Genomic DNA, 224379 nt, shown 5'->3' with positions numbered 1-224379 from the left:
CCGTCGACGCACCGCTCCCGACCTTCACGTCTCCGGACCTGCCGAAGTTGCGCTACTGGTGGGCGTGCCCGTCGTATTGCGGCCCAGAGGACATTCGAGTGCTGATCTTGGAGGTCGTGCGTCTGCGGCGCCTGGTCGGCAAATGACGTGCGCCGCGCGGCGCGGCCGCTACTTGCTGCTCGGTTTCCAGCCGCAGTTCTTCGCGCCGGCCATGTTGTGCGCGAGGATCTGGCGCGCGGTGTCGTCGTTCAGCACGTCCGTCTTGCTGACGTAGATCGGCCGCGTCCAGTCGCACGCCGTGTCGACGATCCGCGTCTTCGTGACGATCTGCGGCTCGCACGGCGCCGCAGGCGGCTTAGTCGCGGGACCATCCGTCGCGCAGCTGCTGCTCAGCACCGCCAGCAGGCAGAGCGCCAACGTTCGTTTCTGCATCGCTTCTCTCCTTTGCGGCGGCCGCGCCGGCCTGCGCCGCGTCGGCATTCGCCTGGGCTTCCGCGTTTGCGGACTGTGCGACCTGTTCGCGCGCCTGCGCGGCGGTTGCCTGAGCTTCGGCATCCTTCTGGCCGGCCTGCGCGGTCGCCGTGCGGGCTTGCTGATGCCTGAACATGCCGAACAGCACGCCGGCCGCCGCGAGCAGCCACGGGCCGAATTTCAGCAGGATGGGGATGATCGTCATGACGCGCTCCAGTGTCCGGTGAGAAAGAGATCGCGCTCGGCCGCGCGGCGCCGCACGAGGCCCGGCAGCACCACGCCGCCGCCGCGATTCCACGACAGGAACTGGTCGGCCGCGCCGGCGTAGTCGCCGACGTTCAGGTGCCGCAGCAGCGTCGATGGCTGGCCGCTGGCGAGCACGATGATGCCGTCGCGCCCGGGATCGCCCGCGCGGCGCGCGCGGCCCGGCCCGACGTTGTTCACGATGCTCACGAGCGAGGCCTTCTGCTGCGCCGACAGCGGCACGCGCGCGGCCTGGTCGATGAGCGCAGCCGCGGCGCGCAGGTTCACGTCGTGGCGCGCGTCAGCAGTTGCCTGCGTCCAGACGGTGCCCTCGCGGACGTCCGAGCCCGTCGAGCCCCATCCGCACGTCCACGGCGCGCCGCTCAGCGCGCGCAGCGCGGGATCGTTCGGGATCGGCGCGCCGCCGAGCACCTTGTACCAGAGGCCGCGCGCCTGCAGCGCCTTGCCGAGCGGCGAGGCCGGATCCGGATACGCGGTGAGATAGCAGCTCTCAAAGTGCTGCGACAGCGGGCGGCAGAGCGTGAGCCATGCGTCGTCGTCCGTATCAGCTGCAACGTTTCGCGGTACAGCCGGCGCACTTTCCGCACCACCAGCCGCGAAACCCGTGTCAGGAGCGGCCGAAAGTGGTGCAGCGGTCGAAAGCGTCGGCACGTCGACGACCGGCGCCGGATTCAGGCCGAACAGCCGCGCGAGCGCGCCGAACAGGTCACTGAACGCCATCGCCGCTCTCCTGCCCGGCTGCCGGCGGCGGCACGCGGCGCACCGCGGTGTAGCGCACGACCAGGATCAGCGCGAACGCGACGAGCGCCGCGTAACGCTGCACGCCCTGTGGCAGGAGCTCTTTCAGGTCGGCGGGCATCGAGTTCCACGCCTCGACGATCGCCGGGCCGGCGGCCGTGAGGAGCGCAAGCGCGCCGCTCACGATGACGGTGCCGCGCTTATGCAAGTTCTGCCAGCCGTCGGCCAGCGTGATTCGCCATTTCATCATTTCACCCATCGTCGAGTCTCAGGCCGGTTCCCCGCAGCGCCCAATACGAGCTGAGAAACCATTTGCTTGATGTCTTTCAAATCGTCACGCATCGCCTGATTACTCTGTTCAAGCACCGTAACGCGATTAGAAAGACCAGAATAAAGGCCAATACACCATGCCGAAGCCCCTACCAGTGCGGCCAAGATGGAAACAAGGCCGGCGACCGTGCTAATCACGGTTTTTGCACTTACAAGCCAAGAACCGGGGTTATTTTGCTGGTTATTTTGACCATTCATTTACCAGAGTCCGTTAATTGAAAATCGGATGCGCTGATTATCGGCCAAAGATTTATTCGGAAATTCAGGGAAATTGCGCGAAGTGACACGGCGACGAGCGGGACGCGATGCCGCCGCAACGATTGGACTTGACACATAGGCGGAATCCGCCTAACTTGGAGGCATAGGAAGCGCACATCGCGCGGCCGCCATCCGAAAGGAACTCATCATGAAACGCTGCTTTCGCGCGCCTGCGCGTATTGGATCAACTCAACATGCTCTTTCGCTCGCCCACCGTGGCTCAGATGAAGCAATGGAAGGAGGAGCTCGGCTACTCCGGCACGCAGATGGCGCGGATTCTCGGGCTGAAGAGTGCTCGGCGATGGAGGGATTACGCGGACGAGAACAAGCCGCAAGGAATCCCGCCGGCCAACCTGTTCATGGCGGCCGCACTCGTCACACTCCCGAAACGAGAAATCGAGCGCGTGCTGGCGACGATGCGCGAGGTCGGCGCGGCGATCGATCTGGACGCACCAGCCGACTCCCCGGCGCCCGATGGAGAGTCGCAGCCGTAGCGATGGCGATCGGTTGCGCTGCAGCCGCGCTATCGGGTTGCGGAGGCGGAGGTGATGGCACTCAATCGGCACCGCCGGCCACGTCCGCCCCGGCTCCCGCGTCTGCTCCGAATCCGTCCCTCACGATCACAGCGATCGAACCGAACCCGGTACTGCAGCGCGGAGATGCACAGTCATGGGAATCGAGCGACGTGCTCAATCCTTCTGTCATCCAGTTCAACGGCTCGCTGAGCAACTACTACTCAGGATTCGATGGAAAGGTTTGGCGCTCGGGCCTCGCCACCTCAGGCGATGGCGGAATGACCTGGCAGAAATCCGGGGCACCAGTACTCGACCTTGGCGGATGGTCGACGCAATACATCGCCGCTAACGGCTCGGCCATCAATTTCAATGGCAAGGTGTACTACTACTATCACGGCGCCGATAGCAACGGCGCGATGAAGATCGGCCTCGCGACTTCGAACGACGGCACGCACTTCACCGCGCTGCCTAGCCCCGTGCTCGATGTAGGTACGCCGGGATCGTGGGATGACGCTGCGGTCGCCGATCCGTACGTCGTTCAGTTCGGCAATACGCTCTATCTCTACTTCCTCGGCGAGAACAAGGCCGGCCAGCAGCTCATGGGCGTTGCGACTTCCATCGACGGCATCGCATGGACGAAGTCCGACGCGCCGCTTCTGCCGTCCGGCGGCCCGAGCGACTTTGACGCCCACGGCCAAGGCGAACCAGCCGTTGTCTACGCCGCGCCCTACTACTACATGCTCTACACGGGCCGCGCCAGCTCCGAATTTCGCGATCTCGGATGGGCCGTATCAACCGACGCTGTTCACTGGACGAAGATGTCGCAGGGGCTTATTCCGCCGAGCATGCGGCAGGCGTGGGATTCGCAAGTGATCTGCGATCCGACGATCCTGCCGACCGGCAAAGACGACGGCACCTATTACGTCTGGTTCGGTGGCGGGAACAAGGCAGAGCCGGCGCAAGGGCTCGACGGTCAGATTGGCCGCATGACCATCAAGATTCCGACGTCCTGACCGATTTAATCGGCAAGGGAGCCTTCCAGGTGGTGATGCGGTTGATGGTAAAGTGCCGGTCGATCAGAGCTGACCGGCACCATCGCACCGCCACATGAAACCGCCGAAGATTTACCGACTATCAGAGTACCTTCAGCCGGGCCGAAATAATTTCGACCTGCTGCGCCTTTGCGCGGCCCTTCTCGTGATGTTCGGGCATTCCTTCTGGCTTCAGCCGGCGGCCGGAAGAACCGAGCCGATTCTTAAGTTCACTGGGCTGGAGTACACGGGAAGCCTCTCCGTCTATTCATTCTTCCTTCTTAGCGGCATCATGGTCACGTCGAGCTTCGATCGTCAGAGGTCGATCGTTCGTTTCGTGGCGCTGCGCCTAGCGCGGATATATCCCGGGCTGATTGCCTGTGTTTTCCTGACCGCCTATCTACTGTACCCCTCACTTTCGACGATGGGATTCGCTGAGACAGTCAGGGGGCACGACGCGGCGCACTATTTCTCAGCCAACGTCAAACTATTTTCAGGAATACAGGCGACGCTTCCGGGAATATTCGAAACCGCGCCTCTGAGGTACATCGTCAACGGATCACTTTGGACGCTCCCAATCGAACTGAAGTGCTACATGATCGTCTTCTGCGCGGGCATATTGGGCTGCTTCCGCGCAAAGTGGCGATCCATAGCTTTCACCGCTGCCGCCTCTATTGGATTCGCCTACCTTGTCTCACACGGGACCAGCATCGAATTTCTGCGCGACCTAGCGGGGAAGCCTACGGGCTATTCGTTTTACGCGCCGCCGTTCTTCCTGCTTGGGATGTTGCTGTATACGTACAAGGACCGAGTGGTCCTGAATTGGACAGTCGCGGCATTGCTTGGCGCCGCATACCTGGTCTTTCGCGCGTCGCCCATCGCGCCACTGCTGTTCTACTCGGCCTTCGTCTACGGCATGCTGACGCTTGGCGTGACAACTGCATTGCGCCGCTTCGCGCCGCGCAACGATTACTCGTACGGAATATATCTTTGGGCCTTTCCAATACAGCAAATCGTCGCTTCACGTTATCCGCAATTGGACAATCTCATCAGCCTGACTATCACGATGCCAGCAACGATCGCGATCGCGGCGGCGTCGTGGCATCTGATCGAAAAGCCATGCGTTTCCTTGTTGCGCTCAGGACGATTTAGCCCGGTGCAGGAAGTGACTGCTGCGCCCATTCCGGGAGCGCCGCAAAGTAGCTCGCATACCTCGCATCGCTAATGGTCACCTCCCCTTGATTCGGGAAAGTTTCCGGATCTTGGGGGCAACCGAACACGGAAATGATGGTGGTCTCTTTCGAGTCCGAGAATTGAACAAACATTTCCACTCCCTTCAGAATTTGTATCCAGATACGGACACGTTGAACGTCGGCGTGCCCGCATTTACCTGAATTGAGTAATAGATCGTCTGCGCTGTAACAATGAGCAGATCATTGAACGATGAGTTAAAGCCGTTCGATCCAGATGCCTGATACCCCTGCGACTGATGCGTTACCGAAGAAGACCACGGGGAAAGATTCAACGCCAGTTGGGCCGCCGTCGTCGACGCATAACCGATATTCCCGTTGATGCTTTTCGCGTTTTTCGGGACTGCGCTCGACACCGAAAGAGAGGTGAGGCTCGTCGGGCCGCTATTCGCGCTCAGAACCGTCACCGGGTCGAAAACGATCTGCCGGTCGGCCTGCTGGCCGTGCACAAACTGTCCGCTGCCGTTCGTAGGCCACACGGAAACGAGCGCCGACGCGGTGTAGCCGCTCGGCATGTTCGCGCCGCCGTACACGGTCGGTTGCGCGGCCGCCGTCGCATTCGTCGCCAGCAGCGCGCTCACACCCGTCGTCGGGTTGTAGATCGCGTACAGCGCAACGTAGCCGCTTGTCGGGGCGCTGCCCGTGTCCATGCCGCCGGCGCCGGTCGTGGCGAGGTTGATCGTCTTGCTGAACGCGCCGAGCACGTATTTCTGGCCGCCCAGCGCGGTACCGACGACGATCTCGTCAGCCGTCAGCGTCGCCGTCGCGCTTGCCGAGGTCACACTCATCACGAGGTTGCGCGTCTGGCCTACCGTGCCGCTCATGAGCGCGGCGACCCATCCTGCGCCGCCGGTATCCGGATTGGCCGTGTTGTTGTCGGACTGGTTGAGCCACAGGCCGCTTTGGTCCGCGCGCAGCAACAGCGCACCACGCGGATATCCGCCGACGTTCGTATCATTCGCGAAGGTCGAGTTGTAGCCAAACTGGCCGCCCGCGTGCTTCCACCGGATCGTCTGCGAGAGCAGATTCAGAATGCCGTTGAAGTCGCCGCCTGCGGGCGGCACGCCGCCAGCTGCAACTGGCGTGAACGTGAGCGGCGGGAATCCGTCGTTGAGCGATGCCGCGCCGGGCGTGATACCGATCTGCGACGCTTCCGGGATCGTGTTCTTCGTGCCGTTCGCTGCGAATGCGAGCGGGACAAGAGTGGGTGTTTGGCTAGACTGCATTGACGACTCCATTGAAGAAAGTGCCCTGACCGAACGGCGCAACGCTTTGCGTGCCCGCCTCGCTGAAACCGAACACGTTGGGGACTGGGATTTGCGCGATGGATGCGAGCACGCCGGTCGGCCGCGGCATCGCTCCGGACTGCTGCATGATGGCCATCTCGAACGGCTGTAGGTAAAACTCGAACGTGTAGCGCATCTGCATGTTGCCGAGGTCGTTCACGTAGCACCGGCCTCGGCCCTTGAAGAGGTTCTGCAGCAGCTGGTTGTAGCTCGGGATCGACCCGTCCGAGATGTTCGCCATCGCCTTCACGAGGATCAGCGTGCGGAACGCATCGTCCGCCAGGTAGTAATTCTCGGTGACAGTACTGCCCGAATAGAAGACCCCCGAGCCGAAAGGCGTCGCGCTCGCGTTGCCCGCCTCTTTGAATCCGAGATTGATCTCGGCGCTCGGGATCTTGAGCAGACGCCCGTGCTCGAGGCCGACAATCTTTCCCCAGATGTCGAGCCCGCGACCGACCGCAGTATCGACGTTCCACACCATGTCGTAGAACGCATCGATATCCGCGCTCGGATCGATGTACTGGTCGAAATTCTCGATCAGCTGCAACAGCGTCGGGCTGTTCGCATACTGCGCGATAACGGTGCGCATCACGTTTTTCATACGAGGCTCACCGAGATGTTGGCCGCCGTCAGCGTCGGCGTCTTGTCGATCCCCATCACGACGCTGTTCTGGTTCGCCGTGGTCGTGCCGAGCTGGATCGACAGCAGCTCAACCGACGGATCGATCGCGATCACGCCCGGGTAGTAACGGCCCGCGAAGATGGTCGAGTTGCTGCGCGCACGCGAGCCGCCGTCGGCACCCGTGAACGCCTCGATGATCGCGTTCTGCACGAGCTGCACGACGTTTGCCGGCAGATTCGGATTGTTCACGAGCTGCACGGAGAACAGGATCGGCACGGCCGTCAGCACCTGAAACTTCACGGTGTAGCTCGGATACGGCTGCGAGCCGACGCTCGTGTCCTGCACCGTGACTGTCGTGTTCCCGTTGTAATTGCAGCCCGGCGACTTCTTCGTCCAGATGGCGTTGCCGATGTCCTGCGCCGCGCCGCCGTACACCCCGACGTACAGCGAGTTGGGTGCGAGCGTGTAGGTGCCGTTCACGACCGACGTGCCGAGCGGATTGTCGAGCACGCACGCGTCTAGCACGCCCGCGACGTTCAGCACCTTCGCGCGCACGGCTGGCACCGAGCCCGCGGCGTTCAGCGCGACCGACTGCCGGCGCCGGTATTCGAAGTCCGCGCGCGACTCGACGTCGCTGCCGACCACGCCGGATACGACGCTGACGGTGTCCCATCCGGGGATCGCCTGATAGATGGACACCTGCCCTGCTGCCGGGACCGGCGTGGGCCCGGTCACCTTGCAGGCAAACCCGAGCGTGATCGTGCCGCTCGCCGGGATCGTGCCGGCCTGCGTGCAGAGGTAGACGTTGTTGCTCGAATCCTTGATCAACGCGCCAAGCGGGATCACTGTGCTCGCGGCACCGACGCATGCGACCTGCAGCGCTGTCGGCTCGGCCGGGTTGCGCTCGATGAAGTAGATGCGCCCGATCGCGTCCTGCCAGCGGCCGTCGGCCAGATCGGGGTCGACGCCGTTCGACACCTCGAGCATGTCGTCGTTCTTCGCGCCGATGATCGCCGTGAGGCTCGATGCGAGCTGCCCCTGCGGCGTTGTCACGTTCGGCGTGCCGTCTTCGTTCGTGATGTTCAGGTTGCCGCCGAACGCCGCGTTCGTGTCGGCGAGCACACCGGTCAGGATGGCGGATTCCGCCGGCACGACGGGCCCGGTCGGCGCCCAGTTGATAGGCGGTACGCTGGAGGTGGGAGGTGTCGACATGCGGAGCCTCAGAAATTGACGGGGAGCACGCCGTCGGCCGTGGCGACCTGCACTTGGCCGGTGACGACGCGATCTTTCATAGACGTGATGAAGCACTGCGCGGATTGCACGCCGAACACGCGGCGCGCCTCCGTCACGATGTCCTTCTTGATGAGCGGCAGCGGCGGTCGCTTGCCGAGGATGTCTTGCCAGTACGGGACGCCGACGGACGTGTCGTACCACGCCTCGCCGCGGAATGTCCGCACGGCGCTCGCGACGTCCTGCGCGATCGCATACGGCTCGGCCGCGACAGCGATGTTTCCGTACGCGTCGGCGCAGAGATCCCAGGTCGTTTGATCGAGGAGGAGGGTCGAAGGCATCAGATCGGTACTCCAGTGTTGCCGCTGCCGGTCTGCACGCCGCCGTGCTTGTGCGTGTGCACGCTCGTGCCCTGCGCGGTGATGTCGTTGACGACGGTAAGCGGGCCCTGCATCGCCGCGTTGCCGCCGAGCGGACCTTCGCCCTGCGTCATCTGGCCGTCGATCTCGACCGCCGGCGCGGAGTTCGTGATCTGGCTGCCGGCCGTCAGGCCGATGGTGTTGTCGGCCTGCAGCACGATCGTGGGCGCGGCCATGCGGATCTGCGTCGGCGACACGATTTCGATACCGGACGCCGAGAAGCGGACGTACTGGCTCGGCGCGCCGTTCAGGAACCCGCCGAGATACAGGCCGTCGGCCATGTCGAAAATGCGCTTCGAGCCGGGGTTCGCGGGGCCGCGGTTCACCTTCACCGAGGAGATGTCGCGGTCCTCGACGATCGCCACGCCGATGTCGCCGACCTGCGGGTCGATGATCACCGCGTTGGAGCCGCCCTGCAGGCGGAAGTACGGCAAGTTGTGGATCACGCCGTGCGGCATCGCGTTGTCGGAGCCGTCGAGCTGGTTCACGAGCGGCAGCACGTCGACGAAGCCGACCGGCGAGACGCTGCCCGCGTTCGTGACGGCCTTCACCTCCACCAGGCGCGCGCCGGAGATCGTGCGCAGGATCTGCCAGATGAGGAAGGACTGCTCGTTGAACGGCGACGTGCCAGAGGTCGGCCGCTGGCTGCCGCGGTAGCCGAATGCGTTATCCACCATTTTGCGGGTATGCCGAGAGTTGAGTGAACCACGCGCCGTCCGGCACTTCGCTTTCCAGCGCGTGCGAGAGGTCGAACACGTTCCAGATGCCGCAGGCGACCGGCAGTGAGCTTTGCACCTTCACCTGGCCGCCGTTCTTGATGTTCGGGTTGAACTCCGTCGAGATGCCGAGACCATTGCTCGAGAACGTCGGGTAGCCGCGCAATCCCGTCTCAGGCGAGATCAGCGGAAGGTCGCCCGTTGTCGCGCGAGCGCCGGCGCGCGGCCAGATCGCGAGCGTGTCGCGGTCGATCAGGTAGTTGATGTCCGCGGCGCGCGCGCACGCGCGTACCTGCGCAAGTGCGGTACCCGGAAAGTACGGGTTCGAGAGCTGCACCTGCACGCCGTTGTTCTCGAACGTCAGGCCCATCGTGTTCGCGAGTTCCTGCATGATCGTCGCGACGTCGACGGTACCCACGTAGCTGAGCGCGCCGACCGGCTTCACGGCCTGAATCAGGCCGGCATAGCCGATGATGTTCAGCGGCACGTCGGGCGTGCCCTGAAAATCGCCCCACGCCTCGCCGATCGTGCCCGAGTAGACGACGTGCATGCCGTTCTCGTCATCTCCTGCGGCGACCTGAACCGAGTTTTGCGCGCGGATCGCGGTGTTGATCGGGCCGACGGTCGTCAGCTGGTTGATCATCGACAGCGGGATGCCGTACGCGCGGATCTGCGCGGCCGCCATCGCGTCGCCGCCGGGCACCGTGATGAGTGACTGCACGCGCAGGCCCGTCAGCGTCACGGTGTTCGAGCCGTCCTCACCGAACTCTCCATCGCCGAGCGTGATCGTCAGGTCGATGCGTTTGCGGGTGAAGCTCATGCGAGGTCTCCCGCTTCGAGATAGACGAGCTGCCAGCGCGCGCCGAGGCCCGCGTATTCCGGATCGTCGACGCCCTGCGTGTCGAAGAACGTCAGGTCACCGACGAAGCCGAGGTACGCGTGACGGATCAGCAGCACGCGGTCGCGGCACGCGATCCCGCTCTTGATCGCCGCGTTGTTGACGGACAGGTCGAGGTACATGCCGGTCGTCTTCTGGTAGACCGAGATCTGGCAGTTCTGTCCGGCGAGCAGCACGCTGAAGTTCTGCGCGGGTTTCGCGACAACGGGAAGGATCAGCATCACTGCACCCCGCCGACGCCAGTCGTCACCGATACCGGGCCGAACAGACCAGACTGCGCAGCAGTCGGAACCTGCCCCTGCACCTGGCCGAGGCTGGCCGAATCCTGCGACGCGGAATTCTGGGTGTTCGCGAACTGCGCGACGACGGTCTGCCGTACCTCCTCGAGGTACAGCTCCGCGACGATCATCGTCACGCCGCTCTTCGACGTGCGGCGAAGGTCGTACGAGACGACGTTCGCGTTCTCGTACGTCGCGTCCGGCGCGATCACCGTGAACAGCATGGTCGACTGCTTCGCCGCCTCGATCGCCGACAGGAAGGCCGCGCGCTTCGCATCGCTGCCGCCGCACGCCAACTGCACGCGGGCGTTGTACGGCATCTGCACCTTGTTGTAGTCGGCAAAGCCGCCCTCTTCCTGCGGGTATTTCGCGATGCGCGAGTCGCCGCGGTATTCGAGGCTCAGCGCGGTGTCGGCGATCGTCAGAGGCGCGCCGAACTCGTCGAAGATGCCCCACACGGGCGCGAGCAGCCCTTCCAGCAGCCCGATCGCGTCCGTCGTGATCAGCGAGATCGCGAACGAGCCGAGCGATTCGCCCGGCGCGCGGATGAGCGGCGGCACGCCAGGCAGGTTCGGCACGTTCGGGAAGGCGGGGACGGAAAGGTTCGGCAGCGGCATGTCAGCTCAATCCGGTGTTGGCCTGCGGCACGACGAAGCTGTAGCGGCGCAGCGCGCCGCCCAGATCCCGCGCGACGCCGGCGGCGTCCGTCGCCTGCGTGTGCACGGTGATCGGGCCGTTGATGTTCGTCTCGTTCGTCGACGTGCTCGTCGTGGTCGTGTTGCCGCCTGCCGGCGCGGCCGCCGCGGCGGTCTGCTGCGCGATCTGCGCGGCGTTTGCCTGACCGAGTCCTGCGAACACCTCGCGCGCGTACTTTTGGCGCCGTGCAATGTTCGCCTCGGCCGCGCCCGGCCGCTCGTATTCGCGCGAGTGCACCTCGGCGGCGAACTCGGGCGTCTTCGCCATCCGGAGGCGCTGGTCGGCCTGCTTCTCGGTGTTCTTCAGCTCCCAAAGCATGAAGTCGACCTGCTCACCGAAGGTCGACTGCGCGAGCGAGTGCCCGAACTGCTTCTCGAACTGGCGCGCGCGCGGCCCGAGCCACTGCGCGATGCCGGCGGCGCCGGACGTCTTGTTCACTGCCGTCGGATCGAGCTGGCTCTCCTGCTGAAGGCTGCCTGCGATGCCGGCTGCCTGCGCGTCGGTATAGCCGGCTTCCTTCAGCCTGCCGACCAGGTAGCGCCGCCGGTCCGCGAGCGAGCCACTGTTCGCAGCCGCGCGCGCCTTGCCGACCGGGTCGCCATCCCACGTGTCGCCCGGCTGCGTGAGGCGGGTCTGTTCCTCGCCTTCGTTCAGCCCCTGGCTGTACAACGCGAGGCCAGCGATGCCGAGCAGGCGGCCGAGAATCGGCAGCGCGCTCGCGCCGGCCATGCTGACGCCGCCGAGCGCGCCACCGAGCTTGAACAGCGCGCCGGCCAGCGACAGCACGCCGGACGCCATCGAAAGCAGCTTCAGGCCCGCGAAGGCGATCAGGACGTTCTTCCAGCCGCCGACCGCCGTCGCGGCCTTGTCCGCCCACTCGACGAACTGCTGCACGGCCGTCACGGCGCGGTCGACCCACGAGCTGATGTCCGCCTTGTGGTCCGCGACCCAATCGGCCATGTTCTGCAGCTTGCCGAGCAGCTTCTCGAAGACCGGCATCAGCTCGAGTAGGACGGTCGTGCCGACATACTGCAGCCGGTCGCGCACGTCGAGCCACGCGTTGCGCAGCTTCAGCGCCTGCTCGGACTGCTTCTCCGTCACGGCCGAGTTCTTCTTCTGCGCGTCGACGAGCGCGAGCACCGCGGCCTCGCCCTGCTTCAGGAAGTTGAACTCGCCGTCGCCGATACCCATCTGCTGTGCGATGAAGCGCGCGCGGCCCGGGTCGGCCTTGAACATGTTCGAGATGATCCGCGAACGCGCGAGCAAATAGCTGTTGCCGTCCTTCAGATCCTTGACGGAGCCGCCCATGCGCAGGAACCACTGCACGCCCTCTGTGACCTGGCCGAACTTCAGCTTCGAGACGTCGTTCTGGGAGGACTGGAGCGCGGCCGTGATGCCTTCGGCCGAGCCGCCCGCGCGCTCGGCTGCGCGCTGCCACGCAGCGAGGTCGCGCGTGCTCATCTGGAGGTTCTGGGCCATGTAGCCCAGGTTCACCGCCGAGTTGATCGTGCTCTCGGTGAACTGCTTGATGCCGACGCCGGCAGTGAAGATCGCGATGAGCGCGAGCACCTCATTTCGGATGCTGCGGAACGACTCGGCCGCCTTCTTGTTGCGCTGCTCGATCTCCTTGGCGGCGGCCAGTTCTTCGGCGCTGAGCTTCTTCGTGACTGCGCCGGCCTCGGCCTTGCCGCGCTTGAACGCGGCCAGATCGAAGCCGAGGGTCACTACCAGCGCGTCTACGATAGTCGCCACGGTCAGTTTCTCCTTTCCTCCGTCGCGACGCGTTCGTTATGACTGTCGACGACGATTATTTCGAGCAGGTCATGCAGGTCATCCTGTCCGTACACCGTCTGCAGTTCGTGCAGCGTGGCGAGCCGTCGGGAAACGACCGCGCCGATCGAGCGCGGCACGTTGGGATACGCGATCAGGCGTTTGCCGCTTCCGCCGCCCCAGAAGCCTGCTTCGATGGGGCGGCGCCGAGAAAACCCTCGAGGTGCAGGTCGAGCACCGCCTTCCGGAGCTTCAGCCGCGTCGCGACTTCCTCGATGTCCGTCTCGATCAGCGCGCGCGCGCCGCCGGGACGGCCGGGCTCGAACTCGTACTGCACGCAGCCCATCATCTCGTCGAACAGCGGCTTCAGCATGTCGAAGGGCACCCGGCCAAGCGACTTCAGACCAATCGCGGCGATGCCGGCGAGGCCAGCGCCGAGAATTTCGTCCGGGATCTCGACGCCACAGCTCATCGCAGCGAACAGCGCGCGCGCCGCCCACTCCTCCGACTGCGACGCCGGCATTTCGGTGATCAGGAATCGCTTCCCGTCGTCGCGACCGTCCGTCGCGGTGAAGTTGGTCGTTTTCCGTGGCATGTCACATCGGTGCCGGCAGCACCGACTCCCAGGTGATTTCGAAGGTCTGCGGCTGCAGGACTTTTTTCGCATCCGGGATGGGCTTGCCGCGCGTCAGCACGCCGTTCGTCATCGTGAACTTCTTGCCGATGCTCTTAAGCGCGACGGTGCCGTCCCATCGGAATTTGTCCATCATCACGCGCTCCGCCACAATCACCGAGTCGAACATCAAGATCGAGTCGGAATTCGCCATCAGCGTGAGACGCCACTTCACGTTAAACGGAATCCAACCATACGACTGTTTCTTGTCGAGGCCCATTTGAACCTCGGCCATTTCGACGTCGTCGGTGTCGAAGATGTCCTCGGCGGCATAGCCCTGAATCTGTTGCGCGACCGGGAAAATGGTGCCCGCCGAGAGCATGATCACGCTGTTGGCGCTGGTAATCGTTCCTGACATGGTTGCTCCCTTACTGGACCATCACCGAGGCGAGGTTGAGTTGTTGGACGCTGCCGCCGTCCATGTACCAGAACTTGCACGGCGGCGATTGGCGAGCGGCGCGCGTCTGCGCGGTTGCCTGCGATGCGAGTGCTTGCAGGTACCAGCCGCGCGACGACAGCACGCTGTCGATCTTCAGGCCGGCGGCCGTGTTCACCTCCTGCACTTGCGCGCTGCCGAGCTGGACGCCCTCGCGAATCGCGCCGAAGTTCACACCCTGGTTGATGTCGTCCATCAGCCAGGACTCGATCGTCGCGTCGCCGACCGCGTTGTACGGGACCGACTTCGCCTGCGTCAGCCCTTCCATGATCGACAGCTGGAACTGGTTGGTCAGCCAGATCTGGTTGATGTACGAGTCGATCCAGTCGTACTGACCGCCGATCGTGCCGTCCGCGAAGAACGTGAACTGGTCATTTGCCGTCGCGAATGCTCCGTAGCAGTTGTAGCCGTTTGCCACGAGGTTCTTGTAGACCGTGCCATCGGTGACGGTCGCGGCAAGGCCCGACTGCGAGCGGAACTTCATCGTCGCGCGGCCTTCGGTCGCCGTGAAGTCGATCGACGCGATCGCGCCCATCAGGAACGCTGCCTGTTTCACGTCCTGGTAGATCGGCGCGACGCCGCTCATGTTGCCTTGCTGGACGAGGTAACCGAGCGACGACGTTGCCGGAACGGTCGTCGTCGGGCTCTGGTCCGTGTCCCACGCCGCATACAGGTAGCGGTTGTTCTGCTGCGACGTCCACGTCGCGAACGCCATCTTCTGCGTGTTGCCGACGCCGTTGTCCGGGTCGAACGTCGTCATGAACGACACCCAGTTCTGCGTGACCTTCGTGATCGCGTCCATCGCGGCGCCCGGCGTCGCAGCGGCTGCACCCTGCGACAGCACTGCGCCAGTTGCCTGCGTCAGGTCGATGCCAGCTGCGAGCGTGCCCGTCGCGTATGCGACCGTCGACGGCACGCCGGTGATGCCCGACGTGATGACGAACGCGCTCGACGTGCTGTCGAAAGTCACGGCGACAGCTGCGGCCGCTGCGGTGATCGACGTGCTCGCGACGGTCTGCGATTGGTCGACCGTATAGGTTCCCGTGCCGCCCGAGCCGGTCAAGAAGCCCGTGATCTTCGTGCCGGCGGTCACGCCCGTGCCGCTCAGCACCTGGCCGATCGCTAGCGTGCCGGACGTGACAGCGGATACCGTCAGCGTGGTACCCGCGATGCTGCCCGTGACGACGGCCGGCGTCGGCGGCGTCGCGTTCAGCGCGGTCTGGATCGCTGCGGCGGCCGCCGAGAAGCTGGAGGCGCTCGACAGGTTGATCGACGCCGCGGTGCGCGTGAAGCCGTCGACCACCACCGTGAGCGAACCCGAAAGCGCCTGCAGCTGCGCAAGCGTCATTGCGGCGAGCGATCCACCGCGTAAATATGCGCTGACTGCCGCCGTCGGATATTGCGAGAATCGGAGTGCACCCGGCTTCACGTCCGAATTATCGAATCCGCCGAAATAAACGGCAGCCAATTGGTATTCAAGCGATGTCGCGCCGAAATAAGCGGACACCGCGTCTTTCGTCGGGAAAGATGGAACCGTGCCGATCGGCACTCGGGTATTCGTCGTCAGCATAACGCCGATCAGATCGAGGGCGGACCCGCCCGCGCTGATGACGCTCGGCGTTACGGATGCGATCAGGGATGCCGGGATCGACATGGTTTAAGCTCCGGGAGGATATGCCGCATCCACGCTGACGATTTCGGGAATAACTTCGTCTGCAAAATCCTGCGGCGTTTGCGTGATTGGATTGTATTCGATAGCAAGTTCAATTATCCAACGCTGCTCACAGTTATTCTGAGCGTTAATAAACGGCATTTGTCGTGGAATTTCGCAATATAACGGCTGAATATCCGGATTAACGGTCGCGAATTGAATGCACGCATATTCGTCGCGAAACAGCGTCGAAATGATCGCGGCGTTGTCGCCAGAGTTCGGGCCGTGCACGTCAAGCTGTAGGCGCGCCTCGATCGCTTGCATCGAGTTGCGCGTGCCTGGGTTCGTTCCGGTGTCGGTGTAGCTGTCGACGTTCGTCGCGAGGCGCGGCGACGCGATCGAGTTCACGACCACGAAATCCGGGCCTACGGGCTCGCCCACGCCGTTGTCCTGCGCCTTCACGACCTCGACGCCCGCCGGCAGGATGCCGAGCAGAAACGTGCGCAGCGCGGTGAAAACCTGCGATTCGGTGATGGAGATGGTCACGGGCATGGCGGCCTCACTGCAGTTGGATCGCGAGCGCGCACCAGTCCGGCCACGTCTCGAACACCTGCACGACCTTCCACGTGGTGCCCTGCAGCGACGCCGGCACGCCGGCCACCGCGGCGAACTGCATGAGGTCGCCGCCCTGGTTCGTCGCGCGATACACGCCGCGCCAGTCGCCGTTCAGGTATGCCTTGCGCAGCACGCCCTGAATGTTCAGGCCGTCGAGGTGCTGGATCTCGGACGCGCTGAGCGCCTGAACCTGCACGGACTGCGGTGATGCGCTGTACGTGGGAGTGCGGCCGCCATCGGCCGCCGTGGTGTAGCCGGTACTCTGCTGCAGCGTCACCGGCACGAAGGGGTTCACGGTGCCGATCACGCCGGACACGATGCCGTGCAAGTTCATTCTGTGGGTGCTCCGTCGACGATGTCGTATGCGACGGCGTGCTGCATCGGCGCGGCGGCCGAGCCGCGCAGCGGGCCGTCGAATCCCTTCTTCGCGATCGTGGATGGCGCGTTCGGCGGATCCGTCCACGCGCCGATCGTCGCCTGAATGTCGACGACGGCCGCCTCGCCGGCGAGCCGAAGCGCGGCGTCGAAGTCGCCGCCGTTGCGCTGGAGCGTCACGCCGACGATCTTCGCCCAGCGCGATGCCTGCGCGATCGCAGTCGTGCGAAATGCAGGGCGCGGCGGAATATCTTCGGTGCCGTACTCGTTCCAGAAGCCGACGAGCGCCATAGGCGTGCCGTCCGGCTCGGTTGCCCCCTCAAGGAGGCCCGCGCGCATGGTCAGCGTCGCGTTGTCGAGGTAGCGCGCCAGCGCGGCATCGAGCTTGGCGCCGCCGGTGACCTTAACGGCGCACACAGCAAGGCGCAGGGAAGTAGTGGAAGGTGCGGAACGGCAGCACCATCTGCCAGAAGATGAGGCCGTACTCGCTCTGCGCCCAGAACTCGGCGTTCTTCGATTGCACCTGCGCGAATGATGCGTTCACGGTGCCCTCGCCGGCCGAAACCATCTGGCCGACGACGGCCGCGCTCGAGCCGTCACCCGAGCTCGCGCGGTCGAGCAGGAAAGCGAGGTGCGCGGTGATGAAGTTGAGCAGCTGCGCTCGGACGGTCAGATCCTGCACGACCGACGCAGGCGAGTTGTTCAGGAAGATGCAGGCCATCGCGAAATAGCCGTTGAGGAGGCCGTCGCTCACGCCCGCAAAAGCGGGAAAAGCCGCCTTGAAGGCGGCCGGGTCGAAAGCGACGACTCCCGTCGGCGTGCTCATTGCTTCTCGGGCGCGCCGGTCTTGGTCCCGTCGACGGTCTTGTCTTCGGGATTCGCGTTCGGGTTGTACGGCTCGAAGCCCGTCAGCGCCTTCTCCTGCTCGCGCGCCTGCGCTTCGCCGGACTTGTCGTCCTTCGCGGCGAACACGAAGCCGTTCTTGTGCGCCGCCGACTTGCCGTGGTCCTTGACGATCTGATCCCAGTCATCAGCGTCGACCAGCGTCACGCCATGACCGGCAACGCTATCGCGGCCCGGCATGCCCGCGACCTGCAAGTCAGAGCGCTCGTCGCCATACATGCCGACCAGGCGGACAGCGCGATCGCCCGGCAGGTTGTAGACGATCCCGTGCGGGAGCTTGCAGTACACCTTGACCGGCTTGGCCGTCTTCGTTTCTTGGACTTCCGGCATGTCAGACCCCCAGCATTTGTTGGATGAAGTTCGGGTAGTACAGCACCGCGCCGAACGCGTGCCCGGACTTCTTTTCCGAGTACGACGAATCGCGACGGACGACGCCGTGCGCGCGCATGCGCTCGGCATACGCGAGTTCGCCGGTCGGCTGGCCTTCGACGTCCTGCGCGATCATCTGCACGAGGTTGCCGCTCGCCGTCGCGAACTCGGGGATCGTCTCGATCTCCATGTTCGGGTAGGCGAGCTTCAGCCGGTCGCGCAACACCTGGCCGTACGAGTTCTGTTTCGTCAGGTTCTGCTCGGACACGTTCGGGATGCCGACTTTCACGCGCGATTTCGTGTTGATCAGACCATTGCCGGCCGCGATCAGGTTCTTCCAGAGCAGCACGAAGTCGGCATAGATCTCGTCCGACGTCTTCACGTCCCACGTGGTGCCGCCGGCGCCCGTGGTCGGCGCGACAGGTGCGCTGAGCGCCGGGTCGTTCGTCAGGCCGTAGTTCTGCAGGCCGGCGACGCCGAACAGGAAGATCGCGTTTTCCTTCTTGCGCAGGATCAGCGCCGATGCGAGCTGCTGGCGCGCAGCATAGTCGACGCGCGCCTTCGCCGCGACGGCCATCTGCTTGTCGCCCCACTGCGTGTTCGTCTGGAAGCCGTAGTTCTGGCGAGCGGGGAAGTTCACGTTGTGGCTCGACATGCCGTTGCCGCTGTAGTCGCCGTACGTCGCGGTTTCACCGGTCGATTCGACGGTCATGAACGTCGCCGTCGTCGTCGTCCAGTCGCCCTTTTGCACGGGCGGATAAAGCAGCTCGGCATTCATCGGCGCGACGAGCACCTCGATCACGCGCGGATCGAAGTAGTTCGTCAGCATCTGCGGGATGCCGTTGTTCGGCTGCGTGACCAGCGGGCCGGCCGCGTCCATTGCGGCGACGAGCTTCGCTTTCGAGGCATCGTTCAGCAGCTCGGCACCGGGCGCGAGGTGGATGCCGTATGCGGAAAGTTGGTTCAGCTTCATGCGAGTTGGCTCCACGTCGAGATCTTGATCACCGCGTTCGCCGCGCCGCCGCGCGTCACGACGTACTGCGTTTCGATGGCGCCCGTGACGGTCGCGCCGGCCGCGCCGAACTGAAGCGTGCCGTCGGCGAGCGTCGCGAACACCTTCTGGCCGAGCGTCGCCGCGTTCGCCGAGCTCGCGAACCATTCACCCTGTTCGGCGACTTCCACGGCCATGCCGGCCGGAACCGACATGCTGTATTCCTGCAGGTAGTTCGGGATCACGCCGACCTGGTCGGTGATCGCGAGGCCCAGCGGCTTGCCGGTGCCGGTGTTCTGCACCTGGTTGTCGGTGTCCGTGCCCGGCCACACGAAGCGGCCGACGGTGACGGCCGTCTGCGCGACGCGCGATACTACCGAGATCGGGTTCATCGAGGCGCGCGTGCCGGGCACGCCGACCTCGGGCTGAAGACGTACTGCGTTCGGGAAGCCCATGTTCGTCCGTCCTTACGCGTGGTTGATTTTGGCGAGCGCCGGGAACTGCTTGAGCAGCTCGGCATCGCCGGCGGCGTCCTGTGCGACATGCACCGGCGCCTTCGAGCGCGCATCGATCAGCACGTCGACGATGCCAGCGTAGGCGACCTGCTCGTGCTTCGTCGGGTCCATGCCGCCGACCGTCAGCGCATGCGCGTAGATCGCTTCGGCCGAGTCGAACGCCATCGCGTCGATGCGGCCGGTGATCGGCTCGACCTTCTGCGCGGCACGGAAGCGACCCTCGATCGACTGGCGCGCGCCGTCGGCGGCGGCCTTGATCTTGGCGTCCATGGCCGAGGCGTTCTTCGCCTGCTCGGCCTTCTTCGCTTCCTCCGCGCGCGCGGCCTCGTCGGCCGCCGCCTTCTTCGCCTCGTCGTCCTCGTCGGCCGCGCCAGCCGGCTTGCCTTCGAACTTCGCGAGCAGCTGCTTCAAGAGGTCCGCGATCTCGGCGTTGCCGTCGTCGACCGCCGCCGCCGGCTCGCCGAGAGCCTGCACTTCCTCAAGGGCCTCTTCGAGCGCTTCCTCGACGCCTGCGGTGTCGAGGCCCTCGTCCATTGCGACTTTCAGCTTCGGGAGCCGCGCCTTCCACGCCGCCTTCTGCTTCGGATTCAGTTTCACGGTTCGTACCTTTTCAGGAGGTTGAATTTGGGAATCCGCCACCGTCACTTCGGGACCGGCGCGCCCCTCGACGACCAGTGCGACGTGATTACCCATAATCTCCGTCATCACGATGTCGTATTGCGCGCCATTATAGGTTCCACTTTTAATGACGGGCTTATACCGATAGGAACTCGACAATTCGCGCTGCTCGTCGCTTTCGATTTTCTCGATATACTCGCCGTCCCAAAAAGCGAGCCCGTTATCGAGAAATTCACCCTCAAAAATCGCATTTGAACCGGTCGAACCGATAATTAACTCGTTTTTTGGGTCTTCTGCGGTGACGTGCTTGTGGACGAGCAGGATCGGCAGCATGTTGAACGTCGGCGCAGCCTTCTCCAGCTCCTCCGGCGGGCGAAAGACGTTGTACACGCGGTCCGGATCAAGGCCGAGTTCTTCCCATCCGGGAATCTCTCGACCCCAGTATGGATTCACGCCCGCCTTCGAGATATGCGATCGCTCGATGAAGAGACGACCGTCCTTGTCATAATTCCGCACCGTTGCCTTGTCAAAAGCAACGATAATCTCGCCTTTATTCGGCTTCATCGTCCACACCCGGAATTAACGGCGCGCCCACACAACCGCAATTGGGCAATTCGCCGGGAAAAATGTATTCACCGTCGATTTTAAGACCCTTCGACAAATCGAAAACCTTTCCATTCGCTTCGACGTGCGAGTGGCGCGGATTCTTGCCGCCGCCGACATGCAGCCAGCGCGCCTTCGTCACGCCCATGGAGAGCTGCCGCGCGCGGGCCATCTGCGCGGTCGCCTTGTTGTTCTGGTCGGTAGCGATGAACGTCGCGCGCCGCCGCGTGACGCCGTAGCGCTCCTGCAACTGGTCGGTCAGGTATTTCAGGTCGCGGCCGGCCGTTACGCTGCGCATCACGATGCCTTCGACCTCGGTCGCGTACTCGGACTGGATCGACTTGATGAGGGAGACGTTCTGCTGGATCGACGCCTGCATGACGGTGTTCGACACGAGCGTGTCCTTCACCGAGACCGACATGCCGGTCAGCGCGACGGCGGCCTGCTTCGTGGCGTTCGTCGCGTGCCGGTCGACCTGCGCGATGAACCAGCGCGAGAGATCCGGCGCGCGGGCCGCGAACATCTTGCGCCACTGCGCGGCGCGGCGCGCGAGCTGCGCGGCGAGATCGGCGGCCGGCGATGCGTCCGCCGCGATCTCCGACTCGCGGCCGCGGTACGTGGCCCGCAGCCAGTACAGCGTCGAGCGGTGCATCTCGTCGACCAGGCGCTCGAGCGCGCGCTGGTATTGGATGCGCACGGCAGCGCTCGGCCGCGTCGCGCGCATCTCGCCCTTCACCTTCGGCGCACGCGCGGGCATCAGGCCACCACGCCGGCGCTATCGGTATCGCGCTCCTCTTCGTCGTCCATGCCTTCGCCAAGGTCCGGTGCCTCCGGCATCTTGTTGACGTCGATCGAGTCGTAGCCGCTGTCGGGATCGGCCGCGAGCCGGATGCGCTCCTCCTCGTTTCCGATGACGCCGCGGTCGAAGTAGATCGCGAACGTGTCGGCGTTCTGCTTGCGGTTCGCGGCCTTCTCGGCCTCAGACTGCTCATGCAGCGGCACGAACTTGTGCGTGAGGTCTTCGTCGATCTGGCCGAACTCGGAAAGCTGGATGATCTTGATCGCGCGGTCGAGGTTGTCGGCAAACATGATCGACTGCTGGCTGGCGACATGGTCGTACCAGTTCGCCTCGTCGTACTCGCCCGTCGAGTTGAATCCCTTCGGCGCGATGCCGAGCAGCTTCACGGCGGGCGTGCGGCTTATCGCCGCGAGCAGCTCGAGCTGCTGCGACACGATGTCGGAGAGGCCCGTCAGCGGCGTGTTGACCTGGACGAAGTCCTCCATCTCCTTGTCGAGCGCCAGCAGTCCTTGGTTGTCGCCGAACAGCTGCCAGAGCAGCGCGCGCGACTTCAGGCTCGCCGCGTCATCGTAGCCGCCGCCGTTCAGGACCTGGCTCATGTCCGTCTTCAGGATCGACGTGCTGAACCGCTTCACGAGCTTTGCGACGGCGATGCGCACGGTGTCGAACCGGTCGACGTAGTCGAGCGCCATCTGCGCGAGCGGGATGCCGAAGAAGTTGTAGGCCGGCTTGAGGAGCACCGGCGGCTCGTTCTGCGAAAAGTGCAGCAGGCGCGACGCGTGCACCTTGCGCCCCTGCACGAGCCATGCGTTGGGCTGGTAGTAGTCGGCCGCGAGCGGGTTGTCCGCGTTGTAGGGCGCCGGGTAGGCGTTGATCGGCTCGATCAGGCGGAAACCCTTGAACGAGCCCTTCGTGATTTTGGCGCGGTCGAGCGTAAGCTCGGTCTGGATCTCACGCAGCCCTGCATTGGACCGCGTGTCGTCGCCCATGTCGACGTACAGCATGCACCCGCCGAAGTACCCGGTCTTCTTCGCCGAGCGGTTGAATGCCTTCTTCAGGTGGAACTTCTCGGTCGCGGCCTGCAGTGCCTGCACGCGCTTCGTGTCCGATTCCTCGCTGCCCTGGCCGCCGAACTCGATCCACTTCCGCGTCATCTCGTCGGCGAGCGTCTCGACCATCGCGCGAATCAGCGGGTGCTGCGACAGCAGCGACAGCGCGGCGTAGCCGATGAAGTCGACGCCGCTGAGCTGGTTGAACCCGCCGCATGCGCCGAGCGTCGCGGCGAGGTTGTCGCACACCGAGTCCATCGCGACTTCCGGCGCGCCGCCGCCTTCCCTCGGCACCGTGCCGGGCGCGACGACCGGCGGCTTGAACTTCGCCGCCCAGTCGACGTCGCCGCCGCGCGCCGCGTCCTGCGCCGCGAGCTGCTCGAGCAGCGCCGGATTGATGCGCATGCCGCGGCGCGGGCCTTCGACGACGGGCCAGTGCGGCTCGGCGCGCGAGTCGAACGCAGCCGCCGGGCGCGCGGCCGCCGGAGCGGTCGGCGCCAGCAGCGCGCGCGGGATGAGGGATTGCAGTTTCTCGAGCATGCGCGCCGCCGTGTCGGTTACGAGAGGTCCGACGAGCTGTAGTCGCCCGTCGAGTCGGCCTTGCCAGAAGCGACCGAATGCAGGTGCAGCAGCGTGCCGATTGCGCGCAACTCGGCGCGCATGTATTCGGCTGCCTCGTGCTCGAGGCCGTGCAGCTTGGCCAGCAGCCCGGCGAAGCGCTCGCGCGCCTCGGCGTGATCCTCGACGTCGATCGAGACGGCCGGCGTCTGGTCGGCGCTTACGTTGACCGCTGGCGCTTCGAGAGTCACCGCGCCCGACGAGACAATCGTGACGTCACCTTGCGGCCCGGCCGTGGCTTCGGTGCCGCTGGAGAGCGATGCAGGCGCAGCAGACGAGGAGGTGTCGCTTTCGCGGGCGCCGGCCGCAACAGGCGCACCGTCGTTCGACTCCCCCGCGTCACTCGCGGGAGCGGCCGCCGCGTCGGTTGCTGCCGTGGCGAGAGCCTGGTCGATCGCCGGTTCCGACGGATCGATCGCGAACATCGGCTGGGCGAAGCCGAGCAGGGCCGCGATAATGGTGCGAGTGCGCATTATTGAAAATCTCCGAGAAAATAGCCGTTTTAGGCCGGGAAAATCGAATTAAGCGGCTGAAAGTGCAGCGAGCGCTTCATGGCTGATATTCAGACCATTACCGCGACCACGGATATAGCCGTCCATCGAATACCGAATACCGTCGATGTGGTGATTCCACTTGTCGACGATTATAGGCAACACGTCCCCCGTGGTTTTGTCCACCTTGTACGAATAGTTGCCGAATTCCTCGATCGTCTTTACGCACCGTGAATGAATAATAATTCGGTCAAAACCACGTAAAAACGCTATTCCATCCTCTACTGATCCACCCCATTTTTTCGCGGCGTCGATATTGAAACCTTGCTTCGCGACGTGCGAAATGGTTTCAGGCCGCGCGCAATCGGCTTTGATTTTCCATTTCCGTGCGCCCGGGATTCCGGGGTATTTCTTCTCGTCGCCTAGCATCCACTGCTTCATCTGCTCGGGCCGCATGCCCTCCTTGCCGGCGAACAGCTTCCAGATCTCGTCGAGGTCGGTCTGCTTGCCGTGCGCCTCGTAGTCGATCATCAGGTCGTTGCCGCGTACCCAGCAGCGGTTGAGCGTCGTCGGGTCTTGCGCGAAGCCCCAGTCGGCGCCGAAGAAGAAGCGCGCGTTCGCTGGCGTCTCGAAATCCTCGACGCGCCACTTCCCGGCGAAGATCAGCTCGTCGGACCGGCGGTTGAACTTGCCTTCCCAGATCCAGTTGTAGCGGTCGAGATCGGTGCGCAGCATCTTCTGCCGCTCGAGCTCCAGTTCCTCCGGGAACCACGGGTTGTCCGACCAGTTGCAGCGGATGATGATCCGCTCGTCGTCCTCGTAGTAGCCGTCGACCATCTGATCGACGTACGGCGCGACTTCGTCGGCCCACACCGGGTCCGTCTCGCGGTTCGGGTTGAAGGTGATCCAGATCTCGGAGCCGGCCGCGCGGATGGTCGGGAACAGGATGTCGAGCGATTCGCGCGACACGTTCTCACCCTCATCTATCCAGGCAACGGTCACGCCGGTGAAGCCCTTCAGCGCTCGCTGGTTGCGAAACAGGCCGCGGAACGAGAACCGGCTGCCGTTCGCCGGCACGCTGATCGATTTCTTGAGCCGGCGGAACGAATCGCCCAGATCGCGCCGGTCGATCTCCTCGGCGATTTCCTGATAGCTCGACTCCTCGATCGAGTTCTGGATCTCGCGCAGGCAGAGGTTATGCTCGCGGCGGGCCTGCGCTCGGGCCGCGAGGATCGACACGACGGTTCGCGTCTTCATCGACCCACGACCGCCGATCACGATCTTGCGCCGCTTCTTCTTCAGCAGCGGCGCAAGCTTCTCCGCGATCAGCACGGTCGGCTCGGCGTCCGTCTCCTCGCCGTCGACCGTCAGGCGCTTGATGACGTTCCGGTCCATGTCGACGATGCCGAACACGGCCGGCCGCTCCTCGGTGGCGACGCCGGAGAAGTAGGACTCGACGCGGGTGATCGCGGCGTGGGAGATGCGGCGGCGGCTCATGCCGCCCCCATCGTCACATCGTGATACGCGCCCAGGCCAGCACTGCGGTCATCGGGATGGCTTCCGTGTCCGTTTCCACGTAGTCGCCGATCCGCTCCCCGATCACGACATCGTATGGAAAGCGAAACGGCGTTTCGCCGGGCGGCGTCGCGACGCGAAAGAGAAGCCGCTCCATTGCCGGAACGGCATGTGAGGTAGGATCGAGCCAGTTCATCGGCGTGCCCCTGTGAGAGAAAGCTCAATGCTACCTCCCTCACTTCCCCTGCGCCGCGAGCGCCTTCTCGACCTGCGCGAGGCGGTCAGCCAGCTCGCTGATCTCGAGCACGTCGAGCTTCGCGCGGATCATGTTCACGAGCTGCTGAGCGACGTCGGGCGAGACCTTGCCGGAGGCGACGGCGCGCAGCACCGCGTCGACCTGCTGCACGGGCGTGCCGTCCTCGGGGAATTCGAACTGCACGGCGGGCGCGACGGGCTTCGCGGCCGGCGCGACGCGCGTCAGCAGCTCCTTCATCATCAGCGTGTCGCCGTCCGTGAGGGCCTTCTTCGCGACCGCCTTGTAGAAGCCCTTCTCGTTCATCTTCGTCTCTTCCTTGATCGCCTCAAGGATCTTCGTGCGCATCTCCTTGCCGCGCGGCTTGCGAGTGCGGGGTTGGCGCTCGGCCGAAAACTGGGTGGCTTCTCTGCTCATGTCCGTCATTCCTTCCGTTTTTTTCGGTGGTGGGTGCCCGGGTTTCGGCGCCCGGGCCGCGCCGTCTCGATGAGGTGTTCCGATCGGCGTTACATACGAGCCTCCACCGGTGCGCGACGGGGACGTTCGGCGGGCCCCGATTCGCCCTCGAATTGCGCCTCCTCTTTCCATGCGAGGAACGGGCGCCGCAAAAAATGGTTGAAGCGATCGGCCGCATGCGTGTTCGTCGCGAGCTCGCGCCTCGACTCGACCTTGCAAACGGCGCGGATGAACTGCGCCGCCTCGTCGACCGAGACTGGATCGCCGTTGACGAATCCGCCTACCCACGTACGGAACTGAGCGTCGCGCGGTAGCATGCCGGCGAGTTGGACGAGGTTCATGCGTCGCGCCTCCCCGTGATTCGAGCGAGTCGGCAGCGGTATGCGACGCCGAGCGCGCTGTCGAGCGTCGCACCGACGAAGCCGGCCGACAGCCCTGGGAACGTAACGCGCCATGCCGGTTTGCCGAACGTGTTGACGATCCGTGCGCGGGGTTTCGTGGTCTGGAGATTCATCGCGCTTCCTCGATCTTGGCTCGAACTGCGCAACGCGCAACACGCTCGATGTGCGCGTCGCTCGGCAGCCGGCGCGCGACGATGACCCACACCTTCAGCAGCGCGATGTACGGCCGCAGCCACCAAGCGATCGAGCAGCGGACGGTGATGGTGCATTGGCGTGCCACGTCACACCTCCTCGGCGCGAATGGCGAACTTGAGCTGCAGCCAATCGCAATACGCATCGAGTGGCGTGTCGCCTTTGCCGTAGGGGAAGACCGCCCAGCCATCCGAGAGAGACGCGCAGGTCCAGCGCCCATGAATCAGGTAGATGTGCGGGCGTAGGATCAAGGGTACGCAGATGATCGGTCGCATGTCACACCTCCAGCGGATCGGCGACCGGCAGGTCGAGCGCGAGGCCGGTCTGCGGTTGCGCGACGACGATCGGTGTGATCGTCACGATGACGCGCGCCTCGCCATCCGGCTCGCGGCGCGTGGCACTGTCCGACCAGATGCGGCCGTCGTCCTCGAACGCGACGCCGTTCAGCGCGTCGTAGACCACCTTCCGCGCGTTGTCGACGTCGAGGCAGCGCACGGTGTCATCCCACGCGGCGCCGTGCTGGCGCATGCGCTTCTGCCAGTCCTGCGGCCGCGCCGGATACAGGTCGATGTGAACATGCACGCGGCCGGTGATAGGCTTCATGCCGGCCGAGCGGCAGAGCAGCGCGACCTCGGCCTTGTACGCCTTCGCCTCTTTCGTCGGCACGATTGTGATGCGCGGGCCGATGCGCACGGGATGCCAGTAGCGGTTCGCACTGATCGGGTACGGGAGCTTGACGGTCAGCATGTCACGCCCTCCGCGCGCCGCGCTTCCTGAACGCGCCGCATGCGTTCCGCGATGCCGCGTAGCACCTCGCACTCGGCGTCGGTCAGCGCGAGGCCGGCCGCGTTGAGTTGGATCTCGCCGGCGCGGATCGTGACCGCCGGGCGGGCGAGCGAACCCTCGGCGACCATCATCATCGCGTCGACGATGGCGCTCTGCAGGATCGCGACGAACTGCGTCGTGAGGCCCGGCAGCTTCGAGCGGTCAAGCGATGCGATACCGCGCGCGACCTCGAGAGCGTGCCGGTCCCATTCGGCGGGAGGGGTGCGCGGGCTCATTGCCACAACTCCTGCGGCGGGCGCTCAGCGAGCCGATGCAATGTCGCGATGAACGCGGGCTCGGCCTGCACGCCGGACATTTCGATGGCGAGCAGCAGCTCGAGCGCACCGATGCGAATCGCGCGCACCTGGTCGGGCGACGGCATGACGGTAGCGCGCGGAGGCGGCGGCGGCGGCAGCGGTTTGTGTGGATCGGGTCTCATGCATCGGTCTCCGAGAAGTGGGGTTCAGCGTGCGTCGGGCCGGTCACGCCGCCCGCCGGGATGTCGTACTGCCGGCCGATCTCGCGCGTCAGCTCGATCAGCTGGTTCTCCGCAGCGAGAATCGCCGCGTATCCCGCGCCTTCGCGGCGCAGGAGCTTCACGCGATCGACGATCGCGATGTGCTGGTTCAGCACCGACGTGATGGCGTCATTGCTCGCAGCCGAGCCGCGGAAGTGGCAGCAGCAGAACCACTTACCCGACACGCCAAACGAGCCGAGCATCGGGCAGCCGTAGGCCGCGCAGGTCTCGCCCATCACGCCGTCGGTGGTCATTGCATGGCCTCGACGATGCGGGCGTCGATCGCGCGGCGAAGCGCGCCGTCGTGGTGGTCGTACGCGGCGAAGCAGAGATCGGCGATTTGCCCGACGTTCAACGATTCGAGGAAGTCCATGCGGACGACGTCGTCGATCATCTCGGCAATGGGTGCGTCGCCGTGGCCGAAGGTGAAGGGCGCGCTCATGCCCGCACCTCGCCACGGTTGGCGCTGGCGCGAAGCGGCGCACGCGGTGCCGGCCGGTGGTCGTCGCAGAAGTCCGCGCCATTGATCGAGCACGTCGCCTGCTCGCGGAAGCCCTGCTTCTCGCACATGCAGCAGAAGCGCCACTGCGCGAGCGACGCGCCGCCAGCATGCGCATCCGCGCCGAGCAGCGGCGCAACGCGATCGACCGCGGCACGCTTCGCCTCGGCCAGGTCGGCCGCCGCCTCACGTGCGCGAGCGGATTTCTCGGCAGAGGCGCGGGCTTGCGCGCTCCCCACCCCCGAAACGATCGCCTTCAACCGGGCGAGGTTCGCCTCGACATCGACGCCCGGGGCCGGATTGCTTTCGCTCGTCAGCAAAGGCACGACGGCCTGCGCATGGGCCAGCTGAAGACGTCCAGCGCGCACCGCATGCTCGACGACCTCGATGCGTCGCTGCGCGTCGAAGCCCTGCGAGACGACCCACTGAGGCGCCAGATTCGCACCGCGATTTCGGTCGACAATCCGCGCATACGCGGCCTTGAACGCCATCCGCGCACCGATCTCGTCACCGTCGAACACGGGCGAAGCGATGGCCCAGGCTTCCGCGATCTCCTGCGTCCAGACGACGGTTTCGCGCTCGTCGGCCGAGCGGATCGCGATCGCCCATGCCTCGTCGGCTTCGGGCCGGCCGTCGCTCATCTTCGGCAGGTGCTTCAGGATCGAGGCCGGCGTCGGTGCGAACTCGCTCGTCGCGACGTGGCGCGACAGTGCGCGCAGCACCGCGTCGAGCGGATACGTGAACAACTGCGCCCAGAAGACGTCCATCACGTCGGGCTCAGGCAGCGGCTGACGCGCGGTCTTGTGCGCGAGCTTCAGCGCGTCGATGAAGGGGCGTTTCTCGTTCGGGGTCATGGCTCAGGACTCCATGTCGATGACGGTCGGGTCGGATGCGGCGTGGCCGTTCAGCCATGCCTCGGCGTTTGCGTCGCTGATCGCGTTGCGCTGCTCGGCAGCAGACAAGCGCGGATTGCGAGATGGCGCGCGGCCGGCGGTGGGCGGCTTCGCGGCGTCAGCTGTCCAGCGCGTGGCGATCGACAGCACGTAGGCGGGCGGAATGCGCTCGTTCGGCTTCGCGCTCTTTGCCTCCACGCACGCGGCCTCGATCGTCTCGACCGTAACGCCCGCATCGGCTGCGGCGATCACTCGCGGGTCTCCGGGCTGCGCCTCGATGCTGTGGCGCCGCATGGCAGCCGACAATTCGCCGGGTTTCGCACGCTCGCTCGCGAGGGTGTCGGTACTACGCGTGCTAGAACCACTGGGGTTAACTTCTCCCTGTCCCTTCCCTTCCTTTCCTTTAAGAGCGTTTTCCGCAGGAATTCCATCGACGCTCCGGTGGAAGTCTTGCCTCGTTCCGCCGGAAGATTTCTTGTTTCCGCCGGAAGGAGTGCTAAATTCCTCCGGAAACAAAACCTTTTCCAGCGGACGGCCAAGGTCTATCCAGTGCTCGAGTTCGGGGACTTCCAGCGGAACGAGCCCGGAATCTGCGCGGGATTTGTTGCGCTTCCGCACGCGCTCGCAGAGCTTGTCGTGCGCCTGGCGGTGCTTCGCGAACCAGCCTTCATTCGCCTTCTCGGCCACAACCGGGTGATAGAGTCGGCCGTCGCTGCACTTGATCCAGCCGCGCAGCGCGCCTTCGCGGATTGCCTGCCACGCGGCGGGCGCGCGCTGGTATCCCGTGAACTTTGCGAGGACGCGATCGTCGTCTGGCAGCGATGCTGCTGGGACCTGGTGCCATGACTTGCTCCAGAGCAGCAGCGCAGCCCAGCACGCCTCCGGCGACTCGAGCGCGGCCAGATCGCTGTCGCACAGCCGCTGCACGTCGAGCGGCATGAACGGGAAATCTCGCAGGTCGCAGTCCGCAGGGGTGAGGGGATTCGGGAGGTCGCTCATTGCTCGCACCCCCTCCCGATTTCGCCGGAATTGTCCGCGGAGGTGAACTCTTTCCACGGCACCCATCCCCGCTGCGGGCAATGAAAACCCCACTCGCGGTAACGCGGACCGGTGACGAAAAGCGTCCAGCAAGGACCATCGATAAGCTCAAGGCGATGCGCTGCAGCGCCAGACATCCGTAGCTTCCAAGCCGGCGCGGCGCGTTCGGTGCGCACGTTGATGCCACCGGCTGAGATCGTGTGCTCGACATAGCGGCCGCGCAGCAGAATCGAGCAATTCGCCCACGGATGATCATGCAATGCACGGTCGTCATCGCTGCGAAGGAAGCAGTGCAGGTAGACGTTGAAGAAGCGGTTGCGAGGCAGTACCCACCAGCGCAGCAAATACGGCGCCGCCGGCTTGCCGATAACGAAATCAGGTGCGCGGCGCGTAATGCGCGCGATCACGCGCTCGGCGATGCTCATACCCACCTCCACGCGCCGCCGAAGGCGAACCAGATGACGGACGCCATCCAGGCGTCGATCCAGAGTTCGATCACGGTCACTCCCCCTGCTCTGTCCCTGACTGTCCCAACTTGGGCCGCTTCTCGAATGCGATCACCGCGGGGTGCATCACGCCGTAGGCGCTGCGCAGCACGTGATAGCCGAGGTAATCGGGTGTTGAGACGCCTTGCGCTGCCGCGCGCATCGCGAGATCGGCCGCTTCGATGACAGGCAGCGCGACCGGTTGCTCCACAAGAGCGCCGCTCATGCGCGCACCTTCGGGCCGATGTGTCCCACGTCGGCACTGACGCCGACGAGCTGCGGGGGCAAAGTTCCGACAGCGCCGAACAACATCAACTCGGTCAGGCGCGCGAGTGCCGCGGAATCACTGTCGATGCCGTGCAGAGCCTTCCAGGTCTGCAGCGCTTCGTACGCGGAGTCGCGCAAGCGTGTCTTGACCTCGTTGCGGTACTCGGCGCGTGTGGGTTTGGTGGGTTTCATGCGGCCTCCTGGTCGATCGAGCCGCCAGTCGGCGGTTGTGCGTCGTCGCGGGAGCTTTCGCTCACCGGTTCCGCGGGGGCTTGACCTGGCTCCGACTGCTCGTCGGACGCCTTCGTAGCGAAGTGATGTGCGTGGTACGCGTTGATCCGATTCCAGTTCGACGCCTTGGTATCGGCGATCTTGCCGGTCTGAATCCGGCTGATCGTCGCCTGCGGGATGTTTGTGCCGGCGCCGATTTCGCTCTGACTGACGCCGTCGGCAGTGAGCTCGTCGATGAGCTCTTTTGCGGTCTTCATAGGGACGCTCCAGTGGCCTTTAGAGCGTATTTTATACGTTTTCGTATTGTTGTAAATCTCTTTCGTATAAATGCTTGCCGACACCTATACAAATCCGTATGTTCTGCGCATGTCGAACAGCACCAATTTCCTTGCGCGGAACCTCCAGTGGCTGCTGGAGCGTCACGGTCTCAATCCGAACTCGCTCTCGGAGCGTCTTGGCAACAAGCCGCCGCAAGCGACCATCTTCCGTATCCTGAACGGTGAGAGCCTCACGCCGAGGGATTCGACGGTGCAGCCGCTCGCCGAGCATTTCGGCGTGCCGGTCCATGAACTGCGTTACGTCGACCTGCAGGCCGCGCACGAGAATCGCGGAAGCTCGCGCTCAGGCGACAGTGACCTCCCGAATCCGACGGAGGATGAGTTCTCGATGGTTCCCCAGTTGGACATCGCCGCGGCCTGCGGTGATGGGAAGTACGTCGACCACGTCGTCGTGAAAGGCGGCTTGGCATTCAAGCGCTCGAGCCTGCGCGACTTCGGAGTGCCCGAGAACGCCGCGCGGATCATCTACGCATCCGGCGGCAGCATGTCGCCTACCATTCAGGACGGATGCGTCGTGCTGCTGAACACGGCCGACCAGACGCCGAAGGAAGGCAAGATCTTTGCGATCTGCACGCCCGACGGCGGCCTGGTGCTGAAGCGCTTGATCTGGGACTACCACCCGTCGATGGGCGCGCAGACGTGGATCATGCGTAGCGACAATCCGGACAAGAACGTGCACCCGGACAAGGTGCTTCCGCCCGACGATCGAACGATGATCATCGGCCGGGCCGTCTGGAACGACAACCGTCTGTAACGCTCCCACGGAGGTCCGCGATGAGAACGCCCTACCTCGCTCTGGCAATCCTCGTATGCATGCCGGCCGCCGCGCTCGCGCAGTCGCAGACGTGGGGCATCAAGAGCAATCAGCAGCTCGGCGGGATCAACTTCTCGCAACCGGGCAACGACACGCCTGGAAAGCCGGCGACCGAATGCCAGATGAAATCGGCCTACGCGGAGTTCGTCGTATCGAACCGGCAGCGCGGCCTGCCCGAGTCGGCCATTCCCGACCTGTACGGCAACAAGCTCGACGCCGCCTGGAAGCGGCGCGTGCGCGCGCAGATCTACCGTGACGCCAATCTGGCAATGAGGGACCCGATGCGCGTCGGCGAGCAGGTCTATCGCGAGTGCCAGGCCACTCACTAGAAGCTCGCACCTCCTTTCCGACTTCCTCCTAAGCCCCGCCCCGCGCGGGGCTTTTTCATTTCCGGCGCCGGCCGCCGAAACGAACCGTCCGACCTCGCGAAAATTTATACACTTTCGTATTGACGTTCTTTATACGGTTTCGTATGATTCCGTTCAAGGCAATACGAAACCGCGAGGCACCAGATGCTCCCGACTCCCACCACCACCGAGCGCGCCGCCGAATTCTGGTCGGACCGCCAGCATCAGCAGTTCAACGACGCAGCCGACTCCGAGGCTGGCCGCGCCGAGCTCGTCGCCGCGATCGCGAAGGAACGCCTGAAGGCGAAGCTGCTCGCGCTGTCGGACGACGACCTGATCGGCGGCATGCACAGCGTGACGCAGGAGAAGCACGGCCGCGCACTGCGCGCTGCGTGGCGCGAGTCGCCGGAGGCGCTAGGCGATCTCGTTATGTCGATCATCGTGCACGCGATGAGCGAGGACGCCGAGCTCGAGGCCGAGCGCTCGCTCGACAGCGACCGCCCGCGCTTCGCCAACGTCCTGTGCTCGTCGTGCGGCCAGAAGTTCGGCCCGGGCGCTGCCGGTTTCTCAAGCTGCGCCGACCACATCGGCCGCCGCGTCCGTCTCTTCGACGAGGTCTGACATGCACAGCATCCAGTTCTTCGTCGTCGGCACCCTCGGGGTGCTCGTGCTGACGCTCGTGATTCTCGCCGTCGAGGCGATCAAGCGCCGCGGGCGCGACACGCACTGATCAACGCAACACGAAGGGGAGCGACGATGAACGCGCGCAAGAGCTACACGGACAAGGAAATCGCCGATCGCGAACAGGTGATGAATGTGCTCGCCGAGAACGCCGAGGATTTCCAGACGCTCATGAAGCTCCGCGGCATGACCGAGGATCAGCCGGGCTATCACAACTTCGTCGCGCAGTTCGTGCGCAACAAGCTCCGAGACGAAGCGCTCCGGAATGAATTCGTCGCGAAGCTCGGCGCCGCCTAACAACCGCTCCCGCTACAGGAGAAAGACGATGCTGACCATCCCGAAAACGAAGAAGGCGCTGACGCACGCGGTGATGAGCCGCACCGGCGCACGGATGGGCGCACACCCGTCCGAGGCGCTGGCGCTCGAACAGGCGGCAAAGCTGAACGAAAGCCGCAAGTTCATCGACCGCCTCAACGGCCCGTATCGCGTCGCGCCGTATCGAGCCTGACCAACCGCGCCCGCTACGGCGGGCAATCACACCACACCGAGAGACCACATGGACACCAACTTCACGCCGCTCAGGGCCGAAAGCTCGTTTGTGCGGACTCAAAACGGCAGGCTCATTGCCACCGTATGGGTTGACTACCCCGAGAACGACGTATCGGAAGAAGCTCGCCATCTGGCGGTAGTCACCGCTTATTCGCGGGCAAAGGAATTCGCGGCTGCATCGGACATGCTTATGGTCCTCGAAATGCTGGCCTCCGACGCAGACGCCGGCAAGGTCATGATCCCGTCCGGCCTGCGTCTTTCCATCGACGCCGCGCTGATCAAGGCCGGCCGCAAGCCTGCGCCGACGCCGGTGCGGCACATCACGATGGCCGGAGGTGCGCGATGAGAACGCTCGCGCAATTCACCAGTCGGCGCGAGAAGTTTGAGGCGTTTCTCATCGAACGTGGTGCGCAAATCCTGCAACCGACGAATGAATGGGAAGTTCTTCGTTTCAAGACTTCGCATGGAACGTCAGTTGTGTACTGCAATTCGCGCGGTGGCATCACGCCTACCGGCGAGTCGCTGAAAGCGTGGGATGCGTTCGAGAAATGCAAGCCATGGCGCGCGTCGCCGGCTCCAAAGAAGCGCGTCAAGAGCCGCGATCGCACGCTGTCGATGTTTAACGCATTGCTGCGCCGTGATGGGAACGCGTGCTTCTACTGCGGTGAGCCGACAGGCGAGGATGATCGTTCGCTCGAGCATCTTGTGGCCCGCGCGCATGGCGGACCGGACCATCTGAGCAATCTGGTTCTCGCGCATCGCCGTTGCAATGCAGTGGCCGGCCATCTGAGCGCGATGGAAAAAATTCGCATCCGCGAACAGCGCCGGGAGGACTGACATGCGCACCCCTCTCAACAGCCTATCGCCTGTATTGCGCGATTACAGCCGATCGGTTGTATCACGCCCGGCGGGCGACAACGACCTGCTCGCGTCGTGCGGCCGCGTGCACGGCGCCGTGATCCGCGTGGCCGCGTTCATCACGTTCGCCCTGATCGGTGCCGGATGGTACGTGCTCGTCGCATTGCGTTCGGGGGGTGCGGCGTGATCCTGATCAACACCCTCTGCGCGGCGCTCGATCGCCTGTACGAACGCCATCCCGTGCGCGCCATTGCGCTGATGATCGTCATCGCCTTCGCCTGCATGGTCGCGATCGCGGCGCTCAACCAAGACGGCACGTCCGTTATTCCCATCCCTGTGAGGACCGCATGAGCCAGAAGCAAACCACCGAACTGACCGTCGTCGAGCGCGCCGCTGTCGCGCTGGCGTCGACCGAGCGCGAGACGTCGCTGCGCGATCTCGTCGCGAAATCAACCGACCTCGTCGAGGTCAAGAACGCTGCCGCGCGCGACCAGGTGCACGCCGCAGCAATGGTGCTGCGCACGGCGCGGACCGACATTCAGAAGGCCGCGAAGGCTGCACGCGACGACGCGAACGCGTTCTCGAAGGCGGTCATCGCCGAAGAGAAGCGCCTCGTCGCGATCACCGAGCCGGAAGAGAACCGCCTGATCAGCATGCGCGACGAATGGGACGAGGCACGCGAAGCCGAGAAGCGCGAGAAGCTCGAAGCCGAGCAGCGGCGCGTCGCCGCGATCCGAGAGCACATCGACGACATCCGCGCGATCGCCGTGCGCATGGTCAGCTGCGCCTCGTACGTCATCGCGGTGGAGATCGAGGATCTGGAAGCACTCGGCATCACGACGGATCGCTTCGCCGAGCTGACCGGTGAAGCCGAAATGGTGCGCGGCACGACGCTCGACAAGTTGCGCGAGCTGCACGCGGCAGCCATCGCGCACGAAGCCGAACAGGAGCGGATCGCCGCCGAGCGCGAGGCACTGGAACGCGAACGCGCCGCACTGGCCGAGCAGCAGCGGCAGGAAGCCGAAGCGCGGGCCGCGCGCGAGCGCGAGGAAGCTGTAGCGCGCGCTGAACAGGAGCGCATCGACCGCGAGCGCCGCGAGGCCGAAGAAGCCGCCCGCCGGGCGCAGCAGGAGCGCGAGGACGCCGAGCGCCGTGCGGCGATCGAGGCTGAAGAACAGCGTCTGGCAGCCGAGCGCGCCGAAATGGCGCGCCGTCAGGCCGAACTCGACCGCGCCGAGCGTGAGCAGCGGGAACGCGAGGAAGCGGCCGCACGTGCCGCAGCCGCTGAAGAGGAACGCCGCGCACGCGAAGCGCGCGAGCAAGCTGAAGCAGATGCTCGCGAACGCGAGCGCCGCGAGCGCGAGGACTTCCTCGTTCAAGGCCCCGGGCTTGATGCGCTCGTTGATGTGATCGCCACGCACTACGACGTCGAACAGTCGACGGTCCTCTACTGGATGTACCTCTACGACGTCCAGCCTCCCGCCACAACCGCACCGCAAGCAGCCTGACCCACCCACCACGTGCGGCCGAGTCTCGCACACATGGAGAAAACGCAATGTCCGACGTCATCACCACCAACCAAGACACCGCGCCCGGCGCGTTCGATCTGTCGCCGCGCTCGCTCGAGCAGGCGATGCAGCTGGCGAACATCCTCGCCGATTCGAGCATCGTGCCGAAGGACTTCATCGGCAAGCCCGGGAACGTGCTCGTCGCGATCCAGTGGGGCATGGAGTTGGGCCTGAAGCCGATGCAGGCGATGCAGAACATCGCCGTGATCAACGGCCGGCCGTCGCTCTGGGGCGATGCCCTGCTCGCGCTCGTGCTCGCCTCGCCCGTCTGCGAATACGTGCAGGAGTGGGAGGAAAACGGCACGGCCTTCATCAAGGTCAAGCGCCGCGGCAAGCCCGAGGACATCCAGAGCTTCAGCGACGACGATGCGAAGAAGGCCGGCCTGATCGGGAAACAAGGCCCGTGGGCGCAGTACCCGCAGCGCATGAAGAAGATGCGCGCCCGCGCGTTCGCGCTGCGCGACAACTTCGCCGACGTGCTGAAGGGTATCGCGGTCGCCGAGGAAGTGATGGACATCGAGCCGGTCGAGCGCGACATCACGCCGCGCGCGACGCCGGCGCAGATCGCGCACAACGCGGCCGACAGCGCGCGGCCCGCGCGCACCGAGCGTCACGAGGAAATCGTGAAGAATCTCGAAGGCGTCGCGCGCAATCTCGGTTTCGAGCCGTTCAAGGAAGAGTGGACGAAGCTCTCGAAGGAGGACAGGTCGGCAATCGGTCTGCGCGAGCGCGACCGCATTGCAGCGATCGCCGGCGCGCCGACCGCGCAGCAGCAAGACGACGGCGCGCCGCAGGACGACGGCGCCGGCCAGCGCGAGCCGGGTGGCGACGATGAATAACGCGATCGACCAGCGCACCGACGCCTGGTACGCAGCGCGCGCGGGCCGGATCACGGCCAGCCGCTTCGCGGACGCGATCGCGTTCACGGGCGGCGAGCCCGGCGACGTGTACAAGTCCGGCCCGAAGAAGGGCCAGCCGAAGCCGCGCCAGTCCACCGGCGCGCGCGACAAGTACATGCGCGAGATCGTGTTCGAGCGGCTCGCCGCGACGTCGACGCACCAGGTCGGCGGCCGCGCGACGAAATGGGGTGAGGAAATCGAGCCGTTCGGCCGCGAACAGGCCGAGCTCGCGACCGGCCACATCATCGAGCCCGGCGGCTTCTTCACGCACCCGCGCTACGCGTTCCTCGGCGCGTCGCCCGACGGCCTGATCGGCGACGACGGCGGCTACGAATCGAAGTGCCCGATGGACGAGGCCGTGCATATCAACACGCTGCTGAACGGCATGCCGGACGACCACGTGCCGCAGGTGCAGGGCGGCATGCTCGTCACCGGCCGTCGCTGGTGGCTGTTCGCTTCGTACGACCCGCGCGTGCCCGAGCCGTACAGCCTCTACACGCAGATCGTGCCGCGCGACGACGCGTACATCGACGGCGTGCTGCTGCCCGGCCTGCTGCAGTTCGAGGCCGAGGTCAACGCGATGATCAAGCGGCTGCAGCAGCGCGCCGCGTAACTGCCCTTTCCTTTCTCTGGAGCCAGCATGTTCAACCTCGACAACACCCTCGCGAAGATCGTCTCGTGCACGAACGTCAGCGAGAAACACGGCACCGAGCGCGTCGCCGCAATCTCGATCGGCCTGTACGTCGTCCAAGGCGGCGAAGTGCTCGAAATGTTCGACGCGAACCTTCGCAACGCGCTGTACCGCAAGCCGCAGCCCAAGCCCGGCGAACTGCCGATGGAACACGACGGCCTCACCGAGCTGCGCTACCCGTACATGCGCAACCTAGCGTGGGACCGGAAGTACGAGGGCTATATCCTGCGCTTCCACATCGGTGCGACGGGTGCCGAGGACGTGCTGCTCGCCGAGTGCGGGCTGAAGGACATCCGTTTCACCACGCAGGAAGGCGGATCCGTCGGCGTGCACTTCAAGATCACCGCGCATCCAAAGGACGAGGTCGACCACGGGAAGATCGCGACGCGCCTGCAGCAAGAGATCGGCATCACGTTGACGCCGCCGGACGACTACGTCGAGCCGGGGCTGTTCGGTAATGCGCAGGACGGCGATGAGGATGACGACCCCGATCCGTTCGCCGGATCCGACCTCGAGCGCGACGCGCAGACGCACTGACCCACCAGCCGCGCGGCATCCGTCGCGCGGCAACCACCGGCTTCAACGGTGGGTGCTCGGAGTGACGGGTGGGCGCCGTCACAACGCCAACAGATCTGCAGCGCGGCGCTTTCATGCTAACCAGCTGCCACATGCTAGCCGAGCACCCGCCATTGAGGCTGTACTACTGATTGAGGATGACGAGTGAATGAGCTGGAACTTTTCGCGGGCGTTGGAGGCGGAATTCTCGCCGGAAGGCTTCTCGGACACCGAACGGTGTGCGCGGTCGAAAGCAATCCCTATCGCATCCGACGACTCATGCAGCGACAAAATGAAGGGCATCTTCCACCGTTCCCCATTTGGAACGATGTTCGTACCTTCGACGGACGCCCATGGCGAGGCGTTGTTGACTGCGTTTCTGGCGGGTTTCCGTGTCAAGCCTATTCCAGCGCGGCTCGAGGAAGGAACGTTGCGGATGATCTCTGGCCGGAAATGCTCAGGGTGGTGGCAGATGTCGCTCCCGGGATCGTACGCGCCGAGAACACCCAGAGACGCGCGATCGATCGAGCGGCCGACGACCTTGAATCGATGGGTTACTCGGTTAGGTGCATGGCGCTTTCCGCGGGAGACGTGGGTGCTGACCACATTCGGAAGCGGTATTGGCTATTTGCACACGCCTACGACGACAGCGAATTACGCATGCGCGTCGATGCAGAAATGGCCCAACTGTCGCGAGTACGTCCGCGTGTTTGGGATGCCTACCCCGACGAATCACGAATGGCTGATGGGCTTCCCCATCGGATGGACAGACTCGAAGCCACTGGAGACGCACAAGTTCCTATTGTGGCTGCAACAGCATTCACCCTTCTCTCACGATAAAACGGAGACACAAGATGACCACCACCGACAATAGCCGCGCTGATGCGCTGACGGACGAGCAGCGCGAGGCGATCAAGAAAAGCGCCTTCCTTCTGGAGATATTCGCCGGTCACGACAGCGGCGCGAATCTTCGCCACCACTTCGGCGCGGACTGGCACAAGCATGCGAAGGCGCATGCGGCGATGCTGCGCGCCATTCTCACCGCATCCCCTATCGAGCATCACGAAGCAGCGCCGGCTGGCCTGAATTTCGAGCCCGACGCGCAGCATAGCATCGCCGATATGGCGAACATCGGCTACGCGCTGATGCAGCGTATCGCGCAGATGGCCCCCGGCTATAGCTGGTGCGAGTGCCCGACCGAGATCGTCAGCGATCTGATCAACGAGCGCGACGAAGCTCTCGCCGCTGCGAAGCCCGCACCATCCGCCCCGCTCGAAGGCACGGGCAATGGGGCGGATGAGCGGGCGGCGTTCGAAAAAGAGATCGGGCAATTGATCGATGAGCGCGATTGTTTCGAGCACATGGGAACTGTTCTCGCGGGAAAAGTCAGCGAACTGTTCGTAATCGATGTTGGCGAATGGTCGAGCGCAAACAATCCGATCTTCCGCGCAATCCATATCGTAGAAGACCAGATCGCCCGCGCCCCTCGCACTGAGGTGGCGGGAGCGGTGGCATGCGAGACATGCAACGGTCGCGGTGAGGTCGGAGGATTTCAGGTTACCGGTTTCGGTGAGGGCGGCTACGACTCTCAGCCTTGTCCCGACTGCTCCGCAGATGCAGCGGCAGCGGGGCAAAAGGCGGTGGCGATCGTCACTGAAACCCACGAGGCGCGCGAAAAGCCGGATCTGTACACCATCAAGGCGAAAGCCCGTCTGAACATTGGCGACAGGCTCTACACCGCCCCGCCCGCGCAGGTCGCCACTCGGGAGGGGTTGACGGATCGACTCATTGCCGAATTTGGACACGAGCTTGCCAAACTGCTCGCAATCGACAGTTTCGATATTGCTGATCGTGACGCTCAGATCCGCGCCCTTCTCGAAGGAGCCAAGCATGAATAAGACTCTGAAAAACGAGCGCATCGAGGAACTCGCATTGCTCAATCTCGGATATGACCGACAGGTGCGTCTACGGGACTTTGCCCGAGCCATCGAGCGAGAAGTCCTCGCCACCCAGCGGCCGGAGCCGCGTGACGCCATCGCACGCTCGAAGCGAATCCTCGGTCTGGTCGATTCATATCACGAGAACCCCACGCAGCACACGCGCACCGCACTTCGGGCCGCGCTGATGGATGAGTTCCAGCCGGAGCCGCGCGCCGAGGTGACGGATACCGAGCGCCTCGACTGGCTGATCGAACAGCAGGCGTGGATTCAATGGACCGTACGTGACGGCTCGATTCGTCAGTGCCAAGTCTTCGACCAGGACGAGGACGAGAACTATCACATCCTGTCCGGCGAGGATCGGTACTTCAACACACCGCGCGAAGCTATCGACGCCGCCCGCGCAGGAGAAGCATCGTGAAGGCCCTCTCCGTTCGCCAGCCGTGGGCGTGGCTGCTCGTCAACGGCCATAAGCACATCGAGAACCGCACGTGGAGCACGTCATATCGCGGGCCGCTCCTGATCCACGCCAGCAAGGGCATGACAATCGCCGAGTACGTCGACGTGCGCCGCTTCCTGCGCCTGATCGGTCGCGACGACATCGACCTGCCGCACCCGAAGGAGCTGGAGCGCGGCGGCCTCATCGGCATGGCTGACCTGATGGCCGTCGTCCCACCAGCGGGCCGCACGTCGCCGTGGCACATGGAAGGCTGCTACGGACTCCACCTGCACAACGCGCGCCCGCTGCCGTTCGTCCCCTACACGGGCCGGCTCGGCATCTTCGACGTGCCTGACGACGTGATCCGGGCGGCTGCATGATTGGCCGCCCCTACCCCGCCACCCTGACGCCAGCCCTCGGCCGCGTGCTCGGCATGATGGTCTGGGAAACCGGACCGATCGCGCACGCGCTGCGCGCCGCCGGGCACGACGTCGAGCACACGCCCGAGGCAGAACAGGCCGCGGTGCTCCACTGGCTCACCGGCTTCGCGCTCGAGCACGGCGCGGACTGGGAACGGCATGCGGCCGCCGCGCTGCTCGTGCTCACCGAGTCGCGAGGAGACTGAGCATGGGGCGCACCTGTCTGCACAAGGAGCTGTCGGTCGAGAACGTATTCGCGCGCATGACGCCGGGCAGAACGTATCCGGCCTACGTGATCGCGGCGAAGTTCAAGGTGCCGACGAAGGCGGTCCGACCGTTTCTCGACGAGCTGATCCGTACCGGCGCGATCGAGCACAGCCATGCGCTCGCGAAGACGCTCGGGTTCCGCAAACCAGGGGCGCCGCCGTCAGCACCCGCGCCGGCGCGAACCCCGTTTGAGACGTCTGTCGCCGCGCCGGCGACGCCGCCTAACCTGAATTCAACCCTGACCGGCTACGAACGTGAGATTCGTGGCTGGGTCGAACTCTGCTTGATGACGAGGACACGATGATGGAAACGAACGAAGTGATCAGCCTCGCCCGCCGCGCGGTGCAGCTCTACGCGGAGACGCATCCGCGCCCCACACACGTCACGCAGATGCAGGCGGCCGAGATGCTCGGGATCAGCCGATGGACCGTGAGCAAGATGGTGAAGGCCGGCGACCTGAAGTTGAACCGGTGCGGCCTGATCCCGATCGAGGAGATCGACAAGGCGCGCGAGGCGCACGCTTAAAGCCGCGCGGCGATCTGCTCGGACGTCTCGCGATAGTAGTGCTCCTGCAACAGCTTCAGATCCTTGATCCCGCTGATGCGCGACAGCGTCAGCACATCGACTTTGCGAGCCAGGCGCGTAAGCGCCTCGCCTCGCGAGTCGTGAAACGTCATCCCCGTGATCAACAACGCCATCCGTGCCTTTCGGAACAGCGTGCTCAACGAATCGGCGTCGACCGTGAAGCACTGCTCTCGGTGTGCGACCGCCTTCAGCAGCCGAAGCGCGGGCCGCGGTAGCGGGATCTCGCGCGGCTTCCCCGTCAGGTACTGCATTTTATGCTTGAGCCGCGCGACGCCCGTCTTCATGTTCAGCGTCCCCTTCCCGAGCCCGCGCAGCTCCTTCGCGCGCATGCCGCTGCGCAGCGCGACGAGCCACGCAAGCGCGACCTCCTGATTGATGGTCGTCGGCTCCTTTCCGGTCCGATACCCGAGCCAGCGCACGATCGGCCGCACCTCTTTCCACGGATCGACACGCCTAGTGCGCGCTGCGTTATCGGGCGGGATGCCGAGATCGGTGAACGGGTTCGCGTCGATCCACTTCCATTCCTTTCGCGCGATCGTATAGACGTTCCGGTAGAGGTTGATCTCGCGGAGCACGGAGCCGTTCGTGATGCCGCGCACCTTCGCGCCATCAGGCGCAACGTAGCCCGCCAGTCGCCGGTCGCGCCACTCAGCCCACATCGGTGTATCGGCCTGCGAAAGCCGCCGCTCGGCGTACTCGGGGAACTGTCGGATGAACGACTCGATGCGATTCTGTTCCCACTTCGTGCCGCCCTTTTTCGTCGACACGCGGTTCGAGTATTCGGTCAGCGCCTCGCCCAACGTGTGACGGTCGCCGACCGGCATATCGCGCAGACGTCGCAGCTCGGCCTCGCGCGCCGCGCCCCAGGCGTTTGCTTCGCGCCGCGTGCGTAGCACCTTCGAATCGCGGACGCCGCCGACATAGACCTGCACGCGGAAGCCGTCTTTGTGTGGGGTGATCGATGCCATCGTGGGGAGAGTTGTGCGTAGCGGATGGGGAATCCATTCTACAACCCTCCCCACAATGCGGGGAAAATAACCTGTACGAATCAACAGTATCGACCGGCTAACCCGTTGTTTCTACAGGATTCAACCTGTCGATACTGTTCGTGTTGAAATGTTGTGGTGCCGGGGACCGGACTCGAACCGGCAAGCCAGTTAAGGCGGCGGATTTTCGTCACACTGCTTCTTTCAAAGCCGGCGTCGCGTGCGCGGACCGTTCGTGCGCTGGACTATGCCTTCACCGTCGCGCGCGGGCGGGATTGCCGCCCATGCGCCTTAGGTGCCCCCCGTCTAGTCTCTACACCTTCCTCGCTTGAGCTGTACCGCGAGGCTTGGCTCGGCGTTGCCTCGACGCGCGCACGCATCAGGGGTTTCGCCGAATTTGAAGGGTTCTGCACCGGCCGTTTCCGGCCGGGCACTCAATCGTTTAAGTCCGCTATGTTTACCAATTTCATCACCCCGGCAAAAGGGCGGACGCGATTCTACCATTGCTTGCACATGCGTTAGCTGATTCGCGCGCGGAGTAGCGCGATGCAGCGCGTTCGTCCGCCCCATCGGCGCCCGAATCGATGGCCCGCCGCCGACATCGATACGACACCTCCAGCGATTTCTCCCCGCGCCGCAACAACGGCCGATACAATCGCATCCGCCGCGCTCACCGGCCATCAAACGTCTGATGTTTGTATCGTAATTTTTGCGAAACAGACCTCCCGCGCGTCATCGCGAAGTCACAAACGTTTTCGATAATTTCCCCGTCGAAAACGTTTACATCGCGTCACGCCATGCCGCCCACCATCAAGGATGTCGCCGCCCTCGCGGGCTTCTCGATCGCCACCGTCTCGCGTGCGATCAACGCGCCGCATACCGTCAGCCCCGCAACGCTCGCGACGATCCGCTCCGCGATCGACACGATGCAGTTTCGCCCGAGCCCGCTCGGCCGGCAACTGCGCGGCGAGCGCACGCGACTGGTCGGCGTCGTGCTGCCGACGCTCTCGAACCCCGTGTTCGCCGACTGCCTGCACGGCCTCGACGAACTCGCGACTGCCGCCGGCTTCAAGCTGATCCTGATGACGACGGAATACGATGCCGCGCGCGAGCGCCACGCGATCGAGACGCTGCGCGAGCAGCGCGTCGAAGGGCTGATCCTGACCGTGGCCGACGCGGACACGCATCCGCTGCTCGACATGCTCGATCGCGACGGCCCGCACTACGTGCTGATGCACAACGACACGCACCGCCGCCCGTCGGTGTCGGTCGACAACCGGCGCGCCGCGTACGACGGCGTGCAGCTGCTGACCGCGCGCGGCCATCGCCGCGTGCTGATGCTCGCCGGCTCGCTCGCCGCTTCCGATCGCGCCCGCCAGCGTCATCTCGGCTATGCGCAAGCGCTCGAGGAAGCCGGCGTCGCGCCGCTGCCGCCGGTCGAAGTCGACTTCAACGCCGCGGAGCTGCCTGACGCGGTGCTCGCGCACCTCACCGCGCAAGCCACGCGCCCGACGGCCCTTTTCTGCAGCAACGACCTGCTCGCGATGGTCGTGATGCGCGGCCTGCGCCGTGCGGGCTTCTCGATTCCCGACGACCTGTCGGTGCTCGGCTTCGACGGAATCGCGATCGGCGAGTTGCTCGCGCCGCCGCTCGCAAGCGTCGCGACGCCGAACCACGACATCGGCCGCCACGCCTGGCAGCGTCTCGTCGAATGCATCGGCGGCGCGACGATCGAGCGCACGTCGCTGATCCTGCGGCACACGGTGCGCGACGGTGCGACGATCGCGCCGCCGGCCGCCAATCTGCAGTTTCGTCACGCGTGAACGCGCGCGCCGCGCCATCGCGCGCGGCGTCGCGCAATGCGCGGCGAGATACCCCACGTATGCCCCCACTACCCGCCCGGAGACCCACCGTGTCCCTTCGCCTCACCTCGCTGCTGCGCATGCTCGCAGCACCCGTTGCCTGCGCCGCCCTCGTCGCGTTCGCACCCGCGGCCCATGCCGACGACACCGCGATCTGCTACAACTGCCCGCCGGAATGGGCAGACTGGGCCGCGCAAATCGCGGCGATCAAGCAGAAGACGGGCATCCGCGTGCCGTTCGACAACAAGAACTCGGGCCAGGCGATCGCGCAGCTGATCGCCGAGCAGAAGAGCCCGGTGGCCGACGTCGTCTACCTCGGCGTGTCGTCGGCGTTCCAGGCGAAGGACAAGGGCGTGATCGCGCCGTACAAGCCCGCGCACTGGAACGACATTCCCGCGAACCTGAAGGATCCGCAAGGCTACTGGTTCGCGATCCACTCGGGCACGCTCGGCTTCTTCGTGAACAAGGACGCACTCGACGGCAAGCCGGTGCCGCGCTCGTGGGCCGATTTGCTGAAGCCGGAATACAAGGGGATGGTCGGCTACCTCGATCCGTCGAGTGCGTTCGTCGGCTATGCGGGCGCGGTCGCCGTCAACCAGGCGCTCGGCGGCAGCCTCGACAACTTCAAGCCGGGCCTCGACTGGTTCCGCAAGCTGAAGGCGAACGCGCCGATCGTGCCGAAGCAGACCGCGTATGCACGCGTGCTGTCCGGCGAGATTCCGATCCTGCTCGACTACGACTTCGACGCGTATCGCGCGAAGTACAAGGATCATGCGAACGTGGAGTTCGTCATTCCCGCGGAGGGCACGATCGCGGTGCCGTACGTGATGAGCCTCGTGAAGGGCGCCCCGCACGACGCGAACGGCAGGAAGGTGCTCGACTTCGTGCTGTCCGACGAAGGCCAGAAGCTGTGGGCGAACGCGTACCTGCGTCCGGTGCGCGCGCAGACGCTCGGCGCCGACGTCGCAGCCAAGTTCCTGCCGGCGAGCGAATACGCGCGTGCCAAGCCGGTCGACTTCGGCAAGATGGCGGCCGGCCAGCAGACGTTCGGCCAGCAGTATCTGCAGGTGATGCAGTAAGCAGCCGGACGACGTCATGCTCGACCTGACTTTCCCGTTGCGCTGGCGCGTCGTGCTCGTCGCGCCAGCCCTGGCGGTGTTCGCCGCGTTCTGGCTGCTGCCGATGGTGTCGCTCGTGCGGGTGTCCGCCGACGGCGCATTCTTCACGCAGTACGCGGCGCTGCTCGGCAACGCGCGCTACATGAAAAGCCTCGGCGAAACGGTCGCGCTGTCGGCCGGCGTCACGCTCGCGACGCTCGCGCTGTCGACGATCTCCGGGCTGCTGCTCGCGCGCCGCGAATTCGCCGGCAAACGCGTGCTGCTCGCGCTGCTCACCTTCCCGCTCGCGTTCCCCGGCGTCGTGGTCGGCTTCATGGTGATCATGCTCGCCGGCCGGCAGGGGCTGATCGGGATGCTGTCCGCGAAGCTGACCGGCGACAAATGGGTGTTCGCGTATTCGGTGGCGGGGCTGTTCGTCGGCTACCTGTACTTCTCGATTCCACGCGTGATCGTCACCGTGATCGCGGCCGCGTCGAAGCTCGACGCGTCGCTCGAGGAAGCCGCGCGCTCGCTCGGCGCGTCGCCGTGGCGCATCTTCGTCGACATCGTGCTGCCGGCGCTCGCGCCTGGCCTGATCGCGGCCGGCGCGATCTGCTTCGCAACCGCGATGGGCGCGTTCGGCACCGCGTTTACGCTCGCTACCGACCTGAACGTTCTGCCGATGACGATCTATACCGAGTTCACGCTGAACGCGAACATCGCGACGGCGGCCGGACTGTCGATCGTGCTCGGCATCGTGACGTGGGCCGTGCTCGCGCTCGCACGCCGCTTCACCGGACACACCGCCGCTGCCGCGGCCTGAGGAATCCTTCATGCAATCGCTTTCCGGTTCGTCCTCGCCGTCGCCGGCGCCAGCGTCGTCGCATGCGAGCAGCGTCGCACGGCGTGCGCCGCGCGTGTCCGGCGCGCGCGCGATCGCCGCGCTGCAATGGAGCATCACGCTGCTGTTGTGCGCATTCCTGATCGTGCCCGTCGTGATGTCGGTGCTCGCGGGCCTCACCGTCAACTATTTCCGCGGACTGTCTAGCGGCCTGACGCTGCGCTGGCTCGAACAGGTGTGGCAGCAATACCAGGGTTCGGTCGCGCTGTCGCTCGGCGTCGCGTTCGCGACGCTCGCGATCGTGCTCGCGATCGGCGTGCCGGCCGGCTATGCGCTCGCGCGCAGCAAGAGTCGCGCGGCCCGCGCGATCGAGGAGGCGCTCGTGCTGCCCGTCGCGCTGCCCGGACTCGCGTCGGCGCTCGCGCTGCTGGTCGTCTACGGCGGCTTCACCGCGTTCCGGATGAGCCTGTGGTTCATCGTCGTCGGCCACGTCGTGTTCACGCTGCCGTTCATGGTGCGCGCAGTCGCAGCGGTCGCGGCCGGCGCCGACCTGCGCACGCTCGAGGAAGGCGCGGCGAGCCTCGGCGCGTCGTTCGTCACGCGCTTCATCACGATCGTGCTGCCGAACCTGCGCCCCGGGATCGTCGCGGGCGCGCTCGCGGTGCTCACGCTGTCGATCGGCGAATTCAACCTGACGTGGATGCTGCATACGCCCGACACCAAAACGCTGCCCGTCGGGCTCGCCGATACATATGCGTCGCTGCGTCTCGAAGTCGGCAGCGCTTACACGATCGTGTTCCTGCTGATGACGCTGCCGCTGCTCGTCGCGATGCAGTGGCTCGGCGTCGATCCGTCCGGCACGCGCGCGGTGAAGCGCCGCCCGCGCTGAACCCGTGCAGAACTTCTCGCTCCCATGAAACTCGATTCCACTCCGATCACCCTGACCCGCTGCGCGAAAACGTTCCGCGGCACGCGCGTGCTCGAACCGCTCGACCTGTCGATCGGCGCGGGCGAAACGCTCGTGCTGCTCGGCCCGTCGGGCTGCGGCAAGACGACGACGCTGCGCCTGATCGCGGGCCTCGACACGCCGGACGCCGGCGGCACGATCGCGTTCGGCAACGACGACGTCACCGCGCTGCCGATCGAACGCCGCCAGGTTGGCATGGTGTTCCAGAACTACGCGCTGTTTCCGAACCTGACGGTGCGCGGCAACGTGGGCTACGGACTCAAGATCCGCAAGACCGATCCGCGCGCGCTGCGCGAGCGCGTCGACGAACTGCTCGCGATGATGCGGCTCGACGCGCATGCGGATAAACCGGTCGATCAACTGTCCGGCGGCCAGCGCCAGCGGGTCGCGCTGGCGCGCGCGCTCGCGGTGCGCCCGCGCGTGCTGCTGCTCGACGAGCCGCTGACCGCGCTCGACGCGAAGCTGCGCGACGTGCTGCGCCGCGACATGAATGCGCTGCTGCGCGAGCTGGGCGTGACGACCGTCTACGTGACGCATGACCAGGCCGAGGCGATGGAGCTCGGCGACCGGATCGTCGTGATGGGCGCAGGCCGTATCGAGCAGATCGGTACGCCGCGCGACATCTACTATCGGCCGGCGAACCGCACGGTCGCGCAGTTCATCGGCACGCTGAACCGGCTTGCGGGACAATGGCGCGACGGCGCACTCGTGACGACGGGCGGTTCGATCGCGACGCCGTACGCCGCCGACGAGTGGTTCTTCCGGCCGGAAGACGCGCAGCTCGCCGATCCCGCGCATGCGCCGCTGCGCGGCGCAATCGGTGCGTGCGCGTTCCTGGGCGAGCGCACGCGACTCACGATCGAGCACGCGGCGCCCGACGCGCTCGTAGTCGACGTGCCGGGCCGCATCGAGCTTGCGCGCGGCACGGCGGTCGGGGTCGCAATCGCGGCGGAAGGGCTGATCGCGCTTGCCGCGTAGTACTGCCCCCACGATAACCAGACATTCCGAGGAACGACGATGCTGCTTGCTCAAATCAGCGATCTTCATATCAAGCGTCCGGGCCAGCTCGCGTACCGGCGCGTCGACACGGCCGCCGCGCTCGCGCGCTGCATCTCGAAGCTGAACGCGCTGGTGCCGCGGCCCGACGCGGTGCTCATCACGGGCGACTTGACCGATTTCGGTCACGACGACGAATACCGCCATCTGCGCGAGCTGCTCGCGCCGCTCGAAATTCCGTATTACCTGATGGTCGGCAACCACGACGATCGTGCGGGACTGCGCCGCGCGTTCGCCGATCGTCCCGAACTGCACGGCGGCAAGTTCGTGCAGTACGCGCTCGACGTGGGCGACGTGCGTGTGCTCGCGCTCGATTCGCAGGTGCCCGGCACGAGCCACGGCGACCTGTGCGACGCACGGCTTGCGTGGCTCGCCGCGCAGCTGGACGCAGCGCGCGACCGGGCGGTGATCGTCGCGCTGCATCACCCGCCGTTCGTATCGGGAATCGGCCATATGGACGCACTGCGTCTCGCACCCGCCGCTGCCGCGAAACTCGATGCGCTGCTACGCGGCTACCCGAACGTCGAACGGGTGCTGTGCGGGCACGTGCATCGGACGATGTTCACGCGCTTCGGCGGCACGCTCGCGTCGGCCGTGCCGGCGCCCGCGCATCAGGTCGCCTTCGACGTGCGCGCGGATGCGCCATCCGCGTTCCGGCTCGAACCGCCGGCGTTCGCGGTGCACCTCCATACGCCGGACGCGGGAATGACGTCCCATCATGTGTATGTGGACGAAGGCGACGGACCGTATCCGTTCTATGAACCGAATGGGGAACTGGTCGACTGACCGTGCATCGCTCCCGCGTGACGGCGGGTGATGTCCGTCGCGATGCGTTGCGGCGGATTGCGACTGCGGACGATTGTGGGCGCTCACGCACGCCGTCGAGCCGCCAGCGCGCCGGGCGGGCAGTCGGCTTTCTGTCCGCCTTCCGCCTTCCGCCTTCCGCCTTCCGGCCACCGACGTCCGCCTTCAGGCGGTCCAACCGCCCGGCTCCGCATCCGCCCGGCAACGCAGAATTTCCGCTGCTCCGGTATGATCGGCAGCCTCGATCGGCACTACGGCCGCCCGCGCAACCGCAGTCGGGCCGCACGCCCGCGCGCCGCCCCACTCCGTTCCGTCGCAGCCATGTCCTCCGCCTCCACCGACCGTCCGACCGACGCCGTCTCGCCCCATTACTCGCGCAGCCTGCTGTTGCTGCTCGCGACGATCGCCGGTGTGTCGGTCGCGAACATCTACTACAACCAGCCGCTGCTCGACAGCTTCCGCTCGGCCTTTCCCGATCGCGCGTCGTGGATCGGCGCGGTGCCGACCGCGACACAGCTCGGCTACGCGGCCGGGATGTTCCTGCTCGCGCCGCTCGGGGACCGCTTCGACCGCCGCGGGCTGATCCTGCTGCAGATCGCGGGCCTGTCGATCGCGCTGATCGCCGCCGCGAGCGCCCCTTCGCTCGCGGTGCTTGCGGTCGCGAGCCTCGCGATCGGCGTGCTCGCGACGATCGCGCAGCAAGCCGTGCCGTTCGCGGCCGAGATCGCGCCGCCGGCCGAACGCGGACAGGCAGTCGGGACCGTGATGAGCGGCCTGCTGCTCGGGATTCTGCTGGCCCGCACCGCAGCCGGCTTCATCGCCGAATATTTCGGCTGGCGGGCCGTGTTCGGCGCATCCGTTGCGGCGCTCGTCGCGCTGGCCGCGGTGATCGTGCTGCGGCTGCCGCGCAGCACGCCGACGTCGACGCTGTCGTACGGCAAGTTGCTCGGCTCGATGTGGCATCTGGCGATCGAACTCCGCGGGCTGCGCGAGGCGTCGCTGACGGGCGCCGCGCTGTTCGCCGCATTCAGCGCCTTCTGGCCGGTGCTCACGCTGCTGCTGGCCGGCGCGCCGTTCCATCTCGGCCCGCAGGCCGCCGGACTGTTCGGCATCGTCGGCGCGGCCGGTGCGCTAGCCGCGCCTTACGCGGGCCGTTTCGCCGACAAGCGCGGCCCGCGCGCGATCATCTCGCTCGCGATCGCGCTGCTCGCGGCATCGTTCGTGATTTTTGCGCTGTCGGGGACGAGCCTCATCGGGCTCGTGATCGGCGTGATCGTGCTGGACGTCGGCGTGCAGGCCGCGCAGATCTCGAACCAGTCGCGCATCTACGCGCTGAAGCCCGAAGCGCGCAGCCGCGTGAACACCGTGTACATGGTGTGCTACTTCATCGGCGGCGCGCTCGGCTCGTCGGCCGGCGTCGCCGCGTGGCATGCATTCGGCTGGATCGGCATGTGCACGGCCGGCCTGCTCTTCACCGCGCTCGCGGGCTGGTGTCATTCCCGGGGCGCACGGCGCGGCTGAACCTCGCCGGACGCGCCGGCGTCACGCGTCGGCGCGCGACGCGGCCGGTTCGCCGTCCGGCGGCGGCGTGAATGCCGGCGCGGGATCCATGACGGCGGCCGGGTCGACGACGGAGCCGGGCGCCGGCACGGCGAGCGGTACCGCCGAAGGCGCGAGGATCGGCGCCGGATCGGACATTGCGGGCTGATCCGGGGCAGCTGCCGGCACCGCTGCCGACTCGGCGGCGGCGGCGCCCGCGCCCGACGAAACGTCGGCCGATGCGTGCGCCGCAGGCCGGCGCGCGGGATCGAACACGAACGACAACCCGACGCTGCCCAGAATCGCGACGGTCGCGACCACCGTCGCCGTCGTCACCGGCTCGCCGAGCATCAGCGCGCCCAGCGCGACCGCGACGATCGGGTTCACGTACATGCAACTGCTCGCGATGATCGGGCTCGTATGGCGGATCAGGTAGCCATACGCGACATACGCGGCCATCGTGCAGAACACCATCAGGTAAAGGAACGCGAACACCGGCGCCGCCGCGACCTGCTCGATGCGCTCGCCCATCAGCCATGCGGCGAGCGTGGACATCAGGCCGCCAAGCCCGATCTGCAGCGACGTCGACAGGAACAGGTCCGACGGCAGCTTGAGCCGCGTCGCAAGATGCGCGCCGCCCGCCCAGAACAATGCGCCGGCCAGCACGCAAATCGTGCCGAGCGCCGAGTTCGCGGCCGCCGCGCCGCCCGAGTTCAGCACGACGATGCCGACCATCCCGAGCGCGACGGCCGCCCACTCGCCCTTCGTCACCGGCCGCCCGGCGACCGCCGCGATCACGGTCGCGAACAGCGGCACCGTCGCGACCATCACCGCGGCCGAGCCGCTGCTGACGGTGCGCATCCCGAGCGCGATCGTGCCCGACGACAGCGCGACCAGCATCGTGCCGACGATCGCGGAGTTGCGGATTTCCAGCAGCGTCGGCCATTCGGGCTTGCGCCGCAGCGCGAAGATGAACAGGCCGATGCCGCCGAGCAGGTTGCGCAACCCCGACAGCAGCAGCGGCGGGAACGACTGCAGCGCGAAATGCAGCCCGCTGTACGTCGAGCCCCAGACGAAATAGATGAACACGAGGGCCAGCGCGACGCGGCCGCCGCGGCTTTGCGGCAGACGGATCCGGATCGGCAGGCGGGCGAGGAAATCGAGCAGGCGGTCGAGCGGAGTCATCGTTCAGCCCGCCCGCACGATGAGTCGCGTGCTCCGCTGGGTGGCGTCGGCGAGGCCGGCAAGCGGCCCCGACGGGACCAGGAAGGCGGAAGCGAACGTGCGGAACGACATGGCAGTGCGAACGGCGACGAATGAAAACCGGCGAGCGGCGGCAGAGGATCGAGAAAACGTGCGTGAACCGCTTCGGTTGCACACGCTCGGCATTATGGCATCAAGGATTCGAAAGCACCGTCCGACCTGTCTGAAAGGATATCGACTGATGTTTCGGCGCGACATTCGCGGCCACCGCGCGCGCTGAAGCCGCGGCCGAACACGCGTCGCGCAGGCAGCCCCGCGCTCGTCCACGCATCGCGATCGACACCTCGGGCCGACGGCCGGTCATGCGGTTCACGGGCCGCATTGCGTTTATGGCGTGACCGTTGTGACGCGCGGCATGCCCTTTCGGCGGCCGGCGTCCTGCCGATTCCACCGACACTACGCATACAAAATTTTGTATGCTGCCGCCCTCCTTCCGCCGAAACCGGTCGTTTTCTTGGGCAGCGGGCTGGACGCGCTTCGCGGCTTTCCGTTGCCGGCACGCGATGAAGCCGGTCACCAGTTCGACCCGGTGCAGCCCGGGATGACACCCGCCGACTGGAAGCCGATGCGCAACGTCGGGCCTGGCGTACGAGAAATCCGCCTGGGGGATGCAAGCGGCGCATTCCGGATCATCCACGTCGCGACGTTCGCCGACGCGATCTACGTGCTGCACCGCTCTCGCACGCAGTCGGCGCGCACCTGTCAGGCCGATATCGCGCCGGCCGCCCGGCGCTACCGGGCACTGACGTTGGAAACGAAACGATGAGCAACGAACGGCATGCGAGCGTGTGGCACGCAATCGAAAGCCGGCCGGCCGACGCCCGCAACATGAAGCTGCGCTCCGAACTGATGATCGCGCTCAAGCAGCGCATCGCGCCGCTCGAGCTCAGCCCGGCTCAGGCCGCGAAGCCGCTCGGCGTCACGCAGCCGCGCGTGTCCGATCTGCTGCGCGGCAAGATCAACCTGTTCGGGCTCGACGCGCTCGTGAACATGGCCGCGGCGGTCGGCCTGCGCGTCGAGCTGAAGGTGCGCGAATCCGCGTAACGCACGCGTCACGGCGCGTGCGCCGCTCACGATCCGCCGAACCAGTTGTAGCCCTGGTCGACCCAGTAGCCGCCCGGATAGGTGTCGGTCACGAAGATTTCCATGATGTGCTTCGGATTTTTGTAGCCGAGCTTCGTCGGCATTCGCAGCTTCATCGGAAAACCGAACTCCGGCGGCAAGCGACGGCCGTCGTATTCGAACGCGAGCAGCGTTTGCGGATGCAGCGCGGTTGGCATGTCGATGCTTTCGTAGTAATCGTCCGCGCATTTGAAGCCGACGTATTTCGCGTGCGTATCGGCGCCGGCGCGTGCGAGAAACGCACCGAACGGCGTGCCGCCCCAGCGGCCGATCGCACTCCATCCTTCGACGCAGATATGCCGCGTGATCTGCTCCGCGTGCGGCAGCGCGTACAGTTCGTCGAGCGTCCACACGCGCTTGCCGGTCACGCGGCCCGACAGCACGAGCCGGTACGTCGACGCGTCGACATGCGGCACGTCGTCGATGCCGTAGTACGCGTTGAACGGGAACGGCCGCGTGATGTCGGCTTCGGTGTAAGTCGGCGCGAGCCGCTCGCCGCTGAAGAGCCATGCCTGCACGCGATCGTTCAGCCGCGATACGCGCTCCAGAAACGTGTTGACCGATGCATCGTCATGCAGCGTGCAGCCGGTCAGCATCGTCAGGCCGCCGAGCGTCAGGATGCGCCGGTTGAACAGCCGCCGCGACGGCATTTCCAGCTCGCGGCGCACGTCGAGCGCGAGCGAGTGGCGGTCGAGCGCCCAGCGCGAATCGTCGCGCTTGATTTCGGATTCCGACATGATGATTTCCTTCGTCCGGGATTCGACGGATCAGCGGCCGCGCAGCATCGCCAGCAGCGAGCGCGGCACGAGCAGCGCCATCGCGACGTGCACGACGAAGAACGCAACCAGCAGCGACATCGCCCAGAAATGCACGACGCGTGCGTTGTCGTAGCCGCCGAACAGTTCGCGCAGAAGCGGGAACTGCACCGACTTCCAGATCGTCAGCCCCGACAGCACCAGTACGATCAGATCGACGATCGCGATCAGGTACGCGGCACGCTGCACGGCGTTGTAGACGCTCAAATCGTCGTGCGCGAGGCGCCCGCGCAACGCGGCGCGCACGTCTCGCCACACCGACGCCGGCGTGACGGGCAGCATCTTGCGCGCGAGGCGTCCGGTCGCGATTGCCATCGTCAGATAGAACAGCCCGTTGCCGACGAGCAGCCACATCGCCGCGAAATGCCATTGCAGCGCGCCGCCGAGCCAGCCGCCGAGCGTGATGCCGTGGGCAAACGTGAATGACGGATAGATCGGCGATGCGTCGTAGATTCGCCAGCCCGACAGCGCCATCAGGATCGCCGCGAGCGCGTTGAGCCAGTGGCTCACGCGCACCCATAGCGGATGAATCGGGCGCGCGGGCGGCGCGGCGGCCGCGCGGTTCGTGGCGGGGACGGTTTGCATGATGAACACTCCCGAAACGGGTCGAACAAACGCAACGAGACAAGACGCGGCGCGCGCGGCCGGCGATCGTCGAGCACGCGCCGGCCGCCCGCGCCGGCGGCGTCAGTTGGACGGCGCCATCTTGTCGCCCGACGACTTGCCCATCGCGTCGTGCGACATCGCGTCCTTCTTCATCGCATGCTTCTTCATGGCGCCCTTCTTCATCGCGCCATCCTTCGCCATCGCGTCGTGGCCCATCGCATCCTTCGACATCGACGAACCGTTTTGCGACATCGCGTCGTTCTGCGCATACGCGCCCGTTGCAAGGGTGGCGAAAGCGGCGACGCAGGCGGCGACCAGTACGTTTTTCATGACATTTCTCCGAAACATGGGTTTGAGGAGCCCAATAGACGGACGACGTCGCAGGAAATGACAGCCGGTCCGAAAATATTTTTCGACCGGCCGGACGCCATCGCGATGCTGCACTGCTACGCCACTGCCGGCCGCATGGCCGGCGCGGGCAACGGCTATCGATGATGCAGCGCACCGTCGGCACGCGACGCCAGCATGCGCGGACCGGTGCCCGCGCATGCTGGCGTCGCCGGTTGAAACCGCCGCCAAGCCGGTGTATCGTGTGCCCTTGCTAACGCGGGGGTCCTGCAATGCGTTCGGTCAAACAACCGGCATTGCGGGTGAGAAATACCCTTTGAACCTGATCTGGATAATGCCAGCGCAGGGAAGCGTACGGATTCCGCCGCCACTCTTCTGACGAATCCGCCGCCTCACCAAGCCTCGTCTCCAGCTTAGCTCGAGCCCCCCAATTCGTCAAGGGCTCCGGGCAAGCGCCGCCGCGCGTGTCCGGCGCCCGCACAGGAGATTGCATGAACGCCAATCCGAAGTTTCTGTCTGCCGACGCTCACGTCGACGCCGCTGCCGTCGCCCCGCTGCCCAATTCGCGAAAGGTTTATGTAACCGGCTCGCAGCCCGACATCCGCGTGCCGATGCGCGAGATCACGCAGGCCGACACCCCGACCGGCTTCGGCGGCGAAAAGAATCCGCCGATCTACGTATACGACACGTCGGGCCCGTACACCGATCCGGACGCGAAGATCGACATTCGCGCGGGCTTGCCCGCGCTGCGCCAGCGCTGGATCGAAGCGCGCGGTGACACCGAGGTGCTCGACGGCCTGTCGAGCCGGTACGGCCGCGAGCGCGCTGCCGACCCGGCCACCGCCGACCTGCGTTTCCCGGGCCTGCACCGCAACCCGCGCCGCGCGCAGGCCGGCAAGAACGTCACGCAGATGCACTACGCGCGTCAGGGCATCATCACGCCGGAAATGGAATACATCGCGATCCGCGAGAACCAGCGCCGCGCCGAATACATCGAGAGCCTGAAGTCGAGCGGCCCGAACGGCGCGAAGCTCGCCGCGATGATGGGCCGTCAGCACCCGGGCCAGGCGTTCGGCGCCGCGGCCTTCGGCGCGAACGCACTGACCGAGATCACGCCCGAGTTCGTGCGCGACGAAGTCGCGCGCGGCCGCGCAATCATCCCCGCGAACATCAATCACCCGGAATCGGAGCCGATGATCATCGGCCGCAACTTCCTCGTAAAGATCAACGCGAACATCGGCAATTCGGCCGTCACGTCGTCGATCGGCGAGGAAGTCGACAAGATGACGTGGGCGATCCGCTGGGGCGGCGACACGGTGATGGACCTGTCGACCGGCAAGCACATCCATGAAACGCGCGAGTGGATCATCCGCAACAGCCCGGTGCCGATCGGCACGGTGCCGATCTATCAGGCGCTCGAAAAGGTCAACGGCAAGGCCGAGGACCTCACGTGGGAAATCTTCCGCGACACGCTGATCGAGCAAGCCGAACAAGGCGTCGACTACTTCACGATCCATGCCGGCGTGCGCCTGCAGTACGTGCCGCTCACCGCGAACCGGATGACGGGCATCGTGTCGCGCGGCGGCTCGATCATGGCGAAGTGGTGTCTCGCGCATCACAAGGAAAGCTTCCTGTACGAACACTTCGAAGAGATCTGCGAGATCATGAAGGCGTACGACGTGAGCTTCTCGCTCGGCGACGGCCTGCGGCCCGGCTCGATCTACGATGCGAACGACGAAGCACAGCTCGGCGAGCTGAAGACGCTCGGCGAGCTCACGCAGATTGCGTGGAAGCACGACGTGCAGGTGATGATCGAAGGCCCCGGCCACGTGCCGATGCAGCTGATCAAGGAGAACATGGATCTCCAGCTCGACTGGTGCAAGGAAGCGCCGTTCTACACGCTCGGGCCGCTGACCACCGACATCGCGCCGGGCTACGACCACATCACGTCGGGCATCGGCGCCGCGATGATCGGCTGGTTCGGCACCGCGATGCTGTGCTACGTGACGCCGAAGGAACACCTCGGGCTGCCGAACAAGGACGACGTGAAGGAAGGGATCATCACGTACAAGCTCGCCGCGCATGCGGCCGACCTCGCCAAGGGCCATCCCGGTGCGCAGGTGCGCGACAACGCCCTGTCGAAGGCGCGCTTCGAGTTCCGTTGGGAAGACCAGTTCAACCTCGGCCTCGATCCGGACAAGGCGCGCGAATTCCACGACGAAACCTTGCCGAAGGATTCGGCGAAGGTCGCGCATTTCTGCTCGATGTGCGGCCCGCACTTCTGCTCGATGAAGATCACGCAGGACGTGCGCGAGTTCGCGGCGCAGCAAGGGGTGTCCGAAAGCGAGGCGCTGCAGAAGGGGATGGAGGTCAAGGCCGTCGAATTCGTGAAGACCGGCGCCGAGATCTACCACCGCCAGTAATCCGGCGAGCGAGCGATGCGGTCCATGCGGGCCGCGTCTTCGCGCACTGAACGAAGCCCGCTTCCGAGCGGGCTTTTTTGCGGGCGCGCCCGCATCGGGCGTGCCTGTGACGGCCCGCGAAACAATTGATTACGAAACCGCAAGCGCCTTAACAAGTCCTTACAGCAGCCGCAGGAGGCGGCGCGTAGATTGGGTTCATGCGCGGCCGCGAGCCGGTCGCGCGACCTCCCATTCACTACCACAAGGACAACGATCATGAGCTATTCGATTCGGCGTTTTGGGGTATGCGCGCTGCTCGTTGCGACGGTAGCCAGCCTGTCGGCCTGCGATTCGATGTCGCGGCGCCAGCGCGATACGGCAATCGGTGCCGGGGTCGGCGGTGTAGCGGGCGCGGCGATCGGTGGCAATGCGCTGTCGACGCTCGGCGGCGCGGCCGCAGGCGGCCTCATCGGCAACCAGATCGGCAAGTAAGCCGGGCCGCGCCCGCGGCTCCGGGCGCGAGGCGGTTCCATCGGACGGCGTTTCCGCGATGCGGAAGCGCCGTTTTTGCATCGCGCGGCGCGCCGGGGGCGGCGAGGCGCGCGATCCTGTGCGGAAATGATCCGTTACCGTTTTGCGCCCCCTGTCATCGTTCGACGGCCTAAGCTTAAGCATCTGCCGATTGCCGGCCGCGCCGGAGAGACATCATGAACAGGACCCTCGTCGCCGCGGCGGTCGCGTGCGCGACACTCGCGGGCTGCTATTACCCTTACGGCTACTATCCGTCCGGCTATTACACGGCCGCGCCGGTCCAGCCCGCGCCCGTGTACGTCGACCCCGGCCCTGCGTACTACTATCCGGCGCCCGTCTATGCGCCGGCATGGGGCGGTTACTGGGGCCCGGCGCTGTCGCTGAACTTCGGCTTCGGCGGACGCGGGGGCTGGCGCCATCATTGAGCGAACGAGCCGGCCCGCGCTCGGCTGCCGGGCGGGTTCGCGCCGGCGGCACGTGAACGACGTGGATCGTCCGTTTCTTGTCGTTTCATCCGATCGTGAAACGACGCCTCGGTAACGCGGTGTAAGATTCATCGCATCCCGTCCCTGCCCGCCCCGCCGATGTCGCCCAAGAACGCATTTCTGCTGACCGTCCTCGCCGCCCTGTGGGGCGCGTCGTTCCTGTTCATCCGGGTGGGCGTCGCCGAACTCGGCGTCGCGCCGTTGATGGCGCTGCGGGTGGGTATCGGCGCGCTGTTCCTCACCGGCCTCGCGCTGACGCGCTTCAAACCCGCGGAGCTCGGTGCGCGGCTGCGCCGGCACGCGTGGCCATTGTTCGTCGTCGGCGTGCTGAACTCGGGCGCGCCGTTCTGCCTGTTCGCCTATGCCGAACTGACGCTGTCGGCCGGCGTGACGTCGGTGATCAACGCGACGACGCCGCTGTGGGGCGCGCTCGTCGCGTATCTGTGGCTCAAGGACAAGCTGTCGCTCCCGCGTGCGCTCGGCCTCGTGATCGGTTTTGCCGGCGTGCTCACGCTCGTATGGGATCAGATCGCGAACGCGCATGGCAGCGCCGGTGCGAGCGCAACCGCGCTGGCAGCCGCCGCCGCGCTCGGCGCGACGCTGCTGTACGGCATCGCGGCCAACTACACGAAGCGCAAGCTTAGCGGCGTCGATCCGCTCGTCAACGCGACCGGCAGCATGATCGGCTCCACCGTGCTGTTGCTCCCGTTCGCGATTGCGACCTGGCCGGCGACCGCGGTCGGCGCACATGCGTGGGGCGCCGTGCTCGCGCTGGGCGTCGCGTGTACGGGCATCGCTTACTTCATCTTCTTTTATCTGATTGCTCATGTCGGCCCCGCCCGCGCGATCACCGTAACGTTCGTGATCCCGGTGTTCGGCCTGCTGTGGGGTGCGCTGTTTCTCGGCGAACACGTTTCGGTCGTCATGATCGAAGGCTGCGCGATCGTGCTGGTCGGCACCGCGCTCGCGACTGGCGTGATCAAGCGGATTCCCGGGTTCGGTTCGCGCGGCGGCGAAGCGGCCTGAGCGGTACGGCGGCCTTTCCGTCCCGCATTCCGGCGCCGGCCGCGTGGCGCGAACGCCGGTGTAGCGTTTGCGTCTGGAGTTACCCTGATACGCGCGCCGCGCCATTCCCGTTACACTCGAGACACTCATCCGCAGAAGGCGGTCACGATGCACCACGTTTTTTCGCGTCCACCTGCGCGTGCGACGGCTTTTGCGTGGCGGCACGACATCCCCCTTCGTTCGCCGCCGGGCGCCCGTTGACATGAAGCCCTCCCGCGACCTCTCGCTCGATTCCCTGCTCGAACGCCTCACGCCGACACCCAGCGGCTGGATCGCCACGTACCGCGACACGACGCTGCGCAGCGTGTTTCAACCCGTGCTGTCGATCACGCACAAGCGCGTAGTCGGGTACGAAGCATTGCTGCGCGTCGTCGATCCGAACGGCACGCTGGTGTCGCCCGTCGCGCTGTTCGACAAGACGCGCGCCGCCGCGGATGCGCTGCTGCTCGACCGGCTCGCCCGCTGTCTGCACACGGCCAACTTCGTCGCGCAAGGAATCGGCGACGGCTGGCTGTTCCTGAACGTGACGCCGCGCGTACTCGATTCGGGCCTCGTGCAGCGGGAATTCGTCGAGGCGCTGTGCCGGCATTTCGCGCTGCCGCCGAACCGGATCGTGCTTGAAGTCGTCGAGCAGCCGTCGCGCGACGAAGCCGCGCTCGCGCGCACGATCGACATGATCCAGCATCGCGACTTCCTGATCGCGATCGACGATTTCGGCACCGGCTTCTCGAATTTCGATCGCGTGTGGCGCGCAAGGCCCGATATCGTCAAGCTCGACCGCTCGCTCGTCGAGCGGGCGAACGCGTCGGCCGACGATCGCCGGATCATGCATCACCTCGTATCGATGCTGCATCAGGCCGGCGCGATGGTGCTTGCCGAGGGTGTCGAAAGCGACGACGCGCTGCAGACGCTCATGGAGGCCGACATCGATTTCGTGCAGGGCTTCCAGTTCGGCCAGCCCGACGCATCGATCGCGCACGCGAGCGCCGCGGCACCGGCGATGCTCGACGCCGCATGGCAACGCTTCATCGCGCGGCGGCATACGCCCGCGATCGCCGAGCAGCCCGGCTTCGATGCGATCGAGCGACTCGTGCTCGCCGGCGCGACCGCATTTTCCGCAAGCGGCAACCTGCAGGACGCCGCGCGACGCGTATTCGCGGTACCGGCTGCGCGACGCGTGTTCGTTACCGACGAGATCGGCGAACAGTTCCTGCCGTCGATCAGCGCACATCCGGAAGACAGCCTTGCAGGCGGCACGCGACTCGCACCGCTGTTTCCCGAAACGCACAGCAACTGGTCGCGACGCCCATATTTCCAGCGTGCGATCGCGGCGCCGGGGCGCGTCGCATTGATGGGCCCGCACTTCTCGCTGACCGAAGGCCGCGACTGCTACACCGCCGCGGTCGCGATCCGTGCGCAGGGGCGTCTCGTCGTGTTCTGCGTCGACTTCGTACTCGACAGCGCGGGAACCGTGATGCGATAGCGCTTGGCGACGGACATTCGCGCACTGCGCTCGCCGAGCCCGCATTGCGTCAGTCGATCACCCTTCCCCTTCCCGACTTCACCATGCTGCGGCGCGACTTGTGCTCGAGTCGCCGCTCCTTCGATGCGCGCGTCGGCCGCGTCGCGACCCGCGCTCGCGGCGTGAACGCAACGCTGCCGATCAGCGCATCGAGCCGCGCGAGCGCGGCCTCGCGGTTTTTCTCCTGCGTGCGGTATTCCTGCGACTTGATTACGACGACCCCGTCGCGCGTGATGCGCTGGTCGGACAGCGCGAGAAGCCGCTCCTTGATGACAGGCGGCAGCGACGACGCGCGGATGTCGAAGCGCAGATGAATCGCGCTCGACACCTTGTTGACGTTCTGGCCGCCGGCGCCCTGCGCGCGCACGGCGGTCCACTCGACTTCGGCCGGATCGAGCCTATAGCGGATCATCATCGCGACGTCTCCCTGCGGCGCCGCGCGAGCGCCTCGTCCACACGGGCGGCGAGGCCCGAATCGCGTTGTGTGCGCGTCGCGACCGCCTGTGCGAGCACGCGTCGCGGGCCGATCACCTGCACGCGCGTACGAGCGCGCGTGACGGCCGTATAGACGAGCTCGCGCGTGAGCACGCGGCCGAACGATGCCGGCAGCACGAGCGCAGCCTCGTCGAATTCGGAGCCCTGCGATTTATGGACCGTCAGCGCGAATGCGGTTTCGTGCGGCGGCAGCGCGGCGGGCGAAACCGCCCGCGCGGTGCCGTCGGCACGCCGGAACCACACGCGCAGCACGCCGTGCGCGTCCGGCAACGCAATGCCGATGTCGCCGTTGAACAGGCCGAGTGCGTAGTCGTTGCGCGTGACCATGACAGGCCGCCCGGCGAACCAGTGTGCGCCGACCGCGAGCGGCACGCGTGCGACATGCCGCACGTGCGTCGCCACCAGCGTATTGACGTGCTCGGCGCCTCGCGCACCCGCGCGCGTCGCGCACAGGATCCGGAAGCGGTTGAGCGCATCGAACAACGGCAACGGATCGGGCACCGGCTCGGACAACGCAGTACGCAATGCATCGAGATATGCGCCGAACCGGCGCGCCAGCCGCTCGACCGTCGACGCCGACAGCGTATCGCCCGCGTCGTCGTGGAACGACGCGGCCGCGGTATCGTCGGCAGGCAGTGCATCGAGCGCGGCCTGCACGTCGCCGCGACGGATCGCGAGCGACAGGCGGCCGATCGGCGAGTCGAGCCCGAAGCGGTAGTTGCGTTCGAGCCATACGACGCAGTCCGCGAGCGGTGCGGGTGCGGGCGACGCTGCGGCGATGTCGTCGGCTCGCGGTGCGGCAGCCGGGGCGAGCGCAGGATCGAACGGCGCAAGCTCGACCGCATCGAGCCATGCAAGTTCGTCGGCCTCGATCCATGCGGGATCGGACGCTGCAACTCCGTTCCCGGCGTCGGTGTCGGCCGGCGTCGGCTGCGCGAGTGGCGGTGAAGCCGCGGGCGGCGCGATGTCGGCACGACCCGGCGGTTCGTCCGACGGCTCGTCGTCAAACAGCGACGCCTGGCGCGCATCCACATGCCGCCGTGCTGCCGGCTTGCGTGCGGCCGTCGCGGGCAACGATGCGGTGGGTGGATTTGAAGCCGAAGCCGAAGCCGAAGCCGGGGCGGAGGCCGAAGCCGGCATTCGGGCGTCAACCTCGCCTGCCGTGTCGCCGTCAGGCACTGGCAACGCGGCAACGAATGCCGCCTCGTCGATCCCGAGCGCCTCCGCGATCCGGGCACGCGCCGCGGGCGTGAACGTCGGCCGCGCACTGAGTTCCGCGAACACCGCGCCGGCCTCGACCGCGGCGAGCTGATCCTTGTCGCCGAGCAGCACGAGCCGCGCGCCCGGCGCGAGCGCGTCGAGGAGATGCGCGGCGAGCGCGACGTCGATCATCGACGCCTCGTCAACGACGATCAAGTCGTACGGCAGCGGATTGTCGCGATGATGACGGAAGCCCGCCGCCCCGCCGCCGCCGAGCAGGCGATGGAGTGTGTACGACGTGTCGGGCAGCCGCGCGGCCAGTTCCGGCGGCAGGTCGCCCGCACGCGCATGCAGCGCTTCCTGCATTCGCTGCGCAGCTTTGCCGGTCGGCGCCGCCAGCGCGATGCGCAGGCCCGGATGCGCGTCCAGCAGACATGCGAGCACGCCGACGACGGTAGTCGTCTTGCCGGTGCCGGGGCCGCCGCTGACGATGGTCACACGCCCCGTCAGCGCAACGATCGCCGCGACGCGTTGCCAGTCCACGTCGCCCGTCGCCGGCCCGAAATAACGCTCGAGGCTGTCGCGCAGCCGTTCGGGCGCCAGCGCATCGGCCGGCGCGGCGACGCCGGCCTGCGCGACCAGCGCATCGGCGAGCCGCCGCTCGTAGTCGAAATAGCGCGACAGGTATAGATGATCGTGCCGGTCGACGATCAGCGGCCGCTCGTCGCCGCGCGCGAGCGCGCCGAACGCCACCAGCCCGCTCGCCGCAAGCGCCGCGCGCACGTTGTCGACCGATTCGTCGTAGCGTTGCGCAAGTGCGGCAAGCGATACGCACACATGGCCAGCCGCGGTCGCGCGGCTCGCCGCGAACGCGGCACGCGCCGCCCAACGCGCGGCGGCGGCTGGCGCCCCCGCGCGGCGCGACAGTTCACCGATACGGCGTGCAAATCCTTCCGCGAGCGCAATGCCGAAATCCGCGGGCTCGGGCAGACGCGCGACGAGGCCGCCGGCGAATTCGAGCGTATCGTCGGGCGCGTTCATGCGCGGCCCCCTTCCATCATCCTGTCGAGCGCGTCGACGAGTTCGCGCGCGGGCCGCCGCGCGTGCACGCCGGCCGGCTCGCCGCCGCTGCGCCAGTCGGGCCGCACACCGCGAACGAACAGATACAGGTAGCCCGCGATGTGCGCGTCGTAGTCGTAGTCGGGCAATCGCCCGCGCAGATAGCGATGCAGCGCGACCGTATAAAGCAGTGCCTGCAAGTGATACGCATGATCGGCCATCGCGACGTCGAGCGCGCGCGGGCCGTACGCATCGGGCGTATTGCCGAGGTGGTTCGACTTCCAGTCGACGATCCAGAACCGGCCGTCATGTTCGACGATCATGTCGATGAAACCCTTGATGAAACCGGCCAGCATGCCCGCGTCCAGCGCAACGTCCGGATAGCCGTACGCGACCAGCAGCCGGCGCAGCGCGCCCAGATCCAGCGACGGCGCCGGAAACAGGAACCCCATTTCGTCGAGACGCTTCGCGGGATCGAGATCCGCAAGCCGCATGCCCGGCACGAGTTCCGTTTGCACGACGTCGCCGACGAGCCGCGCCATCATCGCGGGCAGCCGCGCGGCGAGTTCGGGCTCGGCCTCGACCGGCCGGTCATGCAGTGCACCGAGCGCGGCCTGATGCCAGGAATCGGGCTCCGCAAACCGGCTGAGCTCGAACAGGCGGTGCAGGCACTCGCCTGCCGCCGCGCCGCGCGGGAACACGAGGATGTCGTCGTCGGGCGGCTCGGTCGCAACCGCATCTTCCAGCGCGAACGCACCGTCGGGCGTCACCGCCGCGAGCGCATCGTGATCGGGACGCAATTCGTCGTCCGGCACGACCGCGACGCCCGCCTCCTCGCGCGCCATCGACGCGGTCAGCGAACTGAAGCTCGCCATCCGCCACGCATCGCGCAGCACGCGTGTCGCATGGCGCGCCGCGAGCGTCTGCGACGCATCGTGGCCGGCCGCAAGCCGTTCGCGGCGCACCGGCACCGGCAACGGCGCGACGCTCACCGGCCCGCCGGCCAGCGCTTGCCACGCCGCGTCCAGCACCGCTTCGTCGGGCGGCTCGTCGAGCCACGCGTCGAACGTCTGGCCGGCGCCGGCCACGAGCCAGTTCAGCACGCTGCGCCGCGCCTCGCGGGTCGAGCGCGACGACAGATACGGCCCGGCGACGAGATAGCACCGATAGACCGCACGCGTGAGCGCCACGTAGACGAGCCGCGCGCGCTCCGCCGCCTGCTCCCGCAATGCCTGACGCGCTGCATGCTCGGCGGCTGCGTCGTCGCAGCCGTAATGCAGGACCGCATCGCCCGCATCGTCGTGATATTCGCGCGCGTCGGGCAACCCCGACGCGGGCGGCTCGCGCAACGCGCCATCGTTCAGGAACGGACAGAAGACGACCGCGTATTCGAGGCCCTTCGACTTGTGCACGGTCACGATCTGCACGAGGTTGCGATCGGATTCGAGACGCAGCTGGGCTTCCTCGCCGCCGCCGTCGAGCCGTTGCGCGGCAAGCCAGCGCAGCGTCGGCGCGATGCCCGGCTGCGCGGACGCGCGTGCCTGCGTCAGTTCGGCCAGATGGTTGATGTCGGTCACGCGACGCTCGCCGTCCGCACCGGCCATCAGACGTTCGGCGATCCGCAGCTCTCGCGTGAACGTGCGCCACATCACCGCAAAACCCCGTTCGCGCCACAGCAGTCGATAGCGCGAGAAGCGCTCGACCCAGCTCATCGCATCCGCACTGTCTGCCGCTTCGCGCGACGCGTCGCCGTCGCCCTGCTCCATGCGCCACAGCGCGCCAGCGTCCAGGCCGAACCAGTCGGCCGCGAGTGCTGCGCGCAGCCGCCGCAGATCGCCCGGCGCGTCGATCGCCGCCAGCACGCGCTCGAGCTGCTCCGCGTCGCCGGTCGAAAACACCGATGCCTGCGCGAGTTCGACGCTGCCGATTCCCCACGTGGCGAGCACACGCTTCACGAGGCTGCCCTGCCGGTGCGTCTGCACCAGCACCGCGATATCGCCCGGCGACAACGGCGTGTCGCCGAGCCGCGCATGCCCTTCGCGTGCGCCGCGCATCAGGCGCGCGATCTCGGCAGCACATGCCTGCGCGGCCTGCGCCTGCGCGTCGCGCTTGAGCAGCGTGCCGTCGCCGCCCGGCAGCGACCAGATCCGGAAATCGCCGCCCGGCCCGGAATCGGTCTCGTCGACAAACGGCGGACGCACGCGCGTGCCCGCCCGAACCGCGTAGTAGTCGAGCCCGTCGAGCACGAACGCGCGCGGGTTCGACATGAAGAAGCGGTTGCACGCATCGACGATCGCAGGCGTCGAGCGCTGGTTGACGGCGAGCGTGTAGCACGCGCTCGCGCTTGCGCGCGCAGCGAGATAGGTGTGCAGATCCGCTGCACGGAAACTGTAGATCGCCTGCTTCGGATCGCCGACGAGAAAGAGCGGGCCGCCCGGCGCGAAGATCCGGTCGAAGATCGCGAACTGCAGCGGGTCGGTATCCTGAAATTCGTCGATCAGTGCGGCAGGATAGCGTGCGCGCAGCGTGTCCGCGAGCCACGGATGCGCATGCAGTGCGTGGTACAGATTCGCGAGCAGGTCGTCGAACGACACGATTCGACGCGTGCGCTTGCGCTCGGCCAGCTCGGCCGGTGCCGTGTCGAGCCACTCGGCGATCAGTGCGAGCCAGCGCCCGCGCTGCGCGGCCTCGGCCGCGGCCACTGCCGCTTCGAGCGCATCGGCCACGTCGAAGAACGCGTGTTCGGGCGTTGCGCCGCCTTTCTTCGTCGCTTTCACGAGCGCGGTGCGCGTCAGCTTGAGCGCGGCTTTCGGAAGCGCGGCCTGCGCATTGCCCCGTGCGAAATGCGCGGACCACGCAGCGAGTGCGTCCGCGACTGCATCCGGCTTGTGCGAGCGCTGGTTCAGCGCGGGCTGCGCGGTGCGCAGCAACGCGTCGATCGCGTCGCGCTCGTCGGCCCACATCCGCGCGGCCTCGGCAAAACATTCGTCGGCAGCGGCCTCCGCCGATTCGTCCGGCTCGACGACGCCGTCCCAACGCAGCGCAGCGAGCGGCTTCTTCAGCCGCCGTGCGAGTTGCGCATCCAGCGCGGCCGGCCCCGCCCCCGAATCGACGAGCCAGGTCGCGAAGCCCGGCCAGCGGCCGGCCATCGGTTCGACGCGCGTGCGCCAGAAGTCCGCCGCGAGTTCGAAGCGCAGCGCCGCATCGTCCGCCTGCATGTCGAACGCGAACGGCATGGCAGCCGCGAACGGCGCTTCCTGCAACGCACGCTGACAGAACGCGTGGATCGTGTGGATCGCCGCCTGGTCGAATGCACGCAGCGCTCGGCGGATCCGCTTCGCCGCCGTCTCCGGATCGAGCGCGCCCGCCTCTCCGAGCGTCGTCTCGACCAGCCGCGCGACGAATGGATCGCCGCCGTCGTCGCCGGTATCGAGCGCATGTGCGAGCTGCGCGAGCCGCCCGCGGATCCGTTCATGCAATTCCGCCGTTGCCGCCTTGGTAAACGTGACGACGAGGATTTCGTCCGCACCGAGATCCTTTTCGAGCAGCAGGCGCACGTAGAGCGCGCAGATGTTCCACGTCTTGCCGGTACCGGCGGACGCCTCGATCTGGTTGACGCCATCGAGCGGGCACGCGAACACGTCGAGTTCGAGCGCCGCCTGTGGCCGGGTTGCGGCGCTCATGCGTCCTCCTTCAGATGTTCCCGCATCGGCTCGAACACGAGCCGCGCGAGCGTGCTGAACGGCTCGTCGAGCGACGGACGGGCGCCCCGCCATGCGATCGCGATGGCCGGATCGTCGGCTTCGCTCGCCACGCGTTCGTTGATCCACACCGTCGCGGCCTTGGCCTCGCCGTCGAACACGCGCGCCCACGCACTGCGCGGAAAGAATCGCAGCGGCATGCGCCGGCCCGCGCGGAACAGTGCGGCCAACGGCCCGAGGTGTTCGAGCGGCGCCGCGACGGGCGTGAGTTCGAACGCGCCGCCGCTGCCGAACCACAGCGTGCGGCGCGGGCCGCCGGGCTCCACCGCGCAGTAGACGAGGTGCGCGAGCCACGCGGACAGGTAGTCGCGCGCGCTCGGCCGTGCGTAGCGATAAATGATCTGGCCGGCCGGCGTCACCCTGTTCAGCGTGCCGTGCAGTTCGAGCGGCGCGCTCACCGCATCTTCGGACAGCATCGCTTCATCGGCGCCGAACAGCGCGTGGCCGGTGTCGGGCCATGCAGGTGCGATCTCGAGCGTGAACGGCCGCCGCTCCGCTCCGTCGGCCAGTGCGCGGCGCACGCTCGACGCCAGTTGCATCATCGAGTCGAGCGCCTGGTCGCGCCAGACTGCGCCCGTCGCGCCGCCCGGCAGTTCCGGGCTGGCATCCGCGATGCGCAGCGCGTGGTCGTGTGCGCCGCCTTCCTCCGTTTCAATCAAAAGCGGCAACACGCGCTCGGCAAGCGCATCGCTGCCCGCGAAGTCCAGCGCGAACGGCTCGGTGTCGAGCAGTTCGGACTGCGCGTCGGACAGCACGATGCCGAGCCGCGCGCGCAGCAGCGCGCGGGCGGGATGCCGCCAGAAACGCTCGAATTCGCTGAACGCGACGGGTTCGACCGGCTCCGCCGGCAGCGGCTGCGCGAAGAACGGCTGCTCCCGCGCCGTTTCGGCCGCCAGCAGCGACGCGAGCGCCGCACGCTCGGCGTCGTACGACACCAGTTCGCTCCCCGGCCGGAAATACTCGGCCGCGAACGGCTGCAGCGGATGCTCGACGATGAACGCGCGGCGCGCGGCATCGACCTCGTCCGGCGCGGCATCCGCGCCCGCTGTGACGATTGCGAGGTGATCGAGCAGTTCGTCGACGAGCGCCGCGGGCGGCAGTGGCGCGTTGTCGCGAATGCTGCGGCCGGTGTACGCGATCAGCAGCCGGTCGCGCGCGGCGAGCAGCAGGTCGAGGAACAGGTTGCGCTCGTCGTCGCGACGCTGCCGGTCGCCAAGCTTCGGCAGTACGGCCATCAGGTCGAATTCGTCGGCGCGCGCCAGACTCGGCAGCACGCCGTCGTCCATCCCGAGCAGGCACACCACACGGTACGGCAGCCCGCGCAGGCTTGTCAGCGACGAGAACGTGACGCCGCCCCACGGCACGCCGCCGCGCGCCGGATCGTCGAGCGCGGCCGCCAGCCCCGCGCGCACGACGGCCGCGGGCAATGCTTCGTCGGGCGCGCCTTCCGTCATCGCGGCAAGCATCGCGTCGAGCGCGTCGCGCACACCCGCGAGCGCATCCGCATAAGCGGCGCCGGAGTCGAAAAATCGCGCCAGCGTGTCGGCGAACAGCTCGCTCCACGCGCGCGGCGTGTGCGCGTCGGCAAGCCGCCGCGCGAAACCGTCGAGATCGTCGGTGAAACGGGCGAGCCGGCCGAGCAGTTCTGCCTCGCTGCCGGTGGCCGCCTCGATCGGCAGCCACGCGCCGACAGGCGCCGCGCCTTCGGGCATCGCATAGCCGAGGAACAGTCGCGCGAGCGCATCGGAGAACGTATGGCGCGGCGCCGGCACAGCCGCATCGTCGCTCGCCGCCGGCGAGAGCCCGCGGCGTGCGCCGGCGGCGGCGAGCCACGTTTGCACCGTTTCCAGCGCGGCCGCGTCGATCCCGTAGCGCGCGGCCACTGCGTCGACGCGCAGCCACTCGACCAGTTCCGGCGCGCCGACCTGCCGCTCCGGCAATGCGAGCCATTCGAGCAGCACGCGCGCGATCGGGTTCGCCTGCGACGGCGGCAGCCCGGTGATCCGGTAAGGCACACGCGCGCCGCCGCTACCCGCCGTGCCGAATACCGCGTCGATCAGCGGGCCCGCCGCCGCGAGATCAGCGACCGCCACGAGCACGTCGGACGGCTGCAGCGTCGAGTCGGCATCGAACCACGCGAGCAGGCGGTCGTGCAGCACCTCGAGCTGACGTGCGAGGCTGTGACACACGTGCACCTCGATCCCGCGCTCGGCCGGCGCGTCGCCGAGCTCGGCTTCCGGCTGCAGCTCGAGAATCGCGTTCTGCACGCGCGCAAGCCAGGTCGGCGCCGGATTCGCAACGTACCGCGACGCATCGCCTGACGCAGCGCTTTCAGTCAGCTCATGCAGCATGTGCAACTGCGCCTGCGTCTGCCGGCCCCACTCCGCAAGCAGCGGATGGCCGACTTCCTGATAGTCGAGCCGGCCGGCTGCATCGAGCGCCTCGGCATGCGCGGCCGTGACGATATCGAACCAGAATTCGCGGCACGGGTTCAGCGCATAGACGCGCACGTCGATCCACCGCGACAGCTCGCGCAGCAGCGCAACGTGCAGCGGCGGCATCGTCGGCAGCGCGAACACGCTGACCGATTCCGGCCACGCCGCGCGCGCGACGGTTTCGGCATCGAGGTGGCGCGCTTCGACGAGAAAGCGATGTGCGGGCGGCGTGCCGCTGTCGCTCAGTTCAGCGAGCAGCGCACGCCACAGCGCGGCCTGCCACTGCTCGTCGTCACGTGCGGCGTCGCTGATCCCGCGCGGTGCGGCGTCGCCCGCCAGCACCGATTCGCCGGCCTGCCATGCGGCCAGCCATTCGGGCCGGTAGGTCAGGTAATGATCGAGCACCGCGGCAACGCGCTGCGCCAGCTCGTAGCGCATCGCGTCGTCGGACGCGGACAGATACGCGGCGAGCCGCCGCGACGCGAGCCACGGCGCGCCGCCCGCGGCCTGCGCGAACAGCCGGTAGCACCGCCACACGAGGCGGTCGGGCGCGAACGGCGAGCGCGCAGGCACCGTCAGCACCCGACCGATCTGCGCCCACAGCCATTGCGCGAGGTACGTAAACTCGACGTTCGCGCACACGCCGTGGCGCACGGCGATGTCGAGCTCGAGCCGGCGGCGCAGCGCCGCGCTCGGGACGATCACCTGTTGCGGGGCCCACGGGCTGCGGGCCGGAAACGCGGCCAGGTCGTCGAGCAGCGCGTCGGCCAGCGTTTCGTGACGGTTCGAATAGAAGAGATGGAGCATGAAGCGGGTGTCTGGGCGTCGCGCGGCCGGGCCGCACGAACGGGAGCACCAAGGATAGCAAAAGGACCGCCGCGGCGAACCTCGTCCGAAAGGCCAGGTTTTGCGGACCGCGAAATACGATAGACTCGTCGCCAGTCAATACGCCGCTCCGGGCGTCTTCGTCTGTCATTCAGCCCATCGATGCGCTATTCGGTCGAAATCAGAAAGTTTCTTTACAGCCAGTACTTTTTCGGCGGCCTGCGGATCGCGGTCGGCGTGTCGTTGCCGGCCGTGCTGTGTCTGATCGTATTCAACAACCGGGAGCTCGGCTTCACGATCTCGACCGGCGCGCTCGGCGCCTGCGTGGTCGACATGCCGGGCCCGCTGAAGTACAAGCACAACGAAATGCTCGCGTGCAGCGTGATCGGCTTCCTGGCCGCGCTCGCGACCGGCCTCGCGACGCCGAACATCTTCGCGCTGTGGCTGACGATCGTGCCGCTCACGTTCGTGCTGTCGCTGATCGTCGTCTACGGCAACCGCTGGCCGCAGATCAGCTTCGCGACGCTGTTCATGATGGTGATGACGCTCGAGGAAAAATTCACGCCGCTGCAAGCGTTCGTCAACGCCGGATGGATTCTCGCCGGTGGCCTCTGGTACACGTACTGGGCGACCGTGGTGTCGCAATGGCAGGCGCGCAGGATCGAGCAGCAGGCGCTCGCCGAGAGTCTGTTCGCGTGCGCGGACTACCTGCTCGCGCGCGCGCAGTTCTACGATCTCGACGCCGATCTCGACGAGTGCTATCGCAATCTGGTTGCCAAGCAGATTACCGCGGTCGAAACGCAGGAAACCGCACGCGACATCGTGCTGCGCAACCTGCCGAAGCTGCGCCGCGGCAAGCTCGATCCCGGCCGCACGACGATGTACAACCTGTTCATCAACAGCGTCGACCTGCACGAGCTGTTTGTCGGCGCGCATACCGACTACCCGCTCGTGCGCAATACGTTCGGCGGCTCGGACCTGATCATTTTCTATCGCGATCTGATCCGCAAGGCGGCCGCCGATCTCGAAGAGATCGGTCTCGCGGTGCTCGAGAACCGCGCGCCGCATTCGCGCATCAGCGTGAAAGCCGAACTGCGCGCGATCGAGTACGAGATCGAGCTGATGCGCAAGAAGAACTTCCCGGCGAGCAATGCGGAAGCGTACGCGGCGGTGCTCGCGACGTTCCGGCGCATCTGGAGCGCGACGCGGCTGATCGACCGGATGCGCCGCAATCTGTCGGGCCATGCCGACCCGCAGCAAACGGAACTGAAGATCGACAAGGCGCTCACGCGCTTCCTGCAGCGGCGCCGGATGTCGCCGCTGCTGATCTTCTCGAACCTGAACATGCGCTCGCCAAGCTTCCGCCACGCGCTGCGCGTGACGATCGCGGTGGCGGTCGGCTTCTGGCTCGGCCGGCTGCTGCCGCTGACGAACGCGTACTGGATCGTGATGACGACGATCATCATCCTGAAGCCCGGCTATTCGCTCACCAAGCAGCGCAATGCGCAGCGGATCGTCGGTACGCTGATCGGCTGCGCGGCGAGCATCGCGCTGATCTACACGGTGAAGGAGCCGCACCTGCTGATCGCGATCATGTTCGGGTCGATGGTGATGAGCTACAGCCTGCTGTTGTTCAACTACGCGGCGAGCGTCGTGTTCACGTCGTCATACGTGCTGCTGATGTTCCATCTGCTCGCGCCGGGCAGCATGCGCATCATCGGCGAGCGCGCGATCGACACGGTCGTGGGCTGCATGATCGCGATCGCGGCGAGCCGGCTGTTCCCGTACTGGGAATACCGGCTGATGGGCAAGCTTGTCACCGACATGCTTACGTCGACGCGCAAGTATTTCGAGGCGGTGTGGCGCGCCGGGCGCGGTGCGTCGCCGCCGCCGGTCCCGGCCGGCGACGGCGCGGCCGTCGTGGGGGTCGTCGCCGCGGCAATCGAAACGCCGGCCGGCACGCTCGACGACGATTATCGCTACCGTCTCGCGCGCAAGGACGTGCACATCGCGTTCGCAAACCTCGGCCAGGCGTTCCAGCGGATGATGATCGAGCCGAAGGCGCACCAGCGCTTCGTGCCGGAGCTGAACGATCTGCTCGTGCAGACGCACGTGCTCGGCGCGCAGATCACCGCAGCCGCGCCGTTGATCCGCAGCGCGTGCGCGGCCGACGAGCATCTCGCGCACGACGACGCATTGCACCGCGCACTGTCCGCGGTGCTCGAGAACCTCGAGAAGGCGGAGGCCGGCGAGCCGCCGCCGGCCGACCGGATCGAAGCGACGAAACAACTCACGCGCGACCTCGACGCAATGGTCGTGTCGGCGGAAAAATCCGAAGCGGTCGGTGCGGACCTCACGCACGACCTGAAGGTGCTCGCGCACCAGTGCAAGCAGATGCTCGCGTCGTCGCTGCTGATCCGCAAGGACGCAAGCGTGATCCGGCTGCCCGCATGAACGTGTGACATTGCGCTGCTGTCGCCGGCCGGCCCGCACACGCACGCGGGTCGGCCGGCGGTGCTTGCGCCGTTCGCGCCCCACCGTACCTGAAGCATGGCCAACCACCGGACGGGCGACGCCCCGCACCGTTCCCGGCGTTTCCGCCGTTCCTGCAACGTTCTCCGCGAAGCATGATCCACCCGCCCCACGCGGCCGGCTCGCACATATCGCTGCGGCCGCACGCCCGATTCCTCCGCTCGCGCCAGTCAGGGAATACCCGATTCCGCTCGCGTAGCCCCGCTTGTTATCATTCGTTCACGTTCAAGTTGTATATACAACTTAAGCCAACAGGACCGGCCGCGCTGGCCCGGTCCGCCGCATAACGATATCGGAGACTCGATGAAAAACTTGCAGCGCCATCTGGGCGCGCGGCACATCCGCTTTCTCGCGCTGGGCTCGGCAATCGGCACCGGCCTGTTCTACGGCTCCGCGTCGGCGATCCAGCTCGCGGGCCCGGCGGTGATCCTGGCCTACATCGTCGGCGGCGCGGCCGTCTACATGGTGATGCGCGCACTCGGCGAAATGGCGGTGCGCGAACCGGTAGCAGGCTCCTTCGGCCACTACGCGAGCGAGAACCTCGGCCCGTTCGCGGGTTTCGTCACCGGCTGGACGTACACGCTGGAAATGGTCATCGTCGCGATTGCCGACATCACCGCGTTCGGCATCTACATGGGCTTCTGGTTTCCGGACGTGCCGCAGTGGATCTGGGTGCTCGGCGTCGTCGCCGTGATTTGCGGGCTGAACCTGTGCCACGTGAAGGTGTTCGGCGAGCTCGAGTTCTGGCTGTCGATCATCAAGGTCGGCGCGATCGTCGCGATGATTGGCGGCGGCGTCGCGATCCTGCTGACCGGTATGCATTTCGGCCATTCGGCCGACGTGCCGACGATCGCGAACCTGTGGAACCATGGCGGCTTCTTCCCGAACGGAATCGGCGGGCTGATCGCGTCGCTGTCGGTCGTGATCTTCGCGTACGGCGGCATCGAGGTGATCGGGATGAGCGCCGGCGAGGCGAAGGATCCCGAGCGCGTGATTCCGCGCGCGATCAACGCGGTGCCCGCGCGGATCCTGCTGTTCTACGTGCTGACGATGGTCGTGCTGATGTCGATCAGCCCGTGGACCGGCGTAGGCGGCGACGGCAGCCCGTTCGTGCAGATCTTCTCCGCACTCGGTGTGAAGTCGGCCGCGACGATCCTGAACCTCGTCGTGATCAGCGCGGCGATTTCGGCGATCAACAGCGACATCTTCGGTGCGGGCCGGATGATGTTCGGGATGGCACGGCAAGGCCAGGCGCCGCGCGTGCTGATGTCGACGTCGCGGCACGGCGTGCCGTGGGTCACGGTGCTCGTGATGGCCGGCGCGCTGCTCGTCGGCGTGCTGCTCAACTACCTGATGCCGAAGGATGTGTTCCTGGTCGTGGCCGCGATCGCGACGTTCGCGACCGTCTGGGTGTGGCTGATGATCCTGCTGTCGCAGGTCGCGATGCGCCGGCGCCTGTCGCACGCGGAAGTCGCGGCGCTGAAGTTCAAGGTGCCGCTGTGGCCCGTGGCGCCCGCGCTGACGATCGCGTTCATGGGATTCGTGATCGTGATGCTGGGCTGGTTCGACGACACGCGCGTCGCGCTCTACGTCGGCGCGGCATGGCTCGCCCTGCTCGCGGCGGTGTTCTACATCCGGATCCGCCCGAAGTTCGCGGCTGCGTCACGGTGACGCACGAGTAACTTTCCACGCGGTGCGCCGGCTTCGGCGCCCGCGTTTTCCGAGTCAATTGCGGCGTGATGTGACGCATCACCCGCCACAGCTCCCGCCCTTTCCTTGCTGCGCATCGCCGCCAGACCGAAGGCCCAAGCAGCAATCACGCAGCGGGTCACACAACGTCAGTGCGACGCGGCGCTCGCACTCGCGGCCTCTGCCGGATGAGCCTCGTCGTACGCGCGCTTTTGCGAGATCGCGTTGTACAGGATCGTCCCGATCACGAGCAGCACCGCCACGACGATCAGGATGCTCACGTTGCGGACAGGGTTCTTCTTGCGCTGATCGTTCATGGTCGGTGCGGCTCCGTCGGATTCGTTGAAGCGGGCATTCTACGCGCTTGTACCCGTGCCGCGCCCAGCCGTTGCGTTAACCGACCTTCACCTTCCCGCCGCCTTTCGCACGCTTTCATTTGATAATCATTCCCATTTCGATTTAGAATCGCAAATCTTTCGTTTTGTAATGTTTCGGGCCGCTCGGGCGGCAGGCACGTCCCGAAACGCTTCCTCCTCCGCCTGCCTCACCGGAGTCACCATGTCGAATCCGCGCACCCGCCTGCTGCCGCTCGCCGGCGCCCTCGCCGTTGCCGCCGCCGCGTTCGCGCCGCTTGCCCAGGCCGTCGAGGAAGTGAGCCTGTACACGACCCGCGAGCCGAAGCTGATCCAGCCGCTGATCGACGCGTTCACGAAGCAGAGCGGCGTCAAGGTCAACACGGTATTCGTGAAGGACGGCCTGCTCGAACGCGTGAAGGCCGAAGGCGCACAATCGCCGGCCGACGTGCTGATGACGGTCGACATCGGCAACCTGCTCGACCTGGTCGACGGCGGGCTCGCGCAGCCGGTGCGCTCGAAGGTGCTCGACGACGCGATTCCCGCGAATCTGCGCGGCGCGCAAGGCGACTGGTATGCGCTGTCGCTGCGCGATCGCGTGTTGTACGTCGAGAAGGACCTGAAGGTCGACGCATTCCGCTACGAAGATCTCGCCGATCCGAAATGGAAGGGCAAGGTCTGCATCCGCTCCGGCCAGCATCCGTACAACACGGCGCTCGTCGCCGCGATGATCGCGCACGACGGCGAGGCTGCGACTGAAAAGTGGCTGCGCGGCGTGAAAGCGAACCTCGCACGCAAGGCGACCGGCGGCGACCGCGACGTCGCGCGCGATATTCTCGGCGGCATCTGCGACGTCGGTCTCGCGAACGCGTACTACGTCGGTCACATGAAGAACGCGGAAGCCGGCACCGATGCGCGCAAGTGGGGCGATGCGATCAAGGTCGTGCGTCCGACCTTCGCGAACGCGAAGAGCGGCGGCACGCACGTGAACATCAGCGGCGCGACGGTCGCGAAGCATGCACCGCACAAGGCCAACGCGGTGAAGCTGCTCGAGTACCTGGTATCGCCGGAAGCGCAGGCGCTGTATGCGCAGGCGAACTACGAATATCCGGTGCGCGCGAACGTGAAGCTCGACCCGGTGATCGCGAGCTTCGGCCCGTTGAAGATCGACCCGCTGCCGCTCGCCGACATCGCGAAGCATCGCAAGGCGGCCAGCCAGCTCGTCGACAAGGTCGGCTTTGACAACTAACGCACCTTTCGTCCGCGCGCGTCGCCAGCCGTTCCGGTTGCGCGCGGGCGGCGCCTGGCTGGCTGCGGCCGTCGCGATCGCCGCGGCGGTCGCGGCGCCGCTCGCGGTGCTGGTCGCCGCCGCGTTCGGCGCCGATCTCGCTCACTGGGCGCATCTTGCCGAATTCGTACTGCCGCAGGCGCTCGTCAATACGCTGATGCTGCTCGCGGGCGTCGGCGCGATCGTCACGGTGATCGGCACGGGCTGCGCGTGGCTCGTCACCGCGTACGACTTTCCCGGCCGCCGCGTGCTGACCTGGGCGCTGCTGCTGCCGCTCGCGGTGCCCACCTATATCGTCGCGTTCGCGTATCTCGACCTGCTGCACCCGATCGGCCCCGTGCAGGGCACGATTCGCTGGCTGCTCGGCTTCGACAGCCCGCGCCAGTTCCGCCTGCCCGATCTGCGCTCGCTTCCGGGCGCAATCTTCGTGCTCGGCTTCGTGCTGTATCCGTACGTGTACCTGAGCACGCGAGCGATGTTCGTCACGCAGTCCGCAAGCCTGCTCGAAGCCGCGCGCACGCTCGGTGCCGGGCGCATCGTCACGTTCTGGCGCGTCGTCGTGCCGCTGGCTCGGCCCGCGATCGCGGTTGGCGTGAGCCTCGCACTGCTCGAAACGCTAAACGACATCGGCGCGTCCGAATTCCTCGGCGTACAAACGCTGACGGTGTCGGTCTACACGACGTGGGTCACCCGCTCCGATCTCGCCGGTGCCGCGCAGATCGCGCTCGCGATGCTCGCGATCGTCGTCGGCATGATCGCGCTCGAACGCTACGGGCGCCGCCGCCAGCGCTACGCGCACGGGCGGCGCATGCGGCCGATCGCGCCGCGCACGCTGACCGGCGCAACCGCCTGGTGCGCGGCCGCGTTCGGCTGGCTGCCGGTTCTGCTCGGCTTCGGCGCGCCGGCCGCGTATCTCGCGGTCGAAACCGGCAAGCGGGTGCACCTGGTCGGCGGCGTATCGGCGCAGTTGCTGACCGGGCTCGCGAACACGTTGTCGATCGCCGCCGCCGCGACTGCGGCCACGCTCGCGTGCGGGCTCGTCGTCGCGTGGGCGGCGCGCGCGCAGCGCGACAGCGCACGTGCGGGCCCGGCCCGCGCATGCGCGCGGATCGCGAGCCTCGGCTATGCGGTACCGGGTACCGTGCTCGCGATCGGGCTGCTGATTCCGTTCGCAGCGGCCGACCGGCTGCTCGGCGCCGCACTCGGCCGGGACGGGCTGCTGCTGATGGGGTCTGCGGCCGCACTCGTGATCGCGTACACCGTGCGCTTTCTCGCGATCTCGGCCGGCAGCATCGAAGCCGGACTCGCGCGCATTCCGCCGTCGCTCGAACATGCCGCGCGCTCGCTCGGCGAGACGGCCGGCGGCACGCTGCGCCGCGTGCATCTGCCGCTGCTGCGTCCTGCACTCACGACGAGCGCGCTGCTCGTGTTCGTCGATGCGATGAAGGAGTTGCCGGCGACGTTGCTGCTGCGTCCGCTGAATTTCGACACGCTCGCGACGTGGCTGTATGCGGAAGCCGCGCGCGGCACCTACGAAGAAGGCGCGGTCGCCGCGCTCGCGATCGTGCTGGCCGGGCTCGTGCCCGTGATCCTGCTCGCGCGCACCCGCCACAAGATCGGAGCCTGACACCGTGACCCTGCTTGAACTTGACGACCTCTGCGTCGCCTACGACACACCGAGCGGCAGCCGCATGGTAGTCGACGGGCTGAGCCTCGCGCTTCCGCGCGGCGACATCGGCTGCCTGCTCGGCGCATCGGGCTGCGGCAAGACCACGGTGCTGCGCGCGATCGCAGGCTTCGAGCCGGTGCGGACCGGACGCATCGTGCTGGACGGCATGCCGGTCGCGGCGCCATCGCTCGACGTGCCGCCCGAACGGCGGCGTATCGGAATGATGTTTCAGGACTACGCGCTGTTCCCGCACCTGAGCGCGGCCGACAACGTCGCGTTCGGGTTGCGGCGGATGCCGAAGGCCGAACGGCGCGCGCGGGTCGCCGACATGCTCGAACTCGTCGGGCTCGCGCAATCCGGCAACGCCTACCCGCACGAGCTGTCGGGCGGCCAGCAGCAACGTGTCGCGCTGGCGCGCGCGCTCGCACCGTCGCCGGAATTGCTGCTGCTTGACGAGCCATTCTCGAACCTCGACGTCGACACGCGCGAGCGTCTGGCGTTCGAGCTGCGCGACATCCTGAAACGTACAGGTCACACCGCGATCCTCGTCACGCACAACCAGGCGGAAGCATTCGCGATCGCCGACCGGATCGGCGTGATGAAAGATGGGCGGCTCGCGCAGTGGGACACGCCCTATGCGCTGCACCACCATCCGGCGAGCCCGTTCGTCGCCGAATTCGTGCGCCGCGACGCGCTCGCGGACGAACGTGCGCGCGCGTTGGCGCGCGGCCGTTGAGCGCACGGGGCGCACGTCGACGGCGCGCGGCGGCAGCGGCGGCACCCGAATGCGCACGCATGGATAACGCCGCACGATACGTCGCCATTAACATGCCGCACGCGGCCGACTGCACGCTGACGAATCGGTGGCTACGGCACGCGCGGGCAGCAACCTCAAGCGCTGCGGCCGCGCGGCGTCCCGTGCGCTACGCCGGCTCGGACAGGTCGCGCACCGGCAACGCAGTCGAATACTTGATCTGCTCCATCGCGAACGACGAACTCACGTCGAACAGCGGCACCGCGCGGATCAACTGCTTGTACACGCGATCGTAGTCGTCGATGCCGGTCACCACGACGCGCAGCAGATAGTCGGTCTCGCCGCTCATCCGGTATACCTCGACGACTTCCGGCATGTCGCGCACGGCTTGCGTGAAACGCTGCGCCCATTCCTCGGTGTGCTGATTCGTGCGAATCGCGACGAACACGGTCGTTCCGACGCCGAGCTTGCGCGGATCGCACAGCGCGACCTGTGCGCGAATCGCACCGGTCTCCTTGAGGCGCTGCACACGCTTCCAGCACGGCGTCTGCGACAGGTTCACGCGCTGCGCGAGTTCCGCGATCGGCAGCGTCGCGTCTGCTTGCAACAGCTCCAGCAGCTTGCGATCGATGGCGTCCATTTACCCAGTCCCTCGTAGATAGAAATTTTTTCTATGCATCGTGCACGACGGGGAACAATATGAAAACCACTCCGCGGCGTCGACCGGGATAAACACTGATCGCGTAAAGAGCCGGCGGCCATGTGTACGGTCCGCGTACGCCGGGCTGCCTAGCGGCGTCAGAGCAGACGAAACAGGCGATTCCGCCCGTCAAGGTGGAACCGCCTGAAGTCGTCGATCGCACGGGGCGCATGCGCGCCCTACGCGCACATACGGCGCATGATGCGGGAGCGCTGCGTGTGCGCCGCCGTCCCTTCGCTCAATACGCGACCGTCGCGACTTCGCGCACGAAGCTCCGATGCTCGAGCGCATCGACGAATGCGACCGCGTAATCTTCCGCCGAGATCTTGCTGTTGCCCTGCGCGTCCGCGATCAGCTTGCCGACGCCCGTGCGGAACGTACCCGTGCGCTCGCCCGGTGCGATCTGTGCGGCCGGCGCGAAGAAGGTCCAGTCGAGATCGCCGACGGTCTGCAGGTATCCGAGCGCGTCCCGGTGAGCGAGCGCGACCGCCTTGTATGCATCGGGGAAACCTTCGGTATCGACGAGCTGCTTGCCCGGTGCGACTTCCAGCGAACCCGCGCCGCCCACGACGACGAGCCGCTTCAGCCCCGCCTGGCGAACGCCGGCCACGAGGGCCCGCGCCGCCGCGACGACCTTCGCGGCATCGTCCTGCTGCGGGCCGTACGCACTCGCGACGACGTCGTGACCCGGCAGTGCGGCCGCGATGCTGGCCGCATCGAATAGATCGGCCGCCTTCGCGGTAATGCCGTCGGCGGCCGCGCCGGGATGGCGCGACAGCGCGGTCACGCGATGGCCGCGGCGTGCGGCCTCCGCCGCGATCCGCGAGCCGATCATGCCGGTGGCGCCAAACAGCGCGATGTTCAAGCTACGTTGCGTCATGTCGATTCTCCATCAGTAAAAGTAACCAAAGCGATTACATATAAAGCCGAAAAAAAACGGAGCGGAACTCCGTCGTGCCGGTCGCCGCGCGTGTGCGTCGCCCGGCATCCCGCCCGGTGTGATGCGCGTCGCGGCCCGTGCTTAGCCGCTGGCGCTACCCGCCGGCCGGTTGCGCTGCTCGGATTCGAGCACGTCTGCCGTGACGTCAGCAAGCGTTCGCGTGGCGAGTGACGCTTCCATTGCCCGCTGCGCGTCGCCGATGTAGTCGATCAGCACACCCTGGATGTGCCGGCCGACGACGCACGCGGGATTCGGCGCTTCACGGTGCAGCGCGAACAACTGCGCATCGTCGACCGCGCGGTACACGTCGAGCAGCGTAATTTCCCCGGGCTCCCGCGCGAGCAACGCGCCACCGCCCGCGCCGAGTTGCGACGTGGTCAGCCCCGCGGCCGCCAGCATCGAAAGCAGCCGACGGATCAGCGCCGGATTCGTGTTCACGCTGCCCGCAATGATGTCGGACGACAGCGGCACACCTTCCTGCATCGACAGCAACGCAAGAACGTGAACGGCAAACGCAAACCGGCTGCTGGTATTCATTCCTCGTCCATTCGGCGACGCCGGCCCGAACCGCAGCCGGCGACAATGTGTAACCACTATAATTACATTTTGCGCATCGCGCAAGCGCCCGATTACTCGCCGCTGGCGGGCTTTGCGCCGGCCGCGTTCTGCTGGCTCCACTGCTGGAGCTTCTTGCCGGCCTCCGCCATCCGCGCGCCCGCTTCGGATGCCGCGTGGGCGACGACAGCCGATGCGGCCGCGTCGAACTGCGCCTGCGCAGCGGATGCGAGGCCGCTCGCCGACAACGGCGGCACGGCCGACGCCGCGGACGCGATGCCGGCCTTCGCGGCATTGATCTGCTGGTTGACCGTGCTCGCCACCTGATCGAGCGCCTTCGCCGCGTTGTTGGCGGCATCGGCAGCCGCGCTCGCGGCCGTGTCGGGCTGCGAGGCCGGCGCGCCGGACTTCTCGCAGCCGGCCAGCAACAACACCGCACCGGCGGCCGCAACTGCCAGCACCGCTCCGGACGCGCGACGCGCCCGCCAAGTCTTCATCTTCATCAGCAATCTCCGGCCGTGCGCCGCACGGCCTGAATGGTTGGACCGACGTCGATGATACCGCCTGTGGAACAACGGAAATGACCACTGCCGCTTGAAGATGCACTGCAATTTCGGATTCGTCTGATTCAATCCCGGTCGCGGCGACACTAAAGTGGGCCCTTCAACCCGCTCCGTCTGCTTTCCGCCTCATCATGGCTTTCCTCATCGACTGGTTCATCGCGCTGGCCGCCCTGCTCGCCGCCACGCTCTTCCTGTGTCTTCGCGCGCCGTCCGTGCGGTGCCTGCGCGCGTCGGGCCGTCCACGCCGCGTCGCCGCCGCGCGCCTGCTCGCGCAAGCCGTGATCGGCTTCTGGACGGCTGCGCTGATCGTCACGCAAGGCATCCTCGGCCCGAGCGGCGACGAGCAGTCGCTCCCCGGCTTCGCCGCACTGGCCTTCGCCGCGCTCGGACTCGTTACCGTCGCCGCATACTGGTGTCTGTGCGCATTGCGGCTGCGCCGGCCGCCAGCGCTGTTCGCGCGCCGCTGACGCGCCGGACCGGTGCATCGCGGCGCACCACCTCGCGCCCCGACGCGCGCCATACGCACCAGTTGCGTACGCGTCGCACCATGCGCGTGCAAGGCCGCCACGCCTATTGCGGCAGCATACGTGCCCCGCTTCCGTGCACGCATCGTCGGGACGCCGCGCCGCACGGCGCTCCGGGCCACCATTCGCACCAATTGAACGCAGTCGTTCACCAACTTGACCCGATACTTGCATTCCTTGCCCGTTTTTTGCGCAAGGAAGCCCCGGCATGGATGGTCTGAAATCCGGCGTCGATACACTGTTCCTGTTGATCGGCGCCGTCATGGTGCTCGCGATGCACGCGGGCTTTGCATTTCTCGAGCTTGGCACGGTCCGCAAGAAGAACCAGGTCAACGCGCTCGTGAAGATCCTCGTGGACTTCTCGGTGTCGACGCTCGCTTACTTCTTCATCGGCTACACGATCGCGTACGGCGTCGAGTTCTTCGACGACATCGGCACGCTGTCGCAGCACAGCGGCTACGCGCTCGTGCGCTTCTTCTTCCTGCTGACGTTCGCGGCAGCCATCCCGGCGATCGTGTCCGGAGGCATCGCGGAACGCGCGAAATTCAATCCGCAACTCGTCGCGACGCTGATCATCGTCGGCTTCATCTATCCGTTCTTCGAAGGGATTGCGTGGAACGAGCGCTTCGGCGTGCAGGCGTGGCTCACGCACGCGTTCGGCGCGCCGTTCCACGATTTCGCGGGCTCGGTCGTCGTGCACGCGTTCGGCGGCTGGGTCGCGTTGCCGGCCGTGCTGCTGCTCGGCGCGCGCCACGGCCGCTATGCGAAGGACGGCCGGATCGCCGCGCATCCGCCGTCGAACATCCCGTTCCTCGCGCTCGGCGCGTGGGTGCTGGCCGTCGGCTGGTTCGGGTTCAACGTGATGAGCGCGCAGACGCTCGACAAGATCAGCGGCCTCGTCGCGGTGAACTCGCTGATGGCGATGGTCGGCGGCACGCTCGCCGCGTGGATGGCCGGCCGCAACGATCCGGGCTTCACGTACAACGGACCGCTCGCCGGTCTCGTCGCCGTGTGCGCGGGCTCCGACGTGATGCACCCGATCGGTGCGCTCGTCACCGGCGCAGCGGCAGGTGCACTGTTCGTCGCGATGTTCACCTGCGTGCAGAACAGGTGGCGCATCGACGACGTGCTCGGCGTGTGGCCGCTGCACGGGATGTGCGGCGCACTCGGCGGGATCGCGGCCGGCGTGTTCGGCCAGCCCGCACTGGGCGGCCTCGGCGGCGTATCGTTCGCGTCGCAGCTCATCGGCACGCTCGGCGGCATCGTCATCGCGACGGCGGGCGGCGCGCTGGTGTACGGCGCGCTGAAGGCGACCGTCGGCCTGCGGCTCGATCGCGAAGCCGAATTCGACGGCGCCGACCTGTCGATCCACCGGATCTCGGCGACGCCCGAACGCGAGTGAGCATCGCCGCTGCGTGCGCCGGGCTTGCGCGAGTCCAGCGTCACGCACGTCGGCGCATCATTACGTTTTCAATTCAAAAAACTTTCATGTAGGGTCCCTACACTTCCGTCCAGTTTTCAACTTGCCTTCGCGAAGCTTGCCGAGCGCCTGCGTGTCGCGAAGGCCATTCTTCCAACATCTGAAACTGGACTCCACATGCCCGCGTTGCCCAATGCTTCCCGTCGTCAGGCCCTGAAGATCCTCGCCGGCGCGCCCATGCTGCCCCTCTCCGGCCTCGCGCTGCCGGCCCTGCTGACGGGCTGCGGCGGTGACGACGGTCCGACCGCTACGACGCCGGCCGCCGCATATACGTCGGCGGCGTTCTCGGCGATGGCCGCGCCGACGCTCGACAATGCGGCCGCGATGGCCACGACGACCGTCGGCTCGACGCTGTCGGTGTCGTTCTCGGACGGCTCGTCGCGCAACTTCAAGCTCGCGTACCGGCCGTTCTTCGTCACGGGCGACATGGTGCCGGACGGCAACGGCGGCACGATCCTGGCCGGCGGCTACTACGACATCAACAACCAGCCGATCATCGACCGTTCGGTCGCGGGCAAGGAGCGCCAGTTCTATTCGGACTGCCCGGACGGCAGTTCGCTGTTGACGCTGAAGAACGCGAACGTGCCCGGCGTGAAGGGGAACACAGTGTTCGCGGTCGTGCAGTTCGAATACACGACGCGCGACCAGGCAAGCGCGTCGCAGTACGGCCAGCTGCCGTCGCCGATCGCGGTGATCACGCTCGACCAGGATCCGTCCAGCGGCGCGCTGAAGGTCGTCAAGTATCACAACGTCGACACGTCGAAAGCGCACGGGCTGTGGATCACCTGCGGCGCGAGCCTGTCGCCGTGGGGCACGCATCTGTCGAGCGAGGAATACGAACCGGACGCGACGAAGGCCGCGACCGACGCGCAGTTCAAGGCGTTCAGCAAGAACACGTTCGGCGACGAGACGAAGGCGAACCCCTACCACTACGGCCATCTGCCGGAGATCACGGTGAACCCGGACGGCACCGGCACGGTGAAGAAGCACTACTGCCTCGGCCGCATCTCGCACGAGCTGATCCAGGTGATGCCGGACCAGCGCACCGTGATGATGGGCGACGATGCGACCAACGGCGGCCTGTTCATGTTCGTCGCCGACAAGGCGGCCGACCTGTCGGCCGGCACGCTGTACGTCGCGAAGTGGACGCAGACGTCGTCCGCCGGCGCGGGTAGCGCGACGCTCACGTGGCTGAAGATCGGCCACGCGACCAGCAACGAGATCGAGACGCTCGCGAACACGCTGAAGGCGTCGGACATCATGGACCTGACGACGACCGACCCGAACGACGCCAGCTACACGAAGATTCACTTCGGCGGCAAGTTCAACTGGATCCGCGTGAAGCCGGGAATGGAAAAGGCGGCAGCCTTCCTCGAGACGCATCGCTACGCGGCGCTGATCGGCGGCAGCATGGCGTTCACGAAGCTCGAAGGCACGACGGTCAACGCGAAGGACAAGATCGTCTACACGGCGATGTCGCGGATCGAGACGTCGATGGTCAAGGGCAATACGGTGTCGCGCGACGTCGCGCTGGACAAGAAGATCGCCGCGGGCGCCGTCTACGCGCTGAACCTGAAGGGCGGCCAGCGCGACACGTCGGGCGCCGCGATCGACAGCGAATGGGTGCCGGTGGACATGAGCGCGCCGGCCGCGCTCGTCGGCGAGGATCTCGCCGCGGCCGACGCGCTCGGCAACCTCGCGAACCCGGACAAGATCGCGAACCCCGACAACCTGAAGTTCTCGGAGAAGCTGCGCACGCTGTTCATCGGCGAGGACTCGGGGATGCACGTGAACAACTTCCTGTGGGCGTACAACGTCGACACGAAATCGCTCACACGCGTGCTGTCGTGTCCGGCCGGCGCCGAATCGACGGGCCTGCACGCGGTGGACGAGATCAACGGCTGGACCTACATCATGAGCAACTTCCAGCACGCGGGCGACTGGGAGTCGCCGCTGCACGACAAGGTGAAGCCGACGCTCGATCCGCTCGTGCGCGCAAACTACAAGGACCGATTCGGCGCGAGCGTCGGCTACCTGACGGCCGAGCCGACCAGCATCAAGCTCGCGAAGGCGTAATCGCGTCGCGCGAGCGGCGCGCGCTGCCCGCGTGCCGTCGCCGCGCGTCCGCTGACGGGACGTCCCTAACCGGGCGTCCCTGACCGGGCGTCCCTGACCGGGCACCATCTTCATCACGTTTCATTCGTCGGCGCTCCACGCCGGTTCTTGCGCGATGCCCATCCGGGCGTCGCGCTTTTTTTCGCGCGTGCGCCGCCGACACGGATGCACGCGGCGTACGCGCGCCGGGTCGAAAGAACGGTTTTCAGCGATCGGGGATAATACGGGCCTGACGCGTCCGGGACGGACGGGCAAAAAAAAGCGCCACGGAGACCGTGGCGCTAAAAAAGTTCTAGCCATTCCGAGGGCCGTGCTAGAACCTGAGAGACTGCGCGAAACACCGTTGCCGGTTAAACTCCTGAAACGATGTTTCGAAAACGTGAGACATTCTTTCCGTTTCCGCCCGACAAGTCAAGCGGTATTTGCACCGGTTTCTGCACTTTCCGGCAATGCACATTTGAGCGCTTTCCTAATAAACCAAGGGTGAACCCGTAAAATCTCATCGGATGAACGATTCACCCATGGAACATGCATACTTTGACAATCATCGTACAATATCAACAAAATTGAAATTGCGTTTCGGAAATAGAGAGAAATCCCCGTGTCGACACCTGTAACGCCTCCCGCGCCCCGAGATCGCGAATCGTCGCCCGACGAGATCACCGCACTCGCACGCGGCCTCGCTGTGCTGCGCCGGATCGCGGCCGCCGACGCCCCGGTCAGCAACCGCGAACTGACGGAATTGACGGGCATCCCGAAGCCTACCGTGTCGCGCATCACGGCGACGCTCGTCAGCGCCGGCTTCCTGTTTCAGCTTCCCGACAGCGAGCGCTTCGTGCTGACCGCGTCGGTGCTGGAGCTGAGCCATGGCTTCCTGCGCAATTTCGACATCCGGGCGCGCTCGCGGCCGTTCATGATCGAGCTCGCCGAGCGTACGTCGCTGTCGGTGCATCTCGCGGTGCGCGACCGGCTCGACATGGTCGCGATCGACGTGATCCGCCCGCGCTCCGCCGTGCTGGTCACACGCCTCGAGATCGGCTCGCGGATGGACATCGCGCGCACCGCGGTGGGCCGCGCGTATCTGGCTGCGCTCGAGGACGACGAGCGCCGCACGCTGCTCGACGCGCTGCGCGCCACGGCCGGCGACGACTGGCCGCACGTATCGGCACGGCTGAACCCGGCGCTCGACGATGCGATGCGCGACGGCCACGCGATCGCGGTCGGCGAATGGCGCGAAGGGCTGAACGCGGTCGCGGCCGGCTTCATCGGCCCGTCCGGCCAGCGCTATTCGGTGAACTGCGGCGGCGCGTCGAGCCAGTGCCCGCCCGAGTGGCTGCACGAACACGTCGTGCCCGCGCTGCGCGAATGCATTGCAAAGATTACCCGCGAGATCGGCGGCGCGCCCGCCCGCCGCAGCGCCGTGTAATCGTTTCGTCATCGTACCGTCGCGTTCTGTAACGACCGTAACCCGTTGAAAGATAGACTGCTGGACTGTAACGGGGACGGGACGTAGCATCATGCCCATCGTCGCGCCGCATTCGCGCAGCGCACCGCTCTTTCCCGCGCGAACCGGAAGGGCCGGACCGAGCCGGCCTTCCGAACCGCCTATCCACGCGCCGCTCCAAGCCCGTTTCCCGGCACGCCGCGCCGTCTTCCTGACAGCACACGATGGACAACCAACAAAAGCCCACGCCCCCTTCGAAGGACCCTGCTTCGCCCGCACCGCGCCGCCCGCGCCGAACGCTGGCGCTCGGCACGCTCGCGGTCGTCGTCATCGGCGGCCTGCTGTGGTGGCATCCGTGGAACCGTACGCCCGCGGGCACGCCCGCCGCAGGCACCGGCGCATCGGCCGCAAGCGCCGGCGGCGGCCATCGCGGCCGTGGCGGCCCCGCCGCGATGGCGAACGTTCCACAACCCGTGTCGGTCGCGACCGCGACGCAAGGCGAGATGCCGATCGTGCTGTCGGCGCTGGGCACCGTGACGCCGCTCGCGAGCGTGACGGTCAAGACGCAGCTATCGGGCTATCTGCAGTCGGTCGCGTTCCAGGAAGGCCAGATCGTGAAAAAAGGCGACCTGCTCGCGCAGATCGACCCGCGCCCGTATCAGGTCGCGCTGGCAAACGCCGAAGGCACGCATGCGCGCGACGCGGCGCTGCTCGCAACGGCCCGCATCGACCTGAAGCGCTACCAGACGCTGCTCGCGCAGGATTCGATTGCGTCGCAGACGGTCGACACGCAGGCGTCGCTCGTCAAGCAATACGAAGGGACGGTGAAGACCGACCAGGCGGCGATCGATTCCGCGAAACTCAATCTCGCGTACGCGCGCATCACGGCGCCGGTGTCGGGCCGCGTCGGCCTGCGCCAGGTCGATCCCGGCAACTACGTGACGCCGGGCGACACGAACGGCATCGTCGTGATCACGCAGTTGCAGCCGATGAGCGTGATCTTTACGACATCGGAAGACAACCTGCCGCAGATCGTCAAACAGGTGAACGCCGGCCAGAAGCTGTCGGTCACCGCGTACAACCGCAACAACACCGTGCCGCTCGAAACGGGGACGCTCGAAACGCTCGACAACCAGATCGATACGAGCACCGGCACGATCAAGCTGCGCGCAACGTTCGCGAACAAGGACGGGCTGCTGTTCCCGAATCAGTTCGTGAACACGCGGCTGCTCGTCGACGTGATGCGCAATGCGACGATCGTGCCGACGTCCGCGGTGCTGACCGGCTCGATCGGACAGTTCGTCTACATCGTGAAACCCGACAACACGGTGACGGTGCGCAAGGTCAAGGTCGGCCCGGTCGACGGCGAGCGCACGAGCATCGTCAGCGGCGTCGCGCTCGGCGAGCGCGTAGTCACCGATGGCTCCGACCGGCTGCGCGAAGGCTCGAAGATCACGATTCCCGCCGACAAGCCGAGCGGCGCATCGGGCGCACGCGGCGGCGCCGCGCCGGGCGCATCCGGCGCATCGGCCGCGGCCGGCCATCGCGGCGGGCACAGGCACGGCGCGTCGCAGGCAGCGGCCGCCGCGGCCCAGTAACGCGCGGGCCGCTCGATGAATCCGTCCCGTCTCTTCATTCTCCGGCCGGTCGGCACCGCCCTGCTGATGGCGGCGATCATGCTGGCCGGTCTCGTCGCACTGCGCTTCCTGCCGCTCGCCGCGCTGCCCGAGGTCGACTACCCGACGATCCAGGTCCAGACCTTCTATCCGGGCGCGAGCCCGGAGGTGATGACGTCGGCGGTCACCGCGCCGCTCGAGCGCCAGTTCGGCCAGATGCCGTCGCTGAACCAGATGTCGTCGCAGAGCTCGGCCGGTGCATCGGTGATCACGCTGCAGTTCTCGCTCGACCTGCCGCTCGACATCGCCGAACAGGAAGTGCAGGCCGCGATCAACGCGGCCGGCAACCTGCTGCCGTCCGACCTGCCGGCCCCGCCGATCTACGCGAAGGTGAACCCCGCCGACGCGCCGGTGCTCACGCTCGCAATCACGTCGAAGACGCTGCCGCTCACGCAGGTGCAGGACCTGACCGACACGCGCCTCGCAATGAAGATCTCGCAGATCGCGGGCGTCGGCCTCGTCAGCCTGTCGGGCGGCAACCGGCCGGCCGTGCGGATCCAGGCTAACCCGACCGCGCTTGCACAGTACGGGATGAACCTCGACGACCTGCGCACGACGATCTCGAACCTGAACGTGAACACGCCGAAGGGCAACTTCGACGGCCCGACGCGCGCATACACGATCAACGCGAACGATCAGCTCACGAGCGCCGACCAGTACAACGATGCGGTCGTCGCGTACAAGAGCGGCCGCCCGGTGATGCTGACCGACGTCGCGAAGATCGTCGCCGGCTCGGAGAACACCAAGCTCGGCGCGTGGGTCAATTCGGAGCCCGCAATCATCCTGAACGTACAGCGCCAGCCGGGCGCGAACGTGATCGCGACCGTCGACGCGATCAAGGCGCAGTTGCCGAAGCTGCAGGAAACGCTGCCCGCCGCGCTCGACGTGCAGATCGTCACCGACCGCACGACGATGATCCGCGCGGCCGTGCGCGACGTGCAGTTCGAGCTGCTGCTCGCGGTTGCACTCGTCGTGCTGGTGATGTACCTGTTCCTCGCGAACGTGTACGCGACGATCATCCCGAGCCTGTCGGTGCCGCTGTCGCTGATCGGCACGCTGGCCGTGATGTACATGGCCGGCTTCTCGCTGAACAACCTGTCGCTGATGGCGCTCACCATTGCGACCGGCTTCGTCGTCGACGATGCAATCGTGATGATCGAGAACATCGCGCGCTACGTCGAGGAAGGCGACACGGGCCTCGAGGCCGCGCTGAAGGGATCCCGGCAGATCGGCTTCACGATCATCTCGCTGACGGTCTCGCTGATCGCGGTGCTGATCCCTCTGCTGTTCATGGGCGACGTGGTCGGCCGGCTCTTCCACGAATTCGCGATCACGCTCGCGGTGACGATCGTGATCTCGGCGATCGTGTCGCTCACGCTCGTGCCGATGATGTGCGCGAAGCTGCTGCGCCATTCGCCGCCGCCCGAAAGCCACCGCTTCGAGGCCCGGGTGCACCGTGCGATCGACTGGGTGATCGCACGCTACGCGGTCGCGCTCGAATGGGTGCTGAACCGCCAGCGCTCGACGCTCGTCGTCGCGCTGCTCACGCTCGCGCTGACCGCCCTGCTCTACGTGTTCGTGCCGAAGGGCTTTTTCCCCGCGCAGGACACCGGCGTGATCCAGGCGATCACGCAGGCGCCGCAGTCGATCTCGTACGGTGCGATGGCAGAACGCCAGCAGGCGCTCGCGGCCGAGATCCTGAAGGATCCGAACGTCGACAGCCTCACGTCGTTCATCGGCGTCGACGGCAGCAACATCACGCTGAACAGCGGCCGGATGCTGATCAACCTGAAGCCGCGCGACGACCGCACCGAAACCGCCGCGCAAATCATCCGCGGACTCCAGCAGCGCGTCGCGAACGTGACCGGCATCACGCTGTTCATGCAGTCGGTGCAGGACCTGACGATCGACTCGACCGTGAGCCCGACGCAGTACCAGTTCATGCTGACGAGCCCGAATCCGGACGAGTTCGCGACCTGGGTGCCGAAGCTCGTCGCGCGGCTTCAGAAAGAGCCGTCGCTCGCCGACGTCGCGACCGACCTGCAGAGCAACGGCCAATCGGTGTACATCGAGATCGATCGCGCGAGCGCCGCGCGCTTCGGCATCACGCCGGCGACCGTCGACAACGCGCTGTACGACGCGTTCGGCCAGCGCATCGTGTCGACCATCTTCACGCAGTCGAACCAGTACCGCGTGATTCTCGAGTCGGAGCCGAAGGAGCAGCATTACGCGCAATCGCTGAACGACATCTACCTGCCGTCCGCCGGCGGCGGCCAGGTGCCGCTGTCGTCGATCGCGTCGTTCCACGAACGGCCGTCGCCGTTGCTCATTTCTCACCTGTCGCAGTTCCCGTCCACGACGGTTTCCTTCAACCTCGCACCGGGCGCGTCGCTCGGCGAAGCGGTGAAGGCGATCGGCGCGGCCGAGAAGGACGTCGGCCTGCCCGGCTCGTTCCAGACGCGCTTCCAGGGCGCGGCGCTCGCGTTCCAGGCGTCGCTGTCGAACCAGCTGTTCCTGATCCTCGCGGCGGTCGTCACGATGTACATCGTGCTCGGCGTGCTGTACGAGAGCTACATCCACCCGATCACGATCCTGTCGACGCTGCCCTCGGCCGGCGTCGGCGCGCTGCTCGCGCTGATGATCACCGGACACGATCTCGACATCATCGGGATCATCGGGATCGTGTTGCTGATCGGCATCGTGAAGAAAAACGCGATCATGATGATCGACTTCGCGCTCGAGGCCGAGCGCGTCGAAGGCAAGCCGCCGCGCGACGCGATCTATCAGGCGTGCCTGCTGCGCTTTCGGCCAATCCTGATGACGACGCTCGCCGCACTGCTCGGCGCAGTGCCGCTGATCGTCGGCTCGGGCGCCGGTTCCGAGCTGCGCCAGCCGCTCGGGATCGCGATCGCGGGCGGCCTCATCGTGTCGCAAGTGCTGACGCTGTTCACGACGCCGGTGATCTACCTCGGCTTCGACCGCCTCGCGCGCCGCGCGCGCGGCTGGTTCGAGCGGCACGGCCCCGGCCGCGACGCAGGCAAGCAAACGGGCGCATAAATGACACAACCCCCACGCTCACTTCGTTCGCGTGGGGGGGCGCAGCCCCCCCATCTTCCGAAAACGCATCCGTCGGAACACGCGGCGGCCCGGCGAGTGCCGACATGAACCTGTCGCGCCCCTTCATCACCCGCCCCGTCGCGACGACGCTGCTCGCGCTCGGCGTCGCGCTCGCGGGCCTGTTCGCGTTCATCAGGCTGCCGGTGTCGCCGCTGCCGCAGGTCGACTTCCCGACCATCTCGGTCCAGGCGTCGCTGCCCGGCGCGAGCCCGGAGACCGTCGCGACCAGCGTGACGAGCCCGCTCGAGCGGCACCTCGGCTCGATCGCCGACGTCAGCGAAATGACGTCGACGAGCACTGTCGGCAACGCGCGGATCATCCTGCAGTTCGGGCTGAACCGCGACATCGACGGCGCCGCGCGCGACGTGCAGGCCGCGATCAACGCGGCGCGCGCCGACCTGCCCGCGTCGCTGAAGAGCAACCCGACGTACCGCAAGGTGAACCCGGCCGATTCGCCGATCATGGTCGTGTCGCTCACGTCGGAAACCGCTTCGCCCGCAAAGGTCTACGACGCCGCGTCGACCGTGCTGCAGCAGTCGCTGTCGCAGATCGACGGAATCGGCCAGGTGACGGTCAGCGGCTCCGCGAACCCGGCCGTGCGCGTCGAACTCGAGCCGCATGCGCTGTTCCACTACGGGATCGGCCTCGAGGACGTGCGCGCGGCGCTCGCGTCCGCGAACGCGAACAGCCCGAAAGGCGCGATCGAGTTCGGCCCGAAGCGCTACCAGCTCTATACGAACGACCAGGCGTCGAAGGCGTCGCAGTACGCGGATCTCGTCGTCGCGTACCGCAACGGCGCGGCCGTGCGGCTGTCCGATCTGTCGGAGGTCGTCGACGGCGTCGAAGATCTGCGCAACCTCGGCCTGTCGAACGGCAAGCGCGCGGTGCTCGTGATCCTCTACCGCTCGCCTGGCGCAAACATCATCGAGACGATCGACCGCGTGCGCGCGGCGCTGCCGCAGCTTACCGCGTCGCTGCCGGCCGACATCACGGTCACGCCGGTGCTCGACCGTTCGACCACGATCCGCGCATCGCTGAAGGACACCGAGCACACGCTGCTGATCGCGGTCAGCCTCGTCGTGATGGTCGTGTTCCTGTTCCTGCGCAACTGGCGCGCGACGCTGATTCCGAGCGTCGCGGTGCCGATCTCGATCGTCGGCACGTTCGGCGCGATGTACCTGCTCGGCTTCTCGATCGACAACCTGTCGCTGATGGCACTGATCGTCGCGACCGGCTTCGTCGTCGACGATGCAATCGTCGTGCTCGAAAACATCACGCGCCACATCGAGAACGGCAAGCCGCGGCTGCAGGCCGCCTTCGACGGTGCGCGCGAAGTCGGCTTCACGGTGCTGTCGATGAGCATCTCGCTCGTCGCAGTGTTCCTGCCGATCCTGCTGATGGGCGGGATCGTCGGGCGGCTGTTCCGCGAATTCGCGCTGACGCTGTCGCTTGCGATCGGCGTGTCGCTCGCGGTGTCGCTCACCGTGACGCCGATGATGTGCGCGCGGTTGCTGCGCGAGCCGCACGACGCGCACGAGGAGGGCCGCTTCGGCCGCTTCCTCGAGCGTTTCTTCACGCGGATGCAGCGCGGCTACGAGCGCTCGCTGTCGTGGGCGCTGCGCCGGCCGATGCTGGTGCTGCTGATCCTGTTTGCCACGATCGGGCTGAACGTGTACCTGTACGTCATCGTGCCGAAGGGCTTCTTCCCGCAGCAGGACACGGGGCTGATGATCGGCGGCATCCAGGCGGACCAGTCGACGTCGTTCCAGGCGATGAAACTGAAGTTCGCCGAGATGATGCGGATCGTGCAGGCCAACCCGAACGTGAAGAGCGTCGCGGGTTTCACCGGCGGCACGCAAACCAACTCCGGCTTCATGTTCGTCACGCTGAAGGATCGCACCGAGCGCAAGCTGTCGGCGGACCAGGTGATCCAGCAGTTGCGCAAGCCGCTGTCGGACGTCGCGGGCGCGCGCACGTTCCTGCAGGCTGCGCAGGACATCCGCGTCGGCGGCCGGCAGAGCAGCGCGCAGTATCAGTTCACGCTGCTCGGCGACTCGAGCGCCGAGCTGTACAAGTGGGGGCCGCTGTTGACGGAAGCGCTGCAAAAGCGCCCCGAGCTGACCGACGTGAACTCCGACCAGCAGCAAGGCGGCCTCGAGGCGATGGTGACGATCGACCGCGCGACCGCAGCCCGCCTCGGCATCAAGCCCGCGCAAATCGACAACACGCTGTACGACGCGTTCGGCCAGCGCCAGGTCTCGACGATCTACAACCCGCTGAACCAGTACCACGTCGTGATGGAAGTCGCGCCCAAGTACTGGCAGAGCGCGGAGATGCTGAACCAGGTGTGGATCAGCACGTCGGGCGGCAGCGCGAACGGCTCGCAAACCACCAATGCGGCGGCCGGCACCTTCGTCGCCACGTCGGCCGGCACGTCGAGCGCGGGCACGGCCGCCACCAGCGCCGCGGCGATCGCGTCCGATTCCGCGCGCAACCAGGCGCTGAACTCGATCGCGTCGAGCGGCAAGTCGAGCGCGTCGTCGGGCGCGGCGGTGTCGACGTCGAAGTCGACGATGATCCCGTTGTCCGCGATCGCGACCTTCGGCCCGAGCACGACGCCGCTGTCGGTGAACCACCAGGGGCTGTTCGTCGCGACGACGATCTCGTTCAACCTGCCGCCGGGCGTGTCGCTGTCGCAGGCGACCCAGGTGATCTACCAGACGATGGCGCAGATCGGCGTGCCGCCGACGATCGTCGGCAGTTTCCAGGGCACCGCGCAGGCGTTCCAGCAGTCGCTGAACAACCAGCCGATCCTGATCCTCGCGGCGCTGCTGGCCGTCTATATCGTGCTCGGGATCCTGTACGAAAGCTACATCCATCCGATCACGATCCTGTCGACGCTGCCGTCGGCCGGCGTCGGCGCGCTGCTCGCGCTGCTGCTGTTCAAGACCGAGTTCAGCATCATCGCGCTGATCGGCGTGATCCTGCTGATCGGTATCGTGAAGAAGAACGCGATCATGATGGTCGATTTTGCGATCGACCAGACGCGCAACAGCCACAAATCGTCGTTCGACGCGATCCACGAGGCGTGCCTGCTGCGCTTCCGCCCGATCATGATGACGACGATGGCGGCGCTGCTCGGCGCGCTGCCGCTCGCGTTCGGCCATGGCGACGGCGCCGAGCTGCGCGCGCCGCTCGGGATCGCGATCGCCGGCGGCCTGATCATGTCGCAGGTGCTGACGCTCTATACGACGCCGGTCGTCTATCTGTACATGGACCGGTTGCGCGTGTGGAGCGAAAAGCGCCGAAACCGCCGCGGCAATTCCGGCGGACCCGCGGTGGCGGGCGAGTAAGGGCGTCACGAGCGGCCTGACCAGGCGCGGCAATGTGCAAGCGGCCGTCCGACGCGACGGCTTGCATCCTTGCGCAGCCGCCGCGATCGACTATCGTATGTCGATGTCCATTCTTGCGCCCGCGCGCGGGAAACCGCCATGAACGTCCAGCTCAACCATACGATCGTCTGGTGCCGCGACAAGCACGCGTCGAGCCGTTTTCTTGCCGAGCTTCTGGAACTGCCGCCGCCCGCGCCATTCGGCGCGATGCTGGTCGTTCGGCTCGACAACGGCGTTTCGCTGGATTTCTACGAGAAAGGGGGAGACATCACCGCGCAGCACTACGCGTTCCTGATCGACGAAACCGCCTTCGATCGCGTGTACGCGCGCATTCGTGAGCGCGAGCTCCCGCACTGGGCCGATCCTGCGAAGCGGCAGCCCGGCGAGATCTACCGCCACAACGGCGGGCGCGGCGTGTACTTCGACGATCCGGACGGACACTTCCTCGAAGTGATGACGCAGCCGTACGCGCTGAACGGGTGACGACGCGCGCCGGCCGGCGTCGAACCTGCGCCGGCCGGCACGCACCTGGCGGCTGACGAGAGCGTGGGGTGACGCTCGCGCTCCGGCGCGTCACGCCGGTGGTGCGAATGTGCATGGCACGAAGTCAGCGGCGCCGCGGACCAGCGCGGCGCCCGCTGCGATCGAAAGGACGCTGGCCAGTGTGATGACGTGAACGCCGCTGGCGACGTCGGGCGGACGCCGCCCCGGCGCGCGGACCTTACTCGGTGGCGGCAGCCGTCTTGCGTGGGCGGCGCGCGCGGGTCGCCGTCTTGCGGGCCGGCTTCTTCGGTTTGGCGTCGGTTGCGGGTTCGCTCGCTGCTTCGCCGGCGGATTCGGCTACCGGTGCTGCAGGGGCCGCGTCGGCCGCCTGCTGCGCGCCAGCCGCCGGTTCCGCGCCGCGCCGATCGTCCCGATGGTCCGCATCGCGATGCGTCGCCTCCACATGCTGGGCTGACGCGTGCGGATCGTCGCCGTGCTTCGACCCGCCGTGCGCGCTGTCGTCAGGCTTGGCCGCCGCCTGGCGGCCGCTCTTCGCGTCGCCGCCCTTCTTCGCGCCGGCCTTCTTCGCCGCGCTCTTGCGCGCGCGCTTGCGGCCGTCCTTTGCGTCGCCGTGCGGCTCGTTCGCTTCGACCGCGTCCGCCGTGGCTGCCGGCACTTCGCTCGCGACGCCGACGTCCACGGCGACGGCCTCTTCTACCTCGGCCTGCACCGTTTCCTCCGCGGCCGTTTCGGCACGCTTTCCGCGATGGCGCGACTCGCGCTCCGCGTGGGCGGCTTCCGCGTGACGTGCGCCGTGCCCGTGTTGCACGGCCGCGGCGTCGCGTGCCGCTGCCACAGGCTCGGTCACGGCCGGCTGCCGCGGTCGCGACACGAACGCGCCCGACTTGTCGTCGCGCCCCACTTCGAGCAGGCCGCGCGCCTGCGCTTCGTCAAGCAGGTTGCCGAACGCGCGAAAACCGTAATACGACTCGTTGAAATCCGGCTTGCGGCGCTTGATCGCACTCTTGAGCACCGACGCCCAGATCTTGCCGACGTCGTCGCGCTCGGATGCCAGCGCGTCGAACGTCTCGACCGCGAGGGCAATCGCCTCGCTGCGCCGCGCCTCGAGTTCAGGCTTGCGCGACGGCTCGTCGGCGCGCTTCGCGCCGCCGTTGCCGGTGCGCTGCTGTTCGCGCTTCGCGAGCGCGCGCTGCTGCTCGCGCACCAGGTCGTCGTAGAAAATGAATTCGTCGCAGTTCGCGACCAGCAGGTCCGACGTCGACTGTTTCACGCCGACGCCGATCACCTTCTTCGCGTTCTCACGCAGCTTCGACACGAGCGGCGAAAAATCCGAATCGCCGCTGATGATCACGAACGTGTCGACGTGCGACTTCGTGTAGCAGAGATCGAGCGCGTCGACGACGAGCCGGATGTCGGCGGAATTCTTGCCCGACTGACGCACGTGCGGAATCTCGATCAGCTCGAAGCTCGCTTCGTGCATCGCCGCCTTGAAGCCCTTGTAGCGATCCCAGTCGCAATAGGCCTTCTTCACGACGATGCTGCCCTTCAGCAGCAGCCGCTCGAGCACGGGCTTGATGTCGAATTTCTCGTACTTCGCGTCACGCACGCCGAGCGCGACGTTCTCGAAGTCGCAGAACACGGCCATGCTGACGTTGTCCAGGGGTAATGCCATGTGTACTCCAACCGGTTGGCCGCCGCGTTGTATTGCGTAGCGGCGAAAAATGCATCGCGCACATGATAGCCGGTCGGCGCAGCGATCCCGCAATCGGCGCATGCGACGGCGCGGCCGGCGGGGCGCCGCGCCGCGTGGCAGCGAGCGCGCAGTGGTATCGCCCCAATTACCCGCGCGCCGTCGGCCCAAATCGACATACACTTGAGTATCGGTCGTCCGTCCCTATCTGGATGGATGACGCATCGAGCGAGGAGCGGTTTCATGACGACGAAGGTACTGCTGATTGGCGCGACCGGCCGCACGGGCCAGGCCTGCGCGGATCTGCTGCTCAAGCAGCCGGAATTCGAGGTCACTGCGCTGGTGCGCCGGCACGGCTATACGCTGCCGGGCGCAAAGGTCGTCGAGGCCGATCTGACGGGCGATTTCTCGCACGCGTTCCAGGGCGTCACGCACGTGATCTACGCGGCCGGCTCGGCCGAATCGGAAGGCGCGACCGAAGAGGAGCAGATCGACCGCGACGCGGTCGCGCGCGCGGCCGAGCATGCGCTCGCGTACAACGTGCAGAAGCTGGTCGTGATCAGCTCGCTGACCGCTTACTGGCCGGAACGCAGCGGCGCACTGCGCCATTATTCGCAGATGAAGCGCGATGGCGACGAGCGCGTGATCGCGTCGGGCATCGATTACGTGATCCTGCGGCCCGGCCCGCTCGCGGACGGCCCGGGCGTCGGCAAGATCGCGCTGACCGAGGAGCGGCTCGACGCGGCGCCGCCGGTGTCGCGCCAGGATGTCGCGTGGGCCGCGATCGAGGCGATCAAGCTCGGCATTTCCCGCAAGGTCATCGGCTTCGTCGGCGGCAGCGTGCCGATCGAACAGGCGTTGCGCGCATGACCGATGCGCGCGGCTATCGCGGCCGCGCGTTTCGTCGTGCCGGCGGCCCGCGATGCGGGCCGCTTTACTATAGGCTTACTGCTCGCGACTCACGGCTTCGGATGCGCGTCGGCCCACGCCTTCACCGCGGCGAGCGTGTTCTCGACGTGCTTGTCCGGCGACAGGCTCGTGTATTCGTACAACACCTTCCCTTCCGGCGAAATTACGTACGACACGCGGTTCGCGCGATCGAGCGCGGGCAGCTTCGCGTCGTATTCGCGGATGATCTTCGCGTCCGGATCGGCCGCGACCGGGAACTTGCTGCGGCACTCGCTCACCGAGAACTTCGTCAGCGTATCGATGTTGTCGGCCGATACGCCGATCACCGTCGCCCCGTAAGCCTTGTAACGATCGACCGCATCCGCGAACGCATGCGCCTCGATCGTGCAGCCCTTCGTGAACGCGGCCGGATAGAAATACAGCACCACCGGCCCGTGCTTCAGCGCATCGGCGAGCGAGTACGTGTAGGTCTTGCCGCCCAGCGACGCCTGCGTCGTGAACCGGGGCGCCGGATCGCCCGACTTCAGTTGCGCCTGTGCAACCACTGCATGACCGGCAACCAGCAGCGCCGCCGCGGCGCCCGCCCATAGTTTTCGCTTCATCTGCGTCCTCATTTCTTATAAAGTCAGCCCGAAGTAGGCCACACCGGCGTTCGCGTGTCGAACACCGGGATGCATGACCGGCCGGCGGCAGCGCCCCACGTTGCCGCCGGCCGGTTAAAGATTCCGCGCAAGCTGCCGTTAATCTTTCCGGACAACCGGTTCCAGCCCTAATCGTCAGCGAGAAACATGGAAGCCAACAGGAAACAGACGCCACGCAAGGGCTCCTGGCGCAGCGCCTTGCATACGCTGCGCCGCTTCGCCTGGTCAGGCGGCGCGCTGATGCCTGCGCGCGCCGGCGCGCCGCGTCGCGACGATACCGTGCGGAACTGGCTGGAACAGACGGTCGGCACGGTGGACTTCCTCGCGCACGTCGACCGCGAGCTGCGCTTCCTGTACGTATCCGATGCGAGCCTGCGCTTCATCGGCTACCACCGCGACTACCTGCACACGCTGACGCTGCGCGACCTGATCGCGGAACAGGATACCGCGGCGCTCGAAGGCTTGCTTGCACGCGCCGCGCGCTCGGGTCAGGTCGAGAAGACGACGCTGTGCATCGTCAAGTCGCTCACGTACCCGCTCGATGTCGAAATCCGTGCGTTCAAGAGCCGCCACCACGGCGTCGACGGCTTCGCGATCGCCGCGTTCGACGTATCCGCGTGGCGCGCGCTCGAGGCGCGGCTCACGTACGAGATGCACCACGATCCGATGACGGGGCTCGACAACCTGTCCGCGCTTGTGCCCGCGCTGATGCGTGCGCAGCAGGCCGCCGACGCGGCCGGCACCTGCGCCGCGCTGCTGCTGCTCGACCTCGACGACTACCAGCGCATCAATCGCGCGCTTGGCTACGACGCCGGCGATGCGCTGCTGCGCCAGACCGCGCAGCGGCTGCAGGCGCTGGTTACGTCCGACGAGCAGCTCGCGCGTGTCGCGAGCGACAAGTTCGCGATCGTGTTCACCGCCCCCGACCGCGCGCGCGCCAGCGACGCCGCCGACGCACTCGCGCGCAGGCTGCAGGCCGCCGTGCGCGAACCTTACGTGTACCAGGGGCAGACCGTCCATTTGTCCGCGAGCATCGGCATCGCGCTGTACCCGGACGAACGCGCGGCGCCGCACCGCGCTCAGCATCACAGCCCGCTGCTGCGTCGCGCCGACCATGCGCTCGCGCAGGCGAAGGCGTCGGGCGGCAATGCGCTCGCGTTTCATGCGCCGGTCGACGATCCGGCCGACGCCGAACGGCTCAAGCTCGAGGCCGACCTGTACGACGGCGTGCGCAACGGCGAGTTTTCGCTGCACTTCCAGCCGATCACGCGCAGCCAGTCGGGTGCGGTGGTCGGCGTCGAGGCACTGATCCGCTGGCGTCATCCGGTGCACGGGCTCGTTCCGCCGGCCACTTTCATACCGCTCGCCGAATCGATCGGCTTGATCAACTACCTCGGCAACTGGGTGCTCAAGGCCGCGTGCATGCAGCTCGTCGCGTGGGACAGCCAGGGGCTCGCGCTGCAGTACGTGGCCGTCAACGTGTCGCCGCAGCAGTTTCGCGACCCGCGCTTCACGCAGAGCGTGCGCGAGGCGATCGCGCTGACGGGCATCGACCCGCGCCGCATCGTGCTCGAAATCACCGAAAGCCTGCTGATGCATGATCCCGCGCAAGCCAAGGCGCTGCTCGAGGAATTGACCGAGCTCGGCATCCGTTTCGCGATCGACGATTTCGGCACCGGCTATTCGAGCCTCGCTTATCTGCAGCGCTTCCCGCTCGCGAAGCTGAAGATCGATCGCAGCTTCGTCGAGAATCTGCTGACGTCGCGCAACGACCGCGCGATCGTATCGGCCGTGGTCGGCCTCGCGCAGACGCTCGACCTCGAGCTCGTCGCGGAAGGCGTCGAGACGGAAGCGCAACGCGAGCTACTGACGGAGATGGGCTGCAATCACATCCAGGGCTGGCTCGTCTGCCAGGCGCTGCCTTCCGAAGAGCTCGCACGGCGCTTCGAAGCGCAGCAACTGCGCCTGCACGCCGCCTGACGCGCACGGCGAACCGGACGAATCCGTATGTCAATCACCGCACACCTGCCCCGCACGGCGCTGCTCGACAAGCTGTGGGCCCGGATGAACGAACGGGGCGACTTCCCGCTGCTGTCGGAATCGCTGCGCGCAACGATGGCCGCGATGAAGAACGACGATCTCGACTTCACCGCGCTCGTGCGCGTCGTGCTGTCCGATTTCGCGCTCACGCAGAAAGTGCTGCGGCTCGCGAATTCCGCGATGTACATGGCGTTCGGCGGCAACATCACGACGGTCACGCGCGCGCTGATGGTGCTCGGCATGGACACCGTCGGCCATCTCGTCGTCGGGCTGAAGCTGGTCGACCATTTCCACCAGAGCACGCCGCGCCGCATCGACGCGAAACTGGAGCTGAATCGCGCGCTGCTGTCCGGCTGCGTCGCGCGCAAGCTGACCGAGCACGCGGAGCTGCGCGGCGGTGAGGAAGCCGTCGTTTGCACGCTGATGCGCCAGGTCGGCAAGCTGCTCGTCGTCTGTTATCTCGACAGCGAATGGGACCGGATCCGCCGCCGCGCAGCCGAGCTGGACGGCGACGATGCGGCCGCGTGCGTCGACGTGCTGGGCGTCAGCTTCGAAGAGATCGGTGTCGAGGCCGCCGCGAGCTGGCGGCTGCCGGACGTGATCCGCGCGGGGATGTCGGACGGCAACGACCGCCGGGCGGACGCTGGCGGCGCGGACGACGACGACGATCGCGACGATCCCCGGCGGCCGCGTGACGCACACGCCGACGACAGCTCCGAGCGAGTGCACTGGCTGCGTGCCGTGAGCCGCTGCTCGACCGATGTCGCGGGCGCGCTGACGATGCCGGAGAGCCCGCAGCGCGACGCGCACATCGCGGCGCTCGCACAGCATTACGGCGCGGAGCTGGAGATCGAGGCCGACGAACTGGTCGAAATCGCGAATCGGCTCGCACGCGAGGAAGCCAGCGACACCGTGATGCGCGAGATCGTCGAACTGCGCGCGAACGCGGACGCGATCGCGCGCGCGCAGACCGAACCCGAGGCGTGCCTCGAAGCCGGCCTCGCCGACCTGCGCGCGCTGCCGTCCGAGCACGTGCTGACACCGGTGCTCGCGCTTGCGTCGGAGAGCCTGCTCGCGGGCCTCGCGTTCACGCGTACCGTGATGTTCGTGCGCCGCGGCGACGGCACGTTCGCCGCGCGTCTCGGCTTCGGGCCGGACGTCGACGCGGCGCTCGACCGGCTCGCGTTCGACGAGCGCTTCGAGCCGGACGTGTTCCATCTCGCGATCACGAACTCGGTCGGCATTTTCATCGAGCAGGCGCAGGACCCGAAGATGGTCAAACGGCTGCCCGCGTGGTATCTCGAAGCGCTGCCCGATACGCGCGCGTTCGTGCTGCTGCCGGTGCGGGCAGGCACGTCGACCGTCGCGCTGCTGTACGGCGACTGGGCCGGCGCGCAGCCCGCGCGCAAGATCACGCAGCAGGAGATGAGCGTGCTCAACGAACTCGCGCGCGAACTCGGACGGTTCTTCCCCGCGCAACCGGCGTAATGCGCGTGGCGGCCCGCCCGCCGGCCGGCGCACGCCGAACATCCGCGGCCCCAAAGCAAACCGGCCGCGAAGGCGGCCGGCTGCATCGTACGAAGGATCGAAACGCTTACTTGAGCGTGACCGGCACGCTGAAGTACTTCTTCGCGAGGGCGTCGATCGTGCCGTCCGCCTTCAGATCCTTCAACGCCTGATCGAGCGCGGTCTTCAACGCCGCGTCGTTCTTGCGCAGGCCGAAGCCGACGCCCGAGCCGAGGATCTCGGCATCGCTGACCGTGCCGCCGGCAAAGCCGAAGCCCTGGCCTTGCGGCTTCGACAGGAACCCCTTCGAGCCCGCTTCCGAATCCTGGAACGTCGCGTCGAGACGGCCCGACTTCAGGTCGGCATACGCGAGATCCTGCGTCTGGTACGGCACGACTTCGACGCCGGCCGGCGCCCACTTCTTCTTCGCGTACGCTTCCTGGATCGTGCCCTGCAGCACGCCGACGCGCTTGCCCTTCAGCGATTGCGGCGTCGGCAGCAGGCCGCTGCCCTGCTTGGCGATCAGCTGGTTCGGGATCGTGTAGATCGGATCGGTGAATGCGATCGCGTGCTTGCGCTGGTCGGTGATCGTCATGTCCGAGTTGATCGCGTCGAACTTGCGCGCCTGCAGCGCGGGGATCAGGCCGTCGAAATCGTTCTCGACCCACACGCACTTCGTCTTCAGCTTCGCGCACACCGCGTTGCCGATGTCGATGTCGAAGCCGGTCAGCTTGCCGTCGGGCGTCTTGTATTCGAACGGCGCGTACGAGGCCTCGACGCCGAAGCGGAGCTCCTTCAGATCCGCTGCCATCGCGCTGCCTGCCGCCACGGCCGATGCCGCCACTACCGCGTGCGCGGCCACTTTACGCCAATCCAACTTCATCAGGTGTTCTCCTCGATACTCGAATGTTCCGGAACTACGGGCGCATGCATCATTGCAGGGTCGAATGACACCCGCAATCGCGATGCCGCGCCTTGATGCGGCGCAACAGCCGCAAGGCCGCGATTGTACCAATCCGCGCGGCCCGGCATGGGAAAGCGGCGGCCGGCCTCCGATGGTGCGCTGCGGGTGCCGGCGTCACCGGCCGCGCTCGGCGAACTTGCAAGACGATGTCGCAAATACGCAAGCGCGCCGTATAAGCTGCCGGCGTGGCGGCCGCGCTCCCCGCGAACACGAACATCGGGGACGCGCTGCGCGGGCTGCGGGCCGCCGCGGCCGCGCGCGAGCGGCCACGTTCAGACGAGCGCGGCGAGCGTGTCGCGCGTCGTGTCGACGACGAGCAGGCCCGCGCGCAACCCCGGCTTTACGGCCGGATTCGGAAAGACGATCCGCTCCTCGTCGTGCTTGACCGTGTAGCGATACTCGCCGTCTTGCGCGAGCACGGTGCCGCGCGGGAACGCCGTGAAGTTCGCGACGTCGGCGGCGACGAACAGCTCGAGCGCATCGCTGCGCTTCGTGATCTGATCGATCACGGTAAACACGCGCGGCAACGGCGGACGGTCGCCCTCTTCGGCGGCGTCACCCCGGTTGCCCGACACGAGCTTGCGCACCGCACGATCGGCCGGCGCGAACCGGCTGAGGTCGTTCTGGCCGAACGGCCGAACCTTGCCGAGTTCGAGCGTGCATGCAAGCGCGCCGCAGTGCTCGGCCGTGAAATGCGAGTACGTGTTGCCCTTCGCGGTATGCAGCAGCACGGCGGCGATGCGCGCATCGCCGAGCCATTCGACCATTGCGCGCGTCGGCGGCGAGCCCGTGTGGGGCAGCAGCGCGAATTGCTCGAACACCGATGCGCGAATCGCCGTGTGCATGTCGATGTGCCAGCGCGCGCTGCCCGCCGGCGCCGCCGCGAAGAATGCGGCGGCCGCGTCTTCGAGCTGCGCGGCGCGCGGCGCTTCGCGGCTCGCCGGCACCTGCGCGTGACGGCCGCCGAACAGCCGGTTCAGGTCGTCGTCGAGATAGCGTGTGTCCGCACGCATCGCCGGCACGTTGCCGAGCACGACGAGCAGCCGGCACGCGAGCGGCAACGTGCCGGCGGCGATGTCGTGCACGAGCATCGACAGCAGTTCGATCGGCGCGGTCTCGTCGCCGTGCACGCCGGCCGACACGAGCACGCTCGCACGCGCGGCGTCACCGGTATCGCGCGCACCCGGCTCGAGCGCGAGCAGCCCGTCGCCGCGCCATTGCCAGCGTACCGCGCCGTTCGCACACGCGCCGTCCGTGACGGCCGGCGCATCGCCCGCGAGCGTGAACGCGAGGAAGTCGTCGAGCAGCGCGGCCGCCGGCATGCGCGACTCAGCGCTGGAAGTCATACAGCGATCCCACGCGCAGGATCTGCGTGAGCTCGTCGAGGGCCGTGCGCGATTCTTCGAGCAGTGCCGGATCGGCGAGGTCTTCCGGCGCGAGACGATCGCGGTAGTGCTTGTCGATCCACGCGTCGAGCGACGCGAACAGCGTGTCGTTGATCCACACGTTCGACGTGACGGCCGCACGCTCGGCGTCGTTCAGCACGACGCGCAGGCGCAGGCACGCGGGGCCGCCGCCGTTCTTCATGCTTTCGCGCAGGTCGAACACAAGTACGTCGCGAATCGGGCCGTTGCCGGCCGCGAGCCGGTCGAGATAAGCGGCGACGTTCGCGTTCTCGCGGCACTCCTGCGGCACGACGAGCACCTGCGAGCCGTCCGCGCGCGACAGCAGCTGGCTGTTGAACAGATAGGACGTGACGGCGTCGTTCACGCTCACCGCCGCATCGGGCACCTCGATCACGTTCAGCCGCGCGCCGCGCGCATCGAGCGCGGCCGTCAGCGTGTCGTAGATTGCCTGCTTGTTGACGAACGCACGCTCGTGCGTGAACAGCGTGTCGCGGTTGCCGACCGAGATCACGTCGTTGTGGAACACGCCCGCATCGATCACGTCCGGATCCTGCTGCGCATAGACCGTCGCTTCTTCCGCGAGCCCGTGGCGATGTGCGACCGCGCGGCTCGCCTCGAACGTCTGGCGCGCGGGGAAGCGCTTCGGCTCCGGCCCGCGGCGGTATTCGGCGCGGCCGTACACGAAGAATTCGACGCCCGGCTTGCCGTATTCGGCGCAAAAGCGCGTGTGGTTCGCCGCGCCTTCGTCGCCGAGCGCCGGCGTGCCCGTCAGCGCGTCGTGCACCGCGAAACGCGCGGGGTCCGCGAACAACGTCGACAGCGTGCGGCGCGTCGCTTCATGCTCGATCGCACGATGCAGCTTGCTGCACAGGTTGGCCGGCGTGAAATGCACGCGGCCGTCGCTGGTGTCGGCCGACGGGCTGACGGTCGCCGCGTTCGCGGTCCACATCGCCGACGCCGAGCTCGCGGCGGCGAGCAGTTCGGGCGCCTGCTTCGCGGCCTTCGCGATCACGTCCGCGTCCTTGCCGGAGAAGCCGAGCTCGCGCAACAGGCGCAGCGACGGTCGCTCCTGCGGCGGCAGCACGCCTTGCGCGAAGCCGAGATCCGCGAGCTGCTTCATCTTGCGCAGCCCCTGTTTCGCGGCCGCCTTCGGATTCGCGGCCGACTTCTCGTTGTTCAGCGACGCCACGTTGCCGAACGACAGCCCGGCGTAGTTGTGGGTCGGGCCGACGAGTCCGTCGAAATTGGCTTCTTGTGCGTTCATCGTCGTTCCCTCGATCAGAAATGCAGGCCCGGCGACAGGCTCGCGGGCAAGGTAAGTTGCGCGCTTTCCACCGACGCCATCGGATACGCGCAGTAGTCGGCCGCGTAGTACGCGCTCGGCCGATGGTTGCCCGAGCGGCCCGTGCCGCCGAACGGCGCGGCCGACGATGCGCCGTTGGTCGGGCGGTTCCAGTTGACGATCCCCGCGCGGATCGTGCGGCGGAAGTGCGCCCATGCGTGTGCGTCGTCGGCGAGCAGGCCGGCGGACAGGCCGAACGCGGTGTCGTTCGCGCGCTCGATCGCTTCGTCGAACGTCGCGTAGCGGACGATCTGCGCGAGCGGGCCGAAGTGCTCTTCGTCCGGCAGGTTCGCGACGCCGGTCACGTCGATGATCGACGCGTTCACGAAGCCGAGGCGCGGATCGCGCTGCGTCATCGCGATGATCGGTTTCGCGCCGTGCTCGATCAGGCGCGACTGCGCATCGACGAGCTTCGCCGCCGCGCGCGCCGAGATCACCGCGCCCATGAACGGCTGCGGATCGGCGTCGAACACGTCGGCCGTGATTTTCGACGTGACGTCGGCGAAGCGCGCGAGGAAGCGGTCGCCGAACGCGCCGTGCGGCACGAAGATGCGGCGTGCGCACGTGCAGCGCTGGCCGGCCGACAGGAACGCCGACTGGATCGTGTGATGTACGGCCGCGTCGATGTCCTCGACTTCGCCGATCACGAGCGGGTTGTTGCCGCCCATTTCGAGCGCGAGCACGATTTCCGGACGGCCGCCGAACTGCTTGTGCAGCAGCGTGCCGGTGTCCGAGCTGCCGGTGAAGAACAGGCCGTCGATCTGGCGGTGATTCGCGAGCGCGATGCCGGTGTCCTTCTCGCCCTGCACGAGGTTCAGCACGCCGGCCGGCAACCCGGCGTCGTGCCACACTTCGACCGTTGCGCGCGCGACGCCCGGCGCAAGCTCCGACGGCTTGAACACGACCGTGTTGCCCGCGATCAGCGCCGGCACGATATGCCCGTTCGGCAAATGGCCGGGGAAGTTGTACGGGCCGAACACCGCGACGACGCCGTGCGGGCGATGGCGCAGCACCGCGACGCCGTCGGCCATGTCCTGACGCTTCTCGCCGGTGCGCTCCTGGTACGCCTGGATCGAGATCCCGACCTTCGCGGCCATCGCCGCGACTTCCGTGCGGGCTTCCCACAGCGGCTTGCCGGTCTCGCGGCCGATCGCGGTTGCGATCGCTTCCTTGCGTTCGGTGAGCAGCGCCGCGAAGCGCTTGACGATCTCGCAGCGTGCTTCGAAGTCGAGCGCCGACCAGCCGGCAAACGCGCGGCGTGCGCTCGCGACCGCGCGGTCGACGTCGGCCGCGGACGCGCTCGCGCCCTGCCATGCGATCGCGTCGGTGCCCGGGTTGCGCGAAGCGAAGACGGGGCCCGAGCCTGCGACCCACGCGCCGTCGATGAAGAGTTCCGTCATGATTCGTTTATCCCTGTTTGACTTTGAGCGGCAGCACGCGGACCGGATCGCCGGCCTTCACGTCGAGCGCGGCGGCATCGTCGGCCGACAGCACGAACGCGCCATTCGCGACCACGCCCGGTGCGACGCCGACGCGGAAATCGTTGAGCGACGTGTTCGACACGAGCGACGTCGGCGCATGGCTGCCGCGCGCGTCTTCGCTTGCAACCGGCACGCCGATCGCGACCGGCACGACGACGCTTTCGCGGACCGTGCGCAGGTCGTTGATGTGGCATTCGAGCACCGGGCCCGCGTCGAAGATGTCGACGTGGTTCTGGTAGCGCAGCCCTTCGGCTTCGAGCATCTTGCGGGCCGGCAGCGTATCGCGGTGCGTGAGGCCGACTGCATCCTGCGCGTCCTGCGGCAGCAGGTCGACGTACACCGGATAGCGCGGCATCAGTTCCGCGAGGAACGACTTGCGGCCGTGCGAGCTCAGGTAGTCCGCCGCGTTGAAATCGATCTGATAGAAGTGCGAACCGACTGCGCGCCAGAACGGCGACGTGCCGTCCTCGTCGAAGTGGCCGCGCAGTTCCGCGCAGATGCGCTCCGGGAAGCGGTCGCGGAATTGCGCGATGAACATGAAGCGCGAGCGCGACAGCAAGCCGCCGACGCCGCCCGTTCGATAGCGCGGGCTCAGGAACAGCGAGCACACTTCCGCGTAGCCCGTAAGGTCGTGCGAGATGTTCAGCGCGGACATGCGCGTCCACACGCCGAGCTCCTGGCTCGCGTGCACGACCGTGCTCACGCGATAGTTGTAGAACGGTTGCTCGAGGCCGACCTGCGTCTCGATTCCGCACACGCCGGCGATGTCGCCCGTCTTCGAGTCTTCCATCACGAAGAAGTAGCCGGCTTCGCCGGGCGCGGCGTTGCCGTCGAGCGTGCGGCGCGCGCGTTCGATGCGTGCGGCAAGCGCGTCGCGATCGGGCTTGAACGTGGTCAGGCCCGGCCCGGTTTCCTGCGCGAGCGACACGAGCGCGTCGACGTCGCCCGTTTGTACGACCCGAACGACGATCATGCTGCGTCCCCCTTCAATTCTTCATCGTCGCGGCGATGCAGCGGCACGCAGCGCACGACATCGCCATCCTTCACATCGAGCGCCGCGCGCACGTCGCCGTCGAGCGGCGCCTCGTGCGTGTCGCCCGGCAGATCGGCCAGCACGCAGCGAAACGATTCGCCGCTGCCCGTCGACACCATGTACGCGACGTCGCCCTGCTGACGCGCCGCTTCGCGCACCGTGCGCTCCGCGCCGTGCTTCACGCATGCGGTGCGGTCGACCTGTGCGGTCAGCACCGGACCCGCGTCGAAGATGTCGACGAAGCGGTCCGGCTCGAAGCCTTCCTCGAGGTGGATGTCGTACGCGAGCAGTGCCGTTTCGTTCGGCTCGCCGAGTACGCGCTGCGCAGCTTCCGGCAACAGCGGCACGTACAGCGGGTACGCGGGCATCACTTCCGCGATGAATGTGCGGCTGCGGCCGCCCGACGCGATGTCGACGTCGGTGAAATCGCGGCCGAAGAACTTGCGGCCCACTGCTTCCCAGAACGGCGACGCGCCCGTGTCGTCGCTTACGCCGAGCAGCAGCGTGAAGACTTCCGGCGTGAAGCGGCGGCGGTTCGCGGCGATATACATCATCCGCGCGCGCGAGATCAGGTGCGCGGCCGCGTCGCCGCGCAGCGACGGGTCGACGTAGAAGCCGGCGAGCCGGCTCTTGCCGGTCAGCTCGTGCGACATCGTGAGCGCGTGGATCTTGCGGTTCACGTGCAGCTCGCGCGACGCGTGGATCAGCGCGTCGTTGCGAAACGCGTAGAACGGTTCCGAGTAGCCGGCCGCGGCCACGATGCTCGCCGTGCCGAGCAGCTTGCCGGTCGACGAATCCTCGAGCACGAAGAGGTAGAACTCTTCGCCGGGGAAGTCGACGTCCGCGCGAAACGAATCCTCGGACAGCGCGACGCGCGCTTCGAGCGCCGCGCGGTCGTGCGGCAGCGAGTGCAGGACGGGCTGCGCGGTGCGCGCCATGTGCGCGAGCGCATCGAGATCCGTGAGTTTGCCGGGGCGAACAAATAGCATCGTCGTTCCTGTCTGCGATGGGGTGCGCCGATCAGCGCGCGGTGGCTTCCTGGGCCGCGAGCACCTGCTCGACTGCCTTCTCGAAGCGCTTCACGCCTTCGTCGAGCAGGTCGAACGGGATCACGAGCGACGGGACGAAACGCAGCACGTTGGGGCCGGCGATCAGCATGATCAGGCCGTTTTCCGCGGCGGCCGTGACGAAGTCCTTCGCGCGGCCGTCGAATGCGGCGGTGAGTTCCGCGCCGACCAGCAGGCCCTTGCCGCGGATGTCCTTGAAGATGCCGAAGCGTGCGTTGATGCGTTCCAGTGCGCCCTTCAGCCGCACGCTGCGTTCGCGTACGCCTCCGAGCAGTGCCGGGTCGGCGATCAGTTCGACGACCTTGTCGGCGATCGCCGACGCGAGCGGGTTGCCGCCGTAGGTCGTGCCGTGCACGCCGACCTTGAAGTGCGCGGCGAGTTCGTTCGTCGTCAGCATCGCGCCGATCGGGAAGCCGTTGCCGAGCGCCTTGGCGGTCGTCAGGATGTCCGGCGTGACGCCCGTGTCCATGTATGCGTAGAAGTGGCCCGTGCGGCCGACGCCCGTTTGCACTTCGTCGAAGATCAGCAGTGCGTCGTTTGCATCGCATGCTTCCCGCAGTGCCTTGAGGAAGGCCGGATCGGCGGGAATCACGCCGCCCTCGCCCTGCACCGGCTCGACGATCACGGCGCAGGTCTTCGGGCCGATCGCGGCTTTTGCGGCTGCGATGTCGTTGAACGGCAGGTGCTTGATGCCGGCCGGCACGGGGCCGAAGCCTTCCGAGTATTTCGGCTGGCCGCCGACGCTGACCGCGAAGAATGTGCGGCCGTGGAACGACTGGACGAACGATACGATCTCGTATTTGTCTGCGCCGTGGCGGTCGAACGCGACGCGGCGTGCGAGCTTCAGTGCGGCTTCGTTCGCTTCCGCGCCCGAGTTCGCGAAGAATGCGCGGTCGGCGAACGTCAGCGCTTCGAGGCGCTTCGCGAGGCGCAGCACCGGCTCGTTCGTGTAGCCGTTGCCGATGTGCCAGAGCTTGCGGCCTTGTTCGTCCAGCACCTTCAGCAGTTCCGGGTGGCCGTGGCCCAGCGACGTGACCGCGATCCCGCACGCGAAATCCACGTATTCGCGGCCGGCCGTGTCCCACACGCGGGAACCCTCTGCGCGGTCCGGCACGAACGGTGCGGGGGAAAATACCGGCACCATCACTTCGTCGAATGTCTGGCGGGTCACGGTCGAGGTCGTCATGGTCGTTCCTTTCGGTTTCGTAAGAGGGTTCAACAGGATCAAGTTTAGGTAAGGGTGACGCAAGCGTCTTGCGGATTTGCGACGGGTTCTATCGGAAGCGGATAGTGCGCTTATTTTGCCCTTCGGGCGCGGGGCCAGGCGGGAGGCCGTTTTTGCCGTTTTTGCCCTTTTTGCTGTTGGGCGGGGAGATCGCGGTTGGCGTGAAGTACCTGTGATCGTGTCGGTCTATTAGCGTCGCCCCTGCGCGGGGCGGCGGTCACTTTTCTTTGTCTTGCCAAAGAAAAGTAACCAAAAGAAAGGCGCCCGGATAACGCACGACTTCCCGGTGCCGTGGTCGCCGGAGTGGCCGCCGCCTAAGTGTCCGCGCCAGGCAAGAAACCGGAGTGGTTCGAGCAATGGTTCCGACGTCACGCACCACCCAACAAAGCGGTATACCGCCCGCTAGCTCCATCCTCGCTTCGCTCGGCTGCAAGGTCCGCCGCTCGCATTGCCTTATGCCCCCGCATATGCCAAGCACTGGGGTCGCAACTGCAGATTGGTTCACATTGCAAAGCGGAATCGATTGCATCCATTACCCCGCAATTGCATATCGCGATGGGCGGATCCACCGCAAAGGAGTGCGATGTGTCACTGTCCGCAGCAAGAATGATGTCCTGTTTGATTCCATCATTCGCTGAGCGCCACGATCGCATAGGCAAATCGAGATGACGTGTGTCACAGGGGTGCACCTGTCGGCCGAGCGAAGCGAGGACGGAGCGAGCGGGCGGTATACCGCTTTGTTGGGTGGTGCGTGATGTCGGAACCATTGCTCGAACCACTCCGGGTTCCGGCCTGGCGCGGACACTTAGGCGGCGGCCACTCCGGCGACCACGGCACCGGGAAGTCATGCGTTATCCGGGCGCCTTTCTTTTGGTTACTTTTCTTTGGCAAGACAAAGAAAAGTGACCGCCGCCCCGCGCAGGGGCGACGCTAATAGACCGACACGATCACAGGTACTTCACGCCAACCGCGATCTCCCCACCCAACGGCAAAAAGAAATCAATCCTTTCCCCCACGCTCGACCAACGCGCCCCCGCGAGGCTCCCCCCCGCCGCCGGTTTGCTTCTCGAGCCAGGCTCGCCGATCTTCCCGTGGCGTAACGCCGAACCGCTCGCGATAAGCGTTAGAAAAATGCGCAGCAGAAGAAAACCCGCAAGCGAGCGAAACCTGAACGACCGACTTGCTGGTCCGCTGCAACTGAGTGCGCGCCTTGAGCAACCGCAGATTGAGGTAATACTTGGAGGGCATGGCGCCGAGATACTGCCGAAAGAGCCTTTCGAGCTGCCGCCGCGACACGCCGACAAGCCCGGCGATCTCATCGGTGGTCAACGGATCCTCGACATTGGCTTCCATCAACAGCAACGCATCGTTGAGCCGAGGATGCCGCTCACCGGGCGCGGTAACAAAAGGAATCCGCTGCCGCTCCTCGCCGCTGCGCAGCGTCCCGGCTCCAAGCGCATCGGCAATCCGCTCCGCGAGATCGGCCCCATGTTCGCGGCCAATCATGGCCAGCATGAAATCGACAGTCGCCTGCCCGCCGGCACAGGTCGCCCGATCGCGATCGATCTCGAAGATCTGCTGCGTGACGATCGACCGCTCGAACTGCTCGGCGAACTGCTGATACGTCTCCCAGTTCACGCTCACGCGATATCCGGAAAGCTGCCCGGCCATCGCAAGCCACCACACGCCGTGGTGAATGCCCGTCACGACCGGCGTACGCTGACCGACCCGCGCGAGACTCGCCAGAAACAACCGATAGTCGGCAAACTGCTGAAACCGCTCCGACACGACGATCAGCCAGTCGCACGCGATCGCGTCGTTGAACGCCGCATCGGCATGCCACTGCGCGCCGCCCGCCAGCGGCACCGGCCGCCCGTCCCACGAACACACCTGCCAGCGATACAGCAACCGCCCGTCGATCTCGTTCGCAAGATTCAACGCATCGACGATCGGACCCACACCCGACATCGACACGGGCGGCAATGCAACGATCGCCACCTGCATCGTGCGGGTGGCGCCTGCGGGACGAGACACCGGTACCACGTATGAAACCCGCCTTTCGCGTTACTTCAGACTGCCCGACAGGAACTGCTTCAGACGCTCGCTCTGCGGGCGCACCAGCACCTCCTTCGGATCGCCCTCTTCCTCGGTCCGCCCCTGATGCAGGAACATCACGTGATTCGACACGTTGCGCGCAAAACCCATCTCGTGCGTAACGACAATCATCGTCCGGCCTTCCTCGGCCAGCTTCTGCATCACCTTCAGCACCTCGCCGACGAGCTCCGGATCGAGCGCAGAAGTCGGCTCGTCGAACAGCATCACGTCCGGATGCATCGCAAGCGCACGCGCAATCGCGACACGCTGCTGCTGGCCGCCAGACAGGTGCGACGGATACTGCTTCTCGACGCGCGGCGGCAAGCCGACCTTTTCCAGGTACTCGCGCGCACGCTCCTCGGCTTCCTTCTTCGAAATGCCAAGCACGTGCACCGGCGCTTCCATCACGTTCTCGAGCACGTTCATGTGCGCCCACAGATTGAAGTGCTGGAACACCATCGCAAGCTTCGTGCGGATGCGCTGCAACTGCTTGTGATCGGCAACCTCGAGCGCGCCCGCGCGGTCCGTCTTCGTGCGCACGGCCTCGCCGTCGACGACGATCTGCCCCGCATTCGGCCGCTCGAGAAAATTGATGCAGCGCAGGAACGTGCTCTTGCCCGACCCGCTCGCGCCGATGATGCTGATGACGTCGCCCGCCTTCGCGTTCAGCGACACGCCCTTGAGCACCTCGTTGTCGCCATAGCGCTTGTGAATGTCGACCGCGGCAAGCTTGACGGAAGCGGACGCGCTCGTTTGAGTGATCTCGGCCAACTGGCTCTCCTCGAAGTGAAATCAATGACGGCCGGCCGCGAGATACGCGAGCCAGTGGCGCTCCGCCCGGCGAAATGCCGCGACGAGTGCGAAAGATACCGCAAGATAGATCAGCGCGGCGATTCCGAACGACTGGAACGCCATGTAGGTCGCGGAATTGGCATCACGCGCGACCTTCAGCACGTCGGGCACGGTCGCCGTAAACGCGACGGTGGTCGCGTGCAGCATCAGGATCACCTCGTTGCTGTACAGCGGCAGCGCGCGGCGCAGCGCCGACGGCAGGATCACGCGGCGGTACATCGTGAACGGCGACATCCCATACGCCCGCGCGGCCTCGACCTCGCCGTGCGGAATCGCGCGAATCGCACCCGCGAAGATCTCGGTCGTGTACGCGCACGTGTTCAACGCGAACGCGAGAATCGCGCAGTTGAAGCCGCTGCGGAAGAACGCGTCGAGCAGCGAGTGCGACCGCACGAACTCGAGGCTGTACATGCCCGTGTACATCAGCAGCAATTGCACGTAGAGCGGCGTGCCGCGGAACACGTACGTATAGAACCGCACCGGCATCGACAGCCATTTCTTCTTCGACACGCGCGCGACCGCGAGCGGCACCGCGCACACGAAGCCGAGCGAAATCGACGCAACGAGCAGCCACAGCGTCACCGCAAGGCCGGACAGGCGCTGGCCGTCCCAGTAAAGGAACGCCTTGCCGAATTCCTGGAGGATCTCGATCATAGTTCTGCGTGCCGCACGCCCATGGAATAACGCTTCTCGAGCTGGATCAGCACGAGGTTGGAAACGGTCGTGATCGCGAGGTAGATCAGCGCCGCGACGAGAATGAAGAAGAACATGTTGAACGTGCTCTTGCCCGCATCCTGCGCGGCCTTCACGACGTCCGCGAGGCCGATGATCGACACCAGCGCGGTCGCTTTCACGAGCACCTGCCAGTTGTTGCCGATGCCCGGCAGCGCGAAACGCATCATCTGCGGAAACATGATCCGCACGAACACGCGCATCCCGCTCATCCCGTACGCCGCGCCGGCCTCCAGCTGCCCGCGCGGCACCGACAGGAACGCGCCGCGGAACGTCTCGGTGAAATACGCGCCGTAGATGAAGCCGAGCGTGAGCACACCGGCGACGAACGGATCGATGTCGATCTGGTCCCAGCCGACGACGTCGGTGAGCTGGTTCAGCCAGATCTGGATGCTGTAGAACAACAGCAGCATCAGGACGAGATCGGGCACCGAGCGGATCAGTGTCGTATAACCGGTCGCGATCGCTCGCAGCACCCGGTTGTGCGACAGCTTCGCCACCGCGCCGATCAGCCCCAGCGCCACCGCAGTGGCGAGCGACAGCAACGACAGCTCGATGGTCTGCACGGTGCCGGCCCACAGGACGGGACCAAAGCCGTAAAGGAACACGCGCGTCTCCAGTGTTGAAAGGAACACCGGCGCGCATGACTGTCCGGCGCCGGGCTGACGCGGATAGTCGCAAGCGAAATTGTTTGCCTCAAATCACCGCACGTCCGGATGCTGCGTCGCAACAATTCGTCGCATCATTTCCGTGCGCGGCCTACGCTGCTGTTTCAAAAGGAAAAAACCCGCTTCCTGACAGTCCGATGACACGCCGGGAAGCGGGTTTTTTGCAATTTTCCGGTCGCTTTTTCGATATAGCGCCGAACGCCGGTTTAGCGCCCTTTCAGGATGTCGGAGCGCGAAGTCGTATAGACAAGCCCGTCCGGGCCGAAATGGACGTTGAAGAACGCGTCGGTGTTCACGCCGTCCTCGAGCCAGCGCCAGCTCCACACGGTCTCGGGCTTCAGCGGGTACTGCGCGATGTCGCCCGGCTTGCCGAGCAGGCGCCGCACCTCGTCCTCGTTCATTCCCGGCGTCACTTTCGCGAAGTTCTCGGCGGTCAGCACCTGCGTCGCGCCCATGTAGTGGCCGCTCGCGTCGAGATCGACGAACCAGGTCTGGTTGCCCATCGGGCCGCGCGGGTACTCGAGGCGCTTGGAGCCGTCGGTGAAGGTGCGCTCGGTCTCGGGTTTGCCCATCGTGCCGCGCACGTCGGCCTCGGTCGAAACGCCGGCCTTCAGCCCTTTCAGGAGCAGCGGCGCGGGCTTGATCGCGGTGAAGAAGTCCTTGATGCGTTGCACGTCGAGATGGCCTTGGTCGTCGCAGCCGGTCAGCGCCAGCGCGGCGGCCAGCATCGTCACGGGAAACAGCCGGAAACGAAAAATCATCGGAAGAAATGCGCGTCGAGAAAACACGCGGCAAGGATACCCGCGCCGCGCCGAAAGCGCGAGAAGGACTGCGGAACCGCGCGGCCGGTGCCGCGCTCAATGCGTCGTTTCGGCCTGCTTGTCGGCGTCGCGGCTCGCCGCGCGGCGTGCGTCCGACGCGGCCGGCGCCGTGCGGATCCGGCGGCGCGTGCGCACGAGCTCGGCCAGCTGCCACGAACCGAGCGCCGCGCATCCGAACAGCACCTCGCGGCCGCGCTTGACCAGCGCGAGCGACAGCGCCGTGTCGCGATCGACGCCAAACATCTGCGCGAGCAGCACGACGGTCGCCTCCTGCACGCCGAGGCCGCCCGGCACCATGAACGCAGCATGCCGCACGGCCTGCGTCATCGCCTCGATCGCGATTGCGCCGCCGATCGACACCGGATGGCCGAGCAGCGCGAGCGCCCAGTAGATTTCGAGCGCGCCGAGCACGTAGCCGGCCAGCTGCCAGAAGAACGCGCTGAACAGCAACGCGGTGCGCGACATCAGCGCATCGATGTCGGCATCGAGCCGTCTACCGTCGACGCCTTGCAGCAACCGGTGCGAATCGCCGAGCAGACGCCCCGCGAACCGCTCGATCGCATGGAAGATCCCGCCGCGACGCATCAGCACGACGCCAAGCACCGGCAACGGCAGCGTCAGCAGCAGCGCGATGCCGATCGTGCCGCCGCCCATGTCATGCGTGGTCGCGAGCAGCAGCACGAGGCCGAGCGCTGCAAACGCATACTGGACGACGATCGTCACCAACACCTCGACGATCACCGATGCGGTCACGCGGCTCGCGTCGGGCACCTGCCACCGCGCCATCCGGATCCCGACCAGCTCGCCGCCGATGCCGACCACCGGCAGCAGCCGGTTCACGGCCTCGCGCACGGTCGCGATCCACCACAGGAACGACAGCGACGCGCGGCGGTCGAGCAGCTGGTGCCACGCATAGGCGTCGAGCAGCAGCGGCAGCGCGTGGAACGGTACGAGCCACAGCAACGCGAAGCCGGCGCGCTCGAGCATCTGCGTCACGTCGCCGATGCCTTCGTGCAGGCCGAGCGCGAGCAGGATCCCGATGCCGATCGGCCAGCCGAGCCATTTGATCCACTTCGTCATGACGGCTGCGCCCCCGGTTCGCGCGACGGGCGCACGCTGCGCGGCGCCCCGCGCTCGCCGAATACGTCCGCGAACCCGCCGGTCGCCACGCCCGCCGCCTTCAGCGCGGCCGCGACGCGCGGCGACAGCAACGCGTCGAGCTCGTCGACCGGACGGTAATCGGCCATCGTCGGTGTGATCGGGCCATCGCCGGCCTCGGCCGGATGACAGTAGATCTCGCCGACGCCATCCGGCAGCGCGGCGAGCGCGTCGAGCAGCACGGCCTCGTCCATCGCGCCCGTATGCTCGATACCGATCACGTAGTCGTTGTGGGCGAGCCCCGCGCGGTCGAGCCGCGCGCGCACGAGCGCGATCCACGGCTTGAGCAGCGCGGGCGCGCTTGCTTCGTAAGGCAACCGCACCGCGCGCAGCCCGTAGTCGCGGCCGATCTCGATGATCATCGACAGCACGGTCGGATGCAGATGGAAATGCTTGTGCGCGTTCACGTGGTCGAGCGGCAGCCCGCTCGCCGCGAACGCGTCGAACTGCGCGCGGATCTCGCGGCGCAGTTGCGCACGCACGTGCGGCAGGAAGAAAAAGCGGCAGCCATCCTTCGCCATCGCGTCGCCGAAGCGCCCGTCGGCGCCGACGAGCGCGGGGATCTCATGCGCAGGCAGGGTGGCCGGCCCGTCCGCGAGCACCAGATGCAGACCGACCGCGAGCGACGGCAGCCGCCTCGCACGTTCGATCGCATCCTGCGCCGCGGGCGCGCCGACCATCAGGCTCGCGGCGTTCAGCACGCCGTCGCGATGCGCGCGCTCGACCGCCGCGTTGACGCGCGGATGCAGCCCGAAGTCGTCCGCGGTGAAGATCAGCGCCCGCGCCGCCCGCTGCGTCGCCACGAATCAGGCCTCGTGCGCGCGCAGGAAGCGGAAGAACTCGACGCCTTCGCGCAGCCGGCGCTTCATCATGTCCCAGCTCGTCAGCATCTCGCGAACGATCTCCCAGATCTTCGACGGACGGAAGTAGAACTCCCGATAGAACTGTTCGAGATGGTGATAGATCTCGTCGCGCGACAGGTGCGCATAGCCGATCGCCGCGAGCTGCACGCCCTCCTTGCTCACCAGGTTGATGGTCTTGTTCTCTTCCATCCAGCCGTTTTCAACGGCCTGCTTGTAGAGCGTCGTGCCCGGATACGGCGCGGCGAGCGATACCTGGATCGTGTGCGGATTGATTTCCTTCGCGTACTCGATCGTCTTCTTGATCGTTTCCTTCGTTTCGCCCGGCAAGCCGAGGATGAACGTGCCGTGGATCTTGATGCCGAGCTTCTTGCAGTCCGCGCTGAAGCGGCGCGCGAAATCGGTGCGCACGCCCTTCTTGATGTTCACGAGGATCTGGTCGTCGCCGGATTCGAAGCCGACCAGCAGCAGGCGCAGGCCGTTTTCCTTCATCACCTTCAGCGTCTTGTACGGCACGTTCGCCTTCGCGTTGCACGACCAGGTCATGCCGAGCTTGCCCAGACCAATGGCGATGGCTTCGGCGCGCGGCAGATCGTCGGTGAAGGTGTCGTCGTCGAACATCAGCTCCTTCACTTCCGGCATGTTGTCGCGGATCCACTTCGCTTCCGCGAGCACGTTCTCGACCGAGCGGGTGCGGTAGCGATGGCCGCTGACCGTCTGCGGCCACAGGCAGAACGTGCAGCGCGACTTGCAGCCGCGCCCCGTGTAGATCGACACGTACGGATAGTTCAGGTAGCCGATGAAGTAGTTGTCGATCTTCAGATCGCGCTTGTAGACGGGCGCGACGAACGGCAGCTCGTCCATGTTCTCGAGGATCGGACGCGCTTCGTTGTGCTCGATCGAGCCGTCCTTCGCACGCCAGCTCAAACCCTTGATCTCCGCGAACGGCTTGCCTTCCGCGAGTTCCTTGCAGGTGTAGTCGAATTCCTCGCGGCACACGAAGTCGATCGCGTCGCTCGCGGTCAGCGAGTTGTGCGGATCGACCATCACCTTCGCGCCCACCATGCCGACCAGCATCGACGGCTTCATCTTCTTGAGGTCCTGCGCGAACATCGCGTCGGTCGGGAACGACGGCGTGCTCGTGTGGATGATCACGAGGTCGTAGTCGTTGGCGATCTTCAGCGTTTCCTCGACCGACAGCCCGTCGGCCGGCGCATCGACGACGCGGCTGCCCGGCACGAGCGCGGCCGGCTGTGCGAGCCACGTCGGGTACCAGAAGGAACGGATTTCGCGCTTCGCCTGATAGCGCGAGCCGGCTCCGCCGTCGAAGCCGTCATACGAAGGGGCCTGCAAGAACAGCGTTTTCATGAATGCTCCGGTAGCCTGCATAGTTCGATTCGTTTCAACGATTCAGTCAATCAACCGCGGGCCGCCGTGCCGGCGCCCGCCTCTCTGTCATGTCGCGTCGCGCGGCGATGCCGCGCGGCGCGTCTCGGCCCGCGGGCCGGATTCGTCGCGGAACCGGCTCGTCCCGATTCCTCGTGGTTCGCGCGCCGGTGCGCTAGCGGCCGTCCGCGCCTTCCACCGCCGCCGCCGCGCGCTCGCCGCCGACGACCGTCATCCGCGCGCCGCGCCACACGACGTGCGTGCCGAACGCGGCAGCTAGCCATTCGAGCGCGAGCAGCGTGTCGCGCACCGCGATGAGCGGCAGGTCGCGCCAAAATGCGCGCCAGCCGTCCTCGCCGCGCGCATGCAGCACGACCCGGCCGAACGCGCCCACGACGGCCGCGCCGCCCGCGAGCGTGCCGGCGACGGTGCCGTCCAGGCGCAGCGCGAGCGCCGCGCCGACGGCGAGCCACGGCGCGGTAAACGTGATGAACAGGAACGCGAAGCCCGCCGGATTCAGCGAACGGATCGTGCGCAGCCAGCGTGTCTCGCGGTGCCACAGCGGCCCGAACGACGGCTCGATCACGTCGGTCGCGACCTCGACCTCGGACAGCACCGTGCGGCGGCCGAGACGGCGCGGCAGCTCGGCCAGCCAGAAATCGTCGGCCAGTTCGTCCTTCAGCGCGAGCAAGCCGCCGATCCGGTCGAGCGTGTCGCGCGTCAGCGCGAGCGTCGCGCCGAAGCCGAAGCGGCTCGAGCGGCCGAGGTGCGCGATTCGCACCGACGGCGCGAACCATGCGTCGACGAACTGCGCGCCGATCCGCGTCCAGAAGCCGCCGACGCTGCGCGCATGATACAGGCACGTGACGACGCCGACCGACGCGTCCGCGAGCGGCGCCGTCACACGCTCCAGATAGTCGGGCTTCACCGCGATGTCGCTGTCCGCGATCACGATGCGGTCGTACTTCGCGCGTTCGGCGAGATTGATCAGGTTGCTGACCTTCAGGTTCTTGCCGTGCACACGCGCGTCGATCACAAGCGTGATGTCGCAGTCCGGATAGTCGGCGCGCAGCCGCTCGACGACCGCGATCGCCGGATCGGACGCCGACGCGACGCCGAACAGCACTTCATGGCGCGGGTGGCGCTGCTCGCAGAACGTCGCGAGGTTCTCATACAGATGCGGCTCCGCGCCGCACAGCGGCTTGAGCACGCTGACCGGCGCGAAGCCGTCGCGCGCGGCGGTGCGGGGCGTGCGCGGGGGCGGCGCGAACGCCGCGACGAGCGCATAGCCGGCGGCGGCGAGCGTGAACGCGATCAGCAGCCAGTCGAGCAGCGTGACGGTCGGCGTCATGCGCGATGCCTCCCGGCGACGCGGGCGCCATGCCGATCGCTCGAACCGGATTGAACGTGATGGGAAATTCCGACAGCAACGAACGCGGGCACGACCCGACTCCTTGTTCCAGCAGCGTCTGTGTAGGGAGGCATGGCTCATTCGCCGAAGCGACCATGCCCGGATTCGCGTGGCACATCCTCACGCGCTGCCCGGACGGGATGCGGGAAGATTCGAATGGCGACCATCGGCACAGCATGGGCAAGCGCCGGATTTTAGCAGTCCGCGCCTGCCCGCGCGCAGCGCCGCGTGAAACGGACTGGTGCGATTTCGGCAAAGCTGCCAGGCCGGCGAACCATTCTGGTGCAACCGCGTTCACGTTAGCGTAAGCCCTTTGCAGGCGTATTGCAGTCTTCAAAATCAAACGTTTCGTGCAAATTTGTATGTCGATGCGAAGACGTGCGCAATCGCCGTAAACATCGGTAATTGTTCGTCGATTGAATCGATTTTTGCAACGATCGAAAGGGCGAGCCTTGCATCCCTGAAAGGCGCATGGGTATCCGCGCGTCGCCAGCGCGTTCGGGAACCCTTTGGCAAAATCGTCGGTATCTGTTGCGCATTCGCATCACCGCGCCCCTCCCTTTCGAAGGCACCCGATGATTCCGTTCTCCGTACTCGATCTTGCCCCCATCCCCGCCGGCGCCGACGCCGCGCAGGCGTTCCGCAACACCGTCGACCTTGCGCAGCATGCGGAGCGCCTCGGCTATCGGCGCTACTGGCTCGCCGAGCATCACAACATGCCGGGCATCGCGAGCGCGGCCACCGCGGTGGTGATCGGCCACGTCGCGGGCGCGACGAAGACGATCCGCGTCGGCTCGGGCGGGATCATGCTCCCGAACCACGCGCCGCTCGTCATCGCCGAGCAGTTCGGCACGCTCGCGTCGCTGTATCCGGGGCGCATCGACCTCGGGCTCGGCCGTGCGCCCGGCACCGACCAGACCACGTCGCGTGCGTTGCGCCGCGATCTGATCGGCAGCGCCGATTCGTTCCCGGACGACGTGGCGGAATTGCAGCGCTACTTCGCCGAACCGGTGCCTGGCCAGCGCGTGCGCGCGGTGCCCGGCGCGGGGCTCGACGTGCCGGTGTGGCTCCTCGGTTCGAGCCTCTTCAGCGCGCAGCTGGCCGCGATGCTGGGGTTGCCGTTCGCGTTCGCGTCGCACTTCGCGCCCGACTACCTGATGCGCGCGCTCGAGCTCTACCGCGCGCAATACCGGCCGTCGGCCGCGTGGCCGAAGCCGCATGCGATGGTCGGCGTCAACGTGTTCGCAGCCGATACCGACGACGACGCGCGGCGCCTGTTCACGTCGCTGCAGCAGCAGTTCATCAACCTGCGCCGCGGCACGCCGGGCAAGCTGCCGCCGCCCGTCGACGTGCTGGAGGCAAGCGAATTCGAACTGGCGAACGTCGCGCACGCGCTGTCGTTCGCGGCCGTCGGCTCGCGCGACACGGTGCGCGACAAGCTGCGCGACCGGATCGCGCAGACAGGCGCGGACGAGCTGATCATCACCGCGCAGATCTACGATCACGCGGCGCGCGTGCGCTCGTTCGAACTGGCCGCACAAATCCGCGACGAGCTCGCCAACGAATCGCACTGAGCCGGCGCGCGCGCGGGCCGCGGCATCACTGCGGATGTACGGCGCTCATTCCGTCGAGTAGCGCCTTGTGGAACGTATCGGGATCCTGGATTTGCGGCGCGTGTCCGAGCGCCGGGAATTCGACGAGCTGCGCGCCGGGGATCGCCGCCTGCGTGCGCTTCGCGAGTTCCGGGTAATGGCCGAGCTTCGCGTGCACGTCGGGCGGCGCGGCATCCTTGCCGATCGCGGTCGTGTCCTTGTCGCCGATCAGCAGCAGCGTCGGCACGCGGATCGCGCCGAGCTCGTAGACCACCGGTTGCGTGAAGATCATGTCGTAGAGCAACGCGGAGTTCCACGCGACCGCGTCGCGGCCCGGGCCGCGGTACATGCCGGCGAGCATCTGCACCCAGCGTTCGTACGACGGCGCCCATTTGCCCGCGTAATAGGTCGCCTGCTCGTAGCGGCGGATGCCGTCGGCGCTGGTCTTCAGCTCGCGTGCATACCAATAGTCGACGGACAGCGGCGGCACGCCGAGCGCCTTCCAGTCCTCCAGCCCGATCGGGTTCACCAGCACGAGCTGGTCGGTCGCCTTCGGATACATCAACGCGTAGCGCATCGCGAGCATCCCGCCCGTCGAATGGCCAACGAGCGTCGCCGACTTCACGCCGATCGATTCGAGCAGCGCGTGCGTGTTGCGCGCCAGTTGCTGAAAGCTGTACTGGTAGCGCTCGGGCTTCGACGATTTGCAGAAGCCGATCTGGTCCGGCGCGACCACGCGGTAGCCGGCACGGCTCAGCACGCCGATCGTGTCCTCCCAGGTCGCCGCGCAGAAGTTCTTCCCGTGCAGCAGCACGACCGTGCGGCCGTTCGGGTGCGCCGGCTGCACGTCGAGGTAGACCATCTCGAGCGTTTCGCGCTGCGACACGAACGCGTAGCGATGCTCGGGCTGCGGATAGGCGAAGCCTTCCAGGCGCGGGCCGTACGCGGGGCCGTCGTTGCCGGCGGGCGCCGGGACGGCGGCCGATGTCGCGCACGCAGCGGCGACACCCGCGCCGAGCACGGCGGCGCGGGCCAGGGACAACATCTTGCAAATCGAAGGCATGGCGATCACGGTAAGGGGAAACGCATACGGGCACACGGGCCTCGCGCCCCGCGATTCTACGCGGTCGCGCTGACGACGGCGCGCAACAGTCGGCCGTCGCACGACTTTCGCGCGCGCGACGATCTCGGGTATCGTGTGACGTGACCCTGAAACGCCTGCAGGCGGATCTCCATGAAAAACGTCCTCAGCATTCAGTCGCACGTCATCTACGGCCACGTGGGCAATAGCGCGGCCGTGTTCCCGATGCAGCGCCTCGGCGTCAACGTCTGGCCGCTCAACACGGTCCAGCTATCGAATCACATGCAGTACGGCCACTGGGCCGGCAGCGCGATCGATGCCGCGAAGATGGAGCAGCTCGTCGACGGCGTCGCGGCGATCGGCGCGCTCAAGCGCTGCGATGCGGTGCTGTCCGGCTTCGTCGGCTCGCCCGCGCAGGCGCGCGCGACGGTCGAAATCGTGCGCGCGGTGAAGGCGATGAACCCGAACGCATGGTACTTCTGCGATCCGGCGATGGGACAGACGGGCGGCATCCGGCCCGAACCCGGCGTCGAGGAATTCATTGTCCAGGAAATGCCGGCGCTCGCCGACGGCATGTCGCCGAACCACACCGAGCTGCAGAAGCTCGCCGGGCGGCGCATCGAGACCGTCGCCGAAGCGGTCGACGCGTGCCGCGCGCTGATCCGCCGCGGCCCCCGGATCATCCTCGTCAAGCACCTGCACGACCGCAACAGCCCGGCCGATCGCTTCAACATGCTCGCCGTCACCGAAACCGAGGCGTGGATCGGCCAGCGCCCGCTGTATGCGTTCCCGCGCCATCCGGTCGGGGTCGGCGACCTCACCAGCGCGATCTTCGTCGCTTGCCGGCTGCGCGGCGACTCGGTGCGCGGGGCGTTCGAGCACACGCTCGCGGCCGTGCACGCGGTCGTGAAGGCGACCTACGACGCGCGTCGCTACGAGCTCGAACTCGTCGCCGCGCAGGACGAAATCGCGCGGCCGAGCGAATGGTTCGGCGCCTGGGTGACCGACGCGTGACGCACGCGCGTCGCGATCGTCACCGCTGCCGCCCTTCTCAGCCTCCCGCCCTTCCCGCCGCTCTCCGTTCTTCCGGCGTGCGCTCCGCCGCCCGCCGCGTGCGTACCGGCCAGGCTCGCCCGCCGCGGCGCCTTCGTCGGCGCATGGCCGGCCGCGTGCAATCCGGCGCGCGTGCAAACGTTTCCGGACTTCACGGGAATGACACCGAATCCCGGCTATGCTCGCGTCGGCACGACCGTCGCAGCCGCATCCTGCGATCCGGGCGCGCCCGCTTTTTTGCGCATGTCCCGCCAACTGGCTCCCCCTTTATGCACGATAACGACCATGACCCGATCGAACCGTCGTGACTTCCTGCGCGTCGCCGCCGGCACCGCCGGCGCCGCCGCGCTGAATCTGTTTCCGCCCGTGATCCGCGATGCGCTCGCCATTCCCGCGAACCGCCGTACCGGCACGATCCGCGATATCGAACACATCGTGATCCTGATGCAGGAGAACCGCTCGTTCGACCATTACTTCGGCACGATGCGCGGTGTCCGCGGCTTCGGCGACCCGCGCCCGCTGCGCCTCGCGAACGGCAAGTCGGTGTTCCATCAGCCGGTCGGCCCGGCCGAGCTGCTGCCGTTCCACCCGGGCGCCGACAAGCTCGGCATGCAGTTCCTGCAAGATCTCCCGCACGGCTGGCAGGACATGCATGCCGCATGGAACAAGGGCCGCTACGACCAGTGGGTGCCGAACAAGGGCACCACGACGATGGCGTACCTGAAGCGCGACGACATTCCGTTCCACTATCAGCTCGCCGACGCGTTCACGATCTGCGACGCGTACCACTGCGCGATCCCGAGCTCGACCGACCCGAACCGCTACTACATGTGGACCGGCTACGTCGGCAACGACGGCACGGGCGGCGGCCCGGTGCTCGGCAACGAGGAAAAGGGCTACGGCTGGACGACCTATCCGGAAGTGCTCGAGCAGGCCGGCGTGTCGTGGAAGATCTACCAGGACGTCGGCACCGGCCTCGACGCGAACGGCTCGTGGGGCTGGACGCAGAACCCGTACATCGGCAACTACGGCGACAATGCGCTGCTCTACTTCAACCAGTACCGCACCGCACTGCCCGGCACGCCGCTGTACGACAAGGCGCGCACCGGCACCAACATCAGCGCCGGCGGCACGCTGTTCGACGTGCTGCAGCAGGACGTGAAGAACGGGACGCTGCCGCAGGTGTCGTGGATCTGCGCGCCGGAAGCGTATTCGGAGCATCCGAACTGGCCGGCCAACTACGGCGCGTGGTACATCGAGCAGGTGCTGAAGGTGCTCGTGTCGAATCCGGACGTGTGGAGCAAGACCGCGCTCTTCATCACCTACGACGAGAACGACGGCTTCTTCGATCATGTGCCGCCGCCGTTCGCGCCGCAGTCGCGCGACAACGGGCTGTCGACGGTCGCGACGACCAACGAGGTATTCGGCGGCGACGCGTCGCACATGGCCGGCCCGTACGGCCTCGGGCCGCGCGTGCCGATGCTCGTCGTTTCGCCGTGGACCAAGGGCGGCTGGGTCTGCTCGCAGACCTTCGATCACACGTCGCTGCTGCAATTCATCGAAGCGCGCTTCGGTGCGCAGTATCCGGTGACGGCCGCCAACGTGTCGCCGTGGCGACGCGCAGTATGCGGCGACCTGACCTCGGCGTTCGACTTCACGACTGCCGACGCGGCATGGCCGACCCTGCCCGACACGAGCGGCTACGCGCCGCCCGATCGTCTGCGCCACCCGGACTACATTCCGGTGCCGCCCGTCGCGCAGCAACTGCCGAAACAGGAACCGGGGCTGCGTCCGGCGCGCGCGCTGCCGTACGAGCTGTTCGTGCACGGCCGCGTCGAAGCCGCGAACGGCCAGTTCCGCCTCGCCTTCGCGAACACCGGCCGTGCGGGTGCCGCGTTCCAGGTGCAGTCGCGCAACCGCGCCGACGGCCCGTGGACGTACACGGTCGAAGCCGGCAAGCGGATCGCCGACACGTGGAGCGCCGCCGCGTCGCTCGGACTGTACGATCTCGACGTGTACGGACCGAACGGCTTCTACTGTCACTTCCGCGGCCCGTTCGCGACGGGCGCCGGCAGCGCGAACACGAACCCCGAGGTGATCTACGGCTATGACGTCGCGAACGGCAACATCACGCTGCGCCTGATGAACCGCGGCCACAAGGCCGTGCGGCTCAAGGTGACGAATGCGTACGGCCACGGCGGCGCGCGCACGTTCGAGCTTGCGCCGGGCGCGCACGTCGACGATTACTGGGATCTGCGCGGCAGCCACGGCTGGTACGACCTGACCGTCAGCGACGGCAGCCTCCTCGGCTTCTTGCGTCGCTTCGCGGGCCACGTCGAGACAGGCCGCCCGAGCACCAGCGACCCTGCCATCCGCACGAGCGCATCGCACGGCGCTCCCGAAGCGGCCGACGCCGCGTCGGACGCGCTGTCCGACTGACGACGGCGCACGGCGGCGCGGCCTCCTGCAAGGCCGCGCCGCCCGCCCCGCACCCGCTCCCGTCCGTTCGTGACGGGAAACTCCCGATACCGGCCGCCCGTGCACACGCGGAAGCTATGCGCAAATCCGCATCGAATGCGCGGCAAATTGCCAAGACCCGTGCATATCGGCGACCTATATATCGAGGCGATCGGGGCTCCTCGCAGAGCCTGACGGGAGAACGTTCCGGGAATCATCAGCATGCCGAGCTCCCCGCCCGATTAAGAGAAGCGGTCGAACCGCCCGCCCGTCGCACGTGTCCGGCCCGCCGGCCGCGTGCGGTACCCACCCGCTGGTGTAGAACAAGAGGAACGAACATGAAATTCCGTCATTCCCTGTTGTCGGTATCGGTCGTATCCGCAGTAGCCCTCCTCTCGCAACAGGCCGCGCAGGCCGCCGACGCGACCGACGTGAAAGTCGGCTTCGCGGCGCCCCTCACCGGCGTGAATGCCGGTTACGGCAAGGATCTGCAGAACGGCGTGCAGCTCGCGCTCGACGATGCCGTCGCGCAGAAGGTGCAGATCGCCGGCAAACCCGCGCACTTCAACCTCGTCGTGCAGGACGATCAGGCCGACCCGCGGATCGGCGTGCAGGCCGCGCAGGCGCTCGTCGATCAAAACGTGTCGGTGGTGGTCGGCCACTTCAATTCCGGCACGACGATTCCGGCGTCGGTGGTCTACGACAAGGCCGGCATTCCGGTCATCGACCCGGCCGCCACGAACCCGACGCTCACGTCGCGCGGGCTTGCGAACATGTTCATGGTGATCGCGACCGACGGCCAGAACGCGGGCAATGCAGGCAAGTACGCGGTCGATGTGACCAAGGCCAAGCGCATCGCGATCATCGACGATCGCACCGCGTTCGGCCAGGGCGAGGCGGACGAGTTCGAGAAGGCCGTGAAGGCGGCCGGCGGCAACATCATCGGCCGCGAGTTCACCAGCAACCAGGCGGTCGACTTCCGCGCGCAGATCACGAGCCTGAAGGGCAAGAACCCCGACCTGATCTTCTTCGGCGGCCTCGATTCGCTCGCCGCGAACTTCATCAAGCAGATGCGCCAGCTCGGGCTGAACGCGCAGTTCGTCGGCGGCGGCGGCGTGAAGGACAACGAGTTCATCAAGATCGCCGGCCCGGCCGCGGAAGGCGCGATGGCGTGGGAATACGGGCGCCCGCTCGACGAGCTGCCGCAGGGCAAGGATTTCGAGCAGCGTTTCAAGAAGCGCTTCGGTGTCGACGTGCTGTCGTACGCACAGTTCGGCTACGACGCCGCGTGGGCCGCGATCAAGGCGATGCAGGCCGCCAATTCGACCGATCCGAAGGTCTATCGCCCGGCGTTGAAGAAGATCGACTTCGAAGGCGTCACCGGCCGCATCTCGTTCGCGAACGACGGCTCGCTCAAGAGCGGGATGTCCACGCTGTACCAGGTGAAGAACGGCGCGTGGAAGACGATCGTGACGAAGGGAGGCTGATTGCGACGAGCCGGCGGCCCGGGTAGCCGGGCCTGTCGGCGCGGGCGGCGGTGCGAACACCGTCCGCCTGCCCCCGTATGACCCGCGAACGTGCGTGCTGCGCGCGACCCATGGCCGGCGGCAGGCCGCGCCAATCTCATACGATGACTGATGTTATGGCTGGCACGCTCTCGACGCGATGCGCGTGCCCCGGGGCGTGCCCACAGGGCTACCCTCCGGCCAATCGATCTTCCGATCAACCGCTCTTCGGGCAAGTCGCCCTCGCGCTCAGCTGGCCTGCGTGTCGCGTTCCGCTTCGGCGGCCTCGTGCGCGCGGCGCAGCCGCTCGCGGCTGTTGGTCAGATGCGTGCGCATCGCGGCGCGTGCGGCTTCCGGGTCGTGACGCGCAATCGCCTCGTAGATGTCCTCGTGCTCGTGATTGAGCCGGCCGACGTAGCGTTCGAGATCGTCACCGGCGAAGCGCGCCGAGTTCACCCGCGTGCGGGGGATGATCGATGCGCCGAGCTGCGTCATGATGTCGACGAAATAGCGGTTGCCGGTGGACTGCGCGATCTGCAGGTGGAACTGGAAGTCGAGCTGCGCGGTGTCGCGGCCGCCGCCGGCCCCCGACGCGATCGCGTCGAGCGCGCGCCGCAGCGCGGCCAGATCGGTGTCGTTCGCGCGCTGCGCGGCGAGGCTCGCGCATTCGCTTTCGAGGCTGATCCGCAATTCGAGCACTGCGAGCACGTCGCGCAGCGTCGTGATGGTCGCGGGATCGATGCCGAGCGTCTGGCGGCGTGACGGCTCGAGCACGAAGCTGCCGATGCCGTGGCGCGTCTCGATGAGGCCGCTCGCCTGCATACGCGAGATCGCTTCGCGCACGACCGTGCGGCTGACGCCCTGCGCCGCCATGACTTCGGTTTCGGTCGGCAGCTTGTCGCCGGGACGCAGCGTGCCGTTTTCGATCTGCGCGGTCAGCGCGTCGACGACATCTTGTGCGAGGCTGCGTGCGCGACGGCGCGGCGCTGCGGGAAGCGTGGGCACGGACATGAGGCCGGTTCCTTTCGAATGATCGTAATGTGAGCCGAGGGTTTACGCGGGGTTTGAGCGAACGCCGATGATTCATTATACTGCGTCACAAGTCATCCGACGACTGATGATCTCGACACGGATCTCCTGTTGACCTCGGCACACACGCTGTACGCACCGGGTCCCGTAGTCGCGATGGGCCCGCTCACGCGCTTCAGCACGCGAGCCGGTACCCGGTTTCGCGGTCGACCGAAATGCGCGCACGCGCTTGCTCCGGTCCACCGCGACACCGGCGTCGAGCTGGGTCGCCCCCCTGCGGATTGCTGTCGACCTGCTGGGCTAGCGCGCCGCGCACGTCGGTTGTCGAATGATCGCACCTCCCGCCGCGCGCGGCAAAGCTTTTGCCGCACGGCATCGCCCACTCTTTCGCCATCGCCGCCATGAACGCCGTCACTGCCTCGCCTTCCCACGACACGCCGCGCATCGTCGACCTGCAAGCCATTCCGGTCGCCGGCCACGACAGCATGCTGCTCAACCTGAGCGGCGCACACGGCCCGTTCTTTACCCGCAACCTCGTCATCCTCAAGGACAGCGCGGGCCGGACCGGCGTCGGCGAAGTGCCGGGCGGCGAAAGCATCCGCCGCACGCTCGACGACGCGCGTGCGCTCGTCGTCGGCCAGCCTGTCGGCAATTACCATGCGGTGCTCAACGACGTGCGGCGCACGTTCGCCGATCGCGACGCGAGCGGGCGCGGGCTGCAAACGTTCGACCTGCGCACCACGATCCATGCGGTCACCGCGCTCGAAGCCGCGTTGCTCGACTTGCTCGGCCAGCATCTCGGCGTGCCCGTGGCTGCGCTGCTCGGCGAGGGGCAGCAGCGCGAGCGCGTCGAGATGCTCGGCTACCTGTTCTACGTCGGCGATCGCACCCGGACGGCGCTGCCGTATCGCGACGGCCGCGGCGCGACCGACGACTGGACTCGCGTGCGCGACGAAGCCGCGCTGACGCCCGAGCAGGTCGTGCGACTCGCGGAAGCCGCGCATGCGCGCTACGGATTCAACGATTTCAAGCTGAAAGGCGGCGTGTTCGAAGGCGCGCGCGAGGTCGAGGCGGTGACGGCGCTCGCCGAGCGCTTCCCCAATGCCCGCGTGACGCTCGACCCGAACGGCGCATGGTCGCTCGACGAGGCCGTGCGGCTGTGCCGCGACCTGCACCACGTGCTCGCGTATGCGGAAGATCCGTGCGGCGCGGAAAACGGCTACTCGGGCCGCGAGGTGATGGCCGAGTTCCGCCGCGCGACCGGGCTGCCGACGGCGACCAACATGATCGCGACCGACTGGCGCCAGATGGGCCACGCGGTGCAGTTGCAGGCCGTCGACATCCCGCTCGCCGACCCCCACTTCTGGACGATGCAGGGCTCGGTGCGCGTCGCGCAGATGTGCCGCGACTGGGGCCTCACGTGGGGCTCCCATTCGAACAATCACTTCGACGTATCGCTCGCGATGTTCACGCATGTCGCCGCTGCGGCGCCCGGCCAGGTCACGGCCATCGACACGCACTGGATCTGGCAGGACGGCGAACGCCTGACGCGCGAGCCGCTGAAGATCGAGAACGGGCTTGTGGAGGTGCCGAAGCGGCCGGGTCTCGGCATCGACATCGACATGGATGCGGTCGCGCGTGCGCACGAGCTGTACAAGCAGCACGGGCTCGGCGCGCGCGACGACGCGGCGGCGATGCAGTATCTGATTCCGGGGTGGACCTTCAACAACAAGCGCCCGTGTCTCGTGCGCTGAGCGCGGCACGCGCGGGGCGGCGAATCCGCGCGGTCGGCGGCCGATGTGCGGCGTTTGCCCACGCGTCGGCCGCTACCCGGCCAGCCCGATCCCCCGCGCCATCCCCGACGCGGCGAACACGATGACCATCACGAGCAGTGCCTGCCAGTGGCCGATCCGTACGTAGGTTCGCGCACGGCCGAGATCGGGCATCTGCTGCTTGCGGGCGTCGATGCGCCAACGGATCAGCCCGAGCATCGGCACAATTTCGAGCAGCAGGATCAGCACCAGAGCGGTCATCTTCACGTGAAAGAGCGGCTCGTGAAGGTAATACGCCGAGCCTTTCTCGAAACCGCCGAATGCGCGCGTGAGCCCCGTCGCGATCAGGACCAGTGCAGACAGCCCCCACACTGCGTCGGCCTTGAACACGCCGGGCAGATCGGCGGCCTGTGCCGATGCGATGACCCGGCGCAGCGCACGATTACGCCCCGCGATCGCCGCGAACGCGACGCCGAACGCCATCAAATGCACGGCTGCAAGCAACCAACGGACGATCATTGCGCCTCCTCGTTGCCTGCGCCACGCAGGCGAAATCAGACGATCTGCTTGAGCGCCGCGTCGAGCGCGAGCACCGCGACGCGATCGCCCTCGGTTGCGAGCGGCGTGCGCATCACGATCTGCCGGTTATGGCCGACGGCGGCGGGAGAATCCCACAGCAGTTCCACCTTCGGGCGCCGGAACAGGCTGCCGCGTCGCGGCGGCATGGCAGCGGCCGGCTGCGCGACGGGCTCGCCCTGCCCGCCGCCAGCCGGGGCCGCCTGGCCGGGCCAGCGCACCGATAATTCGCGTGCGTCGTACTGGCCGACCTTGCGGCTTTCCATCCACACGATCGCGGTGCGCGTGAGCGTATCGAGCGAAATCGCGTAACGGCCGACCGCGAACCGGCGGGCGGCCACGTTGGTGCGCCACAGCGCCCGCGGGCGGCACATCCATACGATTGCCCCATACAGTGCGGGGGCGGCGACGAGCCAGCCGTTGGTGGCCGTCACCGCGTGCAGTGCGCGACGCCAGCCGGCTGCCCACACGAATGCGCCGATCGACCACACGGCGAACAGGAAACCGATCAGCGCGAGTACGCGCAGCGCCTGCCGCAGCCACTGGGGCAGCGGATGGAACGGCCGTTCGGCACGCGCAGCGGCGCCCGGCAGCGCGAGCAGCAGGAAGATCAGGACCAGATAGACGAACGCCCACGGCGACGACACCATCGCCGACAGCGACGCGCGATAACCCATTTGCGACATCGAGAACAGCCAGCGCGCGAACAGCACGAGACCGATCGCGCGCAATGCGAAGATCACGCCGGCACCGGGGGCCGGCGCTGCACGCGTGGTTTTCGTTCTCGCCAAGACTGCTCTCCTCTCGATGATCGTGCGGGGCCGGATTTCACGGCACGGCCATTATAGGGACATTACCGTCTGGACAGACGCCCGGATCGCGCGGCGGACCGCTTCCGCGGCCGTTCGCGGCGCCGGGCGCGGCGAGAATACAACAGATCGGCGCCGCAGATGTGACAACGCCCCGCCGGGTACCCGGACGGGGCGTCGATGACGGCCTCGGCCGCAATGCGGCCGGCGGCCCGGCGTCAGCCTGCGTTGACTTCGCGCAGCACGGTGCGGCGCTTCTGGCGCAGCAGTTCCTCGTAGACCTTCACGTAGTTCTGCGCCATGACCTTCGACGAGAAGCGTGCTTCGAATGCAGCGCGGACCTTCTCGCGCGGCAGCGTATCGAGGCGCTTGAGCGCCGCGACGGCCGACAGTTCGTCTTCGACGACGAAGCCCGACACGCCGTTCTCGATCACTTCCGGCACCGAGCCGCGCTTGAACGCGATCACCGGCGTGCCGCACGCCATCGCCTCGATCATCACCAGGCCGAACGGCTCCGGCCAGTCGATCGGGAACAGCAGCGCGTGCGCGTTGCCCAGGAATTCGGTTTTTTCCGACTCGCTGATCTCACCGATGTACTCGACGTGCGGCAGCGCGAACAGCGGCTTGATCTTTTCTTCGTAGTAAGCGCGATCGGCCTTGTCGAGCTTCGCGGCGATCTTGATCGGCATGCCCGCCTGCTCGGCGATACGGATCGCGGTGTCGACGCGCTTTTCCGGCGAGATGCGGCCGAGGAACGCGAGGTAGCTCGGCTTAACGTTCGGGATCGGCGTCAGCAGGTTCTCCGGCAAGCCGTGATAGACGGTCGACAGCCAGTTCGCCTGCGGCAGCGGGATGCGCTGGTTGTCGGAGATCGACACGACCGGCACGTCGCTGAACGCATTGAAGATCGGCTGCAGTTCCGGCAGGTCGAGACGGCCGTGCATCGTCGTCAGATGCGGAACCGGCTGGCGCGAGAACAGCGAGAACGGATAGTAGTCGATGTGGCAGTGCAGCACGTCGAACTCTTCCGCGCGGCGGCGCACCTGCTCGAGGAGCAGCATGTGCGGGGCCATCACGTCGCGGATCGTCGGGTCGAGGCGCAGCGCCTGCGGCCAGCACGCTTCGAGCTTCGCGGACGTTTGCGAATCGCCGCTCGCGAAGAGCGTGACGTCATGCCCCATCTCGACGAGCGCTTCGGTCAGATAGGACACCACTCGCTCGGTCCCGCCGTAAAGCTTCGGGGGAACCGCTTCATGCAACGGAGCGATTTGGGCGATTCGCATGCGTAACTCCTAAAAAATCGGCTAAAAACCAGGTATGGGTCGGCAACCTGCCGCCGGTCCGGGCCGGATGGACTCGTCCGATGATCGGACGAATTACCTGCCAGGAGCGTCGAAACCCGCGCTGCTCAAGGAGCGTCGGCGACGCGACAGGCATAGAACGTTTGAAACGAAGACCCGTTGACAGGGGTTCGTAAAAACCTGGAATCGAACCCGGAGCCGATTATCTAGGGTTAATCCCGATACGGCGCGCGACATTTCAAACACTTTACTTTGTTACAAAGGTGCAACACTTTGCAACCCGCGGACTCGGGCGTCCGTTCTAGAGTGGAAGGCCCTTTTGGCGTTCCTTGTCATCTCGTCGCCGCCGGCATCGCGATTCCGGCGCATGCGGCAGGACGGGATGCCGGATTTTATCTCAAAATTGTCCGCGCACCGGCCTGATCCAGGCAAGATTCGCGCAGCGCAATGCACGGCGTTGTTTACAATGCCGGATTGTTCAGTCCGGGCGATTCGCCGGCCGCAACCCGGCCGACGCGCCCACTCACCGAATCACCGCACGCATATTTTGGAATCTCTCACCCCCGCCCAGCGCAACGCCCACAACGCGAAGCTGTCGAGCTACGCGCATCGGCCGATCGCGTTCCTGTTCCGCTACATCCGCCTGCATCCTGTCGCGCACCTGGTCGTGCTCTGCAGTGTGCTGGCCGCCGTCGGCTGCGCGCTCGGCTCGCAATACGCGATCAAGCATCTCATCGACGTGCTTGCGACCGGGCGCCATCATCCGGGCCCGCTGTGGAGCGCGTTCGCGCTGCTGGTCGGACTGATCGCAGCCGACAACCTGCTGTGGCGCGTCGGCGGCTGGGTCGCCGCGCACACGTTCGTCGCGGTCACCGGCGACCTGCGGCGCGATCTGTTCCAGTATCTGATCGGCCATTCGCCGACGTACTACTCGGAAAAACAGCCGGGCACGCTCGCCAGCCGCATCACCGCGACGTCGAACGCCGTCTATACGTCGGAGAACACGATGGCGTGGAACGTGCTGCCGCCGTGCATCGCGGTGCTGGGCGCGATCCTGATGATCATCGTCGTGAATCCGCTGATGGCCGCGGGCCTGCTCGGCTGTTCGGCCGTGCTCGCGATCGTGCTGTTCAAGCTCGCCGGACGCGGCTCCGCACGCCATCACGCGTTCGCGGCGAAGGCAGCCGCGGTCGACGGCGAGCTTGTCGACGTGATCGGCAACATGGGCCTCGTGCGCGCGTTCGGGATGACGCTGCGCGAGCAGAAGCGCTTCAGTGCGACGGTGAAGGCCGAGATGGACGCGCGCCAGCAAAGCCTGCTCTATCTCGAGAAGCTGCGCCTGCTGCACGCCGTGATCACCGCGATGCTGTCCGCCGGCCTGCTCGGCTGGGCGCTGTGGCTGTGGGACCAGGGCCGCGCGACGTCCGGCGATATCGTGCTCGTCAGCTCGCTCGGTTTCACGATCCTGCACGGCACGCGCGATCTCGCAGTCGCGCTCGTCGACGTCACGCAGCACATCGCCCGCCTGTCGGAAGCCGTGAAGACGCTGCTCGAGCCGCACGGAATGCCGGACCGCTCCGACGCGCAGCCGCTGTCGCCCAAGGGCGGACGCGTCGATTTCGAACGCGTGACGTTCGCGTATCCGCACCGTCGCGCGATCCTCGACCACTTCGACCTCCATATCGAGCCCGGCCAGCGTGTCGGCCTGATCGGCAAGTCCGGCGCCGGCAAATCGACGGTGCTCGCGCTGCTGCAGCGCTTCTACGACACGCAGGACGGCGCCGTGATGGTCGACGGCCAGGACGTGAAGTCGATCACGCAGGACAGTCTGCGCCAGGCGATCGCGCTCGTGCCGCAGGACATCTCGCTGCTGCACCGGACCATCTACGACAACATCGCATACGGTCGCCCGGACGCGACTCGCGACGAAGTGCTCGCCGCCGCGCGCGACGCCCGCTGCTCGGAGTTCATCGAGGCGATGCCGGAAGGTTATGACACGATCGTCGGCGACCGCGGCGTGAAGCTGTCCGGCGGCCAGCGCCAGCGCATCGCGATCGCGCGCGCGATCCTGAAGGACGCGCCGATTCTGCTGCTCGACGAAGCGACGTCGGCGCTCGACAGCGCGTCCGAAGAAGCGATCCAGAGTGCGCTCGACCGGCTCATGATCGGCCGCACGGTGATCGCGATCGCACACCGGCTGTCGACGCTGCGCAATTTCGACCGGATCATCGTGATGAGCAACGGCAAGGTGATCGACGACGGCAGCCCCGACGTGCTGCGCAGCCGCCCGGGCCTGTACCGCGACCTGCTCGCGAAACAGCAGGGCCGCCATCACGTGCCCGACGGTACCGCACCGAGCGGCGAACGCGTGGCATAACGTCGTGGCAATCGCAAACCGATAAAACCGCCACCGTACTTCGCCGAACCGAACCCCAAAAGTTGGACGCCAACTTTTGGGGTTTTTTCATGGTACCGGCCAGTTTCCGCGCGACATCCGCCGCGCGGTGCGCCGGTCACGCGCGCTGCAAATCGCGCAAGAAATTGTCGCGCCACACCGACACGTTGTTCTCGCGCAGCTGCGCGATCATGTCCGAATAACGCGCGCGCCGCTCGGCGAGCGGCATCGTCAGCGCCTGCGACAGCGCATCGGCCATCCCGTCGATGTCGATCGGGTTGACGATCAGCGCGCCCGTCAGCTCGCGGGCGGCGCCGGCGAAACGCGACAGCACCAGCACGCCCGGATCGTCCGGATTCTGCGCGGACACGTATTCCTTCGCGACGAGGTTCATCCCGTCGCGCAGCGGCGTCACGAAGCCGACGCGAGCGAGCCGATACAGCGCGGCCAGCACCTGCCGGTCGTATTGCCGGTGAATATAGAGAATCGGCGCCCAGTCGAGCTCCGCGTAGCGGCCGTTGATGCGCCCCGACTCCGCTTCGAGCTGCAGCCGGATGTCCTGGTATGCGCGCAGGTCGGCCCGCGTCGACGGCGCGATCTGCAGGAACGACACGCGATTGCGGATCGACGCCTGATGCTCGAGCAGCTTCTCGAACGCGCGGAAGCGCTCGACGAGTCCCTTCGAGTAATCGAGCCGGTCGACGCTCATGATCAGCTGCCGCCCGCGCAGCGACGTCGCGAGCGTGCGCACGGCCTTGCCGGTCTCGCCCGCCTGCGCGAGCGACGCGATCTCGTCCGGGTAGACGCCGATCGGATAGGCGGCCGCGCGTAGCGAATTGCCGAACGCATTCACGCGCACCGTTCGTTCTTCGCGCACGACTTCGCCGCCGGCCTCGAACTCGACATAGTCGCAAAAAGCCCGCAGATCGGGTTCGGTCTGGAAACCGAGCAGGTCGAACGCGCACAGCGACTCGACCAGCTCGCGATGCGGCGGCACGTTGACGAGCACCTGCGCGGCCGGAAACGGAATGTGCAGGAAAAATCCGATGCGATTCTTCACGCCGGCCGCGCGCAGCGCACGCGCGAACGGGATCAGGTGATAGTCGTGCACCCAGATCACGTCGTCGTCCTGCAGCAGCGGCACCAGTTGCTGCGCGAGCCACACGTTCACGCGGCGGTAGCCGTCGAACTCGTGGCGGTCATACTGGATCAGATCCGCGCGGTAATGGAACGCGGGCCACAGCGTCGCGTTCGAGAAACCGCGGTAGTACTGATCGTAATCGCGGCGCGACAGGCCGATCGTCGCGAACGTCACCGGGCCATGCTCGTCGACGCGAATCTGCGGCGCACCGGACGCGACGACTTCGCCGCTCCAGCCGAACCACATGCCGCCCGTCTCCTTCAGCGCGTCGTAGACGCCGATCGCGAGGCCGCCCGCCGCCGGTTCGCCTTCCGAAATCGGTGCGACGCGGTTTGAAACGATGATGAGTCGGCTCATGCGCCCGGCTGCTCCACACCAAGCCAGCGGGCGATCTGCGCGTGCAGCGCGTCGACCGAATCAAGCCGCATGCGCGCCGACGTCTCGCCCGCGCCGACCTTGATCGACAAGCCCCCGCGCGCGTTGACCACCGCGAAACCCTTCTCGTCGGTCAGGTCGTCGCCCGCGAACAGCGGCACGCGGCCCGCGAACGGCGGCTCGTCGAGGAACGCGGCCAGCGCACGTCCCTTGTCGACGCCCTTCGGCTTGATCTCGAACACCATCTTGCCGGGTTGCAGCACGTAAGCGTCCGCATATTCGGCGACGAGGCGCTCGGCCGCTTCGCGCGCGGCCGGCTCCCGCTCCGGCGCGTTGCGATAGTGCAGCGCGACGGCCGCCCCCTTGATTTCGAGCAGCATGCCAGGATGGCGATCGACGACGGCCGCGAGCTCGCGCTCGATGCGCAGCAACCGTTCGTCGTTGAAGCCGATGCGCTGCGTGTCGCCGTTCGCGTCGCGGCGCTCGGCGCCGTGCAGGCCCGCGATCGGCAGGTCCGGCATGTTCAGGAACGTGTCGAGGTTGTCGATCCCGCGCCCCGACACGACGGCAACCGCGCCGTGCGAGCGGCGCCGCAGCGCGTCGAGCAGCGTCAGCAGCGACGGCGGCACATGAATGCTGTCGGGCGTCGGCGCGAGCTCGACGAGCGTGCCGTCGAAGTCGAAAAAGAACGCGGTATCGGTCAGGGACAAGGAAGCCGGAACGGATTGCATCGATTCGATGGTCTGAGGAGCGGCCTGCAGGCGCGGGCCGCCGCTGCGAGAATGGAATTGTGCGCATATTACCGCGCCTGCGTACCGAGATGGGCGAATCCGGCGCTCGACGCGTCGTGCGCGGCGGCCCTCGTCAACTGCGACATATTGCCCCGCCAGCTCGTACCGTACGGGTTTCGAAAGGACGCGGGCGCGGGAATTGCGTTACAGTCGGCAACCGCCGGCCGCGCGACGCATGGCGCCGCGCCGGCCGGCGACCGTTCCGTCCGATCGAGCCCCAGGATGTCGTCTGCCCGTTCCGCGCCGCACCGGCGTTTCCCCCGCCTTAGCCGCTTCCTCGTCCGCGCGATTGCCGCGCTGGGCGCCGCTGTCGCGCTCGCCGCGTGCACGCACGACGAACCGAACTGGCACTTGACCAACGTCACCGGCCACCTGCCGGACCTGTCGTTCACGCTGACCGGCGGCGACGGTCGTCCGGTCGATGCGAACGCGTTCCGCGGCCGCGTCGCGCTCGTCTACTTCGGCTACACGCACTGCCCGGACGTCTGCCCGGAAACGATGGCGCGACTGATGGAAGTGCTCGCGAAACTCGGCCCGCAGGCGAACGACGTGCGCATCCTGTTCGTGTCGGTCGATCCCGCACGCGACACGCCGCAGGCGATGCAGTCGTACGTTGCGGCATTCGACGCCGCGCACGCGCGCGGCCTGACGGGCAGCGAGGGCCAGATCGAATCGCTCGCGAAACGCTATCGCGTCGCCTACCAGATGGAGCAACGCGATCCGTCCGGCGGTTACGAGGTCACGCATAGTTCGGCCGTCTATATTTTCGACGCGAACGGCCGCGCGCGCCTGCTCGCCACCGACGGCGACTCGCCCGACGCGATCGCCGCCGACGTGCGCCGGATCATCGACACCGCCCCCGCCACCTCCTGAAATGCTCAACACCGACATGAAGACGACCCTGAAAACGCTCGCCCTCCTCGCCGCGCTGTGCACCGGTGCGACTGCGTACGCCGCTGGCGCGATCACCGCGCACAACGGATGGGTACGCTGGCTGCCGAACCAGCTGCCCGCCGGCGGGTACGTGACCATCGTCAATGCGAGCGACAAGCCGGTCGATCTCGTCGACGTCGACAGCCCCGACTACGGAATGGCGATGCTGCACCAGACGGTGTCGAACGGCTCGACGCAAAAGATGGAAATGGTCGACAAGCTCACGATCCCGGCGCGTGGCAAGGTCGACATCGCGCCGGGCGGCTATCACTTCATGCTCGAGGAGCCGAAGCATGCGATCAAGCCCGGCGACACCGTGCGCCTGCGCCTGAAATTTTCCGACGGCGAAACGATCGACGCGCCATTCGCCGTGAAGTCGCCGGCGCAGGCGAAGTGATGCGTACGCGATGAACGTCCTGTACTGGCTCGATCCATGGGAACCGTCGCCGACCGTGGTCGTCGCGGTGCTGGCGGCCGCCGTGCTGTTCGCGCGCGGCGTGAAGAAAGCGAAGGTGTCGCCGCTGCGCCAGCTCTCGCTCTGGTTCGGGCTGACGGCGCTCTACATCGCACTGCATACGCGGCTCGATTACTTCTTCGAGCATGAATTCTTCATGCATCGCGCGCAGCATCTCGTGCTGCATCACCTCGGGCCGTTCTTCATCGCGCTCGCCTACCCGGGCGCGGCAATCCGCGCCGGCATTCCGTTTCGCTGGCGGCAGCGCTTCGTGCGCCCCGCGCTCGCATGGGCGCCCGTACGCAAGACGCTCGACGTGCTGTTCCATCCGGTCGTCGCGGTCGTGCTGTTCGTCGGGCTGATTTATTTCTGGCTGCTGTCGCCGATCCACTTCATCGCGATGCTCGACTGGCGTCTGTATCGCTTGATGAACTGGAGCATGGTGATCGACGGGCTGCTGTTCTGGTGGCTCGTCGTCGATCCGCGGCCCGCACCGCCCGCGCGGCTTTTGCCGGGCCGCCGGATCCTGATCGTCGTCGCGGCGATCCCGCCGCAGATCGCGCTCGGCGCGCTGATCTTCTTCACGCCGCACGAGCTGTATCCGATCTATTCGATCTGCGGCCGCGCGTTCACGTGGCTGAGCCCGCTGCGCGACCAGCAGATCGGTGGGCTGCTGCTGTGGATTCCGGGTTCGATGATGAGTGTGATCGGCGCACTGATCGCGCTGCGACACTGGCTGCGGCTGTCCGCGCGCGGCCGGCTGATCGACGAACGCGCCGCCGCACGGCGCACGGAACGCCCGTCGGAGACGCGCGCCGCCCACTGAGCGCTTGCCGCGCCGCGGCTCAGCCGCGCGCGCGGGTCATCCACACGTGCGGGATGCCGTCCTCGTCGTGCACGTCCGAGCTCGGCGTGAAACCGAACGCTCCGTAAAAGCGCTGCAGATGGGCCTGCGCATGCAGACTCACCTGCGTATCCGGCCACTGCGCGTCGATGTGCTCGAGCGCGCGCGAAATCAGTGTGTTGCCGAGGCCCGCGCCACGAAACGGCGCGGTCGTCAGCACGCGGCCGATGCGCACGTCGGTGTGCTGCGCATCCGGCAGCAGCACGCGCAGATAGCCGGCAAGACGTCCAGCCGGATCGTATGCGGCCAGATGCCACGCCGCCGGATCCGCATCGTCGATGTCGCGATACACGCAGTTCTGCTCGACCACGAACACGGCGCTGCGTGCGTCGAGGATCGTATAGAGCTCGCGCGTCGTCAGCGCGTCGAAGAATTTCCAGCGCCAGTCCAGATCGGCGGCGCGCGGGGATGCGGCGAGTGCTGAAGCGTTCATGTGCGGTCCTGATTCGGGCGCGCCGGCCGGCGCGCGGCAATCGTCGATTATGCCTCGAAGCGCACATGGCGCGCGACGGCACGCGCGCATGAAAAAAAGCCCCGCATCGCGCGGGGCTCGTCGGTCAGGCCGGCATCCGGCCGAAGCGGCCGCTGTTGAAATCGTCGATCGCGGTCCGGATTTCCTCTTGCGAGTTCATCACGAACGGGCCGTAACCGACGACCGGCTCATCGATCGGCTCGCCGCTCAGGATCAGCAGCTTGGCGTCGCCGTTCGCTTCGAGTTCGACGTCGCGGCCGTCGCGGCTCAACTGCACGAATTGCGCTTCGCGGGCGATCGTCTCGCCGTTCACCAGCACCGTACCGCTCAGCACGACCACCGCGAGCGTGCGCCCTTCGGCGATCGGCAACCGTGCGCGTCCACCTGCCGCCAGCCGCACGTCCCACACGTCGATCGGCGTATGCGTGCGGGCCGGCCCGCGCCGGCCGTCGAACTCGCCTGCGATGATGCGCGCACGTCCCGCACCGTCCGGCAGGTCGACCACCGGGATATCGGCGTTCAGGATCGTCTGATAGCCGGGCGCATTCATCTTGTCAGCGGCGGGCAGGTTCACCCACAGCTGCACCATCTCGAGCGGCCCGCCGCGCTTCGTGAATGCGTCCGAGTGGAACTCCTCGTGCAGGATCCCGCTCCCGGCCGTCATCCATTGCACGTCGCCCGGACCGATCGTACCGCCCGCGCCGGTCGAATCGCGGTGAGCGACTTCGCCGTCATAGACGATCGTCACCGTTTCGAATCCGCGGTGCGGGTGCTGGCCCACGCCGCGCGGTGCCGAAGCCGGCTCGAAGTTCGCGGGCCCGGCATAGTCGAGCAGCAGGAACGGGCTCAGGTGGGCGCCGTGAGACTGATAGCTGAACATCGACCGCACCGGGAAACCGTCGCCGACCCAATGACCGCGAGGCGCGCTATAAACACCCTGGATCTTCTTCATTTGCCTTCTCCGAATTGCGGCGAAACACGTGTTTCGCATCCTGAGTACGAATATAGTGATGGAACGATCGATCCGGTAGACTGCCGAAATCGCACTCAGCGTTCTATTTGATGAACGATAACGAACGGGATCTGAACGATCTCTATTACTTCGTGCAGGTGGTCGAGCACGGCGGGTTCGCGCCTGCCGGGCGCGCGCTGAACATGCCGAAATCGAAGCTGAGCCGGCGCATTGCGTTGCTCGAGGCGCGGCTAGGGATGCGGCTGATCCAGCGCTCGACGCGCCGTTTCACCGTCACCGACGTCGGTCAGACGTATTACGCGCATTGCCGCGCGATGCTCGTCGAGGCCGATGCCGCCGACGAGGCGATCGCGCTGCTGCACGAGGAGCCGCGCGGGATCGTGCGCATCAGCTGCCCCGTCGTGCTGCTCGACTCGCTGGTCGGCGCGATGATCGCCGCGTTCATGGTCGCGTGCCCGCGCGTCGAGATTCATCTGGAGGCGACCAACCGGCGCGTCGACGTGGTCGGTGAAGGGATCGACGTCGCGATCCGCGTGCGGCCGCCGCCGCTCGAAGACAGCGATCTCGCACTGCGTGTGCTGGCCGAGCGAGGCCAGTGCCTCGTCGCGAGCCCTGCGTTGCTGCACGAGCATGGCGTGCCGGCCGTGCCGGCCGATCTCACGCGCCTGCCGAGCCTCGATCACGGCGTGCCGCAGGCCACGCATGTATGGCGGCTGCGCGGCCCCGCCGGCGCGCAAGCGGAGATCCACCACCAGCCGAGGCTCGTGACGGGCGGCATGCTCGCGTTGCGCGCGGCTGCGGTCGCTGGGGTCGGCATCGTGCAGTTGCCGACGATGATGGTGCGCGACGAAGTCGCGCGCGGTGAACTCGTCACCGTGCTGCCGGACTGGGCGCCGCGCCGCGAAATCGTGCATGCGGTATTCGCGTCGCGGCGCGGGCTGCTGCCGGCCGTGCGCGCGTTGCTCGATTTCCTGGCCGAGCGGTTCGCCCAGCTCGAACCCGATTGAGCGGCATTGCAAGCGCCGTCGCGGCGCATTCGCCACCGCGCCCCTGAGCCGGGCGCTGCACACACGCCGCGCGTGCCGTAGACTGCGGGACGCGCACCGCGCTTTTCGCAATCCGTTGTTCATCACTCTTTTGCCATCCAGCCATGTTCACGCTGTCCACCGACCCTCACGCCTCCAAGACCGAACTCTATGCCACGCTCGTCGAGCAGGCGCGCGCACTTGTCGAATCGGAGCGCGATCTGATCGCGAACGCCGCGAATTTCTCGGCGCTCGTCTATCATTCGCTCGACCGCCTGAACTGGGCCGGCTTCTATTTCTTCGACGGATCGGAACTCGTGGTCGGACCGTTCCAGGGCAAGCCCGCGTGCGTCCGGATCGCGCTCGGCAAGGGCGTGTGCGGCACGGCCGCGCAGACCCGCGAGACGCAGGTCGTGCGCGATGTGCATGAATTCCCGGGCCATATCGCGTGCGACGCGGCCTCGGAATCGGAAATCGTCGTGCCCCTGGTAGCCGCCGACGGCACGCTGATCGGCGTGTGGGACGTCGACAGCCCCGTCGCCGCACGCTTCGACGACGAAGACCGTAACGGAATGGAAGCCCTGTGCCGTGTGTTCGTCGAACACGCCTGGGAGAAGACGCGCGACCGATAAGCGCCGCGCGGGTGGCCACGTCTGCAAAGACGCTCGCTTGCCGACCGCACCGCGCACGCTTCAATGACAAGGGCCCCTGACGGGGCCCATTGTACGTTGCAGCATGCGCGAGCATGCCGTGGCCGTCAGGCTGCGTGCGTGCCCGAAACGGCTGCGAATGCTTTGGGCGTCACGTCGTCCGACAGGATCTCGACGCCCTGCTCCGTGACCACGACCATGTGCTCCCATTGCGCAGACAGCGAGTGATCCTTCGTGACGACCGTCCAGCCGTCCGCCAGCACGCGCGTATCGCGCTTGCCCGCATTCAGCATCGGCTCGATCGTGAAGATCATTCCGGGGCGCAGCGGGACGCCGGTGCCGGGGCGGCCATAGTGCAGCACTTGCGGCTCGTCGTGGTAGACGTCGCCGATCCCGTGCCCGCAGTACTCGCGGACCACGCTGAACCCTTCGCGATGCGCGATCTGCTGGATCGCGTAACCGACATCGCCGAGCGTTGCGCCCGGCCGCACCGCACGAATCCCCGCATGCATCGCCTCGTAGGTCACCGCGACGAGACGCCGCGCCAATTCGCCCGGCTCGCCGACGAAGTACATGCGGCTCGTGTCGCCGAACCACCCGTCCTTGATCACCGCGATGTCGAGGTTGACGATGTCGCCGTCGCGCATCGGCCGCGACGACGGAATGCCGTGACAGACGACGTGATTGACCGACGTGCACAGCGTTTTCGGATAGCCGTGGTAGCCGATGTTCGCCGGAATCGCACCGAGTTCGTCGACGATGTATTCGCGGCAACGCGCATCGAGTTCGTCAGTCGTGACACCCGGCTTCACGTGGTCGGTGATCATCGTCAGCACCTGCGACGCGAGCTTCGCGGCCTCGCGCGACTTGGCGATTTCCGCAGCACCGCGGATCGGAATTTCGCGCTTCGCCATCACGCCACCTGCTCGATGCCGTGAGCCACCGGTTCCGCCGCGCCCGCATCACCGCCGCGCGCTTCGGTCTCGATCAGCATCCGGCAGATATCGCCGTAGGACAACGACGGATTGAGTTCCGACAGCATCCCGACGCGCAGCCAGTGCTCGGCCTGCGCATTGATCGAGCGGCTCAGCGCGGTACTGGTCGAGCGCAGCCGTTCGTGCATGTGCTCGGAGATCTTGATGATTCCCATATGTCTCCAATTAAACGAAATATAGTCGTTTCGTATATTACGCTCGCATCGTCGGGTGGGCAAGCGAAGGATTGTTGGCGCGTCGGTCCAGCCGTCGGGATGGCCGTTGACTTCCAATTCCAGTTTGCTGGAGAATCGATCCATCATGCAAGAATTAGCCAGCACACCCGCCGACGACACTGGCATCAACGATCGCATCGCGCGGCGCGTGCGTGAGCTGCGCACGCTTCGAGGCTATACGCTCGATGCGCTCGCCGCACGTTCCGGCGTCAGCCGTTCGATGATCTCGCTCATCGAGCGCGCGTCGGCAAGCCCGACGGCCGTCGTGCTCGACAAGCTCGCGGCGGGCCTCGGCGTGTCGCTGGCCGGGCTGTTCGGCGGCGATCGCGACGACGCGCCTGCGCAACCGCTCGCGCGGCGCACGCAGCAGACGGAATGGCGCGATCCGGCGTCCGGTTACGTGCGGCGCAACCTGTCGCCGGCCGGCTGGCCGTCGCCGCTCCAGCTCGTCGAAGTCGATTTCCCGCCCGGTGCACGCGTCGCGTACGACTCCGGCGGGCGCGAAAGCGCATTGCACCAACAGGTGTGGGTCGTCCATGGGCGTGTAGACGTCACGTTGGGCGATCAGCTGCATGCGCTTCACGAAGGCGACTGTCTGGCCATGCGGCTCGATCAGCCGCTGATTTTCAGCAACCCGTCGTCGCACGCCGCGCGCTACGTCGTCGCGATCTGCGATGGATCAGCCGCCGTCGGCGCACGCAGCATCTCATCCGTTCAAAGCCGACAGGCGCAGGAGCCCCTATGAATTCCCCGACACCGCGCGACGACGTGCGCCTGATCGATTGCAACGAGGCCGAACACGCCGCGGCCATCCTCGACATCCTGAACGATGCGATCGTGAACTCGACCGCGCTCTACGATTACCGGCCGCGTCCGCCGGAAGCGATGGTCACATGGTTCGCGACGAAGCGCGCGGGCGGTTTTCCTGTCGTCGGCGCTGTGGACGAAGCGGGCTCGCTGGTCGGCTTCGCGAGCTGGGGTACGTTTCGCGCGTTCCCTGCGTTCAAGTACACGGTTGAACACAGCGTCTACGTACACCGCGACCATCGCGGCCGCGGGCTCGGCGAACTGCTGCTGCGCGAGTTGATCCGGCGCGCGCGGGACGCGCAAGTGCACGTGCTGGTCGGCTGCATCGACGCGACGAACGGCGGCAGCGTCGCGCTGCATACGCGGCTTGGCTTCGTACACGCGGGCACGATCGCCGAGGCGGGCTTCAAGTTCGGGCGCTGGCTCGACGCGGCGTTTTACCAGCTCAGGCTCGATACGCCGGCGCAGCCGGTGGATGGTTGATCGTCGGGTTCGCGCAGGGGGATGCGGCGGCTTCGATCAGCGCCCCACCGCCCTGCGCACGGTGATGACGCCGATGCTCATCGGCATCACGAGCCGGCATCCGCGCGCGCAAAAGAAAAGCCCCGCCGAAGCGGGGCTTTTCTCATACTACCTGGAGGCGCGAGCCGGAGTCGAACCGGCCTAAACGGCTTTGCAGGCCGCTGCATAACCGCTTTGCTATCGCGCCAAAAGCGGACTGTCCGCATGCCGTATCGGCAAACGACAGATTCTTTACTCGATGACCATCAGTCCATCAAATAAAAAGGGAAGCGTGGCTTCCCCATGACTTGGAGCGGGAGACGAGTCTCGAACTCGCGACCTCAACCTTGGCAAGGTTGCGCTCTACCAACTGAGCTACTCCCGCATTGTCCTGCACCTGCAGCGCTTTGCCACCCAACACGCTGCCAGAAAAATCTGGAGCGGGAGACGAGTCTCGAACTCGCGACCTCAACCTTGGCAAGGTTGCGCTCTACCAACTGAGCTACTCCCGCATGGGTCCTGCATCTGCAGCGCTTTGCCGCTCAACACGCTGCCAGAAAAAATCTGGAGCGGGAGACGAGTCTCGAACTCGCGACCTCAACCTTGGCAAGGTTGCGCTCTACCAACTGAGCTACTCCCGCATATGCTGCACTGCTACTTCCCCGCCACACACTCACTTCGTCGTGCAGCGGAGAAGCGAGATTATGTCGAAGGCACATTCGTATGTCAAGGGCTTTTCCAGCCCTTTTTCCAAAAACCTGCGCCGCCTGCTGCCCTGACGACGATCATGCGCCGCCGCGCTCACGAATCTGCGGCCATGCGAGCTTCATGTAGTACAGCATCGACCAGATCGTCAGCACCGCCGCGAGATACATCAGCCATTCGCCCCACACGCGCGTGTCGATCGTCGCGATGCCGAGCGGCAACGGGCCGTAGTACAGCAGCATCGGGATCGCGACCATCTGGCACGCGGTCTTGAACTTGCCGAGCTGGTTCACCGCGACGCTCTTCGACGCACCGATCTGCGCCATCCACTCGCGCAGCGCCGAGATCGCGATCTCGCGGCCGACAATCACGAGCGCGATCGCCGCATCCACCCGCGCAATCTGCACGAGGATCAGCAACGCCGCCGTTACCATCAACTTGTCCGCGACCGGATCCAGGAATGCGCCAAACGACGAAGTCTGGTTCCATTTTCTCGCAAGAAACCCGTCGAACCAGTCGGTCAGCGCGGCCAGGATGAAGATCGCCGCCGCCGCGAGATTGCGGTGCGCACCGCCCATCATCGTGTCCGGCAGATAGAACACGCCGACGACGAGCGGGATCAGCACGATCCGGACCCACGTCAGGAAAATCGGGAAATTGAACGGCATGGCTTGCGGGTCAGTAAAGGATTCGCAATTGTGCCGTGTCGACCGGCCTGCCACAAGAACGCGGGAAACGCGGGCTCGCGGGCAGATGCAGCCGGTCGCACGGCCTCGTCAATGAAGCTGCTTGTAGATCTGCTCGGCGAGCGCATGCGAGATGCCGTCGACGCTCGCCAGTTCCTCGACGCTGGCCGCGACGACGCCGCGCAGCCCGCCGAACCGCGCCAGCAGCCGCTGCCGGCGCTTCGCGCCGACGCCTTCGAGCTCCTCGAGCCGCGACGTCTGGCGCGCCTTCGCCCGCTTCGCGCGCATTCCGGTGATCGCGAAGCGGTGCGCCTCGTCGCGGATCTGCGCGACGAGCATCAGCGCGGCGCTCTCCTTGCCGAGTTCGAGCGGCGTGCGGCCGTCCGCGAACACCAGCGTCTCCAGCCCGACCTTGCGACCCTCGCCCTTCGCGACGCCGACCAGCATCGACGTGTCGAGCCCAAGCTCGGTGAAAACCTGGCGAGCGATTTCAACCTGCCCCTTGCCGCCGTCGATCAGCACGATGTTCGGCAGCAGGCTCGATGCTTCGGCCCGGTGCGTCGATTCGCCGTCGATGCCCGCCGCGTCGTCGGCAGCCGCTGCCTGCGCGGCCTGCTCGACCATCTTCTCGTAGCGACGCGTAAGCACCTGCCGCATCGCCGCGTAATCGTCGCCGGGTGTGATGCCCGTGATGTTGTAGCGCCGGTACTCGCCCGACTGCATCTTGTGATGGTGATAGACGACGCACGACGCCTGCGTCGCCTCCCCCATCGTATGGCTGATGTCGAAACATTCGATGCGCAGCGTCGCGAGATCGTCGCATTCGAAGCCGAGCGTCTCCGCCAGCGCGCGGGTGCGCGCCTGCTGCGAGCCCTGTTCGGACAGCAGCCGCGCGAGCGCGAGCCGTGCATTCTGTTCGGCCATCGTCAGCCATGCGCGCCGCTGCCCTTGCGGCTGCCGCACCAGCGACACCTTGTGGCCGGCCTGCTCGGACAACAGCTCGAGCAGGTCGCGGCTTGCCGGTACGTGGCTCACGACCAGCACGGGCGGTACGCGGTTGCCGAGATAATGCTGCGCGATGAACGCGTCGAGCACTTCCGCTTCGATCGATGCGCCGGCGTCGCGCGCGGCGGCCGGCTCCTCCGCAGGCTGGTCGGGCAGCGCAGCGGTGCTCGCGTCGAGCGTGTCCGAGGTCGCCGCTGCATTCGCCGCGTCCGCATCGTCGCCGAGGCCGCCCTCGGCCAGCGTGAGCGCGCTTTCGACGTGCGTCGGGAAATAAGCCTTGTCGCCAAGGTGCCGGCCGCCGCGCACCATCGCGAGGTTCACGCACACGCGTCCGCCCTGCGCGACGACCGCCAGGACGTCGACGTCGCTGTCGCTGCCGACTTCGATCGCCTGCTGGTGCAGAACCGTCGCAAGCGAGCTCATCTGGTTGCGCACCGCCGCGGCCTGCTCGAACTTCAGCTCGGCCGCGAATGCGTGCATCTTCTGCTCGAGCTCCTTCATCACTTCCGACTGCCGGCCGAGCAGGAAGCGCGCGGCGTTCGACACGTCGACCGCGTAATCGTCCTCGGAAATCGCACCGACGCACGGCGCCGTGCAGCGCCCGATCTGATGCAGCAGGCACGGCCGCGTGCGGTTGTTGAACACCGAGTCCTCGCACGTGCGCAACTGGAACACGCGCTGCAGGATCTGGATGCTCTCGCGCACGGCCCACGCGCTCGGGAAAGGCCCGAAATACTGGTTCTGCTTGTCGACCGAGCCGCGGTAGTACGCCATGCGCGGAAAGCGGTGCGCGGTGAGCTTCAGGTACGGATACGACTTGTCGTCGCGAAACAGGATGTTGTAGCGCGGCGCGAGCGCCTTGATCAGGTTGTTCTCGAGCAGCAGCGCCTCGGCTTCCGAACGCGTGACGGTCGTCTCGATGCGCGCGATGCGCGTGACCATCATCGCGATGCGCGGCGACAGCTGCGTCTTCGTGAAATAGCTCGACACGCGCTTCTTCAGGTCGCGCGCCTTGCCGACGTAAAGTACGGCGCCCGCGGCATCGTAGTAGCGGTAGACGCCCGGCATGTGCGGCAACTGCGCGAGGATTTTCTTCGGTTCGAACGGGAGGTCGGCGGCTTCTGGGGATGTCATGCGTGATCCGGGCGCCTTGTGGCGCGGAGCGGGTCCATTAGAATCGCCAGTTTAGAGCATTCACCGGCCCGCTTCGATGCCCAGCACCGCCCCCGCCTCCGTCCCCCGCCCTGCACCGCTCTCGCCCGGCGAACCGATTGCGTGCGACCTTTTCTGCACCGTGATCGACAACTTCGGCGACATCGGCGTGTGCTGGCGGCTCGCGCGCCAGCTCGCGCACGAACACGGGTGGCAGATGCGCCTCTTCATCGACGACCTGCGCACGTTTGCGCGGCTGCAGCCCGGGGTCGATCCCGATGCGGCGCGGCAGACGATCGACGGCATCGTCGTCGAACACTGGCATGCGGAAGTCGGCGACGCGCTCGAGATCGCCGATGTCGTGATCGAAGCGTTCGCGTGCGAGCTGCCCGGCGCCTATCTCGCGGCGATGGCCCGCCGCGCGCGCCGCCCGGTATGGATCAACCTCGAATATCTGAGCGCGGAGGACTGGGTTGCCGATTTCCATCTGCGCCCGTCTCCGCACCCGCGCTATCCGCTGCTGAAGACATTCTTCTTCCCCGGGCTGTCTGCCGGCACCGGCGGCGTGCTGAAGGAGCGCGATCTCGACACGCGCCGCATCGCGTTCGAAGCCGACGCGGCCGCACGCGGCGCGTGGTGGCAACGCGCGACGGGCAGCGCGCCGCCCCCGCGCGGCACGACGGTCGTGAGCCTGTTCGCGTACGAGAATCCGGCCGTGGACGCGCTGCTCGCGCAATGGCGCGACGGCGCGTCCGCCGTCGTCGCGCTCGTGCCGGCCGGTCGCGTATCGCCGGCCGTCGCGCGCTTTTTCGGGGTTGAGTCGTTTGGCGCCGGTGCGCGCGCGACGGCCGGAAACCTCACCGCGTACGGGCTCGCGTTCGTCCCGCAGGCCGACTACGATGCGCTGCTATGGGTCGCCGACGTCAATTTCGTGCGTGGCGAGGACTCGTTCGTCCGCGCGCAGTGGGCGCGCAAGCCGTTCGTGTGGCACATCTACCCGCAGGCCGACGATGCGCACCTGCCCAAGCTCGACGCCGCGCTCGCGCACCTGTCCGCCGGGCTCGACGCCGCGCCGCGCGCGGCGCTCGAGCGCTTCTGGCATGCTTGGAACGGCGCCGGCACGCCGGACTGGCCGGATCTGCTGCAGCACCGTGCAGCGCTCGACGCGAATGCAGCCCGCTGGGCGGACGCGCTCGCGAGCGTCGGCGATCTCGCCGGAAAGCTGGCGGAATACGCAAAATCTCAGTTAAAATAAGCGGTTATCCGACGGCTGACCACGCAAGCGCTCGCATTCGAGCCCGGGGCGCCCCCGCCGGAACGCATCCCGCTTGCGCCGTCAGCCGTTGCGCCACGCTCAGGCACCTATTTATTTGATTGGATCAGGACAGTTTTTTATGAAGACCGCACAGGAACTCCGCGTAGGCAACGTCGTGCAGATCGGCAGCGACGCATGGGTCATCGCGAAGACGGAATACAACAAGTCGGGCCGTAACGCCGCCGTCGTCAAGATGAAGATGAAGAACCTGCTGACGAACGCAGGCCAGGAATCGGTCTACAAGGCCGACGACAAATTCGACGTCGTCGTGCTCGACCGCAAGGAAGTGACGTACTCGTACTTCGCCGACCCGATGTACGTGTTCATGGACGCCGACTACAACCAGTACGAAGTCGAAGCGGAAATGATGGGCGAAGCGCTGAACTACCTCGAAGACGGCATGGCGTGCGAAGTCGTCTTCTACAACGAGAAGGCGATCTCCGTCGAACTGCCGACGATCCTGGTCCGCGAGATCACGTACACGGAACCGGCGGTCAAGGGCGACACGTCGTCGGGCAAGGTGCTGAAGAACGCGAAGCTCGCAACGGGTTTCGAACTGCAAGTGCCGCTGTTCTGCAATACCGGCGACAAGATCGAAATCGATACGCGCACGAACGAATACCGCAGCCGCGCGTAATCGCTGCGATTTCCGTGTCGAACAAAGCGCCCTTCGGGGCGCTTTTTGTTTGTCCGCCGCCAACAGCAGCACGCTTCGGTGTCGTCACGAACACAAAATCCAGCACTAAAGGTATTCAATTTGTATCATCGGTAACTGTTTTATAGCGACGAAGAAATAATGCGCGTCAGGCGTTCAGCGGGGCATAGAATCAGTCTTTAATCTGACATGCGGCTGCGGCCGGCTCCGTGGCCGACAGCTCGCCTCTCTTGACTCGACTCGCGTCCACCATGCCACACGCCCTGATTGTCGAAGACGATCCCAACAGTCTGTCCGGCCTGACCGCGCTGCTCGCTGCAGACGGCTTCTCCGTCGACACGGCCACGTCGCTCGCCGAGGCGCGCACGGCGCTCGGCCGCTCGATTCCCGACGTCGTCCTCGTCGACCTGAACCTGCCGGACGGCAGCGGGTTCGACCTGCTCCAGCATCTGCCGCAGCAGCAGCCGAACGGTTCGCTGCCGGTAATCGTGCTGACGGGCAACGCGACGGTCGAGAGCGCGATCGAAGGCCTGCGCCACGGCATCTGGGACTACCTGTTGAAGCCGATCAACATTCCGCGCCTGCGCAGCCTGCTGGCCCGGATTCCTCGGCCGTACGAACTGATCGACGAAGTCCAGACGCTGCGCGCGTCGCTGCGCCATCTCGGCCGCTTCGGCGCGCTGGTCGGCCGCAGCGAAGCGATGCAGCACGTGTACGACATGATCGAGCACAACGCGCGCACCGAAACGGCCGTGCTGTTCTCGGGCGAAGCCGGCACCGGCAAGAAACTGGCCGCGCGCACGCTGCACGACCTGAGCCGGCGCCGTAAAGGGCCGTTCGTGTCGTTCGACTGCCGGACGCTCGCGCAGGCCGGCCGTCACGGCGCCTCCCTCGACAGCGTGCTGTTCGGCCATGAGCGCGGCGCGTTCGACGGCGCGGAGCGCCGCGAATCCGGCCTGTTCGAACAGGCCGGCGGCGGCACGCTGTTTCTCGACGAAATCACCGCGCTGCCGCTCGTGTTGCAGGAAGCGTTGCTGCATGCGCTCGACTCGCAGAACTTCATGCGCATCGGCGGCACCAGTTCGATCGCGAGCGACTTCCGGCTGATCGCGGCGACGCGCCGCCCGGCCCGCGAGGCGGTCGCAAACGGCACGCTGCGGGAGGATCTGTGGCTGCGCCTCGATGCGGCATCGATTACGATGCCGCCGCTGCGCGAACGCGACGGCGATGCGCTCGCGATCGCGGACGCGTTGATCGACGAACTGAACCGTGAAGCGCGCGCGACCGGCCGCAGCACGACCGACAAACGCGCGGCGCCTGGCTTCGTGCGCGAATGCTTGACGTACGAATGGCCCGGCAACGTGCGCGAACTTCAGGAGCGCGTGCGCTTCGCGTATGACGCGTCCGGCGATTTCATCGAGACGCTCCGTGCCGGCGAGGCAAGCTTCGCGGCCGGTGCCGCGCTGAACGGCAGCAGCGTGCAGATCAAGGTCGGCACGCCGCTGTCCGACGTCGAGGATCTGTTGATTCGCGCAACGCTCGACGCGGTCGGCGGCACGCGCCATCGCGCAGCGACGCTGCTCGGCATCAGCCCGAAGACGCTGTATAACAAGCTGCAGCGGATGAAGGTCAACTGACCGGCCGGCGCTCGTTGCGGGCGCTGTCGACGACCGACCGTTAGTTGCGCGATAGACTGCCAGCCTCTCGCGTTCCCATGAAAAAGCCGCGCAAAAGCGCGGCTTTTCGTTTCCGGCGACTGTTTCGCCGACTGGAACGACGCGACGTTACGCCGCCCTACCGGTTCACGCGAGCGCGCTGCTCAACAGCGCCTGCGCGCTCACATACTCGGGCTGCTCGATCAGCTTGTCCCACTTGAGCGCCTTGCCGCGCGCGCGCATCCGCTTGATGCGCCGCACCGACTCGGGCGACGCCTGCGCATTCAGTTCGTTCAGCACGACCTCCGCCGCGTCCGGCTGGTTGCATACGAGCACCATGTCGCAACCGGCGGCAAGCGCCGCATCGGCCGCCTGCGTGAGTGTGCCGCCTTCGCGCGCCGCTTCCATCGACAGGTCGTCGCTGAAGATCGCGCCGGTAAAGCCCAATCGACCGCGCAAGACGTCCTGCAGCCACACGCGCGAGAAGCCGGCCGGCCGCTTGTCGACCTGCGTGTAGATCACGTGAGCGGGAATCACCGCGGACAGCGAAAGTCCGAGCCAGTCGTACGGTGCGACGTCCTGGTCGAGGATCGCATCGAGCGGCCGGTCGTCGGTCGGCAGCGCGACGTGCGAGTCAGCCTCCGCGAAACCGTGCCCGGGGAAATGCTTGCCGCAGTTGGCCATGCCGGCGAGCGACAGCCCGTGGTTCAGGCTTTTCGCGAGCAGCGTGACGACACGCGGGTCGCGATGGAACGCACGATCGCCGATCACCTTCGAGTGCCCGTAGTCGAGATCGAGCACCGGCGTGAAGCTCATGTCGAATCCGCACGCACGCAATTCGGCGGCCAGAATATAGCCGACCGCGGTCGCGACCTTGGTCGCGAGCAGCACGTCGCGATCCCACAGCTCGCCCAGCCGGCGCATTGCCGGCAGCACGGTGAAACCATCGGTGCGGAACCGCTGCACGCGACCGCCTTCGTGATCGACGGCGATCAGGATGTCGTCGCGCACCGCGCGGATCGAATCGGTCAGCGCGATCAGTTGCGCGCGGTCCTGGAAATGCCGCGCGAACAGGATCACGCCGCCGGTGTTCGGATGCGCAAGGCGCCGCGCATCGTCGCGCGACAGCGTCGTGCCGACGACGTCGAGCATGACCGGGCCGGGAGTCGTTTTCATCGAATCGGGAAGTCCGTCAGGGAATGGTTCAAGGAACGAGAGGAGGCGGTGCCGGCGGCGCGGCATCGGTTTCGGCGATCACGAACGACACCGCGTAGTCGCGTTCGTCGCTGACCGTCACGCGCGCGGTAATGCCGCGCGCGGCGAGCCAGCCGGCCAGTTCGCCGGACGCGACGACGTACGGCTCACCGCTGCGCTGATTGAGGGTCTGCAGTGCGCGCCACGTCATCGGCCAGTGCATGCCGAGACCGATCGCCTTCGAGAACGCTTCCTTCGCGGAGAAGCGGGTCGCGAGAAACGCGATGCCGCGTGCCTCGGAGCGCGCGCGGCGCGCGTGAAACACGCGCAGCTCGTCCGGGCCGAGCACCTTCTCGGCGAACCGGCCGCCCGTGCGCTCGAGAACGGCAGCGATGCGGCTCACCTGAACGACGTCGGTGCCGATACCGTAGATCGCCATGTCAGTTCCTGCGGCGATGAACGGGCGATACCGGCTCGCGATCGATCGGCGTGCGCGCGCGACGCATCGTCATCGAACTCCGCCGTGCAGCGCGGCGACGCGAGCGGCGACCATGATCGCCTTCATCTCGCGCACCGCGTTGTCCCAGCCCGCGAAGATCGCATGCGCGACGATCGCGTGGCCGATGTTCAGTTCGACGATGCCGTCGATCGCGGCGATCTGCTGCACGTTCGTGTAATGCAGACCGTGACCGGCGTTGACCTTCAGCCCAAGTTGCGCGCCGGCCTGCACGCCGGCGACGATGCGTTCGTATTCGCGCTGCTGCTCGGCTTCGTCGTGCGCATCGGCGTAGCGGCCGGTATGCAGTTCGACCACCGGCGCGCCGGCTTCGTGTGCGGCGCGGATCTGCGTTTCGTCGGGATCGATGAACAGCGACACGCGCACACCGGCGTCGGCAAGCTGCTTGCATGCGGCGCGCACGGCCTCGAAGCGGCCCGCGACGTCGAGGCCGCCTTCGGTCGTCAGTTCCTCCCGCTTCTCGGGCACGAGGCACGCGTCGTGCGGACGCACGTCGCATGCGATGTCGAGCATCTCGGCCGTCACCGCGCATTCGAGGTTCATTCGAGTCTTCAACAGCGGACGCAGCTTGCGCACGTCTGCGTCGACGATGTGACGACGGTCCTCGCGCAGGTGCAGCGTGATCGCGTCCGCGCCGGCCTCTTCGGCCGCGAGCGCCGCTCGGATCGGATCGGGATAGCGCGTGCCGCGCGCGTTGCGCAGCGTCGCGACGTGGTCGATGTTCACGCCGAGGTCAATAACGGTGGGCGTTGTCAGGAAAAAGCTCATAGATTTTGCAGGTCGATCAGGATCTGACGCGTGGCAAGCGGCGTGCCGCCGAGATAGGTGTTCAGCAGGAAGCGCATGAGCGTCTTGCTTTGCGCGACCGTCTGGGCTCGATGGTAATCGTCCTGCTCCATGTCGAGCAACGTCTGTCCGGTAATCACCGGCCAATGCGACGGCACGTCGTCGTCCGCGTTGCGCACGCCGCGCTCGGGATCGAACACGTAGCTCCGATCGGGTTCGACCGCGCGGCGTGCGACCGTGCGTGTCAGCGCCATCGCGTAGCCGGTCTCGCGCAGCAGCACGCGCTCGAACGAGCGCAGCACCTGCACCGCCGGTTCGCCGTGCGCAAGGCGCGTGAGCGTCAGCACGTAATGATTGAAGAGCGGCGGCTGCGGATCCTCGCGCGCGCAGAATTTCACCAGCAGCTCGTTCGCGTAGAAGCCGCACAACAGCCCGTCGCCGCCGAGCGGCAGCATCCCGCCGACCCATTCGGCGCCCGTCAGCGTGCGCACCTCGGATTTGCCCGACCACGACAGCAGCAGCGGCTGGAACGTCTGCAGCACACCGCGCAGCGCGGAGTGCGGGCGCTTTGCGCCTTTCGCGACGAGCGCGAGGCGGCCGTGATCGCGCGTGAGCACGTCGATGATCAGGCTGGTTTCGCGGTACGGATAGCTGTGCAGCACGAACGCCGGCTGCTCGGTCACGCGGAAATCGGACGTGCGAGACGTCGCGCGCCGCGCCTTGCGACGCGGCGGTTCGGGCGGTGCCGGCAGCGGCGCGTCGTTCGCGCCGGCCGTCACCGCGTCTTCGGTCGACGTCAGCGCGTCATTCGTACCCATAGGCGCGCAGCCCCGCCTCGTTGTCGGCCCAGCCGCTCTTCACCTTCACGAAGGTCTCGAGATACACGGGGCCGTCGAACAGCTTTTCCATGTCCATCCGCGCTTCGGTGCTGATCTGCTTGAGCTTCTCGCCTTTCTTGCCGATCACCATCGCCTTGTGCGAATCGCGCTCGACGAGAATCGTCGCGAAGATGCGCTTCAGGCGCCCTTCCTCTTCGAACTTGTCGATCAGCACGGTGCTCGTGTACGGCAATTCGTCGCCGGTCCAGCGGAACACCTTCTCCCGCAGGATTTCGGCCGCAAGAAAGCGCGAGCTGCGATCGGTCAGCTCGTCCTCGCCGTAGATCGGCTCGCCTTCCGGCAGATATGGCTTGATCGTGTCGAGCAGGCGCTTGATGTCTTCCGGACGCTGCGCGGACAGCGGCACGAGTTCGGTGAACTCGCGCAGTCCGCTCATCTGCTGCATGAACGGGAACAACGATGCCTTGTCGGCCACACGGTCGATCTTGTTCGCGATCAGCAGCGTCGGCATGCCGGGCGGAATCAGGTCGAGCACCTTCTGGTCGTCCGGCCCGAAGCGGCCCGCCTCGATCACGAACAGGATCACGTCGACCGACGTGAGCGTCGACGTGACCGCGCGATTCAGCGAGCGGTTCAGCGCGGTGCTGTGGCGGGTCTGGAAGCCCGGCGTGTCGACGAACACGAATTGCGCGTCGTCGAACGTATTGATGCCGGTGATGCGATGGCGGGTCGTCTGCGCCTTGCGCGACGTGATGCTGATCTTCTGGCCGACAAGTGCGTTCATCAACGTCGACTTGCCGACGTTGGGACGGCCCACGATCGCGATCATGCCGCAGCGGAAACCGGTAGGAGCGGGAGTGTTCATATCGTTTGGGAGACAGGTTCGGAACCGGCCGCGCGGCGCGCGGCGCGATCGATGGGCAATTCAGTGGCCGGCATCGGCCGCACGCGCCTGGGCGGCAGCGAGGCTCGCACCGCCGGCCGGCGTCTCGGTGTCGGACGTCGCGGCATCGCGCGCGCGCGGAGCGGGCCGCGCCGCGACGTCGGAACCCGAAGCCGGCTTGTCGGCCGGCGTCGCGGCGGGGTCGGCCGGCGAAGCCGCCGACTTGTCGCCGGCGCGGGGACCTTCCGCGGGCTTGTCGGCGCGCTCGGACGGCTTGTCCACGGCGCGCGGGCCCGCCTCGTTGCGATCGGACGTCTTCTCCGGCGGTTTCTCGGACGGCTTGTCCGCAGGTTTGTCGGCCGACTGCTTTGCGGGCCGGTCGGCCTTGTCCGCGCCCGTTTCCACATGCGCGGCGCGAATCGCCGCCATTGGAGCCTGAGCCGGCCGCTCGGCCGGCTCAGCACCGGCGCCGGACGCTGCGGCCGCTGCCTTCGCATCACGCGCCGCCGCACGCTCCTTTCGTTCCGGAGAACGAAGGTCGAGCGCTTCCTGTACGCCCTTCACGCCGGGCACGATTTCAGGCTCCGCATGCTTCGATCCGCGCGCGTTTTTCGAACGCTTCGGTTTCGCGGCAAGCATCGGCGCAGCCGCCAGCACCTCGTCGAGCGCCTTCTTCGCGGCCGCCTGCTCCGCCGCACGGCGGCTCGCGCCGGAACCCGACACCTTCACGTCCAGCTTCGGCACCGTGCATTCGACCTCGAACTGCTGATTGTGCGCCGCACCATGCGTCGCGACGACCGTATAGGTCGGCAGCGCGATCTTGTGCCCCTGCAGGTATTCCTGCAGCAGCGTCTTCGCGTCCTTGCCAAGCGTGCGCGGATCGATGTGGTCGAGAATCGGGATATAGAGACGCTTGATGACCCCTTGGGCGGCTTCGAAGCCGCCATCGAGGAACACGGCCCCGATGATGGCTTCGAACGCGTCCGCGAGGATCGACGGGCGGCGGAAACCGCCGCTGCGCAGCTCGCCCTCGCCCAGCCGCAACCCTTCGGAAATATTCAGGGCCTGAGCGATTTCGTACAGCGACTGCTGCTTCACGAGGTTGGCGCGCACGCGCGACAGATCGCCTTCGTCCAGCTTGCCGAAACGCTGGAACAAAAGGGCCGCCACCGCGCAATTCAGAACGGAGTCGCCGAGAAACTCGAGCCGTTCGTTGTGCGTGGCGCTGTGACTGCGATGGGTCAAAGCCTGGCGCAACAATTCCGCATTGCGAAATTCGTAGCGCAGCCGGCTTTCCAACTGGGATAGGGGCATGTGCAGGAGTATAACGCGGGCGCCGGTCTGGCCGAAACGGCACGGCCGGACGCGAAAAGGCGTGACGAGACGGTGTTACCGCCGGTTCTTAAAGTAGTTCGGCAATACGCGACGCGGCCCGTGCGTCGCGTATTGCATGCGAGTCGAACGAGATCAGTTGAAGGAACCGATGCGCTTCAGATCGCCGAAGTTCATCCAGATGAAGAACGCGCGGCCGACGATGTTGTTGTCCGGCACGAAACCCCAGTAGCGGCTGTCCGCGCTGTTGTCGCGGTTGTCGCCCATCATGAAGTAGTGCCCGGGCGGCACCTTGCAGATCACGCCGCGGCTGTTGTACGTGCAGTTGTCGCGATACGGATAGTCGTAGGCGCCCATCACGAACGGCGGCACGGCCGGATTGTTGAGGATCGCGTTCTTCTTCGTACCGATCGTTTCCTCGAACTGCTTCGCGTAATTCTGGCGCTCGTCGTCGAAGTAGTCGGGCAGCGGCGTTTCAGGCACCGGCTGGCCGTTGATCGTCAGCTGCTTGTCCTGGTAGGCAACCGTGTCGCCCGGCAGGCCGATCACGCGCTTGATGTAGTCGACCGACTCGTCCTTCGGATAACGGAACACGACGACGTCGCCGCGCGACAGCGGGCTGCCCTGCGTGATCTTCGTGTTCGTGACCGGCAGGCGCAGGCCGTATTCGAACTTGTTGACGAGGATGAAGTCGCCGACGAGCAGCGTCGGCACCATCGAGCCGGACGGGATCTTGAACGGTTCGACGATGAACGAACGCACGACGAACACAGCGAGGATCACCGGGAAGAAGCTCGCGGTGTACTCGAGCCACCAGGGCTGGCGCAGCTTTTCGTCACGCAGCTTCGAACGCGTCTGCGCCGCGTTTTCGTCCGCGAATCGCTTGTCGATGCGCGATTGCTGCCGATCGAACTCCTCGATCGCCGAGTCGGCCGCCTTGCGACGCCGCGGCAGGAACACCAGTTTGTCCAACACCCACGCTACGCCCGTCACGACGACGAGCACAAAAAGAATCAGCGCAAAATTCATAAAAGGATCAGTCCTGTTATTTGTCTTCGACGCGCAAGATCGCGAGGAACGCCTCCTGCGGGATCTCGACCGAACCCACCTGCTTCATGCGTTTCTTACCTTCTTTCTGCTTCTCGAGCAGTTTCTTCTTTCGCGTGATGTCGCCGCCGTAGCACTTCGCGAGCACGTTCTTGCGCAGTGCCTTGATGTTCTCGCGCGCGACGATGTGCGCGCCGATCGCGGCCTGGATCGCAACGTCGTACATCTGGCGAGGGATGATCTCGCGCATCTTCGCGGCCACTTCACGGCCGCGATACTGCGACTGCGACCGGTGCACGATGATCGACAGCGCGTCGACCTTGTCGCCGTTGATCAGCATGTCGACCTTAACGACGTCCGACGTGCGGTATTCCTTGAACTCGTAGTCCATCGACGCGTAGCCGCGCGACACCGACTTCAGGCGATCGAAGAAGTCGAGCACGATTTCGGCCATCGGGATTTCGTACGTGAGCTGCACCTGGCGTCCGTGGTACTGCATGTTGATCTGCGAGCCGCGCTTCTGCTCGCACAGCGTGATCACCGAGCCGACGTAGTCCTGCGGCATGTACAGGTTCACGGTGACGATCGGTTCGCGAATCTCTGCGATGCGCGCCGGCTCGGGCATCTTCGCCGGGTTCTCGACCATGATCGTCGAGCCGTCGCTCTGCACCACCTCATAGACGACCGTCGGTGCGGTCGTGATGAGGTCCATGTCGAATTCGCGCTCGAGCCGCTCCTGCACGATTTCCATGTGCAACAGCCCGAGGAAGCCGCAACGGAAACCGAAGCCGAGCGCCTGCGACACTTCCGGCTCGTACTGGAGCGACGCATCGTTGAGCTTCAGCTTCTCGAGCGATTCGCGCAGCGCGTCGTACTGGTTCGCCTCGACCGGATAGAGGCCGGCGAACACCTGCGGCTTCACTTCCTTGAAGCCCGGCAGCGGTTCGGTCGCGGCCTTCGTCGCGTGCGTGACGGTGTCGCCGACCTTCGCGGCCGTCAGTTCCTTGATGCCGGCGATGATGAAGCCCACCTGCCCCGCCGACAGCGATTCGAGATTGCGCGACTTTGGCGTGAATACGCCGATATGCTCGACCGGATACTGCGCGCCGGTCGCCATCATCTTGATCTTGTCCTTCGGACGCAGCGTGCCGTTGACGATGCGCACGAGCATCACGACGCCGACGTAGTTGTCGAACCACGAGTCGATGATCAGCGCCTGCAGCGGCGCGGCCGGATCGCCCTTCGGCGGCGGCACCTTCGCGATCAGCGCCTCGAGCACGTCTTCGACGCCGAGCCCCGTCTTCGCGCTGCAGCGCGTCGCGTCGGTCGCGTCGATGCCGATCACGTCCTCGATTTCCTCGATCGCGTTCTCGGGGTTCGCGGCCGGCAGGTCGATCTTGTTCAGCACCGGCACGACTTCAACGCCCAGTTCGATCGCGGTGTAGCAGTTCGCGACCGTCTGCGCCTCGACGCCCTGGCTCGCATCGACGACCAGCAGCGCACCTTCGCACGCGGACAGCGAACGGCTCACTTCGTACGAGAAGTCGACGTGCCCCGGCGTATCGATCAGGTTCAGGTTGTAGACCTTGCCGTCGCGGGCGCGATAGGACAGTGCGGCTGTCTGCGCCTTGATCGTGATGCCGCGCTCGCGTTCGATGTCCATCGAATCGAGCACCTGCGCTTCCATTTCACGGTCGGCGAGCCCGCCGCATACCTGGATGATGCGATCCGCGAGCGTCGACTTGCCATGGTCGATGTGCGCGATGATCGAGAAATTGCGAATATGATCCATTCAGTGCCGATCAAGCGAAAAAGGCGCGCTCGACGACTGCGGAGCACGCCTTGTAAGTCGGTGAAAAAACGGCCTATTTTAGCCGAAAAGGCCTGTGCCGGGCGGTAATTTGGGACGACCGGTTAGAGACGCCCGGTCAGCGCCACATCCGAAGCATCAGGCCGGCCAAGCCCATCCCCGCGCCCCGATGGGGCACGATCGATCGGCGCCAGACAAGGTTCAACGCCGGGCCGCGAGCGCGCCGCGCACTTTCGCGTCGTCGAAACGATGACGACACACTTCCGCGCCGTCCAGCAATAACACCGGCACGTCCTCGTCATAGCGGGCGACGAGCGCCGGATCGGCATCGATGTCGACGTAGTCGACCGCGACGCCGAACTCGGCCGCCACCGGCGCCAGTGCATCGCGCATGTCGTCGCACAGATGGCACCAGCCGCGGCCGTAGAGTGTGAACATCGGCGCGTTACTTCTGCGTCGGGCGCGGACGCACCGGCACGAACTGCGTGTTGTCGCCGCGCCGCACGAGCACCGCGACGGCCTTCTGCGGATCGAGCTGCGACGTCACGTCGGCGAACTGCTTCGCGCTCGTGATGTCCGTGTCGCCGACGCGCAGCACGATATCGCCGCGCTGCAGCCCCGCACGCACGGCCGGACCGTCGACACCGTCGATCTGCACGCCGTTCTTCAGCTTCAGCGACTTCATCTGCTCCGCCGGAATGTCACTGACCGTCAGGCCGAGCGAATTGGCCTGACGCGGCTTTTGCGGCACGTTCTTGCGCTGCGCTGTCTTCGCGGTCGTGTCCGTCGGCGTCTCGGCGATCGTGATCGGCAGATCGCGCGCCTGACCCTTGCGCCACACGCTGACGGTCGCCTTCGTGCCCGGCTTCGTGTCGCCGACCATGCGCGGCAGATCCGACGCGGCATCGACCGGGCGGCCGTTGAATTTCAGGATGATGTCGCCCGGCTGGATGCCAGCCTTGTCGGCCGGCCCGCCCGGTTCGACGCTGCTGACGAGCGCGCCTTCCGCCTTCGGCAGCCCGATCGAGTCGGCCACGTCCTTCGTCACCTCGCCGATCGCCACCGCGATGCGGCCGCGCGTGACCTTGCCCGTCGCCTTCAGCTGGTCGGCCACGCGCATCGCCTCGTCGATCGGGATCGCGAATGAAATGCCCATGAATCCGCCGGTGCGGCTGTAGATCTGCGAATTGATGCCGATCACCTCGCCTTGCATGTTGATCAGCGGGCCGCCGGAATTGCCCGGGTTCACCGCGACGTCGGTCTGGATGAACGGCAGGTAGTCGCCGGTATTGCGGCTCTTCGAGCTGACGATGCCGGCCGTCACGGTGTTGTCGAGGCCGAACGGCGAGCCGATTGCGACGACCCACTCGCCCACCCGCACCTTGTTCGAATCGCCGATCGCGACAACCGGCAGGTTCGACGCCTGGATCTTGACGACGGCCACGTCCGTGCGGTCGTCGACGCCGATCAGCTTCGCCTTGAACTCGCGCTTGTCGGTCAGCGTCACGTAGATGGTGTCCGCATCGTCGACGACGTGCGCATTCGTCATCACGTAACCGTCCGCCGACACGATGAAGCCGGAACCGACGCCGCGGTTCTGCTCGGTGTCGGGCCCGTTATCGGGCGCCGGCGCGTTTTTCGGACTCCCGTTGCCGCCACCGTTGCCCGGCGCCTGCGGCAGCGGGATGCCGAAGAAGCGCCGGAAGAATTCCGACATGTCGCCGTTGTCGAAGCCCGGCGGCAGCACGCCGCGCGGGCCGGGCACCGGCACGTTGGCGGTGGTCCGGATATTCACGACCGCGGGCCCGACCTTTTCAACCAGGTCGGCGAAATCGGGAAGGCTGGCAGCGGGAGGCGTGACAGCGGCCGCGGTTTGCGGGACGAGCGGCAGGCAGGCACACAGCGCCGCCGCCGCGAGCACTTTACGCAGCGTGAGTTTCGTCATGTCGGAAGCCGTAGCGTTACTTGGAAGCCTTGTATTCTATGGCAGACGCGAACTGCTGCAACGTGGCCGGCGGCACTTCGCCGAGTACGGTGATCCAGTAGTCGCCGCGACGCTTCACGAGAACGTGGGTCGCACCGGTGCTGCCCGCGCCTTCCTTGCGCGTATTCTTTTCGGCCGGTTCGATGAACACCGAAATTGTTGCGAGACCATCGGTGAAGACGGCCTGGTCGACCGGAATCGGCGGATCGCCGGCGTCGCGCGCGGCCATCGGCCGGCGCACCTCGCGAATCTTCCGGAAGCCGGCGATCGTCGGTGCAATCTGCCACCCCTGCGCCTCCATGTCGACCGTCGCGACCGGCGGGCGGACGACCGTCCAGCCGCTTAGATTACGGATCCCGGCCGCGATCGCGGACTTGTCGCCGGTGGAACCGCCCGTCTGCAGTTGCGAGAACGCGACCTGCTCGAGCACGTGATCGTTCGCGTCGAGCGTCTGCGATCGCAGCAGAAGCCCGGTGCGGGCATCGGCCCACAGCTTGTACGTGAAGCGGTACGCATCCTTGGGAACGAGCTCGACGACCTGCGCGTCGATCCCCGCGACGCGATCCTTGCCGAGCAGCTTCGCGTCATAGACGGACATCACGTGCTCGCCGCCCGCGCCGAGCAGCGCGGGAAACGAATCGCGCGTCTGGCGGCGTTCGACCACGCAGAGTTTGCGCTCGGGCACGAACGTGTACAGCTCGTCGTTGTGCCGCAGTACCTTGCGCGGCTTGCCGTCGAGCGATTCGATCCGCTCGAACTCGCCGTCGCGGGATGCCACGTGCGCGATGCGCGACGACTGTACGTACGCGCCGCGCTGGTAGACGAACGTGCCCTCGTAGCTTTGCTGTTGCGCGGCCTGCTGGATACGGTCGAGCCACTCCGCCGCACCCTTGCGGGTCGCGACGGGATCGTCCGGTTGCTGGGCGCTGGCTGGGAGGGATTGAACGGACAACAGGGCGGCTGCGCAAAGCAGGAGGGCCGGCAGCCGCTTCCATCCGGAGATGGCGTGATTCAACTGCAATGTCCGCATCGGGTTTATTGGCCTGGCGTGGTGGTCACGGCAGCGCGGATCAGCGGCATCGAACCCGTGACGACGGGCTGCTGCGCGAATTGCTGGTGCGCTTCGAGGTATTGGTCGAGACTCGCGTCGCGGATGATGTTGACGTCCTGCAGGCCCGGCTGAGCCGATGCCTGCGCAACCGTCACGCGCTGCAGGCTGCCATTCTGCGGCGCGCCTGCCGACGCAACCTGGACGGCGCCAGGCGAACCGGCCGTTTGCATCTGCGGGACGACGATCCAGGTCAGCGTGGCGGCCGCGGCGGCCACCGCGAATGCGGGCACGACACGGCGGCGCAGCGACAGCAGCTTGCGGGCGACCGGCGCTGCAGCCGGCGCGAGCAGGTGCGGCTCGCTTTCGAGCGCGGCCGACATGCGTGCGGTGAACGCGGCGCTGGTTGCCGGCGACAGCGCGAGCTCGTCGGAGCGCAGCGCATCGCCGATCAGGTGGTAATGGGCCCACGCAGCGCGATCCGCGCGGTCGAGCTCAGCCAGAAACTGCCCGTGATCCGGGCCGTCGAACAGTTCACCGTCGACCAGAGCGGAAAGGCGCTCGCCGCGCGAGCACGCTTGCGACTGCGTATTGACCGACCCCATGATGCTCCCCATCTTGCACACACCCCGTCGTGATTCCACGACTCTATCCGTAACTAGACCCCGACCCGCGTCGTTGCGCCCATCGCGCTTACCAGCGCTTGCCTTCGGGCGTATCGAGCAGCGGACGCAATTTCGCAGCGATCGCCTCGCGCGCACGGAAGATTCGCGACCGGACCGTCCCGATCGGACAATCCATCATTTCCGCGATCTCTTCGTAGCTCAGGCCTTCGATCTCGCGCAGCGTGATTGCCTGGCGCAGTTCTTCGGGCAACAGAGCCATCGCAGCGTTGACCGTCTCGGCAATCTGCTTGCTCATCAACATCGACTCAGGCGTGTTGATATCCCTTAGTTGGTCTGCGTCCGAGAAAGTTTCAGCTTCCTCGGCATCGGCCTCGGTCGAGGTCGGCGCCCGGCGGCCCTGCGTCGCAAGGTAGTTCTTCGCCGTATTGACGGCAATCCGGTACAACCACGTGTAGAACGCCGACTCGCCGCGAAATTGCGGCAGCGCACGATACGCCTTGATGAACGCGTCCTGGGCCACATCCTCGACCTCGGCGGGATCCCGCACGAGGCGCGAGATCAGCCGAATGATCTTGCGGTGGTATTTGGAGACCAGGAGTTCGAACGCTGCCTTGTCGCCCTTCTGTACGCGCTCGACCAGAGCCTGATCGATTTCTTTTTCACTCACCTGACAAATCCGTTAACTAGGGATGCAACGCGGAGCGTTATTGTAGCGTTCCGGCGCTGGCCGCTGGTTACGGTCCGTAACCGCGCCGCCATCACGCCCGCCCTGCTGCGCCGGCGGTACGCGCCAGCACCGACAGCGCGCTGAACGACGCGGCGTCGAGCGCATCGGCCGGAATCAGCAGCGGCCGCGCTGGCCGGGCACCCTGCCCGACCGACAGCACGAGCAGCAGGCTGCTCCAGTGCGCATGGCCTGTTACGCGACCGCGGGCCAGCAGGCACCCGGTGCGACCAAACGCCGCAATCTCCCCGAACGCATCGATCTGCAGCTCGGCAGGCAGGCGGCGGGCACAAGCCCGTGCGGCGCACACAGCCAGCAGCGCGGCCGTGGCCGCGGACACGCACGCGCCGGCAACCGCGCCGGCCCGCGGCGCCCAGAACAGGTACGCGGAAGCGGCGGCGGCCGCGACGAATACGGCCAGCACGAGATACAACACGGCCGAGGTCCGCAACGCAAAGCGCTGCGGACGCCCGGCCGGAGCATCGAATGGACTCGTCAAGCGATTGCTGCGTCAGACGCGCTTGAACACCAGCGTGCCGTTGGTACCGCCGAAGCCGAAGTTGTTCTTCACGGCCACGTCGATCTTCATGTCACGCGCGGTGTTCGCGCAGTAATCGAGATCGCACTCGGGGTCCTGGTTGAAGATGTTGATGGTCGGCGGCGACACGTTGTTGTGCAGCGCGAGCACCGTGAACACCGACTCGAGGCCGCCCGCGCCACCCAGCAGGTGGCCCGTCATCGACTTCGTCGAGTTCACGACGATCTTGTACGCATGCTCGCCGAACGCCGCCTTCACCGCGTCCGACTCGTTCTTGTCGCCGAGTGGCGTCGACGTGCCGTGCGCGTTCAGGTACTGGACTTCATCCGGGTTCACGCCGGCGTCGCGCAGCGCCGCGACCATGCAGCGGCGCGGGCCATCCATGTTCGGCGCGGTCATGTGGTACGCATCGCCCGTCATGCCGAAGCCGGAGACTTCCGCATAGATCTTCGCGCCACGCGCCTTCGCCGCTTCGTACTCCTCGAGCACCATCACGCCCGCACCCTCGCCCAGCACGAAACCGTCGCGGTCCTTGTCCCACGGACGGGACGCGGTGGCCGGATCGTCGTTGCGGGTCGACAGCGCACGTGCAGCCGCGAAGCCGCCAATGCCGAGCGGCGACACAGTCGATTCGGCACCACCGGCGACCATCACGTCGGCGTCGCCGGCCTGGATCAGGCGCGCGGCGAGGCCGATGCTGTGCAGACCGGTCGTGCAGGCTGTGACGGCGGCGAGGTTCGGGCCCTTCAGGCCGAACATGATGCTCAGGTGGCCCGAGATCATGTTGATGATCGAACCCGGCACGAAAAACGGCGAAATCCGGCGTGCGCCGCGATCGACGTACGTCTGGTGCGTGTCTTCGATCATCGGCAGGCCGCCGATGCCGGAGCCGACCAGCACGCCGATTCGTTCAGCATTGGCTTCGTTCACTTCGAGACCGCTGTCCCGGATGGCCTGGACGCCGGCTGCGATGCCGTAATGGATGAACGTATCCATGTTGCGGGCTTCCTTCGCCGGAATGTATTCCTCGGCGCTGAAACCCTTCACCTCACCCGCGAAATGGCAAGCGAGGTTCGACGGATCGAACTTCGTGACGGTGGCGATGCCGGACTTGCCGGCGACGAGATTGGCCCAGCCGTCGGCAACATTATTGCCAACAGGCGAAATCAGCCCCAGGCCTGTAACGACAACACGACGGCGGCTCACGGTAACCTCTTTTCCATTGGATGACAAAAGCAAAAGCCACAGTGGCCACAGGAACCAGCCCTGCGAGCCCTGTGGCTGTTAGTCCGTCCGGCGCGGTTGCCGGCAGGACGGCGCGTCAAACGCGAAGATCGCGGCGACGTGGCAGTCAAGCGCGAAGGCGCTTACGCCTTGACGTTCGCGCGAGCGTAGTCGATCGCTTGCTGAACCGTCGTGATCTTCTCTGCTTCTTCGTCCGGGATTTCCATGCCGAACTCGTCTTCCAGAGCCATCACCAGTTCGACGGTGTCGAGCGAGTCGGCGCCCAGGTCGTTCACGAACGAAGCTTCGTTCTTGATCTCGGCTTCGGCGACGCCCAGTTGTTCGGCGACGATCTTCTTGACACGTTGTTCGATGTTGTCCATTACCCCTCCGAGGGAAAGTTCAGATTTACAAGTGCGCGCATTTTATCAGGTTTGCTGACGCCAAAACGCGCGTTGGCTTGATGGTCGATCAAGCGCCGTTCCGCCTGAAAAACCGGATACGGCGCGGATGGTAAACGAAAACCGTTACGACATGTACATGCCGCCGTTCACGTGCAGCGTCGTGCCGGTGATGTAACCGGCCTGCGGCGATGCGAGGAACGCGACGGCATGGGCGATGTCTTCCGGGCTGCCGAGGCGGCCGAGCGGAATCTGGGTCTTGAGCGCGGCCTGCTGCTCTTCCGGCAGCGTCTTGGTCATGTCGGTATCGATGAAGCCCGGCGCGACGCAGTTCACCGTGATGCCACGGCTGCCGATCTCTCGCGCGAGCGCGCGGGTCATGCCGGCCACGCCGGCCTTCGCGGCCGCGTAGTTGGCCTGGCCCGGATTGCCGGCCGAGCCGACCACCGACGTGATGTTGATGATGCGGCCGCCGCGGGCCTTCATCATCGGGCGCAGCACCGCGCGCGACAGGCGGAACACCGACTTCAGGTTGGTGTCGATCACCGCGTCCCAGTCCTCGTCCTTCATCCGCATCGCGAGCTGGTCCTGCGTGATACCCGCGTTGTTGACCAGCACGTTGAGCGCGCCGAATTCCTTCACGGTCGCGTCGATCAGCGCCTCGGCAGCCGCCGCGTCGTTGACGTTCAGCACCGCGCCGCGGCCCGTCACGCCCGCTTCCGCGAACCCGGCGGTGATCGCGGCAGCGCCCGATTCGCTCGTCGCCGTGCCGATCACCGTCGCGCCGAGACGCGCGAGTTCGAGCGCGATCGCCCGGCCGATGCCGCGCGATGCGCCGGTCACGATCGCAACCTGTTTATCGAGAGTCTTTTCCATGAATCGATTATCCGTCTCTTGAGGAAAGGCGCCGCGTCAGGCGGTCGCGAGCTTCAGCGCTTCGTCGAGCGAAGCCGGATCGAACACCGAGGCGCCCACCAGGTTGCCGTCGATGCGTTTCGTCAGGCCTGCCAGCACCTTGCCCGGGCCGCATTCGATCACGTGCGTGACACCCGTACCCGCGATGTGCTGCACGCATTCGACCCAGCGCACCGGGCCGGCGGCCTGGCGCACCAGCGCGTCCTTGATCGCGGCCGGATCGCTGACCACGGCGACGTCGATGTTGTTCACGACCGGAATCTGCGGCGCCTTCACGTCGACGTTCGCGAGATAGTCGCGCAGTTGATCCGACGCCGGTTTGAGCAGCGACGAGTGGAACGGCGCCGACACCGGCAGCGGCAACGCGCGCTTCGCGCCCTTCGCCTTCGCGATTTCGCACGCCTTCTCGACGGCAGCCTTCGCGCCCGCGATCACGACCTGCGCCGGCGCGTTGAAGTTCACGGCTTCGACGACGCCCGCTTCTGCGGCTTCGGTGCATACCGCACGCACCGTGTCGTCATCGAGCCCCAGGATCGCGGCCATGCCGCCCTGCCCGACCGGCACGGCCGTCTGCATCGCCTGTGCGCGGAAACGCACGAGCGGCACCGCATCCTTGAACGCGATCGCGCCCGCGGCGACCAGCGCCGTGTACTCGCCGAGGCTGTGCCCCGCGACGATCGACGGCGCCGGGCCGCCGGCCTGCTGCCATGCGCGATAGCACGCGTACGCGGCCGTCAGCATCACGGGCTGCGTGTTGGTGGTCAGATTCAGCTCTTCGGCCGGACCTTCGGCGATCAGCTTGCCGATATCCTGATTGAGTGCATCGGATGCTTCCTGGAGCGTCTCGCGCACGACGGCCAGGTCGGCGAAGGCGTTGAGCATGCCGACCGACTGCGAGCCCTGCCCCGGAAATACGAATGCAAATTTCATATCGTCCCCAATTGAATCGATTCGGACGGCGCGCGCGAACGGCGCGCCGGTTCGAGATCCGCGCGCAGCCATTGCGCGCCGCGGATCAGAAGCGGAAGACCGACGCGCCCCAGGTGAAGCCGCCGCCGACACCTTCGATCAGCACGTGCTGACCGCGCTGGATGCGGCCGTCGCGCACCGCGGCGTCGAGCGCCAGCGGGATCGATGCAGCCGACGTGTTGCCGTGCTGATCGACCGTCACGACCATGCGCTCCTGCGGCAAGCCGAGCTTGCGGCAGGTGCTGGTCATGATGCGGATGTTCGCCTGGTGCGGAATCAGCCAGTCGATCTGCTCAGGGGCGAGATTCGCCTTCGCGAGCGCCTCGATCGCGACCTTTTCGAGCACGTTGACCGCGAGCTTGAATACCGCCTGCCCGTCCATGTGCAGGAACGCGCTGCCGTCGATCACGCCGCGATTGACGTTGCCCGGCGTGCAGAGGATGTTCGAGTAGCTGCCGTCCGCATGCAGCGCGCTGCCGAGCACGCCCGGCTCTTCCGACGCGGACAGGACCACGGCGCCCGCGCCGTCGCCGAACAGCACGCAGGTGGTGCGGTCCTTGAAATCGAGAATGCGCGAGAACGTCTCCGCGCCGACGATCAACGCCGTGCGGTGCTGGCCGCTGCGGATGAAGCTGTCGGCCGTGGCCATCGCATACGCGAAGCCCGAGCATACGGCCTGCACGTCGAACGCGGCGCCGCCGTTCTTGATGCCCAGCTTGTTCTGCAGCAGGCATGCGGCGCTGGGGAACACGAAATCGGGGGTCGAAGTCGCGACGATGATCAGATCGATCGACTGCGGATCGATGTCGGCCGCCTCGATCGCCCGCCGCGACGCTTCGAGCGCGAGATCGCTGGTCGTGACGTCCGGCGCGGCGAAATGGCGCGCGTGGATGCCCGTGCGCGCAACGATCCATTCATCGCTCGTCTCGATGCCTTCCTTCGCGAGACGATCGGCAAGCTGCTGGTTCGTGACGCGGTCGGGCGGCAGATAGCTGCCCGTGCCGAGCACGCGGGAGTAGAGAGTCGATTGGGCCATTTATGCTTTAGAGGATTGCGCAGCGGAAGGTTCGGCGTGATGGCCTGCGGCCGGGCTCGCATGGCCCGCGCCGCCTGCGTCGTGTTCGCCGTCGCCGAGCGACACCGAATTGTCCGCCATCGCGCGCGTAAGGCGCTCCAGCACGCCGTTTTTGACGGCATCATACCCGCGTTTGATCGCCCACTCAAACGCGTACGCGTCGGCCGAACCGTGGCTCTTGATCACGAGGCTCTTCAGCCCCAGGAGCGCCGCACCGTTGTACTGGCGGTGGTCGACGCGCTTCTTGAAACGCATCAGCACCGGCAGCGCGAGCACCGCCATCAGCTTCGACATCAGCGAACGGCCGAACTCCTCGCGGATGATGTCGGACAGCATCTGCGCGAGCCCTTCGGACGTCTTCAGCGCGACGTTGCCGACGAAACCGTCGCAGACGATCACGTCCACCGTGCCCTTGTAGATGTCGTTGCCTTCGACGTTGCCGCGGAAATTCAGCGTGCTCGCGCGCAGCAGTTCGCCGGCACGTTTGATCGTCTCGTTGCCCTTGATGACTTCTTCGCCGATGTTCAGGAGACCGATCGTAGGACGCTCCTTGCCTTCGAGCGCGGCGACGAGCGCGTGCCCCATCTCTGCGAACTGCAGCAGGTGCTGCGGCTCGCAGTCGACGTTCGCGCCGAGGTCCAGCATCATCGTGTAGCCGGTCGGGTTCGGCAGCGCGAATGCAATCGCGGGCCGCTCGATGCCGGGCAGCGTCTTGAGCACGTATCGGGAGACGGCCATCAGCGCGCCGGTGTTGCCGGCGGAGATGCAGGCCTGCGCCGCGCCTTCCTTCACGTGGTTGAGCGCGACACGCATCGAAGAATCCTTCTTCTTGCGCAGCGCGACTTCGACAGGGTCGTCCATCGCCACGACTTCGGTGGCGGGCACGATGGTCAGCGCGGGATCGTCGAGGGCTTTCAGCTTTTTCAGCTGAGCGCGAATCGCGCTTTCGATGCCGACGAGCATCAGGTGCGCATCGGGATGCGCGCGGACGAACTTGACTGCCGCGGGAACGGTCACGGACGGGCCGTGGTCGCCTCCCATGCAATCGATTGTGAGCTTTACGGTCATGGAATGCGACGAATTTCAGGCACAAAAAAGCGGCAGTTGAATGCCGCCTTTTTGTTGAGCCAGGAAAGTGTCAAGCGAACCAGTTGTCACGCGAACGGCGAGCGTAGCGCGCAACGCGTGACTTGACGCTTAGTCGTTCTTCGTCTTGACGACTTTCTTGCCGCGATAGTAGCCGTTCGGGCTGACGTGGTGACGCAGGTGCACTTCACCCGTGCTCGGCTCGACTGCCAGCGGCGCTGCCGTCAGGAAATCGTGCGAACGATGCATGCCGCGCTTCGACGGCGACTTCTTGTTTTGCTGGACTGCCATGACTAACTCCTAAATAATTTTCCGGATTCTAACACAGCCCGATCCGGCGCTTAACTACCCTGGCCCAAAGCCCTACGCCTTCCCGCGCCACAACTGCTTAGTGTTTCTTGCTGCCGTCTCCGCCCTTCTTCAGCGCTTCCAGCGCTGCGAACGGATTCGGCCGTTTGCCTTCGTCCTCGTCTTCGGCGAACTCGTCGTCCGCGTCTTCCGAAGGACCGCTCGCGCCCGACACGAGACTTTCGTGAACTGCCGGGCAAACCTCGTGCTTGGGCACGAGCGGCAGCGAAAGCAGCAATTCCTCTTCGATCAAGTCGACGAGATCGAACTGGCGCGAGCCCACGATCACATCGGCTTCATCGTCGTCGAGCGGAAATTCTTCAGCTTCTTCTTCGGTCGCGACGATCCGGTACGTCATGTCGACGTCGAACGTCTGGTCGTACGGAGTCATGCAGCGCTGGCACGTAAGCCACGCGTGGCCGTGCACCGCGAGACGCAGATACGGCTGCTGCCCGTCGGAGCCGTCGTCCTGCAACTCCTTCTGGGTGAACCCTTCGGCCTGCCACGTGAAGACCGTGTCGCGATCGGGCGCGTCCGCCGGCACTTCGTTCAGCATGCGCGGCATCTGCGAAAGGCGCACCGCCCCCGCTGCCTGCCGCCCGCTGCGGGCAAATTCGAACAGGTCGACTGCGTGCGGATCAAGCGCTGCCGCAGGCTTGCCAGAAGAAGTGTTCATGTTGCGCTCCTGTCCACGGGCTGACTTGCGGGATCCGGCTTGCCGACGTCGCGCATTCGGCGCCGCCGTCGTTCGTGATCTGGGCCACGCACGATTGACGTAACTTTACTTCCGAAGACCCGGCAGGCGCCACCACAACGAAAGCCTGCCGACGAAAAGCGGGAAAGCATACCTGTTTTACCTTTTACGGTCAATCACTTATGCTTGCGTCCGCGCAACGCCGCATCACACCTGACGATTCACCGACCCAATCGACCATGCCGGATACCGTTTGCCGCCTGCCGCGGCTGATTCTCGCCTCCAGTTCCCGCTACCGCCGCACGCTCCTCGAGCGCCTCGGCATACCGTTCGACGTCGTGTCGCCCGACATCGACGAAACCCCGCTCGCCGACGAAACGCCCGCCGCGACGGCGCTGCGGCTCGCGGCCGCAAAGGCGCGGGCCGTTGCCGCGGCCATCGATGCGCCGGACGGCGTGCTCGTGATCGGGTCGGACCAGGTCGCGACGTTCGACGGGCTGCAGATCGGCAAGCCGGGCACGCACGAGCGCGCACTCGCGCAACTCGTGTCGATGCAGGGTCGCGACGTCGAGTTTCACAGTGCGCTCAGCCTGTACGACAGCCGCACCGGCGAAACGCAGAGCGAGGACGTCGTTACGCACGTGCGCTTTCGCACGCTGCCCGAAGCCGAACTCGATGCGTACCTGCGCGCGGAAACGCCGTACGACGTCGCCGGCAGCGCGAAGTCCGAAGGGCTCGGGATAGCGCTGCTCGACGCGATCGACTCCAGCGACCCGACGGCCCTCGTCGGCCTGCCGCTGATCGCGCTCACGCGGATGCTGCGCGCGGCCGGCTACCCGGTGTTCGCTCACCAAGGAGATCGCGCATGACGGCCGGCACGCTTTATCTCGTCCCGAACACCCTCGGCGAAGGCGATGCATCGATGCTCGCCGCCGTGCTGCCCGCGGCCGTGCAGGCGCGCGCCGGCACGCTCGGCTATTACATCGGCGAGAACGCGAAAACGACGCGCGCGTTCCTGAAGAAGATCGGCACGACTCGGCCAATCCAGGAAATCGAGATCCGCGAACTGAACGTCAACACGCCGGCCGGCGAGATCGACCGCCTGCTTGCGCCGGTGCTGGCGGGCGCGGACGCCGGGCTCGTGTCCGAGGCCGGCTGCCCTGCCGTTGCCGATCCCGGTGCACTGCTCGTGCGTCGTGCGCACGAGCGCGGCGTGAAAGTCGTGCCGCTCGTCGGACCGAGCTCGATCCTGCTCGCGCTGATGGCGTCAGGGCTGAACGGCCAGAGTTTCGCGTTCAACGGCTATCTGCCGGTCGATGCGACCGCACGCGCAAAGCGTCTGCGCGAGCTCGAGCAGTTGTCGCGCAAGGCGCGCCAGACGCAAATCTTCATCGAGACGCCGTACCGCAATCACGCGATGCTCGACACGCTGGTCGCGACCTGCGCGCCGTCGACGCAGATCTGCGTCGCGGCCGACCTGACCCTCGAAACGGAGACGATCGCGAGCCGTTCGGTGGCCGACTGGAAAAAGGCGCCAGCGCCCAATCTGCACAAGCGTCCGGCGATCTTCCTGCTGCTCGCGAACTGACGCGCGCGCCCGCAGCCGTCACGGCGGCGCGGCGAAGCGGCGTTGCGCCCGGCCGTGTTCGCCGCCCGCGCAGACCGGCGGGCGGCCGCTCAGCGCAAGTTGAACGACGCGCCGCCCGCGGCGAGCGCCTTCATCGCCGCACCGCCGACTGCCGCGCCGAACTTGCGCGCAACGCGGTTGGTCAGGCTTTCCTTCACCGTATAGTCGACGAGGTCGGGCGCCTTCAGCACGTCGCGCGCGACCGTATCGGTCGTGCCATAGCCGTCGGCAAGGCCGAGTTCGACGCTTTTCTTGCCCGTCCAGAACAAGCCGGAGAACATGTCGGGCGTCTCATGCAGCCGCTTGCCGCGGCCATCCTTCACGGCCTTGATGAACTGCGCGTGAACCTGATCGAGCAGCTCCTGTGCATGGGCGTCCATCTTCGGCGTCTCGGGCGAGAACGGATCGTAGAAGCCCTTGTTTTCGCCCGATGTGTGCAGGCGGCGCTCGACGCCGAGCTTGCCCATCAGGCCCGTGAAGCCGAAGCCGTCCATCAGCACGCCGATCGACCCGACGATGCTCGCCTTGTCGACGAAGATCTTGTCGGCTGCCGACGCGATGTAATAACCGCCGGATGCGCACATGTCGGTCACGACCACGTACAGCGGCTTGTTCGGATACTTGTTGCGCAGCCGGCGGATCTCGTCGTAGACCATCCCGGCCTGCACCGGACTGCCGCCCGGGCTGTTGATCCGCAGCACGACGCCGGCGGTGCCGTCGTCGTCGAACGCGGCATCGAGCGCCGTGTTGATGTCTTCCGCGTTCGCGTTGGTGCCGGCCGCGATCTCGCCGTCGATCGTGACGAGCGCCGTATGGCGCCCACTCGTCGAGAACTTCGCGTCGCTCGAGAAATCGATCAGCGCGAACGCGAGCAACACGAACACGCCGAGGAACGCGAAACGGAAGAAGATCTTCCAGCGCCGCGCCGCGCGCTGTTCCTTGACGGCCGCGAGCGCGATCCGCTCGAGCGCCGCGCGCTCCCAGGTCGGTTCGCGGCTGTCGGAACGGGACGAGGAATCAGGAGTGTTCGGTAGGTCGGCCATGCAGTGGTGTCGTCAATCGTTCGTGGCGGGAGCGGCCGGAGCCGCAGGACGCAGGTCGGCATCGGGCACCCAGAATACCGCACGGCCGTCGGGCGTGTCGCGCTCGTCGACTTCGACCGGCCGCAGACGGCCGCCGCGGCACGGGCCGCCGACGCATTTGCCGGTATCCGGCGCGTAGATCGCGCCATGCGTCGCGCACATCAGATAGAGGCCCGACGATTCGAAAAATTGCCCTTCGGCCCAGTCGAGTTCCATCGGCACGTGCGCGCAGCGGTTCAGATAGCCATAAGCGCGGCCGTCGTAGCGCACGAAGAAGACGACCGCCTGTTCGCCGCGCAATGTTGCGTCGACGCGCACGCCGGTGCCGCCGTCGATCAGCGCATCGGATGCGCACACGCGTACGGCTTGCGGCGCGCCGCTCATGCGTGCTCCCGCAGCCATGCGGCGAGCGCGACGACGTCCGGCGCAACGAAGCGCGGCGCCAGCGCGGCCAGCGCATCGGCCGTGTGCGCGCCATACGAGACGCCGACACCGGCCGCGCCGGCACTCGCGGCCATCTGAAGGTCGTGCGTCGTGTCGCCGATCATCACCGTGCGGGCAAGATCCTGCCCCAATTCGCGGGTCAGTTCGTGAAGCATGGCCGGATGCGGCTTCGAGAAAGTCTCGTCTGCACAGCGTGTTGCATCGAACATGCTCGTCAGCTTCGACTGATCGAGCACCCGGTTCAGCCCGACCCGGCCCTTGCCGGTCGCGACCGCGAGCAGGTAGCCCAGGTCGCGCAGCTCTGCGAGCAGTTCCCGCACGCCGGCAAAGAGCTCGATGCGTTGGTCGTCGAGCAGATAGTGATAACGATAGCGCTCGGCGAGCCGCGGGTAGTCGGATGGATCGAGGGTCGGAGCGGCAATCTGCAGCGCATCGCGAAGGCCGAGCCCGATGACGTAGCGGGACGCCTCGTCGGACGGCTTGGGCAGGCCGAGATCGCGGCACGCGGCCTGGATGCTGTACGCGATGTGCGCAGTCGAATCCATCAGCGTGCCGTCCCAGTCAAAGACGATCAGATCAAATTGCTGTCGAGCCATGCGAAGTCAGGCGGTATCGCGCAGAGCGCTGAGTTGGTCGAGAAAGCGCCTGCATTCGTCGGGCAGCGGCGCGTCGAACTGCAGCGCGTCGCCGGTCAGCGGGTGCGCAAGCTTCAGGCGGTGCGCATGCAGGAACATCCGTTTGAGCGATGGCTGCGCGTTCGCGCGCGCCAGCGCCTTGTTCAGTGCAAAATCGCCGTACTTGGCGTCGCCGGCGATCGGCAGGCCAAGATGTGCGAGGTGCACCCGGATCTGATGGGTGCGACCGGTTTTGAGTTCCGCTTCGACGAGCGCGTAACCGGGCCACGTGTCGAGCAGGTTGAACACCGTATGCGACGGCAGTCCGTCGTCCTGCACGCGCACGCGCCGCTCCCCTTCCGGGGTCGAATACTTGAACAGCGGCGCTTTCACCGCGCGGCGCCGGCCCCAGTCGGGCTGCCATTCGCCGTGTCCGCATGCGAAGTACCGCTTGTCCATCCGGTTTTCGCGGATCTGCTCGTGGAGGCCGACAAGCGCCGAGCGTTTTTTCGCGAGCATCAGGATGCCGGACGTCTCGCGGTCGAGCCGATGCACGAGTTCGAGGAATTTCGCGCGCGGGCGCGCCTGGCGCATCTGCTCGATTACGCCGAACGCGACACCGCTGCCGCCATGCACCGCGACGCCGGCCGGCTTGTCGATGACGAGCATTGCGTCGTCTTCGTAAAGCACGTCGAAGTGGGCGGGCGGCACGATCGGCGTGTCGGCGCGCGCGAGATCGGCGGCCGCGACGCGCACCGGCGGCACGCGCACGAGATCGCCGAATGCGAGGCGGTACTGCGCGTCGACCCGGCCCTTGTTCACACGCACTTCGCCGCTGCGCAGGATCCGGTAAATATGGCTCTTGGGCACGCCTTTACAGACGCGCAGCAGGAAGTTGTCGATCCGCTGACCGGCCGAGTTTTCGTCGATCTGGATCAGCGATACCTGGCCGCTTGCGACCGAATTCTGGGATATTTTGCCTAACTCATTCATACTGAATATAATTTTGCCCAGCCTGACGTTGAGGGTGGCCTGACAGGCCGGCCCCGGCTGAATCGGGCAAGGCGCAAGCGCAAACCGCTATTTTACTTGCGCCGGGGGTCCGCTGCTCGCCCCTAACCAAAGAGATGCAGCAAGTTGCACGCACGGCGCCGCCCGTCGGCAAGGATCGCGCCCACAGGCGGATTCGGTCGGCAAGGCGCCGCGGTAACGGAAAGTTGGTTGAAAAGAATTTGATCGGCAGCCCGACGGCGCGAAGTGCGTCCGCAGGCTGCCGGTTGCGAAAATTACGGCGTTGCGCCCGATTTGGCCCCGCGAAGCGTGCGGGGCTTGGCGACGTCAAACCAGGGAAGTACACCCCAGGCGGGAAAGTCGGGCTGGATTCGATACTCCCCGCTGCGGCCCAAGCCGCAGCATCTGCCGCCCGTCGGCGCGCGCGACGCATTGCGCGCGCCCCGTGGCAGTGCCCCGGTCTCAGGCTTAGCGCGCTTTTGCAGCGTGCGGTGTGTGGACGCCGTGCTTTGAAGCCGTGTTCGCAGGTGCCCTATGGCCGCCGGCCCCGTTTTTCGGGCCCAAGCGCCTCTTCAGGCAATTCTCCCCGCCATCCTTCCCGCTCCAGCGTGCTTGTGACAACACAACAAGGCGCGGCCTGCCGTCGTTCCCGCCCTCGCGACTGACAACCGCGAGGCGCCGGCAGCAGAGCCGCCTGGAGTCGTTCATGAAACGCATGCTGTTCAATGCGACGCAGCAGGAGGAGCTGCGCGTCGCCATCGTCGATGGGCAGAAGCTCATCGACATCGACATCGAGACAGCCGGGCGCGAACAGCGCAAGGGCAATATCTACAAAGGTGTCGTTACCCGCATCGAGCCGTCGCTCGAAGCCTGCTTCGTCAACTACGGCGAAGACCGCCACGGCTTCCTGCCGTTCAAGGAAGTCGCCCGCCAGTACTTCAAGGAAGGCGTCGACATGCGCTCCGCGCGCATCCAGGATGCCCTGCGCGAAGGCCAGGAGCTGATCGTCCAGGTCGAAAAGGAAGAGCGCGGCAACAAGGGCGCAGCCCTCACGACGTTCATCTCGCTCGCCGGCCGCTATCTCGTGCTGATGCCGAACAACCCGCGCGGCGGCGGCGTGTCGCGCCGGATCGAAGGCGACGAGCGCCAGGAACTGCGCGAAACCATGGCGCAGCTGCAGATTCCGGACGGGATGAGCATGATCGCCCGCACCGCAGGCATCGGCCGCAGCGCCGAGGAACTGCAGTGGGATCTGAACTACCTGCTGCAGCTGTGGCGCGCAATCGAGGCGGCATCGCAAAGCGGCAATCCCGGCCAGCCGATGCTGATCTATCTGGAATCGAGCCTCGTGATCCGAGCGATCCGGGACTATTTCCAGCCGGATATCGGCGAAATCCTGATCGACACGACCGAGATCCACGATCAGGCCCGCGCATTCATGGACATCGTGATGCCGGACAACGTGTCGAAGGTGAAGCGCTACCACGACGACGTGCCGCTGTTCTCCCGTTTCCAGATCGAGCACCAGATCGAGACCGCGTACTCGCGCACGGTGCCGCTGCCGTCGGGTGGCGCGATCGTGATCGACCATACCGAAGCGCTCGTGGCGATCGACGTGAACTCCGCACGTGCGACCAAGGGCGCAGACATCGAGGAAACGGCGACCCGCACGAACCTCGAAGCGGCCGACGAAGTGGCCCGCCAGTTGCGCCTGCGCGACCTCGGCGGCCTGATCGTGATCGACTTCATCGACATGGAGTCGGCGAAGAGCCAGCGTGAAGTCGAGCAGCGCCTGAAGGACGCGCTCAAGCACGACCGTGCACGCGTGCAAATGGGCAAGATCTCCCGCTTCGGCCTGATGGAACTGTCGCGCCAGCGACTGCGCCCGGCGCTGTCGGAAGGCAGCCACGTGACGTGCCCGCGCTGTAACGGCACCGGCCACATCCGCGACACCGAATCGTCCGCACTGCAGGTGCTGCGGATCATTCAGGAAGAAGCGATGAAGGAAAACACCGCGGCGATCCACTGCCAGGTGCCGGTCGAGGTGACCGCCTTCCTGCTGAATGAGAAGCGTCAGGAAATCAACAAGATCGAGTCACGCTTCAAGGTCGGGATCGTGCTGATCCCGAACAAGCACCTCGATACGCCGCACTACAAGCTCGAACGCCTGCGCCACGACGACGCGCGCCTCGACGATCCGCGCGCATCCTGGAAAATGGCCGAGGAAGCCGCTCGCGAACTGGAGTCGGAAACCGGCTACAGCAAGCGCGCAGCCGACGTGAAGCCGAAGCAGGAAGCGGCGGTCAAGGGCATCACGCCCGAGCGCCCGGCACCGAGCCCGGCACCGCAGCGCCCGGTCGAGCCGGTTGCGGCGCCCGCGCCGGTCGTCCCGGCAAGCGGCGGCTTCATCGGCTGGTTGAAGGGTCTGTTCGGCATGTCGCCGGCTCCTGCGCCCGCGCCGGTTGCGCCGGCACCCGCGAAGGAACAGGCTGCACGTCCGGTCCGTGAGCGGACCGAGAAGACCGAGCAGCGCGGCGGCGATCGCAACCGCAACCGTCGCGGCAGCGCGCAACAGGCGCAGGGCGGCCGCGATCAAGCCGCGGCAAGCCGCGACAAGCCGCGCCAGGAACGCGAGGGCAAGGAAGCACGCGAGCCGCGTGAACCCCGCGAGGGTCGCGAACCGCGCGAAGCCCGCGAGCCGCGCGAAAACCGTGAAGGTCGTGAAGGTCGTGAGGGCCGCGAAGGTCGCGAGGGCCGTGGCCCCCGCGAAGGCCGCGAAGCGCGCGAGCCGCGTGAAAGCCGTGAACCGCGCGAAAATCGCGAACCGCGCGAGCGCACCGAGCAGCCGGAAGCCGTCGAAGCAGCCGGACGCGGCGAACGCCAGGAACGCGGCGAGCGTCGCGAGCGCGGTGAGCGCCGCAAGCCAACGCAACATGCGGCTACGCTCGAGACCGTGACCCGTGGCGAGAACCATCCGGAAGCCGACGCCGAACAGGCCGTCGCAACCGCCCTGCCGGGCGCCGAAGTCGCTGCCGACGCGGAAGCCGGTGCACGTGACGGCGAGGAACGTCGTCGCCGCCGCCGCGGTCGTCGTGGCGGTCGTCGCGAGCGCGAAGACGAAGGCGCAGTCGTCGAGCATGGCGCCGACGGTGAAGCCGCCGTGCAGGCCTTGACGACGGCAGACCCGAGCGCGATCGAGCCAGCCCACACGGCCGCACCGGCCGCGGTGGCAACTGTCGCCGCAGCAGGCGCCGCGATTGCCGAAGCCGCAGTCGAGCAGCGCGCCGAAGCACCGGCGCCGGCACCGGCTGCAGTCGAGCCGCAATCGGCACCGGTTCGCGTCGAAGCGACGCCGGTCGCGCCGATTGCGCCGGTCGAGCAGCCCGCGCCGGTCGCGCCGGCAGCCGAACCGACCCCGGTCGCAACGGTCGCAACGGTCGCAACGGTCGCATCGGCCGCCGCAGCGGAGGCGGGTCCGGCTCCGGTCGAGGTGTCGCCGACCGACGCGTTCGAAGTGCCGGCCACGGAAGTGCCGGCCGCGCCGGTTGCCGTCGAAGTGCAGCAGTCCGCGCCCGTCGAGCAAGCTGCACCGGCCCCGGTCGCCGCGGCCGAAACGGCTCCGGCAGCTGTCGAACCGGCTCAGGTTGAAGCCGCACCGGTGCAAGCCGCTGTCGCACCGGCACTGGCGTCCGACCAATCGGCTGCTGCCGCCGCTCCGTCGAGCCTCGATGCCGTGCTGCAACAAGCGGGCCTCGTGTGGGTGAACACGGATGCCGACAAGCTTCGCGCCGCGCAGGAAGCCGCGTCGCGCCTGCCGCGTCCGGTTCGCGTGCCGCGCGAACGCAAGGCGCTGCCGCCGGTCGACCCGACCCCGATGCAGCAGGTCGAAACGTCGCAGCGTTAAGCGGCGCCGCATCGACCGACCACGAAAAGCCCGCCGCAGCCCGGCGGGCTTTTTCTTTTCCGCGCTGCGGGTTTGCGCCCGCCGGCCCGGCCAGCCGCTTGCGGCTAGAATAGAGATCTGGCTCGCACTTCCTCCAACATGTCCCGACGCATCATTCCTCTCACCGACGTCAGCGGGATGCCGGATGTCTCCGGCGTCGCGCACGCGCCCGACGGCGCCCTGGCCGACAGGTTCGCCCGGCCGCTGCGTGACCTGCGCATCTCGGTGACGGACCGCTGCAACTTCCGCTGCGTGTACTGCATGCCACGCGACGTGTTCGACAAGAATTATCCGTTCCTGCCGCACAGCGCGCTGCTCACGCACGAAGAAATCGAGCGGGTGGCACGGCTGTTCGTCGCACACGGCGTCGAAAAGATCCGAATCACCGGCGGCGAGCCGCTGCTGCGCAAGAACCTCGAATTCCTGATCGAACGCCTCGCACGCCTGACAACCCACGACGGCCGTCCGCTCGACCTGACGCTGACCACCAACGGCTCGCTGCTCGCGCGCAAGGCTCGCGCGCTGAAGGACGCCGGCCTCACGCGCGTGACGGTCAGTCTCGACGCACTCGACGACGCGCTGTTCAAGCGCATGAACGACGCCGACTTCGCGAGCGCCGACGTGCTCGACGGCATCTTCGCAGCGCAGGCTGCGGGCTTGGCGCCGGTCAAGGTCAACATGGTCGTGAAGCGCGGCACCAACGACGGCGAGATCCTGCCGATGGCCGAACGCTTCCGTGGCACCGGCGTGATCCTGCGTTTCATCGAATACATGGACGTCGGCACGTCGAACGGGTGGAACATGACCGAAGTGCTGCCGTCCGCGGACGTCATCGCGCGGATCGCCGAGCGGTTCCCGCTCGTAGCGCTCGAGCCGCACACGGCGGCCGAAACCGCGCAGCGCTGGGGCTATGCGGACGGCGGCGGCGAGATCGGCGTAATCTCGAGCGTCACGCGGGCATTCTGCGGCGACTGCACGCGCGCGCGGCTGTCGACCGAAGGCAAGCTGTACCTGTGCCTGTTTGCATCGACCGGGCACGACCTGCGCGCGCTGGTGCGCGGCGGCGCGAGCGACGCCGAGATCGCGACCGCGATCGCCCGGATCTGGCAGGCCCGCACCGACCGCTATTCGCAGCTGCGCGGCAGCACGGCCGCCGATGCCGCGGCCGACGGCGCGGGCAAGCGCGTCGAAATGTCGTACATCGGCGGCTGACGCGCGCCGGCTCCCCGGACTTCCCGCGATGTCCGCTTCCGTCTCGCCTTCCGTCGCCGCCCTGCTGCTCGCGGGCGGCCGCGCGACGCGCATGGATGGCGCCGACAAGGGCCTGCAACTGCTCGACGGCACGCCGCTCGCGCTGCACGTGCTGCGGCGGCTCGCGCCGCAGGTCGACGAAACGCTGATCAGCGCGAATCGCAACGCCGATCGGTACGCCGAGCTCGGCGCGCCGTTCGACGCGCGCATCGTCGCGGACGAGACGCCCGATTTCCCCGGCCCGCTCGCGGGCCTGCTCGCCGGGATGCGCGCGGCACGGGCACCGCTCGTCGCGTGCGCGCCATGCGACACGCCCTATTTGCCCACCGATTTCGTCGTGCGGCTGCGCGCGGCGCTCGACGCGCAGCACGCCGATATCGCGATGGCGGTGACCGTCGACGCACAGCGAGCGCGCTCGCCGCAACCGACTTGCGCGCTGCTGCGGACGTCGCTCGCCGACGACCTCGCCGCCGCGCTCGCGACCGGAGAACGCAAGGTCCGTGCGTGGTACGCACGCCACAAGACGGTCGAAGTCGAGTTTCGCGACGAGCGTGCGTTTTACAATGCCAACTCCTGGCAGGAACTCGCTGCGCTTGCCCGCCGCTGACGGCCTGCGGCACCGTTCCCGCCCGCCGCATGCGCCTGCGCGCTCGGGCGCCGTCGTCGCGCCACCGGCCACGAACCCGATACGCCTTGCAGCGCAGTCCCACTGATGATCACGCACTCCTCGCCCGCCTCCCGAACCGCACCCGATTCCGCAGCCCCGCTGTCGCTCGCTGACGCGCAAGCGCTCGCGTGCCGATTCGCAGCGCCGGTCGACGCGTGCGAGACCGTGTCGCTGCATGATGCGCTGGACCGCGTGCTCGCGTCCGACGTGAACGCGCCGTTCGACATTCCCGCGTACGACAACTCGGCGATGGACGGCTATGCGTTCGACGGCGACGCCGCGGCGCTCGCGGCGGCAGCCGACATCGCGCTGACGATCGCCGGCGCCGCGTATGCCGGCCATCCGTTCGACGCGGCGGTCCCGCCCGGCGCATGCGTCCGCATCATGACCGGTGCGCCGATGCCGGCAGGTTGCGACACGGTCATTCCGCAAGAACGCGTGCACGTGGACGGGGACGTTGTCCGCTTCGCGCCGCGCGATGTCGCGCGCGGCGCAAACTGCCGCCGGGCCGGCGAGGATCTCGCGCGCGGCGCGTGCGCGCTCCCCGCCGGCCGCATCCTGCGCCCGTCCGATCTCGGGCTGCTCGCGTCGTTCGGCCTGCGCGAGGTCACGGTGCGCCGTCGTATACGCGTCGCCGTGTTCTCGACCGGCGACGAACTGCGCGAACCCGGCGAGCCGCTCGACCGCGGCGCGCTGTACGACAGCAATCGGGGGATGCTGATCGCGATGCTCGAACGGCTGCACGTCGACGCACTCGATTTCGGGATCGTCCGCGACGATCCGGCCGCACTCGAGCGCGCGCTGCGCGACGCCGTCGCGGCCCACGCCGACGCAGTGATCACGTCGGGCGGCGTGTCGGTCGGCGAAGCCGACTTCACGCGCGACGTGATGGCGCGGCTCGGCGACGTGACATTCGCGAGCCTCGCATTGCGGCCCGGCCGGCCGCTTGCCGCCGGCACGCTCGCGCGCGCCGGCCATGCCGGCCATGTGTTGTTCTTCGGGTTGCCCGGCAATCCAGTCGCGTCCGCCGTGACGTTCTACGCTATCGTGCGCCCCGCGCTGCTGACGCTTGCCGGCGCGCACGCAGCGCCGCCGGCGATGTATCCGGCCCGCAGTACGCAGGCGCTGAAGAAGCGCGCGGGCCGCACCGAATACCTGCGCGCGATCGCGACGCGCGCGGCGGACGGCGAGTGGCACGTCGCGCCGACCGGCTCGCAGAGCTCCGCATCGCTGAGCGGCCTTGCAGCCGCGAACTGCTTCATCGTCCTGGGCCACGATACTGCGGCAGTCGACGCGGGCGCCCGGGTCGACATCCTGCCGCTCGACGGCCTGATCTGAATTCCAATCGGTATATCTCTACGGGGGCAATCCGCACATGAAGAAACAAATCTCGTCGATCGCCGCGGGGCAGACCGCGAAGGCGCTGATCCTCGTCTACCTGACGTTCAGCGTGCCGATCGTGCTGCTCGGCATCCTGGTCGCGTACATCCGCTACGGAATGGTCGAATTGAGCACGATCCTGAGCGCTCTGCTGCTGAACGCGATCCTCGGTTTCGTGCTGCTGTGGATCGCCTGCCACGCATACAACTGGGTCGCGTCGCGCTTCGGCGGCATCGAGATCGTGCTGTCCGATCCGCCGGAGGAAGCGTGAGCAACGTGCCGCTGATCCGCGCGGCGGAACTACGCGACGTAGGCGCGATTCTCGCGCTGATGCGCGAGCTGGCCGAGTTCGAGAAGCTCACGCACCTGTTCGTCGCCACCGACGCCGATCTTGCCGACGCGGTGTTCGGCGCGCACCCCGCCGCCGAAGCGCTGGTGGCCGAGCGCGACGGCGCGGTGGTCGCGTACGCGCTGTTTTTCCACAACTATTCGACGTTCCTCGGGCGTCGCGGCCTGTATCTCGAGGATCTGTACGTGCAGCCGTCGCAACGCGGCTCGGGGCTCGGCACCGCGATGCTGCGGCACCTCGCAGCACTGGCCGTCGAGCGCCGCTGCGGCCGCTTCGAATGGTCGGTACTCGACTGGAACACGCCCGCGATCGACTTCTACGAGAAGATGGGCGCTACCGTGCTGCCCGAGTGGCGCATCGTGCGAGTCACCGGCGATGCGCTGGATGCGCTCGCCGCACACTGAACGCCGGCCGGCTACGACGCCGGCACCGCTGCAAAACGAGACGGGCGCCGCGGCGCCCGTTTTTTATTCCCGCCGATTTCGGCCGCACACGCGCTGCGTCATGCGTCGTCGGCATCGGCGCCATCCGCGGCGTCCGCGCCGAGCAGCCCGGCCGCCGTCTCGCCCGGCAACGCCTCGACCTGCTTCAGCTTGCGGTTCATCACGCGAGTGCGCTGCTCGGCCGCCTCGATCGAGCGCGTGACCGTTTCGAGTTGCGCTTTCGTGCGCGCAAGCACGTCGCCGAACTTGCCAAACTCGGTCTTCACCGCGCCGAGCACCTGCCACACCTCGCTCGAGCGCTGCTCGATCGCGAGCGTACGGAAGCCCATCTGCAAGCTGTTCAACAGCGCGGTCAGCGTGGTCGGCCCGGCCACCGTCACCCGGTAGTCGCGCTGCAGCAGGTCGGTCAGCCCCGGACGGCGCAGGATCTCCGCATACAGTCCTTCGGTCGGCAAGAACAGCAACGCGAAATCGGTCGTGTGCGGCGGCGCGACGTACTTCTCGGCGATCGTGCGCGCCTCCATCCGCACGCGCGCTTCGAGCGCCCGGGCGGCTTCCTCGACCGCGACCGAATCGGCGCGCTCCTGCGCATCGATCAGCCGCTCGTAGTCCTCGCGCGGGAACTTCGCATCAATCGGCAGCCATACCGGCGGCGCATCGCGCGTACCTGCGTCGCGCCCCGGCAGCCGAATCGCGAATTCGACGCGTTCGCCGCTCTTGGGCACCGTCGCGACGTTCTTCGCATACTGATCGGGCGTCAGCATCTGTTCGAGCAGCGCCTCGAGCTGCACCTCGCCCCACGTGCCGCGTGTCTTCACGTTCGTCAGCACCTTCTTCAGATCGCCGACACCGGCCGCGAGCGTCTGCATCTCGCCGAGTCCGCGGTGCACCTGTTCGAGCCGGTCGGACACGAGCTTGAACGATTCGCCGAGCCGCTGCTCGAGCGTCGCATGCAGCTTCTCGTCGACGGTGCGGCGCATTTCCTCGAGCTTCGCCGCGTTGTTCGTCTCGATTTCCTTCAGCCGCTGCTCGAGCGTCGCGCGCACTTCACCGATCCGCCGATCGTTCGCCTCCGTCAATTGCGTGAGCTGCCTGTTCAGCGTGTCGCCGAACAGGCGCAGTGCGACGGTTTGCTCGTCGCGCGCCTGCTGCGCCTGGCGCTGCGCGCTCTCGCGCATCGCATCGAACTGCTGCGCGTTCGCGGCGACGAGCTTGCCGAGCTGCTGCGCGAAACCGTCGATCTGGTTGTTCTGCACGGTCGCGATGCTCGTCAGCTGCGTCGCGAGCGTCTGCTGAAGCTGCGAGAAATTACCGGCCAGCTCGGTGCGCGAGCCGCGGGCGTTCTCGACGATCTCGCCGCGCAACTCGCGTTCGAGTCGCTCCAGCGCCAGCGCCTGCGCGTGCGCGGCGTCCTCGATCTGGTCGCCGAGCACAACGGCATCGTCGTGACGGCCGCCGCGCATGATCGCGACGATCGCCACCGCGAGCGCGACGGCCAGCACGACGACCGCCGCCAGCAACAACGTCGTCGTCATGCGCGCGGCTTCCCGATCACGTCAGGGTTGATCGGATTCGGCGGCCGCCCCGCGCGCGGCCCTTCGCCGAGCGCGGCAATCAGGTTGTCGGCCGCGAGGTTTGCCATCGCGCGGCGCGTCTTCTCGGTCGCGCTCGCGATGTGCGGCGTCAGCACCACGTTCGGCACCTCGAGCAGCGCCGGATGCACGCTCGGCTCGCCTTCGTACACGTCGAGGCCGGCCGCGGCGATCTGCCCGTCGCGCAGTGCGGCGGCGAGCGCCGCGTCGTCGACGATGCCGCCGCGCGCGATGTTGGTCAGCGTCGCGGTGGGCTTCATCTTCGCGAGCTCGGCCGCGCCGATCGTGTGATGGTTCTCCTTCGTGTACGGCAACACCAGCACGACGTGATCGGCGCGCGCGAGCAGCGCGTCCTTCGACACGTATTCGGCATTCAACTCGGCTTCGATCTCCGGCGCGACGCGCGAGCGGTTGTGATAGATCACCTGCATCCCGAAGCCGCGTGCGCGGCGTGCGAGCGCCTGGCCGATGCGCCCCATACCGATCACGCCGAGCGTCGAGCCGTAAATGTCGTTGCCGAGAAAGCCGTCGTACGCCCACTTCTGCCAGTGGCCAGCGCGCAGCCAGTGCTCGGATTCGGCGATTCGGCGCGCGGCGGCCATCATCAACGCCCAGCCGAAATCGGCGGTCGATTCGTTCAGCACGTCCGGCGTGTTGGTGCCCAGCACATTCGCTGCATTGAACGCAGCCATGTCGAAATTGTTGTAGCCGACCGCCATGTTCGACACGACGCGCAGGCGCGGTGCCGCCGCGAGCACGGCCGCGCCGACCGGGTCGCCGGCCGTCAGCGCACCGTCCTTGTCGGCGAGACGCGCGGCGAGCGCGTCGGGGCCGAGCGCATCGCCGTTGTTCCAGTCGACTTCGAAATACTGCTCGAGCCGTTCGATCACGTCCGGAAAAATCGGACGTGCGACCAGGATCTTTTGCATCGCCATCTCCGCATGCCGCGGCCGGAGCGCGGCGCGACGTGCGCCGCCGGATCCACCCGCGCTTGGTTGAAAATCGTCAGCCTACGCCGTGAAGAAGATCCACGACGTCAGCAGGAATACCGGCACCAGTATCACGAGCGCCCAGCCGAGATACGCGAAGAAGCTCGGCATCTTCACGCCGCGCGATTCCGCGATCGCCTTCACCATGAAGTTCGGCGCATTGCCGATGTAGCTGTTCGCGCCCATGAACACCGCCCCCGCGGAAATTGCGGCGAGCGTCGTCGCACCCGTCGTCATCAGCGCTTGTGCGTCGCCGCCCGCGAGGTTGAAGAACACGAGATAGGTCGGCGCGTTGTCGAGGAACGACGACAGCAGGCCGGTCGCCCAGAAGTACATCGCATCGATCGGCTTGCCGTCGGGCCCCGTCACGAGATGGACGACCTGCGCGAACGCACCGTCGGCGCCCGCTCGCAAAATCACGATCACCGGCGCAATCGTCACGAAGATGCCCGCGAACAGCTTCGCGACTTCCTCGATCGGCGCCCAGTTGAATGCGTTGCCGTCGCGCGCCGAACGCGGCGTCAGCGCGAGCGACACGAGTGCGACGACGACGAGCGCGACGTCGCGCACGAGGTTCTGCAGCGCGACGTGCGTGCCCCACACGTCGAACGCGACGTCCGGTTTCCAGATGCCGCTCATCAGCACGAGGCCGATCACGGCCGCGAGCAGCACGAAGTTGATCTTGCCGTCGATCGACAGCGCGGTGTCGTCGGGTGTCGGGTCGAGCGCGGCCGGCCGCTCATCGCCCTTCCGGTAGAAGTACGTATCGACCGCGAAGAACAGCGTCAGCAGCACCGCACAGATGAACAGCATCGGCAGCGCCAGGTGCGTGGTCGTCCAGAAGAAGCTCACGCCGTTCAGGAAGCCGAGGAACAGCGGCGGATCGCCAAGCGGCGACAGCGAGCCGCCCGCGTTTGCGACGAGGAAGATGAAGAAAATCACGACGTGCACGACGTGCTTGCGGTTGTCGTTCGCACGCAGCAGCGGCCGGATCAGCAGCATTGCGGCGCCGGTCGTCCCCATCACGCTCGCGAGCAGCGTGCCGAGCGCGAGAATCGCGGTGTTCAGCTTCGGCGTGCCGTGCAGGTTGCCGTTCACGCAGATGCCGCCGGCGACCGTATACAGCGCGGTCAGCAGCACGATGAACGGGATGTACTCTTCGAGCAGCGCGTGCACGAGCGTGCCGAACGCGGCGCCTGTGCCGAACGCGGCCGCGAACGGCACGAGGAATGCGATCGCCCACGCCGCGGCAATCTTGCCGAAGTGGTGATGCCAGAACACCGGCGCGACGAGCGGAAACACGGCGATCGATAGCAGGATCCCGGCGAACGGGATGCCCCAGAGTGCGGACAGCGTGGCACCGTCGAGCGTGGCGGCCGATGCGAGCGCGGGCGCGACGCCAAGCGCGGCTCCCGACGCCATGCCCGCCCAGGCGGCATGTCGTTTCATGCAGAACTTCCTTGTGCGAGTAAGAGGAAAGGCAGCGGGCGCGTCATGCGCCGCGCACGATGATCGCGTGAACGCGGTACGGGCCGTGGGCGCCGAGCACGATGGTCTGTTCGATGTCGCCCGTGCGCGACGGGCCCGATACGAAGTTGACCGCACGCGGCAGTTGCCCGCGCTCCGCGCGAATCAGCGCGAATGCGTCTTCATGGCCGGCCAGGATGCGCGACGCCGGCACGATCGCGATATGCGTCTCCGGCAACAGGCCGGCCGATGCATAGGTGTCGGGGCCGGACAGCAGCACCAGCGACCCCGTTTCGGCGGTCGCGCAGAAGCAGCCGGTCACGCCGACCAGATCGCCGTCGCGCGGCTTGCGGCATTCTACCGACAGGCCGGCGCCGGCCCAGTCGAGCTCGGCCAGCGTGCGCCACGCGACGGCCTGCATCGGCAGACCATGAGCGGCAAGATAACGGGCGGCGGCGGCAGGCACGTCGGCCAGCGTCGCGACTTCGTCGACCGTGGTCGACAGGCGCCCCGCTTCGTCGACGAACGCCGCGACGAGATCGGCGGGCACGGGCGGGCGCGGCCCTTCGGGATGACGGGCGAGATAGTCGGCGACGCCGTCGCGCTCCGCTGCATCGGGTTCGGCCGCGCGCCCTTGCGCGGCGCGAATGCGCGCGAGGATCTGGCGACGGGCAGCGGAAGTGTCCATGAACGGTCCTCGTGACGGTGGCGTGCGATACGTCGGATTATACCGGCCGCCCCCGCCGCCACACACCCTCAGCCGAACGGCCGGCGCTTACTTCGACGCGTCTTCCTCGGCCGGCTGCGCGATGCCGAACACCTGGCGCAGGTACGCGAGATACGCCTTGTCGTCGCACATGCTCTTGCCGGGCGAATCCGACAGCTTCGCAACCGGCTGTCCGTTGCAGCGGACCATCTTGATCACGATCTGCAGCGGCACGTAGCCGAGGTCGTTCGTCAGGTTGGTGCCGACGCCGAACGCGAGCTTGCAGCGGTTGCGGAACCGTTCGTACAACTGCATGACTTTCGGGATGTCCAGCGCGTCGGAGAACACGAGTACCTTGGTGCGCGGATCGCAGCGATTTGCCTCGTAGTGGCGCAGCATGCGCTCGCCCCACTCGAACGGGTCGCCCGAATCGTGGCGCGCGCCGTCGAACAGCTTGCAGAAGTACATGTCGAAGTCGTTCAGGAACGCATCCATCCCGTACACGTCGGACAGCGCGATTCCGAGGTCGCCGCGATACTCCTTCGCCCACATCTCGAAACCGTAGGTTTGCGAATCGCGCAGCCGCGGGCCGAGCGCCTGACACGCCTGCAGGTATTCGTGCGCCATCGTGCCGAGCGGCGTCAGGCCGTGCTTCATCGCATAGAACACGTTGCTCGTGCCCGCGAACTGCGGCCCGAGCCCGTCGCGCAGCGTGAGCGCGACCTCCTCGTGCCACACCTTCGAGAAGCGCCGGCGCGTGCCGTAGTCGGCGATCTTGCAATCGGCGAACTCGGGTTTCGCGCCGAGCAGCTTGATCTTCTCGCGCAGCCGTTCGCGGCCCTCGCGGTAGTCGGGCTCGCGCTGCGTGTTGCGGAAGTAGACCTCGTTGACGATCGCAAGCACCGGGATCTCGAAAAGGATCGTGTGCAGCCACGGCCCCTCGATCACGATGTCGATCTCGCCGTTGCCCTTCGGCGAAGGCGTGATCGAGATGTACTTCTCGTTCAGGTGGAACAGCGCGAGGAACTCGACGAAATCGCTCTTGATGAAGCGCATGCGCCGCAGGTAGTCGAGCTCGACGTCGGTGAAGCGCAACGAGCACAGTCCGCGCACCTCGTCGCGGATCTCGTCGATGTACGGCACGAGATCGACGCCGGGCGTGCGGCACCGGAAGCGGTACTCGACGTTTGCGGCAGGAAAGTGATGCAGGACGACCTGCATCATCGTGAACTTGTAGAGATCCGTGTCGAGCAGCGAAGTGATGATCATGATTGCGGCACCGCCAATATCGTGACACGGCCACGGCGCACCGCGCGCCGCCCGGTCTGCCGGCCATGTTACCCGAATGCGGGCCCGACCATCGTGAAACCGCCGGCCTGTCCGCTGCACACGACGCGCCGCCACCGCCCCATAAACTAATCACGAAACGATATAAGCCGGAAAGCCGACCACGCGATGCGGGTTTTGCGCTTCAGTTACAATGCCGCTTTTGGCGCAAACGCCACCCCATATATACCGCCAAGCAGGAGCGTTTTAATGACTCACGTTGTGACCGAAGGCTGCATCAAGTGCAAATACACGGATTGCGTGGATGTGTGCCCGGTGGATTGCTTCCGTGAAGGTCCCAACTTTCTCGCCATCGATCCGGACGAGTGCATCGACTGCGCCGTGTGCGTCGCCGAGTGCCCGACGAACGCGATCTATGCCGAAGAAGACGTTCCCGGCGACCAGCAGCAGTTCACTGCATTGAACGCTGAGCTGGCGAAGAACTGGCCGTCGATCACGAAGACCAAGCCGGCACCGGCCGACGCGGACGAGTGGAAGGACGTGCAGGACAAGCTGCACCTGCTCGAGCGCTGATCGCGCCCGCGGCGTCGTAAAATTTTTTGTACGTCGCCGCTCAAAGGTGTTGACAGGTTAGCCAACGCTCCATACAATCTCGTTTCTCTGCTGTTGTTGTTTGTTCCCCGATAGCTCAGTCGGTAGAGCGCCGGACTGTTAATCCGTAGGTCCCTGGTTCGAGCCCAGGTCGGGGAGCCAAAAACACAAAAGCCCGTTGCTGGTAAGCGGGATTTTTGTTGGTGACCAAACACACGCAGATGTACCGATTTATTCCCCGATAGCTCAGTCGGTAGAGCGCCGGACTGTTAATCCGTAGGTCCCTGGTTCGAGCCCAGGTCGGGGAGCCAGACAGCAAAAGGCCCGTCATTCGACGGGCCTTTTGTTTTTCCGGCACCTGTTGGCAACCGCCGCGCATGCTAGAGTTTCTGTCCTGCATTCGCCTCCGGTCCCGTCGATGAAGCACCGCCTTTTTTCCGCCGCACCCATCGCCCTTCTCCTCTCCGCCGTGGCCGCAGCGCCGCTCGCGCATGCGGAGGAAGTCGGCAGCGTCAACACCCATTTCCGCGTGACGGGCTCCGACCGCGTGGTCGTCGAAGCGTACGACGATCCGCTCGTGACGGGCGTCACCTGTTACGTGTCGCGTGCGCGCACCGGCGGAATCAAGGGCACGCTCGGCGTCGCCGAGGATCCGAGCGAAGCATCAATCGCATGCCGGCAGGTCGGCCCGCTCAGCTTCAAGGAACCGCTGAAGCAGCAGACCGACGTATTCAGCGAGCGCATGTCGTTCATCTTCAAGACGCTGCACGTCGTGCGCGTGGTCGACAAGAAGCGCAACACGCTCGTCTACCTGACCTACAGCGACCGCATCGTCAGCGGCAGCCCGAAGAACGCCGTGACCGCCGTGCCGATGCCGGCCGGCACGACAATTCCGGTCAAGTAAGCGCGACTCGCCGGGCACGCGAACGATACACTGTCGACTCGACCGCCCCCGCGCCCGACCATGTCCGCCGCCCGCCTTCCCGACGCCGCACGCTACTGGCGCACACCGCTGCTGCCGGATGCGGATCTGCTCACGGCCACCTATCGAAACCATTCGTTCGCGCCGCACTGGCACGACGCATACACGATCCCCGTGATCCTCGAGGGCGCGGAACGCTACACCTATCGCGGGACCGGCCATGTCGCCGAAACGGGCACCGTGCCCGTGATCAATCCCGGTGAAGTGCACACCGGCTCGCGTGCGACCGACGAAGGCTGGTGCTATCGCGTCAGTTACGTGCCGGTCGACTTCATCCGTGCGCTCGCGAGCGCGATCGCTGGTCGACCGCAAGATGCGCCATGGTTTCCGTCCGGCGTGATCCGCGACACCGATCTCGCGGCACGGCTCGCGCTTGCGCACCGGATGATGGAAGCAGGCAGCGAATGCATGCGGCCCGGCCGCGCACACGCGCAACCACCCGGCGACGTGGCCGCAACCACCGAGCTGCGCGTGTACGATCCGCTCGCCGCAGAAACGGCAATGCTCGACGCGCTGTCGACGCTGATCGCGCGCCATGCCGACGCGCGGCTGCGGCCGGCGCGGGTCGCGGCCGACGAGCCGCGCGTCGAGGCGATGCGCGAGCGGCTCGCAGCCGACCTCACGAGCCCGGTCACCCTCGACGACGTTGCGCAGGCCGCCGGCCTGTCGCCGTTTCATGCGGCGCGACTCTTCACCCGCACGACCGGCATGCCGCCGCATGCGTGGCGCAACCAGCTGCGGCTGCAGCGCGCGCTGGCGCCGCTGCGCGCCGGCGTACCGGTCGCCGACGTCGCCGCGGCCAGCGGCTTCGTCGACCAGAGTCACTTCACCCGGCATTTCAAACGGATGTTCGGCGTACCGCCCGGCCGCTGGCAGGCGCGCTGACGCGCGCGCTCCGTCACGGCCTTCGTCCATGCACGGCGCCGGCACGCGGCTTGCGGCGCGATACGCGGCGGGCGCAAGAACATACAAGCCGCCACGGCGACAGCCCGCTATCCTCCGTCACATGGAGAAGCGCCCCTTGAACCCTGTACCCGACTCTTCCCCCCCGCCGCGCCGGCCGCTCGACGAATGGCTCGACGGCGCCCGCGACACGATCCCGATGATGATCGGCGCCGCGCCGTTCGGCGTGATCTTCGGCACGCTCGTCGGTGGCGGCCCGCTTGCCGCCTGGCACGGCGCGCTGATGTCGCTCGCGGTGTTCGCCGGCTCCGCGCAGTTCATCGCGGTCGGGTTGATCGCCGGCAGCGCGAGCTTCGTCGTCGTGCTCGCGACGACGCTGATCGTGAACGTGCGCCACCTGCTGTACAGCGCGACCCTCGCGCCGTACGTCGCGCACCTGCCGCTGCGCTGGCGCGCGACGCTCGGCGCGCTACTGACCGACGAAGTGTTCGCGGTCGCCTACGCGCACTACCGGCACTTCCCGCCCGGTTCGATCGGCCCGCACTACTTTTTCGGCTCGGGCCTCGCGATGTACCTGAACTGGCAGGTCTGGACGCTCGCTGGCCTCGGTTTCGGCGCGGCATTCCCGGGCCTTCAGTCGCTCGGCCTCGATTTCGCGATGGCGGCAACCTTCATCGCGATCGTGGTCCCGCAACTGCGCACGCTCCGCTATCTGGCGGCCGCCGCGACAGCCGGCACGCTCGCGTATTTCTGGCAGGGATGGCCGTACAAGCTCGGGCTGCTCGGCGCGGTCGCGGCCGGCGTGCTGGTCGGCGTCGCGCTCACGCTGCTGCACGGACGTTCGCGCGCCGGCTCCCGCACGGAGACCGCATCGTGAGCTACGCGCTGCTGATCCTCGGAATGGCCGCGATCACCTACGCGATCCGGACGACCCTCTTCCTGTTCGGCGAGCGGCTCACGTTCCCGCCGCTCGTGCGAACCGCACTCGGCTTCGTGCCGGTCACCGTGCTGACCGCAATCATCGTGCCGATGACCGTCTCGCCGCACGGCGGGACGGCCGAACTGTCGTTGCGCAATCCCCAGCTCGTCGGCGCGCTCGCCGCGGTGCTCGTGTCCGCGACGACACGCCGGCCGCTTGTGACGATCGCGGTCGGGCTCGCGGTGTTCTTCTTCTGGCAAGGGATCGTGATGCCGCACTGGCTGGCGGCCTGAGCAGGGCTGCGCCGCTCCGCGCTCAAGTTTCCGTGCGGCGGGCCGATATCACGCATGAAGACCCGCCATCGGCCTCGGCGCGAACCGGTTCGTCGACGCTGCGCCCGCACCGGTGCGCGGTTCGGCGCGCCGGCCGCGCGGGCCGCCATCGAGACGATTCATGGGCCAGATCACGCTTTCCCTGAAGGACGACACGCTTGCGTCCCTGCGCAAGGACTACGACGCATTCGTGCGCGTATCGCTGAAACTCGACCCGCAGTTCGCGACGCCGTCGTTCGAGGATTTCCTGCGCGCCAAGCTGCTCGACAACATGGTGCCGCTGACCGAGCACGCCGTGCAGCGAATGCTCGAGGGCGGCCAGTACGCATGGGCGAAGCGCACCCTCGACAAGGAATTTCCCGACGTCGTCGCGATCCTGATGCGGCAGGCCGGCGAATTCGGCTTCGGCTTTGCGTCGCGTTCCGAATGGACGCCGGACGAACTCGCGAAGGCGTGCCGCGACTGGGCCAAGGCGATTGTCGCCGAAGCGCAGGGCGACCCGTCGCTCGTCGACCCGCTCGCCGCGCAAATCAAAAGCGCGGTGCAAGACATCCAGGCGCTCGAGGAAATGATGCAGACGCCCGCGTGGCGGCTCGCGGAATCGCTGCGCCAGCGCATCTACGAGGCAAAGCTCGCGTGCGAGATGAGCGTCGGCAGCGCCGCGCGCGACAAACTCGGCGAACTGCGCGGGCTGCTGCGGCTCGGGCTCGCGCACGGTTCATTCCAGAAACAGGAAGCGCAGCAGATCATGGAATATCTGCGGCTGCTGAAACCCGAGATCTTCGTCGACGAACCGTACGACGTGTTCGCGCGCCTCGCGGCATGGCTGCGCAGCGTGTTCGCACCGGTCACGCGGGCCGCGCCGGCACCGGGGACGGAGCAGCGCCGGCCATGACGGCCCGCCGCCGCGCATGAAGAACGGCCCGGTTCGCGTGCAGCGAACCGGGCCGTCGATCGATCGCCGTCACGACGCGCCGCCAGGCACGGGCGTTGCGCGGCGATCGCGCACCGCTTACTGCGTCGCGCCCGACGCGGACGCACCGCCCTGCACGCCGGTCGACGCACCGCCTTCGGCCGCCTCGTCGCCGACCTTCGACTTCGTCGAGCCGACATGGTGCTTGGCCGACTTCGCCGCATGCTTGGTGTGCTTCTTCGCCGAGTGGACGGACGACGCGGCCGTATCCTTCGCGCCATCCGCTGCCGTGCCGACCGCATCGGTCGCGGCGCCCGCCGTGCCCGACGTATTCGCGCCGGCGCCGCCTTGCATGCCTGCGCCTGCGCCAGCCGCGGGCGTCTGCGTCTGCATGCCTGCACCCGCGCTGCCCTGCGTTGCGGCGCCGGTCTGCGCAAATGCAGCCGAAGTGGCGAACGCCGTCAGCGCGGCACCGATCAGCATCGTACGAATCTTGGACATGACTATCCTCCTCAAGAAGTTGTGCGCGCGCAGCGCATCGATGCGCTCCGTCGCGTCCCCCGCCGCAACACGCAGCGGGTACGACGAAAGACCGGCCGCTCGCACGGTCGGTTCTCGAATCTCTCAGACTGTTACCCACCGTTTCATTTGCTGACGTATCAATCACACTCCTTAACAACCGCGGCGCGAGCGTGCGCGCGGCCGCGCTCGCGTGCCGGCCCGCAGTGCCGTATGATGCGGAGCGATTCCTTCCGCGCGTCGCGCGCCTCCCTCGTCATGCCCAATCTGGATTTCACGCTCACCGGCGAATACGTCGAGCTGCACAACCTTCTGAAAATCACTGGCCTCGCGGATAGCGGCGGCACCGCGAAGATGTTCGTCGCGTCCGGCGCGGTGAAAGTCGACGGCGTGGTCGAACTGCGTAAAACGTGCAAGATCCGCGCGGGCCAGGTCGTGCTGTTCGGCGATACGCGAATCGCGGTACACGACGCATAGCCGAAGCACGTAGCGTTCCCCTGCCCGCGACATGGCCATCGCCGCGCGCGTTCGACACCGTTCGAATAAAGCCGTAAGCTAGCCGTCTCTCAAAATAAATACAGACAGCGCGGGGCCGCACCCGCGCGAGCGCCCATTCCATGTCGCATTCCGGTCTTACGCGGACGGCCGCCGCGCCGCCGTCCCTGTCCACTCATGCCGCCGATACCGCGCGCCTCGCCGCACCGCTCGCGATCGCGCAGCTCTCGCAGATGGCGATGAGCGTCACCGACACGGTGCTGCTCGGCTCGCTCGGCCCCGATTCGCTCGCGGCCGGCGGCCTCGGCGCGAACTTCTTCTTCGTCATCGTGACCGTGCTGCAGGGCGTGCTGTCGTCGATCAGCGTGAGCGTCGCGCATGCGCGCGGCGCGCAGGCCGAACACCGCGTGCCGCACATCTACTGGACGGGCTTCGTGCTGTCGGTGCTGCTCGCGATTCCGGCCATCGTCGCGCTGTCGCTGTCCGAACCGATCCTGCTGATGTTCCACGAGCCGCCCACGCTTGCGCATCATGTCGGCGAGTACACCGGCATCCTGCGCTTCGCGGCGCTCGGCAGCCTGATCGGCGTCGGGCTGATGCGCGCGTTCCTGCCCGCCATCGGCGCCGCGCGGCGGCTGCTGTGGGTGTCGATCGGCGGCGTCGGGATCAACGCCGTGCTGAACTACGGGCTGATCCACGGTGCATTCGGCCTGCCGCGGCTCGGCTTCCTCGGCTCCGCGGTGGCGACGACCATCACGATCTGGCTCACTGCGCTCGCACTGATCTGGCTGCTGCACGGGCGCCAGCGGTTCCGCCATTTCGTGACCGCCGCACGTCCGAAGCTGCCGCTGATGGGCGAGCTGATCGGCATTGGCTGGCCGGTGGCAATCACGTATGGGGTCGAATCGACGCTCTTTCTCGCGACGGGCCTGACCGTCGGCGTGCTCGGCGCGACGTCGCTCGCCGCGCACCAGATCGCGCTGAACGTCGCATCGGTCGCGTTCATGGTGCCGCTCGCGATCGGCCAGGCCGCGAACGTGCGGGTCGGCTACTGGGTCGGCGCCGGCCAGCCGGTCGCCGCACGCCATGCGGGCTTCGTCGCGCTGGGCCTCGGGATCGCGTTCATGTCGCTGTCGGGCCTCGTGCTGATCGTCGCGCCGCATGCGATCGTCGGCCTGTACCTGCAACTCGATGACCCGGCCAATGCGGCGACCGTGTCGCTCGCCGCATCGCTGCTCGGCATCGCCGCAGTGTTCCAGATCGTCGACGGGATGCAGACGGTCGGCTCGGGCGCACTGCGCGGGCTGCGCGACACGCGCATCCCGATGCTCGCAGCGACCTTCGGCTACTGGGGCATCGGCTTCCCGACCGGTTACTGGCTGGCGTTCCATGCGGGCCTCGGCGCGCGCGGCCTGTGGTGGGGGCTCGCGGCCGGCCTCGCGAGTGTCGCCGTGCTGATGGCCTGTCGCTTCCACATGAAGACCGCGTCGCTCATCGCGTCCGCGCGCTGAGCGCGACACGACGGGAAATCCCCGCCGGCGCTATGCTTGTCGATTGAAGACCCACGACGCCGCGCGAGCGGCGCAACTGCCTCACGATACGCCAGACGCCGCGCGACGCGCGGCCTTTCCCATTTCCTGGAGGAGTGCATCATGAACGAAGCAGTTCGGATGGAACGCGACACGTTCGGCGAGATCGCCGTGCCGGCCGACCGGCTCTGGGGCGCGCAGACCGAGCGCTCGCTGCAGAATTTCCGGATCTCGACCGAGAAGCAGTCGCCCGAGCTGATCCATGCGCTCGCGATCGTGAAGCGCGCCGCGGCCGCCGTGAACCAGTCGCTGGGCGTGCTCGCCGACGACAAGGCGCGCGCGATCATCGACGCGGCCGACGAGATCATCGCCGGCAAGCATCCGCGCGAATTTCCGCTCGCGGTATGGCAGACAGGCTCCGGCACGCAGACCAACATGAACCTGAACGAGGTGATCGCGAACCGCGCAAGCGAGCTGCTCGGCGGCGAACGCGGCGAGGCGCGCAAGGTTCATCCGAACGACGACGTGAACCGCGGCCAGTCGTCGAACGATGTGTTCCCGACCGCGATGCACGTCGCAGCCGCATACGCGATCGTCAACCATCTGCTGCCCGCGCTGCGCACACTGCGCGCAACGCTCGACGCGAAATCGAAGGCCTTCGCCGACATCGTGAAGATCGGCCGCACGCACCTGCAGGACGCGACGCCGCTCACGCTCGGGCAGGAATTTTCCGGCTATGTCGCGCAGCTCGACCACGGCATCCGGCACGTCGAATCGGCGCTGCCGCACCTGTACGAGCTCGCGCTCGGCGGCACTGCGGTCGGCACCGGGCTGAACGCGCATCCGGAATTCGCAGTGCGCGTGGCCGACGAGATCGGCCGGCTGACGAAGCTGCCGTTCGTGACCGCGCCGAGCAAGTTCGAGGTGATGGCGGCCGCCGACGCGCTGGTGTTCGCGCACGGTGCGCTGAAGACGGTCGCAGCCGGCCTGATGAAGATCGCGAACGACGTCCGCTGGCTCGCGAGCGGGCCGCGCTGCGGGCTCGGAGAACTGTCGATTCCGGAGAACGAACCGGGCAGCTCGATCATGCCGGGCAAGGTGAACCCGACGCAGTCGGAGGCCGTGACGATGCTGTGCTGCCAGGTGTTCGGCAACGACGTCGCGGTGAACGTCGGCGGCGCGAGCGGCAACTTCGAGTTGAACGTATTCCGGCCGATGATCGCGCACAACGTGCTGCAGTCGGTGCGTCTCCTCGCCGACGGCGCGCAGAGCTTCAACGACCACTGCGCGGTGGGCATCGAGCCGAACCGCGCGCGCATCGACCTTCTGCTGAACGAATCGCTGATGCTCGTGACGGCGCTCAATCCGCACATCGGCTACGACAAGGCCGCGCAGATCGCGAAGAAAGCGCACAAGGAAGGCACGACGCTGAAGGCCGCCGCGCTCGCGCTCGGCTACCTGACCGAGGCGGAATTCGATGCATGGGTGCGACCGGAGCAGATGATCGGATCGCGGTAGACGGATACGATGCGATGGCGGCGCGGGCACGGCGCCCGCTGCCGTCAGACCGTGCCTTTCGCGACTTCCTCGGGTTTCATCTCGACGATCTTGTCGAGCGCGGCGCGCACGTCGGCCGCATACTTCGCGAGCACCTTTTGCTCATCGGTTTCGGGCACGAACGGCGGCACCGGCACCGGGTTGCCGTTTTCGTCCACCGCGACGAACACGACGAGGCAGTCGGTGGTCTGGCGCAGCACGCCGCCCTTCGGGTCGCCGGCGTGCACCGACACGTGGATGTGCATGCTGGTGCGGCCCGTCGCGACGACGCGCGCCTTCAGCTCGACCAGATTGCCGACGAGGATCGGGCGCTGGAACCGGATGTTGCCGACGCTGACCGTCACGCAATAGCGGCTCGACCAGACGGCCGCACACGCATACGCGACCTCGTCGATCCACTTCATCAACGCGCCGCCATGCACCTTCCCGCCGAAGTTGACCGACGACGGCTCGGCGAGAAAGCGGAATACGGTTTCGGTGCGGTCGAGGGCAGCCGGTACGGGGGACGGGTGGGACATCTTGTGAGCTCCAGGCAGCGTGCGTACTGCGATCGGCGCATTATACGTTGCACTGCGACAACACGTCGCGGCCCCACTGCGCGGCGCCCGCGCCGCCGGACGCGGACTCGCTGGGCCGCCATCAGCGGCGCACCGTGATGCCCTGGTCGATGGTGCCGTACATTTCGAGGCTACCGCCCCGCTCGCCCGCGGCGCCGCTGCCGCCCTGCGCACAGGCCGCGCAGACGAACGCGGCCGCCAACAGGCAAAAAATCGTCTTCATCGTCGTATCGTGCCCAGTCCGGCGGCCCGCTGCCGCCGCGTGCGACCATTCTACGCGGGCGCGCGCCGCTGCCACGGTTCGCATGCCACCGCCGCGCCGCATCCGACATTTCAGCCCAGCCCGAAACATCGAATGGCAACCGCGCCTACACTGCGATCATTGCACCGGACGAGACACGACGATGACCGATCAAGACGACCACCATTTTCCGGGCCTGAGCCGGATCGGCGCGCTGATCGCCGATCCGGGGCGCGCGGCGATGCTGTGGGTGCTGATGGACGGCAGCGCGCGGCCGGCTGGCGAACTCACGATGATCGCGGGGCTGTCGCCCTCCGCGGCGAGCGCGCATCTCGCACGCCTGACCGAAGGCGGGCTGCTCGCGCTCGAAGTCCGCGGCCGGCACCGCTACTACCGGCTTGCGTCGGCCGACATCGCGGCGTCGCTCGAGGCGCTCGCGAACGTGGCCCGAGCAGCCGCGCCGAACCGTCCCGTGCCGCCGCCGTCGCGCACGGTTCCGGCCGAGCTGCGCTATGCGCGCACCTGCTACGACCACATGGCCGGCGAGCTCGCGGTCCGCATCTTCGACGGACTCACGGCGCGCGGCTGGCTGCAAACAGGCGACGGCGACGCAATCGAGACCACCGAGCAGGGCACGCAAGCGCTCGCGCGCTGGGGCATCGACGTCGCGCAGCAGCGCACCCGCCGGCGCCGCTTCGCGTGCGGCTGCCTCGACTGGAGCGAGCGCCGCGCGCATCTCGGCGGTGCGCTCGGCGCGGCGCTGCTCGACAGCTTCTGCACGCACGGCTGGATCGAGCGTACCGCGCGGCCGCGCGTGCTGCGCGTCACCGTGCCCGGACAGCAGGTTTTCGACGACTGGCTTACGTCCGCTTGACGCACACATTGCGACCGCACGACAACGGCGCGCGATGGACAGGTTTTGTTACATCGCACGCTAGTCGATTTACAAAACACCGAGCACTGAAACAGGTCGAGCGGATATCGTGAACTGAACGGCGCGAATCGACGCGCCGCAATAACGACGAAGACGCTCACCATGGCTTCCCTGTTCATCCTCACGCGAACCGCCCGCTGCACGCTGCTCGCGTTCGCCGCGCTAACCGCCCTGCCCGCCGCATTCGCGCAATCGACGCAGGCGCCGGTGTATGCACCCGCCCGGCAAGCGGGCGGCGACCCGCCGAGCCGCGTCGCACGGCTGAACTACATGTCGGGCGCCGTGACGACGGAGCCGGCCGGCACCGATACCTGGTCGTACGCAGCAGTCAACCGGCCGCTGACGACAGGCGACCAGCTCTGGAACGATGCGGGCGCACGCTCGGAGCTGCACATCGGCTCGACCGCCGTCCGGCTCGGCGAATCGACGAGCCTGTCGGTGCTGAACCTCGACGACACGACGACGCAGCTGAAGGTCGGCCTCGGCACCGTGTCGACTCACGTGCGCGCGCTGCCGCCCGGTGGCTCGTACGAAATCGACACGCCGAATCTTGCGCTCGGCATCACGGCCCCTGGCGACTATCGCGTCGATGTCGCACCGGACGGTGCGAGTACGACGGTCACCGTGCGCAGCGGCAGCGCGACCGTCTACGGCAGTAACGGGCAGTATCCGCTGTCGCCTGGGCAACAGATCGTGTTCACCGGCACCGACCTTCAGGTCGCGCAGCAATCGAGCGCGCCGGCCCCCGACGCGCTCGACCAGTGGGCCGCGAGCCGCGATGCGGCCGAGCAGCGCTCGGTGTCGGCCCGCTACGTGTCGCGCGACATTCCCGGCTACCAGGATCTCGACGCGAACGGCACGTGGCGGGAAACGCCGAACTACGGCGCGGTCTGGGTGCCGAACGACACGCCCGCCGGCTGGGCGCCGTATCACGACGGCCACTGGATCTGGCAGGCGCCTTGGGGCTGGACCTGGGTCGACGATGCGCCGTGGGGCTTCGCGCCGTACCACTACGGCCGCTGGGCCTATGTCGACGACGGCTGGGCGTGGGTGCCCGGCCCGATGGTCGTCAGCCAGCCGCCCGTCTACGCGCCGGCGCTCGTCGCGTTCGTGGGCGGTGGCAGCGGTCCCGACTGGAGCGTCGCGCTGACGGTGGGCGGCGTCGCCGCGGCCGGCTGCGCATGGTTCGCACTCGGCCCGGGCGAAGCGTGGCATCCGGCCTGGGGCGGCTGGAGTCCGCATTACTACGATCGCGTGAATCGCAACATCGTGGTCAACAACGTCACGGTGAACAAGACGGTGAACGTGACGAACATCACCAACATCACCAACATCACGAACATCAACAAGACGTACGTGAACTTCCGCGCGCCGCACGCGATCACGGCGGTGCCCGCGTCCGCGTTCGTGCACGGGCAGCCGGTGGCCCGCTTCTCGCAGCACGTCGATCCGCAGCAATGGCGCAACGCGCACGTGATGCCGGGCACGCCCGGCATTGCGCCGGTCCGGCAGAGCTTCACCGGCGCGCTGCGCGCCGCCAGCTACCGTCCGCCGGCGGCGATCGGCCAGCATCCGTTCGTCGCGACGCGCAATCCTGCCGTGCCTGCAGCGTATCGCGACCAGGCGGCCGCCCATCTCGCGCGACAGGGCGAGCACGTGCCGGGGGCTGGCACGCCGGTCGCCAGGACCAGCGTGCCGGCCGACTATCGGCCTCGCCCGGTCCGCGTGCCAGGCACCCCCAACGCCGGGGCGTGGGCGATGCGCAACGTGCAACTCGTGAATCCTCACGGCCCCGTCGTGCAGCCGGCGCACGCGCGTCGCGAGAGCGAACCGGCGCAGGCGCAGGCGCAGGCCGCGCGGCCGGGCATGCAGACGACTGCCGTTCCGAATGGCGTGCGACCGGGTACGCCGATCCCGGCGGTCCCGAACGGCTCCCGGCCGACGACCGATGAAGCGCTCAATGCGCGTTCGTCTCGGGTTCCCGATGGCGCCCCGCCGCGGGAGCCGGGCAATTCGGCTCCGCATCCGGCATTCGACGCCGGCAATGGCGTCCCGCATCCGCCGGCGGCGACCATCGTGCCGAACGGGCGCGATACCGCGCACGCAGCCGCGACGCCCGCGCCAGTCTGGATGCAGCCGCACACACCGATGAACCGCCAGCGCCCGACGGCCCCGGCCGCGCTCCACGCAGCCGGGCAGAACGCGCTGCCTCCGGTGCGCGGCACAGCGCCGAACCCGCATCCTGAAAGGGCGCCTGGCGCGCAACCCGGCGTGCGGCAGGACACGCCGCGCGCGCTGCCGCAACCGCGGCTCGACACGACCGCGCAACTCGAGCAGTCGCGGCCCCGCCCCGATTTCACGGCCCCGGCCCAACCTGCGCAACCGCGGCCGGAACGGGCGGCGCCGGCGCCGCAACCGCGCCCCGAATTTGCGCAGCCTGCGCCTCATCGTGAAATGGCGCCGCCGCGAGCGAACGAGTATCGGCCGCCCTCGCCCGCCACACGCGAAATGCCGCGGCCGCAGCCACAGGCTCCGCGGGCGGAGCCACGGCCGCCGATGATGCCAGCGCCACGCATGGAACCGCGCCCGCAACCGGCCCCACGCATGGAGCCTCGCCCGGCGATGCCCGCGCCGCACATGGAATCGCGCCCGCAACCGGCGCCGCACGTTGAGGCACCGCATCCCGGCAATCCGCCGCCCGGCGGCCACGACGAGCGACGCCATCAGTAAGCGTCGCCCAGTGAAACGCAAAGGCCCGACCGGTTAGTCGGGCCTGCTTCATGCTGCCCCGCGCGACTGCTCGCCGCGCCGGGCTCCGCGGATTCAGACGGCCATCGGCGCCGTCAACGGCTCGTGGTGCCGGTAGCCGACCAGCGAGAAATCGGACGGCTCGACGCGTTCGAGCCATTCGGGCGCATAGACGCCCGTCTTCGCGTAATCGGGCACACGTTCGGCGATCTCGAGCCGCGGGCTGTCGTACGGCTCGCGCGTCAGTTGCTGCTGCAGCATGTCGAGCTGGTTCTCGTAGATGTGCGCGTCGCCGATGAAATACGTGAACCAGCGCGGCGTATAGCCCGTCAGGCGACCGACGAGCGACAGCAGTGCGGCGCCTTCCGTCAGGTTGAACGGCGTGCCGAGCCCGACGTCGTTGCTGCGGATGTAAAGGCACAGCGAGATCTCGCGCTTCGTGACGTTCGGCAGGAATTGATACAGCAGATGGCACGCGGGCAGTGCGATCTGGTCGAGCACGGCCGGATTCCACGCATGGAACAGGATGCGGCGGTCGGCCGGGTTCTCCATGATCGTATCCAGACACTGGCGCAGCTGATCGATCGCCTTGTACAGCAGCACCTTCGGCGCGCCGTCCTCGTCGAAGCGCGTGACGATCCGGAAACCGCGGCGTGTCGCGTCGGCGATCTGCGCGTCGGCGCCCGCGTCGAGCACCTTGTAGCCGGGCCACTGGCGCCACTGGACGCCGTAAACGTCGCCCAGGTCGTCGACACCCTGGCGGTACGGGTTCGCCAGCCACTGCGCGTTGTCGTTCGCATTCGCGTCCCAAACCTTGCAGCCGAGCGCGCGGAAATCGGCCGCGCTGCGCGACGCACGCAGGAAGCCGACCAGCTCGCCGATCGCGGACTTGAACGCGAGTTTCTTGGTCGTGACGGCCGGGAAACCTTGCTGCAGGTCGAACCGCAGCATCGCGCCGGGCATGCTGATGGTGCGGATGCCCGTGCGGTTCTCCTGCCAGGTGCCGGTGTCGAGGATGGTGCGAACGAGGTCGAGATACTGTTTCATGCGGGTTCCTTCGGCCGCGAGGGCGGCCGCACCCGCCAATTTTAGCAAGCGTGGCGCGGAACCTCCGGCACCGGTGGCGTAAACGCACCCAAAGGGTCGCCGCGATCGCGCATGCCGTGCGCACACATCAACCGGTAAAGCGTTACGCGCGACACGCCGAGTTCGCGCGCGGCATCCGCGAAACGGCCGCGATGACGCAGCAGCGCCTGCTCGATCGCTTGCCGCTCGGCCGCTTCCCGCGCCTCGGTCAGCGACACTGGCGCGAGAATCGCGAATTCGTTCAACTCGAGATCGGCTGCGGTAATCATCCGACCTTCCGACATCACGATCGCGCGGCGCACGCGATTGATCAGCTCGCGCACGTTGCCGGGCCACGAATAGCCGTAGAGCGCGGCGATCGCGTCCGGGGAGAAGCCGCGCAGCCGGCGATGCGCATCGCCCTTGAAACGCTCGAGCATGTGCCGCGCCAGCAGTTCGATGTCCTTGCCGCGTGCGCGCAACGGCGGCTCCTCGATCTTCAGCACGCACAACCGATGGAACAGATCCTCGCGGAAACGCCCTTCGCGCAGCGCGGTCTCCATGTCCACGTGCGTCGCACATATCACGCGCACGTCGACCGGCACCGACACGTGCGCGCCGAGCCGCTCGATCTTGCCTTCCTGCAGGAAGCGCAGCAGGCTCGCCTGGCTTTCGAGCGGCAGATCGCCGATCTCGTCGAGGAACAGCGTGCCGCCGTTCGCCGCCTCGACGCGGCCGATCTTGCGCTGGTTCGCACCGGTAAACGCGCCGCGCTCATAGCCGAACAGCTCGGCCTGCAGCAGCGTCGACGGAATCGCGCCGCAGTTGATCGCGACAAACGGCGCATGGGCGCGCGCCGAGCGCTCGTGAATCGCGACGGCCGTCAGTTCCTTGCCGGTGCCCGATTCGCCGGAGATAAAGACGGGTGCATCGGTCGTCGCGACGCGCCGGATCGTCCTGAAGAGTCCGAGCATCGCATCGCAGGTGCCGACCATCTCGCCTTCGGCACGCCCCGCGCCGACAGGCGACGCCACGGGATCGGTCAGCGCGACCATGCCGTGCGCATGGCCGACTGTCTCGACGATGCGCGAAGTCTCGTACGGCATCGTCACGTAGTCGAAGCAATAGTCGCGAATCAGATGTCGCAGCGTGGCGTCCTGCAACTGGCCGCGCCGGGTCGCCGCGATCCAGCCGATGTGCTGGATGGTCAGACACGGTTCGAGTTCGCGCAGATCGGCGGGCCGGAACCCCGGCGAGAAATCGAGCAGGCCGGCGGTCGCCACGCCGTGCTGCACGACACGCCGCACGTCGCGCGCGCTTTCCGCGAGATCGACGCGCCACCCGCATGCGTCGAAATGCCCGCGCAATGCGTCGTTCGGCTCGCGCGAAAAATAGATCACATGCCGCTGCTCGGCTCCCATATACCCACCCCGTTCATCAACCGTCTAACGATTGCCGCACGCAAGCCGCGTGCGAAAAAGGATCGAATCGGGTCAGCCGAAGCGGCTCGATTCGCCATGCCGATGCTCGGCAACGACCAGCCTTGCATGATGGCGCTTATATCGCGTCCAGTTGTTGTGTGGTCCCGACAGCTTGGTTATAGGCGCCGAGTACGACAATCTTATTGCGGCGCGAATGGGCGAGCGGTCGAATCGCTCAGTGGTCGACACAGGTCAATCATCTGCACAGAGCACGCGCAGCGGCCCGCAAATGCATCGACACACGCGCCGATTTTCATCCTTGGCGCGTAGCGGTTGAATCCGCAATATTCCGGAGCACGCTCGTTTCACGACTGAAACATTTCCGCGCATTTTCGCTCGCGACGCTCCGCGCTCGCTCGCGAAGCGCAAGCCCGGCAACGCTGTTCGCGCGATGGCATGCATTTCGCTGAATCCGTGACTGATCGGAGAACGCGACCATGCGAACAACTTTTTCACTGTCTTTCCGGCAGATGGCAATTGCATGCGCGCTTGCGTGTCAGTTCGTGCCGGCACACGCGGAAGAAAGCGCGAAATCCGCACGCGCGCTGCTGCTTGCCGATAACACACCGGATGTGTATCACGACAAGCGGTCCGGCATCGTGCCGGTCGCCGTCCCGCGACCGCGTTCGTCCGACAAGACGTCGGTCACGCTGTGGGACGAGATCGCCCCGCCGGCGCGGCTGCCGGTACCGACGCCCGTGCCGCGTCCCGGCGATGCGCAGCACGCGATGGAGCACAGCGCACCCATCCGCCTCGATCAATGATCCGGCGACGACGGCCCGCGCATCGCAATCGTTGAGGATTACGTATCGAATGAACCATGGCGGCAACTCGCGCCGACTCCGCTGCGTCGACGTCGTGACGCGAACGTTTTTTGTGTCCGTCCCCCGGCGGGCACTCTTTTTATTGAGCAGGTGATGACGGGAAGCCCGCGCATCGCCGTCGCCGGTGGCGATACGCGGGCTTCGACGCTTGCCGGCGCACGCATACCGACGGTGGGCGCGCCGTCCTTCCGGTAGAATCGGCGCCATTCCGGCTTTCCTCCTTCCCGACTTCATGACGACGTTAACCCTGATCGTCGCCCGCGCCCGCAACGGCATCATCGGCCGCGACAACCAGTTGCCCTGGAAACTTCCCGAGGATCTCGCGTTCTTCAAACGCACGACGATGGGTGCGCCGATCGTAATGGGGCGCAAGACCCACGAGTCGATCGGACGGCCGTTGCCGGGCCGCCGCAACATCGTCGTCACGCGCGATTCCGCGCGCCGCTTCGACGGCTGCGACACGGTCACGTCGCTCCCCGACGCGCTCGCACTCGCAGCCCGCGACGGTGCAGCCGAAGCGTTCCTGATCGGCGGCGCGCAACTCTATTCGGAAGGTCTCGGGATCGCCGACAAACTGATCGTCACCGAGATCGACGCAGACTTCGACGGCGACGCGTCGTTTCCGGCACCCGATCCCGCGCACTGGCGCGAAGTGTCGCGCGACTCGCATCGGGCGGCCGCGCCGAACGCGTTCGGCTATGCGTTCGTCGTCTACGAGCGCAAGCGCGACTGACCCGCAACGCGCGACAAAAAAGCCCGACCGGCTCGCACGCGCCGGTCGGGCTGATCACGCATTTCGTTTTTCTGGCGGCCGCTGCCGCGCCGCTTACTGGCCGGCGATCGTCATCTGCTCGATCAACACCGAGCCGGTTTCCTTCGTGCCGCGCACGATCGAATCCGCGCCGATCGCGACGATGTGCCGGAACATCTCCTGCAGCGTGCTCGCGACGGTGATTTCCTCGACCGGATACTGAATCACGCCATTCTCGACCCAGAAGCCGGCGGCCCCGCGCGAATAGTCGCCCGTCACGTAATTCACGCCCTGCCCCATCAGCTCCGTCAGCAGCAGGCCCGTACCGAGCTTCTTCAACATCGCGTCGAAATCGTCACCCGGTTGCGTGTTCGAGCTGCGCAGCGCGAGATTGTGCGAGCCGCCCGCGTTGCCGGTCGTCTGCGTGCCGAGCTTGCGCGCGGAATAGGTCGACAGGAAGTAGCCTTCGACGACGCCGTCCTTGACGACGCTGCGCGCGCGCGTGCGCACGCCTTCTTCGTCGAACGGCGCGCTGCCCATCGCGCGCGGCACGTGCGGATCCTCGACGATCTGGACGTGCGGTGCGAACACCGGCTTGCCGAGGCTGTCGACGAGGAACGACGTCTTGCGGTACAGCGCGCCGCCGCTGACGGCCTGCACGAACGCGCCGAGCAGGCCGGCCGCAAGCGGCGCCTCGAACAGCACGGGCACCTTGCGCGTATCGAGACGGCGCGCACCCATCCGCGCGAGTGCACGCTCGGCCGCGTAACGCCCGACGGCTTCGGGCGCCGCGAGGTCGACCGCGCTGCGCTTCGACGAATACCAGTCGTCGCGCTGCATGTGGCGGCCGCTGCCGGCGATCGGCGCGCACGCGATGTAGTGCCGCGAGTACGGGTAGCCAGCGAGGAAGCCGCGCGACGTCGCGAGCACGAACTGCGAGTGCTGCGCCGACACGCTCGCGCCTTCCGAGTTGCGGATCTGCGGGCTGACCGCAAACGCGGCGTCTTCCGCTCGGCGTGCAAGCGCGACGGCGTCGTCGGCCGTCAGCGCCCACGGATGATAAAGATCGAGGTCGCGCGGGTCGGTCTCAAGCAGCTCGGCTTCCGCGAGGCCCGCCGCATCGTCCTCGGCCGTGAAGCGCGCGATGTTGTACGCGGCGGCGACCGTATCCTTGATCGCGGCCGGCGAGAAATCCGACGTGCTCGCGTTGCCGCGCTTCTTGCCGATGAACACCGTCACGCCGACCATCTTGTCGCGGTTGTGTTCGATCGTCTCGACCTCGCCGCGGCGCACCGACACCGACAGGCCGTCGCCTTCGGAGATTTCGGTCGCGGCGTCGGTCGCGCCGAGCGCCTTCGCATGGCGGAGGATGTCCGACGCGATTTCCTTGAGCTGGTCCTGCGTGTGCGGGAAATAGCGCGCTTGTACGTCGAGATTGGCTGCCATCGTCTTGGTATCCGGTGGCGGGCGGGCGCCCGCATGTTCAAAATGTTGCGTATCCCGCGATCATAGCAAGGTCCGGGGCCCCATACCGACAAGCTTGGGGTGTCCGTGCCGCGATACAATGCCGCCCATGACACGCAAAACCCGAATCCAGCCGATCGAGCATGCCGCCGAAGACGACGACAACGGCTACGATCGCCCCAGCAAATCCCAGTTGAAACGCGAGATGCACGCGCTGCAGGAACTCGGCCAGGCGCTGGTCGACCTGCCGAAAGACGCGCTCAAACGCATGCCGATGCCCGAGGATCTCGCGGACGCCGTGCGCGAGGCGCGCCGGATCACCGATCACGAAGGCAAGCGCCGCCAGCTTCAGTACGTCGGCCGCGTGATGCGGTCGCTGACCGACGACGAAACGGCCGCGCTGCGTACCGCGCTCGACGCCCAGCGAGGCGTGAACAAGGCCGCTACGGCGCGCCTGCACTGGATCGAGCGCACGCGCGAACAGCTGCTCGCGAGCGACGACGCGCTGACAGAATTCCTCCGCAGGCACCCCGAAGCCGACATCCAGGAAGGCCGCACGCTGATCCGCAACGCACGCAAGGAGGCGCAGCAAGGCAAGCCGCCGCGCTATTTCCGCGAGCTGTTCCAGTGGATCAAGACCGCCAGCGGCGCGGACGAAGCGGACGGCGACGCGGCGCCGGACGACGCCGGAGACGACCATGACGACGAAGCGTAATCACCCGGACGAACTCGTGGTCGGCCTCGTGTCGATCAGCGACCGTGCCAGCACGGGCGTCTACGAGGACAAGGGGATTCCGGCGCTGCAACAATGGCTCACTGCCGCGCTCGTGTCGCCGTGGCGCGCCGAAACCCGGCTGATCCAGGACGACGCGCCGACGATCTCGGCCACGCTGACCGAACTCGTCGACGTTGCCGGCTGCGATCTCGTGCTGACAACCGGCGGCACCGGCCCCGCGCGCCGCGACGTGACGCCGGAAGCCACGCTTGCCGTGGCAACGAAGGAAATGCCGGGATTCGGCGAGCAGATGCGGCAGATCAGCCTGAATTTCGTCCCGACCGCGATCCTGTCGCGGCAGGTCGCGGTGATCCGCGAAGCGGCCGGGGCCGACCACGCGGCGCTGATCATCAATTTGCCCGGCCAGCCGAAGTCGATCCGGGAAACGCTCGAAGGGCTGCGCGATGCCGACGGCAAGTCGACGGTACCCGGCATCTTCGCGGCGGTGCCCTATTGCATCGACCTGATCGGCGGCCCGTACATCGAGACCGACGACGCGGTGGTCGCGGCGTTCCGGCCGAAGAGCGCACGGCGCTGAACGCCGATCGAGTGCGGCACGGATGCCGGCCCGCTCAGGCGGCCGGCACGGAATCGCCCGCCGGCGCCGACGCGGCCGGAATCAGGAAATGCTCACGGTAGTACTTCAGTTCGTCGATAGACTCGTGGATGTCGGCGAGCGCCGTGTGCATCGCGCGCTTCTGGAAGCCCTTGTAGATCGCCGGCTGCCAGCGGCGGCACAGCTCCTTCAGCGTGCTCACGTCTAGGTTGCGGTAGTGGAAGAACCGCTCGAATTCCGGCATCCACCGCGCCATGAAGCGGCGGTCCTGGCAGATCGAGTTGCCGCACATCGGCGACTTGCCGGGCGACACGTACTGCGCGAGGAACGCCTGCAGCTGCGCGGCGGCCTCCGCCTCGGTCACGGTCGACGCGCGCACGCGGTCGATCAGCCCCGAACGACCGTGCGTCGACTTGTTCCAGTCGTCCATCTTCGCGAGCGTTTCGTCGCTCTGATGGATCGCGAATACGGGGCCTTCCACCGCGATGTCGAGCGTGGAATTGGTCACGACGACCGCGATTTCGATGATGCGGTCGTTATCCGGGTCGAGGCCCGTCATCTCCATGTCGAGCCAGACGAGGTTCAACTCGTTGCGCACGAGCGCGGGCTGGCTTGCGGAAGCGGCGGTATCGGTCATGAGTCATCCTGGAAAATGGCGGACGGCGGGCGGCATCGCGTGAGCGGGGCCGGTCCGCAAGAACATATAATTCTCGCATAGAACCCTTTGGCGCCTTCGATGTCACCCTTTTCGTTCACCCTGCTGTTCGCGATCGCCGTGGTCGCGATGGTCGTCACCAAGCTGTGGCTCGCGTCGCGGCAGATCCGCTTCGTCGCCGCACACCGCAACGGCGTGCCCGAGCAGTTCAGCAGCACCATTCCGCTGACCGCCCACCAGCGCGCGGCCGACTACACGGTCGAGCGCACGCGGCTCGCGATGTTCGAAATCGTCGTCAGCGCGGCCGTGCTGGTCGGCCTCACGCTGCTCGGCGGCGTCGGCGTGCTCGACACGCTTCTGACGGGGTGGCTCGGCCGAGGCTACGGGCAGCAGGTCGCGCTCGTCGCCGCGGTGCTCGTGATCACGGGCGCGATCGACGTGCCGTTCGAGTACTATCGCCAGTTCGGGATCGAGCAGCGCTTCGGCTTCAATCGAATGACGAAGCGCCTGTTCTTCACCGACATGCTGAAAAACACGGTGCTCGGCGCGGTGTTGGGCCTGCCGCTGCTGTTCGTCGTGCTGTGGCTGATGAACCAGGCCGGCAGCCTGTGGTGGATGTGGACGTGGGCCGTATGGGTCGCGTTCCAGATGCTCGTACTGCTGATCTACCCGACCTTCATCGCCCCGCTCTTCAACAAGTTCGAGCCGCTGACGGACGAGGCGCTGCGCGCGCGCATCGAGTCGCTGATGAAACGCTGCGGCTTCGCGGCGAAAGGCCTGTTCGTGATGGACGGCAGCCGCCGCTCCGCACACGGCAACGCGTATTTCACCGGCTTCGGCGCATCGAAGCGGATCGTGTTCTTCGACACGCTGCTCGCGCGGCTGTCCGGTCAGGAAATCGAGGCCGTGCTCGCGCACGAACTCGGCCACTTCAAGCGCCGTCACGTGATGAAGCGGATGCTCGTGTCGTTCGTGCTCAGCCTCGTGCTGCTCGCGCTGCTCGGCTGGCTCGCGCAGCGTACGTGGTTCTACACGGGGCTCGGCGTCACGCCGTCGCTCGAGTCGAGCAATGCGGGCGCCGCGCTCGTGCTGTTCTTCCTCGCGATCCCCGTGTTCCTGTTCTTCGCGACGCCGTTCAGCAGCCTCACGTCGCGCAAGCATGAGTTCGAGGCCGACGCATTCGCTGCCAGCCAGACCGACGCGCAGGACCTCGTCAGCGCGCTCGTGAAGCTCTACGAGGACAACGCGTCGACGCTCACGCCCGATCCCGTCTACACGGCCTTCTACTACTCGCATCCGCCCGCGTCGCAGCGGATCGACCGCCTGATGCAGCACGCATGAGCCGGCCGACCTCCCGCAAGCCGGCTCCCCGCGCATCAGGTGCGCCGCGGGTCGAAGGCCGCGTGATCGCGGCGCACGGTCGCCACTACATCGTCGCGCCCGACGACGGCGGCCCGATGCTGCAATGCTTCCCGCGCGGCAAGAAGAGCGAAATTGCGGTCGGCGATCGCGTCGTGTACGAACAGGCATCGGCCGATCAGGGTGTGATCGTCGAAATCGGCGAGCGGCGCAACCTGCTGTACCGCTCCGACCAGTTCAAGTCGAAGCTGTTCGCGGCGAACCTCGACCAGTTGCTGATCGTGCTCGCGACCGAACCCTATTTCAGCGAGGACCTGCTCGGCCGGGCGCTGATCGCGGCCGAGGCGAACGAACTGAAACCGCTCGTCGCGCTGAACAAGATCGACGTCGAGGCCGCGCTGCCGGTCGCCCGCGAGCGTCTGGCACCGTACCGCGCGCTCGGCTACGACGTGCTCGAACTATCGGTGAAGGGCGCGCCCGACGATGCGCGCGCGCAGTTGATGCCGCACCTGGCCGGCCATTCGACGATCCTGCTCGGCCAGTCGGGGATGGGCAAGTCGACGCTAGTGAACCTGCTCGTGCCCGATGCCGAAGCCGCGACCCGTGAAATCTCGGCCGCGCTCAACAGCGGACGCCATACCACAACGTTCACGCGCCTCTACCCGCTCGACGGCGGCGGTGCGCTGATCGATTCGCCGGGCTTCCAGGAGTTCGGCCTCTATCACCTGACCGAAGGCCGGCTCGAGCGCGCTTTTCCGGAGTTCCGGCCGTTGCTTGCGGACTGCCGTTTCTATAATTGCCATCATCTGCACGAGCCCGGCTGCGCGATTCTCGAAGCCGTCGCCGACGGCCGCATTGCGCCGTCCCGGCATGCGCTGTATGCGCAACTCGTGCACGAGGCAAGCCAGATCGTTCGCTGAGTTCTCGGCAGACGGAAGACGGCCGGACCGGAGCCGGCGTTCACCGACAGGAGCCGCGATGCGCTTCAAGGCCCCCGACCTCGCCACCGCGCAGCACTGGGCGAACGTGCTGCAGGCGGCCGGCATCGGCTGCGAGCTGCACAACTGCTACGCGACCGGCGCGCTCGGCGGCCTGCCGGCCGACGCGTGCACGCCGGAGCTATGGCTCGACGACGAGCGCGACGATGCGCTCGCACGGCGCCTGCTCGACGCTGCATCGCACGACCCGTCGCCCGGTGCCGTCGCGTGGCGTTGCCGCCAATGCGGCGAGCTGCTCGAGGCCCAGTTCACCGCTTGCTGGCAATGCGGCGCGGTACGCGATCCGCTCGACGACTGAACACAATGACCTGACCCACAGCGAAAAGGCCGGCATCGAGCCGGCCTTTGCATTTCATCGCGCGCCGCGCGAGCGTGTCACGAAACCCAGACTGCCAACGTCAGCATCAACAACAGGATCATCCACAGAATCACCGCGCGCCACACCAGGCCGACCGCCGACTGCAGCGTGCGCGGCGTGCAATCGTCGCCGACCGTCAGCGGGCCGCTGTCGCCGACTGCCAGCGCGTCGAGGCTCGACGGCTCCGCAAGCGGCCCCGCGAGGCGTGCGCCGAGCGCACCGCTGCCGGCCGCGAGCAGCACACCGTCGTTCGGATCGGGCCACTGACGTGTGTGATTGCGCCACGCGTAGATCGCGTCCTCGAAGTTGCCGACGATCGCGAAACCGAGCGCAGTCAGTCGCGACGGAATCCAGTCGATCACGAAGAATGCGCGCTGAGCGAACGTCGAGAACGCGACCGTGCGCTCGTCGCCCGGCGTCGACCAGCTGCGCGCGAGATATTCGGAGATGCGGTACAGCACGGCGCCGGCCGGCCCGATCGGCAGCACGTACCAGAAGAACACGCCGAACACGTGGCGATGCGATGCAACGACCGCATGAATCAGCGTATGACGGACGATTTCGCCGACCGGCATGTCGACCGTATCGAGGCCCGTCCACTCATGCAGAATCTCGCGTGCACGCGGCACGTCGTCGTTGTTGAGCGCGAGGTGGATGTCGGTGAAGTAATGGCTGAACTGGCGGAAGCCGAGCGTGAAATAGACGACGACGACGTTCCAGATGAACGCGAGCACGAAGCTCACCTTGTACAGCAGGAAGTAGATCAGTGCGACGACCAGTACCCATGGCAGCACGACCGCGAGCCACGCGAGCACGCCGTGTTTTTGCTTGCCGGCGTCGAGGCCATGCGCGACGGTTTCCGCATGAAACTGGAACAGTGCGAACACCGGATTGCTCGGCGACAACGCGCGGACCTGTTCGATGATGAGAGCGAGAAGAACCGAGAAGAAAGTCATGCGTGGCGCCGTCTTCGGAGTTATGTCATTTTTTGCATAACGATAGCACAGCGTAAGCAACGGATGGCTGCCGACGCGACGGGCCGCGGGCCGGCCGCGCGCGCAGGTTCCGGCGCTCGCCTATCCGGCCGCCAAGAAGCGGTACAGATTGCGCAACATGCCTGCAGTTGCGCCCCAGATGAAGTAATGGCCGGTCGATGCGTCATTCGGATAAGGCATCGCAAAAAAACGACGCTCGCCGCCTTCCCAGCGGAACACGCGCACCTGGTGGTTCGCGGGGCTCATCAGGAATGCGAGCGGCACCTCGAAAATCTCGGCGACTTCGAACGTGTCGGCCTGAACGGTAAACGGTGGATGCACGAGCGCCACCACGGGCGTTACGCAGAAGCCGGTGCCCGTCAGATAGTCGGGCAGCGCACCGAGGACCTCCACCGGCTCTGCGGGCAATCCGATCTCCTCCTTCGCTTCGCGCAACGCGGTCGCGGTCGCGTCGCGATCGAACGGCTCCCGCCGCCCGCCGGGGAAACTGATCTGACCGGCATGGTCGTTCAGATGGTCCGCGCGCTGCGTCAGCAGCACGGTGAGGCCGCTCTCGCGCACGACGAGCGGAACGAGGACGGCGGCGCTGCGCGGATCGACGCCGTCCTGCAACCGCACCTCGGCAGGTTCAACGCTCCATTCGAGCGTGCGCGCGAAACGTTCGCGCAACCCGGGCGGCGTCATCAGCCGGGGATCGATGGACGGCAGGCCGGCGCCGGTGCCTTCGACCGGCAGCACTTCGGGGTCAATGATGGGGCGGCGATTCAATGGGGCTCTCGGATTCGTGTCGTATCGAGCATATTGTCGCGCCAGAATGAAAAAAGCACCCGGGAGGGTGCTTTTTCCTTACAGCTCTTACTCTTGGGAAGCTGCTGCGGCGCGATCCTTCGACACCAGCTTTTCCTTGATTCGAGCCGACTTGCCCGAACGCTCGCGCAGGTAGTACAGCTTCGCACGGCGCACATCACCGCGACGCTTCACGACGATGCTCGCCAGCAGCGGCGAGTAGGTCTGGAACGTACGCTCGACGCCTTCGCCCGACGAGATCTTGCGGACGATGAAGTTCGAGTTCAGGCCACGGTTGCGCTTTGCGATCACAACGCCTTCGTACGCCTGAACGCGCTTGCGGTTACCTTCAACCACGTTCACGTTCACGATCACCGTGTCGCCCGGGGCGAATTCGGGGATCGTCTTGCCGGCGAGCGCGCGCTCGATCTCTTCCTGCTCAAGTTTTGCGATCAGATTCATCACTGACTCCTAAAGCCATCTTGTCGGCGTTTGCGCCCGCCTGCTTCCAGGCCTGGCCCCGATAGAGGATGGATTCACATCAGGCACCGCGCACGCATGCACGGCACCGCCATTTCCCGCCCGCGACGCCGCCTCAGGAGGCGTCCTTCGCTTCGCGTGCGAGGTTCGCAAGCCACGCCTCGTCGGCACGACTCAGCAACTTCTCGCGGCGCGCCCGGACGATCAGGTCCGGCCGCTTCCGCAACGTATTTCTCAATGCTTCCTGGCGCCGCCACTTCTCGATCTCGGCATGATGCCCGCCGAGCAGCACGTCCGGCACGCGCACCCCTTCGTACTCCTCGGGGCGCGTGTAATGCGGACAATCCAGCAGCCCGTCTGCGAAGCTGTCCTGCACCGCCGACTGCGCATCGTTCAGCACGCCGGGCAGCAGCCGCACGACGGCATCCATCATCGCCATCGCCGGCAACTCGCCGCCGGACAGAACGAAATCGCCGAGGCTGATCTCCTCGTCGACGCAACGATCGAGCAGTCGCTGATCGATCGCCTCGTATCGGCCGCACAGCACGATGACGCCCGGCTCCTGCGCCATTCGCATCGCCCGCTCGTGCGTGAACGGCGCACCCTGCGGCGACATCATTACCACGCGGGTGCTCGCGATGCCCTGCTCCGCCTGCGCCGCCTTCGCAGCCCCGATCGCGGCCTCGAGCGGCCTAGCCAGCATCACCATGCCCGGACCGCCGCCGTACGGCCGATCATCGACCGTGCGGTAGTTGTCCGTCGTGAAATCACGCGGATTCCAGGTACGCAACCCAAAGCGCTCCTGCTTCACAGCCCGGCTGGTGATACCCCAGTCGGTCAGTGCGCGGAACATTTCGGGAAAGAGCGTGACGACGTCGAACTGCACCGCGCTCTCCGTAACCTGGTTCATTAGTAATCGGCTTCCCAGTCGACGACGATGCGACGCGCCGCCTGATCCACCGTCTTGACGTAGACGCCGACGAACGGGATCAGCCGTTCGCTGGTGGCCGGCCGGCCATCCTTGCCGACTGCCGGATACTCGACGCGCATGATCGAATGCACGCCGTTGTCGATCATCCCGCTCACCGTCCCAAGCGCCACCGATTGCTCGTTGACGACGTCGAGACCGATCAGGTCGACCCAATAGAATTCGTCCGCGGCCAATGCCGGGAAATCCTCCCGGCGCACGAACACGCGAAAGCCGCGCAAAGCGAGTGCGGCATCGCGGTCGCCGACACCCGCGGGTTGCGCGACGACCGTGTCGCCGTGCGTCTTCGACTGCAGGATGCGGGCGGACAACCGCTCCCCACCCTTTTCCAGCCACCAGCGGCGCGCGTTGAGCAGCGCATCGCCGCCGCGGCCTGCGTCGGCATGCGTCGCCACCTTGACCCAGCCTTTCAGGCCATAGGCGTCGACTACCGCCCCGACCTCGACAGCATCGTCGGGCCAGGCTTGCACCGCTTCGAGACTGCCCTGCTCGGCAGCCATACCGGCGCCCGCGACAACGTCGCGCCCGACCGGCTTGCGGACGAATGCGCCAAATGACGCTCGCCCGCGCTTTGCGTTACCGGAATCGTGACCGGACATCAATGCTCCTTGCAGCCGGCACGACCGGCACACCGCGCCATGTTAGGCAGCCGGTTGCGCCTTTTGCGCTTCCTTCACGAGACGCTGGACGGTCGGCGACAGTTGTGCGCCAACGCCTTGCCAGTACGTCAGGCGATCCTGAGCGATACGCAGCGATTCGCCCTTCGTGGCGACCGGGTTGTAGAAGCCGACGCGCTCGATGAAGCGGCCGTCACGACGGTTACGCGAATCGGTAGCGACGATGTTGTAGAACGGGCGCTTCTTCGAGCCGCCGCGAGCCAGACGGATGATAACCATATGAAATCCTTCGGGAAAACCGGGTTCGAAACTACTGAAACATGCGATTATAGCCGGAAACCAAAGCCACAACAAACACTTACGCGCAAAAATTCGGCGGACGTGCTGTCCGCCGGACATACAATCGTCGTGTTCCCCAATGCTTCCCGCCGCCATGCCGCTATTTTGCGCCCCCCGCGCACGTCATGCGCAGCACCGCCTCGCGGGCGTGCTGGCGGCCATTGTCGCCTGCGGTGCGTCGGCTGCCGCTTGCGCCGCGCCACCGGTGGACGAGCTCGTCGTGCCGCCCGGTTTCCACGTCGACGTACTGACCGACGCCGTGCCGGCGGCCCGGGAGATGGCATGGTCGCCGCGCGGAATCCTGTATGTCGGCTCGCGCGAAGGCCGCGTCCAGGCCCTTGCGATGCACGAGGGCCGGATCACAGCCCGCTACGTGATCGCAGCCGGGCTCGACATGCCGGTCGGCGTCGCCTATCGCGATGGCGCGCTCTATATTTCCGCCGTGTCGCGCATTCTGCGCATCGACCATGTCGACGACCGGCTCGCGAAACCGCCCGCCCCGGTAGTCGTAACGGACGCGCTTCCGACCGATCACCACCACGGCTGGAAATTCATCGCGTTCGGCCCCGACGGCAAGCTTTACGTGCCAGTCGGCGCGCCCTGCAACGTGTGCCTGCGCGACCGCGACCGCTACGCGATCATCGCCCGCATGAACGCCGATGGCAGCGGACGCGAGGTGTTCGCCCGCGGTGTGCGCAATACCGTCGGCTTCGCATGGCACCCCGACTCGGGAGAACTGTGGTTCACCGACAACGGCCGCGACCTGATGGGCGACGACGCGCCCGACGACAAGCTGAACCGCGCTCCGCGCGCGGGCCTGGACTTCGGCTTTCCCTACTGCCATGGCGGCGACCGGCCCGACCCGGAATTCGGGAGCCCCGACGTGTGCCGCCGCTATGTGCCGCCGGTGCTGAAACTCGGCGCACACGTTGCGGCACTGGGCATGCGGTTCTATACGGGGCCGATGTTTCCGGCGTCGTATCGGAACAACGTCTTCATTGCCGAGCACGGTTCGTGGAATCGCAGCACGAAGGTCGGCTACCGCGTGATGCGCGCGGTCGTGTCCGCGGACGGCAGTCACGCGCGAGAGACGCCCTTCATCACGGGCTGGCTGCGCGCTGACGGCACTGTATGGGGACGGCCGGCCGACGTACTGCCACTGCCGGACGGCTCGCTGCTCGTCAGCGACGACTACGCCGGGGCGATCTACCGCGTCACTTATGCGGCACCTTGACGCAGGTGACGGGTGACCCACGTGGACCGGGCATCGTAGAATGCGTGCCGGGCCAAGCGCCCGCGCCGGCCCGCCGCCGCCCATGCCAACGATAATCCGCCGCCACTCATGTCCAGCAGCACCGCATCGTCCCGCCGTTTCCGCTCCAAGACGCTCACCGCCGCGCTCGCGTTTCTGTTCGGTTCGCTCGGCGCGCATCGCTTCTACCTGTACGGCTTTCGCGACGTGTACGGCTGGGCGCACCTGCTCGCAACGATCGTCGGAATTCCCGGCTTTCTGCTGCTCGCGGCAACCCAGCGCACGGCCACGCTCGGCTGGTGGCTGGCTGTGCCCGGCGCGATCTCGCTGCTGGCCGCGTTCCTCGCTGCGCTCGTCTACGGGCTGCGTCCCGACGAAAAATGGGATGCGCAATTCAATGCCGACACGGGCAAGCAGAGCCGCTCTGGCTGGACGGTGATCTTCATCGTAATCTTCTCGCTGTTGATCGGCGCGTTCTTGCTGATGACCGCGCTCGCGCTGTCGTTCCAGACGTACTTCGAATCGCAAGTCGAAGCGGCGAAGCAGATTTCGCAGTAAGCGCAGCCGCGCCGATCAGAACAGACTCAACTGCATGTCGTCGCGCGACTTCGCACCCGTTGAGCCCGCTACCGTGCGCCGTGCTGCCTCAGGGACCGCCGGCGCGCTGCGAAACCGCGACATATCCAGAATGCCGTTCCTGCGCTCGTTCAACCCGAGCCGCTTGACGGCCTGACGGAAACGCTGCCGCAACAGGTCGGCCCAGATCCCCTCGCCCTTCATCCGTTTCGAGAAATCCGAGTCGTAATCCTTCCCGCCGCGCATGTCGCGCACACGATTCATCACGCGCTCCGCGCGATCGGGAAAATGCGCGGCGAGCCAGTTCTTGAACAGCGGCGCGACTTCCCACGGCAGTCGCAGGACGATATAGCTCGCGTGCGTCGCACCGGCTTCCGCGCACGCCTCCAGCACACGCTCCATGTCCGGCTCGGTGACGAACGGGATCATCGGCGCAATGCTGACGCCGACCGGCACGCCCGCGTCGCGCAGCGCGCGGATCGTCCGCAGCCGGCGTGCGGGCGTCGCCGCACGCGGCTCGAGCGTGCGCGCGAGATCGGCGTCGAGTGTGGTGATCGTGACGGCCGCCATCACCTGCCCGCGCTCGGCCATCGGCGCAAGCAAATCGAGATCGCGCTCGATCAGCGAAGATTTGGTGATGGCGGCAAACGGCAGTTCGTGATCGTGCATGACCTGGATCACGCTGCGCGTGATGCGCAGATCGCGCTCGACCGGCTGGTATGCGTCGGTGTTGACGCCGAGCGCGATCGGCTCCGGCACGTAACGCTTGCGCGAAATCTCCCGCTCGAGCAGCTCGGCCGCGTTGACCTTCGCATAGATCCGGCTCTCGAAATCCAGACCGGGAGACAGGCCGAGATAGCTGTGCGTCGGACGCGCAAAGCAGTAGATGCAGCCGTGCTCGCAACCGCGATACGGATTCAGCGACACGCTGAACGGAATGTCGGGCGACTGGTTGTGCGTGAGGATGCTTTTCGCGCGCTCCTCGAATACCTGCGTGCGCAGCGGGGCGGGCAGATCGGTATCGTCCGATTCGTGCGTCCAGCCGTCGTCCACCGCTTCGCGCAGCGCCGTTTCATAGCGCCCCTGCAGATTGTCGACCGCACCGCGCCCCTTGCGGGGCACGGGCGGCGCTATCGGAAATTCGTTGTCGGACAGATCGTCCATGCGCTCACCCGTTCGCCTGCACCCAATACTGTACATTTATACAGTATTGGGTGCAGTGTGCCAAGGGCGAGATAAAGGGTTCGACACGCGGCCAGGCAACGGGCCGAGGCAGTGGTCATTCGCCGACCGAAATCGTCAGCGT

The 224379-nt window shown here is 66.7% G+C and carries 235 protein-coding genes, 6 tRNA genes and 1 riboswitch (2 of these 242 running past the window's edge); of the genes, 99 read left to right on the top strand and 142 right to left on the bottom strand.

Annotated features, from left to right (window positions below):
* Positions 1-146 carry the 3' end of a hypothetical protein gene (locus tag WK25_RS06210; RefSeq protein WP_069241228.1) on the top strand. 223 nt of this gene lie to the left of the window's left edge, so 146 of the gene's 369 nt are visible here — the last part of the coding sequence; its start codon lies beyond the left edge, outside the window; its stop codon occupies positions 144-146.
* A 22-nt stretch (positions 147-168) separates the two neighbouring features.
* Here WK25_RS06210 and WK25_RS30010 read toward each other — a convergent pair whose 3' ends face one another.
* Genes WK25_RS30010 through WK25_RS31130 form a run of 5 tightly spaced genes read right to left on the bottom strand, consistent with a single transcriptional unit; the run spans position 169 to position 2001 of the window.
* The gene (locus WK25_RS30010) at positions 169-432 is read right to left on the bottom strand and encodes a hypothetical protein (RefSeq protein ID WP_083253006.1); all 264 of its coding nucleotides are present in this window, start codon (positions 430-432) and stop codon (positions 169-171) included.
* On the bottom strand, positions 356-676 hold the full coding sequence (locus WK25_RS06205; protein ID WP_069241227.1) for a hypothetical protein: 321 nt from the start codon (positions 674-676) through the stop codon (positions 356-358). The genes WK25_RS30010 and WK25_RS06205 overlap by 77 nt, the downstream gene beginning before the upstream one ends.
* On the bottom strand, positions 673-1455 hold the full coding sequence (locus WK25_RS06200) for a lysozyme (protein WP_069241226.1): 783 nt from the start codon (positions 1453-1455) through the stop codon (positions 673-675). Before WK25_RS06200 ends, WK25_RS06205 begins: the two co-directional genes overlap by 4 nt.
* Positions 1442-1723: a hypothetical protein gene (locus WK25_RS06195; RefSeq protein WP_236857818.1), complete on the bottom strand. Its 282-nt coding sequence runs from the start codon at positions 1721-1723 to the stop codon at positions 1442-1444. Before WK25_RS06195 ends, WK25_RS06200 begins: the two co-directional genes overlap by 14 nt.
* Positions 1720-2001: a hypothetical protein gene (locus tag WK25_RS31130; RefSeq protein WP_156789014.1), complete on the bottom strand. Its 282-nt coding sequence runs from the start codon at positions 1999-2001 to the stop codon at positions 1720-1722. Before WK25_RS31130 ends, WK25_RS06195 begins: the two co-directional genes overlap by 4 nt.
* 284 nt (positions 2002-2285) lie before the next feature.
* Here WK25_RS31130 and WK25_RS31630 point away from each other — a divergent pair, with 284 nt between their 5' ends.
* The 3 genes from WK25_RS31630 (at position 2286) to WK25_RS06180 (ending at position 4832) form a co-directional block, all read left to right on the top strand.
* Positions 2286-2555, top strand: a complete 270-nt coding sequence (locus WK25_RS31630; RefSeq protein WP_167432639.1) for an XRE family transcriptional regulator — start codon at positions 2286-2288, stop codon at positions 2553-2555.
* 191 nt (positions 2556-2746) lie between these two features.
* Positions 2747-3589 carry a hypothetical protein gene (locus tag WK25_RS31625; RefSeq protein WP_167432638.1) on the top strand — a complete coding sequence of 281 codons (843 nt, stop codon included), beginning with the start codon at positions 2747-2749 and terminating at the stop codon, positions 3587-3589.
* Between the two features lie 94 nt (positions 3590-3683).
* Positions 3684-4832: an acyltransferase family protein gene (locus WK25_RS06180; protein ID WP_069241223.1), complete on the top strand. Its 1149-nt coding sequence runs from the start codon at positions 3684-3686 to the stop codon at positions 4830-4832.
* Positions 4833-4943: 111 nt separating this feature from the next.
* On the opposite strand, the gene WK25_RS32030 is transcribed toward WK25_RS06180, so the two are convergent.
* The 42 genes from WK25_RS32030 to WK25_RS05990 form a co-directional block, all read right to left on the bottom strand.
* Positions 4944-6095 carry a phage tail protein gene (locus tag WK25_RS32030; protein WP_236857817.1) on the bottom strand — a complete coding sequence of 384 codons (1152 nt, stop codon included), beginning with the start codon at positions 6093-6095 and terminating at the stop codon, positions 4944-4946.
* Positions 6073-6732, bottom strand: a complete 660-nt coding sequence (locus WK25_RS06170; RefSeq protein WP_236857816.1) for a DUF2612 domain-containing protein — start codon at positions 6730-6732, stop codon at positions 6073-6075. The genes WK25_RS32030 and WK25_RS06170 overlap by 23 nt, the downstream gene beginning before the upstream one ends.
* 8 nt (positions 6733-6740) lie before the next feature.
* A complete protein-coding gene (locus tag WK25_RS06165; protein ID WP_069241221.1) occupies positions 6741-7976 on the bottom strand; it encodes a baseplate J/gp47 family protein in 1236 nt (411 codons plus the stop codon).
* Positions 7977-7984: 8 nt separating this feature from the next.
* Positions 7985-8335 carry a hypothetical protein gene (locus WK25_RS06160; RefSeq protein WP_069241220.1) on the bottom strand — a complete coding sequence of 117 codons (351 nt, stop codon included), beginning with the start codon at positions 8333-8335 and terminating at the stop codon, positions 7985-7987.
* The gene (locus tag WK25_RS06155; RefSeq protein ID WP_069241219.1) at positions 8335-9090 is read right to left on the bottom strand and encodes an oxidoreductase; all 756 of its coding nucleotides are present in this window, start codon (positions 9088-9090) and stop codon (positions 8335-8337) included. The genes WK25_RS06160 and WK25_RS06155 overlap by 1 nt, the downstream gene beginning before the upstream one ends.
* A complete protein-coding gene (locus WK25_RS06150) occupies positions 9080-9949 on the bottom strand; it encodes a baseplate hub protein (RefSeq protein WP_069241218.1) in 870 nt (289 codons plus the stop codon). The genes WK25_RS06155 and WK25_RS06150 overlap by 11 nt, the downstream gene beginning before the upstream one ends.
* Positions 9946-10248: a phage baseplate plug family protein gene (locus tag WK25_RS06145; RefSeq protein WP_069241217.1), complete on the bottom strand. Its 303-nt coding sequence runs from the start codon at positions 10246-10248 to the stop codon at positions 9946-9948. The genes WK25_RS06150 and WK25_RS06145 overlap by 4 nt, the downstream gene beginning before the upstream one ends.
* Positions 10248-10922, bottom strand: coding sequence for a hypothetical protein (locus WK25_RS06140; protein WP_069241216.1), 675 nt, complete (start codon positions 10920-10922; stop codon positions 10248-10250). Before WK25_RS06140 ends, WK25_RS06145 begins: the two co-directional genes overlap by 1 nt.
* Before the next feature lies 1 nt (position 10923).
* A complete protein-coding gene (locus WK25_RS06135) occupies positions 10924-12753 on the bottom strand; it encodes a phage tail tip lysozyme (RefSeq protein ID WP_156789013.1) in 1830 nt (609 codons plus the stop codon).
* A 2-nt stretch (positions 12754-12755) separates the two neighbouring features.
* Positions 12756-12911, bottom strand: a complete 156-nt coding sequence (locus tag WK25_RS06130; RefSeq protein ID WP_236857815.1) for a transcription elongation factor GreA — start codon at positions 12909-12911, stop codon at positions 12756-12758.
* Between the two features lie 14 nt (positions 12912-12925).
* The gene (locus WK25_RS06125; protein ID WP_236857814.1) at positions 12926-13294 is read right to left on the bottom strand and encodes a hypothetical protein; all 369 of its coding nucleotides are present in this window, start codon (positions 13292-13294) and stop codon (positions 12926-12928) included.
* Positions 13295-13367: 73 nt separating this feature from the next.
* On the bottom strand, positions 13368-13802 hold the full coding sequence (locus WK25_RS06120; protein WP_069241213.1) for a phage tail fiber protein: 435 nt from the start codon (positions 13800-13802) through the stop codon (positions 13368-13370).
* Positions 13803-13812: 10 nt separating this feature from the next.
* A complete protein-coding gene (locus WK25_RS06115) occupies positions 13813-15534 on the bottom strand; it encodes a DUF3383 domain-containing protein (RefSeq protein ID WP_069241212.1) in 1722 nt (573 codons plus the stop codon).
* 3 nt (positions 15535-15537) lie between these two features.
* On the bottom strand, positions 15538-16083 hold the full coding sequence (locus tag WK25_RS06110) for an LIC_12616 family protein (RefSeq protein WP_069241211.1): 546 nt from the start codon (positions 16081-16083) through the stop codon (positions 15538-15540).
* 7 nt (positions 16084-16090) lie between these two features.
* Positions 16091-16480: a hypothetical protein gene (locus WK25_RS06105; RefSeq protein ID WP_069241210.1), complete on the bottom strand. Its 390-nt coding sequence runs from the start codon at positions 16478-16480 to the stop codon at positions 16091-16093.
* Entirely contained in the window at positions 16477-16938 is a 462-nt protein-coding gene (locus WK25_RS06100; RefSeq protein WP_069241209.1) for a hypothetical protein, read from the bottom strand. The genes WK25_RS06105 and WK25_RS06100 overlap by 4 nt, the downstream gene beginning before the upstream one ends.
* Complete coding sequence (locus WK25_RS06095) at positions 16925-17347, bottom strand: DUF4054 domain-containing protein (protein WP_069241208.1); 423 nt, start codon at positions 17345-17347, stop codon at positions 16925-16927. Before WK25_RS06095 ends, WK25_RS06100 begins: the two co-directional genes overlap by 14 nt.
* Entirely contained in the window at positions 17344-17754 is a 411-nt protein-coding gene (locus WK25_RS06090; RefSeq protein ID WP_069241207.1) for a hypothetical protein, read from the bottom strand. The genes WK25_RS06095 and WK25_RS06090 overlap by 4 nt, the downstream gene beginning before the upstream one ends.
* 1 nt (position 17755) lies before the next feature.
* Complete coding sequence (locus WK25_RS06085) at positions 17756-18766, bottom strand: major capsid family protein (RefSeq protein WP_069241206.1); 1011 nt, start codon at positions 18764-18766, stop codon at positions 17756-17758.
* A complete protein-coding gene (locus tag WK25_RS06080) occupies positions 18763-19239 on the bottom strand; it encodes a structural cement protein Gp24 (RefSeq protein ID WP_069241205.1) in 477 nt (158 codons plus the stop codon). The genes WK25_RS06085 and WK25_RS06080 overlap by 4 nt, the downstream gene beginning before the upstream one ends.
* Before the next feature lie 12 nt (positions 19240-19251).
* Positions 19252-20481 (bottom strand): DUF2213 domain-containing protein, encoded by a 1230-nt coding sequence (locus WK25_RS06075; protein WP_069241204.1) that lies wholly within the window; start codon positions 20479-20481, stop codon positions 19252-19254.
* On the bottom strand, positions 20468-21277 hold the full coding sequence (locus WK25_RS06070; protein WP_069241203.1) for a phage minor head protein: 810 nt from the start codon (positions 21275-21277) through the stop codon (positions 20468-20470). Before WK25_RS06070 ends, WK25_RS06075 begins: the two co-directional genes overlap by 14 nt.
* Positions 21277-22908 carry a DUF1073 domain-containing protein gene (locus WK25_RS06065; RefSeq protein WP_069241202.1) on the bottom strand — a complete coding sequence of 544 codons (1632 nt, stop codon included), beginning with the start codon at positions 22906-22908 and terminating at the stop codon, positions 21277-21279. The genes WK25_RS06070 and WK25_RS06065 overlap by 1 nt, the downstream gene beginning before the upstream one ends.
* A gap of 17 nt (positions 22909-22925) precedes the next feature.
* A complete protein-coding gene (locus WK25_RS06060; RefSeq protein WP_069241201.1) occupies positions 22926-23459 on the bottom strand; it encodes a hypothetical protein in 534 nt (177 codons plus the stop codon).
* Between the two features lie 48 nt (positions 23460-23507).
* Positions 23508-24974, bottom strand: coding sequence for a PBSX family phage terminase large subunit (locus tag WK25_RS06055; protein ID WP_083252963.1), 1467 nt, complete (start codon positions 24972-24974; stop codon positions 23508-23510).
* 13 nt (positions 24975-24987) lie between these two features.
* Positions 24988-25188 carry a hypothetical protein gene (locus tag WK25_RS31125; RefSeq protein ID WP_156789011.1) on the bottom strand — a complete coding sequence of 67 codons (201 nt, stop codon included), beginning with the start codon at positions 25186-25188 and terminating at the stop codon, positions 24988-24990.
* A gap of 39 nt (positions 25189-25227) precedes the next feature.
* A complete protein-coding gene (locus tag WK25_RS06050; protein WP_069241934.1) occupies positions 25228-25662 on the bottom strand; it encodes a hypothetical protein in 435 nt (144 codons plus the stop codon).
* An 89-nt stretch (positions 25663-25751) separates the two neighbouring features.
* On the bottom strand, positions 25752-26042 hold the full coding sequence (locus tag WK25_RS06045) for a hypothetical protein (RefSeq protein WP_069241200.1): 291 nt from the start codon (positions 26040-26042) through the stop codon (positions 25752-25754).
* A complete protein-coding gene (locus tag WK25_RS31120; protein WP_156789010.1) occupies positions 26039-26215 on the bottom strand; it encodes a hypothetical protein in 177 nt (58 codons plus the stop codon). Before WK25_RS31120 ends, WK25_RS06045 begins: the two co-directional genes overlap by 4 nt.
* A complete protein-coding gene (locus WK25_RS31115; RefSeq protein WP_156789009.1) occupies positions 26212-26382 on the bottom strand; it encodes a hypothetical protein in 171 nt (56 codons plus the stop codon). The genes WK25_RS31120 and WK25_RS31115 overlap by 4 nt, the downstream gene beginning before the upstream one ends.
* Position 26383: 1 nt before the next feature.
* Positions 26384-26569, bottom strand: coding sequence for a hypothetical protein (locus tag WK25_RS06040; protein ID WP_069241199.1), 186 nt, complete (start codon positions 26567-26569; stop codon positions 26384-26386).
* Between the two features lies 1 nt (position 26570).
* Positions 26571-27041, bottom strand: coding sequence for a RusA family crossover junction endodeoxyribonuclease (locus tag WK25_RS06035; protein WP_069241198.1), 471 nt, complete (start codon positions 27039-27041; stop codon positions 26571-26573).
* Complete coding sequence (locus WK25_RS06030; RefSeq protein WP_069241197.1) at positions 27035-27355, bottom strand: hypothetical protein; 321 nt, start codon at positions 27353-27355, stop codon at positions 27035-27037. Before WK25_RS06030 ends, WK25_RS06035 begins: the two co-directional genes overlap by 7 nt.
* Positions 27352-27558, bottom strand: a complete 207-nt coding sequence (locus tag WK25_RS31110) for a hypothetical protein (RefSeq protein ID WP_156789008.1) — start codon at positions 27556-27558, stop codon at positions 27352-27354. The genes WK25_RS06030 and WK25_RS31110 overlap by 4 nt, the downstream gene beginning before the upstream one ends.
* A complete protein-coding gene (locus WK25_RS06025) occupies positions 27555-27890 on the bottom strand; it encodes a hypothetical protein (protein WP_069241196.1) in 336 nt (111 codons plus the stop codon). The genes WK25_RS31110 and WK25_RS06025 overlap by 4 nt, the downstream gene beginning before the upstream one ends.
* Positions 27887-28078, bottom strand: coding sequence for a hypothetical protein (locus tag WK25_RS06020; RefSeq protein WP_069241195.1), 192 nt, complete (start codon positions 28076-28078; stop codon positions 27887-27889). Before WK25_RS06020 ends, WK25_RS06025 begins: the two co-directional genes overlap by 4 nt.
* Entirely contained in the window at positions 28075-28989 is a 915-nt protein-coding gene (locus WK25_RS06015) for a hypothetical protein (RefSeq protein WP_069241194.1), read from the bottom strand. The genes WK25_RS06020 and WK25_RS06015 overlap by 4 nt, the downstream gene beginning before the upstream one ends.
* Positions 28990-28992: 3 nt before the next feature.
* Positions 28993-30027 carry a DUF1376 domain-containing protein gene (locus WK25_RS06010; protein ID WP_069241193.1) on the bottom strand — a complete coding sequence of 345 codons (1035 nt, stop codon included), beginning with the start codon at positions 30025-30027 and terminating at the stop codon, positions 28993-28995.
* A complete protein-coding gene (locus WK25_RS06005) occupies positions 30024-30491 on the bottom strand; it encodes a hypothetical protein (RefSeq protein WP_069241192.1) in 468 nt (155 codons plus the stop codon). The genes WK25_RS06010 and WK25_RS06005 overlap by 4 nt, the downstream gene beginning before the upstream one ends.
* 76 nt (positions 30492-30567) lie before the next feature.
* A complete protein-coding gene (locus WK25_RS06000; protein ID WP_069241191.1) occupies positions 30568-30777 on the bottom strand; it encodes a hypothetical protein in 210 nt (69 codons plus the stop codon).
* Complete coding sequence (locus WK25_RS05995) at positions 30774-31010, bottom strand: hypothetical protein (RefSeq protein WP_069241190.1); 237 nt, start codon at positions 31008-31010, stop codon at positions 30774-30776. Before WK25_RS05995 ends, WK25_RS06000 begins: the two co-directional genes overlap by 4 nt.
* Positions 31007-31390, bottom strand: coding sequence for a hypothetical protein (locus tag WK25_RS05990; RefSeq protein ID WP_156789007.1), 384 nt, complete (start codon positions 31388-31390; stop codon positions 31007-31009). Before WK25_RS05990 ends, WK25_RS05995 begins: the two co-directional genes overlap by 4 nt.
* 25 nt (positions 31391-31415) lie before the next feature.
* Here WK25_RS05990 and WK25_RS05985 point away from each other — a divergent pair, with 25 nt between their 5' ends.
* From WK25_RS05985 to WK25_RS05895, 19 genes are all read left to right on the top strand, one after another.
* Positions 31416-32141 (top strand): XRE family transcriptional regulator, encoded by a 726-nt coding sequence (locus tag WK25_RS05985; RefSeq protein WP_167432637.1) that lies wholly within the window; start codon positions 31416-31418, stop codon positions 32139-32141.
* Positions 32142-32161: 20 nt separating this feature from the next.
* Positions 32162-32530 carry a hypothetical protein gene (locus tag WK25_RS05980; protein ID WP_156789006.1) on the top strand — a complete coding sequence of 123 codons (369 nt, stop codon included), beginning with the start codon at positions 32162-32164 and terminating at the stop codon, positions 32528-32530.
* Positions 32531-32713: 183 nt separating this feature from the next.
* Positions 32714-33169 (top strand): hypothetical protein, encoded by a 456-nt coding sequence (locus WK25_RS05975; protein ID WP_069241186.1) that lies wholly within the window; start codon positions 32714-32716, stop codon positions 33167-33169.
* Positions 33170-33304: 135 nt separating this feature from the next.
* Positions 33305-33526: a hypothetical protein gene (locus WK25_RS05970; RefSeq protein WP_069241185.1), complete on the top strand. Its 222-nt coding sequence runs from the start codon at positions 33305-33307 to the stop codon at positions 33524-33526.
* A gap of 28 nt (positions 33527-33554) precedes the next feature.
* Positions 33555-33737 carry a hypothetical protein gene (locus WK25_RS05965; protein ID WP_069241184.1) on the top strand — a complete coding sequence of 61 codons (183 nt, stop codon included), beginning with the start codon at positions 33555-33557 and terminating at the stop codon, positions 33735-33737.
* A 48-nt stretch (positions 33738-33785) separates the two neighbouring features.
* Positions 33786-34124, top strand: coding sequence for a hypothetical protein (locus WK25_RS05960; protein ID WP_069241183.1), 339 nt, complete (start codon positions 33786-33788; stop codon positions 34122-34124).
* Positions 34121-34615, top strand: a complete 495-nt coding sequence (locus WK25_RS05955; protein ID WP_069241182.1) for an HNH endonuclease — start codon at positions 34121-34123, stop codon at positions 34613-34615. The genes WK25_RS05960 and WK25_RS05955 overlap by 4 nt, the downstream gene beginning before the upstream one ends.
* A gap of 1 nt (position 34616) precedes the next feature.
* Entirely contained in the window at positions 34617-34823 is a 207-nt protein-coding gene (locus WK25_RS05950) for a hypothetical protein (RefSeq protein WP_069241181.1), read from the top strand.
* On the top strand, positions 34813-36144 hold the full coding sequence (locus WK25_RS05940) for a hypothetical protein (RefSeq protein ID WP_236857813.1): 1332 nt from the start codon (positions 34813-34815) through the stop codon (positions 36142-36144). The genes WK25_RS05950 and WK25_RS05940 overlap by 11 nt, the downstream gene beginning before the upstream one ends.
* 47 nt (positions 36145-36191) lie before the next feature.
* Complete coding sequence (locus tag WK25_RS05935; RefSeq protein ID WP_069241179.1) at positions 36192-37043, top strand: hypothetical protein; 852 nt, start codon at positions 36192-36194, stop codon at positions 37041-37043.
* Positions 37036-37716, top strand: a complete 681-nt coding sequence (locus WK25_RS05930) for a lambda exonuclease family protein (RefSeq protein ID WP_069241933.1) — start codon at positions 37036-37038, stop codon at positions 37714-37716. Before WK25_RS05935 ends, WK25_RS05930 begins: the two co-directional genes overlap by 8 nt.
* Positions 37717-37743: 27 nt before the next feature.
* Positions 37744-38331: a hypothetical protein gene (locus tag WK25_RS05925; RefSeq protein ID WP_069241178.1), complete on the top strand. Its 588-nt coding sequence runs from the start codon at positions 37744-37746 to the stop codon at positions 38329-38331.
* Positions 38332-38514: 183 nt separating this feature from the next.
* A complete protein-coding gene (locus WK25_RS32385) occupies positions 38515-39189 on the top strand; it encodes a DNA cytosine methyltransferase (RefSeq protein WP_083252962.1) in 675 nt (224 codons plus the stop codon).
* Positions 39190-39203: 14 nt separating this feature from the next.
* Positions 39204-40247, top strand: a complete 1044-nt coding sequence (locus WK25_RS05920) for a hypothetical protein (RefSeq protein WP_069241177.1) — start codon at positions 39204-39206, stop codon at positions 40245-40247.
* The gene (locus tag WK25_RS32025; RefSeq protein WP_236857812.1) at positions 40240-40707 is read left to right on the top strand and encodes a hypothetical protein; all 468 of its coding nucleotides are present in this window, start codon (positions 40240-40242) and stop codon (positions 40705-40707) included. The genes WK25_RS05920 and WK25_RS32025 overlap by 8 nt, the downstream gene beginning before the upstream one ends.
* Positions 40704-41105 carry an ASCH domain-containing protein gene (locus tag WK25_RS05910; RefSeq protein WP_069241176.1) on the top strand — a complete coding sequence of 134 codons (402 nt, stop codon included), beginning with the start codon at positions 40704-40706 and terminating at the stop codon, positions 41103-41105. The genes WK25_RS32025 and WK25_RS05910 overlap by 4 nt, the downstream gene beginning before the upstream one ends.
* A 53-nt stretch (positions 41106-41158) precedes the next feature.
* Positions 41159-41350 (top strand): hypothetical protein, encoded by a 192-nt coding sequence (locus tag WK25_RS05905; RefSeq protein WP_156789005.1) that lies wholly within the window; start codon positions 41159-41161, stop codon positions 41348-41350.
* 2 nt (positions 41351-41352) lie between these two features.
* On the top strand, positions 41353-41715 hold the full coding sequence (locus tag WK25_RS05900) for a hypothetical protein (protein WP_069241174.1): 363 nt from the start codon (positions 41353-41355) through the stop codon (positions 41713-41715).
* Positions 41712-41936, top strand: a complete 225-nt coding sequence (locus WK25_RS05895; RefSeq protein ID WP_236857810.1) for a DNA-binding protein — start codon at positions 41712-41714, stop codon at positions 41934-41936. The genes WK25_RS05900 and WK25_RS05895 overlap by 4 nt, the downstream gene beginning before the upstream one ends.
* Here WK25_RS05895 and WK25_RS05890 read toward each other — a convergent pair.
* Positions 41933-43048, bottom strand: coding sequence for a tyrosine-type recombinase/integrase (locus WK25_RS05890; RefSeq protein WP_236857809.1), 1116 nt, complete (start codon positions 43046-43048; stop codon positions 41933-41935). The two genes, WK25_RS05895 and WK25_RS05890, sit on opposite strands and share 4 nt — an antisense overlap.
* Before the next feature lie 731 nt (positions 43049-43779).
* On the opposite strand from WK25_RS05890, the gene WK25_RS05885 reads away from it, so the two are divergent.
* The 7 genes from WK25_RS05885 to WK25_RS05855 all read left to right on the top strand — a co-directional run bounded on the left by WK25_RS05885 (position 43780) and on the right by WK25_RS05855 (position 51130).
* Positions 43780-44805 (top strand): substrate-binding domain-containing protein, encoded by a 1026-nt coding sequence (locus WK25_RS05885; protein ID WP_069241171.1) that lies wholly within the window; start codon positions 43780-43782, stop codon positions 44803-44805.
* 89 nt (positions 44806-44894) lie between these two features.
* The gene (locus WK25_RS05880; protein ID WP_069241170.1) at positions 44895-45923 is read left to right on the top strand and encodes an ABC transporter substrate-binding protein; all 1029 of its coding nucleotides are present in this window, start codon (positions 44895-44897) and stop codon (positions 45921-45923) included.
* A 16-nt stretch (positions 45924-45939) separates the two neighbouring features.
* Positions 45940-46764: an ABC transporter permease gene (locus WK25_RS05875; RefSeq protein ID WP_069241169.1), complete on the top strand. Its 825-nt coding sequence runs from the start codon at positions 45940-45942 to the stop codon at positions 46762-46764.
* Between the two features lie 10 nt (positions 46765-46774).
* On the top strand, positions 46775-47671 hold the full coding sequence (locus WK25_RS05870) for an ABC transporter permease (RefSeq protein ID WP_069241168.1): 897 nt from the start codon (positions 46775-46777) through the stop codon (positions 47669-47671).
* A gap of 24 nt (positions 47672-47695) precedes the next feature.
* Positions 47696-48727 carry an ABC transporter ATP-binding protein gene (locus WK25_RS05865; protein WP_069241167.1) on the top strand — a complete coding sequence of 344 codons (1032 nt, stop codon included), beginning with the start codon at positions 47696-47698 and terminating at the stop codon, positions 48725-48727.
* Between the two features lie 39 nt (positions 48728-48766).
* Positions 48767-49591, top strand: coding sequence for a phosphodiesterase (locus WK25_RS05860; RefSeq protein WP_069241166.1), 825 nt, complete (start codon positions 48767-48769; stop codon positions 49589-49591).
* A 339-nt stretch (positions 49592-49930) separates the two neighbouring features.
* Positions 49931-51130, top strand: a complete 1200-nt coding sequence (locus tag WK25_RS05855) for an MFS transporter (RefSeq protein WP_069241932.1) — start codon at positions 49931-49933, stop codon at positions 51128-51130.
* Positions 51131-51151: 21 nt separating this feature from the next.
* On the opposite strand, the gene WK25_RS05850 is transcribed toward WK25_RS05855, so the two are convergent.
* The gene (locus WK25_RS05850) at positions 51152-52333 is read right to left on the bottom strand and encodes an EamA family transporter (RefSeq protein WP_069241165.1); all 1182 of its coding nucleotides are present in this window, start codon (positions 52331-52333) and stop codon (positions 51152-51154) included.
* Positions 52334-52865: 532 nt separating this feature from the next.
* Here WK25_RS05850 and WK25_RS05845 point away from each other — a divergent pair.
* Complete coding sequence (locus WK25_RS05845) at positions 52866-53177, top strand: type II toxin-antitoxin system RelE/ParE family toxin (RefSeq protein WP_413464094.1); 312 nt, start codon at positions 52866-52868, stop codon at positions 53175-53177.
* The gene (locus WK25_RS05840) at positions 53174-53455 is read left to right on the top strand and encodes a helix-turn-helix domain-containing protein (protein ID WP_059543716.1); all 282 of its coding nucleotides are present in this window, start codon (positions 53174-53176) and stop codon (positions 53453-53455) included. The genes WK25_RS05845 and WK25_RS05840 overlap by 4 nt, the downstream gene beginning before the upstream one ends.
* A 26-nt stretch (positions 53456-53481) precedes the next feature.
* On the opposite strand, the gene WK25_RS05835 is transcribed toward WK25_RS05840, so the two are convergent.
* The 3 genes from WK25_RS05835 to WK25_RS05825 form a co-directional block, all read right to left on the bottom strand.
* Positions 53482-54270 (bottom strand): molybdopterin-dependent oxidoreductase, encoded by a 789-nt coding sequence (locus tag WK25_RS05835; protein WP_069241163.1) that lies wholly within the window; start codon positions 54268-54270, stop codon positions 53482-53484.
* A gap of 30 nt (positions 54271-54300) precedes the next feature.
* Complete coding sequence (locus WK25_RS05830; protein WP_040144910.1) at positions 54301-54933, bottom strand: cytochrome b/b6 domain-containing protein; 633 nt, start codon at positions 54931-54933, stop codon at positions 54301-54303.
* A 102-nt stretch (positions 54934-55035) separates the two neighbouring features.
* Positions 55036-55284: a pentapeptide MXKDX repeat protein gene (locus tag WK25_RS05825; RefSeq protein ID WP_059543720.1), complete on the bottom strand. Its 249-nt coding sequence runs from the start codon at positions 55282-55284 to the stop codon at positions 55036-55038.
* A 268-nt stretch (positions 55285-55552) separates the two neighbouring features.
* Positions 55553-55669: riboswitch (TPP riboswitch) on the top strand.
* A gap of 124 nt (positions 55670-55793) precedes the next feature.
* Here WK25_RS05825 and thiC point away from each other — a divergent pair.
* The 5 genes from thiC to WK25_RS05800 all read left to right on the top strand — a co-directional run bounded on the left by thiC (position 55794) and on the right by WK25_RS05800 (position 61268).
* Positions 55794-57725 carry a phosphomethylpyrimidine synthase ThiC gene (gene thiC, locus WK25_RS05820; RefSeq protein WP_040143844.1) on the top strand — a complete coding sequence of 644 codons (1932 nt, stop codon included), beginning with the start codon at positions 55794-55796 and terminating at the stop codon, positions 57723-57725.
* A 255-nt stretch (positions 57726-57980) separates the two neighbouring features.
* Positions 57981-58196 carry a glycine zipper 2TM domain-containing protein gene (locus WK25_RS05815; RefSeq protein WP_040143843.1) on the top strand — a complete coding sequence of 72 codons (216 nt, stop codon included), beginning with the start codon at positions 57981-57983 and terminating at the stop codon, positions 58194-58196.
* A gap of 215 nt (positions 58197-58411) precedes the next feature.
* Positions 58412-58660: a hypothetical protein gene (locus WK25_RS05810; protein WP_069241162.1), complete on the top strand. Its 249-nt coding sequence runs from the start codon at positions 58412-58414 to the stop codon at positions 58658-58660.
* A gap of 159 nt (positions 58661-58819) precedes the next feature.
* Complete coding sequence (locus tag WK25_RS05805; protein WP_040143841.1) at positions 58820-59746, top strand: DMT family transporter; 927 nt, start codon at positions 58820-58822, stop codon at positions 59744-59746.
* Between the two features lie 241 nt (positions 59747-59987).
* The gene (locus WK25_RS05800) at positions 59988-61268 is read left to right on the top strand and encodes an EAL domain-containing protein (RefSeq protein ID WP_040143840.1); all 1281 of its coding nucleotides are present in this window, start codon (positions 59988-59990) and stop codon (positions 61266-61268) included.
* 49 nt (positions 61269-61317) lie between these two features.
* Here the strand turns inward: WK25_RS05800 and arfB are convergent, their stop codons facing one another.
* From arfB to recC, 4 genes are read right to left on the bottom strand one after another with little or no spacing between them, the layout of a single operon-like run.
* Entirely contained in the window at positions 61318-61722 is a 405-nt protein-coding gene (arfB, locus tag WK25_RS05795; RefSeq protein WP_069241161.1) for an alternative ribosome rescue aminoacyl-tRNA hydrolase ArfB, read from the bottom strand.
* Positions 61719-64043, bottom strand: a complete 2325-nt coding sequence (locus WK25_RS05790) for an AAA family ATPase (RefSeq protein ID WP_069241160.1) — start codon at positions 64041-64043, stop codon at positions 61719-61721. The genes arfB and WK25_RS05790 overlap by 4 nt, the downstream gene beginning before the upstream one ends.
* Entirely contained in the window at positions 64040-67744 is a 3705-nt protein-coding gene (gene recB, locus WK25_RS05785; protein WP_069241159.1) for an exodeoxyribonuclease V subunit beta, read from the bottom strand. Before recB ends, WK25_RS05790 begins: the two co-directional genes overlap by 4 nt.
* Complete coding sequence (recC, locus tag WK25_RS05780) at positions 67741-71064, bottom strand: exodeoxyribonuclease V subunit gamma (RefSeq protein WP_069241158.1); 3324 nt, start codon at positions 71062-71064, stop codon at positions 67741-67743. Before recC ends, recB begins: the two co-directional genes overlap by 4 nt.
* A 180-nt stretch (positions 71065-71244) precedes the next feature.
* On the opposite strand from recC, the gene WK25_RS05775 reads away from it, so the two are divergent.
* Complete coding sequence (locus tag WK25_RS05775) at positions 71245-73536, top strand: FUSC family protein (RefSeq protein WP_059543729.1); 2292 nt, start codon at positions 71245-71247, stop codon at positions 73534-73536.
* A 381-nt stretch (positions 73537-73917) separates the two neighbouring features.
* Positions 73918-75285, top strand: a complete 1368-nt coding sequence (locus WK25_RS05770; RefSeq protein ID WP_069241157.1) for an amino acid permease — start codon at positions 73918-73920, stop codon at positions 75283-75285.
* 167 nt (positions 75286-75452) lie between these two features.
* Here the strand turns inward: WK25_RS05770 and WK25_RS31105 are convergent, their stop codons facing one another.
* On the bottom strand, positions 75453-75620 hold the full coding sequence (locus WK25_RS31105) for a hypothetical protein (protein WP_014897547.1): 168 nt from the start codon (positions 75618-75620) through the stop codon (positions 75453-75455).
* 241 nt (positions 75621-75861) lie between these two features.
* Here WK25_RS31105 and WK25_RS05765 point away from each other — a divergent pair, with 241 nt between their 5' ends.
* The 3 genes from WK25_RS05765 to WK25_RS05755 are packed head-to-tail and all read left to right on the top strand — an operon-like array spanning position 75862 to position 79349.
* Positions 75862-76905: a Fe(3+) ABC transporter substrate-binding protein gene (locus WK25_RS05765; RefSeq protein WP_069241156.1), complete on the top strand. Its 1044-nt coding sequence runs from the start codon at positions 75862-75864 to the stop codon at positions 76903-76905.
* Positions 76895-78571 (top strand): ABC transporter permease, encoded by a 1677-nt coding sequence (locus WK25_RS05760; protein WP_069241155.1) that lies wholly within the window; start codon positions 76895-76897, stop codon positions 78569-78571. The genes WK25_RS05765 and WK25_RS05760 overlap by 11 nt, the downstream gene beginning before the upstream one ends.
* A 4-nt stretch (positions 78572-78575) precedes the next feature.
* On the top strand, positions 78576-79349 hold the full coding sequence (locus tag WK25_RS05755; protein ID WP_059543732.1) for an ABC transporter ATP-binding protein: 774 nt from the start codon (positions 78576-78578) through the stop codon (positions 79347-79349).
* 187 nt (positions 79350-79536) lie between these two features.
* On the opposite strand, the gene WK25_RS05750 is transcribed toward WK25_RS05755, so the two are convergent.
* The 4 genes from WK25_RS05750 to WK25_RS05735 form a co-directional block, all read right to left on the bottom strand.
* Positions 79537-80007 carry an Lrp/AsnC family transcriptional regulator gene (locus WK25_RS05750; protein ID WP_040143830.1) on the bottom strand — a complete coding sequence of 157 codons (471 nt, stop codon included), beginning with the start codon at positions 80005-80007 and terminating at the stop codon, positions 79537-79539.
* A 298-nt stretch (positions 80008-80305) separates the two neighbouring features.
* Positions 80306-80947: an NAD(P)-dependent oxidoreductase gene (locus tag WK25_RS05745; protein WP_040143829.1), complete on the bottom strand. Its 642-nt coding sequence runs from the start codon at positions 80945-80947 to the stop codon at positions 80306-80308.
* Positions 80948-81088: 141 nt separating this feature from the next.
* Positions 81089-81544: an Rrf2 family transcriptional regulator gene (locus WK25_RS05740; protein WP_040143828.1), complete on the bottom strand. Its 456-nt coding sequence runs from the start codon at positions 81542-81544 to the stop codon at positions 81089-81091.
* A 92-nt stretch (positions 81545-81636) separates the two neighbouring features.
* Positions 81637-82065: a hypothetical protein gene (locus WK25_RS05735; RefSeq protein ID WP_059544027.1), complete on the bottom strand. Its 429-nt coding sequence runs from the start codon at positions 82063-82065 to the stop codon at positions 81637-81639.
* Between the two features lie 191 nt (positions 82066-82256).
* On the opposite strand from WK25_RS05735, the gene WK25_RS05730 reads away from it, so the two are divergent.
* The 8 genes from WK25_RS05730 (at position 82257) to WK25_RS05695 (ending at position 96356) form a co-directional block, all read left to right on the top strand.
* Complete coding sequence (locus tag WK25_RS05730; protein ID WP_040143826.1) at positions 82257-82592, top strand: hypothetical protein; 336 nt, start codon at positions 82257-82259, stop codon at positions 82590-82592.
* A 265-nt stretch (positions 82593-82857) separates the two neighbouring features.
* Positions 82858-84051 (top strand): ammonium transporter, encoded by a 1194-nt coding sequence (locus WK25_RS05725; RefSeq protein WP_040143825.1) that lies wholly within the window; start codon positions 82858-82860, stop codon positions 84049-84051.
* A 195-nt stretch (positions 84052-84246) separates the two neighbouring features.
* Positions 84247-86205 carry a PhoX family protein gene (locus tag WK25_RS05720; protein WP_069241154.1) on the top strand — a complete coding sequence of 653 codons (1959 nt, stop codon included), beginning with the start codon at positions 84247-84249 and terminating at the stop codon, positions 86203-86205.
* A 640-nt stretch (positions 86206-86845) separates the two neighbouring features.
* Entirely contained in the window at positions 86846-87670 is an 825-nt protein-coding gene (locus WK25_RS05715) for an IclR family transcriptional regulator (protein ID WP_040143823.1), read from the top strand.
* A 242-nt stretch (positions 87671-87912) separates the two neighbouring features.
* Positions 87913-89286, top strand: coding sequence for an MdtA/MuxA family multidrug efflux RND transporter periplasmic adaptor subunit (locus WK25_RS05710; protein WP_040143822.1), 1374 nt, complete (start codon positions 87913-87915; stop codon positions 89284-89286).
* Between the two features lie 15 nt (positions 89287-89301).
* On the top strand, positions 89302-92421 hold the full coding sequence (locus tag WK25_RS05705; protein ID WP_069241153.1) for an MdtB/MuxB family multidrug efflux RND transporter permease subunit: 3120 nt from the start codon (positions 89302-89304) through the stop codon (positions 92419-92421).
* A 104-nt stretch (positions 92422-92525) separates the two neighbouring features.
* Entirely contained in the window at positions 92526-95834 is a 3309-nt protein-coding gene (locus WK25_RS05700; protein WP_069241152.1) for an efflux RND transporter permease subunit, read from the top strand.
* A gap of 138 nt (positions 95835-95972) precedes the next feature.
* Positions 95973-96356 carry a VOC family protein gene (locus WK25_RS05695; RefSeq protein ID WP_069241151.1) on the top strand — a complete coding sequence of 128 codons (384 nt, stop codon included), beginning with the start codon at positions 95973-95975 and terminating at the stop codon, positions 96354-96356.
* A gap of 238 nt (positions 96357-96594) precedes the next feature.
* Here the strand turns inward: WK25_RS05695 and WK25_RS05690 are convergent, their stop codons facing one another.
* Complete coding sequence (locus WK25_RS05690; protein ID WP_069241150.1) at positions 96595-98049, bottom strand: NYN domain-containing protein; 1455 nt, start codon at positions 98047-98049, stop codon at positions 96595-96597.
* A 261-nt stretch (positions 98050-98310) separates the two neighbouring features.
* On the opposite strand from WK25_RS05690, the gene WK25_RS05685 reads away from it, so the two are divergent.
* The gene (locus tag WK25_RS05685) at positions 98311-98937 is read left to right on the top strand and encodes an SDR family oxidoreductase (protein ID WP_040143817.1); all 627 of its coding nucleotides are present in this window, start codon (positions 98311-98313) and stop codon (positions 98935-98937) included.
* An 89-nt stretch (positions 98938-99026) separates the two neighbouring features.
* Here the strand turns inward: WK25_RS05685 and WK25_RS05680 are convergent, their stop codons facing one another.
* Positions 99027-99578, bottom strand: coding sequence for a peroxiredoxin (locus WK25_RS05680; protein WP_069241149.1), 552 nt, complete (start codon positions 99576-99578; stop codon positions 99027-99029).
* A 279-nt stretch (positions 99579-99857) separates the two neighbouring features.
* On the opposite strand from WK25_RS05680, the gene cdpA reads away from it, so the two are divergent.
* Complete coding sequence (gene cdpA, locus WK25_RS05675; RefSeq protein WP_197416224.1) at positions 99858-101597, top strand: cyclic di-GMP phosphodiesterase CdpA; 1740 nt, start codon at positions 99858-99860, stop codon at positions 101595-101597.
* A 27-nt stretch (positions 101598-101624) separates the two neighbouring features.
* Positions 101625-103145: an HDOD domain-containing protein gene (locus WK25_RS05670; RefSeq protein ID WP_040143814.1), complete on the top strand. Its 1521-nt coding sequence runs from the start codon at positions 101625-101627 to the stop codon at positions 103143-103145.
* Positions 103146-103251: 106 nt separating this feature from the next.
* Here WK25_RS05670 and WK25_RS05665 read toward each other — a convergent pair whose 3' ends face one another.
* The 16 genes from WK25_RS05665 to hpnI all read right to left on the bottom strand — a co-directional run bounded on the left by WK25_RS05665 (position 103252) and on the right by hpnI (position 121603).
* On the bottom strand, positions 103252-104046 hold the full coding sequence (locus WK25_RS05665; protein ID WP_059543741.1) for an ABC transporter substrate-binding protein: 795 nt from the start codon (positions 104044-104046) through the stop codon (positions 103252-103254).
* Between the two features lie 353 nt (positions 104047-104399).
* A complete protein-coding gene (gene astE, locus WK25_RS05660; protein WP_069241148.1) occupies positions 104400-105449 on the bottom strand; it encodes a succinylglutamate desuccinylase in 1050 nt (349 codons plus the stop codon).
* Positions 105450-105456: 7 nt separating this feature from the next.
* A complete protein-coding gene (gene astB / locus WK25_RS05655) occupies positions 105457-106797 on the bottom strand; it encodes an N-succinylarginine dihydrolase (RefSeq protein ID WP_040143811.1) in 1341 nt (446 codons plus the stop codon).
* A gap of 14 nt (positions 106798-106811) precedes the next feature.
* Positions 106812-108275 carry a succinylglutamate-semialdehyde dehydrogenase gene (astD, locus tag WK25_RS05650; RefSeq protein WP_040143810.1) on the bottom strand — a complete coding sequence of 488 codons (1464 nt, stop codon included), beginning with the start codon at positions 108273-108275 and terminating at the stop codon, positions 106812-106814.
* A gap of 7 nt (positions 108276-108282) precedes the next feature.
* Entirely contained in the window at positions 108283-109329 is a 1047-nt protein-coding gene (gene astA, locus WK25_RS05645) for an arginine N-succinyltransferase (protein ID WP_059543744.1), read from the bottom strand.
* Positions 109326-110378, bottom strand: a complete 1053-nt coding sequence (aruF, locus tag WK25_RS05640) for an arginine/ornithine succinyltransferase subunit alpha (RefSeq protein WP_059543746.1) — start codon at positions 110376-110378, stop codon at positions 109326-109328. The genes astA and aruF overlap by 4 nt, the downstream gene beginning before the upstream one ends.
* Before the next feature lie 31 nt (positions 110379-110409).
* The gene (locus WK25_RS05635; protein ID WP_069241147.1) at positions 110410-111642 is read right to left on the bottom strand and encodes an aspartate aminotransferase family protein; all 1233 of its coding nucleotides are present in this window, start codon (positions 111640-111642) and stop codon (positions 110410-110412) included.
* Positions 111643-112680: 1038 nt separating this feature from the next.
* Positions 112681-113724 carry a GlxA family transcriptional regulator gene (locus WK25_RS05630; RefSeq protein WP_040143806.1) on the bottom strand — a complete coding sequence of 348 codons (1044 nt, stop codon included), beginning with the start codon at positions 113722-113724 and terminating at the stop codon, positions 112681-112683.
* Between the two features lie 21 nt (positions 113725-113745).
* On the bottom strand, positions 113746-114546 hold the full coding sequence (locus tag WK25_RS05625; protein WP_006488736.1) for an ABC transporter ATP-binding protein: 801 nt from the start codon (positions 114544-114546) through the stop codon (positions 113746-113748).
* Between the two features lie 21 nt (positions 114547-114567).
* On the bottom strand, positions 114568-115281 hold the full coding sequence (locus WK25_RS05620) for an ABC transporter permease (protein ID WP_040143805.1): 714 nt from the start codon (positions 115279-115281) through the stop codon (positions 114568-114570).
* On the bottom strand, positions 115278-115967 hold the full coding sequence (locus tag WK25_RS05615) for an ABC transporter permease (RefSeq protein WP_040143804.1): 690 nt from the start codon (positions 115965-115967) through the stop codon (positions 115278-115280). Before WK25_RS05615 ends, WK25_RS05620 begins: the two co-directional genes overlap by 4 nt.
* Before the next feature lie 266 nt (positions 115968-116233).
* Positions 116234-116788: a hypothetical protein gene (locus WK25_RS05610; RefSeq protein WP_059543748.1), complete on the bottom strand. Its 555-nt coding sequence runs from the start codon at positions 116786-116788 to the stop codon at positions 116234-116236.
* A 96-nt stretch (positions 116789-116884) separates the two neighbouring features.
* Positions 116885-117928: a lysylphosphatidylglycerol synthase domain-containing protein gene (locus WK25_RS05605; RefSeq protein WP_040143802.1), complete on the bottom strand. Its 1044-nt coding sequence runs from the start codon at positions 117926-117928 to the stop codon at positions 116885-116887.
* The gene (gene hpnK, locus WK25_RS05600) at positions 117925-118809 is read right to left on the bottom strand and encodes a hopanoid biosynthesis-associated protein HpnK (protein ID WP_069241146.1); all 885 of its coding nucleotides are present in this window, start codon (positions 118807-118809) and stop codon (positions 117925-117927) included. The genes WK25_RS05605 and hpnK overlap by 4 nt, the downstream gene beginning before the upstream one ends.
* 3 nt (positions 118810-118812) lie before the next feature.
* Positions 118813-120255 carry a hopanoid biosynthesis associated radical SAM protein HpnJ gene (gene hpnJ, locus WK25_RS05595; protein ID WP_306427094.1) on the bottom strand — a complete coding sequence of 481 codons (1443 nt, stop codon included), beginning with the start codon at positions 120253-120255 and terminating at the stop codon, positions 118813-118815.
* A 172-nt stretch (positions 120256-120427) separates the two neighbouring features.
* Positions 120428-121603 carry a bacteriohopanetetrol glucosamine biosynthesis glycosyltransferase HpnI gene (gene hpnI, locus WK25_RS05590; RefSeq protein ID WP_040143799.1) on the bottom strand — a complete coding sequence of 392 codons (1176 nt, stop codon included), beginning with the start codon at positions 121601-121603 and terminating at the stop codon, positions 120428-120430.
* 635 nt (positions 121604-122238) lie between these two features.
* Between hpnI and WK25_RS05585 the strand changes: the two genes are divergently transcribed.
* The gene (locus WK25_RS05585; RefSeq protein ID WP_040143798.1) at positions 122239-123237 is read left to right on the top strand and encodes an LLM class flavin-dependent oxidoreductase; all 999 of its coding nucleotides are present in this window, start codon (positions 122239-122241) and stop codon (positions 123235-123237) included.
* Positions 123238-123262: 25 nt separating this feature from the next.
* On the opposite strand, the gene WK25_RS05580 is transcribed toward WK25_RS05585, so the two are convergent.
* The gene (locus WK25_RS05580; RefSeq protein ID WP_069241145.1) at positions 123263-124318 is read right to left on the bottom strand and encodes an alpha/beta fold hydrolase; all 1056 of its coding nucleotides are present in this window, start codon (positions 124316-124318) and stop codon (positions 123263-123265) included.
* A 171-nt stretch (positions 124319-124489) separates the two neighbouring features.
* On the opposite strand from WK25_RS05580, the gene pdxY reads away from it, so the two are divergent.
* From pdxY to WK25_RS05565, 3 genes are all read left to right on the top strand, one after another.
* On the top strand, positions 124490-125350 hold the full coding sequence (gene pdxY / locus WK25_RS05575) for a pyridoxal kinase PdxY (protein ID WP_040143796.1): 861 nt from the start codon (positions 124490-124492) through the stop codon (positions 125348-125350).
* A gap of 324 nt (positions 125351-125674) precedes the next feature.
* The gene (locus WK25_RS05570; RefSeq protein ID WP_069241144.1) at positions 125675-127828 is read left to right on the top strand and encodes a phosphocholine-specific phospholipase C; all 2154 of its coding nucleotides are present in this window, start codon (positions 125675-125677) and stop codon (positions 127826-127828) included.
* Between the two features lie 356 nt (positions 127829-128184).
* Positions 128185-129333, top strand: coding sequence for a branched-chain amino acid ABC transporter substrate-binding protein (locus WK25_RS05565; protein WP_040143794.1), 1149 nt, complete (start codon positions 128185-128187; stop codon positions 129331-129333).
* 267 nt (positions 129334-129600) lie between these two features.
* Here WK25_RS05565 and WK25_RS05560 read toward each other — a convergent pair whose 3' ends face one another.
* Entirely contained in the window at positions 129601-130362 is a 762-nt protein-coding gene (locus WK25_RS05560; protein ID WP_040143793.1) for a FadR/GntR family transcriptional regulator, read from the bottom strand.
* Positions 130363-130781: 419 nt separating this feature from the next.
* Between WK25_RS05560 and gudD the strand changes: the two genes are divergently transcribed.
* A complete protein-coding gene (gene gudD, locus WK25_RS05555) occupies positions 130782-132134 on the top strand; it encodes a glucarate dehydratase (RefSeq protein WP_040143792.1) in 1353 nt (450 codons plus the stop codon).
* 72 nt (positions 132135-132206) lie between these two features.
* On the opposite strand, the gene WK25_RS05550 is transcribed toward gudD, so the two are convergent.
* From WK25_RS05550 to WK25_RS05540, 3 genes are all read right to left on the bottom strand, one after another.
* A complete protein-coding gene (locus WK25_RS05550; protein ID WP_040143791.1) occupies positions 132207-132671 on the bottom strand; it encodes a DUF2214 family protein in 465 nt (154 codons plus the stop codon).
* A 35-nt stretch (positions 132672-132706) separates the two neighbouring features.
* Positions 132707-133519, bottom strand: a complete 813-nt coding sequence (locus tag WK25_RS05545; RefSeq protein ID WP_069241143.1) for a hypothetical protein — start codon at positions 133517-133519, stop codon at positions 132707-132709.
* Between the two features lie 236 nt (positions 133520-133755).
* Positions 133756-134820, bottom strand: a complete 1065-nt coding sequence (locus tag WK25_RS05540; protein ID WP_040143789.1) for a glycosyltransferase family 4 protein — start codon at positions 134818-134820, stop codon at positions 133756-133758.
* Between the two features lie 565 nt (positions 134821-135385).
* Between WK25_RS05540 and WK25_RS05535 the strand changes: the two genes are divergently transcribed.
* Positions 135386-137215 (top strand): ABC transporter ATP-binding protein, encoded by a 1830-nt coding sequence (locus tag WK25_RS05535; RefSeq protein WP_040143788.1) that lies wholly within the window; start codon positions 135386-135388, stop codon positions 137213-137215.
* Between the two features lie 136 nt (positions 137216-137351).
* Here WK25_RS05535 and otsA read toward each other — a convergent pair whose 3' ends face one another.
* Together otsA and otsB are read right to left on the bottom strand one after the other, a co-directional pair.
* Positions 137352-138731: an alpha,alpha-trehalose-phosphate synthase (UDP-forming) gene (gene otsA / locus WK25_RS05530; protein ID WP_040143787.1), complete on the bottom strand. Its 1380-nt coding sequence runs from the start codon at positions 138729-138731 to the stop codon at positions 137352-137354.
* Entirely contained in the window at positions 138728-139480 is a 753-nt protein-coding gene (gene otsB / locus WK25_RS05525; protein WP_040143786.1) for a trehalose-phosphatase, read from the bottom strand. The genes otsA and otsB overlap by 4 nt, the downstream gene beginning before the upstream one ends.
* A gap of 282 nt (positions 139481-139762) precedes the next feature.
* Between otsB and WK25_RS05520 the strand changes: the two genes are divergently transcribed.
* From WK25_RS05520 to WK25_RS05510, 3 genes are read left to right on the top strand one after another with little or no spacing between them, the layout of a single operon-like run.
* Positions 139763-140413, top strand: a complete 651-nt coding sequence (locus tag WK25_RS05520) for an SCO family protein (RefSeq protein ID WP_069241142.1) — start codon at positions 139763-139765, stop codon at positions 140411-140413.
* A 16-nt stretch (positions 140414-140429) separates the two neighbouring features.
* A complete protein-coding gene (locus WK25_RS05515; protein WP_040144909.1) occupies positions 140430-140870 on the top strand; it encodes a copper chaperone PCu(A)C in 441 nt (146 codons plus the stop codon).
* A gap of 10 nt (positions 140871-140880) precedes the next feature.
* Positions 140881-141753: a cytochrome c oxidase assembly protein gene (locus WK25_RS05510; RefSeq protein ID WP_069241141.1), complete on the top strand. Its 873-nt coding sequence runs from the start codon at positions 140881-140883 to the stop codon at positions 141751-141753.
* Positions 141754-141772: 19 nt separating this feature from the next.
* On the opposite strand, the gene WK25_RS05505 is transcribed toward WK25_RS05510, so the two are convergent.
* Entirely contained in the window at positions 141773-142264 is a 492-nt protein-coding gene (locus WK25_RS05505; RefSeq protein WP_040143783.1) for a GNAT family N-acetyltransferase, read from the bottom strand.
* A gap of 124 nt (positions 142265-142388) precedes the next feature.
* Complete coding sequence (locus WK25_RS05500) at positions 142389-143255, bottom strand: pirin family protein (RefSeq protein ID WP_059543765.1); 867 nt, start codon at positions 143253-143255, stop codon at positions 142389-142391.
* A 110-nt stretch (positions 143256-143365) separates the two neighbouring features.
* Between WK25_RS05500 and WK25_RS05495 the strand changes: the two genes are divergently transcribed.
* Positions 143366-144283, top strand: coding sequence for a LysR family transcriptional regulator (locus tag WK25_RS05495; RefSeq protein WP_040143781.1), 918 nt, complete (start codon positions 143366-143368; stop codon positions 144281-144283).
* Positions 144284-144426: 143 nt separating this feature from the next.
* Complete coding sequence (locus WK25_RS05490) at positions 144427-144933, top strand: GAF domain-containing protein (RefSeq protein WP_040143780.1); 507 nt, start codon at positions 144427-144429, stop codon at positions 144931-144933.
* Between the two features lie 125 nt (positions 144934-145058).
* Here the strand turns inward: WK25_RS05490 and map are convergent, their stop codons facing one another.
* Together map and WK25_RS05480 are read right to left on the bottom strand one after the other, a co-directional pair.
* Entirely contained in the window at positions 145059-145865 is an 807-nt protein-coding gene (map, locus tag WK25_RS05485; RefSeq protein WP_069241140.1) for a type I methionyl aminopeptidase, read from the bottom strand.
* Positions 145865-146101 carry a ParD-like family protein gene (locus WK25_RS05480; protein WP_040143778.1) on the bottom strand — a complete coding sequence of 79 codons (237 nt, stop codon included), beginning with the start codon at positions 146099-146101 and terminating at the stop codon, positions 145865-145867. The genes map and WK25_RS05480 overlap by 1 nt, the downstream gene beginning before the upstream one ends.
* Before the next feature lie 145 nt (positions 146102-146246).
* Between WK25_RS05480 and WK25_RS05475 the strand changes: the two genes are divergently transcribed.
* Positions 146247-146906 (top strand): helix-turn-helix domain-containing protein, encoded by a 660-nt coding sequence (locus WK25_RS05475; protein ID WP_069241139.1) that lies wholly within the window; start codon positions 146247-146249, stop codon positions 146904-146906.
* Positions 146903-147451 (top strand): GNAT family N-acetyltransferase, encoded by a 549-nt coding sequence (locus WK25_RS05470; RefSeq protein WP_059543771.1) that lies wholly within the window; start codon positions 146903-146905, stop codon positions 147449-147451. The genes WK25_RS05475 and WK25_RS05470 overlap by 4 nt, the downstream gene beginning before the upstream one ends.
* Positions 147452-147603: 152 nt before the next feature.
* Here WK25_RS05470 and WK25_RS05465 read toward each other — a convergent pair.
* The 6 genes from WK25_RS05465 to uvrC all read right to left on the bottom strand — a co-directional run bounded on the left by WK25_RS05465 (position 147604) and on the right by uvrC (position 150999).
* Positions 147604-147677: transfer RNA gene (locus WK25_RS05465), tRNA-Cys, on the bottom strand.
* 101 nt (positions 147678-147778) lie between these two features.
* A tRNA-Gly gene (locus tag WK25_RS05460) sits at positions 147779-147854 on the bottom strand.
* A 51-nt stretch (positions 147855-147905) separates the two neighbouring features.
* A tRNA-Gly gene (locus tag WK25_RS05455) sits at positions 147906-147981 on the bottom strand.
* Between the two features lie 53 nt (positions 147982-148034).
* A tRNA-Gly gene (locus tag WK25_RS05450) sits at positions 148035-148110 on the bottom strand.
* 144 nt (positions 148111-148254) lie between these two features.
* Positions 148255-148842, bottom strand: coding sequence for a CDP-diacylglycerol--glycerol-3-phosphate 3-phosphatidyltransferase (pgsA, locus tag WK25_RS05445; RefSeq protein WP_040143775.1), 588 nt, complete (start codon positions 148840-148842; stop codon positions 148255-148257).
* Positions 148843-148950: 108 nt separating this feature from the next.
* Positions 148951-150999, bottom strand: coding sequence for an excinuclease ABC subunit UvrC (gene uvrC / locus WK25_RS05440; protein ID WP_069241138.1), 2049 nt, complete (start codon positions 150997-150999; stop codon positions 148951-148953).
* Between the two features lie 76 nt (positions 151000-151075).
* On the opposite strand from uvrC, the gene earP reads away from it, so the two are divergent.
* From earP to WK25_RS05425, 3 genes are all read left to right on the top strand, one after another.
* Positions 151076-152272, top strand: coding sequence for an elongation factor P maturation arginine rhamnosyltransferase EarP (gene earP / locus WK25_RS05435; RefSeq protein WP_069241137.1), 1197 nt, complete (start codon positions 151076-151078; stop codon positions 152270-152272).
* Positions 152273-152411: 139 nt separating this feature from the next.
* Entirely contained in the window at positions 152412-152969 is a 558-nt protein-coding gene (gene efp, locus WK25_RS05430; protein ID WP_034206788.1) for an elongation factor P, read from the top strand.
* Between the two features lie 269 nt (positions 152970-153238).
* Positions 153239-154624, top strand: coding sequence for a sigma-54-dependent transcriptional regulator (locus WK25_RS05425; protein ID WP_040143772.1), 1386 nt, complete (start codon positions 153239-153241; stop codon positions 154622-154624).
* Between the two features lie 165 nt (positions 154625-154789).
* Here WK25_RS05425 and nagZ read toward each other — a convergent pair whose 3' ends face one another.
* The 22 genes from nagZ to WK25_RS05315 form a co-directional block, all read right to left on the bottom strand.
* Positions 154790-155818, bottom strand: a complete 1029-nt coding sequence (gene nagZ / locus WK25_RS05420) for a beta-N-acetylhexosaminidase (RefSeq protein WP_069241136.1) — start codon at positions 155816-155818, stop codon at positions 154790-154792.
* A 28-nt stretch (positions 155819-155846) separates the two neighbouring features.
* Positions 155847-156275, bottom strand: a complete 429-nt coding sequence (gene acpS, locus WK25_RS05415; protein WP_040143770.1) for a holo-ACP synthase — start codon at positions 156273-156275, stop codon at positions 155847-155849.
* Positions 156276-156344: 69 nt separating this feature from the next.
* Positions 156345-157121: a pyridoxine 5'-phosphate synthase gene (pdxJ, locus tag WK25_RS05410; RefSeq protein WP_040143769.1), complete on the bottom strand. Its 777-nt coding sequence runs from the start codon at positions 157119-157121 to the stop codon at positions 156345-156347.
* Complete coding sequence (gene recO, locus WK25_RS05405) at positions 157118-157957, bottom strand: DNA repair protein RecO (protein WP_040143768.1); 840 nt, start codon at positions 157955-157957, stop codon at positions 157118-157120. Before recO ends, pdxJ begins: the two co-directional genes overlap by 4 nt.
* Positions 157944-158843, bottom strand: coding sequence for a GTPase Era (era, locus tag WK25_RS05400; RefSeq protein WP_040143767.1), 900 nt, complete (start codon positions 158841-158843; stop codon positions 157944-157946). The genes recO and era overlap by 14 nt, the downstream gene beginning before the upstream one ends.
* Positions 158844-158903: 60 nt before the next feature.
* Positions 158904-160175, bottom strand: coding sequence for a ribonuclease III (rnc, locus tag WK25_RS05395; protein WP_059543777.1), 1272 nt, complete (start codon positions 160173-160175; stop codon positions 158904-158906).
* A gap of 153 nt (positions 160176-160328) precedes the next feature.
* Entirely contained in the window at positions 160329-161222 is an 894-nt protein-coding gene (gene lepB, locus WK25_RS05390) for a signal peptidase I (protein WP_040143765.1), read from the bottom strand.
* 16 nt (positions 161223-161238) lie between these two features.
* Positions 161239-163032 (bottom strand): translation elongation factor 4, encoded by a 1794-nt coding sequence (gene lepA, locus WK25_RS05385; RefSeq protein ID WP_040143764.1) that lies wholly within the window; start codon positions 163030-163032, stop codon positions 161239-161241.
* Between the two features lie 219 nt (positions 163033-163251).
* Positions 163252-163488: a glutaredoxin family protein gene (locus tag WK25_RS05380; RefSeq protein WP_040143763.1), complete on the bottom strand. Its 237-nt coding sequence runs from the start codon at positions 163486-163488 to the stop codon at positions 163252-163254.
* Between the two features lie 7 nt (positions 163489-163495).
* Positions 163496-164995: a DegQ family serine endoprotease gene (locus WK25_RS05375; protein WP_059543779.1), complete on the bottom strand. Its 1500-nt coding sequence runs from the start codon at positions 164993-164995 to the stop codon at positions 163496-163498.
* A gap of 16 nt (positions 164996-165011) precedes the next feature.
* The gene (locus tag WK25_RS05370; RefSeq protein WP_059543781.1) at positions 165012-166064 is read right to left on the bottom strand and encodes a MucB/RseB C-terminal domain-containing protein; all 1053 of its coding nucleotides are present in this window, start codon (positions 166062-166064) and stop codon (positions 165012-165014) included.
* Between the two features lie 5 nt (positions 166065-166069).
* Positions 166070-166687, bottom strand: a complete 618-nt coding sequence (locus WK25_RS05365) for a sigma-E factor negative regulatory protein (RefSeq protein WP_040143760.1) — start codon at positions 166685-166687, stop codon at positions 166070-166072.
* A gap of 88 nt (positions 166688-166775) precedes the next feature.
* On the bottom strand, positions 166776-167375 hold the full coding sequence (gene rpoE / locus WK25_RS05360) for an RNA polymerase sigma factor RpoE (protein WP_014897654.1): 600 nt from the start codon (positions 167373-167375) through the stop codon (positions 166776-166778).
* Between the two features lie 91 nt (positions 167376-167466).
* Positions 167467-167931: a hypothetical protein gene (locus WK25_RS05355; RefSeq protein ID WP_040143759.1), complete on the bottom strand. Its 465-nt coding sequence runs from the start codon at positions 167929-167931 to the stop codon at positions 167467-167469.
* 12 nt (positions 167932-167943) lie between these two features.
* A complete protein-coding gene (fabF, locus tag WK25_RS05350; RefSeq protein ID WP_040143758.1) occupies positions 167944-169176 on the bottom strand; it encodes a beta-ketoacyl-ACP synthase II in 1233 nt (410 codons plus the stop codon).
* 161 nt (positions 169177-169337) lie between these two features.
* Complete coding sequence (gene acpP / locus WK25_RS05345) at positions 169338-169577, bottom strand: acyl carrier protein (RefSeq protein ID WP_004197638.1); 240 nt, start codon at positions 169575-169577, stop codon at positions 169338-169340.
* Positions 169578-169721: 144 nt separating this feature from the next.
* Positions 169722-170471 carry a 3-oxoacyl-ACP reductase FabG gene (gene fabG / locus WK25_RS05340; RefSeq protein ID WP_040143757.1) on the bottom strand — a complete coding sequence of 250 codons (750 nt, stop codon included), beginning with the start codon at positions 170469-170471 and terminating at the stop codon, positions 169722-169724.
* Between the two features lie 36 nt (positions 170472-170507).
* Positions 170508-171440, bottom strand: a complete 933-nt coding sequence (gene fabD / locus WK25_RS05335) for an ACP S-malonyltransferase (protein WP_040143756.1) — start codon at positions 171438-171440, stop codon at positions 170508-170510.
* An 85-nt stretch (positions 171441-171525) separates the two neighbouring features.
* Positions 171526-172515 (bottom strand): beta-ketoacyl-ACP synthase III, encoded by a 990-nt coding sequence (locus WK25_RS05330; protein WP_069241135.1) that lies wholly within the window; start codon positions 172513-172515, stop codon positions 171526-171528.
* Positions 172516-173622 carry a phosphate acyltransferase PlsX gene (gene plsX, locus WK25_RS05325; protein WP_059543782.1) on the bottom strand — a complete coding sequence of 369 codons (1107 nt, stop codon included), beginning with the start codon at positions 173620-173622 and terminating at the stop codon, positions 172516-172518.
* A 129-nt stretch (positions 173623-173751) separates the two neighbouring features.
* Positions 173752-173931, bottom strand: a complete 180-nt coding sequence (rpmF, locus tag WK25_RS05320; protein ID WP_006051932.1) for a 50S ribosomal protein L32 — start codon at positions 173929-173931, stop codon at positions 173752-173754.
* Between the two features lie 97 nt (positions 173932-174028).
* Positions 174029-174664, bottom strand: coding sequence for a DUF177 domain-containing protein (locus WK25_RS05315; RefSeq protein ID WP_040143753.1), 636 nt, complete (start codon positions 174662-174664; stop codon positions 174029-174031).
* A gap of 257 nt (positions 174665-174921) precedes the next feature.
* Between WK25_RS05315 and WK25_RS05310 the strand changes: the two genes are divergently transcribed.
* Both WK25_RS05310 and WK25_RS05305 read left to right on the top strand, forming a co-directional pair.
* Positions 174922-175551, top strand: coding sequence for a Maf-like protein (locus WK25_RS05310; protein ID WP_040143752.1), 630 nt, complete (start codon positions 174922-174924; stop codon positions 175549-175551).
* Positions 175548-176270 (top strand): SAM-dependent methyltransferase, encoded by a 723-nt coding sequence (locus WK25_RS05305; RefSeq protein WP_069241134.1) that lies wholly within the window; start codon positions 175548-175550, stop codon positions 176268-176270. The genes WK25_RS05310 and WK25_RS05305 overlap by 4 nt, the downstream gene beginning before the upstream one ends.
* A gap of 89 nt (positions 176271-176359) precedes the next feature.
* Here WK25_RS05305 and WK25_RS05300 read toward each other — a convergent pair whose 3' ends face one another.
* From WK25_RS05300 to WK25_RS05285, 4 genes are read right to left on the bottom strand one after another with little or no spacing between them, the layout of a single operon-like run.
* Positions 176360-177352: a S49 family peptidase gene (locus tag WK25_RS05300; RefSeq protein ID WP_069241133.1), complete on the bottom strand. Its 993-nt coding sequence runs from the start codon at positions 177350-177352 to the stop codon at positions 176360-176362.
* Positions 177353-177364: 12 nt separating this feature from the next.
* Positions 177365-177775 carry a Rieske (2Fe-2S) protein gene (locus WK25_RS05295; protein ID WP_040144908.1) on the bottom strand — a complete coding sequence of 137 codons (411 nt, stop codon included), beginning with the start codon at positions 177773-177775 and terminating at the stop codon, positions 177365-177367.
* Complete coding sequence (locus WK25_RS05290) at positions 177772-178431, bottom strand: HAD-IA family hydrolase (protein ID WP_040143749.1); 660 nt, start codon at positions 178429-178431, stop codon at positions 177772-177774. The genes WK25_RS05295 and WK25_RS05290 overlap by 4 nt, the downstream gene beginning before the upstream one ends.
* Positions 178432-178437: 6 nt before the next feature.
* On the bottom strand, positions 178438-179442 hold the full coding sequence (locus WK25_RS05285; RefSeq protein ID WP_040143748.1) for an RluA family pseudouridine synthase: 1005 nt from the start codon (positions 179440-179442) through the stop codon (positions 178438-178440).
* A gap of 724 nt (positions 179443-180166) precedes the next feature.
* On the opposite strand from WK25_RS05285, the gene WK25_RS05280 reads away from it, so the two are divergent.
* From WK25_RS05280 to WK25_RS05255, 6 genes are all read left to right on the top strand, one after another.
* On the top strand, positions 180167-183364 hold the full coding sequence (locus tag WK25_RS05280; RefSeq protein ID WP_069241132.1) for an Rne/Rng family ribonuclease: 3198 nt from the start codon (positions 180167-180169) through the stop codon (positions 183362-183364).
* Positions 183365-183502: 138 nt separating this feature from the next.
* Entirely contained in the window at positions 183503-184615 is a 1113-nt protein-coding gene (gene moaA / locus WK25_RS05275; protein ID WP_040143746.1) for a GTP 3',8-cyclase MoaA, read from the top strand.
* A gap of 28 nt (positions 184616-184643) precedes the next feature.
* Positions 184644-185261: a molybdenum cofactor guanylyltransferase MobA gene (gene mobA, locus WK25_RS05270; protein WP_069241131.1), complete on the top strand. Its 618-nt coding sequence runs from the start codon at positions 184644-184646 to the stop codon at positions 185259-185261.
* Positions 185262-185366: 105 nt separating this feature from the next.
* Positions 185367-186659, top strand: a complete 1293-nt coding sequence (glp, locus tag WK25_RS05265; protein ID WP_069241130.1) for a gephyrin-like molybdotransferase Glp — start codon at positions 185367-185369, stop codon at positions 186657-186659.
* 37 nt (positions 186660-186696) lie between these two features.
* Positions 186697-186972 (top strand): hypothetical protein, encoded by a 276-nt coding sequence (locus WK25_RS05260; RefSeq protein WP_006476519.1) that lies wholly within the window; start codon positions 186697-186699, stop codon positions 186970-186972.
* On the top strand, positions 186969-187454 hold the full coding sequence (locus WK25_RS05255) for a GNAT family N-acetyltransferase (protein ID WP_069241129.1): 486 nt from the start codon (positions 186969-186971) through the stop codon (positions 187452-187454). The genes WK25_RS05260 and WK25_RS05255 overlap by 4 nt, the downstream gene beginning before the upstream one ends.
* Before the next feature lie 98 nt (positions 187455-187552).
* On the opposite strand, the gene WK25_RS05250 is transcribed toward WK25_RS05255, so the two are convergent.
* The 5 genes from WK25_RS05250 to pncB all read right to left on the bottom strand — a co-directional run bounded on the left by WK25_RS05250 (position 187553) and on the right by pncB (position 193516).
* Entirely contained in the window at positions 187553-189028 is a 1476-nt protein-coding gene (locus WK25_RS05250) for a DNA recombination protein RmuC (RefSeq protein WP_059543792.1), read from the bottom strand.
* On the bottom strand, positions 189025-190014 hold the full coding sequence (locus WK25_RS05245) for a 2-hydroxyacid dehydrogenase (protein WP_040144907.1): 990 nt from the start codon (positions 190012-190014) through the stop codon (positions 189025-189027). The genes WK25_RS05250 and WK25_RS05245 overlap by 4 nt, the downstream gene beginning before the upstream one ends.
* Positions 190015-190095: 81 nt before the next feature.
* Positions 190096-191523, bottom strand: coding sequence for a sodium:proton antiporter (locus tag WK25_RS05240; RefSeq protein WP_069241128.1), 1428 nt, complete (start codon positions 191521-191523; stop codon positions 190096-190098).
* Positions 191524-191566: 43 nt separating this feature from the next.
* Complete coding sequence (locus tag WK25_RS05235) at positions 191567-192229, bottom strand: LutC/YkgG family protein (RefSeq protein ID WP_069241127.1); 663 nt, start codon at positions 192227-192229, stop codon at positions 191567-191569.
* 87 nt (positions 192230-192316) lie between these two features.
* Positions 192317-193516 carry a nicotinate phosphoribosyltransferase gene (pncB, locus tag WK25_RS05230; protein WP_040143739.1) on the bottom strand — a complete coding sequence of 400 codons (1200 nt, stop codon included), beginning with the start codon at positions 193514-193516 and terminating at the stop codon, positions 192317-192319.
* A gap of 267 nt (positions 193517-193783) precedes the next feature.
* Here pncB and fdxA point away from each other — a divergent pair, with 267 nt between their 5' ends.
* The 8 genes from fdxA (at position 193784) to WK25_RS05190 (ending at position 198156) form a co-directional block, all read left to right on the top strand.
* The gene (gene fdxA / locus WK25_RS05225; protein ID WP_009688972.1) at positions 193784-194107 is read left to right on the top strand and encodes a ferredoxin FdxA; all 324 of its coding nucleotides are present in this window, start codon (positions 193784-193786) and stop codon (positions 194105-194107) included.
* 104 nt (positions 194108-194211) lie between these two features.
* Positions 194212-194287: transfer RNA gene (locus tag WK25_RS05220), tRNA-Asn, on the top strand.
* Positions 194288-194360: 73 nt separating this feature from the next.
* Positions 194361-194436 (top strand) — tRNA-Asn (locus WK25_RS05215).
* Between the two features lie 107 nt (positions 194437-194543).
* On the top strand, positions 194544-195029 hold the full coding sequence (locus tag WK25_RS05210) for a CreA family protein (RefSeq protein WP_059543797.1): 486 nt from the start codon (positions 194544-194546) through the stop codon (positions 195027-195029).
* Between the two features lie 60 nt (positions 195030-195089).
* A complete protein-coding gene (locus WK25_RS05205; protein WP_069241126.1) occupies positions 195090-195992 on the top strand; it encodes an AraC family transcriptional regulator in 903 nt (300 codons plus the stop codon).
* A gap of 121 nt (positions 195993-196113) precedes the next feature.
* Complete coding sequence (locus tag WK25_RS05200) at positions 196114-196887, top strand: AzlC family ABC transporter permease (RefSeq protein ID WP_040143736.1); 774 nt, start codon at positions 196114-196116, stop codon at positions 196885-196887.
* The gene (locus WK25_RS05195) at positions 196884-197222 is read left to right on the top strand and encodes an AzlD domain-containing protein (protein ID WP_040143735.1); all 339 of its coding nucleotides are present in this window, start codon (positions 196884-196886) and stop codon (positions 197220-197222) included. The genes WK25_RS05200 and WK25_RS05195 overlap by 4 nt, the downstream gene beginning before the upstream one ends.
* Positions 197223-197382: 160 nt before the next feature.
* Entirely contained in the window at positions 197383-198156 is a 774-nt protein-coding gene (locus WK25_RS05190) for a DUF4088 family protein (protein WP_040143734.1), read from the top strand.
* Positions 198157-198273: 117 nt separating this feature from the next.
* Here WK25_RS05190 and WK25_RS05185 read toward each other — a convergent pair whose 3' ends face one another.
* Positions 198274-198675 (bottom strand): hypothetical protein, encoded by a 402-nt coding sequence (locus tag WK25_RS05185; protein WP_040143733.1) that lies wholly within the window; start codon positions 198673-198675, stop codon positions 198274-198276.
* Positions 198676-198951: 276 nt separating this feature from the next.
* On the opposite strand from WK25_RS05185, the gene WK25_RS05180 reads away from it, so the two are divergent.
* The 3 genes from WK25_RS05180 to fumC all read left to right on the top strand — a co-directional run bounded on the left by WK25_RS05180 (position 198952) and on the right by fumC (position 202235).
* The gene (locus tag WK25_RS05180; protein ID WP_006753074.1) at positions 198952-199170 is read left to right on the top strand and encodes an RNA-binding S4 domain-containing protein; all 219 of its coding nucleotides are present in this window, start codon (positions 198952-198954) and stop codon (positions 199168-199170) included.
* Positions 199171-199310: 140 nt separating this feature from the next.
* Complete coding sequence (norM, locus tag WK25_RS05175; RefSeq protein ID WP_040143732.1) at positions 199311-200699, top strand: multidrug efflux MATE transporter NorM; 1389 nt, start codon at positions 199311-199313, stop codon at positions 200697-200699.
* 141 nt (positions 200700-200840) lie between these two features.
* Complete coding sequence (gene fumC / locus WK25_RS05170; RefSeq protein WP_040143731.1) at positions 200841-202235, top strand: class II fumarate hydratase; 1395 nt, start codon at positions 200841-200843, stop codon at positions 202233-202235.
* Positions 202236-202279: 44 nt separating this feature from the next.
* On the opposite strand, the gene WK25_RS05165 is transcribed toward fumC, so the two are convergent.
* Both WK25_RS05165 and WK25_RS31620 read right to left on the bottom strand, forming a co-directional pair.
* Positions 202280-202792, bottom strand: coding sequence for an acyl-CoA thioesterase (locus tag WK25_RS05165; RefSeq protein WP_040143730.1), 513 nt, complete (start codon positions 202790-202792; stop codon positions 202280-202282).
* A 121-nt stretch (positions 202793-202913) separates the two neighbouring features.
* The gene (locus tag WK25_RS31620; RefSeq protein ID WP_167432636.1) at positions 202914-203054 is read right to left on the bottom strand and encodes a hypothetical protein; all 141 of its coding nucleotides are present in this window, start codon (positions 203052-203054) and stop codon (positions 202914-202916) included.
* Between the two features lie 181 nt (positions 203055-203235).
* On the opposite strand from WK25_RS31620, the gene WK25_RS05155 reads away from it, so the two are divergent.
* Positions 203236-203946, top strand: a complete 711-nt coding sequence (locus tag WK25_RS05155; protein ID WP_040143728.1) for an ArsR/SmtB family transcription factor — start codon at positions 203236-203238, stop codon at positions 203944-203946.
* A 162-nt stretch (positions 203947-204108) separates the two neighbouring features.
* Complete coding sequence (locus WK25_RS05150) at positions 204109-206736, top strand: DUF6600 domain-containing protein (protein WP_069241125.1); 2628 nt, start codon at positions 204109-204111, stop codon at positions 206734-206736.
* Positions 206737-206829: 93 nt separating this feature from the next.
* Here WK25_RS05150 and WK25_RS05145 read toward each other — a convergent pair whose 3' ends face one another.
* Both WK25_RS05145 and WK25_RS05140 read right to left on the bottom strand, forming a co-directional pair.
* Entirely contained in the window at positions 206830-207801 is a 972-nt protein-coding gene (locus WK25_RS05145; RefSeq protein ID WP_040144906.1) for a thymidylate synthase, read from the bottom strand.
* 41 nt (positions 207802-207842) lie between these two features.
* Positions 207843-209240 carry a sigma-54 dependent transcriptional regulator gene (locus WK25_RS05140; protein ID WP_040143726.1) on the bottom strand — a complete coding sequence of 466 codons (1398 nt, stop codon included), beginning with the start codon at positions 209238-209240 and terminating at the stop codon, positions 207843-207845.
* 497 nt (positions 209241-209737) lie between these two features.
* Between WK25_RS05140 and WK25_RS05135 the strand changes: the two genes are divergently transcribed.
* Positions 209738-210064: a hypothetical protein gene (locus tag WK25_RS05135; RefSeq protein ID WP_069241124.1), complete on the top strand. Its 327-nt coding sequence runs from the start codon at positions 209738-209740 to the stop codon at positions 210062-210064.
* A 292-nt stretch (positions 210065-210356) separates the two neighbouring features.
* Entirely contained in the window at positions 210357-210857 is a 501-nt protein-coding gene (locus tag WK25_RS05130; RefSeq protein WP_069241123.1) for a dihydrofolate reductase, read from the top strand.
* Between the two features lie 93 nt (positions 210858-210950).
* On the opposite strand, the gene pmbA is transcribed toward WK25_RS05130, so the two are convergent.
* A complete protein-coding gene (gene pmbA, locus WK25_RS05125) occupies positions 210951-212321 on the bottom strand; it encodes a metalloprotease PmbA (RefSeq protein ID WP_059543806.1) in 1371 nt (456 codons plus the stop codon).
* A gap of 127 nt (positions 212322-212448) precedes the next feature.
* Between pmbA and yjgA the strand changes: the two genes are divergently transcribed.
* Complete coding sequence (gene yjgA, locus WK25_RS05120; protein ID WP_272481896.1) at positions 212449-213054, top strand: ribosome biogenesis factor YjgA; 606 nt, start codon at positions 212449-212451, stop codon at positions 213052-213054.
* On the top strand, positions 213038-213652 hold the full coding sequence (gene mog / locus WK25_RS05115; RefSeq protein ID WP_083252960.1) for a molybdopterin adenylyltransferase: 615 nt from the start codon (positions 213038-213040) through the stop codon (positions 213650-213652). Before yjgA ends, mog begins: the two co-directional genes overlap by 17 nt.
* 34 nt (positions 213653-213686) lie before the next feature.
* On the opposite strand, the gene orn is transcribed toward mog, so the two are convergent.
* Entirely contained in the window at positions 213687-214307 is a 621-nt protein-coding gene (orn, locus tag WK25_RS05110; RefSeq protein WP_040143720.1) for an oligoribonuclease, read from the bottom strand.
* A 99-nt stretch (positions 214308-214406) separates the two neighbouring features.
* On the opposite strand from orn, the gene WK25_RS05105 reads away from it, so the two are divergent.
* Genes WK25_RS05105 through WK25_RS05095 form a run of 3 tightly spaced genes read left to right on the top strand, consistent with a single transcriptional unit; the run spans position 214407 to position 216980 of the window.
* Positions 214407-215666 carry a M48 family metallopeptidase gene (locus WK25_RS05105; protein ID WP_040143719.1) on the top strand — a complete coding sequence of 420 codons (1260 nt, stop codon included), beginning with the start codon at positions 214407-214409 and terminating at the stop codon, positions 215664-215666.
* Positions 215663-216604 (top strand): ribosome small subunit-dependent GTPase A, encoded by a 942-nt coding sequence (rsgA, locus tag WK25_RS05100; protein ID WP_069241121.1) that lies wholly within the window; start codon positions 215663-215665, stop codon positions 216602-216604. Before WK25_RS05105 ends, rsgA begins: the two co-directional genes overlap by 4 nt.
* Positions 216605-216662: 58 nt before the next feature.
* Positions 216663-216980 carry a putative signal transducing protein gene (locus tag WK25_RS05095; RefSeq protein WP_069241120.1) on the top strand — a complete coding sequence of 106 codons (318 nt, stop codon included), beginning with the start codon at positions 216663-216665 and terminating at the stop codon, positions 216978-216980.
* A gap of 77 nt (positions 216981-217057) precedes the next feature.
* Here the strand turns inward: WK25_RS05095 and WK25_RS05090 are convergent, their stop codons facing one another.
* From WK25_RS05090 to rpsP, 6 genes are all read right to left on the bottom strand, one after another.
* Positions 217058-217996 (bottom strand): CobD/CbiB family protein, encoded by a 939-nt coding sequence (locus WK25_RS05090; protein WP_040143716.1) that lies wholly within the window; start codon positions 217994-217996, stop codon positions 217058-217060.
* Positions 217997-218116: 120 nt separating this feature from the next.
* Positions 218117-218803: a CoA pyrophosphatase gene (locus WK25_RS05085; protein ID WP_069241119.1), complete on the bottom strand. Its 687-nt coding sequence runs from the start codon at positions 218801-218803 to the stop codon at positions 218117-218119.
* Between the two features lie 87 nt (positions 218804-218890).
* Complete coding sequence (gene rplS, locus WK25_RS05080; RefSeq protein WP_040143714.1) at positions 218891-219283, bottom strand: 50S ribosomal protein L19; 393 nt, start codon at positions 219281-219283, stop codon at positions 218891-218893.
* A 133-nt stretch (positions 219284-219416) separates the two neighbouring features.
* Positions 219417-220211 (bottom strand): tRNA (guanosine(37)-N1)-methyltransferase TrmD, encoded by a 795-nt coding sequence (gene trmD / locus WK25_RS05075; RefSeq protein ID WP_040143713.1) that lies wholly within the window; start codon positions 220209-220211, stop codon positions 219417-219419.
* Positions 220211-220888 (bottom strand): ribosome maturation factor RimM, encoded by a 678-nt coding sequence (rimM, locus tag WK25_RS05070; protein ID WP_069241118.1) that lies wholly within the window; start codon positions 220886-220888, stop codon positions 220211-220213. The genes trmD and rimM overlap by 1 nt, the downstream gene beginning before the upstream one ends.
* Positions 220889-220930: 42 nt before the next feature.
* Complete coding sequence (gene rpsP, locus WK25_RS05065; protein WP_006476550.1) at positions 220931-221185, bottom strand: 30S ribosomal protein S16; 255 nt, start codon at positions 221183-221185, stop codon at positions 220931-220933.
* 154 nt (positions 221186-221339) lie between these two features.
* Between rpsP and WK25_RS05060 the strand changes: the two genes are divergently transcribed.
* The gene (locus WK25_RS05060) at positions 221340-222479 is read left to right on the top strand and encodes a PQQ-dependent sugar dehydrogenase (RefSeq protein ID WP_069241117.1); all 1140 of its coding nucleotides are present in this window, start codon (positions 221340-221342) and stop codon (positions 222477-222479) included.
* Between the two features lie 108 nt (positions 222480-222587).
* The gene (locus WK25_RS05055; RefSeq protein WP_040143710.1) at positions 222588-223055 is read left to right on the top strand and encodes an NINE protein; all 468 of its coding nucleotides are present in this window, start codon (positions 222588-222590) and stop codon (positions 223053-223055) included.
* 15 nt (positions 223056-223070) lie between these two features.
* On the opposite strand, the gene WK25_RS05050 is transcribed toward WK25_RS05055, so the two are convergent.
* Together WK25_RS05050 and WK25_RS05045 are read right to left on the bottom strand one after the other, a co-directional pair.
* Entirely contained in the window at positions 223071-224237 is a 1167-nt protein-coding gene (locus tag WK25_RS05050; RefSeq protein ID WP_059543814.1) for a PA0069 family radical SAM protein, read from the bottom strand.
* A gap of 115 nt (positions 224238-224352) precedes the next feature.
* Positions 224353-224379, bottom strand: the 3' portion of a protein-coding gene (locus WK25_RS05045) for an Lrp/AsnC ligand binding domain-containing protein (protein WP_040143708.1). 462 nt of this gene lie beyond the right edge of the window; the window shows 27 of its 489 coding nt (coding positions 463-489); its start codon lies off the right edge, out of view — the gene reads right to left on this strand; its stop codon occupies positions 224353-224355.

It is taken from the genome of Burkholderia latens (genome assembly GCF_001718795.1).
Taxonomy (GTDB): domain Bacteria; phylum Pseudomonadota; class Gammaproteobacteria; order Burkholderiales; family Burkholderiaceae; genus Burkholderia; species Burkholderia latens_A.
The sequence above is the reverse complement of the archived record's forward strand: the minus strand, read 5'-3'. Positions and strand labels throughout refer to the sequence as shown.

Coding starts and splice junctions, on each gene's coding strand:
- WK25_RS30010 (WP_083253006.1), bottom strand. CDS start 432: ATGCAGAAACGAACGTTGGCGCTCTGCCTGCTGGCGGTGCTGAGCAGC.
- WK25_RS06205 (WP_069241227.1), bottom strand. CDS start 676: ATGACGATCATCCCCATCCTGCTGAAATTCGGCCCGTGGCTGCTCGCG.
- WK25_RS06200 (WP_069241226.1), bottom strand. CDS start 1,455: ATGGCGTTCAGTGACCTGTTCGGCGCGCTCGCGCGGCTGTTCGGCCTG.
- WK25_RS06195 (WP_236857818.1), bottom strand. CDS start 1,723: ATGATGAAATGGCGAATCACGCTGGCCGACGGCTGGCAGAACTTGCAT.
- WK25_RS31130 (WP_156789014.1), bottom strand. CDS start 2,001: ATGAATGGTCAAAATAACCAGCAAAATAACCCCGGTTCTTGGCTTGTA.
- WK25_RS31630 (WP_167432639.1), top strand. CDS start 2,286: ATGAAGCAATGGAAGGAGGAGCTCGGCTACTCCGGCACGCAGATGGCG.
- WK25_RS06180 (WP_069241223.1), top strand. CDS start 3,684: ATGAAACCGCCGAAGATTTACCGACTATCAGAGTACCTTCAGCCGGGC.
- WK25_RS32030 (WP_236857817.1), bottom strand. CDS start 6,095: ATGGAGTCGTCAATGCAGTCTAGCCAAACACCCACTCTTGTCCCGCTC.
- WK25_RS06170 (WP_236857816.1), bottom strand. CDS start 6,732: ATGCGCACCGTTATCGCGCAGTATGCGAACAGCCCGACGCTGTTGCAG.
- WK25_RS06165 (WP_069241221.1), bottom strand. CDS start 7,976: ATGTCGACACCTCCCACCTCCAGCGTACCGCCTATCAACTGGGCGCCG.
- WK25_RS06160 (WP_069241220.1), bottom strand. CDS start 8,335: ATGCCTTCGACCCTCCTCCTCGATCAAACGACCTGGGATCTCTGCGCC.
- WK25_RS06155 (WP_069241219.1), bottom strand. CDS start 9,090: ATGGTGGATAACGCATTCGGCTACCGCGGCAGCCAGCGGCCGACCTCT.
- WK25_RS06150 (WP_069241218.1), bottom strand. CDS start 9,949: ATGAGCTTCACCCGCAAACGCATCGACCTGACGATCACGCTCGGCGAT.
- WK25_RS06145 (WP_069241217.1), bottom strand. CDS start 10,248: ATGCTGATCCTTCCCGTTGTCGCGAAACCCGCGCAGAACTTCAGCGTG.
- WK25_RS06140 (WP_069241216.1), bottom strand. CDS start 10,922: ATGCCGCTGCCGAACCTTTCCGTCCCCGCCTTCCCGAACGTGCCGAAC.
- WK25_RS06125 (WP_236857814.1), bottom strand. CDS start 13,294: ATGCCGGCGTCGCAGTCGGAGGAGTGGGCGGCGCGCGCGCTGTTCGCT.
- WK25_RS06120 (WP_069241213.1), bottom strand. CDS start 13,802: ATGTCAGGAACGATTACCAGCGCCAACAGCGTGATCATGCTCTCGGCG.
- WK25_RS06115 (WP_069241212.1), bottom strand. CDS start 15,534: ATGTCGATCCCGGCATCCCTGATCGCATCCGTAACGCCGAGCGTCATC.
- WK25_RS06110 (WP_069241211.1), bottom strand. CDS start 16,083: ATGCCCGTGACCATCTCCATCACCGAATCGCAGGTTTTCACCGCGCTG.
- WK25_RS06105 (WP_069241210.1), bottom strand. CDS start 16,480: ATGAACTTGCACGGCATCGTGTCCGGCGTGATCGGCACCGTGAACCCC.
- WK25_RS06095 (WP_069241208.1), bottom strand. CDS start 17,347: ATGAGCACGCCGACGGGAGTCGTCGCTTTCGACCCGGCCGCCTTCAAG.
- WK25_RS06090 (WP_069241207.1), bottom strand. CDS start 17,754: ATGCCGGAAGTCCAAGAAACGAAGACGGCCAAGCCGGTCAAGGTGTAC.
- WK25_RS06085 (WP_069241206.1), bottom strand. CDS start 18,766: ATGAAGCTGAACCAACTTTCCGCATACGGCATCCACCTCGCGCCCGGT.
- WK25_RS06080 (WP_069241205.1), bottom strand. CDS start 19,239: ATGGGCTTCCCGAACGCAGTACGTCTTCAGCCCGAGGTCGGCGTGCCC.
- WK25_RS06075 (WP_069241204.1), bottom strand. CDS start 20,481: ATGAAGCCGAATAAAGGCGAGATTATCGTTGCTTTTGACAAGGCAACG.
- WK25_RS06070 (WP_069241203.1), bottom strand. CDS start 21,277: ATGCCCGCGCGTGCGCCGAAGGTGAAGGGCGAGATGCGCGCGACGCGG.
- WK25_RS06065 (WP_069241202.1), bottom strand. CDS start 22,908: ATGCTCGAGAAACTGCAATCCCTCATCCCGCGCGCGCTGCTGGCGCCG.
- WK25_RS06060 (WP_069241201.1), bottom strand. CDS start 23,459: ATGCGCACTCGCACCATTATCGCGGCCCTGCTCGGCTTCGCCCAGCCG.
- WK25_RS06055 (WP_083252963.1), bottom strand. CDS start 24,974: ATGAGCCGCCGCCGCATCTCCCACGCCGCGATCACCCGCGTCGAGTCC.
- WK25_RS31125 (WP_156789011.1), bottom strand. CDS start 25,188: ATGAACTGGCTCGATCCTACCTCACATGCCGTTCCGGCAATGGAGCGG.
- WK25_RS06050 (WP_069241934.1), bottom strand. CDS start 25,662: ATGAGCAGAGAAGCCACCCAGTTTTCGGCCGAGCGCCAACCCCGCACT.
- WK25_RS06045 (WP_069241200.1), bottom strand. CDS start 26,042: ATGAACCTCGTCCAACTCGCCGGCATGCTACCGCGCGACGCTCAGTTC.
- WK25_RS31120 (WP_156789010.1), bottom strand. CDS start 26,215: ATGAATCTCCAGACCACGAAACCCCGCGCACGGATCGTCAACACGTTC.
- WK25_RS06040 (WP_069241199.1), bottom strand. CDS start 26,569: ATGCGACCGATCATCTGCGTACCCTTGATCCTACGCCCGCACATCTAC.
- WK25_RS06035 (WP_069241198.1), bottom strand. CDS start 27,041: ATGCTGACCGTCAAGCTCCCGTACCCGATCAGTGCGAACCGCTACTGG.
- WK25_RS06030 (WP_069241197.1), bottom strand. CDS start 27,355: ATGAGCCCGCGCACCCCTCCCGCCGAATGGGACCGGCACGCTCTCGAG.
- WK25_RS31110 (WP_156789008.1), bottom strand. CDS start 27,558: ATGAGACCCGATCCACACAAACCGCTGCCGCCGCCGCCGCCTCCGCGC.
- WK25_RS06025 (WP_069241196.1), bottom strand. CDS start 27,890: ATGACCACCGACGGCGTGATGGGCGAGACCTGCGCGGCCTACGGCTGC.
- WK25_RS06020 (WP_069241195.1), bottom strand. CDS start 28,078: ATGAGCGCGCCCTTCACCTTCGGCCACGGCGACGCACCCATTGCCGAG.
- WK25_RS06015 (WP_069241194.1), bottom strand. CDS start 28,989: ATGACCCCGAACGAGAAACGCCCCTTCATCGACGCGCTGAAGCTCGCG.
- WK25_RS06010 (WP_069241193.1), bottom strand. CDS start 30,027: ATGAGCGACCTCCCGAATCCCCTCACCCCTGCGGACTGCGACCTGCGA.
- WK25_RS06005 (WP_069241192.1), bottom strand. CDS start 30,491: ATGAGCATCGCCGAGCGCGTGATCGCGCGCATTACGCGCCGCGCACCT.
- WK25_RS06000 (WP_069241191.1), bottom strand. CDS start 30,777: ATGAGCGGCGCTCTTGTGGAGCAACCGGTCGCGCTGCCTGTCATCGAA.
- WK25_RS05995 (WP_069241190.1), bottom strand. CDS start 31,010: ATGAAACCCACCAAACCCACACGCGCCGAGTACCGCAACGAGGTCAAG.
- WK25_RS05985 (WP_167432637.1), top strand. CDS start 31,416: ATGTCGAACAGCACCAATTTCCTTGCGCGGAACCTCCAGTGGCTGCTG.
- WK25_RS05980 (WP_156789006.1), top strand. CDS start 32,162: ATGAGAACGCCCTACCTCGCTCTGGCAATCCTCGTATGCATGCCGGCC.
- WK25_RS05975 (WP_069241186.1), top strand. CDS start 32,714: ATGCTCCCGACTCCCACCACCACCGAGCGCGCCGCCGAATTCTGGTCG.
- WK25_RS05970 (WP_069241185.1), top strand. CDS start 33,305: ATGAACGCGCGCAAGAGCTACACGGACAAGGAAATCGCCGATCGCGAA.
- WK25_RS05965 (WP_069241184.1), top strand. CDS start 33,555: ATGCTGACCATCCCGAAAACGAAGAAGGCGCTGACGCACGCGGTGATG.
- WK25_RS05960 (WP_069241183.1), top strand. CDS start 33,786: ATGGACACCAACTTCACGCCGCTCAGGGCCGAAAGCTCGTTTGTGCGG.
- WK25_RS05955 (WP_069241182.1), top strand. CDS start 34,121: ATGAGAACGCTCGCGCAATTCACCAGTCGGCGCGAGAAGTTTGAGGCG.
- WK25_RS05950 (WP_069241181.1), top strand. CDS start 34,617: ATGCGCACCCCTCTCAACAGCCTATCGCCTGTATTGCGCGATTACAGC.
- WK25_RS05935 (WP_069241179.1), top strand. CDS start 36,192: ATGTCCGACGTCATCACCACCAACCAAGACACCGCGCCCGGCGCGTTC.
- WK25_RS05930 (WP_069241933.1), top strand. CDS start 37,036: ATGAATAACGCGATCGACCAGCGCACCGACGCCTGGTACGCAGCGCGC.
- WK25_RS05925 (WP_069241178.1), top strand. CDS start 37,744: ATGTTCAACCTCGACAACACCCTCGCGAAGATCGTCTCGTGCACGAAC.
- WK25_RS05920 (WP_069241177.1), top strand. CDS start 39,204: ATGACCACCACCGACAATAGCCGCGCTGATGCGCTGACGGACGAGCAG.
- WK25_RS32025 (WP_236857812.1), top strand. CDS start 40,240: ATGAATAAGACTCTGAAAAACGAGCGCATCGAGGAACTCGCATTGCTC.
- WK25_RS05905 (WP_156789005.1), top strand. CDS start 41,159: ATGATGGTCTGGGAAACCGGACCGATCGCGCACGCGCTGCGCGCCGCC.
- WK25_RS05900 (WP_069241174.1), top strand. CDS start 41,353: ATGGGGCGCACCTGTCTGCACAAGGAGCTGTCGGTCGAGAACGTATTC.
- WK25_RS05895 (WP_236857810.1), top strand. CDS start 41,712: ATGATGGAAACGAACGAAGTGATCAGCCTCGCCCGCCGCGCGGTGCAG.
- WK25_RS05885 (WP_069241171.1), top strand. CDS start 43,780: ATGCCGCCCACCATCAAGGATGTCGCCGCCCTCGCGGGCTTCTCGATC.
- WK25_RS05875 (WP_069241169.1), top strand. CDS start 45,940: ATGCTCGACCTGACTTTCCCGTTGCGCTGGCGCGTCGTGCTCGTCGCG.
- WK25_RS05870 (WP_069241168.1), top strand. CDS start 46,775: ATGCAATCGCTTTCCGGTTCGTCCTCGCCGTCGCCGGCGCCAGCGTCG.
- WK25_RS05865 (WP_069241167.1), top strand. CDS start 47,696: ATGAAACTCGATTCCACTCCGATCACCCTGACCCGCTGCGCGAAAACG.
- WK25_RS05860 (WP_069241166.1), top strand. CDS start 48,767: ATGCTGCTTGCTCAAATCAGCGATCTTCATATCAAGCGTCCGGGCCAG.
- WK25_RS05855 (WP_069241932.1), top strand. CDS start 49,931: ATGTCCTCCGCCTCCACCGACCGTCCGACCGACGCCGTCTCGCCCCAT.
- WK25_RS05850 (WP_069241165.1), bottom strand. CDS start 52,333: ATGACTCCGCTCGACCGCCTGCTCGATTTCCTCGCCCGCCTGCCGATC.
- WK25_RS05840 (WP_059543716.1), top strand. CDS start 53,174: ATGAGCAACGAACGGCATGCGAGCGTGTGGCACGCAATCGAAAGCCGG.
- WK25_RS05835 (WP_069241163.1), bottom strand. CDS start 54,270: ATGTCGGAATCCGAAATCAAGCGCGACGATTCGCGCTGGGCGCTCGAC.
- WK25_RS05830 (WP_040144910.1), bottom strand. CDS start 54,933: ATGCAAACCGTCCCCGCCACGAACCGCGCGGCCGCCGCGCCGCCCGCG.
- WK25_RS05825 (WP_059543720.1), bottom strand. CDS start 55,284: ATGAAAAACGTACTGGTCGCCGCCTGCGTCGCCGCTTTCGCCACCCTT.
- thiC (WP_040143844.1), top strand. CDS start 55,794: ATGAACGCCAATCCGAAGTTTCTGTCTGCCGACGCTCACGTCGACGCC.
- WK25_RS05815 (WP_040143843.1), top strand. CDS start 57,981: ATGAGCTATTCGATTCGGCGTTTTGGGGTATGCGCGCTGCTCGTTGCG.
- WK25_RS05810 (WP_069241162.1), top strand. CDS start 58,412: ATGAACAGGACCCTCGTCGCCGCGGCGGTCGCGTGCGCGACACTCGCG.
- WK25_RS05805 (WP_040143841.1), top strand. CDS start 58,820: ATGTCGCCCAAGAACGCATTTCTGCTGACCGTCCTCGCCGCCCTGTGG.
- WK25_RS05800 (WP_040143840.1), top strand. CDS start 59,988: ATGAAGCCCTCCCGCGACCTCTCGCTCGATTCCCTGCTCGAACGCCTC.
- arfB (WP_069241161.1), bottom strand. CDS start 61,722: ATGATGATCCGCTATAGGCTCGATCCGGCCGAAGTCGAGTGGACCGCC.
- WK25_RS05790 (WP_069241160.1), bottom strand. CDS start 64,043: ATGAACGCGCCCGACGATACGCTCGAATTCGCCGGCGGCCTCGTCGCG.
- recB (WP_069241159.1), bottom strand. CDS start 67,744: ATGAGCGCCGCAACCCGGCCACAGGCGGCGCTCGAACTCGACGTGTTC.
- recC (WP_069241158.1), bottom strand. CDS start 71,064: ATGCTCCATCTCTTCTATTCGAACCGTCACGAAACGCTGGCCGACGCG.
- WK25_RS05775 (WP_059543729.1), top strand. CDS start 71,245: ATGCGCTATTCGGTCGAAATCAGAAAGTTTCTTTACAGCCAGTACTTT.
- WK25_RS05770 (WP_069241157.1), top strand. CDS start 73,918: ATGAAAAACTTGCAGCGCCATCTGGGCGCGCGGCACATCCGCTTTCTC.
- WK25_RS31105 (WP_014897547.1), bottom strand. CDS start 75,620: ATGAACGATCAGCGCAAGAAGAACCCTGTCCGCAACGTGAGCATCCTG.
- WK25_RS05765 (WP_069241156.1), top strand. CDS start 75,862: ATGTCGAATCCGCGCACCCGCCTGCTGCCGCTCGCCGGCGCCCTCGCC.
- WK25_RS05750 (WP_040143830.1), bottom strand. CDS start 80,007: ATGGACGCCATCGATCGCAAGCTGCTGGAGCTGTTGCAAGCAGACGCG.
- WK25_RS05745 (WP_040143829.1), bottom strand. CDS start 80,947: ATGACGCAACGTAGCTTGAACATCGCGCTGTTTGGCGCCACCGGCATG.
- WK25_RS05740 (WP_040143828.1), bottom strand. CDS start 81,544: ATGAATACCAGCAGCCGGTTTGCGTTTGCCGTTCACGTTCTTGCGTTG.
- WK25_RS05735 (WP_059544027.1), bottom strand. CDS start 82,065: ATGAAGATGAAGACTTGGCGGGCGCGTCGCGCGTCCGGAGCGGTGCTG.
- WK25_RS05730 (WP_040143826.1), top strand. CDS start 82,257: ATGGCTTTCCTCATCGACTGGTTCATCGCGCTGGCCGCCCTGCTCGCC.
- WK25_RS05725 (WP_040143825.1), top strand. CDS start 82,858: ATGGATGGTCTGAAATCCGGCGTCGATACACTGTTCCTGTTGATCGGC.
- WK25_RS05720 (WP_069241154.1), top strand. CDS start 84,247: ATGCCCGCGTTGCCCAATGCTTCCCGTCGTCAGGCCCTGAAGATCCTC.
- WK25_RS05710 (WP_040143822.1), top strand. CDS start 87,913: ATGGACAACCAACAAAAGCCCACGCCCCCTTCGAAGGACCCTGCTTCG.
- WK25_RS05705 (WP_069241153.1), top strand. CDS start 89,302: ATGAATCCGTCCCGTCTCTTCATTCTCCGGCCGGTCGGCACCGCCCTG.
- WK25_RS05700 (WP_069241152.1), top strand. CDS start 92,526: ATGAACCTGTCGCGCCCCTTCATCACCCGCCCCGTCGCGACGACGCTG.
- WK25_RS05695 (WP_069241151.1), top strand. CDS start 95,973: ATGAACGTCCAGCTCAACCATACGATCGTCTGGTGCCGCGACAAGCAC.
- WK25_RS05690 (WP_069241150.1), bottom strand. CDS start 98,049: ATGGCATTACCCCTGGACAACGTCAGCATGGCCGTGTTCTGCGACTTC.
- WK25_RS05685 (WP_040143817.1), top strand. CDS start 98,311: ATGACGACGAAGGTACTGCTGATTGGCGCGACCGGCCGCACGGGCCAG.
- WK25_RS05680 (WP_069241149.1), bottom strand. CDS start 99,578: ATGAAGCGAAAACTATGGGCGGGCGCCGCGGCGGCGCTGCTGGTTGCC.
- cdpA (WP_197416224.1), top strand. CDS start 99,858: ATGCCTGCGCGCGCCGGCGCGCCGCGTCGCGACGATACCGTGCGGAAC.
- WK25_RS05670 (WP_040143814.1), top strand. CDS start 101,625: ATGTCAATCACCGCACACCTGCCCCGCACGGCGCTGCTCGACAAGCTG.
- WK25_RS05665 (WP_059543741.1), bottom strand. CDS start 104,046: ATGAAGTTGGATTGGCGTAAAGTGGCCGCGCACGCGGTAGTGGCGGCA.
- astE (WP_069241148.1), bottom strand. CDS start 105,449: ATGCCGGCGGCCGCGCTGCTCGACGACTTCCTCGCGTTCACGCTCGCG.
- astB (WP_040143811.1), bottom strand. CDS start 106,797: ATGAACGCACAAGAAGCCAATTTCGACGGACTCGTCGGCCCGACCCAC.
- astD (WP_040143810.1), bottom strand. CDS start 108,275: ATGACGGAACTCTTCATCGACGGCGCGTGGGTCGCAGGCTCGGGCCCC.
- astA (WP_059543744.1), bottom strand. CDS start 109,329: ATGATCGTCGTTCGGGTCGTACAAACGGGCGACGTCGACGCGCTCGTG.
- aruF (WP_059543746.1), bottom strand. CDS start 110,378: ATGCTATTTGTTCGCCCCGGCAAACTCACGGATCTCGATGCGCTCGCG.
- WK25_RS05635 (WP_069241147.1), bottom strand. CDS start 111,642: ATGACGACCTCGACCGTGACCCGCCAGACATTCGACGAAGTGATGGTG.
- WK25_RS05620 (WP_040143805.1), bottom strand. CDS start 115,281: ATGATCGAGATCCTCCAGGAATTCGGCAAGGCGTTCCTTTACTGGGAC.
- WK25_RS05610 (WP_059543748.1), bottom strand. CDS start 116,788: ATGATTTTTCGTTTCCGGCTGTTTCCCGTGACGATGCTGGCCGCCGCG.
- WK25_RS05605 (WP_040143802.1), bottom strand. CDS start 117,928: ATGACGAAGTGGATCAAATGGCTCGGCTGGCCGATCGGCATCGGGATC.
- hpnJ (WP_306427094.1), bottom strand. CDS start 120,255: ATGCAGGCTACCGGAGCATTCATGAAAACGCTGTTCTTGCAGGCCCCT.
- hpnI (WP_040143799.1), bottom strand. CDS start 121,603: ATGACGCCGACCGTCACGCTGCTCGACTGGCTGCTGATCGCGTTCACG.
- WK25_RS05585 (WP_040143798.1), top strand. CDS start 122,239: ATGATTCCGTTCTCCGTACTCGATCTTGCCCCCATCCCCGCCGGCGCC.
- WK25_RS05580 (WP_069241145.1), bottom strand. CDS start 124,318: ATGCCTTCGATTTGCAAGATGTTGTCCCTGGCCCGCGCCGCCGTGCTC.
- pdxY (WP_040143796.1), top strand. CDS start 124,490: ATGAAAAACGTCCTCAGCATTCAGTCGCACGTCATCTACGGCCACGTG.
- WK25_RS05570 (WP_069241144.1), top strand. CDS start 125,675: ATGACCCGATCGAACCGTCGTGACTTCCTGCGCGTCGCCGCCGGCACC.
- WK25_RS05565 (WP_040143794.1), top strand. CDS start 128,185: ATGAAATTCCGTCATTCCCTGTTGTCGGTATCGGTCGTATCCGCAGTA.
- WK25_RS05560 (WP_040143793.1), bottom strand. CDS start 130,362: ATGTCCGTGCCCACGCTTCCCGCAGCGCCGCGCCGTCGCGCACGCAGC.
- gudD (WP_040143792.1), top strand. CDS start 130,782: ATGAACGCCGTCACTGCCTCGCCTTCCCACGACACGCCGCGCATCGTC.
- WK25_RS05550 (WP_040143791.1), bottom strand. CDS start 132,671: ATGATCGTCCGTTGGTTGCTTGCAGCCGTGCATTTGATGGCGTTCGGC.
- WK25_RS05540 (WP_040143789.1), bottom strand. CDS start 134,820: ATGCGAATCGCCCAAATCGCTCCGTTGCATGAAGCGGTTCCCCCGAAG.
- otsA (WP_040143787.1), bottom strand. CDS start 138,731: ATGAGCCGACTCATCATCGTTTCAAACCGCGTCGCACCGATTTCGGAA.
- otsB (WP_040143786.1), bottom strand. CDS start 139,480: ATGCAATCCGTTCCGGCTTCCTTGTCCCTGACCGATACCGCGTTCTTT.
- WK25_RS05520 (WP_069241142.1), top strand. CDS start 139,763: ATGTCGTCTGCCCGTTCCGCGCCGCACCGGCGTTTCCCCCGCCTTAGC.
- WK25_RS05515 (WP_040144909.1), top strand. CDS start 140,430: ATGAAGACGACCCTGAAAACGCTCGCCCTCCTCGCCGCGCTGTGCACC.
- WK25_RS05510 (WP_069241141.1), top strand. CDS start 140,881: ATGAACGTCCTGTACTGGCTCGATCCATGGGAACCGTCGCCGACCGTG.
- WK25_RS05505 (WP_040143783.1), bottom strand. CDS start 142,264: ATGAACGCTTCAGCACTCGCCGCATCCCCGCGCGCCGCCGATCTGGAC.
- WK25_RS05500 (WP_059543765.1), bottom strand. CDS start 143,255: ATGAAGAAGATCCAGGGTGTTTATAGCGCGCCTCGCGGTCATTGGGTC.
- WK25_RS05495 (WP_040143781.1), top strand. CDS start 143,366: ATGAACGATAACGAACGGGATCTGAACGATCTCTATTACTTCGTGCAG.
- WK25_RS05490 (WP_040143780.1), top strand. CDS start 144,427: ATGTTCACGCTGTCCACCGACCCTCACGCCTCCAAGACCGAACTCTAT.
- map (WP_069241140.1), bottom strand. CDS start 145,865: ATGGCGAAGCGCGAAATTCCGATCCGCGGTGCTGCGGAAATCGCCAAG.
- WK25_RS05480 (WP_040143778.1), bottom strand. CDS start 146,101: ATGGGAATCATCAAGATCTCCGAGCACATGCACGAACGGCTGCGCTCG.
- WK25_RS05475 (WP_069241139.1), top strand. CDS start 146,247: ATGCAAGAATTAGCCAGCACACCCGCCGACGACACTGGCATCAACGAT.
- WK25_RS05470 (WP_059543771.1), top strand. CDS start 146,903: ATGAATTCCCCGACACCGCGCGACGACGTGCGCCTGATCGATTGCAAC.
- pgsA (WP_040143775.1), bottom strand. CDS start 148,842: ATGCCGTTCAATTTCCCGATTTTCCTGACGTGGGTCCGGATCGTGCTG.
- uvrC (WP_069241138.1), bottom strand. CDS start 150,999: ATGACATCCCCAGAAGCCGCCGACCTCCCGTTCGAACCGAAGAAAATC.
- earP (WP_069241137.1), top strand. CDS start 151,076: ATGCCCAGCACCGCCCCCGCCTCCGTCCCCCGCCCTGCACCGCTCTCG.
- efp (WP_034206788.1), top strand. CDS start 152,412: ATGAAGACCGCACAGGAACTCCGCGTAGGCAACGTCGTGCAGATCGGC.
- WK25_RS05425 (WP_040143772.1), top strand. CDS start 153,239: ATGCCACACGCCCTGATTGTCGAAGACGATCCCAACAGTCTGTCCGGC.
- nagZ (WP_069241136.1), bottom strand. CDS start 155,818: ATGAAAACGACTCCCGGCCCGGTCATGCTCGACGTCGTCGGCACGACG.
- acpS (WP_040143770.1), bottom strand. CDS start 156,275: ATGGCGATCTACGGTATCGGCACCGACGTCGTTCAGGTGAGCCGCATC.
- pdxJ (WP_040143769.1), bottom strand. CDS start 157,121: ATGAGCTTTTTCCTGACAACGCCCACCGTTATTGACCTCGGCGTGAAC.
- recO (WP_040143768.1), bottom strand. CDS start 157,957: ATGGGTACGAATGACGCGCTGACGTCGACCGAAGACGCGGTGACGGCC.
- era (WP_040143767.1), bottom strand. CDS start 158,843: ATGAACACTCCCGCTCCTACCGGTTTCCGCTGCGGCATGATCGCGATC.
- rnc (WP_059543777.1), bottom strand. CDS start 160,175: ATGCCCCTATCCCAGTTGGAAAGCCGGCTGCGCTACGAATTTCGCAAT.
- lepB (WP_040143765.1), bottom strand. CDS start 161,222: ATGAATTTTGCGCTGATTCTTTTTGTGCTCGTCGTCGTGACGGGCGTA.
- lepA (WP_040143764.1), bottom strand. CDS start 163,032: ATGGATCATATTCGCAATTTCTCGATCATCGCGCACATCGACCATGGC.
- WK25_RS05380 (WP_040143763.1), bottom strand. CDS start 163,488: ATGTTCACACTCTACGGCCGCGGCTGGTGCCATCTGTGCGACGACATG.
- WK25_RS05375 (WP_059543779.1), bottom strand. CDS start 164,995: ATGACGAAACTCACGCTGCGTAAAGTGCTCGCGGCGGCGGCGCTGTGT.
- WK25_RS05370 (WP_059543781.1), bottom strand. CDS start 166,064: ATGCGGACATTGCAGTTGAATCACGCCATCTCCGGATGGAAGCGGCTG.
- WK25_RS05365 (WP_040143760.1), bottom strand. CDS start 166,687: ATGGGGTCGGTCAATACGCAGTCGCAAGCGTGCTCGCGCGGCGAGCGC.
- acpP (WP_004197638.1), bottom strand. CDS start 169,577: ATGGACAACATCGAACAACGTGTCAAGAAGATCGTCGCCGAACAACTG.
- fabG (WP_040143757.1), bottom strand. CDS start 170,471: ATGGAAAAGACTCTCGATAAACAGGTTGCGATCGTGACCGGCGCATCG.
- fabD (WP_040143756.1), bottom strand. CDS start 171,440: ATGAAATTTGCATTCGTATTTCCGGGGCAGGGCTCGCAGTCGGTCGGC.
- WK25_RS05330 (WP_069241135.1), bottom strand. CDS start 172,515: ATGGCCCAATCGACTCTCTACTCCCGCGTGCTCGGCACGGGCAGCTAT.
- plsX (WP_059543782.1), bottom strand. CDS start 173,622: ATGACCGTAAAGCTCACAATCGATTGCATGGGAGGCGACCACGGCCCG.
- rpmF (WP_006051932.1), bottom strand. CDS start 173,931: ATGGCAGTCCAGCAAAACAAGAAGTCGCCGTCGAAGCGCGGCATGCAT.
- WK25_RS05315 (WP_040143753.1), bottom strand. CDS start 174,664: ATGAACACTTCTTCTGGCAAGCCTGCGGCAGCGCTTGATCCGCACGCA.
- WK25_RS05310 (WP_040143752.1), top strand. CDS start 174,922: ATGCCGGATACCGTTTGCCGCCTGCCGCGGCTGATTCTCGCCTCCAGT.
- WK25_RS05305 (WP_069241134.1), top strand. CDS start 175,548: ATGACGGCCGGCACGCTTTATCTCGTCCCGAACACCCTCGGCGAAGGC.
- WK25_RS05300 (WP_069241133.1), bottom strand. CDS start 177,352: ATGGCCGACCTACCGAACACTCCTGATTCCTCGTCCCGTTCCGACAGC.
- WK25_RS05295 (WP_040144908.1), bottom strand. CDS start 177,775: ATGAGCGGCGCGCCGCAAGCCGTACGCGTGTGCGCATCCGATGCGCTG.
- WK25_RS05290 (WP_040143749.1), bottom strand. CDS start 178,431: ATGGCTCGACAGCAATTTGATCTGATCGTCTTTGACTGGGACGGCACG.
- WK25_RS05285 (WP_040143748.1), bottom strand. CDS start 179,442: ATGAATGAGTTAGGCAAAATATCCCAGAATTCGGTCGCAAGCGGCCAG.
- WK25_RS05280 (WP_069241132.1), top strand. CDS start 180,167: ATGAAACGCATGCTGTTCAATGCGACGCAGCAGGAGGAGCTGCGCGTC.
- moaA (WP_040143746.1), top strand. CDS start 183,503: ATGTCCCGACGCATCATTCCTCTCACCGACGTCAGCGGGATGCCGGAT.
- mobA (WP_069241131.1), top strand. CDS start 184,644: ATGTCCGCTTCCGTCTCGCCTTCCGTCGCCGCCCTGCTGCTCGCGGGC.
- glp (WP_069241130.1), top strand. CDS start 185,367: ATGATCACGCACTCCTCGCCCGCCTCCCGAACCGCACCCGATTCCGCA.
- WK25_RS05260 (WP_006476519.1), top strand. CDS start 186,697: ATGAAGAAACAAATCTCGTCGATCGCCGCGGGGCAGACCGCGAAGGCG.
- WK25_RS05250 (WP_059543792.1), bottom strand. CDS start 189,028: ATGACGACGACGTTGTTGCTGGCGGCGGTCGTCGTGCTGGCCGTCGCG.
- WK25_RS05245 (WP_040144907.1), bottom strand. CDS start 190,014: ATGCAAAAGATCCTGGTCGCACGTCCGATTTTTCCGGACGTGATCGAA.
- WK25_RS05240 (WP_069241128.1), bottom strand. CDS start 191,523: ATGAAACGACATGCCGCCTGGGCGGGCATGGCGTCGGGAGCCGCGCTT.
- WK25_RS05235 (WP_069241127.1), bottom strand. CDS start 192,229: ATGGACACTTCCGCTGCCCGTCGCCAGATCCTCGCGCGCATTCGCGCC.
- pncB (WP_040143739.1), bottom strand. CDS start 193,516: ATGATCATCACTTCGCTGCTCGACACGGATCTCTACAAGTTCACGATG.
- fdxA (WP_009688972.1), top strand. CDS start 193,784: ATGACTCACGTTGTGACCGAAGGCTGCATCAAGTGCAAATACACGGAT.
- WK25_RS05210 (WP_059543797.1), top strand. CDS start 194,544: ATGAAGCACCGCCTTTTTTCCGCCGCACCCATCGCCCTTCTCCTCTCC.
- WK25_RS05205 (WP_069241126.1), top strand. CDS start 195,090: ATGTCCGCCGCCCGCCTTCCCGACGCCGCACGCTACTGGCGCACACCG.
- WK25_RS05200 (WP_040143736.1), top strand. CDS start 196,114: ATGGAGAAGCGCCCCTTGAACCCTGTACCCGACTCTTCCCCCCCGCCG.
- WK25_RS05190 (WP_040143734.1), top strand. CDS start 197,383: ATGGGCCAGATCACGCTTTCCCTGAAGGACGACACGCTTGCGTCCCTG.
- WK25_RS05185 (WP_040143733.1), bottom strand. CDS start 198,675: ATGTCCAAGATTCGTACGATGCTGATCGGTGCCGCGCTGACGGCGTTC.
- WK25_RS05180 (WP_006753074.1), top strand. CDS start 198,952: ATGCCCAATCTGGATTTCACGCTCACCGGCGAATACGTCGAGCTGCAC.
- norM (WP_040143732.1), top strand. CDS start 199,311: ATGTCGCATTCCGGTCTTACGCGGACGGCCGCCGCGCCGCCGTCCCTG.
- fumC (WP_040143731.1), top strand. CDS start 200,841: ATGAACGAAGCAGTTCGGATGGAACGCGACACGTTCGGCGAGATCGCC.
- WK25_RS05165 (WP_040143730.1), bottom strand. CDS start 202,792: ATGTCCCACCCGTCCCCCGTACCGGCTGCCCTCGACCGCACCGAAACC.
- WK25_RS31620 (WP_167432636.1), bottom strand. CDS start 203,054: ATGAAGACGATTTTTTGCCTGTTGGCGGCCGCGTTCGTCTGCGCGGCC.
- WK25_RS05155 (WP_040143728.1), top strand. CDS start 203,236: ATGACCGATCAAGACGACCACCATTTTCCGGGCCTGAGCCGGATCGGC.
- WK25_RS05150 (WP_069241125.1), top strand. CDS start 204,109: ATGGCTTCCCTGTTCATCCTCACGCGAACCGCCCGCTGCACGCTGCTC.
- WK25_RS05145 (WP_040144906.1), bottom strand. CDS start 207,801: ATGAAACAGTATCTCGACCTCGTTCGCACCATCCTCGACACCGGCACC.
- WK25_RS05140 (WP_040143726.1), bottom strand. CDS start 209,240: ATGGGAGCCGAGCAGCGGCATGTGATCTATTTTTCGCGCGAGCCGAAC.
- WK25_RS05135 (WP_069241124.1), top strand. CDS start 209,738: ATGCGAACAACTTTTTCACTGTCTTTCCGGCAGATGGCAATTGCATGC.
- WK25_RS05130 (WP_069241123.1), top strand. CDS start 210,357: ATGACGACGTTAACCCTGATCGTCGCCCGCGCCCGCAACGGCATCATC.
- pmbA (WP_059543806.1), bottom strand. CDS start 212,321: ATGGCAGCCAATCTCGACGTACAAGCGCGCTATTTCCCGCACACGCAG.
- yjgA (WP_272481896.1), top strand. CDS start 212,449: ATGACACGCAAAACCCGAATCCAGCCGATCGAGCATGCCGCCGAAGAC.
- mog (WP_083252960.1), top strand. CDS start 213,038: ATGACGACGAAGCGTAATCACCCGGACGAACTCGTGGTCGGCCTCGTG.
- orn (WP_040143720.1), bottom strand. CDS start 214,307: ATGACCGATACCGCCGCTTCCGCAAGCCAGCCCGCGCTCGTGCGCAAC.
- WK25_RS05105 (WP_040143719.1), top strand. CDS start 214,407: ATGTCACCCTTTTCGTTCACCCTGCTGTTCGCGATCGCCGTGGTCGCG.
- rsgA (WP_069241121.1), top strand. CDS start 215,663: ATGAGCCGGCCGACCTCCCGCAAGCCGGCTCCCCGCGCATCAGGTGCG.
- WK25_RS05095 (WP_069241120.1), top strand. CDS start 216,663: ATGCGCTTCAAGGCCCCCGACCTCGCCACCGCGCAGCACTGGGCGAAC.
- WK25_RS05090 (WP_040143716.1), bottom strand. CDS start 217,996: ATGACTTTCTTCTCGGTTCTTCTCGCTCTCATCATCGAACAGGTCCGC.
- rplS (WP_040143714.1), bottom strand. CDS start 219,283: ATGAATCTGATCGCAAAACTTGAGCAGGAAGAGATCGAGCGCGCGCTC.
- trmD (WP_040143713.1), bottom strand. CDS start 220,211: ATGAACCAGGTTACGGAGAGCGCGGTGCAGTTCGACGTCGTCACGCTC.
- rimM (WP_069241118.1), bottom strand. CDS start 220,888: ATGTCCGGTCACGATTCCGGTAACGCAAAGCGCGGGCGAGCGTCATTT.
- rpsP (WP_006476550.1), bottom strand. CDS start 221,185: ATGGTTATCATCCGTCTGGCTCGCGGCGGCTCGAAGAAGCGCCCGTTC.
- WK25_RS05060 (WP_069241117.1), top strand. CDS start 221,340: ATGCCGCTATTTTGCGCCCCCCGCGCACGTCATGCGCAGCACCGCCTC.
- WK25_RS05055 (WP_040143710.1), top strand. CDS start 222,588: ATGTCCAGCAGCACCGCATCGTCCCGCCGTTTCCGCTCCAAGACGCTC.
- WK25_RS05050 (WP_059543814.1), bottom strand. CDS start 224,237: ATGGACGATCTGTCCGACAACGAATTTCCGATAGCGCCGCCCGTGCCC.